The 230,686-nt window shown below is 42.9% G+C and carries 197 protein-coding genes and 5 pseudogenes (2 of these 202 only partly in view); 129 read left to right on the top strand and 73 right to left on the bottom strand.

The window, feature by feature from the left end:
- The 5 genes from creD to INE92_RS09110 form a co-directional block, all read right to left on the bottom strand.
- On the bottom strand, positions 1 to 386 hold the beginning of the coding sequence (gene creD / locus INE92_RS09130) for a cell envelope integrity protein CreD (RefSeq protein WP_195436624.1). The gene continues 967 nt to the left of window position 1, outside the view; only the first 386 of its 1,353 coding nucleotides appear in the window; it begins with the start codon at positions 384 to 386; the stop codon falls past the left edge of the window.
- Between the two features lie 26 nt (positions 387 to 412).
- Positions 413 to 709 (bottom strand): winged helix-turn-helix domain-containing protein, encoded by a 297-nt coding sequence (locus INE92_RS09125; RefSeq protein ID WP_004313179.1) that lies wholly within the window; start codon positions 707 to 709, stop codon positions 413 to 415.
- Positions 710 to 1,309 (bottom strand): hypothetical protein, encoded by a 600-nt coding sequence (locus tag INE92_RS09120; protein WP_004313178.1) that lies wholly within the window; start codon positions 1,307 to 1,309, stop codon positions 710 to 712. It abuts the gene before it with no gap.
- Positions 1,310 to 1,540: 231 nt separating this feature from the next.
- Entirely contained in the window at positions 1,541 to 3,031 is a 1,491-nt protein-coding gene (locus INE92_RS09115; protein ID WP_004303833.1) for a UxaA family hydrolase, read from the bottom strand.
- A gap of 30 nt (positions 3,032 to 3,061) precedes the next feature.
- Entirely contained in the window at positions 3,062 to 4,126 is a 1,065-nt protein-coding gene (locus INE92_RS09110) for a LacI family DNA-binding transcriptional regulator (protein ID WP_004303832.1), read from the bottom strand.
- Positions 4,127 to 4,379: 253 nt separating this feature from the next.
- Here INE92_RS09110 and INE92_RS09105 point away from each other — a divergent pair, with 253 nt between their 5' ends.
- The 12 genes from INE92_RS09105 to INE92_RS09050 all read left to right on the top strand — a co-directional run bounded on the left by INE92_RS09105 (position 4,380) and on the right by INE92_RS09050 (position 18,778).
- Positions 4,380 to 5,405, top strand: coding sequence for a sugar kinase (locus INE92_RS09105; RefSeq protein WP_015530936.1), 1,026 nt, complete (start codon positions 4,380 to 4,382; stop codon positions 5,403 to 5,405).
- Positions 5,406 to 5,475: 70 nt separating this feature from the next.
- Positions 5,476 to 6,144, top strand: a complete 669-nt coding sequence (locus tag INE92_RS09100) for a bifunctional 4-hydroxy-2-oxoglutarate aldolase/2-dehydro-3-deoxy-phosphogluconate aldolase (protein WP_004300153.1) — start codon at positions 5,476 to 5,478, stop codon at positions 6,142 to 6,144.
- Between the two features lie 276 nt (positions 6,145 to 6,420).
- Positions 6,421 to 7,320: a cation diffusion facilitator family transporter gene (locus tag INE92_RS09095; RefSeq protein WP_015530937.1), complete on the top strand. Its 900-nt coding sequence runs from the start codon at positions 6,421 to 6,423 to the stop codon at positions 7,318 to 7,320.
- Positions 7,321 to 7,368: 48 nt separating this feature from the next.
- Positions 7,369 to 8,967 (top strand): aspartate:alanine exchanger family transporter, encoded by a 1,599-nt coding sequence (locus INE92_RS09090; RefSeq protein WP_009040471.1) that lies wholly within the window; start codon positions 7,369 to 7,371, stop codon positions 8,965 to 8,967.
- Positions 8,968 to 9,038: 71 nt separating this feature from the next.
- The gene (locus INE92_RS09085) at positions 9,039 to 9,395 is read left to right on the top strand and encodes a hypothetical protein (protein ID WP_032851504.1); all 357 of its coding nucleotides are present in this window, start codon (positions 9,039 to 9,041) and stop codon (positions 9,393 to 9,395) included.
- Positions 9,396 to 9,480: 85 nt separating this feature from the next.
- Positions 9,481 to 11,808: a TonB-dependent receptor gene (locus tag INE92_RS09080; RefSeq protein ID WP_015530938.1), complete on the top strand. Its 2,328-nt coding sequence runs from the start codon at positions 9,481 to 9,483 to the stop codon at positions 11,806 to 11,808.
- A 125-nt stretch (positions 11,809 to 11,933) separates the two neighbouring features.
- Entirely contained in the window at positions 11,934 to 12,275 is a 342-nt protein-coding gene (locus INE92_RS09075) for a hypothetical protein (RefSeq protein ID WP_008770610.1), read from the top strand.
- A 109-nt stretch (positions 12,276 to 12,384) separates the two neighbouring features.
- The gene (locus INE92_RS09070) at positions 12,385 to 14,724 is read left to right on the top strand and encodes a TonB-dependent receptor (RefSeq protein WP_008022917.1); all 2,340 of its coding nucleotides are present in this window, start codon (positions 12,385 to 12,387) and stop codon (positions 14,722 to 14,724) included.
- A gap of 104 nt (positions 14,725 to 14,828) precedes the next feature.
- A complete protein-coding gene (locus tag INE92_RS09065; protein ID WP_015530940.1) occupies positions 14,829 to 16,022 on the top strand; it encodes an AraC family transcriptional regulator in 1,194 nt (397 codons plus the stop codon).
- Between the two features lie 218 nt (positions 16,023 to 16,240).
- On the top strand, positions 16,241 to 17,437 hold the full coding sequence (locus tag INE92_RS09060) for an Ig-like domain-containing protein (RefSeq protein WP_128859457.1): 1,197 nt from the start codon (positions 16,241 to 16,243) through the stop codon (positions 17,435 to 17,437).
- A 60-nt stretch (positions 17,438 to 17,497) separates the two neighbouring features.
- Positions 17,498 to 18,313 carry a DNA-binding domain-containing protein gene (locus INE92_RS09055; protein ID WP_004312541.1) on the top strand — a complete coding sequence of 272 codons (816 nt, stop codon included), beginning with the start codon at positions 17,498 to 17,500 and terminating at the stop codon, positions 18,311 to 18,313.
- Between the two features lie 120 nt (positions 18,314 to 18,433).
- Complete coding sequence (locus INE92_RS09050) at positions 18,434 to 18,778, top strand: hypothetical protein (protein WP_004312540.1); 345 nt, start codon at positions 18,434 to 18,436, stop codon at positions 18,776 to 18,778.
- A gap of 280 nt (positions 18,779 to 19,058) precedes the next feature.
- Here the strand turns inward: INE92_RS09050 and INE92_RS09045 are convergent, their stop codons facing one another.
- Together INE92_RS09045 and INE92_RS09040 are read right to left on the bottom strand one after the other, a co-directional pair.
- Complete coding sequence (locus INE92_RS09045; RefSeq protein ID WP_008640655.1) at positions 19,059 to 20,624, bottom strand: ATP-binding protein; 1,566 nt, start codon at positions 20,622 to 20,624, stop codon at positions 19,059 to 19,061.
- Positions 20,625 to 20,713: 89 nt separating this feature from the next.
- Positions 20,714 to 21,628 carry a cation diffusion facilitator family transporter gene (locus INE92_RS09040; protein ID WP_008022898.1) on the bottom strand — a complete coding sequence of 305 codons (915 nt, stop codon included), beginning with the start codon at positions 21,626 to 21,628 and terminating at the stop codon, positions 20,714 to 20,716.
- Positions 21,629 to 21,816: 188 nt separating this feature from the next.
- Here INE92_RS09040 and INE92_RS09035 point away from each other — a divergent pair, with 188 nt between their 5' ends.
- A complete protein-coding gene (locus tag INE92_RS09035) occupies positions 21,817 to 24,138 on the top strand; it encodes a family 20 glycosylhydrolase (RefSeq protein WP_087323350.1) in 2,322 nt (773 codons plus the stop codon).
- A gap of 171 nt (positions 24,139 to 24,309) precedes the next feature.
- Here the strand turns inward: INE92_RS09035 and INE92_RS09030 are convergent, their stop codons facing one another.
- The 10 genes from INE92_RS09030 to INE92_RS08985 all read right to left on the bottom strand — a co-directional run bounded on the left by INE92_RS09030 (position 24,310) and on the right by INE92_RS08985 (position 36,249).
- Positions 24,310 to 26,409 carry a cytochrome c biogenesis protein CcsA gene (locus tag INE92_RS09030; protein WP_008640653.1) on the bottom strand — a complete coding sequence of 700 codons (2,100 nt, stop codon included), beginning with the start codon at positions 26,407 to 26,409 and terminating at the stop codon, positions 24,310 to 24,312.
- 19 nt (positions 26,410 to 26,428) lie between these two features.
- A complete protein-coding gene (locus INE92_RS09025; protein ID WP_008640652.1) occupies positions 26,429 to 27,583 on the bottom strand; it encodes a Rid family hydrolase in 1,155 nt (384 codons plus the stop codon).
- 20 nt (positions 27,584 to 27,603) lie between these two features.
- A complete protein-coding gene (locus INE92_RS09020) occupies positions 27,604 to 28,317 on the bottom strand; it encodes a c-type cytochrome (RefSeq protein ID WP_008640651.1) in 714 nt (237 codons plus the stop codon).
- Positions 28,318 to 28,340: 23 nt separating this feature from the next.
- Entirely contained in the window at positions 28,341 to 29,555 is a 1,215-nt protein-coding gene (locus INE92_RS09015) for a porin (RefSeq protein WP_015530945.1), read from the bottom strand.
- A 27-nt stretch (positions 29,556 to 29,582) separates the two neighbouring features.
- Entirely contained in the window at positions 29,583 to 31,013 is a 1,431-nt protein-coding gene (locus INE92_RS09010) for a di-heme oxidoredictase family protein (RefSeq protein ID WP_008640649.1), read from the bottom strand.
- 110 nt (positions 31,014 to 31,123) lie between these two features.
- A complete protein-coding gene (locus INE92_RS09005) occupies positions 31,124 to 32,278 on the bottom strand; it encodes an imelysin family protein (RefSeq protein ID WP_008640647.1) in 1,155 nt (384 codons plus the stop codon).
- Positions 32,279 to 32,304: 26 nt separating this feature from the next.
- Positions 32,305 to 33,645 (bottom strand): hypothetical protein, encoded by a 1,341-nt coding sequence (locus INE92_RS09000; RefSeq protein WP_015530947.1) that lies wholly within the window; start codon positions 33,643 to 33,645, stop codon positions 32,305 to 32,307.
- Positions 33,646 to 34,036: 391 nt separating this feature from the next.
- Positions 34,037 to 34,399, bottom strand: a complete 363-nt coding sequence (locus INE92_RS08995; protein WP_008640645.1) for a DUF2023 family protein — start codon at positions 34,397 to 34,399, stop codon at positions 34,037 to 34,039.
- Positions 34,400 to 34,432: 33 nt separating this feature from the next.
- A complete protein-coding gene (gene fldA / locus INE92_RS08990) occupies positions 34,433 to 34,939 on the bottom strand; it encodes a flavodoxin FldA (RefSeq protein WP_008640644.1) in 507 nt (168 codons plus the stop codon).
- Positions 34,940 to 35,073: 134 nt separating this feature from the next.
- Complete coding sequence (locus INE92_RS08985) at positions 35,074 to 36,249, bottom strand: phosphoribosylaminoimidazolecarboxamide formyltransferase (protein WP_008640643.1); 1,176 nt, start codon at positions 36,247 to 36,249, stop codon at positions 35,074 to 35,076.
- A 210-nt stretch (positions 36,250 to 36,459) separates the two neighbouring features.
- Between INE92_RS08985 and INE92_RS08980 the strand changes: the two genes are divergently transcribed.
- The 4 genes from INE92_RS08980 to INE92_RS08965 all read left to right on the top strand — a co-directional run bounded on the left by INE92_RS08980 (position 36,460) and on the right by INE92_RS08965 (position 39,564).
- A complete protein-coding gene (locus INE92_RS08980; RefSeq protein WP_032841758.1) occupies positions 36,460 to 37,164 on the top strand; it encodes a hemerythrin domain-containing protein in 705 nt (234 codons plus the stop codon).
- Positions 37,154 to 37,765: a helix-turn-helix transcriptional regulator gene (locus INE92_RS08975; protein WP_008640641.1), complete on the top strand. Its 612-nt coding sequence runs from the start codon at positions 37,154 to 37,156 to the stop codon at positions 37,763 to 37,765. Before INE92_RS08980 ends, INE92_RS08975 begins: the two co-directional genes overlap by 11 nt.
- Before the next feature lie 451 nt (positions 37,766 to 38,216).
- Complete coding sequence (locus tag INE92_RS08970) at positions 38,217 to 38,588, top strand: ISAon1 family transposase N-terminal region protein (RefSeq protein WP_008640050.1); 372 nt, start codon at positions 38,217 to 38,219, stop codon at positions 38,586 to 38,588.
- Positions 38,589 to 38,628: 40 nt separating this feature from the next.
- Positions 38,629 to 39,564 (top strand): ISAon1 family transposase, encoded by a 936-nt coding sequence (locus INE92_RS08965; RefSeq protein WP_007483769.1) that lies wholly within the window; start codon positions 38,629 to 38,631, stop codon positions 39,562 to 39,564.
- A 272-nt stretch (positions 39,565 to 39,836) separates the two neighbouring features.
- On the opposite strand, the gene INE92_RS08960 is transcribed toward INE92_RS08965, so the two are convergent.
- From INE92_RS08960 to trpB, 15 genes and pseudogenes are all read right to left on the bottom strand, one after another.
- Positions 39,837 to 40,484: an acyltransferase gene (locus INE92_RS08960; RefSeq protein WP_008640640.1), complete on the bottom strand. Its 648-nt coding sequence runs from the start codon at positions 40,482 to 40,484 to the stop codon at positions 39,837 to 39,839.
- The gene (locus INE92_RS08955) at positions 40,436 to 41,383 is read right to left on the bottom strand and encodes a glycosyltransferase family 2 protein (RefSeq protein ID WP_004316626.1); all 948 of its coding nucleotides are present in this window, start codon (positions 41,381 to 41,383) and stop codon (positions 40,436 to 40,438) included. Before INE92_RS08955 ends, INE92_RS08960 begins: the two co-directional genes overlap by 49 nt.
- A gap of 11 nt (positions 41,384 to 41,394) precedes the next feature.
- Positions 41,395 to 42,552: a sugar transferase gene (locus INE92_RS08950; protein WP_008022882.1), complete on the bottom strand. Its 1,158-nt coding sequence runs from the start codon at positions 42,550 to 42,552 to the stop codon at positions 41,395 to 41,397.
- Positions 42,553 to 42,569: 17 nt separating this feature from the next.
- The gene (locus INE92_RS08945) at positions 42,570 to 42,935 is read right to left on the bottom strand and encodes a response regulator (protein ID WP_004300114.1); all 366 of its coding nucleotides are present in this window, start codon (positions 42,933 to 42,935) and stop codon (positions 42,570 to 42,572) included.
- A gap of 234 nt (positions 42,936 to 43,169) precedes the next feature.
- A pseudogene (locus tag INE92_RS08940) lies at positions 43,170 to 44,957 on the bottom strand (LruC domain-containing protein); the annotation flags it as partial.
- A 9-nt stretch (positions 44,958 to 44,966) separates the two neighbouring features.
- Positions 44,967 to 46,274 carry an IS5 family transposase gene (locus tag INE92_RS08935; RefSeq protein WP_008771523.1) on the bottom strand — a complete coding sequence of 436 codons (1,308 nt, stop codon included), beginning with the start codon at positions 46,272 to 46,274 and terminating at the stop codon, positions 44,967 to 44,969.
- Positions 46,275 to 46,388: 114 nt separating this feature from the next.
- Positions 46,389 to 46,988 (bottom strand): annotated as a pseudogene (locus INE92_RS08930) (LruC domain-containing protein); the annotation flags it as partial.
- Between the two features lie 241 nt (positions 46,989 to 47,229).
- Complete coding sequence (locus INE92_RS08925; RefSeq protein WP_015530948.1) at positions 47,230 to 48,270, bottom strand: asparaginase; 1,041 nt, start codon at positions 48,268 to 48,270, stop codon at positions 47,230 to 47,232.
- Between the two features lie 221 nt (positions 48,271 to 48,491).
- Positions 48,492 to 49,262, bottom strand: coding sequence for a tryptophan synthase subunit alpha (trpA, locus tag INE92_RS08920; protein WP_004316614.1), 771 nt, complete (start codon positions 49,260 to 49,262; stop codon positions 48,492 to 48,494).
- A gap of 12 nt (positions 49,263 to 49,274) precedes the next feature.
- On the bottom strand, positions 49,275 to 49,904 hold the full coding sequence (locus tag INE92_RS08915) for a phosphoribosylanthranilate isomerase (protein WP_008022879.1): 630 nt from the start codon (positions 49,902 to 49,904) through the stop codon (positions 49,275 to 49,277).
- 26 nt (positions 49,905 to 49,930) lie between these two features.
- A complete protein-coding gene (gene trpC / locus INE92_RS08910; RefSeq protein ID WP_004316611.1) occupies positions 49,931 to 50,713 on the bottom strand; it encodes an indole-3-glycerol phosphate synthase TrpC in 783 nt (260 codons plus the stop codon).
- Positions 50,714 to 50,764: 51 nt separating this feature from the next.
- Positions 50,765 to 51,760: an anthranilate phosphoribosyltransferase gene (trpD, locus tag INE92_RS08905; protein ID WP_004316609.1), complete on the bottom strand. Its 996-nt coding sequence runs from the start codon at positions 51,758 to 51,760 to the stop codon at positions 50,765 to 50,767.
- Between the two features lie 4 nt (positions 51,761 to 51,764).
- Positions 51,765 to 52,331: an anthranilate synthase component II gene (locus INE92_RS08900; protein ID WP_085929820.1), complete on the bottom strand. Its 567-nt coding sequence runs from the start codon at positions 52,329 to 52,331 to the stop codon at positions 51,765 to 51,767.
- Positions 52,332 to 52,464: 133 nt separating this feature from the next.
- Positions 52,465 to 53,871 (bottom strand): anthranilate synthase component I family protein, encoded by a 1,407-nt coding sequence (locus INE92_RS08895; RefSeq protein ID WP_015530950.1) that lies wholly within the window; start codon positions 53,869 to 53,871, stop codon positions 52,465 to 52,467.
- Between the two features lie 48 nt (positions 53,872 to 53,919).
- Positions 53,920 to 55,107: a tryptophan synthase subunit beta gene (trpB, locus tag INE92_RS08890; RefSeq protein WP_195436778.1), complete on the bottom strand. Its 1,188-nt coding sequence runs from the start codon at positions 55,105 to 55,107 to the stop codon at positions 53,920 to 53,922.
- 359 nt (positions 55,108 to 55,466) lie between these two features.
- Between trpB and INE92_RS08885 the strand changes: the two genes are divergently transcribed.
- Both INE92_RS08885 and INE92_RS08880 read left to right on the top strand, forming a co-directional pair.
- A complete protein-coding gene (locus tag INE92_RS08885) occupies positions 55,467 to 55,607 on the top strand; it encodes a hypothetical protein (protein WP_004300101.1) in 141 nt (46 codons plus the stop codon).
- Between the two features lie 79 nt (positions 55,608 to 55,686).
- Positions 55,687 to 56,832: an iron-containing alcohol dehydrogenase gene (locus INE92_RS08880; RefSeq protein ID WP_008022874.1), complete on the top strand. Its 1,146-nt coding sequence runs from the start codon at positions 55,687 to 55,689 to the stop codon at positions 56,830 to 56,832.
- Positions 56,833 to 57,063: 231 nt separating this feature from the next.
- Here the strand turns inward: INE92_RS08880 and INE92_RS08875 are convergent, their stop codons facing one another.
- Positions 57,064 to 58,689 (bottom strand): PAS domain-containing sensor histidine kinase, encoded by a 1,626-nt coding sequence (locus INE92_RS08875; RefSeq protein WP_212702016.1) that lies wholly within the window; start codon positions 58,687 to 58,689, stop codon positions 57,064 to 57,066.
- A gap of 338 nt (positions 58,690 to 59,027) precedes the next feature.
- On the opposite strand from INE92_RS08875, the gene INE92_RS08870 reads away from it, so the two are divergent.
- On the top strand, positions 59,028 to 60,887 hold the full coding sequence (locus INE92_RS08870; RefSeq protein WP_049702569.1) for an SLC13 family permease: 1,860 nt from the start codon (positions 59,028 to 59,030) through the stop codon (positions 60,885 to 60,887).
- A 347-nt stretch (positions 60,888 to 61,234) separates the two neighbouring features.
- Complete coding sequence (locus tag INE92_RS08865; RefSeq protein ID WP_195436670.1) at positions 61,235 to 63,577, top strand: LruC domain-containing protein; 2,343 nt, start codon at positions 61,235 to 61,237, stop codon at positions 63,575 to 63,577.
- Between the two features lie 784 nt (positions 63,578 to 64,361).
- Here the strand turns inward: INE92_RS08865 and INE92_RS08860 are convergent.
- Complete coding sequence (locus INE92_RS08860) at positions 64,362 to 65,009, bottom strand: GNAT family N-acetyltransferase (RefSeq protein ID WP_195436669.1); 648 nt, start codon at positions 65,007 to 65,009, stop codon at positions 64,362 to 64,364.
- 169 nt (positions 65,010 to 65,178) lie between these two features.
- A pseudogene (locus INE92_RS08855) lies at positions 65,179 to 65,401 on the bottom strand (Ppx/GppA family phosphatase); the annotation flags it as partial.
- A gap of 194 nt (positions 65,402 to 65,595) precedes the next feature.
- On the opposite strand from INE92_RS08855, the gene INE92_RS08850 reads away from it, so the two are divergent.
- Positions 65,596 to 66,174 (top strand): HdeD family acid-resistance protein, encoded by a 579-nt coding sequence (locus INE92_RS08850; RefSeq protein ID WP_004315724.1) that lies wholly within the window; start codon positions 65,596 to 65,598, stop codon positions 66,172 to 66,174.
- Positions 66,175 to 66,328: 154 nt separating this feature from the next.
- Here INE92_RS08850 and INE92_RS08845 read toward each other — a convergent pair whose 3' ends face one another.
- From INE92_RS08845 to dapF, 6 genes are all read right to left on the bottom strand, one after another.
- Positions 66,329 to 68,518, bottom strand: a complete 2,190-nt coding sequence (locus tag INE92_RS08845; protein ID WP_009040499.1) for a glutamine synthetase III family protein — start codon at positions 68,516 to 68,518, stop codon at positions 66,329 to 66,331.
- A 176-nt stretch (positions 68,519 to 68,694) separates the two neighbouring features.
- On the bottom strand, positions 68,695 to 70,134 hold the full coding sequence (locus tag INE92_RS08840) for an ammonium transporter (protein WP_007752233.1): 1,440 nt from the start codon (positions 70,132 to 70,134) through the stop codon (positions 68,695 to 68,697).
- A 16-nt stretch (positions 70,135 to 70,150) separates the two neighbouring features.
- Positions 70,151 to 70,507, bottom strand: a complete 357-nt coding sequence (locus INE92_RS08835; protein WP_004303701.1) for a P-II family nitrogen regulator — start codon at positions 70,505 to 70,507, stop codon at positions 70,151 to 70,153.
- Positions 70,508 to 70,655: 148 nt separating this feature from the next.
- Positions 70,656 to 71,417: a hypothetical protein gene (locus tag INE92_RS08830; RefSeq protein ID WP_134993535.1), complete on the bottom strand. Its 762-nt coding sequence runs from the start codon at positions 71,415 to 71,417 to the stop codon at positions 70,656 to 70,658.
- A gap of 186 nt (positions 71,418 to 71,603) precedes the next feature.
- On the bottom strand, positions 71,604 to 72,836 hold the full coding sequence (locus INE92_RS08825; protein WP_015530956.1) for an LL-diaminopimelate aminotransferase: 1,233 nt from the start codon (positions 72,834 to 72,836) through the stop codon (positions 71,604 to 71,606).
- 50 nt (positions 72,837 to 72,886) lie between these two features.
- Positions 72,887 to 73,702 (bottom strand): diaminopimelate epimerase, encoded by an 816-nt coding sequence (gene dapF, locus INE92_RS08820; RefSeq protein WP_195436668.1) that lies wholly within the window; start codon positions 73,700 to 73,702, stop codon positions 72,887 to 72,889.
- 414 nt (positions 73,703 to 74,116) lie between these two features.
- Here dapF and INE92_RS08815 point away from each other — a divergent pair, with 414 nt between their 5' ends.
- Positions 74,117 to 74,413: a thioredoxin family protein gene (locus INE92_RS08815; RefSeq protein WP_015530958.1), complete on the top strand. Its 297-nt coding sequence runs from the start codon at positions 74,117 to 74,119 to the stop codon at positions 74,411 to 74,413.
- 245 nt (positions 74,414 to 74,658) lie between these two features.
- Here INE92_RS08815 and INE92_RS08810 read toward each other — a convergent pair whose 3' ends face one another.
- The 4 genes from INE92_RS08810 to gltB form a co-directional block, all read right to left on the bottom strand.
- Positions 74,659 to 75,426 carry a glycerophosphodiester phosphodiesterase family protein gene (locus INE92_RS08810; protein WP_195436667.1) on the bottom strand — a complete coding sequence of 256 codons (768 nt, stop codon included), beginning with the start codon at positions 75,424 to 75,426 and terminating at the stop codon, positions 74,659 to 74,661.
- 224 nt (positions 75,427 to 75,650) lie between these two features.
- A complete protein-coding gene (gene asnB / locus INE92_RS08805) occupies positions 75,651 to 77,318 on the bottom strand; it encodes an asparagine synthase B (protein WP_195436666.1) in 1,668 nt (555 codons plus the stop codon).
- A gap of 214 nt (positions 77,319 to 77,532) precedes the next feature.
- Positions 77,533 to 78,873: a glutamate synthase subunit beta gene (locus INE92_RS08800; RefSeq protein WP_074705240.1), complete on the bottom strand. Its 1,341-nt coding sequence runs from the start codon at positions 78,871 to 78,873 to the stop codon at positions 77,533 to 77,535.
- 121 nt (positions 78,874 to 78,994) lie between these two features.
- Positions 78,995 to 83,590 (bottom strand): glutamate synthase large subunit, encoded by a 4,596-nt coding sequence (gltB, locus tag INE92_RS08795; protein ID WP_195436665.1) that lies wholly within the window; start codon positions 83,588 to 83,590, stop codon positions 78,995 to 78,997.
- Between the two features lie 362 nt (positions 83,591 to 83,952).
- Between gltB and glmS the strand changes: the two genes are divergently transcribed.
- The 5 genes from glmS (at position 83,953) to INE92_RS08770 (ending at position 93,487) form a co-directional block, all read left to right on the top strand.
- The gene (gene glmS / locus INE92_RS08790) at positions 83,953 to 85,797 is read left to right on the top strand and encodes a glutamine--fructose-6-phosphate transaminase (isomerizing) (protein WP_004315736.1); all 1,845 of its coding nucleotides are present in this window, start codon (positions 83,953 to 83,955) and stop codon (positions 85,795 to 85,797) included.
- A 103-nt stretch (positions 85,798 to 85,900) separates the two neighbouring features.
- Entirely contained in the window at positions 85,901 to 87,784 is a 1,884-nt protein-coding gene (locus INE92_RS08785) for an amidophosphoribosyltransferase (RefSeq protein WP_008022839.1), read from the top strand.
- Between the two features lie 27 nt (positions 87,785 to 87,811).
- The gene (gene carA / locus INE92_RS08780) at positions 87,812 to 88,945 is read left to right on the top strand and encodes a glutamine-hydrolyzing carbamoyl-phosphate synthase small subunit (protein WP_212702015.1); all 1,134 of its coding nucleotides are present in this window, start codon (positions 87,812 to 87,814) and stop codon (positions 88,943 to 88,945) included.
- A gap of 63 nt (positions 88,946 to 89,008) precedes the next feature.
- Complete coding sequence (gene carB / locus INE92_RS08775) at positions 89,009 to 92,236, top strand: carbamoyl-phosphate synthase (glutamine-hydrolyzing) large subunit (RefSeq protein ID WP_212702014.1); 3,228 nt, start codon at positions 89,009 to 89,011, stop codon at positions 92,234 to 92,236.
- 204 nt (positions 92,237 to 92,440) lie between these two features.
- Positions 92,441 to 93,487, top strand: a complete 1,047-nt coding sequence (locus INE92_RS08770) for a mannose-1-phosphate guanylyltransferase (protein ID WP_008770623.1) — start codon at positions 92,441 to 92,443, stop codon at positions 93,485 to 93,487.
- 3 nt (positions 93,488 to 93,490) lie between these two features.
- On the opposite strand, the gene INE92_RS08765 is transcribed toward INE92_RS08770, so the two are convergent.
- Complete coding sequence (locus INE92_RS08765; protein ID WP_212702013.1) at positions 93,491 to 94,387, bottom strand: helix-turn-helix domain-containing protein; 897 nt, start codon at positions 94,385 to 94,387, stop codon at positions 93,491 to 93,493.
- Positions 94,388 to 94,548: 161 nt separating this feature from the next.
- On the opposite strand from INE92_RS08765, the gene INE92_RS08760 reads away from it, so the two are divergent.
- The 5 genes from INE92_RS08760 (at position 94,549) to INE92_RS08740 (ending at position 100,533) form a co-directional block, all read left to right on the top strand.
- Positions 94,549 to 95,808, top strand: a complete 1,260-nt coding sequence (locus INE92_RS08760) for a TolC family protein (RefSeq protein ID WP_212702011.1) — start codon at positions 94,549 to 94,551, stop codon at positions 95,806 to 95,808.
- Between the two features lie 16 nt (positions 95,809 to 95,824).
- Positions 95,825 to 96,736: an HlyD family secretion protein gene (locus INE92_RS08755; RefSeq protein WP_134993453.1), complete on the top strand. Its 912-nt coding sequence runs from the start codon at positions 95,825 to 95,827 to the stop codon at positions 96,734 to 96,736.
- A 17-nt stretch (positions 96,737 to 96,753) separates the two neighbouring features.
- A complete protein-coding gene (locus INE92_RS08750; RefSeq protein ID WP_074705231.1) occupies positions 96,754 to 98,223 on the top strand; it encodes an ATP-binding cassette domain-containing protein in 1,470 nt (489 codons plus the stop codon).
- Between the two features lie 2 nt (positions 98,224 to 98,225).
- The gene (locus INE92_RS08745; protein ID WP_004312690.1) at positions 98,226 to 99,329 is read left to right on the top strand and encodes an ABC transporter permease; all 1,104 of its coding nucleotides are present in this window, start codon (positions 98,226 to 98,228) and stop codon (positions 99,327 to 99,329) included.
- Between the two features lie 88 nt (positions 99,330 to 99,417).
- The gene (locus INE92_RS08740; protein WP_008022821.1) at positions 99,418 to 100,533 is read left to right on the top strand and encodes an ABC transporter permease; all 1,116 of its coding nucleotides are present in this window, start codon (positions 99,418 to 99,420) and stop codon (positions 100,531 to 100,533) included.
- Between the two features lie 162 nt (positions 100,534 to 100,695).
- Here INE92_RS08740 and INE92_RS08735 read toward each other — a convergent pair whose 3' ends face one another.
- The 3 genes from INE92_RS08735 to INE92_RS08725 form a co-directional block, all read right to left on the bottom strand.
- Positions 100,696 to 101,124 carry an Hsp20/alpha crystallin family protein gene (locus INE92_RS08735; protein WP_004300008.1) on the bottom strand — a complete coding sequence of 143 codons (429 nt, stop codon included), beginning with the start codon at positions 101,122 to 101,124 and terminating at the stop codon, positions 100,696 to 100,698.
- Between the two features lie 271 nt (positions 101,125 to 101,395).
- Complete coding sequence (locus tag INE92_RS08730; RefSeq protein ID WP_008640605.1) at positions 101,396 to 101,872, bottom strand: alanyl-tRNA editing protein; 477 nt, start codon at positions 101,870 to 101,872, stop codon at positions 101,396 to 101,398.
- 3 nt (positions 101,873 to 101,875) lie between these two features.
- Positions 101,876 to 102,682 carry a KilA-N domain-containing protein gene (locus INE92_RS08725; protein WP_008022818.1) on the bottom strand — a complete coding sequence of 269 codons (807 nt, stop codon included), beginning with the start codon at positions 102,680 to 102,682 and terminating at the stop codon, positions 101,876 to 101,878.
- 345 nt (positions 102,683 to 103,027) lie between these two features.
- Between INE92_RS08725 and INE92_RS08720 the strand changes: the two genes are divergently transcribed.
- Positions 103,028 to 103,729, top strand: a complete 702-nt coding sequence (locus tag INE92_RS08720) for an SGNH/GDSL hydrolase family protein (protein ID WP_195436663.1) — start codon at positions 103,028 to 103,030, stop codon at positions 103,727 to 103,729.
- Positions 103,730 to 103,977: 248 nt separating this feature from the next.
- The gene (locus INE92_RS08715) at positions 103,978 to 105,336 is read left to right on the top strand and encodes a transposase (protein WP_172725346.1); all 1,359 of its coding nucleotides are present in this window, start codon (positions 103,978 to 103,980) and stop codon (positions 105,334 to 105,336) included.
- Between the two features lie 455 nt (positions 105,337 to 105,791).
- Here the strand turns inward: INE92_RS08715 and uvrB are convergent, their stop codons facing one another.
- On the bottom strand, positions 105,792 to 107,822 hold the full coding sequence (uvrB, locus tag INE92_RS08710; protein ID WP_008643821.1) for an excinuclease ABC subunit UvrB: 2,031 nt from the start codon (positions 107,820 to 107,822) through the stop codon (positions 105,792 to 105,794).
- Between the two features lie 135 nt (positions 107,823 to 107,957).
- Here uvrB and INE92_RS08705 point away from each other — a divergent pair, with 135 nt between their 5' ends.
- From INE92_RS08705 to INE92_RS08680, 6 genes are all read left to right on the top strand, one after another.
- Positions 107,958 to 109,256: a phenylacetate--CoA ligase family protein gene (locus INE92_RS08705; protein WP_004312705.1), complete on the top strand. Its 1,299-nt coding sequence runs from the start codon at positions 107,958 to 107,960 to the stop codon at positions 109,254 to 109,256.
- A gap of 123 nt (positions 109,257 to 109,379) precedes the next feature.
- A complete protein-coding gene (locus INE92_RS08700) occupies positions 109,380 to 109,805 on the top strand; it encodes an amino acid-binding protein (protein WP_008022809.1) in 426 nt (141 codons plus the stop codon).
- Positions 109,806 to 110,226: 421 nt separating this feature from the next.
- Positions 110,227 to 111,030 carry an outer membrane protein assembly factor BamD gene (locus INE92_RS08695; RefSeq protein ID WP_004312707.1) on the top strand — a complete coding sequence of 268 codons (804 nt, stop codon included), beginning with the start codon at positions 110,227 to 110,229 and terminating at the stop codon, positions 111,028 to 111,030.
- Between the two features lie 14 nt (positions 111,031 to 111,044).
- Entirely contained in the window at positions 111,045 to 111,380 is a 336-nt protein-coding gene (locus tag INE92_RS08690; protein ID WP_004299989.1) for a DNA-directed RNA polymerase subunit omega, read from the top strand.
- 108 nt (positions 111,381 to 111,488) lie between these two features.
- Positions 111,489 to 111,932, top strand: a complete 444-nt coding sequence (locus INE92_RS08685) for a DUF4293 domain-containing protein (RefSeq protein ID WP_004312708.1) — start codon at positions 111,489 to 111,491, stop codon at positions 111,930 to 111,932.
- 303 nt (positions 111,933 to 112,235) lie between these two features.
- Positions 112,236 to 113,543, top strand: coding sequence for an IS5 family transposase (locus INE92_RS08680; protein WP_008771523.1), 1,308 nt, complete (start codon positions 112,236 to 112,238; stop codon positions 113,541 to 113,543).
- Positions 113,544 to 113,632: 89 nt separating this feature from the next.
- Here the strand turns inward: INE92_RS08680 and INE92_RS08675 are convergent, their stop codons facing one another.
- A complete protein-coding gene (locus tag INE92_RS08675; protein WP_004312709.1) occupies positions 113,633 to 114,367 on the bottom strand; it encodes a porin family protein in 735 nt (244 codons plus the stop codon).
- A 7-nt stretch (positions 114,368 to 114,374) separates the two neighbouring features.
- Positions 114,375 to 116,141 (bottom strand): PBP1 and LysM peptidoglycan-binding domain-containing protein, encoded by a 1,767-nt coding sequence (locus INE92_RS08670; RefSeq protein ID WP_009040512.1) that lies wholly within the window; start codon positions 116,139 to 116,141, stop codon positions 114,375 to 114,377.
- Between the two features lie 158 nt (positions 116,142 to 116,299).
- Between INE92_RS08670 and uvrA the strand changes: the two genes are divergently transcribed.
- The 3 genes from uvrA to INE92_RS08655 all read left to right on the top strand — a co-directional run bounded on the left by uvrA (position 116,300) and on the right by INE92_RS08655 (position 121,451).
- Positions 116,300 to 119,125, top strand: coding sequence for an excinuclease ABC subunit UvrA (gene uvrA / locus INE92_RS08665; RefSeq protein ID WP_195436485.1), 2,826 nt, complete (start codon positions 116,300 to 116,302; stop codon positions 119,123 to 119,125).
- A 189-nt stretch (positions 119,126 to 119,314) separates the two neighbouring features.
- A complete protein-coding gene (ybaK, locus tag INE92_RS08660; RefSeq protein WP_008643813.1) occupies positions 119,315 to 119,794 on the top strand; it encodes a Cys-tRNA(Pro) deacylase in 480 nt (159 codons plus the stop codon).
- Between the two features lie 97 nt (positions 119,795 to 119,891).
- A complete protein-coding gene (locus INE92_RS08655; protein ID WP_008022801.1) occupies positions 119,892 to 121,451 on the top strand; it encodes a peptide MFS transporter in 1,560 nt (519 codons plus the stop codon).
- Positions 121,452 to 121,524: 73 nt separating this feature from the next.
- Here INE92_RS08655 and INE92_RS08650 read toward each other — a convergent pair whose 3' ends face one another.
- Positions 121,525 to 122,022 (bottom strand): GNAT family N-acetyltransferase, encoded by a 498-nt coding sequence (locus tag INE92_RS08650; protein ID WP_008776613.1) that lies wholly within the window; start codon positions 122,020 to 122,022, stop codon positions 121,525 to 121,527.
- A gap of 165 nt (positions 122,023 to 122,187) precedes the next feature.
- On the opposite strand from INE92_RS08650, the gene INE92_RS08645 reads away from it, so the two are divergent.
- From INE92_RS08645 to INE92_RS08630, 4 genes are all read left to right on the top strand, one after another.
- Positions 122,188 to 122,514 carry a PadR family transcriptional regulator gene (locus tag INE92_RS08645; RefSeq protein WP_004312715.1) on the top strand — a complete coding sequence of 109 codons (327 nt, stop codon included), beginning with the start codon at positions 122,188 to 122,190 and terminating at the stop codon, positions 122,512 to 122,514.
- A 21-nt stretch (positions 122,515 to 122,535) separates the two neighbouring features.
- Complete coding sequence (locus tag INE92_RS08640) at positions 122,536 to 123,633, top strand: PspC domain-containing protein (RefSeq protein ID WP_008022796.1); 1,098 nt, start codon at positions 122,536 to 122,538, stop codon at positions 123,631 to 123,633.
- A gap of 153 nt (positions 123,634 to 123,786) precedes the next feature.
- Positions 123,787 to 124,785 (top strand): MBL fold metallo-hydrolase, encoded by a 999-nt coding sequence (locus tag INE92_RS08635; RefSeq protein WP_195436483.1) that lies wholly within the window; start codon positions 123,787 to 123,789, stop codon positions 124,783 to 124,785.
- An 18-nt stretch (positions 124,786 to 124,803) separates the two neighbouring features.
- Positions 124,804 to 125,310: a flavin reductase family protein gene (locus tag INE92_RS08630; RefSeq protein WP_195436482.1), complete on the top strand. Its 507-nt coding sequence runs from the start codon at positions 124,804 to 124,806 to the stop codon at positions 125,308 to 125,310.
- A gap of 175 nt (positions 125,311 to 125,485) precedes the next feature.
- Here the strand turns inward: INE92_RS08630 and INE92_RS08625 are convergent, their stop codons facing one another.
- From INE92_RS08625 to INE92_RS08610, 4 genes are all read right to left on the bottom strand, one after another.
- Positions 125,486 to 127,588, bottom strand: a complete 2,103-nt coding sequence (locus INE92_RS08625; RefSeq protein WP_195436481.1) for a S9 family peptidase — start codon at positions 127,586 to 127,588, stop codon at positions 125,486 to 125,488.
- 48 nt (positions 127,589 to 127,636) lie between these two features.
- Positions 127,637 to 128,968 (bottom strand): multidrug efflux MATE transporter BexA, encoded by a 1,332-nt coding sequence (gene bexA, locus INE92_RS08620; RefSeq protein ID WP_004312720.1) that lies wholly within the window; start codon positions 128,966 to 128,968, stop codon positions 127,637 to 127,639.
- Between the two features lie 84 nt (positions 128,969 to 129,052).
- Positions 129,053 to 130,906, bottom strand: coding sequence for a membrane protein insertase YidC (yidC, locus tag INE92_RS08615; RefSeq protein ID WP_008643796.1), 1,854 nt, complete (start codon positions 130,904 to 130,906; stop codon positions 129,053 to 129,055).
- A 60-nt stretch (positions 130,907 to 130,966) separates the two neighbouring features.
- The gene (locus INE92_RS08610; RefSeq protein ID WP_004299973.1) at positions 130,967 to 132,592 is read right to left on the bottom strand and encodes a CTP synthase; all 1,626 of its coding nucleotides are present in this window, start codon (positions 132,590 to 132,592) and stop codon (positions 130,967 to 130,969) included.
- Positions 132,593 to 132,781: 189 nt separating this feature from the next.
- Between INE92_RS08610 and INE92_RS08605 the strand changes: the two genes are divergently transcribed.
- The 27 genes from INE92_RS08605 (at position 132,782) to INE92_RS08480 (ending at position 162,321) form a co-directional block, all read left to right on the top strand.
- Positions 132,782 to 134,290, top strand: coding sequence for a DUF3078 domain-containing protein (locus tag INE92_RS08605; RefSeq protein ID WP_212702010.1), 1,509 nt, complete (start codon positions 132,782 to 132,784; stop codon positions 134,288 to 134,290).
- 259 nt (positions 134,291 to 134,549) lie between these two features.
- Positions 134,550 to 135,140, top strand: a complete 591-nt coding sequence (locus tag INE92_RS08600; RefSeq protein ID WP_004299971.1) for a UpxY family transcription antiterminator — start codon at positions 134,550 to 134,552, stop codon at positions 135,138 to 135,140.
- A 326-nt stretch (positions 135,141 to 135,466) separates the two neighbouring features.
- Positions 135,467 to 137,395 (top strand): polysaccharide biosynthesis protein, encoded by a 1,929-nt coding sequence (locus INE92_RS08595; RefSeq protein ID WP_151923173.1) that lies wholly within the window; start codon positions 135,467 to 135,469, stop codon positions 137,393 to 137,395.
- 47 nt (positions 137,396 to 137,442) lie between these two features.
- The gene (locus tag INE92_RS08590) at positions 137,443 to 138,276 is read left to right on the top strand and encodes a polysaccharide biosynthesis/export family protein (protein WP_151923172.1); all 834 of its coding nucleotides are present in this window, start codon (positions 137,443 to 137,445) and stop codon (positions 138,274 to 138,276) included.
- A 10-nt stretch (positions 138,277 to 138,286) separates the two neighbouring features.
- Positions 138,287 to 140,713, top strand: coding sequence for a GumC family protein (locus INE92_RS08585; protein ID WP_151923171.1), 2,427 nt, complete (start codon positions 138,287 to 138,289; stop codon positions 140,711 to 140,713).
- Between the two features lie 32 nt (positions 140,714 to 140,745).
- Positions 140,746 to 142,065, top strand: a complete 1,320-nt coding sequence (locus INE92_RS08580) for a UDP binding domain-containing protein (RefSeq protein WP_195436479.1) — start codon at positions 140,746 to 140,748, stop codon at positions 142,063 to 142,065.
- Between the two features lie 2 nt (positions 142,066 to 142,067).
- Entirely contained in the window at positions 142,068 to 143,132 is a 1,065-nt protein-coding gene (locus INE92_RS08575) for an NAD-dependent epimerase/dehydratase family protein (RefSeq protein WP_275952352.1), read from the top strand.
- A gap of 20 nt (positions 143,133 to 143,152) precedes the next feature.
- On the top strand, positions 143,153 to 144,202 hold the full coding sequence (locus INE92_RS08570; protein ID WP_007761186.1) for a polysaccharide biosynthesis protein: 1,050 nt from the start codon (positions 143,153 to 143,155) through the stop codon (positions 144,200 to 144,202).
- A gap of 7 nt (positions 144,203 to 144,209) precedes the next feature.
- Positions 144,210 to 145,415 carry a capsular polysaccharide biosynthesis protein CapF gene (locus INE92_RS08565; RefSeq protein ID WP_128131252.1) on the top strand — a complete coding sequence of 402 codons (1,206 nt, stop codon included), beginning with the start codon at positions 144,210 to 144,212 and terminating at the stop codon, positions 145,413 to 145,415.
- A 1-nt stretch (position 145,416) separates the two neighbouring features.
- Positions 145,417 to 146,607 (top strand): non-hydrolyzing UDP-N-acetylglucosamine 2-epimerase, encoded by a 1,191-nt coding sequence (gene wecB, locus INE92_RS08560; RefSeq protein WP_128131253.1) that lies wholly within the window; start codon positions 145,417 to 145,419, stop codon positions 146,605 to 146,607.
- 148 nt (positions 146,608 to 146,755) lie between these two features.
- The gene (locus INE92_RS27085) at positions 146,756 to 146,884 is read left to right on the top strand and encodes a hypothetical protein (RefSeq protein WP_255421034.1); all 129 of its coding nucleotides are present in this window, start codon (positions 146,756 to 146,758) and stop codon (positions 146,882 to 146,884) included.
- Positions 146,885 to 147,450: 566 nt separating this feature from the next.
- Complete coding sequence (locus tag INE92_RS08555) at positions 147,451 to 148,752, top strand: lipopolysaccharide biosynthesis protein (RefSeq protein WP_128131254.1); 1,302 nt, start codon at positions 147,451 to 147,453, stop codon at positions 148,750 to 148,752.
- Positions 148,740 to 149,918 carry a hypothetical protein gene (locus tag INE92_RS08550; protein ID WP_212702009.1) on the top strand — a complete coding sequence of 393 codons (1,179 nt, stop codon included), beginning with the start codon at positions 148,740 to 148,742 and terminating at the stop codon, positions 149,916 to 149,918. The genes INE92_RS08555 and INE92_RS08550 overlap by 13 nt, the downstream gene beginning before the upstream one ends.
- 19 nt (positions 149,919 to 149,937) lie before the next feature.
- Positions 149,938 to 150,846 carry an IS1595-like element ISBbi1 family transposase gene (locus INE92_RS08545; protein ID WP_005807145.1) on the top strand — a complete coding sequence of 303 codons (909 nt, stop codon included), beginning with the start codon at positions 149,938 to 149,940 and terminating at the stop codon, positions 150,844 to 150,846.
- A gap of 70 nt (positions 150,847 to 150,916) precedes the next feature.
- On the top strand, positions 150,917 to 152,098 hold the full coding sequence (locus tag INE92_RS08540; RefSeq protein WP_158567729.1) for a glycosyltransferase family 4 protein: 1,182 nt from the start codon (positions 150,917 to 150,919) through the stop codon (positions 152,096 to 152,098).
- 233 nt (positions 152,099 to 152,331) lie between these two features.
- Positions 152,332 to 152,733 carry an LbetaH domain-containing protein gene (locus INE92_RS08535; RefSeq protein ID WP_128131257.1) on the top strand — a complete coding sequence of 134 codons (402 nt, stop codon included), beginning with the start codon at positions 152,332 to 152,334 and terminating at the stop codon, positions 152,731 to 152,733.
- Position 152,734: 1 nt separating this feature from the next.
- Positions 152,735 to 153,850: a glycosyltransferase family 4 protein gene (locus INE92_RS08530; protein WP_128131258.1), complete on the top strand. Its 1,116-nt coding sequence runs from the start codon at positions 152,735 to 152,737 to the stop codon at positions 153,848 to 153,850.
- Position 153,851: 1 nt separating this feature from the next.
- Positions 153,852 to 154,976, top strand: coding sequence for a CapA family protein (locus tag INE92_RS08525; protein ID WP_128131259.1), 1,125 nt, complete (start codon positions 153,852 to 153,854; stop codon positions 154,974 to 154,976).
- A gap of 23 nt (positions 154,977 to 154,999) precedes the next feature.
- A complete protein-coding gene (locus INE92_RS08520; RefSeq protein WP_128131260.1) occupies positions 155,000 to 155,935 on the top strand; it encodes an ATP-grasp fold amidoligase family protein in 936 nt (311 codons plus the stop codon).
- A 100-nt stretch (positions 155,936 to 156,035) separates the two neighbouring features.
- Positions 156,036 to 156,494 carry an acyltransferase gene (locus tag INE92_RS27135; protein WP_004325744.1) on the top strand — a complete coding sequence of 153 codons (459 nt, stop codon included), beginning with the start codon at positions 156,036 to 156,038 and terminating at the stop codon, positions 156,492 to 156,494.
- The gene (locus tag INE92_RS08510) at positions 156,491 to 157,543 is read left to right on the top strand and encodes a glycosyltransferase (protein WP_128131261.1); all 1,053 of its coding nucleotides are present in this window, start codon (positions 156,491 to 156,493) and stop codon (positions 157,541 to 157,543) included. The genes INE92_RS27135 and INE92_RS08510 overlap by 4 nt, the downstream gene beginning before the upstream one ends.
- The gene (locus INE92_RS08505) at positions 157,540 to 158,649 is read left to right on the top strand and encodes a glycosyltransferase family 4 protein (protein ID WP_074909247.1); all 1,110 of its coding nucleotides are present in this window, start codon (positions 157,540 to 157,542) and stop codon (positions 158,647 to 158,649) included. The genes INE92_RS08510 and INE92_RS08505 overlap by 4 nt, the downstream gene beginning before the upstream one ends.
- Positions 158,650 to 158,721: 72 nt before the next feature.
- On the top strand, positions 158,722 to 159,318 hold the full coding sequence (locus INE92_RS08500) for an acyltransferase (RefSeq protein ID WP_004325747.1): 597 nt from the start codon (positions 158,722 to 158,724) through the stop codon (positions 159,316 to 159,318).
- Positions 159,319 to 159,363: 45 nt separating this feature from the next.
- A complete protein-coding gene (locus tag INE92_RS08495; protein WP_004325748.1) occupies positions 159,364 to 160,239 on the top strand; it encodes an NAD-dependent epimerase/dehydratase family protein in 876 nt (291 codons plus the stop codon).
- A 117-nt stretch (positions 160,240 to 160,356) separates the two neighbouring features.
- Entirely contained in the window at positions 160,357 to 161,019 is a 663-nt protein-coding gene (locus tag INE92_RS08490) for a sugar transferase (protein WP_128131262.1), read from the top strand.
- A gap of 86 nt (positions 161,020 to 161,105) precedes the next feature.
- Positions 161,106 to 161,783, top strand: a complete 678-nt coding sequence (locus tag INE92_RS08485) for a PIG-L deacetylase family protein (RefSeq protein ID WP_118023961.1) — start codon at positions 161,106 to 161,108, stop codon at positions 161,781 to 161,783.
- A 100-nt stretch (positions 161,784 to 161,883) separates the two neighbouring features.
- On the top strand, positions 161,884 to 162,321 hold the full coding sequence (locus tag INE92_RS08480; RefSeq protein ID WP_118023980.1) for a WbuC family cupin fold metalloprotein: 438 nt from the start codon (positions 161,884 to 161,886) through the stop codon (positions 162,319 to 162,321).
- A gap of 284 nt (positions 162,322 to 162,605) precedes the next feature.
- Here the strand turns inward: INE92_RS08480 and INE92_RS08475 are convergent, their stop codons facing one another.
- The 3 genes from INE92_RS08475 to INE92_RS08465 form a co-directional block, all read right to left on the bottom strand.
- A complete protein-coding gene (locus INE92_RS08475; RefSeq protein ID WP_117809193.1) occupies positions 162,606 to 163,034 on the bottom strand; it encodes an N-acetylmuramoyl-L-alanine amidase in 429 nt (142 codons plus the stop codon).
- 4 nt (positions 163,035 to 163,038) lie between these two features.
- The gene (locus INE92_RS08470) at positions 163,039 to 163,146 is read right to left on the bottom strand and encodes a smalltalk protein (protein WP_004295566.1); all 108 of its coding nucleotides are present in this window, start codon (positions 163,144 to 163,146) and stop codon (positions 163,039 to 163,041) included.
- A gap of 176 nt (positions 163,147 to 163,322) precedes the next feature.
- On the bottom strand, positions 163,323 to 163,811 hold the full coding sequence (locus INE92_RS08465) for an HU family DNA-binding protein (protein WP_049703343.1): 489 nt from the start codon (positions 163,809 to 163,811) through the stop codon (positions 163,323 to 163,325).
- 220 nt (positions 163,812 to 164,031) lie between these two features.
- Between INE92_RS08465 and INE92_RS08460 the strand changes: the two genes are divergently transcribed.
- Positions 164,032 to 164,250 carry a DUF4248 domain-containing protein gene (locus tag INE92_RS08460; protein WP_004295574.1) on the top strand — a complete coding sequence of 73 codons (219 nt, stop codon included), beginning with the start codon at positions 164,032 to 164,034 and terminating at the stop codon, positions 164,248 to 164,250.
- A 181-nt stretch (positions 164,251 to 164,431) separates the two neighbouring features.
- On the opposite strand, the gene INE92_RS08455 is transcribed toward INE92_RS08460, so the two are convergent.
- Positions 164,432 to 166,273 (bottom strand): DUF3987 domain-containing protein, encoded by a 1,842-nt coding sequence (locus INE92_RS08455; protein ID WP_195436476.1) that lies wholly within the window; start codon positions 166,271 to 166,273, stop codon positions 164,432 to 164,434.
- 38 nt (positions 166,274 to 166,311) lie between these two features.
- On the bottom strand, positions 166,312 to 166,935 hold the full coding sequence (locus INE92_RS08450) for a BT4734/BF3469 family protein (RefSeq protein ID WP_008643736.1): 624 nt from the start codon (positions 166,933 to 166,935) through the stop codon (positions 166,312 to 166,314).
- A 166-nt stretch (positions 166,936 to 167,101) separates the two neighbouring features.
- Here INE92_RS08450 and INE92_RS08445 point away from each other — a divergent pair, with 166 nt between their 5' ends.
- From INE92_RS08445 to galE, 12 genes and pseudogenes are all read left to right on the top strand, one after another.
- The gene (locus tag INE92_RS08445) at positions 167,102 to 167,254 is read left to right on the top strand and encodes a hypothetical protein (RefSeq protein WP_008022717.1); all 153 of its coding nucleotides are present in this window, start codon (positions 167,102 to 167,104) and stop codon (positions 167,252 to 167,254) included.
- Positions 167,251 to 167,388 (top strand): hypothetical protein, encoded by a 138-nt coding sequence (locus INE92_RS08440; protein ID WP_153882629.1) that lies wholly within the window; start codon positions 167,251 to 167,253, stop codon positions 167,386 to 167,388. The genes INE92_RS08445 and INE92_RS08440 overlap by 4 nt, the downstream gene beginning before the upstream one ends.
- 97 nt (positions 167,389 to 167,485) lie before the next feature.
- Positions 167,486 to 169,060 (top strand): ATP-binding protein, encoded by a 1,575-nt coding sequence (locus INE92_RS08435; RefSeq protein ID WP_008776641.1) that lies wholly within the window; start codon positions 167,486 to 167,488, stop codon positions 169,058 to 169,060.
- 32 nt (positions 169,061 to 169,092) lie between these two features.
- A pseudogene (locus INE92_RS08430) lies at positions 169,093 to 170,256 on the top strand (ATP-binding protein); the annotation flags it as partial.
- A 287-nt stretch (positions 170,257 to 170,543) separates the two neighbouring features.
- Complete coding sequence (locus INE92_RS08425; protein WP_004317952.1) at positions 170,544 to 170,969, top strand: SoxR reducing system RseC family protein; 426 nt, start codon at positions 170,544 to 170,546, stop codon at positions 170,967 to 170,969.
- A 7-nt stretch (positions 170,970 to 170,976) separates the two neighbouring features.
- Positions 170,977 to 171,930, top strand: a complete 954-nt coding sequence (locus tag INE92_RS08420; protein WP_004295582.1) for a Fe-S cluster domain-containing protein — start codon at positions 170,977 to 170,979, stop codon at positions 171,928 to 171,930.
- Positions 171,931 to 171,954: 24 nt separating this feature from the next.
- Positions 171,955 to 173,292, top strand: coding sequence for an electron transport complex subunit RsxC (gene rsxC / locus INE92_RS08415; protein WP_004295583.1), 1,338 nt, complete (start codon positions 171,955 to 171,957; stop codon positions 173,290 to 173,292).
- A gap of 5 nt (positions 173,293 to 173,297) precedes the next feature.
- The gene (locus INE92_RS08410; RefSeq protein WP_004303572.1) at positions 173,298 to 174,290 is read left to right on the top strand and encodes an RnfABCDGE type electron transport complex subunit D; all 993 of its coding nucleotides are present in this window, start codon (positions 173,298 to 173,300) and stop codon (positions 174,288 to 174,290) included.
- Complete coding sequence (locus tag INE92_RS08405; protein ID WP_004309218.1) at positions 174,287 to 175,033, top strand: RnfABCDGE type electron transport complex subunit G; 747 nt, start codon at positions 174,287 to 174,289, stop codon at positions 175,031 to 175,033. The genes INE92_RS08410 and INE92_RS08405 overlap by 4 nt, the downstream gene beginning before the upstream one ends.
- A 14-nt stretch (positions 175,034 to 175,047) precedes the next feature.
- Positions 175,048 to 175,632, top strand: a complete 585-nt coding sequence (rsxE, locus tag INE92_RS08400; RefSeq protein WP_004295586.1) for an electron transport complex subunit RsxE — start codon at positions 175,048 to 175,050, stop codon at positions 175,630 to 175,632.
- 22 nt (positions 175,633 to 175,654) lie between these two features.
- Positions 175,655 to 176,227 (top strand): electron transport complex subunit RsxA, encoded by a 573-nt coding sequence (gene rsxA, locus INE92_RS08395; RefSeq protein WP_004303570.1) that lies wholly within the window; start codon positions 175,655 to 175,657, stop codon positions 176,225 to 176,227.
- A gap of 222 nt (positions 176,228 to 176,449) precedes the next feature.
- Positions 176,450 to 177,484, top strand: a complete 1,035-nt coding sequence (gene galE / locus INE92_RS08390; protein ID WP_004312756.1) for a UDP-glucose 4-epimerase GalE — start codon at positions 176,450 to 176,452, stop codon at positions 177,482 to 177,484.
- A gap of 256 nt (positions 177,485 to 177,740) precedes the next feature.
- Here the strand turns inward: galE and ispE are convergent, their stop codons facing one another.
- The gene (ispE, locus tag INE92_RS08385; RefSeq protein WP_015531000.1) at positions 177,741 to 178,565 is read right to left on the bottom strand and encodes a 4-(cytidine 5'-diphospho)-2-C-methyl-D-erythritol kinase; all 825 of its coding nucleotides are present in this window, start codon (positions 178,563 to 178,565) and stop codon (positions 177,741 to 177,743) included.
- A gap of 234 nt (positions 178,566 to 178,799) precedes the next feature.
- On the opposite strand from ispE, the gene dnaB reads away from it, so the two are divergent.
- From dnaB to INE92_RS08355, 6 genes are all read left to right on the top strand, one after another.
- Positions 178,800 to 180,362, top strand: coding sequence for a replicative DNA helicase (gene dnaB, locus INE92_RS08380; RefSeq protein ID WP_004312759.1), 1,563 nt, complete (start codon positions 178,800 to 178,802; stop codon positions 180,360 to 180,362).
- 112 nt (positions 180,363 to 180,474) lie between these two features.
- Positions 180,475 to 182,937, top strand: coding sequence for a phenylalanine--tRNA ligase subunit beta (pheT, locus tag INE92_RS08375; protein WP_004312761.1), 2,463 nt, complete (start codon positions 180,475 to 180,477; stop codon positions 182,935 to 182,937).
- Positions 182,938 to 182,970: 33 nt separating this feature from the next.
- The gene (locus INE92_RS08370) at positions 182,971 to 183,708 is read left to right on the top strand and encodes a YebC/PmpR family DNA-binding transcriptional regulator (RefSeq protein WP_008643715.1); all 738 of its coding nucleotides are present in this window, start codon (positions 182,971 to 182,973) and stop codon (positions 183,706 to 183,708) included.
- A gap of 9 nt (positions 183,709 to 183,717) precedes the next feature.
- A complete protein-coding gene (locus INE92_RS08365) occupies positions 183,718 to 183,963 on the top strand; it encodes a TIGR03905 family TSCPD domain-containing protein (RefSeq protein WP_032843626.1) in 246 nt (81 codons plus the stop codon).
- A 258-nt stretch (positions 183,964 to 184,221) separates the two neighbouring features.
- Positions 184,222 to 185,475, top strand: coding sequence for an Nramp family divalent metal transporter (locus INE92_RS08360; protein WP_008022695.1), 1,254 nt, complete (start codon positions 184,222 to 184,224; stop codon positions 185,473 to 185,475).
- A gap of 29 nt (positions 185,476 to 185,504) precedes the next feature.
- A complete protein-coding gene (locus tag INE92_RS08355; protein WP_008016274.1) occupies positions 185,505 to 186,266 on the top strand; it encodes an exodeoxyribonuclease III in 762 nt (253 codons plus the stop codon).
- On the opposite strand, the gene INE92_RS08350 is transcribed toward INE92_RS08355, so the two are convergent.
- Together INE92_RS08350 and INE92_RS08345 are read right to left on the bottom strand one after the other, a co-directional pair.
- Complete coding sequence (locus INE92_RS08350) at positions 186,261 to 186,668, bottom strand: secondary thiamine-phosphate synthase enzyme YjbQ (protein ID WP_008022692.1); 408 nt, start codon at positions 186,666 to 186,668, stop codon at positions 186,261 to 186,263. The two genes, INE92_RS08355 and INE92_RS08350, sit on opposite strands and share 6 nt — an antisense overlap.
- Positions 186,669 to 186,683: 15 nt before the next feature.
- Positions 186,684 to 186,950, bottom strand: a complete 267-nt coding sequence (locus tag INE92_RS08345) for a hypothetical protein (RefSeq protein ID WP_008643710.1) — start codon at positions 186,948 to 186,950, stop codon at positions 186,684 to 186,686.
- Between the two features lie 92 nt (positions 186,951 to 187,042).
- Here INE92_RS08345 and INE92_RS08340 point away from each other — a divergent pair, with 92 nt between their 5' ends.
- The 5 genes from INE92_RS08340 to nhaA all read left to right on the top strand — a co-directional run bounded on the left by INE92_RS08340 (position 187,043) and on the right by nhaA (position 192,434).
- A complete protein-coding gene (locus INE92_RS08340) occupies positions 187,043 to 187,501 on the top strand; it encodes a C-GCAxxG-C-C family protein (RefSeq protein WP_004312774.1) in 459 nt (152 codons plus the stop codon).
- 155 nt (positions 187,502 to 187,656) lie between these two features.
- Positions 187,657 to 187,857 (top strand): winged helix-turn-helix domain-containing protein, encoded by a 201-nt coding sequence (locus tag INE92_RS08335; RefSeq protein WP_004295603.1) that lies wholly within the window; start codon positions 187,657 to 187,659, stop codon positions 187,855 to 187,857.
- Between the two features lie 128 nt (positions 187,858 to 187,985).
- Positions 187,986 to 189,767 (top strand): translation elongation factor 4, encoded by a 1,782-nt coding sequence (gene lepA, locus INE92_RS08330; protein ID WP_004312779.1) that lies wholly within the window; start codon positions 187,986 to 187,988, stop codon positions 189,765 to 189,767.
- A 141-nt stretch (positions 189,768 to 189,908) separates the two neighbouring features.
- Entirely contained in the window at positions 189,909 to 191,087 is a 1,179-nt protein-coding gene (locus tag INE92_RS08325; RefSeq protein ID WP_008643708.1) for a hypothetical protein, read from the top strand.
- Between the two features lie 45 nt (positions 191,088 to 191,132).
- Complete coding sequence (nhaA, locus tag INE92_RS08320) at positions 191,133 to 192,434, top strand: Na+/H+ antiporter NhaA (RefSeq protein WP_004312783.1); 1,302 nt, start codon at positions 191,133 to 191,135, stop codon at positions 192,432 to 192,434.
- Here nhaA and INE92_RS08315 read toward each other — a convergent pair.
- The 4 genes from INE92_RS08315 to INE92_RS08300 form a co-directional block, all read right to left on the bottom strand.
- A complete protein-coding gene (locus INE92_RS08315) occupies positions 192,431 to 193,666 on the bottom strand; it encodes a DNA recombination protein RmuC (protein WP_195436474.1) in 1,236 nt (411 codons plus the stop codon). The genes nhaA and INE92_RS08315 overlap by 4 nt on opposite strands.
- The gene (gene map, locus INE92_RS08310; protein WP_004312787.1) at positions 193,666 to 194,520 is read right to left on the bottom strand and encodes a type I methionyl aminopeptidase; all 855 of its coding nucleotides are present in this window, start codon (positions 194,518 to 194,520) and stop codon (positions 193,666 to 193,668) included. Before map ends, INE92_RS08315 begins: the two co-directional genes overlap by 1 nt.
- Before the next feature lie 100 nt (positions 194,521 to 194,620).
- Complete coding sequence (locus INE92_RS08305; protein ID WP_004312789.1) at positions 194,621 to 195,244, bottom strand: DUF4858 domain-containing protein; 624 nt, start codon at positions 195,242 to 195,244, stop codon at positions 194,621 to 194,623.
- Positions 195,245 to 195,355: 111 nt separating this feature from the next.
- On the bottom strand, positions 195,356 to 196,996 hold the full coding sequence (locus INE92_RS08300; protein ID WP_004312791.1) for a B12-binding domain-containing radical SAM protein: 1,641 nt from the start codon (positions 196,994 to 196,996) through the stop codon (positions 195,356 to 195,358).
- Between the two features lie 111 nt (positions 196,997 to 197,107).
- Between INE92_RS08300 and INE92_RS08295 the strand changes: the two genes are divergently transcribed.
- Entirely contained in the window at positions 197,108 to 197,521 is a 414-nt protein-coding gene (locus tag INE92_RS08295) for a hypothetical protein (protein WP_008643698.1), read from the top strand.
- Between the two features lie 71 nt (positions 197,522 to 197,592).
- Here INE92_RS08295 and INE92_RS08290 read toward each other — a convergent pair whose 3' ends face one another.
- Entirely contained in the window at positions 197,593 to 198,513 is a 921-nt protein-coding gene (locus tag INE92_RS08290) for an RluA family pseudouridine synthase (RefSeq protein ID WP_004312314.1), read from the bottom strand.
- Between the two features lie 112 nt (positions 198,514 to 198,625).
- Entirely contained in the window at positions 198,626 to 199,996 is a 1,371-nt protein-coding gene (rlmD, locus tag INE92_RS08285; RefSeq protein WP_229037639.1) for a 23S rRNA (uracil(1939)-C(5))-methyltransferase RlmD, read from the bottom strand.
- Positions 199,997 to 200,243: 247 nt separating this feature from the next.
- Between rlmD and ppdK the strand changes: the two genes are divergently transcribed.
- Together ppdK and INE92_RS08275 are read left to right on the top strand one after the other, a co-directional pair.
- Positions 200,244 to 202,964: a pyruvate, phosphate dikinase gene (gene ppdK, locus INE92_RS08280; RefSeq protein WP_203462555.1), complete on the top strand. Its 2,721-nt coding sequence runs from the start codon at positions 200,244 to 200,246 to the stop codon at positions 202,962 to 202,964.
- 195 nt (positions 202,965 to 203,159) lie between these two features.
- Positions 203,160 to 204,653, top strand: coding sequence for a tyrosine-type recombinase/integrase (locus tag INE92_RS08275; RefSeq protein WP_211454322.1), 1,494 nt, complete (start codon positions 203,160 to 203,162; stop codon positions 204,651 to 204,653).
- A 93-nt stretch (positions 204,654 to 204,746) separates the two neighbouring features.
- Here the strand turns inward: INE92_RS08275 and INE92_RS08270 are convergent, their stop codons facing one another.
- Complete coding sequence (locus INE92_RS08270) at positions 204,747 to 204,971, bottom strand: hypothetical protein (RefSeq protein WP_211454324.1); 225 nt, start codon at positions 204,969 to 204,971, stop codon at positions 204,747 to 204,749.
- Between the two features lie 900 nt (positions 204,972 to 205,871).
- Here INE92_RS08270 and INE92_RS08265 point away from each other — a divergent pair.
- The 20 genes from INE92_RS08265 (at position 205,872) to INE92_RS08170 (ending at position 223,985) form a co-directional block, all read left to right on the top strand.
- Complete coding sequence (locus tag INE92_RS08265; RefSeq protein ID WP_211454326.1) at positions 205,872 to 206,252, top strand: plasmid mobilization protein; 381 nt, start codon at positions 205,872 to 205,874, stop codon at positions 206,250 to 206,252.
- A gap of 102 nt (positions 206,253 to 206,354) precedes the next feature.
- On the top strand, positions 206,355 to 207,905 hold the full coding sequence (locus INE92_RS08260; RefSeq protein ID WP_211454328.1) for a relaxase/mobilization nuclease domain-containing protein: 1,551 nt from the start codon (positions 206,355 to 206,357) through the stop codon (positions 207,903 to 207,905).
- Between the two features lie 171 nt (positions 207,906 to 208,076).
- Entirely contained in the window at positions 208,077 to 208,871 is a 795-nt protein-coding gene (locus tag INE92_RS08255; protein WP_211454331.1) for a ParA family protein, read from the top strand.
- A gap of 18 nt (positions 208,872 to 208,889) precedes the next feature.
- Complete coding sequence (locus INE92_RS08250) at positions 208,890 to 209,306, top strand: hypothetical protein (RefSeq protein WP_211454333.1); 417 nt, start codon at positions 208,890 to 208,892, stop codon at positions 209,304 to 209,306.
- Positions 209,303 to 209,869: a MarR family transcriptional regulator gene (locus INE92_RS08245; RefSeq protein WP_211454341.1), complete on the top strand. Its 567-nt coding sequence runs from the start codon at positions 209,303 to 209,305 to the stop codon at positions 209,867 to 209,869. Before INE92_RS08250 ends, INE92_RS08245 begins: the two co-directional genes overlap by 4 nt.
- 33 nt (positions 209,870 to 209,902) lie before the next feature.
- The gene (locus INE92_RS08240) at positions 209,903 to 210,328 is read left to right on the top strand and encodes a hypothetical protein (protein WP_057249806.1); all 426 of its coding nucleotides are present in this window, start codon (positions 209,903 to 209,905) and stop codon (positions 210,326 to 210,328) included.
- Positions 210,329 to 210,438: 110 nt separating this feature from the next.
- Entirely contained in the window at positions 210,439 to 210,792 is a 354-nt protein-coding gene (locus INE92_RS08235) for a DUF4134 domain-containing protein (RefSeq protein WP_211454344.1), read from the top strand.
- Positions 210,793 to 210,810: 18 nt separating this feature from the next.
- Entirely contained in the window at positions 210,811 to 211,101 is a 291-nt protein-coding gene (locus tag INE92_RS08230) for a hypothetical protein (protein ID WP_057249808.1), read from the top strand.
- Between the two features lie 2 nt (positions 211,102 to 211,103).
- Entirely contained in the window at positions 211,104 to 213,941 is a 2,838-nt protein-coding gene (locus INE92_RS08225) for a TraG family conjugative transposon ATPase (RefSeq protein ID WP_211454347.1), read from the top strand.
- Positions 213,935 to 214,675, top strand: a complete 741-nt coding sequence (locus tag INE92_RS08220; RefSeq protein ID WP_211454349.1) for a hypothetical protein — start codon at positions 213,935 to 213,937, stop codon at positions 214,673 to 214,675. The genes INE92_RS08225 and INE92_RS08220 overlap by 7 nt, the downstream gene beginning before the upstream one ends.
- A 17-nt stretch (positions 214,676 to 214,692) precedes the next feature.
- A complete protein-coding gene (locus INE92_RS08215) occupies positions 214,693 to 215,379 on the top strand; it encodes a hypothetical protein (protein WP_211454351.1) in 687 nt (228 codons plus the stop codon).
- Entirely contained in the window at positions 215,369 to 216,055 is a 687-nt protein-coding gene (locus INE92_RS08210; RefSeq protein ID WP_211454353.1) for a DUF5045 domain-containing protein, read from the top strand. The genes INE92_RS08215 and INE92_RS08210 overlap by 11 nt, the downstream gene beginning before the upstream one ends.
- Before the next feature lie 61 nt (positions 216,056 to 216,116).
- The gene (locus INE92_RS08205) at positions 216,117 to 217,238 is read left to right on the top strand and encodes a hypothetical protein (RefSeq protein ID WP_211454355.1); all 1,122 of its coding nucleotides are present in this window, start codon (positions 216,117 to 216,119) and stop codon (positions 217,236 to 217,238) included.
- A 23-nt stretch (positions 217,239 to 217,261) separates the two neighbouring features.
- The gene (gene traK / locus INE92_RS08200; RefSeq protein WP_211454357.1) at positions 217,262 to 217,858 is read left to right on the top strand and encodes a conjugative transposon protein TraK; all 597 of its coding nucleotides are present in this window, start codon (positions 217,262 to 217,264) and stop codon (positions 217,856 to 217,858) included.
- An 11-nt stretch (positions 217,859 to 217,869) separates the two neighbouring features.
- Positions 217,870 to 218,370: a hypothetical protein gene (locus INE92_RS08195; protein ID WP_211454359.1), complete on the top strand. Its 501-nt coding sequence runs from the start codon at positions 217,870 to 217,872 to the stop codon at positions 218,368 to 218,370.
- Positions 218,367 to 219,551 (top strand): conjugative transposon protein TraM, encoded by a 1,185-nt coding sequence (locus tag INE92_RS08190; RefSeq protein WP_211454361.1) that lies wholly within the window; start codon positions 218,367 to 218,369, stop codon positions 219,549 to 219,551. The genes INE92_RS08195 and INE92_RS08190 overlap by 4 nt, the downstream gene beginning before the upstream one ends.
- Before the next feature lie 53 nt (positions 219,552 to 219,604).
- Entirely contained in the window at positions 219,605 to 220,492 is an 888-nt protein-coding gene (gene traN / locus INE92_RS08185) for a conjugative transposon protein TraN (RefSeq protein WP_211454364.1), read from the top strand.
- A complete protein-coding gene (locus tag INE92_RS08180; RefSeq protein ID WP_057249815.1) occupies positions 220,489 to 220,953 on the top strand; it encodes a hypothetical protein in 465 nt (154 codons plus the stop codon). The genes traN and INE92_RS08180 overlap by 4 nt, the downstream gene beginning before the upstream one ends.
- A 21-nt stretch (positions 220,954 to 220,974) precedes the next feature.
- Positions 220,975 to 223,284 carry a type IV secretory system conjugative DNA transfer family protein gene (locus INE92_RS08175; protein WP_211454367.1) on the top strand — a complete coding sequence of 770 codons (2,310 nt, stop codon included), beginning with the start codon at positions 220,975 to 220,977 and terminating at the stop codon, positions 223,282 to 223,284.
- A gap of 2 nt (positions 223,285 to 223,286) precedes the next feature.
- Positions 223,287 to 223,985, top strand: a complete 699-nt coding sequence (locus tag INE92_RS08170) for a TraX family protein (RefSeq protein WP_022401458.1) — start codon at positions 223,287 to 223,289, stop codon at positions 223,983 to 223,985.
- Here the strand turns inward: INE92_RS08170 and INE92_RS08165 are convergent.
- Positions 223,963 to 224,583, bottom strand: a complete 621-nt coding sequence (locus tag INE92_RS08165) for a glucosaminidase domain-containing protein (protein ID WP_022401457.1) — start codon at positions 224,581 to 224,583, stop codon at positions 223,963 to 223,965. The genes INE92_RS08170 and INE92_RS08165 overlap by 23 nt on opposite strands.
- Positions 224,584 to 224,667: 84 nt before the next feature.
- On the opposite strand from INE92_RS08165, the gene INE92_RS08160 reads away from it, so the two are divergent.
- The 7 genes and pseudogenes from INE92_RS08160 to INE92_RS08130 all read left to right on the top strand — a co-directional run.
- Positions 224,668 to 225,453, top strand: a complete 786-nt coding sequence (locus tag INE92_RS08160) for a DUF4099 domain-containing protein (RefSeq protein ID WP_057249820.1) — start codon at positions 224,668 to 224,670, stop codon at positions 225,451 to 225,453.
- 5 nt (positions 225,454 to 225,458) lie between these two features.
- Positions 225,459 to 226,727: a MutS N-terminal domain-containing protein gene (locus tag INE92_RS08155; protein WP_211454369.1), complete on the top strand. Its 1,269-nt coding sequence runs from the start codon at positions 225,459 to 225,461 to the stop codon at positions 226,725 to 226,727.
- A gap of 40 nt (positions 226,728 to 226,767) precedes the next feature.
- Entirely contained in the window at positions 226,768 to 226,998 is a 231-nt protein-coding gene (locus INE92_RS08150) for a hypothetical protein (RefSeq protein ID WP_022401454.1), read from the top strand.
- Positions 226,982 to 228,318: pseudogene (locus INE92_RS08145) on the top strand (ArdC family protein). The gene INE92_RS08150 and the pseudogene INE92_RS08145 overlap by 17 nt, the downstream one beginning before the upstream one ends.
- 29 nt (positions 228,319 to 228,347) lie before the next feature.
- Positions 228,348 to 229,532 carry a DUF3991 domain-containing protein gene (locus tag INE92_RS08140; RefSeq protein ID WP_211454372.1) on the top strand — a complete coding sequence of 395 codons (1,185 nt, stop codon included), beginning with the start codon at positions 228,348 to 228,350 and terminating at the stop codon, positions 229,530 to 229,532.
- Between the two features lie 5 nt (positions 229,533 to 229,537).
- Positions 229,538 to 230,281 (top strand): hypothetical protein, encoded by a 744-nt coding sequence (locus INE92_RS08135; RefSeq protein WP_211454375.1) that lies wholly within the window; start codon positions 229,538 to 229,540, stop codon positions 230,279 to 230,281.
- 60 nt (positions 230,282 to 230,341) lie between these two features.
- Positions 230,342 to 230,686: the 5' portion of a type IA DNA topoisomerase gene (locus INE92_RS08130; protein ID WP_211454377.1), read on the top strand. 204 nt of this gene lie beyond the right edge of the window; the window shows 345 of its 549 coding nt (coding positions 1-345); its start codon is at positions 230,342 to 230,344; its stop codon lies off the right edge, out of view.

Here is a 230,686-nt window from a genome sequence, read left to right as displayed (position 1 = left end):
TGATATACATTGACCTCATAGATACTTCTTTTCAGGATTTCGGTCTTCAGTTGTCCGTTGACCATAAGCTCGTCAGGAAAAAGTATCAGGTCTTTGATGGAAACCTTCTTCTCACCGTTGTTTTCAGTGACAACCGGATACTGGAGATTCAGATAAGGGCCAGTGATGGTCTGTGCAAGACTCCATTTTTCGCTTACCTCGTCGATAGCTTCTTCTTGGGTTCGTCCCCGTTCGGAAATAAGATTCTCAATCATAAACATGGGTATCATCAGGAGAAGGATTAATAATCCGATGATGACAACCTTGATTGTTTTGGAGAAACGGTGGAGGCATCCCATAGGTTGCTGCGCCTGTTGCTCATTTAAATTTTCATTGAAAGCGTCCATAAGCCAGTAGTGTTTTGATGAATTATTTATTTTGATTTTAGAAATTTCTCTAAGGCTTCAATATGCGATTTGAAAGCTTCTCTGCCTTGCGGGGTTGCCTGAAAAACAGTCCGTGGTTTTCGTCCGACAAAACTTTTGTTGCATACGATATATCCCAGTTCTTCCAGGGCACGGGTATGGCTGGCAAGATTGCCGTCGGTCAGAGAGAGCTGCTCTTTCAGAAAATTGAAATCAGCTTCCTCATTTACCATCAGAATAGCCATGATGCCCAGTCGGACCTTGCTTTCGAATGCTTTATTAATATATTGGAATGCTTCTATCATTTATGATCTCTTTCTTTCGTAGTGTAAATAGAACAATATACCATAGAGGATATGGAAACCGCCGAAACCGATGGTCCAAAACAATAATGAATGACCTTCCCAAAAACAGTCTACGACGCCCAAACAGATGAAAGCATAACCTAACCATATGATGCTGGAATAAGTAAACTTGGAAACGTTGACCAGTGCCAGCCCATAAAATAGAAGCATGACCGAAGCCAGGATGTCATAATACTCGTGCATAAGGATGGAAATACATAAAACACCTCCGGTCAGCATCGGAAGAGAGAAATTCCACAATGCCCGGTAAGTGAGGCGGCTGAAAAATTTTTGCCCTGTCTTCTTGGATTTGTAATAGGACAGGATGCAAGCAGTGACCGCAGCAGCTACCAATACGAGCGAGGCTATTATAGCCATCAATTCAAGGGCAACAATTAAATGAGTGCCCGGTGTAATAACTTGTGTGGCGATATATGCGCCAACTAATGCGTAAATGCCCGCCATGATTGCAGCGAGACCACTTAGAGAGATAAACTTTGAGGACTTTTCCATCAACTCTTTTATCTCATTTACCGATTCTAATGCTTTATCTTTATTCATATAAAAAGTACTTTGTGCTGCAAAGTAAAATAAAAGATTTCAGATGAACAAACTTTTTGCTTGAATATTTTGATAATAAAGAGTTCAATGGTATGATGAGGCTTTGATATGGTATTATACAAAAAAGAATTGCTGTCCCGTTCAACTTCTTGTTGAGTAGGGGATAGCAATTCTATGGTGTTAACGATATGTCTTTTAACTTCGTATAAGTTACTGTATCAAAAAAATAATTTACAAGGTTACGCCTGTTTTAAAGATAGCAATTTCGCGATAGCCTTTCTTTTCGTTGTTTACGAATTCACCGCTTGCTACTTTGATAATATAATCAATGAAACGTTCGCAAGTCTTTTCCATCGGTTCGTTTTCTACAATCACACCAGCGTTGAAGTCAATCCATCCCGGTTTGTTTTTAGCCAGCGTCGAGTTGGTGGAAATCTTCATGGTTGGAACAAAAGTACCGAAAGGAGTACCACGTCCGGTGGTGAAAAGTACCATGTGACATCCGCTTGCAGCAAGGGTGGTGGCTGCAACCAGATCATTGCCCGGAGCAGAAAGCAGATTAAGACCTTTTTTCTGTAAACGTTCGCCGTAAGGCATCACGCCGGATACATAGCTCTTTCCGCACTTCTGGGTACATCCCAGTGCTTTTTCTTCCAGGGTGGAGATACCGCCGGCTTTGTTTCCCGGAGAAGGATTTTCACCGACAGGCTCTCCGTGTGACAGGAAGTATTCTTTGAAGTCATTAATCAGATGGACGGTCTGTTCAAACAGTTCCTCGTTTTTGCAACGGTTCATTAGGATGGTTTCTGCACCGAACATTTCCGGTACTTCGGTCAATACGCTTGTACCTCCCTGTGCAATCAGGAAATCGGAGAACATACCCAATAGCGGGTTTGCTGTAATGCCGGAGAAACCATCGGAACCACCGCATTTCAATCCCACACGCAGTTCGGACAAAGGAACATCGGTGCGTTCGTCTTTAGAAGCCTTTGCATATAAATCACGCAGGATTTCCATTCCTTCTTCATACTCGTCACCTACCTTTTGAGTAACCATGAACTTCACGCGGTCTTCATCAAACTCGCCCAGAAACTCACGGAACACGTCCGGCTGGTTATTTTCGCATCCCAAGCCTACTACCAATACAGCGCCTGCATTGGGGTGAAGCACCATGTCACGAAGAATCTTTTTCGTATTTTCGTGGTCGTCACCAAGTTGTGAGCAACCGTAGTTGTGTGGGAAAGCGACAATGGCATCCACTCCCTTACCTTCGGTTTCGCGACGCAGTCCTTCAGCCAGTTGACCGATGATACCGTTTACGCAACCTACTGTCGGGATAATCCATATTTCGTTTCTTACCCCTACATCACCGTTTTTGCGACGATAACCTTTGAATGTAAGATCTTTATGAGGAATATCCAAAGAAACCTGAATCGGGTTGTAAGTGTAATCCAACAATCCGGCGAGGTTGGTTTTGATGTTCGTTTCGTTCATCCAGTCACCCTGTTTCTTTGCCATTCGTGCATGTCCGATAGGATAACCGTACTTGATTACATTTTCGCCTTCAGCAAAATTCTTCAATGCGAATTTATGTCCGGCAGGAATGTCTTCGTTCAATGTAATTTCAATGCCATCTACAGAAAGATGCTCTCCTGCCGGGAGGTTAACAATGGCAACGGCAACGTTGTCGGCAGGATTAATTCTTAAATACTTTGTTTCCATGTAATGTACTTGTAAAGTTGTACTTTGTTGTTATTTGCTATGGTAATAGTCTATTGTTTCTACCGTTAACAAGTCGATGGGCATATAGTTGATGCAGGTCACTTCTTTCTTGAAAATAAGGTGATCGCAAAGAGCTTTGATGCCATTGGCGCCTTGCAGTTCCGGTTGCTGGGCAATGAGGAAAGAGATGCTTCCTTCTTTCAGGCAGGTGACATTCCGTTCCAGAAGGTCATAACCTATCAGATTGAAATCTTTCTTTCCGCGACTTTGCAGGTATTCGCCGACGATATAGGCTTTAGAGTTGAATGTGATTCCGTTCTTCACTGTCGGGTAGGTACGGAAGAATTCATCCAGCATCTCATTGTCTTCGTCGTTGCGTTCGGCATGCAAGTCGAGCTCCAGTATAGTACAAGACGGATGATGTTCTTTCATGTACTGCCTGAAACCGATTTCTCTGTTCTCTTGCTGGTTAGAACCCACAATTCCTTCATGTATTTTGCGGAAAATAACGATTTCCTTTTCATCCCGTGCCAGTAACATCATCATTCTGGCAGCAAAATATCCGCTTTGGCGTGAGTTCTGACCGAAGAAGGCAAGAGGAGGAACGTCTTTGATATTGGAGTCTATATATATATAAGGTATATCCAATGCCTGCAACTGATCGGTGAAACCTTTCGTATATTGCGGAGCGGTAGGAGCTACCATCACTCCGTCCGGCTGTAAAGCCAGAATGGCTTCGCTGGCATTCTCGAATGAATGGTAGTCGTACGGATCGTAATAGTTGATTTTCACCGAAGTATTGAAATCCGAATAAGTGGCAATGGCTTCGTGGATACCGGTTTCTACCGCTGTCCAGTATTCGCCTTCCAGATGCTCCGGCAGCAGACAGATAAACGTATACTTCTTATTAGAAGCCAAAGCGCTGGCGTACATGTTGGGCTGGTAGTCAAGCTGCTTCAGAATTTCTTCTACGCGTTTCTTGCTGGCTTCCGACACTCCGCTACGTCCATGAATAACGCGGTCTACTGTTCCCACTGATACATCTGCCAGACGGGCGATGTCTTTGATTCTGATCCTTTCGGGCAATTTATTCATACGATAACCTTTATTTATATAGGTTTTTGTGCTCGCACACAATAATAATCTTAATATTTTCGATACAAATATATAACAATTTTTGTAATTACGAAAATTGTTGTATCTTTGTGCCCGCACACGAAAGGTATGTGGTGTTAGTCTTTTTATAGATTAATAGTCATGTTATCAGTGTATTAACCCCTAAAATAGGGCTGGAATGATAAATTGAAAGTTCATAATATTAATAACTTAGAATTTAAAACATAAGATTATGGGAAAGAAAGTCGTTACATTAGGCGAAATCATGCTTAGATTATCAACTCCGGGTAATACTCGTTTTGTTCAATCTGACTCTTTTGATGTAGTATATGGTGGTGGAGAAGCTAACGTTGCAGTGAGCTGTGCCAACTACGGACATGACGCCTATTTCGTAACTAAATTACCGAAACACGAAATTGGACAGTCTGCTGTTAACGCATTGCGTAAATATGGCGTAAAGACAGACTTTATTGCCCGTGGTGGCGACCGTGTAGGTATCTACTACTTGGAAACAGGTGCTTCTATGCGTCCTAGCAAAGTTATTTATGACCGTGCTCATTCTGCAATTGCTGAAGCTGACGCTACTGATTTCGACTTTGATGCTATCATGGAAGGTGCTGACTGGTTCCACTGGTCTGGTATCACTCCGGCTATTTCTGACAAGGCTGCCGAGTTGACTCGTCTGGCTTGTGAAGCTGCAAAACGTCACGGCGTAACTGTTTCTGTTGACTTGAACTTCCGTAAGAAACTGTGGACGAAAGAAAAAGCACAGTCTATCATGAAACCGTTGATGCAGTTTGTAGACGTATGTATCGGTAACGAAGAAGATGCAGAACTTTGCTTGGGCTTCAAACCGGATGCTGACGTTGAGGCTGGCCACACAGATGCTGAAGGCTATAAGGGTATCTTCCAGCAAATGATGAAAGAATTCGGATTCAAATATGTAGTTTCTACTTTGCGTGAATCTTTCTCTGCTACTCACAACGGTTGGAAAGCTATGATCTACAACGGAGAAGAATTCTATACTTCAAAACGTTATGATATCGATCCGATTATCGACCGTGTAGGTGGTGGTGACTCTTTCTCTGGCGGTATCATCCATGGTTTGATGACTAAACCTAATCAGGGTGCTGCTCTTGAATTCGCTGTTGCTGCATCTGCATTGAAACATACTATCAATGGTGACTTCAACCTTGTTTCTATAGAAGAAGTAGAAGCATTGGCTGGTGGTGACGCAAGCGGTCGCGTACAGAGGTAAATAAGTTGAGAGTTGAGAATGGAGAGTTGAGAGTTTGAAAAAAACAATTCATTTAAAATAAGAAATTAAGATGGCAAAATTCGATAAAATAGCCGTATTGAATAAGATCGGCTCTACAGGAATGGTTCCTGTATTCTATCACAAAGATGCAGAAGTTGCAAAGAAAGTAGTAAAGGCTTGTTATGACGGTGGTGTTCGTGCTTTTGAATTCACAAACCGTGGTGACTTCGCACAGGAAGTATTTGCTGAAATCGTTAAGTTCGCAGCAAAAGAATGTCCTGAAATGGCAATCGGTATCGGTTCTATCGTTGATCCGGCTACTGCTGCTATGTACTTGCAGCTGGGTGCTAACTTCGTAGTAGGTCCGTTGTTTAATCCTGAAATTGCTAAGGTATGTAACCGTCGTTCGGTAGCTTATACTCCGGGATGCGGTTCTGTATCAGAAGTAGGTTTTGCGCAGGAAGTAGGTTGCGATCTTTGCAAAGTATTCCCGGGTGATGTTTACGGAACTAACTTCGTGAAAGGCTTGATGGCTCCGATGCCATGGTCTAAGCTGATGGTGACAGGTGGGGTAGAACCTACTAAAGAAAACCTGACTGCATGGATCAAAGCTGGTGTATTCTGCGTAGGTATGGGCTCTAAATTGTTCCCGAAAGATAAAGTGGCAGCAGAAGACTGGGCTTATGTAACTGCAAAATGTGAAGAAGCTCTCGGTTATATTGCCGAAGCTCGTAAATAAGATTAGAGAGCGAAAGCTGTCTATAATAAAAAGAGGTTGATGCGACAGCCTCTTTAAAATATGCCTCGAGGGTTAGTTAGTTTAGTTAGTATATGAGGCATATTTTCATTTTGTTTAAAGGTGTTTAAAGGGGATAAGCCATCGGGATGATTCATTCATTTCGGTGGCTTGTTTTTTCTGGAGGGGAGCCGTTACTATTGCCGAAAGTGGAATGGGGATGAACCAATCTCCCAATAAGATGTTTTTTAGGTAGTAGATGTAATAACAATATATAATATGGAATCTCATCATCACGAACATAATCATCAGTTGACATCGCTCAATAAGGCTTTTATTATAGGCATCACTCTGAATATTGCTTTTGTTATCGTAGAATTCGGAGTAGGGTTTTATTATAATTCTCTGGGATTGCTTTCTGATGCCGGGCATAACTTGGGTGATGTAGCCAGTCTGGTGCTTGCTATGTTGGCTTTCCGGTTGCAGAAAGTTCATCCCAATAGCCGTTACACGTATGGATATAAGAAGAGTACGATTCTTGTCTCTTTATTAAATGCAGTTATATTATTGGTTGCCGTGGGCATTATTATTGCCGAGAGTGTAGATAAATTCTTCCACCCGGTTTCCGTAGATGGTTCTGCCATCGCATGGACAGCCGGGGTGGGAGTGGTCATCAACGCACTGACTGCCTGGCTCTTTATGAAAGATAAAGATAAGGATCTGAATGTGAAAGGAGCTTATCTGCACATGGCAGCAGATGCATTGGTGTCTGTCGGTGTAGTTGTTTCCGGCATTATTATCACCTATACAGGATGGAGTATTATTGACCCGATTATCGGACTTGGCATTGCTGTTATCATTATTGTCTCTACTTGGGGATTGCTTCACGATAGCCTTCGGTTGTCGTTGGATGGAGTACCGGTGGAGATAGACGCTCAAAAGATACAGCAACTTATCATGGAACAACCCGGCGTGGAGAATTGCCATCACCTGCATATCTGGGCGTTAAGCACAACGGAAACCGCTTTGACTGCCCATATTGTTATTGACAATATCACACAGTTGGAAGAAGTGAAACAGCATATAAAGGAAGCACTTGAAGAGGCAGGTATTCATCATGCCACTTTGGAGTTTGAAGACGAAAGGACTACTTGCTGCAAGGAATGTTGTGAGGATTAAATAAAATCCGTACCTTCGCGCCCTTAAACTAACTAACCTTTATTTTTTATGTTTACTGACTTATTGCATTCCTCTTATTTTTCCCTTTTCCTGATTGTCGCATTGGGATTTATGCTGGGAAGAATTAAAATTAAGGGGTTATCTCTCGATGTGTCGGCAGTTATTTTCATTGCCCTTCTTTTCGGGCATTTTGGTGTTATCATTCCTAAAGAATTAGGAAATTTCGGCTTGGTGCTCTTCATTTTTACCATCGGTATTCAGGCAGGGCCCGGATTCTTCGATTCTTTCCGTAGCAAAGGAAAGACGCTTATTCTCATCACTATGCTTATTATTTGTTCCGCCTGTCTTACTGCAGTCGGACTGAAATATGCATTTGATATCGATACACCGAGTGTTGTCGGTCTGATTGCCGGAGCGCTGACTAGTACGCCGGGTTTGGCTGTTGCCATCGACAGTACCAATTCTCCTCTGGCATCCATTGCTTACGGTATCGCATATCCGTTTGGAGTGATCGGCGTGATTCTGTTTGTCAAGCTGTTGCCTAAAATCATGCGGGTGGATTTAGATAAAGAAGCCCGTCGCCTGGAGATAGAACGTCGCGGACAATTCCCGGAATTGACTACTTGTATTTATCGCGTCACTAATGCGAATGTGTTCGATCGCAGCTTGGTGCAAATTAATGCGCGTGGTATGACAGGTGCTGTCATTTCACGTCTGAAACACAATGATGAAATATCCATTCCTACCGCCCATACGGTGTTGCATGAAGGAGACTACATACAAGCCGTAGGCAGCGAAGAGTCACTGGATCAACTGGCTGTGTTGGTAGGCAATAGAGAAGAAGGTGAACTGCCTTTGGATAAAACACAGGAAATAGAGTCTTTGTTGTTGACTAAAAAAGACATGATAAACAAACAACTGGGTGATTTGAACTTACAGAAAAACTTTGGTTGTACAGTGACTCGTGTTCGTCGAAGCGGTATTGATTTATCTCCGTCTCCCGATCTAGCCTTGAAGTTTGGTGATAAACTGATGGTAGTCGGTGAGAAAGAGGGACTTAAAGGAGTAGCCCGCCTGTTGGGAAATAATGCGAAGAAACTATCTGATACGGACTTTTTCCCCATTGCAATGGGTATTGTATTGGGCGTGTTATTCGGCAAAATAAATATCTCTTTCTCTGATAGCCTGTCATTCTCACCGGGACTGACCGGGGGAGTTTTGATGGTAGCTCTTGTGTTGAGTGCGATAGGTAAGACAGGACCCATTATCTGGTCTATGTCCGGACCTGCCAATCAGTTGTTGCGCCAGTTAGGTCTGCTTCTTTTCCTTGCCGAAGTGGGAACTTCTGCCGGTAAGAATCTGGTAGCTACCTTCCAGGAAAGCGGATTATTGATGTTCGGAGTAGGAGCCGCCATCACATTGGTGCCAATGCTTGTTGCAGCCATTGTCGGACATTTCGTATTTAAAATCAGTCTGCTCGATTTGCTGGGAACTATTACAGGAGGGATGACAAGTACTCCGGGACTCGCTGCTGCCGACTCGATGGTGGATAGCAATATTCCGAGCGTAGCTTACGCAACTGTTTATCCGATTGCCATGGTATTCTTAATTCTGTTTATTCAAGTAATAGCCTCGGCTGTATATTAACAGAATTTCATATAATAATTGATTGTTAAATAAATAGTTCGTATCTTTGCCGCCTCAAAGAAAAAAATGAGGTGAAACGATTGTTATTGAATATTACACGCTACTTCTTGCCGATACTGTTTGTATCGTATCTGGTAAGCTTTACATTCTTTGCCCACGTGCATGTGGTCAATGGCGTGACAATCGTCCATTCACACCCGTTTAAGAAAGGGGCGGCACATGAACATTCTACAGTCGAACTACAGCTGATTCATTGTCTGTCTCACTTAACGGCAGACGGTGCGGCTGTTGTTTTTGCTCTTTCCCTTTTTATTCCTTTCTTATTATGCTTGTTGCCCGGACGTTCGCAACACACTCACTATCACTGTCCGTATCATGGGGTAGTGGGACTTAGGGCACCCCCGGTTATTCGTTTCTCTATTCTTTAAATGATGATACCGTACCTTGCATGAGGTACGGGCATTATCTGTCTATCCATGTAAATACTTATCGAAAACGAATAACAAACGAAAAATGAAGAATTACATCTTTTCGCTTGTCTGCTTGTGCTGCACATTGTTGCCTGCCCTCGAAGGACAAGCTCATGAATATCCTAATCATCCCGAATTACGTAAGTCAGATGCCAATATCGTTGGCCATATTCTTGATAAAAATACAAAAGAGCATTTACCCTATATTACAGTCGCCTTGAAAGGTACGACCATCGGAACTGTGACCGATGCTACCGGGCATTATTTTTTGAAGAATCTTCCCGAAGGTAATTTTGTGCTGGAGGTCAGTTCGGTGGGATATAAAACCGTCAGACGGAATGTGACGCTGAAGAAAGGGCGTACATTGGAAGAAGATTTCGAGATAGAAGAAGATGCGGTTGCTTTGGATGGCGTAGTCGTATCTGCCAATCGTAATGAAACCACCCGCCGTCTGGCTCCGACACTGGTGAATGTAGTAGATTTGAAAATCTTTGAGAATACCAATTCTACGACTTTGGCGCAAGGCTTGAGCTTTCAGCCGGGTGTTCGTGTAGAGTCCAATTGTCAGAATTGCGGTTTCCAGCAAGTGCGTATCAATGGACTGGATGGCCCTTATACGCAAATCCTGCTCGATTCCCGTCCCATTTTTAGTGCGCTTTCCGGTGTGTATGGTATCGAACAGATTCCTGCCAGCATGATAGAACATGTGGAAGTGATGCGTGGAGGCGGCTCGGCACTGTTCGGCTCATCTGCCATTGCCGGTACAATCAATATCATCACCAAAGAACCGATGCGCAACTCTGGTATGTTATCTCATACGATTACGGGAATTGGCGATGGCGACGTTTTCGACAACAGTACGGCATTGAATGCGTCTCTCGTGACGGACGACCAGCGTGCAGGTCTGTATATCTTCGGTCAGAACCGCCACCGTTCTGCGTATGACCATGACGGCGACGGATATTCCGAAATACCCAAATTGCACGGTCAGACAATTGGTTTCCGTTCGTTCCTGAAAACAACGACTTATTCGAAACTTACTTTTGAATATCACCACATGGAAGAATTCCGCAGGGGAGGAGACTTATTGAACCGCCCGCCTCATGAAGCGAATGTGGCGGAGCAGACCGAACACTCAATCAATGGCGGAGGACTGAAGTTCGATTATTTCTCCCCTAACGAGAACCATCGTTTCAATGTGTTTGCATCTGCACAGCATATCAATCGCGACAGCTATTATGGTCCAGGTGACAGAGACCCTTTGGATGCTTACGGAAACACCACTGACTTGAACTGGATGGCAGGCTCACAGTATGTCTACAGCTTCGGCAAATGCATCTTCATGCCTTCCGACCTGACTGCCGGAATAGAGTTCAATCAGGACAAACTGGAAGATAACATGTGGGGATACAACCGCACGGTAGACCAGAAAGTGAATATCGGTAGTGCTTTCCTTCAGAACGAATGGAAAAATGATCATTGGGGATTCCTGATTGGCGGCCGTTTGGATAAGCATAATCTGATTGACCATGTGATATTCAGTCCGCGTGCCAACTTGCGTTATAATCCGACAGAAAACATCAATCTTCGTTTTAGTTACTCATCCGGCTTCCGTGCTCCGCAGGCTTTCGACGAAGATTTGCATGTGGAAAATGTAGGCGGTAATGTAGCGATGGTTGAACTGGCGGATAATCTGAAAGAAGAAAGATCACAGAGCTTGAGTGCTTCGGCAGATATTTATCATCGCTTTGGTGCGTTTCAGGTTAACTTCCTGGTAGAAGGATTCTATACAAAGTTGTCGGATGTTTTTGCCCTTACCGACGGAGAGGTAGTGGATGGAATTCTGACACGTACCCGTCACAATGCATCAGGAGCGCAAGTTCTGGGATTGACACTGGAAGGAAAGATGGCTTACCTGAATAAAATCCAAGTTCAGGCGGGAGTCACTCTGCAACAGAGCCATTACAGCAAACCGCACATCTGGAACAAAGAAGCTCCGGCGGTGAAGAAAATGATGCGTACGCCAAATACTTACGGCTATTTTACAGCAACCTACACCCCGATAAAACCGTTATCTATCGCTCTTTCCGGTACCTATACCGGTTCGATGCTGGTTCCCCACGAGCCGGTTCCGGGATTCCTTGAAAATCCGATAACGGTGAATACCAAAGACTTTTTCGATATCGGTTTGAAAGCTGCTTATGACTTCAAACTTTACAAGTCGATGAACCTCCAGTTGAATGCCGGCATACAGAATATTTTCAATGCCTATCAGGACGACTTCGATAAAGGAGCTGACCGTGACTCCGGCTATATCTATGGTCCGTCACTTCCGAGAAGCTTCTTTGCCGGGGTGAAGATCAGTTATTAAGATTCGGTTAAGATTTAAAATCGTTATAAATAGGGATTGTTTTGCATGGAGACAATCCTTATCTTTGCAAAAAAACAAACTAAACCCTGACTTTACTGCACAGAATAGATGTGCAAGATTACCGGATGAAACAATTGTACCTACATATAATGAAGTGGTTTTTGCCTGTACTGTTTATCTCGTACATGGCAGGAATCACTTTATTTACTCACTCCCATGTAGTAAACGGGGTAACGATTGTCCATTCGCATCCATTTAAAAAAGGCAGTGAACATAGCCATACGACGGTTGAATTCCAACTCATTCACCTGTTGAATCATGTATTGGTGACAGACAGCGGATTAATACCTACATTCGCGGTCGCTGCTTTATCTCTATTATGTATCCTGTTTATCCGCCCGCAAGTTGAGCCATATCACCGTTCTTGTCCGGGCGTCATATCTCTTAGAGCACCTCCTGTCGCTTAGTCTATCTTTTCGGGAACAGTATTCATCAGTTAGGAACAACGATTAATGATCGCTGCTTCCCTTTCCCTTATTATTATTTTTGATTTTAAACATTAAAAGACTAACGACAATGAAGAAATATCTTTTAGTCCTGGCCGGCCTGTATTGTGTCCTGTCATACGCATTGGCTGAACATCCGGACTACCCTGAACTGAAAAAATCCGATGCGAACATCATAGGCCATGTACTGGATAAGAAAACGAAAGAGCACCTTCCTTACATCACCATTGCACTGAAAGGAACAACGATAGGAACCGTGACCGACGCTACCGGACATTATTTTTTGAAGAATTTGCCGGAAGGTAACTTTATACTGGAGGTTAGCTCGGTCGGCTACAAGACCGTGACCCGCAACGTGACTCTGAAAAAAGGAAAGACACTGGAAGAGGATTTTGAAATAGAAGAGGACGCGATTGCTTTGGATGGGGTAGTGGTTTCCGCCAACCGCAGTGAAACGACGCGCCGTTTGGCTCCTACTTTGGTAAATGTCGTCGATCTGAAGCTATTTGAAACGACTAACTCTTCCACTTTATCGCAAGGGCTGAACTTTCAGCCCGGTGTACGTGTAGAGACAAACTGCCAGAATTGTGGTTTCCAGCAAGTCCGCATCAATGGACTGGACGGACCGTATACGCAGATTTTGATAGATTCCCGTCCCGTATTCAGTGCCCTTTCCGGAGTGTATGGCCTGGAACAGATTCCCGCCAGCATGATTGAACGCGTAGAAGTGATGCGTGGGGGAGGTTCCGCCTTGTTCGGCTCTTCGGCCATTGCAGGAACCATCAATATAATCACCAAAGAGCCTTTGCGCAATTCCGGCCAGCTGTCGCACACCCTTACTGCTTTAGGGGGCGGCTCCTCATTCGATAACAATACCTCCCTGAATGCTTCATTAGTGACGGACGATCATCGTGCCGGACTGTATATCTTTGGTCAGAACCGTCACCGGTCCGGATATGATTATGACGGAGACGGATTCACCGAACTACCTAAATTGAAGAATCAGACAGTGGGCTTCCGCTCTTATCTGAAAACAAGCACTTACTCCAAACTAACCTTCGAATATCACCACATGCAGGAATTCCGTCGGGGAGGGGATATGTTGGACCGTCCTCCTCACGAAGCCCATATTGCAGAGCAGTTGCAACATTCGATTGATGGTGGAAGTTTGAAGTTCGATTATTTCTCGCCAGATGAAAAGAACCGTCTAAGTATCTTTGCGTCAGCCGCCAATACAGATCGGGACAGTTATTACGGACCGGGTAACGATCCTCTGAAAGCCTATGGAAAAACAACGGATTTAACCGCTATGGGCGGCGCGCAGTATGTACATACGTTTGATAAGTGTTTTTTTATGCCTTCTGACCTCACGGCAGGACTTGAATATAACCGTGATCGTCTGAAAGATAATATGTGGGGATATGACCGCCACACGGATCAGACGGTAAATATTTACAGTGCTTTTCTGCAGAACGAGTGGAAGAACGACCGTTGGGGCATTCTGATCGGTGGTCGTCTGGATAAGCATAACATGGTAGATAATGTCATCTTTAGCCCCCGTGCCAACTTGCGTTTCAACCCGACACAGAATATAAACCTGCGTTTGAGCTATTCATCCGGATTCCGTGCTCCGCAGGCTTTTGATGAAGATATGCATATTGAAAATGTGGGCGGAACAGTGGCAATGATTGAGCGTGCGAAGAACTTGAAAGAAGAGAAATCCCAAAGTTTCAGTGCGTCCGCAGATATGTATCACCGTTTCGGAGTATTCCAGACGAATTTCTTGATCGAGGGCTTTTATACAAGACTGACAGATGTCTTCGTGTTGGGCGAACCTTATGACCGTGGCGATGGGATATTGGTAAAACCACGCAGTAACGGTCCCGGCGCGAAAGTGATGGGGCTAACGCTGGAGGGCAAAGTGGCTTATCTTTCCATCCTGCAAATACAAGCGGGACTCACTTTGCAACGCAGCCGATACGATGAACCTCATAAATGGCATGACGACGCACCGGCAGAAAAGAAAATTTTCCGTACTCCCGATACATATGGTTACTTCACAGCTACTTATACTCCCATCAAACCTTTATCCATTGCCCTGTCAGGAACTTATACCGGGAGAATGTTAGTGCAACGCATGGATATCACCGCCGAGAACGCCGAACTGGGCGCAATGCCCGAACGAAAGGCGGAAGCCATCCGTACACCCCGTTTCTTCGATTTGGGAGTGAAACTGGCTTATGACTTCAAGCTATACAAAACAGTCGATTTGCAACTAAACGGCGGAGTTCAGAACCTCTTTGAGTCTTATCAGAAGGACTTTGATAGAGGAGCTAATCGGGATTCCGGCTATATTTACGGGCCTTCTCTGCCGAGAAGTTTCTTTGCCGGAGTGAAGATTAGCTATTAGGTTGTTTCTATACGATTTTGCAGACTTGTCGAGTTTTACAGGGTGTAACTAGTCGGTTTCTCGTCAAGATTCATTAACTTTGTCGGGAAAATAAATGCTAAGCAATGGATATACCGGCTTTACACACACTAACAAACGGCATTATTATCGGAATATGTCTGTCTATATCTTTCGGTCTTGTCTGCTTCAAGCAGATGGCGCACGCCATTAATCCCAAATACAGGCGTGCATGCCATTTCTTCATCGCTGCTTCTCTCATTATCGCTGCCGGTCATTTGGCGGAGTTGCTGGTTGACGGGTTCGGCGTATACCGGTCGTTGGACTTATTCTCAATATTGGTGTTGGTGCTTGCTTCTTCGCAGGCGTTGATGTTCACGTTTATGTTGATATTGCTGTTCGACAGCAGATACGTCACTTTTGCCAATGTGATGAAGCATGCGGCGCCTTCGCTCGTTTTCATTCTGCTGTATGTGGTGAGTTGCTGCATTGAAGCGGACGTCTGTGTATATTCTTTAGCAGAATGGCGTGCGTGTGTCGTTCACAATCTCCCGTTGGCAGTGCGGACCTTGTTCGGTGTCACCTATACCGTACAACTGTTCGTTTACGTCCGCCTCTTTTTCCGTAAAAAACACCGCTACATCACGCATTTAAAAGAATTGACCGGAGAGTGTATCTCAAAACTGGAACTCCGGTGGACGATGCGCGCTTTCCTTTATGCGTTGAGTATCGGCATTGGCGCATGGGTTTTACTTGTCTGTCCGGGACCGATACCCGAGTTTAGTTTCAGTTTCCTTATCGTGGTTTTCTATCCTGCTTTTGCATGGCTGTACACTAACTATCATTACACTTACGAGATGCTACGCCGTTTTATCGTCGAACAGGATGGAAAACTGTCCCAACCACCGCTCGAAGCCGATATGGGCGACCTCATCTGTTACCTGCAATCCGGCGATAGCAACCACTTGTTTGAAGAGCTCGAAGCCTATCTGCAGAAAGAACAACCGTACCTCGACTACAACTTCAAGCGTGACGACCTGATTAAAGCTCTTGGCACAAACGAGCGTAATCTCTCCGCCGCTGTGGGGCGTGCCACAGGACTGACCTTGCAAAATTATCTTCTCCGCCTGCGCATCCGTCATGCCATGGACTTGCTCCTGCTTCCGGACTACGCGAACCACACAATTGAAGACATTGCCGGAGCGTCGGGCTTCAAGGCAATGCGCACCTTCAACCGCAATTTCCGCGAATTGGTAAAAATGACTCCTACCGAGTTCCGCCGACAAAAGTCTGTACCTTAAAGGAGAAGGCGATACTCTTTTATCATCAAATGCTGTTGTTTCCATCAATGCATAGGTAGAAGTTTCTCCGAACAATGGAATTTCCGGCAATCCTGCAAGATTTGCAGGATTTTGGCTATACAATGCAGGATTTTGGCTATACCTTTTCGTTGTTGCATATTACTTTTGTCCGAAAAGAGAACACGATTTATTCACCCTTTTAGAAAGACAAAAGAAGTATGAAACAACTAAGAATCTTTTTCCTCTGCCTTATGGCAGCAACGTTGGCAACCGCCTGTGGCGACGACAACAATGACGACAACTCTGTGCCCGTAGAGAGCATCACCCTCAATCATGAGACTCTGACCCTGAAATCGGGAGCGACCGAAACGCTGGTTCCCACCATTGTCCCCGACCGGGTGACTGCCGAATCCGTAGTATGGAGCAGTGACAAAACTTCCGTAGCCACCGTAAGTAAAGACGGACTGGTGACCGCCGTAGCTGAAGGAACAGCTACCATCACCGCCACCGCACGCGAAAAGTCCGCCACCTGCCTTGTGACGGTCAGCAACAAGACGCTTGTCACTACCGCAGCCGAACTGAAAACCGCTATTGAAACGGCAGACGGCACTGCGGATGCACCAACACAAATCATCCTCGGTAAAGGCTTTGAGGTTGCTGCGGATGCAGAGCATTTTGCCTTTTCAATAGACGGCAAACACATTGCTATCGACGGCGGAAATAATCCTATCAGCGGCGATAATTATAATATTTCCCGTACCGCTAGCGACAAAAGCCTTTTTGAGCTTACAAACGGCGCGTCATTGAAGCTGACCAACCTCAACATTTATGGAAATGCTGCTGCCCATTCAGCTGATGTCGCCTGCATATTTGTTAGGGCGTCTTGCAAACTAACGCTGGGTAACGGCTTCGAACTATATTCCGGCGATGGGTTTGTTGATGACCAGCTAATTGGTATCTCTGTCGGTGATAATGCCACGCTCATTATGGAAGGCGATGCTGAAATCTCCAAAAGCATAAAGGGGCAGGAAGTGCTTGTTGCCCCTACAGGAATACTGCAACTGAAAGGCGGAAAAATAAAAGCAAGGGAGGAGGGAACGTATGAGAGTGAACGGAGCCTCTGTCTGCAAGCTGCGATTAATGGCAATCAAGTGACCATCCCCACCGTTACGGTTGAAAACGAACTTCCGGCGGATTCTGATTTTAAATTAGATCTATATGATTACGTGTTGAGTAGTTCCACTGTCCGGCCAGGAGCCGAAACCGTTGTTAAGGGAACCGACAGCTACACCTTGACTGACAGTGATCTTATGAAGTTCCATCTGATGACTAATACTACTGGGGGCATGACATATTATGACAGTTATTTCGAACTTTATCTGGACGGTAATGCTATCAAGATACGTGCGAAATGACAAGCAGCACAGAACGTAACTAATAAATAGATATTCACTTTCCTTAAAACAATCATTATCATGGCAACAAACGAAAAAATCACGCTCAATGTTGACCTTTACGACAACATCATGACCGAACAAAAAGGCGACTACACCGGACGCGCACGCATCACAGGCAGTCTGCACAACAAAGAAATCGCAGCACGCATCATCAAGGAGCGTACCGAGTACCGGCAGGAAACCATCGAGAACATCCTCGACCTTGCCGACCAGAAGAAGGTGGAAGCCATCGCCGAAGGGAAGAGCGTGGTAGACGGTGTGGGACAGTACATTGTCACCGTACGCGGTTCGTTCCTCGGGGAGAACGCCCAGTTTGACGCCACGAAGCACTCGCTCGGTGTGTCCTACACACCGGGACAACTGCTGCGCGACCAGCTCAAAGCCGTAAAAGTAATCTGCAACGGGCTGGCACAGACGGGGCCGGTCATCAACTCCATCACCGACTCCGTGACGAAGAGTATCAGCCAGGTCATCACTTCCGGCGGTCCTGCCGTTATCAGCGGAAGCAACATTAAAATCCTCGGTGACGACCCTTCGGTCGGCATCTATCTCACCAAAGACGAAGAGGGAGCCGTCCCGTTGAAAGTGTCCGTCATCGTTCACAACGCACCGTCACAACTCACCATCATGCTACCTGCCATAGAAGCCGGAAAGCTCTATGCGCTAAGCATCACGACACAATATAGCGGAAGCAACAAGGCATTGAAAACGCCACGCTCTTACCGTTTCCCGATTCTGCTGGGTGACGAAAACGCGGGTGGCGGCGGTGGCGGCGGCGAAGCGCCCGACCCTGAAATCCCCGGAGGAGGTGAAGCCCCCGACCCGGCTGCATAAAGAAGCAGGTCACGAATGAGGACGGACAGTCCGGCTGCAGACAGCGCATCCGCCCTCATGGCAAACAAAAAAGGCGGCAGCCTTTCATAATTTACCCTTTTAAAGAAAACAGAAAGACGCATGAAACAACTAAGAATCTTTTTCCTCTGCCTTGTGGCAGCAACGTTGGTAACCGCCTGCGGCGGCGACGACAAAGACAACTCTACACCGGTAGAGAAAATCACCCTTGACAAGGACAAACTGACGTTTGTGGCTCAATGGAAGATGCGGCCATCCCATTTTCCCGAAGGTGGATTCACGGTGGTGAAAGGAGACGGATACACCTTAACCCAACTCGATCTTGAGAAAATCACCTCATTGGAAATGGACGTCACCGGTAGTTCTGTAACCTCTGAAAACTGCGAACTGGTACTGGATACAGCCGAAAATGCCATCAAGCTGCGTATCAAAGCAACAGCCTATTGAATACGTAAAACCGGAACGGCGGAAAGGGATGTGTGCCGCAGTAGGCTGGGGAGACGTGCCGCAGCAGGCTAGGGAAGCATGCCACAGCAGGCAAGGGGAGCATGCCACAACAAGTTAGGGAAACGCACCACAGCAAGCTGTGGCAATACACCCTAATTTCCCGGCTACGACAGCACAGAACACGCAAAAAGGCAGCAGTTACTCACAGACGAGAGCAACTGCTGCCTTTTTCATGTGTCACATCATATCCTTGTCTACTTCAAGCAAGTGGCGTACGCTGTTAATCCGTTTCGATTTTCCAGTCTCCAATCGTTCTCGTGGTACTGTCGAAGTTGATGCCGACCTTCACCACTTTCCGGTGGTCTGCCTCATAAGGAATCGCATACCCTTTGCTGTTAATCTGCGCTAAAGCCTCTTCTGCGGTGCCGTTCATTTTAAATTCAAGTATATAAATAGCATCCTGCATTTTGATAACCACGTCCGCCCGTCCGACAGCGCTTTTGACTTCGGTATCCACATATTGTCCCATCAAGCGGAACAGAAGATAGAATATAGTTTGATAATGTTTTTCCTCTTTGTTGTTTAGGTCGTTCGGAATAGAGGCGAAGAAAGACCGGGTGCGTTCAAGGCAAGATTCAAGGTTTCCTTTCATTAAATCACGCACAAAGGACACTACATAAAAGTTGCTTTCGCGCGTAGGTTGGTAAAGATAAGAAGGGATGAGCGACTCGATAAAGCCGATTCTTACTTCCTCGTTCGGGTAGCCTAATGTATAGGTACGAAAGAAAGCATCGTACGACTTGATTGTGAGATAACCGCTTTGGTAGAGCACCGGAATTGGGTCGGTGAGACAATCCGTAGCCTTGTCGAAGTCTTCCGGCTTGGCGTCCATACGGTCGAGCAGACGGATATCAAAGTTCATTTGTTGCAGGAGTTCTATCAGAAAGGTAGGGGTACCGGTAGAAAACCAGTAGTTCTCATAACTCTTTTGGGCAAAAGCATTAATCAGGCTGAAAGGATTGTACACATCCACACAGGATTTACTGAAATGATATCCGTCATATTGCTTCTTCAAGTGGGCACACGCCTCTTCATACGTTTCATCGTTGGCTTGTGCCATCTGTTCGACATCAATTTTCATCTGTGTCAGCAGTTCCTGTTCGGTGATACCGCAGATAGTGCTGTAATTATCGCTCATGCTGACGTTCTGAAGATTGTTAAGTTCGCTGAATATGCTCATCTGGCTGAATTTGCTGATGCCCGTCAGGAAGAGGAAGCGAAGATATTTACCTGACTTTTTTAAGGGGCTGAAGAAGTCGCGCATGATACCACGAATCTCATGCTGCAACTCATGGTTATTGTTACTGTCCAGCATCGGGGCGTCATATTCGTCCACTAATACGACAACCTGCTGCCCGGTTTGCTCATAAGCGCGGCGGATGATACCTTCCAGACGTAAACTAAATGTGTCTTCGCCTTCCTGACGTCCGTAGACGTTTTCCCAAAGTAACAGCTGAACATTGATAGATGCGCGAAGTGACTCTGCTTCCATATATTTACTGCCGCTAAAGTCGATATGTAGCACCGGATACACTGTCCAGTCTTTCTCTAACTGCTCCATGTCCAGTCCGTTGAAAAGTTCTTTCTTTCCCAGAAAATAGGCTTCGAGCGTAGAGACAAGCAGACTTTTCCCGAAACGACGGGGACGACTCAGGAAATAAATCTTATTTGTATTGACGAGTTGATAAATCAGTGCAGTCTTATCAACATATATGTAATCATTATTGCGCAAATCTTCAAAATCCTGTATCCCGATAGGATAGCGCCTGAATGTTCCTTCTTCCATATCAAATTTTTATTAAAATGTGAACGATGAATGCAAAGTTAAGAAAAAGAAGCGGAATAGCTTTCTTTGTTGCCGAAGATTTTCACGTGTCACACCATATCCTTGTCTACCCCGAATTTCTCATCCGTCTGACACTCCCCGGCAGGTTCCACATGCACCAGAATATCATAGACATTATCTATCGAGCTTTCAATACTTTTCTCCACCGCCCCGGCAATCTCATGCGCTTGTGTAATCGTTATCTGCGGATTCACCTCTATATCGAGCGTAATTATATACCGGTTTCCTATCATTCTCGACCTGACCCGGTGCGGATTACTTGCTCCCGGCACTTTCTCGACAGCTTCGAATATCTTATTATACACATTGACATCCTTCACGCCATCCATAAGCTCCACATTCGAGTCGAGAAAAATACCAATGGACGACTTGATGATAAAGAGGCTGATTATCAATCCCGTTATCGAATCGAGTATCGGCAATTTGAATATAAAAGTAAAAATCAACCCTAATAAAACTCCGGCCGAGATGACAACATCATTACGCATATTTATCGCATTCGCCGTCAGCATGGAACTGTCTATTTTCTTTCCCTGTTTGTACTGGTACGAAGCCAGCATCAGTTTGCCGACAATAGAGAATATAGTCACATAGATAGCGATAGCCGATGGTATCTCTTTCACTTCATCTGAAAAGATGCTTTGAATGGAAGATATCAGCATTTGCATACCGGCATAAAATATCACCAGTGACAGAATCTTTGTCGCGATGCCTTCCGCTTTCTCATAACCAAATACATATTTCTTTGAAGGAGGACGGTTGATGAGGCGTGCCGTAAAAATCATAACGATAGAGATAACGACGTCGGTTGCCGAGTCGATACCGTCGCCCACTACCGCCAAACTACCGGCCCATAAACCGATGATGATTTTTGATGCGGACAGGATTGCATTGCCAATGGTGCTAATCCATGAGGTTTTGATTAAGATGTTCTCTCTTGACATTGAAGTGACTCTTTATAATTAATTGTTTGATTGCGATTGGCTAGCAAAGATAAACATTTATAGGAGTCTGTGACGTCAAGTCGCAAAAAAACTTTTTCCGGGTTTTTAGTAGTTTCTATGTTTTAGTTGTATTATATATAGATGGTCAATTAAAGACAGGACAAATCATTTATTAAATAGTTAACCGCATGTTCAAAAAACTAAGTAGTTCTTTACTCATTGTATCAGCTTGTGTTTTTTCTTCTTGTACGCCCACCGTCAAGCAAGAGATTGCAATCCTACCTACCCCCGTTAGTCTGACCGAGCAGTCGGGCTCGTTTGTTTTAAAAGACGGAATGAAGATTGGAGTTTCCGATCAGTCGTTGTTTCCGGCAGTCGGGTATTTGCAGGAGATTCTCCGCAATGTCATATCGTCTTCTGTGGAGGTTACTACAGATAAGAATCAGGTAGATATGTATTTTCAGTTGAAAGATACCGGTGGCAAGCCCGGTTCTTATAAACTTCAGTCTACGCCGGAATATATCCGGGTAGAGGCTAATGACTATTCGGGTATCATTTCTGCGATTACTACTATTCGCCAGCTGCTTCCTGCAGCGATAGAAGTGCAGGGAGAGAAACAAACTTATTCAATCCCTGTCGTGCAAATAGAAGACGCACCTCGTTTTGAATGGCGTGGATTTATGCTGGATGCTTCCCGTCATTTCTGGAATAAAGATGAGGTAAAGCATGTATTGGATCTGATGTCTTTGTATAAACTCAATAAATTCCACTGGCATTTGTCTGACGATCAGGGCTGGCGTATAGAGATTGAGAAATACCCGCTGCTTACCGAAAAAGGAGCTTGGCGTAAGTTTAATAAGCACGACCGTACCTGCATGGCACGTGCGAAAGAGGAAGATAATACCGATTTCCTGATTCCGGAAGATAAGATACGCATTGTGGAAGGAGATACGCTGTATGGAGGTTATTACACTCATGATGATATCAAAGAAATAGTAGCCTATGCTACGCAAAGAGGAATTGATGTCATTCCCGAGATTGATATGCCGGGACATTTCCTCGCGGCTATCAGTCAATATCCGGAGTTGGCATGCGACGGACTAATCGGATGGGGAGAAATCTTCTCTTCTCCTATCTGTCCGGGTAAAGACGCGACGCTGGAATTCTGTCGGAATGTGTTCAAAGAAGTTTTCGAGCTTTTCCCTTATGAATATGTGCACATGGGTGGTGATGAAGTGGAAAAAGCCAACTGGAAGAAATGCCCTCTCTGTCAGAAACGTATCCGTACGGAGAAGCTGGGTTCGGTAGAAGAACTTCAGGCATGGTTTGTACGTGACATGGAGAAATTCTTCCTCGCCAACGGAAAGAGACTCATCGGCTGGGATGAAGTGGTAGCCGACGGATTATCTTCCGATGCTGCTATTACATGGTGGAGAAGTTGGGCGAAAGACGCGTTGCCTACGGCGACCGCGCAAAAGCAGAAAGTGATTGCTTGTCCGAATGAATATTTCTATTTCGATTATGCGCAGGATCAGAATTCAGTGAAGAAAATACTGGCATACGATCCGTGTTCGGATGATAGATTATCACCCGAACAGAAGAAATATATTTGGGGTGTACAGGCTAATCTCTGGTCTGAATGGATTCCGACAATGAAGCGCATTGAATACCTGATCGTTCCCCGCATGATTGCATTGAGCGAAATAGCCTGGGTAGAACCGGCTGTTAAACCAAGCCTCGAAGAGTTTTATCGTCAGCTTGTTCCGCAGTTTAAACGGATGGATGTGATGAGGGTAAATTATCGTGTGCCTGATTTACAGGGATTCTATAAAGTGAATGCATTTATTGATGAAACAACGATTGACTTGACTTGCCCGTTGCCCGGTACTGAAATACGCTATACGACAGACGGCAGTATGCCTACCAAAGAGTCTACTCTTTATAATGGTGCTCTGGACGTGACGGAGACTACCGATTTCGCTTTCCGCACGTTCCGTCCGGACGGTTCTCCTTCGGATGTGGCACATACTAAATATGTAAAGGCTCCTTATGCGGAGGCGGTGACTGCTCCGGCTGCCTTGCAGCCCGGCTTGAAAGCTGTATGGCATGACTTCCGCGGTAATCTTTGTGCAGATATTGACGCGGCTCCGGTAAAAGGGGAATATGTGGTAGAATCGGTATCTATCCCCGAAGAGGTGAAAGGAAATATCGGCTTGGTGATGACCGGTTATCTGGAAGTTCCCGCTGATGGTATTTACACCTTTGCCCTTCTATCGGATGACGGTAGTACATTGACGCTTGACGGTGAATTGCTGGGAGATAATGACGGTGCACACTCATCGGTAGAGATTATTGTGCAGAAGGCCTTGAAAGCCGGATTGCATCCGATAGAGGTTCGTTACTTCGATTGTAACGGAGGTGTATTGCAGATGGAACTGGTGAATGAAAAAGGTGAAAAAGAAATGCTGCCGGGTGCGTGGTTGAAACATGAGGTGCACGCACGTGTGTGAAACTGGATGGGTAAAAGAGGGTATCCTTTTGTGAAGTGCACCCTCTTTACCTCTTTTAGAATACATCATCTATTCATATTCCAAAATGAATACATTAATGTTTTTTCAACTTAACAACCAAATAAAAGAAATGCGGGTGAATCACTTCGGCCGATTCTTATGTATGGTGGTTCAGGAGTTTGCATAACTATGCATCCCGCCAAGAACATAATTCACTCCGAAATAAGTCATTAAGACTGTAAGGAAAGCAAGAATCATATAAATATGGAAAAATAAAGGCTTGCGGAAAATGCGCAGGCTTTGTGAATGGAAGGCTGCTCCATATACAAGGAAGGTAATCAGCGCCCATACTTCTTTCGGGTCCCACGCCCAGTATCTTCCCCAGGAAACGTTTGCCCAGACTGCTCCCAAAAAGATGCCTGCCCCTAAAAAGAACGTCGCAGGATAGAGTAGCAAACGGCTGACTAGCGTCAACTGTTCTATCCGGTTATCTTGTCTGTCGTCATTTTCAGAGACATTGTTTTCCGGCTCTTTTTTTCGGAGACATAATGCCAGTATTCCGTTTAGCATGATAAATGCCAATAGGGCATAAGACATCATAATCAATGAAACATGAATGCTTAACCACGGAGAGACGAGCACCGGCATTAATGGCGTTATCTGCGGATTCATTTGTCCCAGATAAGAGACTAACAACGCAAAGCCGGAGAGCAAGAATCCGAATGGAAGTACGAATGAGAATCTTCGATGGAGCAGGCAGGCTACCAAGAGGATGCAGAGTGCCATAAACTGCATGGTTTCGTAACCGTTGCTAAGTGGAATGCGTCCGCCAATATACCAACGTAGGCAATATCCTGCTAAATGGAATATGAAAGCAAGATAGAGCGCAACAGAAAAGAACGCTCCTGCTGTGCGGGTAATCGCTTTGGCTTTCGGTGAGAGTACCCTTCTTCGCAGGCTGTACTGAAGCAGAAGCAGGAAAGACAATACTCCCAATGATAGATTAATCATAAAAAGAATCTTGCTGAACGGAATCCGGTTGTAGAGTAGTTCGGCTTTTATTTCCAGTTCGGAGAGTGGTTGCACGCTGCCATCAGTGGGTAATGGCTGAATGAATGTTCCTTTTTCCAGCATCAGGATCAATCCCACTTTTTCGTCCGTTTCTTGGATGGCTTTGGCGAGTTTGCTACCTTTTCCCTGTTCTTGTTGCCAGGTTTTCTGAAGACGGTAGACCGGACCGTCAAATAAATCGGTTAATCGGGCGTAAGGTGTCTGTAAGTTTAGCAAATGCTGCAACTCTGTATTTTTGATGTATATCAATGGTTCATTTCTCCATACTTCCGGATAGAGTAGCCAGCCACCAATTACCTGTTCAGGCGTCAAACCTTTATATGAAGCTTTGCCTGTCAATTTCTGAATGAAATCGCGCGCCAATGTATTGAATGGTACTACTCGGTCGTGATAAATGACCTGTTCTTGTGCCAAACTGTCTGCTTGTACCCGTTTCAGTGCCGGGAGAAGTTTTTTTTGTGCTTGCATACTACCTGCAAGACAGAAGAGGAACAATAGAAATACACCTCCTTTTTTCAGTAGCGGGTGACTTAGCAGGCGTCGGAAATCGCCATAGCGGGAAAATAATAACCAGATCATGGAGATACCGAGCAGAACATATCCTGCATACGTAACTCCCGTACCCCACGGGTCATAATTGACAGTCAGCCAACTCCCTTTTCCATCATCATCGAAAGATGACTGATAGAAACGGAAACCTTGTAATGTAAATATACGGTTCATTGAAATCTGTTCGTGTGACAGAACATCTTTTTGTCCGGGAAGAGAGTAGGTGATATAACTGATGTAGTCTGCCGGAGCTTCAGTTCCGGGATAGTATGCTATACGAAAACTATCCAGCTGTATTGTGAATGGCAGGTCTGCTTCTCTTCCGCTTTCCGACTCCTGAAAACTACCTGCCGTCACTCCCGGCAGTAAATGTACGTATCCTTTTTTACTGCCGGTAAACGTAATCATGGCCCCCACCAGGATAACGAGGAGGGAGCCATGAAACAACAATATGGGGAACCGTCGCCATAAAGCACGTCGGATGAGAGCAACAAGTGCAATTGCGGCAATAACTCCCCACAAACAACAAAACCAGCATGTATGATATATATTTCTCTCTACAAAATCTGTCCCATACGCTTGCTCTACAAAAGTAGCTGCAGCGAGTAGTCCCACCAGACAGATATATAAGATAATAAGTAACCTTTTCAACGGTATAATCTTTTATGATTTAAAATGGAGCGTACCCCTTGTTCTTACATTCTTTCACTCCCATACATTCCATCTCAATCAACCATCCGGGGCGACATACCGGAGCATGAACAAATACTTTGGGAGTGTGCGGGAAACGTTGGTCATACATTGCTTTAACGACTGCATAGTCGGCTATATCACGCAAATATACAATCATTTGTCCCAAATTTTCAAAAGTGCATTCTGCTTCTTTTAGCAGGGTTTCCACATTTTCCCACATCCGTTCTGTCTGTTTGCGAATGTTGCCGGGATATACCACTTCGCCTTTGTTGTTGATGCTTGCCGTACCCGAAATAAATATCTGGCGGCGGTCGCCATAATCTACATACGTGCCACGTTCAAAACTTACTCCATATTCATAAGTCGGATTCAGGTGGGTAGGTGCATAGAGAAAATGAATCTGTTCCGGTTGTAATCCTGCTACGGCATAAGTATCCATTTGTACCAGTACTTTCGGATCGGCATGGCGACCGCCGATACCGGTGCTGGAAATGTAATGTGTTTTTTCTGTCAGGTTTTGGGTAACGAAAACTTCATTACGCGCTTTCACTACTCCGGCATAATTCACGTCTACATTTTGTACAAAGAACCATGTGCGGATACAATTGTCCGCCAGTCTGCAACCTTGCTCCATGAGTTGCATCACATAGTCGTTCAATAACAGGCGGGTCTGGTATTCCGAATTGGCGGCACGATTGAATGCGCTACCACCCCAAAAGTGGCGGTAGGCACTGTGCTTCACCTCGAAAAGCCCGTTATGCAGGACTTGCGTCTGTACGTCAGTCAACAGATAGACCCATAAGGCAATCTTGGTTCCGTCCAGCGGGGGCTGTTCCACAATGGAAAGTGTGCAGCCCGAACCTTCAGTTGTCAATGCCAATAGTGTATCTGCCTGATTGGCGGCGTCACTTAAGAAATAGCGTTTGAGGATGGCGACTGCTCCTTTCAGTTCTTGGGTAAGTAAATAGTCGTAAGTGTTTAATACTGCATTCAGTTGTTCTTCGTATGTATCTTCCGGTTTAGTAGAATGAATGATGATGTGATACTCTGAAGCTTCTCCTCCTGCATTGTATTTAAAAATCTCTGTTAGTGTCTTTTCAGACTGAATATTCTGTTGTTTTTTGTTGTTCATATCAATTGTATAATAACTATTTATTCTTGTGCGCCGTTATTGATCCAATCGTCAATAAGGGTCAAAATAGGGGATGACAGTATTTCTTTAGAGTGATCGTATCCCCAAGTTGAACTAATAGTGGTATTCAATAATGTATGCAATACACTTTCTTGTGCACTGCCTGGCTTGACAAGTAACATACCGTCTACTTTCTTTGACGGATGGTTGACGAGTGCCTCATAGCTTTTGCCCTCTGTCAGATACAGGTTGCCTGCTGCCGAACTACCTCCACCATGACAGTGGGCACATGTAGTATTAAATACTTTTTCCTGAATGCCATGATACATACCTGCATCCACAGTTCCCACATCCATAAGAATAGTGTCGTCAACTGCCGTAAGATCGTCCATTGACCGAAAGCTGATTACTCGTTTTCTTAATCTATTAATAACGCATAACTCAATAGTGGTTACTTTGTCACTGACTCCTGTCATGGTTACCTGAATCTCATCATTTTCGACCGCCGGAATTGTTTTTGTGACAACGGCATACTCGCTCTCATCACTGAAGCCTGCCACTACAACACTATAACCATCGGGCCATTTATTGATACCACTGATTCTTCCGCTCATTCTCAATGTGCGTCCTTCTTCTGACAGGGTCTCTGTTTTTTCATAAATACGTCCGTCATCACATGACGTGATATATGCCAATAACAGTAGACAGCCACCGAAAAGAATGTATTTTTTCATAAACAAATCCTTTCTTGTGCTATTTAGAATGTATATTGAAGTAGAATACTGGCCGAATGTACTGCCAAACCTAAATCATCGTTATCCCGATCGAGTTGGGTGTCATGACCTTTGCGGGCAATATACTGGTACATAGCTTGTAACTTCAAGTTGCAGTTTTTGAAGAAATAGTTCATGCCTACGGCTGGCATATTCAGGAAACCATTGGTGTCCATTCCGTTACGATTGAAGAAATCATAACGTGCGGCTGCCTGCAGGCGGGGAGCTATAAAATAACCACCTTGTACATAACCGCCCAGGTAATTATATGACTCGGAAATCTTTTGTCTTTTTGTAAAACCTACATTCATATAATAAACTTCAGCACCCAGATAAAGTTTGTTTTTTAGCATTGCAAACTCTAATCCCGCACGATAATCATTGGTACTTTCATTTTCACTTTCTACATTAATAGAAGTAGAAATACCAAACATAATTTTGTCTTCATTCAGCCTGTTCGGATTTCCCTGTGTGGCAGGCATCACTCCCTTCGGCATATAAGTGAAACGTCCGGCATACAGTAAAGACGGAATGTGCCAGTCATCGCTGAATGTCTTTGTCGCGGTGTTGACAGAAGCGCCCGTACCATTGAATAGACCGATTTCATACCCGAATTTGTCAGCCACTAAACCGTGAATCTCTACCCCTAAATCGAATCCGGTGCCAATGTTAGGTGTTACCGCATTCAAGGAGTAGGGGAGGATAACGGGAGCAGTGAGTGATACTGGTAAATTGGGTAACAATGTTTCTCCCAGTGTTGTCAGATAGGCATGTGAGAACGGAGTCTTGAATTTACCGACCCGGATGGCAAATTGCTTTTTCAGCTGAACATCAAACCATGCCTGTTGAAGTAATGCGCCTCCGCTGGCTGCCGCATTGATGGAAAGGTTGAAAGATATTTTATCGAAAGCCTTTCCGGTGAACCCGAGTACAGCGTAAGGAACGGAAAAACCGGAGTTGGCTATGTTATCCTGATTATATGCCTTATCTAGTCCTTCATCGTCGTACCAATTGAAGTTTGCACTGGTTTGTACGAGCAGATAGGGTTTGAATACGAAATCTCCCTTCTTGGTTTCGATCGTGAATCCTTCTCTTCCAGCCAATGATACTACACCATTTTCTGTATCTTCTTCATGTTGCGCCATTGCAGCCAAAGGCATGATGGCAGTCAGCATGGCAATGATTATAAATTTCTTCATAATTGCTTTGTATATACTACTTTTAGTTTAAAGTGAATTTAAAAATGCGATCAGCGCATCGCGGTCTTCTTTACTCATGTTTTTAAATAAGTTCTTCGATGCTTCTCCTTCTCCGCCATGCCACATGATAGCTTCTGTCAGATTGCGGGCACGGCCGTCATGTAGGAAATAAGTATGCCCGTTGACCTTTTCTTGCAGGCCAATTCCCCAAAGAGGGGTAGTGCGCCATTCGTTTCCACGTGCCAGGCCGCTTACGTAGTTGTCATTCAGGCCGACTCCCATAATTTCCGAACCCATGTCGTGTAACAGATAATCGGAATAAGGGTGAATGGTCTGACCGCCCAGCCACGGGAGTTGGGTATTGTTTAATAACACAGTACCGCGTGGTTTGGTATGCAGGGTCGTCACATGACAAAGATGACATTTGGCTTTATAAAAGTTTTGTTCCCCTTTGATTACTTGCGGATCGTTTATATTACGCCGGGCGGGTACGCCGAGACTCTGCATATAGAGATCTACATTTTCCATCTCTTCTGTGCTGACATCCAACTGGTCATAAGAAAGTCCCATCATGCTGCCTTGGTTGACTTGCGTTTGTCCTTCGCAGATTTCTTCCGGATAGCGGCTGTTGGTAACACCCATATCACTGGAGAATCCTAACTCTACCGTTAAATCGGCATGTTGGGCTTTGTTGCCGGACAATCCCAGACATCTTACTCCCCGTTCGGTGATGTAATTACATCGTCCGCTGATTCCATATTCGGGATAATTGCTTTTTGCTGCGAGTGCTTCAATTTCAATGGGATCTAATGCCATCATCTGTCCCATACCTACGTGACGTAATGGAATACGTACGGTGCAAAACAAATCTTCCGGTTTGATCTCTTCGGCATACCATTCGGATATGCTATACTGCGGTTTGCAAAGCGTGTAGGCTTCTCCATCAGGGAAAGAAAATGTTTCGTAAGTGTATTCTACGGATAGTTTGCCTTCCGGTTGTACTCCGTAGATTGCCTGGTCATGAAGCACACGGCCATAATCCTGAAAGAAAGCTCCGTTCTTACGGGATATGTAAACCAGCATGGAGGAGAAACCATAGCTGCCCGATCCGCCCTCTGTCCATAAAGAGGGTTTAGTGCGCCCTGCATTCCGGTGGCAGCTGCCGCACGAGTAACCGGCATAAACAGGTCCGAGACCGCCACCATGCCCGTTGTTGCTTGTACGTACATCGTCATATAGCCTGTCGCCTCGGGTGAAGCGTACGTCATATGCTCCTGTTATCCAATCTGCAGGCGTATCATAAGCAACGGATGAACTCAAGAAAATGGTTGATGTCCCGGCTGACAGGGCATAGCCTTCCGGGATTTCGATATCCAATACGCCAATTCCGTCGTCATCACAGGCTGAGCATGCCAACAGGCAAAAAATAGAGAATGAATATTTTAGAAAGTGATTCATTGTTTATTGACTTTATTTCAATAATATGTTTTAAACATACCAAAGAAGTAAAGGTGGATGATTGACTTCCAACCTTTACTTCTCAATAATATCTTAGCTAAGATAAGTCTTTATTGTACTTTACGTGGTTCACCGTTTTTGTAGAGAAGGAATTCTAATGTGTGGAAACCGCGTACATTCTGTGCCGACTCAACAGCGGCTTCATCATCATTTTCATTCCATTCAAGATCACTCCAGCTTTGAGAATTCAGAATTTGCACGATGGCATTCTGGTCTAAAGGCCAGCTGTCCATGTTAGGATCAAGTCCCATCTCGTCTACCGGACCGAACAAGAAGGCTTCGCTCTTTTCCCATGGCTCACGTGCGGTGATCCAAGCTTCACAGGCTTTATCGAAAGCGCTATTTGACGGGTTGTCTGCAAGAGCTATTACTGCATTGTAGAGAGCATCGTTCTTTTCTTTCAAGCTTTTATAGGTAGGTACTACTACTGCATCTACATATTGCATTACCACAGGATTCAGTACGGCGTCGGTATTGATGTTGTTGGCATTATTGGCAATATAAGATTTTAAGTCATTCTTCAATATACTTTCCAGTTCGGCACAAGCATCCATTGCTGCTACTGTTTCATTACTGGGTATATGATTACGGAAAGGTTGCGGAATATCCTGAATGGCTTTTGCCGCTTTTTGAATGGCATTCTTTACATTAGTATCTAAGGATGGATTAACACCGGCGACTACAGTTGATAAAGAGTTAGCATTTATACTGCCGTCTAAAGAACCGTAATACGCATTCCGGATGGAGTAAATGTTGTTTGTATAATCATCACGTGAATGCCAGCTGTACCAGGATTCCACAGCGTACAATGCTTCTTCTGTATTTCCCGCTTTGTATAAGTTGTACGGATCACCAATCTTGGCGGTACCGACTTCGTTGGCAATTTCCGCGCATTTATCTACGATTTCTTCTACACAGCTCAATGCACTTGCATAAGGAGAACCGTTATGAGCCTTAAAGAGAGAAGCATAACTGTCGCCTCCTTTATAACTTGAGTTCCATGCGTTATAAAGATTGGTTGCATCTGTTTTTAAAAGTGCTGCTACATTTCTCATGTAGTTATGCCAGCTTGATGCGTTTTCAGAAGTGTAATCGATGTTAGCAGGATCTACTGTCGGGTTGTCATCGTCACTGCTACAAGAAGTAGTTGTAAATGCTAATCCCCATATGAGGGCTGCAACATAAAAGAATTTTGTTTTCATCATATAAAAATTAAATAATTGATTATTTGTTATTTCTTGATAAACCATCCTATATAGGCTATTCCAATGGAAAATTCGTTTTCACTGTTATATGCTTTTGAAACGCCAAAAACTTTGTTGGTACCAATCTGACGGGTGGCATAGTCAGCTTTTATCACTAAGTTTGGCAACGCATACCAATTTAATCCCGCTGTCCACATACTTACTTGGCAGCGTTTTTCCATCGTTTGCCCTTTTTCTCCTTTTTCTTGTGGATTGTAGTATTCATAGCGGGCAAATGGATAGATAACCGGAATCTTTTTATTGCCTCCGAAGACTGAGCGGATATTGATACCGGCTTCTGCTGCATAGCTTACAGCATTCTTAGCTACCGGTGCCAGACGACTGTACGGTGATTTATTGGATAACTTGACATTTGCTTGGCTCACTCCCAAAGAGTTTCCTAAATTTCCATATAAAATATTACCACGTGCCGTTACATATTTATTGCGATATTGTGCATCTGCGGTGAAGATTCTTACCGGAATTTTTCCATAGCTTGAATAAGTCTGTTCCTTGTCGGAATTGGCTCCTGCATCTGCGCAATAATAGAATGAGGCACCTACACGTAAGCCGGGAACTCCTTTATAGTCCAAGCGGAATACATATGCGGGAGAAGTGAAATTATCTTCTTCAAAAATTCCCTGTTTACCACTGCCTACCCATGTATTGCGATCGAATCCGTTAGGGTTCAGACCTGCTACAACCATAGCTTGGTAGTCAAAACTGGCATAACCTTTTCCAAAGGAACCAAAGATTTCCAAACCATTTTCATGCCAGGTAGAGGGCAGAAGGGTGGTTTCACCCTCCGGACGTGAAGTTCCGAAGAAATTGATCGGTTCATGGTGTGCGTTGGTCAGTCCTACCGGAACAATAATATGTCCGGCACGCACGTTGAGGGAGCGATGAATCAAACGTGTGATGTGAAATTGCTCAATAGCCACTTCTCCTCCTTTTTCAACTTCGGTTTCGTATTCACCGTTTTCGGTGTTTTCTAATTCGAAAGCTGTACCTGTTCCACCGGATTCAAACTCAATCTCTGCACCGAGTATCCATTTGGAATTAAACTTATAATCAAAAGCTAAAACGAAACGGGGGATTGAAATGGTATTCCTGTTTTTCTTTGGATTACCATCGTTTCCTCCATAGAAACGGTTGATGCCATAATCTTTAAAATTAGCGACCATTTCACCATATCCACCAAAACGGAATTTAGTATAATCTTCTGTAGAAGAAGAATTACTATTTTTGGAAATTTCTTTTGTCTCCTGTGCTGAATTTGAAAGAGAAGGCAGGAGACATAGAATAACGATTGCGGTTATTTTTCTCATCTTTTTAATAATTTTATCGGTTGCAAAGTTAGATGAGGTTAAAAAATGTGGCAATACCTAATACTAGGCATAGTTATTTCTTAAATTCAGTATATGTAGGTAATTTGAGACTAAAGAGTAAAAGAAAGATAAGTATTGAGAGAATAAAAAAGACAAAGGTATATATTAGTGTGGTAATTTTTACTGATATATACCTTTGCCTGTTGTTAATGTGTAGAGTTGTCCTTCTTGTTTATTTCATCATCGCTTTTGTTTGTATTTGAGTGAATCGTTTCCTTCACAACCAGTCTTTTTGGATATATCTACCATCAGGAAATTGCTCTTTTCAGAAACGATCCGACTCAAGACAAACTACATACAAACAAAGCTAAACTTATGCTAAGGTTATTGCTTAAACTGCCATCTTTATACCTTCTTTTTTGCTGCAATACCGTTTGCACTGCTGGCAGAGGTCATATCCCAGCATGGCCCCCAAAATAAAGTCTTCTTCGGCTGTCAGTTGATTTAAGGGGCGAATGATGATATGCCGCATGGCTTCCATACATTCAGGCTTTCCAAAGAACAGGTTGATTTTATTGGTGCCTACTTCCTGTATCATATAACTGATCTTTTGATTTTTCAATCGGCGGATGGCAAATTCTTCGTGCTCTTTACTCATTGTATAAAGTACCATGTTGCGTACGCCTTTCTTAAACTCATAAATGTGATTAAGAAAAATCCGGATTTCGCCGGGGATGATTCTTTCAGTTGCCATGATGCAAAGTATTCTTTTTATGTTAAGGTAAAATTAGCTGATTTCTTGTTTCACTTGTTCAACCCATGCGCTGATACGTTCGTCTGTCTTATTGTCTTCATTGACTTCGTCAAGCGGAAGCCCTACAAACTTGCCGTCTACAACAGCGATAGAAGAGTCGAATGTGTAGCCTGCAGTGTCTGTTGCTCCACAGAATTTACAATGGGTATCTTTCAAGTCTTCATAAAGAATACCTATTGCGTCACAGAAAGTGTCGCTATACGAGTCAGAGTCGCCGCAACCGAACAGGGCTACAGACTTATGAGATAAATCGCATTTTTTTAAAACTTTTACTCCATCATACCAGTCGTCCTGAAGTTCGCCTGCTCCCCAGGTAGAAGAGCCGAGCACCAATACGTCATATTCATTGACTAATGCCTCTGTTAGTTTGGAAACATCAAATACATGTGCCGAGGGTACATCTAATTTTTCTGCAATTCGGTGGGCAAGGTCTTCTGTTGTTCCGGTTGTGGAACCATAAAATACACCAATTTTATTCATCTTTGATTCGTTTTTAATGTAACGCTGCAAAGATAGAGGGTCTTGAAGAAATAGGAAATCCCCATTTATAATGGAAGATTTGTTTCCTTCTCATTATAAATGGGGATGTATGGAATAAAAAAAGTCGATATTTTTTAATGGTGGAACAAGCGGATGCCTGTAAATGCCATTGCCATATTGTATTTGTCGCAAGTTTCAATCACATGGTCATCACGTACGGAGCCACCCGGTTGTGCAATGTAGCTGACGCCACTCTTATGTGCGCGTTCTATATTATCTCCGAATGGGAAGAATGCGTCTGATCCTAAAGCTACGCCTGTCATTGTATCCAGCCATGCCCGTTTTTCTTCACGTGTCAGCACTTCCGGCTTTTCTGTGAAGAACTGTTGCCAAACACCGTCTGCCAATACATCGTCATAATCCTCCGAGATGTAAACGTCAATTGTGTTGTCACGATCTGCACGACGGATTTTCTCAATCCATGGCAAGTTCATCACTTTCGGATGTTGGCGTAAATACCAGATATCCGCTTTGTTTCCTGCCAGACGCGTGCAGTGGATACGTGACTGTTGACCTGCACCAATACCGATCGCCTGTCCGTCTTTGGCATAACATACCGAATTGGATTGCGTATATTTTAAAGTGATTAAGGCAATGATTAAGTCACGTTTTGCATCAGCAGGGATTTCTTTGTTTTGCGTAGGCATCTCTTTCAAAAGACTCTCATCAATTTTTAATTCATTTCTTCCTTGTTCGAAAGTTACTCCGAATACATCTTTGTGTTCGATAGGGGCCGGACGGTATGCGGGATCTATCTTTATTACATTGTAAGTCCCTTTTCTTTTATTCTTCAGAATTTCCAGCGCTTCGGTTGTGTAGTCGGGGGCAATTACGCCGTCGGACACTTCACGGTTGATAATACGTGCTGTTTCTTCGTCGCAAGTGTCGGACAATGCGATGAAATCTCCGTAAGATGACATACGGTCTGCGCCACGTGCACGTGCGTATGCTGTGGCCAATGGGGACAGCTTCATGTCATCTACGAAATAAATCTTTTTCAGCGTGTCGCTCATTTCTACCGCAACGGCAGCACCCGCAGGGCTGACATGTTTAAAAGACGCGGCAGCCGGCAGTCCGGTAGCTTCTTTTAGTTCTTTCACTAATTGCCAACTGTTGAACGCATCCAGCAGATTGATATAACCGGGACGTCCATTCAATACTTCGATGGGGAGTTCTCCTTCTTTCATGAAGATACGGGCAGGCTTTTGATTAGGGTTGCAGCCGTATTTCAGTTCGAGTTCGTTTGCCATTTTATTAAATATAAAATTACGAGTTACTAATTACAAATAGATAGCGACAAAATTACTAAAAAAAGACTAGCTTGCCTAAAGTTGTGCCACAAAATAGTAGCATATAATTAGTATTTGCTAACGAATGAGGGCATAAAATACCTATAAATGATGATTGTATTTCAGCAAAATATTCCGTTTCTTTGCAATCTCTAATATATAATAGGTATGATGGATAATTTACAGAAATACAAGCCAACTGATAAGATGATCGATCTCATCAGCGATAATTATTCTTTGTTGCAAGTGATGAGTCGTTTTGGACTTTCGTTGGGATTTGGTGACAAAACAGTCAAAGAAGTTTGTGAACTAAATGGAGTGGACTGTCGGACCTTTCTGATTGTTGTCAACTTTATGGCCGAAGGCTTTTCCCGGCTTGATGGGGATAAAGATGATATTTCCATACCTGCATTGATTGATTATCTGCGGCAGGCGCATATTTATTTTCTTGATTTTTCTCTTCCGGCTATTCGTCGTAAACTGATCGAGGCAATCGACTGTTCGCAGGACGATGTCGCTTTTCTTATTCTCAAGTTTTTTGATGAATATACGCGGGAAGTGCGTAAGCACATGGATTATGAAGAGAAAACCGTCTTTAAGTATGTCGATTCATTGATTAAGGGAAATGCTCCCAAAAACTACCAGATCAGTACCTTTTCCAAGCATCACGATCAGGTAGGGGAGAAGTTGACAGAACTAAAAAATATCATTATAAAATATTGTCCTGCCAAGGCAAATGAGAATCTTCTGAATGCGGCTCTTTTTGATATATATGCTTGCGAAGCCGGACTGGAATCTCATTGCAAGGTGGAGGATTATATTTTTGTTCCTGCTATTCTGAACTTGGAAAGGAGGATGAGGGAAAATGAAAAATAACGAAGTCGTTCGAATTGCTATTGCAGAAACTTCTGTGATTATTCGTGGTGGATTGACTGCTGCATTGAAGCGTCTTTCCAACGTAAAAGTGCAACCGATAGAATTGCTGTCTGTTGAAGCTTTACACGATTGTGTCCGGACGCAATGTCCTGAGATGTTGATTGTCAATCCTGCTTTTGGTGATTATTTTGATGTCGCTAAATTCCGGGAGGAAATATCCGGTAAAAGGATACGTTTAATAGCCCTGGTTACTTCTTTTGTAGATGCTTCATTGTTGGGTAAGTATGATGAGTCTATTTCAATATTCGATGATTTGGAAACTCTTTCCAAGAAAATAGCCGGTTTATTGAATGTTGTTTCTGAAGAAGAAGAGATGGATAATCAGGATACACTCAGTCAGCGGGAAAAAGAAATTGTCATCTGTGTGGTGAAGGGGATGACGAATAAGGAAATAGCGGAAAAGCTGTTCTTGTCGATTCATACCGTTATCACGCACCGGAGGAATATTAGCAAAAAATTGCAAATACATAGTGCTGCCGGTTTGACTATTTATGCTATTGTAAATAAGCTGGTTACGTTGAATGATGTGAAAGATTTATAGCCTGCGAAAGTGTTATAAAATACAAAACCGTTTGCGCACACGAAAAATGTTCGTACCTTTGCAAAGCAGTTGAGAAATTGCTGTTAGTTTATAAAGGTAAAAGAAAATATTAAAAAGGTATTAGATTAGACATTTTAAGGTATTAAAAGTTTTTTAGTTTATTCAATAGGATAAGTTTTTAATAGAAGGTAAAAGGATAACAATAGGTAAGAGGTTTTTAGGTAAAAAGAAGATTAGTTTTCAGGAAATTTGAGGTACTATGGAAAAGCCTTTTGGCTTTTCTGATGTAGTGGCGAGTGATTCTATAAAAAGAATTAGCTCGTTTTTTTTATGTATACAGCTTTAAGTATGTTGCAACATAGTGGGTTGAATGGAAAGTATTATTTAGCTATATAATAAGGGCTCAGTCTGAAACCTTGGGGGATTGCGTTAAAATTCTTATTTTTGCATCATGAAAACATCCTCTTCCCAAACGATTGATCCTGTTGCTTCTTTAAGCTTGTTCTTGCCTTCAGGAATCCTTGATTACTTTACCCTAGTCAATCATGTTTCTCAGGATACTTGCTTTATTCTTTATTTAGAGGAGAAAGCCACTATTCCTGCTGAGTACTCTGATCTCCATCTTCACTCAAAAGGTTTCCTCCCTGAGATTGAAGTTCAGGACTTCCCTATCCGTGGTAAAGCCGTTTATTTACGTATCAAGCGTCGTCGCTGGGAAGATCCATCCACTGGGCAGACATATAGTCGTGACTGGAGTTTGGTAGCCACCGGTACTCGCATAACCGCTGAGTTCGGTGCTTTTTTAAAAGAATTACTTAGATAATCACGCCGTTAGCTGCCAAAGTGTAGCAGAGCATTACTGTATGGATGGCAAACAGCTTCAAAGCCAATATAAAGATCACCTGAGTGACTTCCAGAATTGGGATCAGAGAGCACATGCCCAAGAGTATATCCTTTATCCAAAGAATATGGGTTATCGCCTATGTATTGACGAAACGGCTTTGAGCAAGGGAGATCTTTATACCATCTTAATAAATAGAGATAAGCGAGGTAGGAAAGGTTCTATTATAGCTGTAATTCAGGGCACTAAAGCCGATGATATCATTGCGGTACTTACAAAGATGCCACAGGAGCTGCGTAATCAAGTCAAAGAAATTACACTGGATATGGCAGGGAGCATGCAAAAGATTGCGAAAACGTGCTTTCCACGTGCCATGCAGGTGATTGATAGGTTTCATGTACAAAAACTTGTATACGAAGCTGTACAAGAATTGCGTATTACATATAGATGGCAAGTGATAAAAGAGGAGAATAAAGCCATGAAAGCGGCAAAAGAGAAGGGGGAAGTACATAAAGCAGAAGAACTCGAAAACGGAGATACACTCAGGCAATTATTAGCCAGAAGCAGATATTTATTATTTAAATCACCTGATAAATGGACCAAGAGCCAGAAAATCAGGGCAGAATTACTTTTCAAGCAGTTTGAAGATATTAAGCATGTATATTACTACTCATTGGAGTTGGGAAAGATCTTTTCCACAAACTATGACAAGGATGTAGCAAGAGCAAAGCTGGCACTATGGTATAATAAGATTGAAGAATATGGATACGATACATTCACAACAGTAGCAAACTCTATTGAGAACCATTATGAAAGGATTTTGAACTTCTTTGTGAACAGGAGTACAAATGCAGCAGCGGAAGCATTTAATGCTAAAATCAAAGCATTTAGGGCATCATTTAGAGGAGTAGTGGATATGAGCTTCTTCCTTTTTAGGCTAGCAAAGGTATATGCATGAAGGGAATTGACTAAACTTAATCCCCCAAGAATTACAACTGAGCCATAATAAGGGCTATCGACGAATATTTTCATTGGGTCTTGTAGTTAGGGGGGAGAATAAAAACAAAATCCCGACGAAATCGCTTCGGCAGGATTCTATTTCATTTTTTACTTAAATGTGGCTACGTAATAAAATTATGACTAATTAATTCAATTCTGATACTGCAAAGATAGTGCGTTTCAGTATGTGTCACAATCACCTTTATGAGGTATATTATGTAGTGGTTCTCACTATTTATAGTTAGTAGCAGGTGTTTTCTCTACTTTTTTCCATTCTTTAGTCTCGAAATCATATGCTTTTATGATTCTTGCAGGGCATCCGGCGCATATAGAATAAGGTGGAACAGAATGACTGACTACGCTCCCGGCAGCGACTACGCAATGTTTCCCTAAGGTTACTCCTGGTAGAATGACTGAGTTGGCGCCTACCCATACATCATCTTCAATGATAACAGGCAGTGTGCTGACTCCTTGTTCATCAATCATCTTTTCCGCATCCTGATAATTGTGGTTGAGTCCTGTGACTGTTACATTCTGTGCCAGATTGACGTGGTTGCCGATATGAACCGGACCTATGATTGTATTTCTTAATCCGATGCGTGTATAATCTCCGATTGTTAAGTCGCCAACTGCATTGTTCAGACAGGAGAAATCTTCGACAACAGAATATTTTCCCAAGAAGAACCGGTTGAAAGGAGGGAGGTCTTTGCGGACACTCCGGTAGATGACAGAACCCTTTCCACGTTTCAGGTATATGAAATCGAAGAGCCGTATCCACCAGTTGGGGCGAGTTTTAACGGGATGCATGATGAAACGATGCACAGCCTGTTTCAAGCCGGGGTTTTCTTTAATTCGTTGTTTAAGTGTTTTTTTCTCCATATTGAATGTTTTTTCTTCTTTTTGTCTTCTACCAGATAATCAGGGATTGCCAGGCTGTAAGTGATTAATAGACCGAAGAGTGCGATCCACCATCCGAATGATAAGGTCCAATTGTATACGGTTATCAACGAAGCCCAAACGCTTACGAAGATACATAATTTAAGTGGAGAAGGTGTCAATTGTTGTACGATCCGGTTGCAGAAACTCCAGTTTCCCTCAAATATGGAAGAGAGTAAGTAAGAAGTCGTTTTCCGGATACGTTTCCGATAAGGGCAGACCGGAGCGGATTGGCAGTAAACAATTACGTCCGGTAGGTAGTCAATGTATATATTCTGTCGGAATAACTTTCGCTCAATATTGGTTTTGGAACTTTTCATGTTCTTTTGCAGCCATTTCAGATCGATTACCATGTTGGTTCCAAGCAAATAGGATGATAGTCCGAATTGTGTATTACCGGCTCTGCAAAGGCTGTTTTTTATTTCTTCACGTATGGCACAGAAGTGATTACGGAAACCTTTGTGGTTTTCTATCACCGTATGTAGCTGGACGGCTTGTATACCAGCATCGTATGCATTGTATATTTTGTCCAGAAATTGCGGAGATAAAGCAGATGCTGTATGGGATAGAAAGAGAACCAGATCGTAGTGCTCTGGGTCTAAACTGTGGATTGTCTGATGCAGATCGCTGTATGTGATAAACTCATATGATTCTTCTTTATATATATATGGAAGAAGGCTTCCTTCTGGAACGAGAATGGCGCAACGATATGCTTTTTGAGCTTTAGGGTAAGTGATATGTTTGCAATGTGAAGCTACGGCCATCACAAAGAGGTATAGCAGCAAAAGCCCTGTACAGAAGAATATCAGGTCATCTATTATGTAGATATAAGAGTCTATCATCTGGAAGGAGATTATACGTTCTCTTTTTGAATGAATGCAGTAACTGTTTTCAGAATAATCTTTATATCCAACCAGAAAGAGAATGTCTTTGCATAGGTAATATCCAACTGCTTACGTTCTTCGGCAGAAAGTTTACCGGCTTCACCTCTTTTCTCTACCTGCCATAAACCGGTCAATCCGGCCGGACCCATGAAACGGTCGATGTGCTCATCGCTTGTCAGCAATTCGGCTTCATAGAGTGGGAGAGGACGGTTGCCTACTATTGACATATCCCCCTTTAAAATATTAATAAGCTGAGGTAATTCGTCAATACTATATTTACGGATAATGCGTCCTATCTTTGTTATTCGCGGGTCATTTTCCAACTTAACGAAAGCATTGCTTTTTTCTTTGGACTTCTTGTTGATGTAGTCTTCTTCGGAGATTACGAAATCGTCCGATATCAGGAGGATTTCTTCTTCGTCGGCTTCTTCATTAATATCCGGTTCCAGTTCTTCCCCCCAGATATCCTCATCTTCCTGTTGATACTGGTTAAGAGCATTGAAATCCTTTAAATGCTTGTCGGCATCAGTGTACATCGAACGGAATTTAAGGAAGTCGAATATCTGATAGTTACTTCCTACTCGCTTGGATTTGTAGATAATGGGGCCCTTGCTTTCTAACCGGATAGCTAATGCAGTAAATATTAGGAGAGGAGAAAGGCATAATATCGCCATTCCCGAAAAGAATATATCAAAAGTTCGTTTCCATAAAGGCAACCGGAAAGCATTAATATTTTGTGTTTTAAGCTGAAGTGCCTTTATTTTCTGATCTTTTCTTCGTTTAAGGAAAGTCGATAAGTCCTTTAAAGCCTCTTGGCTCGTTTCATATTTGATTGTATTGTTAATGCCGGCTTTAAGATATTCGGATGCTTCTTCCTTAGACAAGGAATCGATGACGAGTATCATATAAAGTCCCGGATATTTTTTGCGCATGTATTGGATATCTGCAATATCTTGGGATAAGTTCACCTGTTCGAAAAATAGGGCTGCGTCATATTTTTCGCGTATTTTCTCCAATACTTTGACAGCTTTGCTACAATTGGACGCAGCATAGAATACCCCAATACTTAGTCGGGAGAGTAGTTCTATTGTTTTGCTATCTCTGCCTATATAAACAAAATATTGCATGTGTAGAAGACCCGGTATTAGTCAATAATCTTTTTGATTCGGATTTTGAGTTCCAATGGGTTGAATGGTTTCAGGATATAGTCTTCTGCTCCCTCTTCCAGTAGTCTGATTCTTTCCGTTGTACTTTCTTCGCTGGATAACATAACGATAGGAATTGATTTGAATAATTCATTGTTCTTCATGTATCTTAAAAATTCATCACCCATCATAAGAGGCATACGAATGTCTGAAATAATGAGGTCAGGTACATTGCCTTCATTAAGCCATTCTATTGCTTTGATGGGATCTTCCAAATAGGTAAAATCATACTCTTTTCCTAGATACACACCGGCCACTTTTCCGATTGTCGATTTATCGTCGACTAGTAATATTTTTTTCTTCATACGAATAGACCTTTCTATCGCTTGCTTTGTTATTTGATTTATTGATTGAGATTGTTGTCACATTATATTTGTGATACACTGCAAATATAGATATTATTTTAGAATAATCTCCATTCTGGAGAGTAAAATTCGTGATATATGTTTTTTTTCTATTAATTGCGACTAACAGTATCTTGATGAAAAAACACGGATTTCAACTTTCATGAAATCCGTGTTGATGATTGACTGTTTGGCTTATTTATAGACTCTTGATGAATCAAAAGTTTTCCACCATTCTTCATTCTTAGTACCGCCACTTGTTACCCAACTTTCGAACAGCGAGTAAGCAGATTTGATATTCACATATTCCAAAGGCCATTTGAAGTCTGTCGGAACCATGATTCCCCATGCCAGGTTGTCTTTACTGATGTAATATCTTTTGCGGGAAGTAGAGCTATCGTCGTTGTTGCCTCCGAACAAGTCGGTATTTGCTAACTTAGTGGGTTGGTAACCGACGATATGGATCTCTTTACGTTGGTTTCTGTTTCCTTCTACGAAGATGAACACATTCAGTTTGTTGATATTAAGCTCATCCACAGAAATAGGGTTGCTGAACTTGATTGTGAAACTGATATTTTTAGGATTCGTATTGGCAGAATGATCTTTAATGGTATTAATCTGTTCGTAACGGTCTCTTCCCAATGCGTTGTGAGCATCGTCAAATAATGGGATAACAGCATAGTCCTGGCCGTTCTCAATCTTATTACTATTCACATTAAAGTTTTTAGCAAGAGAGTTATCACTGAACACCACCGGTTGTGTGATAGCACTGGCAGGAACACCGTCCAGCATGATAGCAGCTCCGATGCTCTTCGTAGCTCCGGCAGCCGATAAATCAAGACTTAGCGTGAACTCTTCTGCCTTATTATCCTTGTTGATGGAAATCTTTCTTTCTTTGATAATCAAAACAAGGTCGTTCATATCGTAATCTCCATATAAAGGCCACTGGTCTTCAAATAGATAAGCGTAATTACGAGTATCATCCATGATGATCGGGAATTTAGGATCTTCTGGTTCTTCTCCTTCATTTCCATTATTCTTAGTACCCGTGCAGACATCTATCACGACTTTGGATTCTCCCATTTTAGTGAAGTATGCGCCATTTTGTACATGGAAGTTGTTCCAATGTGGGCTTTTTTCAACATGATTATCACATTCAATAACTAAATTTCCGTCATACGTAAAACCTTGTCCGGTTATAACCGGAGATTTTATCATAGAAGTATTTTCGCCTTTTCCGTAAAATTTAGCATGAGCCGTATTCATGTAAATACTTGTAGTTGCATCCAGCATAGAACCATTGCTCAAGTTGACTGTCCCATTAACAAACTCCATCGTAGGAGCTTTTAAATATCCTTGGGTAAAGTTGAATGTTGCTCCGTTTGCATAGAAAGAAGTTGTGGCTTCCAGGCTGCAAGCATTGTTGAATGTTGTATTGATGAGGCTGATGGTTGTAAATCTCATGATGTTGTTATTGGTAGCAACAGCATTAGAATTTGCAATTAATTTCTCTCCATAAATCTCTCCGTTATTTTCCAATGAGAAATTAGCTGGCAGATTTAATTCATCTTCCAGCTCGATCTTATTGTCATTCACAATTTTTGTGTTAGAGTTGATCGAGATATTTTTGCTTGATATGGTTCCTTTGTTGTAGAGCGTTGCACCGGAATGTAGAGTCATGGTGTTTGTCACAGCCAGTGTCCCCCAGTTTCTTAATGCAGCAGGCGCTCCATTGGTGAATGATACATCGTCTGCGTTTACTTCTCCTTTTTCCATGATAGTCAGCATGGAGTTTCTGATGAACGTCATGGTTCCTGATGCATTAATTTTTGCATTGTTCATCACAATGATTTCAATTCCGTTCTGGAATTGGAAAGTTGCAGGAATAGTCCATTGGGCATCTACATAAACTCTGGTTGCAATATCACCGTCATATCCGTCAAATTTGAATATACCATTATAGTCAGAGGTGATTTTGTAATTAGTCGTCCCTTAAAAAGTACTCATCTGCGGGATATTGCAAGAAAACAGTGTCCCGCAGATTTTTTCAACAAGTAGCCAAAGAACCCTCATGGCTCTTTTGAAGTTGTACGCTGCTGCGGCTAAGAGCAGATTGACAACATCCCCGAACACACCTTTATAAAAGTTGCGTCCTAAACGAAAGTCTGATTTCAAATGCCCGATAGTCGGCTCTATTCCTGCACGCTTGCAGAATAGCTTATGTTTCTTCTTGCGTGTGTAATAACTGTCTTTCCTGTTTGGAACATCGGGTATCAGTATCCCGGTGCCGCCCACCTCTTTCTTTCCTCTGTACCCCCTGTCCCCGGCCAACTTCCTGATCTTCTTTCCGGTAATGCGTTCCACCTGCCTGAGGGATTCTTCAATGGTATGCCCGTCATATTCATTCCGGAAAGACTTGGCACCCAGTATGACACCGGTAATTGAGCGGACGATTGAAACCTTGTTGCCGAACTCGTATTTCTTATGTTCTTTCCCCTTGCTGATACACTGCACCTCCGGTTCATGCAGGGAATAGATTTTCCCGGGAGAATTGCGCTTCTGTGAAAGCACCCGCTCAAAGAGGTCGAGCAGGGAGTCGTAGCCGTGGTTTTCTTTCAGGTTGCGCCTCAGTTCCCTGACAAGCCTTCCCGCAATGGTGCGCAGCCGCTTGTCCGCTTTCAGGGCCTTGCCACGGTTCTTGGGGTGGTTACGGAAACGCTGGTCACGGTAGATCTTCTTGAGGACAAAGGTATAGCTCTGGCGCAAAGGAAGCCCTAAGGATTTTACGACAGACAACACTTTGCGGACTATCTTTTTATGCAACTTCGCATCCGTGGGATAAGTCACGTTCTTTTCCTGTACCGTGGAATCGATGAAGGCCGTGCAGTGATGGTCCGGGCCGTCGTCCTCCTGATTGACGCGGATACTTTCTGACAGAATCAGTTCCATGCCATTTTCTCCGACACGCTTACGGAAGTGTACCAGTTCGCTTGCATTGCAGGGATAGGAAGGCGTGAATTCCAACATACCGCAAAAGTACTGGTAATAAGCATTCTCGCTCCATTGTTCAACAACCGATTCATCGGACAGGTTACGCACGTGCTTAAGAATCAGAAGTCCGCACATCAGGCGGATGGGTTTGGCCGGACGACCGTTGACGGCACAGTATAGCGGGGAGAAAGCTTCTTCAAAACGGCGCCAGTCTATCTTATTGGCAAGCAGGTATAAGGGATGCCTGGGATTCAGCTGGTCTGTCAAAGAGCTGAACAAGGAGGGCTGAGGGGTGGTCTTGTTTATCATAATAATCTGCAAGTTTTCAACCATAAAGATACAAAAACTTGCAGATATATCAAAGCAATTTATATATTAATATGTTGATTATTAGGCGTAAAAGCACATTCTAAGGGGCGACTAATTAGCATTACGCAGTAAAGTCGTTCCTGTCATTTCTGTAACTTCTTTAGCGTCAGATGGTATGGAAGAATAATCCGGCTTTTCAAATGCGAGACTTCTTGTAGCGACACCACGACTCATTAATGCTCTATTCTGTGCTGCAGATTCTGCATAATAGAGCTTACAGGTAATATTATCGCTGTTTTCCGGCACATCGAACTGATATACCTGTTCACGTCCTCTTGGGTCGGTTTGTTTCACGTAAATACCCTTTTGAGTGGGGAGCAGGCTGACAGCAGCTGTAAATTTAAAGTTGTTTTCTTTGTTAGCTGTCCTTGTAGCGAGTACGGAAGCATTTTCGTTAGTCAAAGGATCTTCTGCATATATTTCAATTAAATAAGCAAATTGCCCTCCTTCTTCATCTTTCACTTCGACTGAAACATTTTTTGTGGTTATCATGTTCCAATCGATATCATCGGGAGCAGCAAAGCCGTCTCCCATCGGGTTAGGTGTTTCATAAGACGGATCATAGAGATCCTTTCCGGAGTCCACACAACTAAACATAGTACCTGCTATTGCTATTGCAATAATGGGCACAAATTGAACTGTTTTCTTCATCATAATGTATTATTGCTTGATTGTTTGTAACCAAATCCATCACAAAAATAACTGCATATCTTTTATTGGAAATGTTTTTTCTGTTATTTTATAGGGTGAAAACAACTATACTTCCGTTTTGGTTCTTCTTTGGCTCGTTTAGGTTTGATGAAGTCTCGGTGATGATGAAGAGAAATCCCTTGATTTTCACTTTTATAAGACTGCTTAAAATGAAAATCAAAGGATTATATTAAGTGTATTTAATTTAAGACTTAGTAATTTCTCCTATTAAGCAGGAGTTCATTTTATATCGGATATCCTTGTTGGGTAATCCATGTCCCAATAAAAACATGAGCTTTGTTATGGCACATTCGGGAGTGCTGTCATATCCGCTGATTACACCTGCTTCCAAAAGGTGCATTCCTGTTTCATAACGTCCCATCTCTACTGCTCCGGAGGCACACTGTGTGATGTTGACAATGATAATTCCGCGATCGGTAGCTTCCTTTAGTTGGCGGATGAACCATTTCTTTTGCGGGGCATTTCCTGAACCGAAGGTTTTCATGACAACTGCCTTCAATCCGGGAACATGAAGCAGAGAAGTTACGATACTCTCTTGGATACCAGGGAAGAGGGTCAAAATAACTACATTAGTGTCAAATAGATAATGCGGCTTTAATGGTTTTGTCGGGTCCGGTTTCCGGATGAGATTAGGTTCATATTTGATGTGGATGCCTACCCGTGCCAAGGGTGGATAATTGAAAGAGCGAAAAGCGTTAAAATTCTCCGCATTAATTTTGGTAGTACGGTTGCCACGCATCAAATGATTTTCAAAGAAAATACAAACTTCAGGAACAATGGCCGTACCATCCGGGTTTTTGGCTGCTGCGATTTCAATGGCTGTGATGAGATTTTCTTTTCCGTCTGTGCGCAAAGTTCCGATTGGTAACTGGGAACCGGTGAGAATGACGGGCTTGCTTAAGTTTTCGAGCATAAAGCTTAATGCAGAGGCTGTGTAAGCCATCGTATCTGTTCCGTGAAGGATGACAAAACCATCAAAATAATCATAATTGTAATTGATAATCTTTACTAGCTTTGCCCAGTAAGCAGGTTCCATATCCGAAGAGTCGAGAGGGGGATCAAATTGGTAGGAAGAGATGCGGTAGTTGAATCTTTTTAGTTCGGGTACATGCTTAAGCAAATGATCGAAGTTGAAGTTTTCTAAAGCACCTGTTTCCGGATTCTCTATCATTCCGATAGTTCCACCCGTGTAAATTAACAAAACGGAAGGGGTTTCTGCTCTCATAATTGTTGAATTACTGTTAAAACGCTGGCAAAGATAGGAAAAAATAGTGATTTATGATTTATGAATTATGATTTATGAGTTTTCGAATGATTTTGTAGATTTATCATTCATGTGAACCTCCCTCACATCCCTCACACTTGATTAATTTATTAGAATTACCAATGCCCTGGATTCAACTGCTGATTCGCATAAATCATAATTCATAAATTATAAATCATAAATCATTTCACCGCTTCTTTTAATTTAAGGATGGCTTTTTCCGGGTCTTTTTCTTCTTCGAGCAGAGTAACGAACTTACTGCCGATGATAGCTCCGGAAGCGTGTTCGCAAGCTGCCTGGAACGTCGCTTTATTGGAGATGCCAAATCCTATCATCAACGGATTGTTCAGATGCATATCTTTTATTTTCTTGAAGTATGCCTGTTTTTGTTCGTTGAAATTCTGTTGTGCTCCGGTAGTTGCTGCTGATGAAACCATGTAAATGAATCCGTCGGTATGTGTATCTATTTCGCGTACCCGTTCTTCGCTGGTCTCCGGTGTGATGAGCATAATCACTTTGATGTTGTAGCGCTCGGCAATGATACGATAATGTTCTTGATAATCACGGAAAGGGAGATCGGGGATGATAACACCATCAATACCACATTCTACGCATTTACGGCAGAAGTTTTCAAATCCGAATTGCATGATTGGATTTAAGTACCCCATGAATACAAGTGGTATTTTTACGTCCTTGCGAATATCCCGCAATTGTTCAAAAAGAAGTTTTAAAGACATGCCGTTGCGCAATGCTTGGGTAGCGGCATTCTGGATAACAATGCCGTCTGCCATCGGATCACTGAAAGGAATACCGATTTCAATCATGCTTACTCCATGTTTTTCGAGTGTGCGGATTACATTGGCAGTACCATCTAAAGTGGGGGTGCCGGCACAAAAATAAATAGAAAGTATGTCTTTCTTGTTGCTATTGAAAAGTTGATTAATTCTATTCATGACGTTGGAATTTTAAAGTGATGATTTTAATTCGTTTAAAAATGTCCGGATACGCTCCGGATCTTTTTCTCCCGGTTTGGTTTCGAAACGGCTGTTGAGATCATATCCGGCAAGCCGGGGATGCTTGAATTCTTTCAGGGCATTGGCACTGTATGAGTTGATACCTCCGCTCAAAAGGAAAGGTACATCTCCGTTATATGTGTGTAATATGCTCCAATCAAATTGATTTCCCGAACCACCATATTGCTCGCATTTGGTATCGAACAGAAAAAGATCACAGACTTTTTCGTAGTCATACACCTTTTTCAAGTCTTTGGGGCGGTCTACAGAAAAGGCCTTGATGATTTTCAATCCGGTAGAATGTAAAGACCGGCAGTATTCCGGTGATTCATTTCCGTGGAGTTGCACATCATTCAGTCCGAAACGATCTGCATACATGCTGACCACTTGCTTGTCTTCATTGACGAAGACGCCGACACGCCGGGCATGAGTGGGCAGGTAAGCCGGAAGCTCGTAGACACATCGGGGAGATTTAGGATAAAAGATGAATCCCAGCATATCTATGCCTTCGATAGACTCTACGTCCTGTATGTTTTCAGCTTTTCGCATACCGCATACTTTGATAATTTTTCCGTTAATCATAGGGCTGTCCGTTTTGAATAATTAGTTTATTGAATGGCTTGTAGGAAATTCTGTAAAGTTTCTCCCGGTCGCTGTGTTTTCATAAATGTTTCGCCGATCAGGAATCCCCGGAATCCGGCTGCCCGGAGGCGTTTAACTATTTCCGGATCGGAGATGCCGCTTTCAGATACCAGTACCGAATCTTGAGGAAGTTGTCCGGCCAGGCGGAAAGAGTTTTCTACATCGGTGAAGAAAGTACCCAGATTACGGTTGTTGATACCTACCATATCTATTCCTTTGTTGATGTACGCCAGTTCTTCGGAACTATGAATCTCTAGTAGGACCTCCATACCTAATTCATGAGCTTTCTCTGCCAGTTCATTGCACTTTTCCGGTTCCAGTGCGGCTGCGATAAGAAGTACGGCATCTGCACCAACAATTTTAGCTTGGTAAAGCTGGTATTCGTCAATGATGAAGTCCTTTCTAAGAATGGGAATTTCCACCAAAGGGCGTGCGGCGCGGATATCTTTCAGGCTTCCTCCGAAAAACTTCTCATCAGTAAGGATGGAAAGGGCGGAGGCACCTGCCGCTGCATAGGAGGGAACGATCTCTTCCGGACGCGCTTCTTCTTGTATCCATCCTTTGGAAGGAGAGCGCCGCTTGAACTCGGCGATAATACCTGATGCGGAAGAGGCTAATGCCTGCTTCATAGAGCGGGGAGTCGGAGATTCGCTGATACCTTCCTGTAATTGTTCGATAGAAATAGCCTGCTTTTGCAGGTCAACTTCAAATCGTTTGTTTGCTATAATCTCGGATAATATATCTTTCATCAGTTCGTTTGTTTTTATATTTATAATCAGACTTGCTAATCGTAAATCAAATTAACTATTCAATTCGATGAATTTTTTTAGTGTTGCTAATGCACGTCCGCTTTCCAATGATTCTTTGGCAAGAGCAATACATTCTTCAATTGTCTTTTCCGGACGAATCACATGGATAGCGAAAGCGGAGTTGACTATCACTACATTTTTTTGAGCTTCCGTAGCTGTATTATTCATGATATGATCGAAAATCTTAGCTGCATCTTCCGGTGTTTGTCCGCCATCCAGATCAATATCCTTATAACGGGAGAAGCCGAGGCTTTCGGGAGTGTAAATCTTTTCATGATCGCTGGTTGCCACTTTAAACTCATTGGTCAGAGAAATCTCATCATATCCGTCAAGGCTATGAACAACGGCAAATTTCGTCTTGCTTTCCTGATAAGTATAGGTGTAAAGGCGAAGTAACGGTAGATTGTAAACTCCTAACAATTGGTAAGCAGGTAATACCGGATTTACCAATGGACCTAGCATATTGAAGAAAGTGCGCACTGCCAATCCTTTACGAACCGGAGCTACTGCTTTTAATGCCGGATTGAATAAAGGGGCATGTAGATAAGCAAGATTGCATTTTTCCATGCTGCGACGCAGTTGGTCTACATCACTGGTGAATTTTACACCGTGTTGCTCCATTACATTACTGGCACCACTGACCGACGTTGCTCCATAGTTACCATGTTTCACAACCGGGAAGCCGGCTCCGGCAACTGTAAAGCAGGAAGCTGTAGAAATATTGAATGTGTTTTTTCCGTCACCTCCGGTTCCTACGATATCAATCGGAGCGAAATCACTCAAATCGACCGGAATACGCATTTCCAACAGTGCGTCACGGAAACCGCATAATTCCTCTACGGAAATATTACGCATCAGAAAGACGGTGATGAGTGAGGCCACTTGCACATCGTTATATTTCCCTTGCGCGATGTTCTGTAGAATGGTGCGCGCTTCATCGCGTCCCAAATATTGATGTTCGAAAAGTTTGTATAGAATCTGTTTCATAAGTTTAATCGTTTAAGAAGTTTTTGATAATTTCTTTTCCTTGCGGAGTTAATACTGATTCGGGATGGAACTGAATACCATGTACATTATATGTTTTATGGCGGATTGCCATGATTTGTCCCTCCTGGCTTTCTGCTGTTATTTCCAGACAGTCCGGAAAACCTTCCCGGCTGACTACCCAGGAATGATATCTTCCGACAGGGATTTCTTTTCCTAATCCTTCAAAAAGCAGGTCCTGACGAATGATACTTACCGGAGTTTGTACGCCATGATATACTTCTTTGAGGTTTTCCAGACGTGCTCCGAAGGCTTCGCCGATAGCCTGATGACCCAGGCAGACCCCCAGAATGCTTTTGGTCGGAGCATATCTCTTAATAATAGGTAGTAACAAGCCGGCTTCTTCGGGTATGCCCGGTCCGGGAGACAGGATGATTTTATCAAAACGATCTACTTCATCAAGCTCTATCTGGTCGTTGCGGACTACTTCTACATCTGTAGCCCCTAATTCTTTCACTACATGCAGCAGGTTATAAGTGAAAGAGTCGTAGTTATCTAAAAGTAATATTTTCATTTTTATTGTCATTGTAAAATGGTTGTTCAAATACTATTTCTGCTTTTCTGCCTAAAGAAATAGAAGCGTTTAGGCAACGGGAATCTTTTTTCAGGGAACAGCAATTATTTTTTAGGCTGACTATTTGGGACGGTTAATTTTTTAATTTGACAGCTAAATCAATTGCTTTTTTCAGTGCTCCCAGTTTATTGTTCACCTCTTGCAGTTCGTATTCATCTTGGCTGCGTGCTACGATACCTCCTCCGGCCTGGAACCAGAGTTCGTTGTTGCGGCTTACAAAAGTACGGATGGTGATTGCTTGGTTTAATTCGCCATTCAATCCGATAAAACCGATACAACCACCGTAGGCTCCACGATTATGTGGCTCGATTTCACTGATTAACTGCATAGCGCGTACTTTGGGGGCACCGCTTAACGTACCGGCCGGGAATGTGTCAATAAACGTTTTTATTTTGTTGGCGCCTTCATTCAGCATACCGCTGACACGGCTTACCAAATGAATAACATGACTATAATATTGCGGTTCCTTATAGAATACCACACGTACGTCATGGCAATTACGTGAAAGATCGTTTCTTGCAAGATCAACCAGCATGACATGCTCTGCATTTTCTTTAGGGTCGGCCAGTAAAGCCTCTGTCAATTCGCGGTCTTTTACTGTGTCTCCCGTGCGACGGGTGGTTCCGGCAATCGGATCAATGTAGGCACGGCCGTTTTCGATTTTGCAATGTGTTTCCGGCGAAGAACCAAAGATACGATATCCTCCGAAGTCGAAGTAGAAAAGATAAGGAGAAGGATTGATGCTGCGGAGTGCGCGATAAACTTTGAAATCATCTCCGGCGTATGGTTGGATAAATCTTCTGGAAAGCACGATTTGGAAAACATCTCCGCGCATACAGTGTGCGATTCCTTTGCGCACATTTGCTTTGTGCTCTTCGTCGGTGATGGGGCTGGTTACGGGGCCTGTTACAGAGAAATTGTAGGAAGCATAATTCCGGTTTTCGATGGCTGCTTCCAGTTCCGGCAAACCGCTTTCTTCTCCTTCGGACAACATTTCAACTAATGTCAGTTCATTTTTGAAATGATTGAAAACAATGACATACTTATATAATATGTATAGTAAATCCGGAGCATCGTTTTGCTCATCATGACTTTCTTTCACCGGGATATGCTCGAAGTACTTCACGGCATTAAACGTCGTATATCCGTAAAGTCCGCATACATTCTTATTATCTCCGGTCACCTGGAACTGATTGATAAACCGGTTCATGGCCTTTTCTACATTGAATGTTTTTGTCAGCGGTTCTTCCGTACGGCTATTATCGGGATAATTGGCAGTGGCAATGCCACCGTTTACACCGATGCTTGCCAAGGGACAAAGGGCTATAAATGACAGGGAATTTTCTCCGGCATGATAATCGGAACTTTCCATTAATGCGGATTGAGGATACATGTCGCGCACTTTCAGATAAATGCTGACGGGAGTATGCATATCTCCGAGCACTTGTTTGCTATGGGTAGTATAATTAAATGTTTTCATTTCTATAATTGCTTGATTATTGATTGCGAATGATGGTTGACTAATTATTTATAGCTGTTCGTTAAACGACAAATAGGTTTCAATATCTTTGTCTCCTCGTCCCGAAACAGTCAATACAACGATATCTTCCGGCTTGAACTTCAATTTTTTCAAAGCTCCTAATGCATGGGCGGATTCCAATGCAGGGATAATACCTTCGAGTTTGGTTAGTTCGTAGGCAGCTTCTATCGCTTCGTCGTCGTTGATTGCCAATACGTTGGCACGGCTTTGGGCGGCAAGGTTAGCGTGTATCGGACCAATGCCCGGATAATCCAGTCCGGCGGAAATGGAGTATGGTTCCTCTATCTGTCCGTCCTCGTTTTGGATGACATAGGTACGTGCTCCGTGGATAATTCCCATTTTGCCGAGTTGGATGGTAGCGGCGGTCATTCCGGTTTCTATTCCTTTACCTCCCGCTTCCGCCAGGATAATGCCTACCCGTTCGTCGTTGATATAATAATAAATCGTTCCGGCAGCATTACTTCCTCCTCCCACGCAGGCTATCAGATAATCCGGATAATCGCGTCCTTCTTTTTCTTGCAGTTGCTTTTTGATTTCTTCGCTGATAACAGATTGCAGACGTGCTACCATGTCAGGGTAGGGATGAGGACCTACGGTAGATCCGATGATATAATAAGTGTCGGCAGGATGACAGCACCAGTCGCGGATCGCTTCGTTGGTTGCATCTTTCAGAGTCATGTTGCCGGAAGTAACGGGGATAACGGTGGCTCCCAACATTTTCATTTTCTCTACATTGATGTGCTGGCGTTCTACGTCCGTCTTTCCCATATAAACGATACATTCCATATCCATCAATGCACAGACGGTAGCTGTTGCTACTCCATGTTGTCCGGCTCCGGTTTCGGCGATGATACGCTTCTTTCCCATGCGGCGTGCCAGTAAGATTTGTCCGATGGTGTTGTTGATTTTGTGAGCACCTGTATGATTCAGGTCTTCCCGCTTTAGATACAACTTGCAACCGTACTTTTCAGAAAGGCGTTTGGCCAGATAGAGTGGGGAGGGACGTCCTACGTAGTCACGTAGCAACTGGTCGAACTCCTTTTTAAAATCTTCGCTTTCAATCACTTCGAGGTACTTATTCGTTAGTTCCTCAACACATTTGTGGAGGATTTCCGGTACGTAAGCACCGCCGAATTCTCCGTAATAGCCATCCTGGTCAACTAAAAAACTTTTCATAATCCTATCTGTATTTTTATGTTATTATTGAATCTGTTTTGAAACGGGTAAATAAAAAGAGCCCTGTCGCAGGTTGCGACAGGGCTCTTTCAAATTTGTTATATCTTTAATGAGGTATATACATACGAGCACTGCTCCCTTACGACTGTCGGAGTTGTAACGGGCGCCACCACCAATATGTATTTACTAACATTGTTCTCATTGTCTTTTGTAATTTTATGGGGGCAAATATAGACACTTTGTTTGAAACAGCAAACAAAATATGACTTTTTTTCTCTTTTGCCTTCATTTTTCTGATATAGAACAATTTTCAACCTGAACTGTTCTTATAAATATTGAATATTTAAACAAAAACAATTATGAAACAGAGAAAAGTTTTAGTAGGTATCGCTATTGCCATTTTCATTATATTATTATTGTATTGGTTATTGGTAGCAGAGGATATGAAACCCTGGTTGTCGGCTATGGTTCCTTCCGTGGCACAACAATTCTTTGCTTGATTCTGACAGGCTTCGGATAAATCATGTATCTTTGCAAGGATAGTGACTAATAACCAAAATAATAACAATAGACTAAGATATGGAAAATTTTATTTTTCAAAATCCTGTGAAACTAATCATGGGAAAAGGGATGATTGCCCGGCTGGCTAAAGAAATACCGTCCGACAAACGTATTATGATTACTTTTGGCGGCGGAAGCGTGAAGAAAAACGGAGTGTACGATCAGGTAAAGGAAGCATTGAAGGACCATTTTACGGTAGAATTTTGGGGAATCGAACCCAATCCTGCCATCGAAACTCTCCGTAAAGCGATTGCTTTGGGAAAAGAAGAGAAAGTGGATTATTTGCTGGCTGTTGGCGGCGGTTCTGTTATTGACGGTACGAAATTGATTTCCGCAGGAATCCTGTATGATGGTGATGCCTGGGATTTAGTACTTGCCGGACGCCCGGTAACTCATACTGTACCTCTTTCCACTGTATTGACTTTGCCTGCTACCGGTTCGGAAATGAATAACGGAGCAGTTATTTCCCGTCGCGAAACGAAAGAGAAATATCCTTTTTATGCCAACTATCCAATCTTCTCTATTCTTGATCCGGAAGTAACTTTTACCTTGCCACCTCATCAGGTAGCTTGTGGATTGGCTGATACCTATGTTCATGTGATGGAGCAATATATGACTACTTCCGGACAGAGTCGCGTTATGGACCGTTGGGCAGAAGGTATTCTACAAACTTTGGTGGAGATTGCTCCGAAAATTCGTGAAAACCAGCATGATTATCAACTGATGGCTGATTTTATGCTTTCGGCTACAATGGCATTGAATGGATTTATTGCTATGGGAGTGTCTCAAGACTGGGCTACTCACATGATCGGGCATGAAATTACTGCTTTGCACGGATTGACACATGGCCATACGTTAGCCATTGTTCTTCCTGCCACGTTGCAAGTGCTTCATGAAGAAAAAGGGGATAAGCTTTTGCAGTATGGTGAAAGAGTTTGGGGAATTACTTCCGGTACAAGAGAAGAGCGGATTGATGAAGCAATTTGCCGTACCGAAGAATTTTTCCGTTCACTGGGACTGACTACACGTTTGCATGAAGAGAACATCGGACAGGAAACTATTCTGGAAATCGAACGCCGCTTCAATGAACGTGGTGCTAAATATGGTGAGAATGGAAATGTAACAGGTGCTGTTGCTCGTAGAATATTAGAGACTGCACTTTAGGCACACTCTTACATGAAGTTTATAGAATAAGAAGGTTTCCGAAAAATCCTTCTTGCTAAATAAAATGTGTACCCTAAAAGTTGGATATAAAACTTTTGGGGTACATTTCATTAGTAGTGGTAATAATGTAAAGTAGCGGGGCAGTATTATCATCTTACAGGGTATACTTCATAATCAGTAGCAGTAGAAAGAATGATTTTATAAATCCAAGGCTTTTCGGTATTCTGCTTACTATTTCTCAATTTTCTCTGTTCTTGGAATTTTGAACCAGAAACAAGAACCTTCTCCTTCTTTAGATTCCGCTCCGATAACTCCTCCCAGCCGCTCTACTATGACACGACAGATGGCTAGTCCGAGACCTGTTCCTTTAATAAACGAATTCAGTTTGACGAAACGTTCGAACACCTTGTCTATTTTGTCAGCAGGAATTCCGATACCTGTATCTTTTACATAAAAGTATATTTCATCACTTGCTTCTTCAATCCGGTATCCCATTTCGATAGAACCTTTGGAAGTGAACTTTAAGGCATTGTTTGTAAAGTTGATGATAACCTGTGATAAGCGTATGCGGTCTGTATTAATAATACATTGATTTGCTCTCTCTGTGAATACGATTTGTACGTCCGGTGAAGAGTTTTTTTCTTGCATTTGTCTGCAAATACCTTCCATCAGTTCATTAATGTCAGTTTGCGCAAATGTGAATTCCATAGTACCGGCTTCGATTTTGGAAAGATCCAGAATATCGTCTATCAGTTGCAATAATAAGATGTTGTTGCTGGAGATTATTTTCACGAACTCCTGTTTCTCTTCTTCCTCTTCTGTCTGGCAAACCATTTCGGAAAATCCTACAATTGCGTTTAGTGGGGTTCGTATTTCATGGCTCATATTAGCTAGAAAGGCAGATTTCAGTCGATTGGATTCTTCGGCTTTTTCCTTTGCCTCTTGCAACATTCTGTTCATTTTTAGTTTTTCTGTGATGTTTTCAAAACGAAGTAATCCGCCAATAATTTCAGTTTCTTTTTCGTCGCCAAAAACGGGAGTTGCGGTCACTTCAAAATCTACATTGTCTACTCTGATTGTATGTCGGATTATTTTGCCTTGTTCGATTGCTTTCTTGAAAGCACATTGTCCACATGGTTCATTACGAAGTGCACTGGTCTGATAGCAAATTTTTCCCGGTATGTATCGTCTTCCTTTTACCAGGCTGGCGATTTGTCTTGTTTCTTCCCATTGCACCCGGTAATTTTTATCAATATAGATAAGCCCGAAGTCAATACTTTTTAGAGCTAGTTTCTGCTTCTTCAATGCTTTTTCCAGTTCTTCTTTGGCTGCAACCAATTCTCTTTCATAATTCTTGAGTTGAGTGATCTCCCATCGGGTTGCCAGTAGCCATCTTTTTTCCCCTTCCCATGAAATAATTGATTTTACAGCAATCGTATCATGGGTGATTCCATCGGGAGTGATATATTTTTCTTCTTTGCGGTATACTTTGCCTTCTTGTACGAGTTCTTTGTCGATATTCCGGTATTTTTCTCCTCTTTCTTCTCCGTATATTTCGTAGTCAGTATGTCCGATGGCTTCTTCACTACTGATACCGGATTGAACGGCTGATTCTTTATTCCAGTAATAGTATCGGAAATCATTTGCAATGTCTTTTACGAAGATCGGAAAAGGAAGGTTGTCGAGAATATCAAAAGAAAAACGATAGGAATGATTGGTCTTTTTAATCGTTTTTTGTAATTTACGGATTCTATATAATAAGATGCTGATGATAAGGAGTAAAATAATTACCAGTAAATAATTATAACTCCAATATGCTTCACTAATCCAAGAAATTAACAAAATATTGTTTGCCATAAAATGTTTGATATAAATAAGGTTGTAAAGATATGAATTGTTCTCTGAATTATCAAAAGATAATACATAAATATATTGATTTTCAACCTTATATTGTGACAGTGTAATAAAATGTGATGGATAAATGGGGACGTATGGTGTCTTTTATTTCCTGTATGGTATGATATTTTGCTTAATTTTGATTCTTTTTTTAGAGGTAAAATGTATTAAAATATTAAATGATGTCTCATGAACTAAAATCATTTCTAATTTGTTTTAATAACGCTGGAGTATTTTCTATTTTTGTTCACCTAAATTAGTTTTGATAGAGTCAAAATAAAACAATCATTTAATTACGTATGCTGATAACCATTATTATTCTCGTTCTTTCGGCTGTCTTTTTCGTGAACGGCAAGGTTCGTTCGGATATTGTGGCGCTATGTGCGCTGATAGCCTTACTTGTTTTTCAGATATTAACTCCTGACGAGGCACTCTCCGGTTTTTCCAATTCGGTAGTCATTATGATGATCGGATTGTTTGTTGTAGGAGGGGCTATTTTCCAGACGGGACTGGCAAAAATGATTAGTTCCCGAATTCTTAAACTTGCGGGAACCAGTGAGATCCGGTTGTTTCTATTGGTGATGTTGGTGACTTCTGTCATTGGCGCGTTTGTCAGTAACACAGGTACGGTGGCATTGATGCTTCCTATTGTTGTTAGTCTGGCGATGAGTGCCGGCATGAATCCCAGCAGGCTGTTGATGCCGTTGGCTTTTGCAAGTAGTATGGGAGGTATGATGACTCTGATTGGTACTCCGCCGAACCTTGTGATACAGAATACGTTGACTTCCGCCGGACTTGAGCCGCTTTCTTTCTTCTCTTTCCTGCCTGTCGGCATTGTCTGTGTAATTGTCGGTACACTGGTTCTGATGCCGCTTAGTAAATGGTTTCTTTCTAAAAAAGGCCAGAAAGATGATAATAAACGTTCGGGCAAGTCATTGAAACAGTTGGTTAATGAATATGGACTTTCCAGTAATTTGTTTCGTTTACAGGTGATAAAAGATTCAAGGCTTTTGGGGAAGACAATTATTGATCTGGATATTCGCCGTAAATATGGTTTGAATATTATGGAAGTTCGTCGTGGTGATGCATCGCAACATCGTTTTCTAAAAACGATTACTCAAAAGTTTGCTGCACCGGACACGATGTTAGAAGTAGAGGATATTTTGTATGTGACTGGAGACTTTGATAAGGTGCAACTCTTTGCGGAAGATTACCTGTTGGAGATCTTGGGCGACCATGCAACGGAAGAAACAAAAAGTACGACTAATTCGCTTGATTTTTATGATATCGGTATTGCTGAAATAGTATTGATGCCATCTTCTAATTTGATAAACCAGACAATTAAAGCAGCTGGTTTCCGTGATAAGTTTAATGTGAACGTATTGGGGGTTCGTCGTAAAAAGGAATATTTATTGCAAGATTTGGGGAATGAGCGTATTCATAGTGGTGACGTGCTTTTGGTGCAAGGAACATGGAATAATATAGCCCGTCTTAGCAAGGAAGATGCTGATTGGGTTGTTTTGGGACAACCTTTGGCGGAAGCGGCTAAAGTTACGTTAGATTATAAAGCTCCGGTAGCAGCTGCTATTATGGTGTTAATGGTGGCAATGATGGTTTTTGATTTCATTCCGGTAGCTCCGGTTACAGCCGTTATGATAGCGGGTATATTGATGGTGCTTACGGGATGTTTCCGCAATGTGGAAGCGGCTTATAAAACGATCAACTGGGAAAGTATTGTATTGATTGCTGCCATGCTCCCTATGTCTCTGGCATTGGAGAAAACGGGAGCTTCGGAATATATTTCCAATACATTGGTGAACGGTTTGGGATCATATGGACCGATTGCATTGATGGCAGGTATTTATTTTACGACTTCGTTGATGACGATGTTTATTAGTAATACGGCTACCGCTGTTTTGCTTGCTCCGATTGCTTTGCAAAGTGCCATACAGATTGGAGTCAGTCCGGTTCCTTTCCTGTTTGCCGTGACGGTAGGTGCAAGTATGTGTTTTGCTTCTCCGTTCTCTACGCCGCCTAATGCCTTGGTGATGCCTGCCGGACAATATACCTTTATGGATTATGTAAAAGTAGGATTGCCATTGCAGATTATTATGGGAATCGTGATGATTTTTGTATTGCCATTGATTTTCCCCTTTTAGTCTTTGATTTTTATCTTGTCAGTGGGGGAGATGAAAGAAATAGAGATTTGTAGCGCTGAATCTTTGTCTTTTTATGAAGAGTTGCATATTTCCATGCAACTCTTTTTTTGCTGTATACTATTGAATAAATAGTATTAAAATTTTAATATTCAACGATATAACTAACTGTCTTCTAATATAAATAATTAGAGTGAGGCGCTTTAAAAGATGTTAACTGCAAATCGGAAAATGCAATGTAATCTGTATAATGTTTATAAATACAATTATCTTTGTGCGTCATTGCTGGTTATTGATTAGTAGTGATTTATGTTTTTCGCAAATAAAACAAACTAAAGCATTAAAAGATTATGAAACAGAACATTGCAAAAGTATTCACTTTCTCGTTGTTGGCGTCTTCCATCAGTTTTATCAGTTGTGTTGATAATGAGAAAAACCTGTTTGATGCAGATCAACTGAAGCAAATTTACGAAGAAACTTTTCCTGTAAAAAACATCGATCTTGATGGTGATTGGACAGTGTCACGAAGTGTGATAGCGTGTGTGTCAGTTAATGGAGATCAGGGAGTAGATTATAAGATACAAATATTTGATGCCGATCCATTAAGTCCGGGAAGTACAGCAAAACTCTTAGCGGAAGGAACTGTCAATCAAAGTACGACTTTGAATGTGGTGATGGATTGTGCAACAGCGCTTGATAAGGTGTTTGTTGCACGCATAGATGAGCACAAACGCTATCTGGTTCAACCGGCAGCGATTGAAAACGGCACAGTGACAGCGCATTTTGGAGACAAAGGTACACCAACACGTTCTATGTCACGAGCTGTGGCGACTAGTATACCTGTTATGGAGGCTCCTTATACTGCTGATTTTATTAGTGCTAAAAAGGTAACTGCTACTGTCGTTCAGGCTGGCTGGGATTTAGGGGCAAGTTCCGGATGGGCCGGTAATTATAAAGAATATCCTGTTTTTACAGAAAGTGAACGTTGGTTTAAGATTCCGGATGGTACTTTTAATGGTGGATTTACCACCTCTGGTGTCAGTGGCGGAGCCCAAGCTGTGAAAGTAATTGTTCCTCAAGGAAGCACATGGGTTATAGAAAATAGTAATCAATTTTCTAATATCACAGAAATTATAGTTGAGAATGGTGGAAAGATAGAGGTCGCTAAAAATGGGAGCCTGGTATTAACTCAAGCTTCTTATATAACTGTGATGCAGGGAGGAAGTATTGTAGGCGACAGAGGTATTCAGATAACAAATAGTTCGGCCGGGCGTACGAACTATAATGCCGGTACGATTGATTGTGACTTTTTGAAAATTGATGGAGGGGGAAGTGGAGTTGATTTTGTGAATTATGGAACACTTAAACTGAATTCTTATAATGCTTCTACCAATGGTACCACATTGATAAATCATGGAACGATTGAAGTTGAAAATATAGATGGTAACAACAATACTAATATTAAAAACGGTTGTTATCTGAAGGCAGGAAAATTACAGTTTGGTACACTTGTTATGGGAAATACTTCCGAAGCTATTTGCAAAGAATTGACGGGTAATGGAAACAATAATAATATCGTGATGGAAGCGCAATCCATGTTGACTTGTACGGGCAAAGCTAATTTATTCAGAACAGTTACCGGTCCGACACAAGGAACTGCCTTATTAAGAATTCACACAATAGACAATACTGCCGGTTTGGCTCAATCTACTTCTAAAGTAACTAATAATATCATTTGTGAGATAACAGATCAAACATATAAAGGCGAAGCACATTATGACTGGTCTCCTTTTGCATGGTTAGTAAATAAAGGATTGCAGCAAGGTGCTACCTATTGTAACCCGGGCAAAGCAGAATTTATACTTCCTGCTGACGGTGACTGTATTAAAGAAGGATATAACTCTGATGAAGAACCGGATGATGTAGAGATCCGATATGAGATTTATTCTTATGCTTTCGAAGATAACTATCCGAAAGCAGGCGATTACGATTTCAATGATATTGTGTTGAATGTAACTTTGCCTGCAGCCGGTAATGACGTGAAAGAACTGAAATATAAAATCGACCTTCGGGCGGTTGGTGCCGTGAAACAATTAGGTGCTGGTTTGAGAATACGAGGAATAGACAAAAATAATGTAGAAGAGGTAAATTTTGGTGCAGGTGCCGCTCAACGTACTGGCTCATTAAATTCCGGGATATTTGAAAATGCATCTTATGAAACGAATGGTAATGAACTTGTGATTCCTTTATTTGGAGACGCACATTATATATATGGATATACAGGAACACAACGTCCCATGTTGAATACAGGGAATGCTAGTACCCCTCTGACCGATATATACACTCTTGAAGTGAACGTCAAACTTAAGAATGTAATATCTGTCCCTAGTGTGACAGATGGTTTAGACTTCTTCATTGCTTATCAGGGGATAGGTCAAAAGAGAACGGAAGTCCATTTGACTCATTTTAATTCGGCTACGGCGAATGGGCAATTGGCAGATAATGAAGTGCTCGAAGTAATCAAGGCAGTTAATAATACTTGGGCTCTTTGTGTTCCTGATAAATTTGCTTATCCAACAGAAACAACAGTGATAACGAATGCATATTCTAAATTTGCAGATTGGGCACACGATCAGAGCTCAACCACAGATTGGTATAAGACTGTTAGTAGTGACAAGGTGATTCAGTACTAAACTTTTCGTCATCTCTACACTTTTTACATAAAGTTTTAGAATCCCTGATTATACTGACGATTGTTTGTGTAATCAGGGATTTTGCTATCTCACATGTTTTGTTATTTCTCTCTGTTAGCAAGCAAAAACCTTTAAAATGCTGAAAATTTTGCTTGTTTTGTACAAAAGCACCGTGTTTCTCATTGAAAAGCATCGTTATATTTGTGAAAAACATAAGGATAAAGTAAGCAAAAGATGCGGATAATGTCACCAAAAGCTATGGATAGAGTAAGCAAACCATTGGGATAGTGTCGCTATGTCGTAAATATTGTTAGTATTTTCTACTTTCCTTCCATTGGCTTTTCTATTTCGGTCTTTGATAATGATAAATAGAAAAGAATAAAAGGGAACTTTATTGGTATAGATAATATCTCTTTGGTGGTAAAAAACTTGATGACGTATCAAAAAGTGTATATATCGTGCCTGATTATAGAATAACGATTTAAGCAAATTCCTCTACAGTGGCAGAAACTCTTTATTCCAATAAAAGGGAGGAAAGAAACGATTCCTGGTAGATTAAGAATTACAAAGTGTCAATGGTGACTTTTTGTAAACTATAGTTTCTATAAGATAGGTTTCATCAATTGTTAAGGCATTTTTTCTCTCTGTCCCAATTATATATTTTAATGCTTTGTAACTATGAAGAGACAAAGAATAGTAGCTATGTTAAATAATAGTTGCTTGATGGCATAGCACGATAGAACTTCCGTAATGTATAAATCAAGCGATTTAAGGTTGAATAAACTTAAATCGCTTTTCTCCGCATCACTACTATCTGATCGAACCGCTTTTGTGACGGAGTGCCAACTATAATTTCCTTTGGAGGGAATCGCTTATCGAACTCATTAGCAGCTGATTTATCGACCTGATATATTTCATCTTCTATGTAACGTCCTTTAGCGTTGGCTAAAGCATTATCATATAATTCATAAACATGAAGAGCTGTGGCATACATATTATCTTCGGTGCGAATCCCTAATGTTTCAGCAGGAATGAATCCTTGCCGGAGGTAATAATCCGGGTCACCGCAAAGTAAAATGGCACGAAATCCCATATCGAAAGCTCGTTCTTTGGTCAGCGCAATCATTTTTCCTCCAATACCTTTCTGTTGATATTCGGGAAGAACAGAAATGGGCCCCAGACTCAATACTTCATATTGGTTACCGTTATCCGCCATGATAAATGATTTAAGGCAGACCACATTGCCGACAATCTTGCCATTAAGTTCTGCAACAATATCGAGTTCCGGTACAAACTTTGGATGGTTACGCATGATATGAAGGAGATAATGTTCGTCACATCCCGGAGAAAAATGATTCCAAAAGGCTTCCCGTGTGACATTTTCGGTTTCATTATAATCCGAAGGTTGTTCAATTCTAAGTTTTATATCCATCTTATCAAATATATAGTTACACAAATATAGAGAACAAAATTTGAATATTTACCTCTTTAAGGACGAATCTGTACATTATAGCAAGATGAGACAAAAACTCCCGATACAAAGTTTGAATATACACTAGTATCAGGAGCTTTGTGTATTGATACATCAAGATTGTAGAGAATTAAACTTTGTTCATATTTTGCGTGTACAGACTATTGATGATACCGTCGAACAGTCCGATGGTAGGTACAATAATTCCGGTGGCTTTTATATGAGTAGCTATCTCGAGAAATATTTCAGCAGCAGGTACAATAACATCGGCCCGGTCCGGTTTCAACTTATATTGCTTGATACACTATTCGGTAGAGAGCTTTCAATGTTTCATATATATCTTGCAGTGATTTTTTTTATTTCACTTTGTTTCATACTGAAAGGGAACTGTCTAAATTTTCTGCAAAAATATCAATGCGAGATGTAATCGTCATAACGATATTATTACGAACTTATTACAATGTTTATTTGTTATTTTTATATATCAGTAGAAACACTTATATTCGCAAAAGTATTGGAACAGACTCGGTTAAAAAATATAGAATTTATGAAAACAATGAATTATTCCCTTATTCGTATTCTCTTTGCACTTGTGATAGGATTGGTGCTCGTTATTTGGCCAAATGCGGCTGCCAGCTATATTGTCATTACAGTTGGTGTTGCCTTTTTAATTCCCGGTGTTATCAGCCTTTTTGGTTATTTCGGCCGGAAAAGACAGGAAGGTGAAGCGGCTCCCCGTTTCCCGATAGAAGGAATCGGCAGTTTATTATTTGGACTTTGGCTGATTGTGATGCCTGAATTCTTTGCAGATGTTCTGATGTTTCTATTGGGATTTATCCTGATAATGGGAGGAGTGCAACAGATTGCTTCTTTATCGATGGCACGTCGGTGGATGCCTGTTCCGGGAGCGTTTTACCTGGTTCCTTCATTGATTCTTATTGCAGGTATCATCGCTTTGTTTAATCCGACGGGAGCACGTAATACTGCATTTATAATTATTGGTGTGAGTAGTTTGGTTTATTCGCTTACCGAATTAATCAACTGGTTCAAGTTTACCCGTCGTCGTCCGAAGACTCCGGTGGTACATGACGATGATGATATTGAGGATGCAAAGATAATCGAATAAAAAAGAAGAGGACTGCTTCACAGCACCCCTCCCCGCAAACTTAAAACAACCAACAAAAGAAATAGATAATTTCATAACGATGAACTGTGAGTGTAAATGCGTTGCAATACAACTTGTTCGCCGTTCACCGTTTATCGTTCACCGTTCTTTTTTTCTATCTCACAAATAACAGTTCCCTGTATTTCGGAAGCGTCCACATCTGGTTGTCAACAATGAGTTCCAACTTATCGATGTGGTAGCGGATTTCTTCCAGTGCCGGAACGATCGTGTCGTGGTAGGCAATGGCTTTTTCCCGTTCGCTTTCTATCTTGTTCGCAACCTTACGAGCTTCAATCATTGCATCTACATGTTCCTTGATGAAGGCTGTGCGGTCGGCAATCTCTTCAATAAGTTCCAGGTTTTTAGCAGACAATTTCGCTGCCTTTTCTGCCGGGAAAAGAGATTGCATCTTATAGACATTATTAATTAAATCCGTTTGATATTGAGTGGCCACCGGAATGATATGGTTCATAGCCAAATCACCCAATACACGCGCCTCGATCTGAATCTTCTTCGTATACGTTTCCCATTTCACTTCGTTGCGGGCTTCCAGTTCTTTCTTTGTCATTACGCCGGTAGCTTCGAACATGGCAATGGTTTCCGGTTTCAGGTAGTTATCGAAGATAACAGGAACACTGGTTTCGCAATCCAGTCCACGGCGGGCTGCTTCTTTCTTCCATTCGTCGCTGTAACCATTGCCGTCAAAATGAATCGCTTTACATTCCTTGATATATCCACGGATAATTTCAAGAATGGCGGACACTTTAGGTTCTCCTTTTTCAATCAAAGCATCCACATCTTTTTTAAACTTCACCAATTGGTCTGCTACGGCAGAGTTCAATGCAATCATGGCAGACGCACAGTTTGCTTCGGAACCTACGGCACGGAACTCAAAACGGTTTCCGGTGAAAGCAAAAGGAGAGGTACGGTTACGGTCAGTATTATCAATCAGCAATTCGGGAATCTGCGGAATATCCAACTTCATTCCCTGTTTGCCGCTAAGACTAATCAAATCATCTTTCGTACTGTTTTCAATGTGATCCAATACCTGCGACAATTGCTTCCCGAGGAAAGAGGAGATGATGGCAGGAGGTGCTTCATTAGCTCCCAGACGGTGGGCGTTGGTAGCGCTGGAGATAGAAGCTTTCAACAATCCGTTATGATGATAAACTGCCATCAATGTGTTTACGACGAAGGTAACAAAACGCAGGTTATCTTCCGGAGTCTTACCCGGTCCCATTAATAAAATGCCCGTGTCAGTTCCCAAAGACCAGTTGTTGTGTTTACCCGATCCGTTGACGCCCTTAAAAGGTTTTTCATGAAGCAGTACGCGGAAACCATGACGGCGACTTACCTTACGCATCAATGACATAATCAGTAAGTTATGGTCATTAGCAAGGTTACACTCTTCAAAGATAGGGGCTAACTCGAACTGGTTCGGGGCAACCTCGTTGTGACGGGTCTTAACAGGAATACCCAGCTTTAACGCTTCAATTTCGAGGTCCTTCATGAAAGCGGCTACGCGGGTGGGGATAGCACCGAAGTAGTGGTCCTCCAACTGTTGGTTTTTGGCACTGTCATGTCCCATCAAAGTACGACCGGTCATTAGCAAGTCTGGGCGTGCGGCATACAATCCTTCGTCTACGAGGAAGTATTCCTGTTCCCAGCCCAAGTAAGCAACTACTTTTTTCACTTCCGGGTTGAAGTAACGGCATACGTCTACAGCAGCTTTATCTACAGCCCGCAATGCTTTCAGCAAGGGAGCTTTATAGTCGAGAGCTTCGCCGGTATATGCGATAAACACAGTTGGGATGCAAAGCGTATCATCTACAATGAAAGCAGGTGATGAGGGGTCCCATGCGCTGTAACCACGGGCTTCGAATGTATTACGGATACCGCCATTCGGAAAAGAAGAAGCATCCGGTTCCTGCTGTACAAGCAGTTTACCAGTAAATTCTTCCATCATACCGCCTTTGCCATCATGTTCAACGAAAGCATCATGCTTTTCAGCTGTACCCTCGGTCAGCGGTGCGAACCAGTGCGTATAATGAGTAACACCCATTTCGATGGCCCATTTCTTCATGCCGGCAGCTACTTCGTCGGCAATACTGCGATCTAGCGGAGCACCGTTGTCAATGGCGTCAATCAGTGCATTGTATACCTTGCTGGGAAGGTATTTGAACATCTTCTCCTTGTTGAATACATACTTGGCGAAATACTCCGAAGGACGTTCGGCAGGTGTTGCTACCTCAACAGCTTTCTTTTTGAAAGCTGTCTCTACTACTCTGAATCTAAGTTTTGACATAATACCTGATTTGATTTGTTGTTAAATATGTTAGAGTAAATAATTACTTTGTTATGTGGTTCCCGGAAAGGCGATCAAACCTGTCCGGAAGTTTTTTCTGTGATTAGCGGGGTAGTGATTAGTAGTAAGTTGTGCGTAGCTGTCTTTCACTAATCACTCAACCGTTCATCACTAAATTAGTTGTAAGCAGATTCTCCGTGTTCGTAAATATCAAGACCTTCTTCTTCGATACGTGCCGGAACGCGAAGTCCGTGAATCTTATCAAGCGTTTTGAAAATGATGAATCCCATGCCTGCTGCCCATGCACCTACTACCAATGCTCCGAATATTTGTGCACCGAGGAATCCGAAACCGTAGCCATAGAATAAACCTTCACTGGTGGAGAACAAACCTGTAAGAATAGTTCCTAAAAAGCCACAAACACCATGTACAGAAGATGCACCTACCGGATCGTCTATCTTTAACACTTTGTCAATGAAGTCAACGGAGAATATCATTACGACACCACATATTGCACCTATTAAGGCTGCTCCTGCGGGAGATACTGCGTCACATCCTGCTGTGATGCCTACCAGCCCTGCCAAGATACCATTCAGCGTCAATGACAGGGAAGGTTTTCCATATTTCATCCAGCTCACCAACAGAGCGAAGAAACCACCGGCACAAGCAGCCAGATTCGTTGTCAGGAATACGTGGGAGATGGCGATAGCATCGGCTTCGGTTGCTGCTGCCAATTGAGAACCGGGGTTGAATCCGAACCATCCGAACCAAAGAATGAATACGCCTAGTGCGGCAATAGTCAGGCTATGGCCTGGGATAGCTTTTGATTTGCCGTCTTTACCATATTTACCGATACGGGGACCAAGAATGGCAGCACCTACCAAAGCAATCCATCCACCTACAGAGTGAACGACCGTAGAACCGGCAAAGTCATGGAAGGTGGTTCCGAAGAGACTCATCATGAAAGAACCTTCTTCACCGTTCATCAACCAGCCCCCGCCCCATGTCCAATGACCGGATATCGGATAAATCAGTACACTGATAAAGATGGTGTAGACGATATACATGGAGAATTTTGTACGTTCTGCCATGGCTCCTGATACAATTGTAGCTGCTGTCGCACAAAATACGGTTTGGAATATGAGGAATCCTTCGGTTGGCAGGCCATTATCAATGAAAGAAAGGTCGAAGAAGTGGGGCATTCCGATGAATCCGCCTGCACCGAACATCAATCCGAAACCGATAAACCAGTATAGTAAAGAGCCGAACATGAAGTCTACAAAGTTCTTCATCAGAATGTTGGCAGTATTTTTCACTCTGGTAAAACCTGCTTCTACTAATGCAAATCCCGGCTGCATGAAGAATACGAGCATTGCTGCAAGCAACATCCATACAGTATTCAATCCAAGAGCTAATTCACCAAGCGTATCGGGAGCTGCTGATGCTTCTTCGGCAGGAGCGGTAACGACTTCGGTAATTGTTTCTGTAACTGCTGCAACTGTATCGGCAGCGGCCGTGTTTTGTGCCGACATATCAGTAGTAAAACAGCACAAAATGAATATAGTAGTGGCTATCCACAGCTTTACGAAGCTATGGCTTTTATATTTTGTATCCATAATAGTATAATCTTATTTAACGTTCTTGTTCTGCATTGTAGAGGGCTATGTCACCACGTTCGGCAGTGCGTATGCGGATAGCGTCTTCGATAGGAATGACGAAAATACGTCCGTCACCGATTTCTCCGGTCTGTGCAGCTTTGATGATAGCCTGCACTGTTTTCTCGGTATTCTTGTCGCGCACGACAATAGAGATCAAAATTCGTTCAATGGTGCTGGTGTCATAAACTACGCCACGGTAGATACGTCCTTGCCGTGCTTTTCCAATGCCTCTTACATCGTAATAAGAGAACCATTCGATGTCCGCTTCGAGTAGGGCGTCTTTTACGTCCTCGAATTTGGTCTTACGGATGATAGCTTCAATCTTTTTCATATACCTTAAATATTAGTGTGTCCTGTAAAAGAAAGAGGTATAGGGCAGCGGCAGCCATAGCAGGTTACCATACAACAAACCGATAAAATCTAAACTCTAACTACCTTTTCTAATCCCTATACGCTCTTTGTATTGTAAATTCTCTCTCTTAAAAACTTAGTCCGAAAGCAAAGTAGGCTCCTTCAGTGCGTGGGTTCACTGTTACTTTGGCAAATGTCGGTACAGAGAAGGAATCTGTGATTTTAATCTCCTTGGATGCTTCGAGACTGATGTCTGTTACGCAGAATCCACTGGTATAGCCATTATAAAAAGTCGTTTCCCAGGGAACCATACCTAAATCTACTGTCCAGTCGAGACCTCCCAATTTGAAAGGTGCGCTAAGTGCGAGGTAAGAAGAATAAGCTCTTTTGCCGTTTTCTTTCACACCGTCGGCACCTGCAAAGTTTGTGTACCAGTTGACGGCTAGCGGACCGAAATCATATCCCACTTGTGCTTCAAATACATGTGCTGTAGAATAGGCTCCATATTGGAAATACTTATTGGTTGTATAAATCTCCTTTCCGTATTCATCTACATCCCCTGTATGTGTTTTATCAAACCAATAATCCGTTATTGAAACACTAAATCCACCAATTGAATAACCGAGAGTTAAGTCAAACTCTTTTGCATCTTTGGATTCAATTCCTACTGATCCCCATGCTCCGAGTGATAAACCTTTGTAAGAGATTCCTAGTGAAGGCTGGACGCTAACTCCGCCTAAATTCTGACCGCGCCAGATGTAACCACTTACCAAATCTGCCCCAACGGAAGCTTCTACCTTATCTTGTGCCATCATTGTAGACGGGACAAGTCCTGACAGTAATAATGCTACTGTTATTACCCCCAATTTGTTGTTAATCGTCGTTTTCATCGTCTTTTTACCTTTAAAAGTTAGAAAAATGTGGATGTACGGTCCATTTGTTATATAGTAGCGCGCAAAATACTATCGTTTTTTATAGATAACTGATTATGGATAACTGATCCTGCAGGAATGATGATGTCCGTTTAATGGGGGCATGTTGAACTTTCTATTTCCCGCTATCCATTATTCATTCAATCAGAGCCAGTTCTTTATTCTTCTCATCGCTTCGATACAGTCGTTGCGTTCGCCGAATGCAGTTAAACGGATATACCCTTCACCGCTTGGCCCGAAACCTACACCGGGAGTACCGACCACATTGGCTTCATACAACATCTGTTCGAAGAATCGCCATGAAGAAAGTCCGTTCGGAGTTTTCACCCACAAGTAGGGAGCGTTGATGCCGCCGTATACTTTCAGTCCCGTGGCTTCCAGTCCTTCCTTCATGATTTTTGCGTTGGTCATATAATAGTCGATTGTTTTCTTAATCTGTGCCTTGCCTTCTGCACTGTAAACGGCTTCTGCTGCCCGTTGGGTAATATAAGAAGTGCCGTTAAACTTAGTACACTGGCGACGGTTCCACAATCTGTTGAGTGGTATGCGATCACCTTCCAGGGTGGCGGCAGTGAGCTCTTTTGGTACTACGGTATATCCGCAGCGTACTCCTGTAAATCCTGCCGTTTTTGAAAAACTACGGAATTCAATCGCGCACTTTTTAGCTCCCTTAATCTCATAGATAGAGTGGGGGACATTCTCGTCTTGGATATATGCCTCGTAAGCGGCATCGAACAGAATCAGTGTATCGTTTGCCAAGGCATAATCCACCCACTTTTTCAGTTCCGGTTTGGTTAAGGTGGTTCCTGTCGGGTTGTTCGGATAACAGAGATAAACGATGTCTATCCGTTTGTCCGGAATTTCCGGGATAAAGTTGTTCTCACTTGTGCAAGGCATATAAGTAACGTTGCTCCATTTACCCGTTTCTTCTTCCAATATTCCGGCGCGTCCGCACATAACGTTACTGTCTATGTAAACCGGATAAATGGGATCTGTAACACCTACGCTATTGTCGTGGCGAAGAATATCACCTATATTTCCGGTATCGCTTTTAGCACCGTCACTGACAAAAATCTCGGATGCCGAGAAATGAATCCCGCGTGGAGCGAAATCGTTCTTTATGATTGCTTCAATCAGAAAATCATATCCCTGTTCAGGACCATATCCGCGGAATGTATCTTTGCCGGCCAGTTCTTCTACCGCTTTATGCATTGCTTCTATACAGGCTGGAGGAAGTGGCTGCGTAACGTCGCCGATACCTAGCCGGATGATGTCCTGTTTGGGATGCGTTATCCTGAAAGTATTTACCTTTTTCGCTATATCCGAGAATAAATAACTTCCCGGTAATTTTAAAAAATGCTCGTTTACTAATGCCATCTTGTTATTGTTTTAAGTTTCTATTACTATTCATTCTCAACTCTCCATTCTCAACTCTCAACTTCTTCAACAATTTCCCCATCGAAAACCTTGGTTGCCGGTCCGGTCATTAATATATGTCCGGAGGTTTCATCCCATTCGATGGTAACTGTCCCTCCATCCATTATCACATCGCTTTTTCTTCCTGCAAGTCCGTTGATGAAGGCGGCTACTGCTGTGGCGCAGGCACCTGTTCCGCAAGCTTGAGTAATTCCCGATCCTCTTTCCCACACTCTCATCCGTATGGTGTCTTTACCGACGATCTGTGCAAACTCTACATTCGTTCTGTCGGGAAAGAGAGGATGATTCTCCAGTTCAGGACCGATTTCCGGCAGATTAATTCGGGTAATGTCATCAATAAATGTGACAAGATGAGGATTGCCCATTGATACTTTAGTAGATTGGAAAGGATATTTCTTTCCCCAATCAATCTCTCCTGTTTCTTGCGGACTGCCCATATCTACGGTGACTGTACTGACTGTTTTTCCTTCTACCTGCAATTTCAAAATTTTAATTCCCGATAGTGTATCCAAAGTTATTTCTGTTTTATCAGTCAATCCGTATTCATATACATATTTGCCTACGCAGCGGCTACCATTGCCACACATCATTGCTTCCGAACCGTCGGCATTGAAAATACGCATACTGAAATCCGCTTTATCAGAGACACCAATCAATATTAGTCCATCGCTTCCGATTCCTGTATGAAACTTGCTCCATTCGATCGCTTTCTTTTCAGGGTCTGCTATTGGATATCTGGTCGTGTCTACATATATGTAGTCATTTCCTGTTCCATGCATTTTAGTGAACTTAATTCTTGTTGTCATTTTGATTGGTATTTATTGGTTGTTGTATCCTTTTGTTTTATTACAGTGCAAAGGTATGACTTTTTGCTTTATATTTTATTAAAAAGCATGTCTAATATCTATTTATTTTCTTAGAACTTATAATCGCCTTTGATATGACTATGTTTAGTTATAATTTGAAATTATATATATCTATATATTAATAAACTGTTATTTGAGCGAATTGTTTTGCATATCCTTCCATTATATATGAAGAATATTTAGCCCTGATAATCCATTAAATTAGTTATAAAAACAAGAAATATATCTTTTTTCTTTTGACGATATGAAAGTGAAAATCCTTATTTCTCTATCATATTGTTCGCGGAGTGTTTTGAAGAACCTTTTTCTGTATTCATTGTTTTAGCACTATCATTAATATAAAAACGTAGCGATATGAATATAGAGAAACAATTAGAAACAGCAGTTAAAACCAACCATCTGGTGTTGGTGGTATTCTATGCCGATTGGTCTCCTCATTATGAGTGGATAGGGCCTGTGCTTCGAACTTACGAAAAGAGAACTGTGGAATTGATTAGAGTGAATGCAGAAGAGAATAGAGCAATTGCTGATGCTCATAATGTAGAAACAGTACCGGCTTTCCTTCTATTGCATAAGAGTCATGAACTTTGGAGGCAGGTAGGAGAGCTTACGGTAGAAGAATTAAAAGAGGTATTGGATGATTTTCAATGAATTGTCTGTAATCTTTTATTGGTATTCATAAAAAGGACTCTTTTCTTTTTTCGTTAAAAGATTGATATTTCTAAAGTGTTGGTATTAAGAGTATTATAGAAGAGCATTTTTTCATTTAAAGAAACGGGTGTTTCCTTTTAAAGGAAACACCCGTTTGACACCGAGAAACAATCTGTTTCTTTTAAAGGAAGATTCCGTTTCCTTAAAGCCAGATATTAAATTCTTTAATATGTGAATATTTTTTCTTATTGAGGCTTTTTAAGTTCTTCTTGTAAGATGACCGGTTCGTTAGTGGTGATGAAATCTACCTTTTGTTCGATCAGCCATTTCATATCTTCTACTTCGTCTACTGTCCATACGTTGACTTTCAAGCCGAGGTCGTGAGCTTCTTTGATCCATTCGGGGTGTTTCTTGATCACTCCCATGTGATAGTCCAGACCGGCAGCACCAAGTTCTTTCAGCTCTTTGGGAGACAATTCTCCGTTAAGGTAATATACCGGAGTACCGACAGGAGCCAGACGGATAAACTCTTTCATGGCATGTAGAGAGAACGTGATATATTCCATACGGTTTTCCAGTCCCATTTTCTTCACCATGGCAATGATTCCTTGCACCGCTTTAGTCTCACGTTTCTTGTTGCTATGTGCTTTCAGTTCGAGAATCAATTGGGTTTTACAGTTTTTTCCGGTTTCCAGATACTGTTCCAGGCTGGGTAAGTTTTCTCCGTTGGATAATTTAAGTCCGGTCAGCGCATCACCTTTGGAATATTCCATCGGCCTCATCTTATATACAGGATCATGGTTAACCACCAGCTTGTTATCCTTCGCGATCCATACGTCAAATTCTGAACCGTAACAACCGATGGAGTCTGCTTTTAGAAGTGATGAAATACTGTTCTGCGATGATCCCGGAGTTTTCCAGAAACCGCGGTGAGCTATCACTTTTGTCTGTGCCTGCATGCAGCAAGCAGCCATTAGAAAGGCAGAAGCCATCATCATTTTTTTTAAATTCATTTGTTTGATCTTTTAAAAGTTTGATAGATTTAATTGGGTTTGGCCTCAAAATTATAAAAAAGATAACGCAAATCAGCCGATAATATGCTAATCTGCGTTAATCCTTGGGATTTTAGAATAGAAATGCTACAAAAGAGTGTCAAAAATAAGACTGTCTGTCATAAAAACATTCTCCGGACACGTCTGATAGTTTGCACAAAAGGAGTTTGTCACTCTTTTATTAATCAGGTATAGGCCTCTTCATGTATTCCTTTCACTGCACGTCCACTAGGTTCATTCAGATTCCTGAAAGCAATATCCCAGGCTAGTGCTTCTGCTGTGGAGCAGGCTACACTTGGAACACTGGGGACGGTGCGTGCTGCACTTTCACTGGGGAAATGCTCTTCGAAAATGCTACGATAGTAGTACTCTTCTTTGTTTTGTGGCGTATTGATCGGGAAACGTTCGGCAGCATGTTCCATTTGCTCATCGCTCACGGCAGCTGCTGTGATCTCTCTCAATGTGTCAATCCATGAATATCCTACACCGTCACTGAACTGCTCTTTCTGTCTCCAAGCCACACTTTCCGGTAACATATCGGCAAAGGCTTCGCGAACAATTCGTTTCTCGATGTTTTTTCCGGGGCACATTTTAGCTTTCGGGTTCAGGTTCATTGCCACGTCGAGAAATTCTTTATCAAGGAAAGGGACGCGTCCTTCTACTCCCCATGCTGACAAACTTTTATTGGCACGGAGGCAATCGTACATGTGCAACTTTGAAAGTTTACGTACTGTTTCTTCGTGAAATGCCTGTGGAGTAGGGGCCTTGTGGAAATACAGATACCCCCCGAAAACTTCATCAGCACCTTCACCGCTCAACACCATTTTGATCCCCATTGATTTAATGACACGCGCCAATAAATACATGGGAGTGGAAGCGCGTACGGTAGTTACATCATACGTCTCGATGAAATAAATTACGTCGCGAACAGCATCCAGACCTTCCTGAACGGTGTAGTTGATCTCATGATGGACGGTACCGATATATTCGGCTACCTCACGCGCTTTAATCAAATCGGGCGCGCCCTTTAGACCGATGGCGAAAGAGTGGAGTTGAGGCCACCATGCATCGCTTGCACCATCTGTTTCTATACGTTTTGCCGCATATTTTTTGGCAATGGCAGAGATAACGGAACTATCCAACCCGCCCGAAAGCAACACTCCATACGGTACGTCACTCATTAACTGGCGGTGCACAGCCTCTTCCAATGCCACTTTCACATCCTCGGTTTGTGCATCATTCTCTTTGACGGTTTCATATTCTGTCCAGTCGCGCGAATACCAACGTTTCATTTTTCTCTCTTTACTATAGAAATAATGTCCGGGAAGGAATACTTCATATTCGTCACAAAATCCTTCGAGAGCTTTCAACTCGCTGGCGAAGTAGATTTTTCCCTCTTTATCTTTTCCTATATATAAAGGAATAACCCCTATCGGATCGCGGGCAATCAGAAATTCATCCTTTTCCTCATCATAAAGCACGAAAGCGAAGATACCGCTGATATCTTCCAAAAAATGGATGCCTTTATCTTTGTAAAGGGCAAGAATTACCTCACAGTCACTTCCGGTTTGAAAGTTATATTTTCCCGCATATTTAGCGCGAATATCACGGTGATTGTAAATCTCACCGTTGACGGCGAGCACCTGTTTACGATCGGGAGAGTATAACGGTTGTCCGCCACTCTGCGGGTCGACAATAGAAAGGCGTTCGTGTGCCAGGATGGCACTTCCGCCTACATAGATTCCGCTCCAGTCCGGTCCGCGATGACGGATCTTCTGGGCCATTTTCAGTGCTTTATCTCTTAGTTCTTTCGTTTGAACTTTGATGTTGAGTATACCTGCTATTCCACACATAACTTTAATTTTTAGAGGGGGTAATGTAATCTGTTGATTGTTTATTCGCTATTTCTAAGAAGCTGATTAGCTATTCTTAATTCGTTCCATAATTGTTATCGTTTAGTTCCACAACTGTTTCCCTTTAGTTCCATATCTGTTATCCTTTAGTTCCACAGATATGGAACGAACCGATAATAGCAATCGAGCTTCTTGTTGTACACTGTTGCAAAACTTATTGTATTAGATAAGCATCTATTTCCGCAGCAGCCTTTCGTCCTCCCGCCATGGCGCGTACCACCAGGCTGGCACCAGTCTCGGCATCACCGGCTAGGAATACATTCTTTGCAAATTTCGGTTGCTCCGGTTTCAGGAATCCCATTGCCAATAATACCATATCAGCTTCGATGACTTCCTTCTTCCCTGTTGGTTTCATCGTGGGACGTCCGCCATCTGCTGCCGGAATCCATTCCACTTCTTCCACTTCTACACCTGTCACTTTTCCATTCTTTCCGAGGAACTGATTGGAAGCCAGGCACCAGCGGCGTGTACAACCTTCTTCATGGCTGGAAGTCGTTTTGAAGACTGCCGGCCATTGCGGCCAAGGAGTAGCCGGATTGTAGCCGACAGGAGGTTTCGGCATGATTTCGATTTGAGTGACACTGACAGCTCCCTGTCTCACACTGGTTCCGATGCAGTCGGAACCGGTATCTCCGCCACCTATCACAAGTACTTTTTTGCCTTTGGCATTCACCAATTTATCTTTCGGGAAAGTCTGTCCTGCCAGAATCCTGTTCTGCTGTGCCAGCATTTCAAGTGCGAAATGGATGCCTTTCAGTTCACGTCCCGGAATACTCAAATCACGTGCAGTCGGTGTTCCGGTACAGATGCAGTAAGCGTCGAATCCTTCCGGCAAATGATTGACGTCTATTTCTACTCCCATTTCAAACAGTATTCCTTCTGCAGCCAATATCTTCATCCGTCGGTCAATTACATTCTTATCCAGTTTGAAATTAGGAATACCGAACCGTAATAACCCTCCGGGCGCTTCATCCTTATCGAATAAAGTAACGCTATATCCTTTTAAATTCAGCTGATTAGCCACTACCAATCCGGCAGGACCCGCACCAATCACCGCCACTTTCTTTCCGTTTCTTCTCGGCGTCTTTACCTGTATATATCCTTCACGAAAAGCCGCTTCCACGATAGCTGCTTCATTCTCGCGAATAGTCACCGGCTGATCGCAGGAAAGTTTCAACACACACGATTTCTCGCAAAGGGCAGGACAAATACGTCCCGTAAATTCCGGAAAATCGCAAGTAGACGACAATACTTCGTATGCCTCCTTCCATTTTCCCCTGTATAATGCGTCCTGCCATTCCGGTTGTTTATTTCCTATCGGGCATGCCCAATGACAGAAAGGTACACCGCAATCCATGCAGCGTGACGCCTGCAATTTACGGCTGTTTGTATTCAAAGTCTGTTCTACCTGACTATAGTCAGCGATTCGCTCGTTTACAGGGCGGTATCCCGCCTCTTGTCGAGGTATATTTAGAAATGCTTTAGGATCTCCCATCTTGTTATTTACTATTTGACGATTTACTATTTACTATTTTTAGACTATCTTGTCATTTGCTATTTGACTATTTACAGACTATACATTCAAATAGTAAATTGTAAATAGTCAATTTGTAAATCTAATAGTCTCTTTGCATGTCTGCAATTTTTTGTTGTAATTTTCTCATCTGTTCCTCCTGCAATACTTTTTTGTATTCGATGGGTACTACTTGGATGAACTGTTCTGCATAATGATTCCAGTTGTCAAGCATGGTACGGGCTAGTTTTGAGCCTGTGTACAGATAATGTTGGCGGATTAGTTCGTGTAGCTCCTTCCGGTAGCTGGCTTCTTCGATGAGTGACAGTTCCACCATTTCCATGTTGCAGAAATAATCGAAGTTGCCATCCTTGTTCCATACGTAAGCCACACCGCCGCTCATACCGGCTGCAAAGTTACGTCCGGTTTGTCCGAGGACTACCACACGACCTCCCGTCATGTATTCGCAACAATGGTCGCCCACACCTTCCACTACTGCAACTGCACCGGAGTTACGAACTGCGAAACGTTCTCCTACACGACCGTTGATATATACTTCACCGCTTGTTGCTCCATAAAGCAAGGTATTACCGGCAATTGTATTCTTTTCGGCTTCGAAGTTGCTGCGTATAGGAGGCAATACGGAGATGCGTCCGCCGCTCAATCCTTTACCTAGATAATCGTTTGCTTCACCTTCCAGTTTAAAGTTAACTCCCGGTACAAGGAAAGCCCCGAAAGACTGACCTGCCGAGCCTTTGAACTTCACATTCAGCGTGTGTTCCGGCAATCCTTTGCCACCGTATTTCTTGGCAATCACTCCGGAGAGCATCGCACCTATTGCACGGTCTGTATTGGCAATCGTATATTCTAAAGAAATCTCTTTCTCATGTTCAATAGCTTCCTGTGCCGCATCAATGAGGGTTACATCCTTTACAGTAGAAACACCGTGATCCTGATCGATGACATGGCGGATAGCCGCGTTGTTATCAATGCGTGCCAGCAATTTGGTGAAGTCGATTAACGCATGTTTCGGATTCGGGTCGTTGACAACGGATTTGCGTTCGATCAAGTCTGTGCGCCCGATAATATCATCCATTCTGGTGAATCCCATTTCGGCCAAATGCTCGCGGACCTCCTGTGCCAGGAATGTGAAGAAATTTACCAAATATTCACTACGCCCATGAAAGCGTTTACGTAATTCCTCATTCTGTGTGGCAACTCCCACCGGACAAGTATTCTGATGGCATTTGCGCATCATTACACACCCTAATACAATCAATGCCGAGGTGGCGAAGCCATATTCTTCGGCACCCATTAGTGCCATTAAGATGATGTCACGTCCGGTTTTCAGTTGTCCGTCGGCTTGCAGAACTACTTGCCCACGAAGTCCGTTCAAAACCAATGTTTGTTGTGTCTCGCTCAATCCCAATTCCGGTGAGATGCCCGCATAACGGATAGAAGAAGCCGGAGAAGCACCTGTTCCCCCTTCAGCACCGGAGATGACAATCAGGTCCGCCTTTGCTTTTGCCACCCCGGCGGCAATTGTACCGACGCCGCTTTCTGCTACCAGTTTCACACTGATTTTGGCCTGTGGATTTACATTTTTCAGATCGAAGATTAATTGTGCCAAATCCTCAATTGAATAAATATCATGATGAGGTGGGGGAGAAATCAGTGAAATTCCCGGAATGGAATGTCGTGTTTTTGCAATCACATCATTCACTTTAAATCCCGGAAGTTGTCCGCCTTCACCCGGCTTTGCCCCCTGTGCTATCTTAATCTGAATTTCGTCCGCATTAACCAGATATTCTGCTGTTACACCGAAACGTCCGGAAGCTACCTGCTTGATTGCACTTCGTAAGGAACTGCCATCGGGCAGCGGTTGGAAACGGGCAGCGTCCTCGCCACCTTCACCGGTATTACTGCGTCCGTGAATTTTATTCATGGCAATAGCCATTGCCTCATGAGCCTCTTTGCTGATAGAACCAAAAGACATGGCCCCCGTGACGAAACGATGCAGAATGTTTTCCACCGGTTCTACCTGATCGATCGAAATCGGGTTACGGCGGAATCCCAGAAAGTCACGAAGGAAAATAGGCTTCTCTTTTTCGTCTACCAGATGAGTATATTCTTTAAACTTCTTATAACTCCCCATCCGTGTAGCCAATTGCAGCGTACTGATTGTTTCCGGATTCCATGCGTGCTTTTCTCCGTCTTTGCGGAAGGCATACAAACCGTTGTTTTTTAATAATGGAAAGTTGAAAGTAGAAGATTGGGAATTACTTTGTGTTCCTTCATTTCTATTTTTGATTTCTGAAAATCCTTCCTCATGGAAAGCAATGGCATCTCTGGCTATTTCTTCCAAGCGAATACCTCCGATGGGCGAACCGAGTCCACCGAAATAGGCCTTACTCAATTCTTCGCTCAAACCGACAGCTTCGAAGATTTTTGCGCCACGATAAGAGCGGATGGTAGAGATCCCCATTTTACTCATGATTTTAAACAAGCCTTTGCAGATGGATTTGATATAATTTTTTTCAGCAGTGGCATAATCCAACTGAATATCCCTGTCTTTAACCAAGCGGTCGAGAACGGCGAATGCCATGTAAGGATTCAGGGCACTTGCTCCGAAACCCAGTAATAACGCAGCGTGCATCACCTCACGTATTTCACCGCTTTCTACAATCAATGCTGTTTGTACACGTTTGCCGACTGAAATCAGGTGGTGATGAACGGCGCTTACCGCCAGCAATGAAGGAATAGCGGCATGGGTAATATCCACGTCACGGTCGGTCAGGACAATGTAGTTTACGCCTTCCGTCACAGATTCTTCCGCCATTTTACAGAGGCTGTTCAGTGCCTCCTGCAATCCGGCTTTCCCTTTCGCTGCTTCAAATAACATGGGCAGTTTGACCGTTTTGAAGCCTTTATAGCGGATATTACAGAGAATATCCAGTTGTGTGTTGCTCAAAATCGGATGATTCAGGCGGACCATTTTGCAATGACTCTCGCTGGGTGTCAGGATATTCATGCCGACTGCCCCGATGTATTCTGTCAATGACATTACCAGTTCTTCGCGGAGCGGGTCGATGGGAGGATTGGTCACTTGTGCAAATTGCTGCCGGAAATAGTTGTAAAGCAATTGCGGCTTATCCGAAAGTACAGCTAACGGAGTATCATTACCCATTGAATGGATCGGTTCTGCTCCGCTGCTTGCCATTGGCATAATCAGTTTTTCGATATCCTCTTTGGAGTAGCCGAAAGTGCGAAGCATACAGTCGTAGTTTTCGACATGATGAGGTACTTTGCGTCCGCTCTTCAGTTCATCCAGTTCGATTCGGTTCGTAGACAACCAGGTGCGGTAAGGTTTGGCTTCAGCCAACTGTTTTTTCAGTTCGCCATCATAATAAATTTCACCTTTTTCTGTATCTACCAGCAAAATCTTACCGGGCTGTAAGCGGCCTTTTTCTTTGATGTCTCCCGGTTCGAAATCCATCACACCGACTTCCGAAGCCACTACCATCATATCGTTTTTAGTAATCAGATAACGGGCAGGGCGCAGACCGTTGCGGTCGAGCATACCTCCGGCAAATCGTCCGTCACTGAAGAGAAGTGCAGCCGGTCCGTCCCACGGTTCCATCAGGATAGAATGGTATTCGTAGAATGATTTCAGATCCTCGCTGATGGGATTCTTTTCGTTGAAAGATTCCGGCACGAGCATAGCCATAGCGTGTGGCAGGCTCAACCCCGACATCACCAGGAACTCCAGTACATTGTCCAGGGAAGCACTGTCGCTCATGCCCGGTTGTATAATCGGGCGAAGTTCTTTTATGTCACCCAAGGTAGGAGTGGAGAGTACGCTTTCGCGGGCTTCCATCCATCCGCGGTTACCACGGATCGTGTTGATTTCACCGTTGTGTGCCAGAAGGCGGAATGGTTGTGCCAATCCCCATGTAGGGAATGTATTGGTACTGAAACGAGAGTGCACCAATGCCAGTCCGCTGGTAAAATAGCTATTCGTCAGGTCCGGATAGTAGTTGCGCAGTTGCAACGACGAAAGCATACCTTTATATATAATGTTTTTTGTAGAAAGCGAAACAACATAAAAATCGTCCTTTGTCGGAATGGATGACAGTCTGACCTTATTCTCGATTCTTTTCCGGATCAGATATAACTTCCGGTCGGCCGTTTCCGTTTCTGTAAATCCGGTGATAAACACCTGCTTGATGTCAGGTTCGTTTGCCAAAGCAGATTCTCCTAGAATTTCAGGGCAGGTGGGTACATTGCGCAGATGCATCAATGTGAGTCCTTCTTTTTCAATTTCTTCAATAATGATACTTAAAATGGCTGCCTGGTCTTTCTCATTTTTCGGCAAAAATAGCAATCCTGTGCCGTACCGTCCTTTTTCGGGTACAGGAATACCTTGCAATAAAATAAATTCATGCGGAATTTGCAGCATGATACCTGCACCGTCGCCGGTTTTGTTATCCGCACCTTCGGCGCCGCGGTGGCGCATGTTCTCTAATACCTTTAAAGCCGACTCAACAATGTCGTGTGACTTTTCTCCATGAATGTTTACCAGCATACCAACACCGCAGGCATCGTGTTCGTATGCCGCATTGTACAAGCCCATCTGTTTGGGCTGTCGTTGGTAAGGGGATCCTTCTGTTACGTTGTTAAAAAGTTCTTGTTTCTTCATTCTTACTAGCTTTATTGTATGATAATACCTAATTGAAGTGTCAATTTGTTCGGCAAAGTTAGTGGTTTAATTTCAAAATGACAGTAAAATACAAGTTTTCTGTAACGCGAAATTAAAAGAAGAGCCTGTCTTCTTCTAATTTGTAATTAAAAGAAGGATATTTACTTTTAATTTGTTAGCTCTTTTGGGTGAATGGTGAGTTAATTGTAATTTGTTTCTTTTTGAGCTAAAAATAATATATTATTTAACTTTTTGATGTGTTTGCAACTTTTTTATGCATTTCTGTCAAATAAATATGCTTTTTGTTGTCTTTATGTTATTTGTAATGTGTATATTTGCAGTCGAAATAAAAATATCATAATATGTGTGGAATAGTAGGCTATATTGGTAAACGAAAAGCCTACCCTATCCTTATAAAAGGGCTGAAGCGACTGGAGTATCGTGGATATGATAGCGCGGGGGTAGCAATCATCAGTGATGACCGACAGTTAAATGTGTATAAGACGAAAGGAAAAGTCTCCGATCTTGAAAATTTCGTCACACAAAAAGATATTTCCGGTACAATCGGAATTGCCCATACTCGTTGGGCTACTCACGGGGAACCTTGTTCCGCTAACGCCCACCCTCATTACTCTTCTTCCGAAAAGCTCGCTCTCATTCATAACGGTATTATTGAAAACTACGCCGTTCTCAAAGAAAAACTTCAAGCCAAAGGCTATATTTTTAAAAGTAGTACAGATACCGAAGTCCTTGTTCAATTAATAGAATACATGAAAGTCACTAATCAAGTCAGTTTGCTGACAGCCGTTCAATTGGCGTTGGGAGAAGTGATTGGTGCCTATGCGATTGCGATTCTTGATAAAGAGCATCCCGATGAGATTATTGCTGCCCGTAAGAGCAGCCCGCTGGTAGTGGGGATTGGAGCGGACGAGTTCTTCCTTGCTTCGGATGCCACTCCGATTGTAGAATATACAGATAAGGTGGTTTATCTGGAAGACGGAGAAATTGCTGTTCTCCATCTGGGAAAAGAATTGAAGGTGGTCAACTTGAGTAATGTTGAAATGACACCTGAAATTAAAAAAGTGGAGCTTAATCTCGGCCAGCTGGAAAAAGGGGGATATCCGCATTTTATGTTGAAAGAGATTTTCGAACAGCCCGATTGTATTCATGATTGTATGCGCGGACGTATCAATGTGGAAGCAGACAATGTGGTACTTTCCGCTGTGATCGATCATCGGGAAAAGCTACTGAATGCCAAACGGTTTATTATCGTTGCCTGCGGAACTTCCTGGCATGCCGGACTGATTGGTAAGCATCTGATTGAAAGTTTCTGTCGTATACCGGTGGAAGTGGAGTATGCTTCCGAATTCCGTTACCGTGATCCGGTGATTGACGGACAGGATGTAGTGATAGCAATCTCCCAAAGCGGTGAGACTGCGGATACATTGGCTGCTGTAGAATTGGCAAAAAGCCGCGGAGCATTTATATATGGTATTTGCAATGCTATCGGGTCTTCTATTCCCCGTGCCACTCACACCGGTTCGTATATCCATGTAGGTCCGGAAATCGGAGTCGCTTCCACCAAAGCGTTTACCGGACAGGTCACTGTGTTGGCAATGCTGGCATTGACGCTTGCCAAAGCGAAAGGAACAATTGACGAACGGCATTATCTTTCAATAGTACAGGAATTAAATCATATTCCAGAGAAGATGAAAGAAGTGCTGAAACTGAATGATACCCTGGCGGAGTTATCGAAAACTTTCACGTATGCGCATAACTTTATTTACCTGGGACGCGGATATAGTTATCCTGTTGCATTGGAAGGTGCATTGAAATTGAAAGAAATATCGTATATTCACGCCGAAGGTTATCCGGCTGCCGAGATGAAGCACGGACCGATTGCCTTGATTGACGCGGAAATGCCGGTAGTGGTGATTGCTACGCAGAATGGACTGTACGAAAAAGTGCTAAGTAATATTCAGGAGATCAAGGCGAGGAAGGGAAAAGTGATTGCGTTCGTTACGAAGGGAGATACGGTTATCAGCAAGATTGCCGATTGTAGTATCGAACTTCCTGAAACAATAGAGTGTCTCGATCCGTTAATTACTACGGTACCTCTCCAACTTCTTGCTTATCACATTGCGGTATGTAAGGGGATGGATGTAGACCAGCCGAGAAATCTGGCGAAGTCGGTAACGGTGGAGTAATGTGATTTACAATTAGACAATTTACTATTTACGATTGAAGAATCAATGATAGATAGTAAGTTGTTTGATTGGCAGGTGGTAATTTAAATCGTAAATAGTATAGATGGAACAATTGAAACATGAATGTGGCGTTGCCATGATACGCTTGCTTAAACCGTTGGAGTATTACGAGAAAAAGTACGGAACATGGATGTACGGTCTTAATAAGCTCTACCTGTTGATGGAGAAACAACATAACCGTGGACAGGAAGGTGCGGGACTGGCATGTGTGAAACTGGAAGCAAATCCGGGTGAAGAATATATGTTTCGTGAACGTGCTTTAGGCTCCGGAGCTATTACGGAGATTTTTGAAAATGTTCAAAACAATTTTAAGGAGCTCACTCCCGAACAGTTGCATGATGCTGCGTATGCCAAACGAGTCCTGCCTTTTGCCGGGGAAGTATATATGGGGCATCTTCGTTATTCCACTACGGGAAAATCCGGAATCTCATACGTGCATCCATTTTTAAGAAGAAATAACTGGCGTGCCAAGAATCTCGCTCTTTGCGGAAACTTCAATATGACGAATGTGGACGAAATATTTGCCCGTATCACTGCCATTGGTCAGCATCCGCGTAAATATGCCGATACATATATCATGTTGGAACAGGTGGGACACCGTCTTGACCGTGAAGTGGAGCGTGTATTCAATCTTGCCGAAGCCGAAGGGCTTACGGGCATGGGCATCACGCATTATATAGAAGAACATATTGATTTGGCAAACGTACTGCGTACTTCCAGTCGCGAATGGGATGGGGGGTATGTTATTTGCGGATTGACCGGAAGCGGTGAATCTTTCGCTATCCGTGACCCGTGGGGCATCCGGCCTGCATTTTGGTATCAGGATGACGAGATAGCTGTTCTTGCTTCCGAACGTCCGGTTATCCAGACAGCTTTGAATGTTCCGTTTGAGGAAATCAAGGAACTGCAACCGGGGCAGGCATTGCTGATTAGCAAAGAGGGAAAGATACGTACTTCGCAAATCAATAAGCCGCGCGAAAATCAGGCTTGTTCCTTCGAACGTATCTATTTCTCCCGTGGCAGTGACGTCGATATTTATAAAGAAAGGAAACGGCTGGGCGAAAAGTTGGTTCCGAAAATACTGAAAGCAATCAATAATGACATCGATCATACGGTCTTCTCTTTTATTCCAAACACTGCGGAGGTTGCTTTCTACGGAATGTTGCAGGGACTGGATGATTACTTGAATGAGGAGAAAGTGCAGCAGATCGCTGCATTGGGGCATAACCCGAATATGGAGGAGTTGGAAGTTATTCTTTCCCGTCGTATTCGTAGCGAAAAGGTGGCAATCAAGGATATTAAGCTCCGTACGTTCATCGCCGAAGGAAACAGTCGTAATGATTTGGCTGCCCATGTGTATGATATTACATACGGAAGTCTTGTACCCGGTGTTGATAATCTGGTGATTATCGATGACAGCATTGTGCGTGGCACTACGCTGAAACAAAGTATTATCGGTATTCTCGACCGTCTCGGTCCGAAGAAGATTGTCATCGTATCTTCTTCTCCGCAGGTGCGTTATCCTGACTATTACGGTATTGATATGGCAAAGATGAGCGAGTTTATCGCCTTCAGGGCTGCTGTCGAACTTTTAAAGGAACGGGATATGAAAGATGTGATTGCGGCCGCCTACCGTAAATCGAAAGAGCAGGTAGGACTGCCGAAAGAGCAGATGGTAAACTATGTGAAAGACATTTATGCTCCGTTCACTGATGAGGAAATCTCTGCCAAAATGGTAGAACTGCTGACACCCAAGGGAACCAAGGCGAAAGTGGAAATCGTCTATCAACCGTTGGAGGGATTGCACGAGGCTTGTCCGCATCATAAAGGCGACTGGTATTTTAGCGGTAACTACCCTACACCGGGTGGTGTGAAAATGGTGAACCGGGCGTTCATTGACTATATAGAACAAATGTATCAATTCTAACAACCATACAACGATTCAATAATAAGAATGAGAAATGTGACATTAATCCTTGACGACGGGAGCCGGTTTTCCGGTAAGTCGTTTGGCTACGAGAAGCCGGTGGCGGGCGAAGTAGTGTTTAATACTGCCATGACCGGATACCCGGAGAGCCTCACTGACCCTTCATACGCCGGACAGTTGATGACGCTTACCTATCCTTTGGTAGGTAACTACGGTGTTCCTCCTTTTACTATCGAGCCGAATGGACTTGCCACTTTCATGGAAAGTGAAAAGATCCACGCGGAAGCGATTATCGTAAGTGACTATTCTTATGAATACAGCCATTGGAACGCTGTGGAGAGCCTCGGTGACTGGTTGAAACGCGAAAAGGTTCCTGGTATTACAGGCATTGACACACGCGAGTTGACGAAAGTTCTTCGTGAACATGGAGTAATGATGGGGAAAATAGTATTTGAAAATGAAGAATTAAGAATGAAGAATGAAGAATTTCCGTCTTATAGCGATATAAACTATGTAGACCAGGTTTCCTGTAAAGAAATTATTCATTATTTCCCTAGTGGAACAAGCAGCCACAGCGCAGCTAATTCTTCATTCTTCATTCCTCATTCTTCATTAAAAAAAGTTGTCCTGGTGGATTGCGGTGTGAAGACTAATATCATTCGTTGTCTGCTGAAACGTAATGTTGAGGTGATTCGTGTTCCTTGGGATTATGATTATAACGGACTCAAATTTGACGGACTGTTTATTTCTAACGGACCGGGGGATCCGGATACCTGTGATGCTGCGGTGCAGAATATCCGCAAGGCAATGTCAAACGAGAAACTACCTATTTTCGGAATCTGCATGGGTAATCAACTGCTTTCGAAAGCGGGAGGAGCCAAGATTTATAAATTGAAATACGGTCACCGTAGCCACAACCAACCGGTGCGTATGGTAGGCACTGAACGTTGCTTCATCACCTCGCAAAATCACGGTTATGCCGTAGACAATAATACGTTGAGTGCAGATTGGGAACCGTTATTTATTAATATGAATGATGGCTCTAACGAAGGAATCAAGCATAAAAGAAACCCTTGGTTTTCTGCACAATTCCATCCGGAAGCAGCGAGTGGACCTACGGATACGGAATTCCTGTTCGACGAATTTGTAAAACTATTATAACCCATATTCATCACGGATTATAAAAAATCTGTGTAATCTGTGGTGAACTAGAAAGTAGAATCAATGAAAGAAAATATAAAGAAAGTATTGTTGTTGGGTTCCGGTGCCCTGAAGATCGGTGAGGCCGGTGAGTTTGACTATTCCGGTTCGCAGGCACTCAAAGCCTTGAAAGAAGAAGGCATTGAAACGATTCTTATCAATCCTAATATTGCTACGGTACAGACGTCCGAAGGAGTGGCGGATCAAATCTACTTCCTTCCGGTGACTCCGTATTTCGTAGAGAAAGTGATTCAGAAAGAAAAACCGGAAGGTATTATGCTGGCGTTCGGTGGTCAGACAGCCTTGAACTGTGGAGTGGCATTGTACAAAGAAGGTATTCTTGAAAAATATAATGTAAAAGTACTCGGTACTCCGGTACAAGCCATTATGGATACCGAGGATCGTGAACTTTTCGTTCAGAAATTGAATGAAATCAATGTAAAGACCATTAAGAGTGAAGCCGTAGAAAATGTGGAAGATGCTCGTCGCGCAGCAAAAGAACTGGGGTATCCCGTAATTGTTCGTGCTGCGTATGCATTGGGTGGCTTGGGCTCCGGTTTCTGTGATAACGAAGAGCAACTGGATATTCTTGTAGAAAAAGCGTTCTCTTTCTCTCCGCAGGTATTAGTGGAAAAATCACTTCGTGGTTGGAAAGAAGTGGAATATGAAGTGGTACGTGACCGTTTCGACAACTGTATCACTGTTTGTAATATGGAAAACTTCGACCCGCTGGGTATTCATACCGGTGAATCTATCGTTATTGCTCCGTCACAAACGCTTACGAACAAAGAATATCATAAACTCCGGGAACTGGCAATACGTATCATCCGCCACATCGGTATTGTGGGCGAATGTAATGTGCAATATGCTTTCGACCCCGAATCCGAAGATTATCGGGTGATTGAAGTAAATGCCCGTCTTTCCCGTTCATCGGCTTTGGCATCTAAGGCAACGGGTTATCCGCTGGCTTTCGTTGCGGCCAAATTGGGACTGGGTTACGGACTCTTCGACCTGAAGAACTCTGTAACAAAGACTACTTCTGCTTTTTTCGAACCGGCACTGGACTATGTTGTATGTAAGATTCCACGTTGGGATTTGGGTAAGTTCCACGGTGTAGATAAAGAATTGGGATCTTCTATGAAATCTGTCGGTGAGGTGATGGCTATCGGTCGTACTTTTGAAGAAGCTATCCAGAAAGGGCTCCGCATGATCGGGCAGGGAATGCACGGATTTGTAGAAAATAAGGAGCTAGTTATTTCCGACATCGACAAGGCTTTGCGCGAACCGACTGATAAACGTATTTTTGTTATCTCGAAGGCTTTTCGTGCCGGCTACACCATCGATCAGGTACACGAACTGACTAAGATTGATAAATGGTTCCTTCAGAGATTGATGAATATCATGCAGACTTCCGAAGAACTGCATAGCTGGGGAAATAATCACAAACAGATTGCCGATCTGCCAAACGAACTGCTTCGTAAAGCCAAGGTTCAAGGTTTCTCTGATTTCCAGGTTGCACGTGCCATCGGCTACGAAGGTGATATGGAGGATGGTATTCTTTATGTCCGCAAACATCGTAAAGAGGCGGGTATTCTTCCGGTAGTGAAGCAGATCGATACTTTGGCAGCCGAATATCCGGCACAAACCAATTATCTGTATCTTACTTATAGCGGTGTGGCAAATGATGTTCATTACTTGGGCGACCATAAATCCATTGTCGTATTAGGGTCTGGTGCTTATCGTATCGGTTCTTCCGTAGAATTTGACTGGTGCGGTGTGCAGGCTTTAAATACTATTCGTAAAGAAGGATGGCGCAGCGTGATGATTAACTATAATCCTGAAACTGTATCTACGGACTACGATATGTGCGATCGCTTGTACTTTGACGAATTGACTTTTGAACGTGTGATGGATATTCTGGAACTGGAGAATCCGCATGGGGTAATTGTATCTACCGGTGGTCAGATTCCGAATAACTTGGCTTTGCGTTTGGATGCACAGCATATCAATATCCTTGGCACAAGTGCCAAGAGCATTGACAACGCTGAAGACCGTGAGAAATTCTCTGCTATGCTCGACCGTATCGGTGTGGATCAGCCCCGTTGGCGTGAATTAACATCTATGGATGACATTCAGGAGTTTGTTGAAGAAGTAGGTTTTCCTGTACTTGTCCGTCCGTCATACGTGCTTTCGGGAGCTGCAATGAATGTTTGTTCCAATCAGGAAGAACTGGAACGTTTCCTGAAACTGGCAGCCAATGTCTCGAAAAAACATCCGGTAGTAGTAAGTCAGTTTATTGAACATGCCAAGGAAGTAGAAATGGATGCCGTGGCGCAGAATGGCGAAATTGTGGCATACGCTATTAGTGAGCATATCGAATTTGCGGGAGTACACTCCGGTGACGCGACTATTCAGTTCCCGCCACAGAAGCTATATGTAGAAACTGTTCGTCGTATTAAGCGTATCAGCCGTGAGATTGCCAAGGCTTTGAATATCTCCGGTCCGTTTAATATTCAGTATTTGGCAAAAGACAATGATATCAAGGTGATTGAATGTAACTTGCGTGCCAGTCGTTCTTTCCCATTTGTCAGCAAGGTACTGAAGATTAACTTTATTGAACTGGCAACCAAAGTTATGCTTGGCTTGCCTGTCGAAAAACCGGAAAAGAATCTTTTCGAACTGGACTATGTGGGAATCAAGGCTTCCCAATTCTCCTTCAACCGTTTGCAGAAAGCCGATCCGGTGTTGGGAGTAGATATGGCTTCCACCGGTGAAGTAGGTTGTATTGGTATGGATACTTCTTGTGCCGTATTGAAAGCAATGCTTTCTGTAGGTTATCGTATTCCGAAGAAGAATATCTTGCTTTCTACGGGTACGATGAAGCAAAAAGCGGATATGATGGATGCAGCCCGTATGTTGGTGAATAAGGGATATAAACTCTTTGCGACGGGCGGTACACATAAAGCGCTTGCCGAGAGCGGTATTGAGAGTACTCATGTTTATTGGCCGAGTGAAGAGGGACATCCGCAGGCGTTGGAGATGCTTCATAGTAAGGAAATAGATATGGTAGTCAATATACCAAAGAACTTGACTGCCGGAGAATTAAGTAATGGGTATAAAATCCGTCGTGCCGCCATCGATTTAAATATTCCGTTGATTACGAACGCTCGTCTGGCTAGTGCGTTTATCAATGCCTTCTGTACGATGAGTGTGGATGATATAGCTATCAAGAGCTGGGCAGAATATAAATAAGATGATTATATTCTATTGAAATGAAAAGACAAAGGTCGTTCTTATTATTCGAGAGCGGCCTTTGTCTATTATTGTAGAAATACAATTATTCGATTATTCAGTTGGAAAATTAAATACTCTTGGTCTTTATTTGCTGTTTTGGACATTTTAATGTAACTTGCGCGCTTATTTAAATAATATTTTTTTTACAGGAGGATGATAGGTATGGATAATCATGTTGTAATAATGGCTGGTGGCATAGGGAGCCGTTTCTGGCCGATGAGCACTCCGGAATGTCCTAAACAATTTATTGATGTAATGGGATGTGGCCGGTCACTGATTCAATTGACGGCAGACCGTTTTGATGGTGTTTGCCCCAGGGAAAATATGTGGGTGGTAACTTCTGAAAAATACATTGATATTGTTCGGGAGCAGTTGCCGGAAATTCCGGAAAGTAATATTTTAGCGGAACCCTGTGCACGAAATACTGCGCCTTGTATCGCGTTTGCTTGCTGGAAAATCAAAAAGAAGCATCCCCGTGCTAACATTGTAGTAACTCCTTCGGATGCATTAGTCATCAATACGGGCGAGTTCCGTAGAGTGATGGAGAAAGCACTTCGTTTTACGGATGATAGCAGTGCTATTGTCACAATAGGTATTCGACCGACTCGTCCGGAGACAGGCTACGGATATATTGCTGCTGCCAACCAGCTTCAAACAGATAAAGAAATTTATACAGTAGACGCATTCAAGGAAAAACCCGATAAAGAGACAGCTGAAAAGTATTTGGCGGAAGGTAATTTCTTCTGGAATGCGGGAATCTTTGTGTGGAACGTGCGTACTATCACTTCCGTGATGCGTGTATATGCTCCGGGTATCGCACAGATTTTTGACCGTATTTTCCCGGATTTCTATACGGAAAAAGAAAATGAAACAATCAAAAAGTTGTTCCCGACTTGCGAAAGTATTTCTATCGACTATGCGGTGATGGAAAAAGCGGAGGCAATTTACGTGTTACCGGCTTCTTTCGGCTGGTCGGACTTAGGTACATGGGGAGCACTTCGCGGTCTTTTACCACAGGATAAATCGGGAAATGCTACGGTAGGAACCGATATACGTTTGTATGACAGTAAGAACTGTATTGTGCATGCCAGCGAAGAAAAACGAGTTGTTGTTCAAGGACTGGATGGATATATCATCGCAGAGAAAGATAATACATTACTGATTTGTAAACTGGAAGAGGAACAACGGATTAAAGAGTTCTCGAAATAAAGATTATTTCGTTTGTTGATATTCGTGTGGTGTCATTCCTGTCATTCGTTTAAAGAACTTCGAGAAAAAAGAAGGATTAGGGAAATTTAATTCATCAGAAACTTGATAAACGAGCAGATTGCTATGTTTTAGCAATACTTTTGCTTCTAGTATAATGGACTGGTTTATCCAGTCCATTACTGTTTGTTGACTGGCCTGCCGGATAACTGTATTCAGATAACGCGGAGTGAGACATAGCTTATCCGCATAGAAGTTCACGTTACGCTCTTTCTTGCTGTGTGTGTTGACAAGAGAGATGAAGCGTTGGAAAATCTCTTCCTGTCTTGTCAACTGGGCAGAATTCAGTTCAATACTGTTTTGAGCGATATATTCTAAATAATAGAGGAGGCTGGCCAAAAGATGTTGTATAGCTTCTTTGCGGAATGGCAGTTCCTGCAATACTCCCCATATCAAGGTGAAATAATGTTCCACTTGTTGCTGTTCTTGTGGAGATAGTAACAATATGATGTTTTTCTGATGATGGAGAAGGTAAGAGAAAAAATCGTCTTTTCCGGATATAGGAAGGAAATTGTGGTCGGCTGCTATTATTTGCATATCAAAATCAGGAGACACTTCTGTGATTTGAATAATGGAGTTAGGAGCGATCACTGCGATGTATCCCGGTTGGATGGTATATTCGATCAGATTAATGAGAACTCGGGCAGAACCTTGTTTGACGAATGCAATACGCCCTTCTTTAATACGATACGGTTGACCGAGTGAGAAAAGAGTCGTTTCCATCTTTACAAAGCTATTGACGAATCCGAAATCAGAAGATATATAACGATGCTCGTTATGCCGGACAATTTTGAGATTGTCTAATAATTTAAGTGCTAACTCTATCGGTCCTTTTTGTTCCATATCTTTCTCTCTTTTCCGGCAAAGGTAATAAAATGCGGCATATTTATTTTCTTTTTTCTGTTTTATCGAACTAATGGGACATATTTGCCAACTCTTGGAAATGACCAGTGTCTTTGAAATCCCTATCTTTGTCTTTCGAAGAAACCAAAGAAATAATGGATATGAAAAGAATGATTTTCAGTTTCTCCTTTTTACTGTATGTAGCAGGAGCGTATGCGCAGATTACATTGGAAGAATGTCAGCGGAAGACGCAGGACAATTATCCGCTGGTACATCAGTATGGTTTAGTGGAGAAGACAAAGGAATATAATCTGGAAAATGCAGCCAAGGGATATTTACCTCAATTTGCTCTTTTGGCTAAGGCCTCTTATCAAAGTGATGTCACAGAAATTCCGGTAAAACTTCCCGGAGTAGATTTAAAAGGATTGCCCAAAGACCAATATCAGGTCATGTTGGAGTTGCAACAGAAGATATGGGACGGGGGAGGAATCCGTATGCAGAAGAAGCAGACGATTGCAGAGGCTGAAGTGGAGAAAGAAAAACTGAATGTAGATATGTATGCGCTGAATGACCGCGTGAATGATCTTTATTTTGGAATTCTCCTGCTGGACGAGCAAATCAAACAGAATACATTGTTACAAGATGAGCTAGAGAGAAATTATCGTCAGATTACTGCTTATGTGGAAAATGGAATAGCCAATCAAGCTGATTTGGATGCAGTGAAAGTGGAGCAGTTGAATACCAAACAGAAAAGAGTGGATTTAGTATCATCACGTGCAGCTTATTTGAAAATGCTTTCACTGTTGATAGGAGAAGCGCTGTCTCCGGAGACGGTGCTGGAGAAACCTGTACCTCAAAGTATGGTTTCGGCTGTCAGTGAGATTCGTCGCCCGGAGTTGGCTTTGTTTGATGCACAGGGAGCCGGACTGCAAGTGCAGGAGAAGGCTTTGAGTGTGCGTCATCTTCCACAGTTCGGACTGTTTGTGCAGGGGGCATACGGAAATCCCGGATTGGATATGCTGAAGAATGAATTTTCTCCTTATTATATGGCAGGTGTCCGGCTTTCATGGAATTTCGGTAGTCTGTATACTTTGAAAAATGACCGTCGGGTGATCGAGAAGAAAAGACAGCAACTGGATAATAACCGGGATGTATTCCTTTTCAATACAAGACTGGAAATGACGCAGCAGGATCAGGCTATCCATTCTTTGGAGAAGCAAATGCGGGATGATGATGAAATAATCCGGTTGCGTACAAATATCCGTAAAGCTGCTGAAGCAAAGGTGGCAAATGGAACATTGACCGTGACTGAAATGTTACGTGAACTGACTAATGAGAGCTTGGCGCGTCAGTCGAAAGCCATGCATGAGATTCAACGGTTAATGGGAATTTATCAATTGAAATATACAACGAATGATTAATATAACTTCTCCGGATATGAAAAGAATAACAAAAATAGGAATGTGGGGGATAACGCTGATGATGTTATCTGCCTGCGGAAATGGAACACCTGATTATGACGCAACCGGTACATTTGAAGCTACGGAAGTAATAGTGTCCGCCGAGGCTGCCGGAAAATTGCTACGACTGGAAGTAGAAGAGGGAACAAAGCTGGAAGCGGGTGAGGAGATCGGGTTGGTAGATACGGTACAATTGTATTTAAAGAAACTGCAATTGGAAGCCAGTATGAAATCGGTAGAAAACCAGCGTCCTGATCTTGCCAAACAGATTGCCGCTACCAAGCAGCAAATTGTCACGGCAGAGCGTGAGAGGAAACGGGTGGAAAACTTGCTTGCTGCAGGTGCGGCCAATCAAAAACAACTGGATGATTGGGACGCGCAAGTCAAATTACTCGAACGACAGCTCGTTGCACAGGAATCATCGTTGCGTAATAGTACGAATAGCCTTACAGAACAAGGCAATTCGGTTGCTATACAGGTAGCGCAAGTGGAGGATCAGTTAGCTAAATGTCATGTTCAGTCACCTATCGCAGGTACAGTATTGGCTAAATATGCGGAAACCGGTGAATTGGCGGCGATAGGCAAGCCTTTATTTAAGGTGGGCGAAGTGGATCGTATGTATTTGAGGGCTTACATAACTTCCGAACAGTTGTCGCAAGTGAAACTGGGAGATCAAGTGACTGTGTATGCTGACTATGGCAACTCGGAGCAGAAAGCTTATCCGGGGGAAGTGACCTGGATTTCCGATCGTTCGGAATTCACTCCAAAAACAATTTTGACGAAGAATGAACGTGCTAATCTGGTATATGCAGTGAAGATTGCGGTGAAGAATGACGGAGCGTTGAAGATTGGTATGTATGGCGGAGTAAAATTAAAGAATGAAGATTAAAAATTAAAGTCAGGGAGATGGAGAAGGATGTACCCATAGTGGTTGTGAAAGAAGTCGGCAAGAGCTATGGAACGGTGGAAGCGCTGAAAGAGGTTTCTTTTGTGGTAGAACGGGGAGAGATCTTTGGGCTGATAGGTCCTGACGGTGCCGGTAAGAGTACCTTATTCCGTATTCTGACTACTTTGCTGCTGGCAGATAAGGGAACGGCCACGATCGGCGGACTGGATGTGGCAACAGAATATAAACAGATTCGTACAAAGGTGGGATATATGCCCGGCCGTTTTTCACTTTACCAGGATCTTTCAGTAGAGGAGAATCTGGAGTTTTTCGCTACCGTATTCCATACGACTGTTCAGGAGAACTATGATTTAATTAAAGATATCTATCAGCAGATAGAACCGTTCAGGAAAAGAAGGGCAGGAGCTTTGTCGGGTGGAATGAAGCAGAAACTGGCATTGAGTTGCGCTTTGATCCATAAGCCTGATATTTTATTTCTGGATGAACCCACTACCGGAGTGGATCCTGTGTCGCGCAAGGAATTTTGGCAAATGCTTCGTAACTTGCGGGAACAGGGTATTACCATTGTTGTTTCTACTCCCATCATGGATGAAGCTCGGCAATGTGACCGGATTGCTTTTATCAATCATGGAAAGATTCATGGCATTGATACCCCCGGGCGTATTCTTCAGCAATTTGCATCCATCCTTTGTCCTCCTTCTTTGGAACGGGAGGAGGTGAGGCATGAAACCGCTCCGGTCATTGAAGTGGAGCAGTTGACAAAGTGTTTTGGTAATTTTACAGCGGTAGATCATATCTCCTTTCAGGTGAACCGGGGAGAGATATTTGGCTTCCTGGGTGCTAACGGTGCCGGAAAAACTACAGCCATGCGCATGCTTTGTGGATTGAGCAAACCGACATCAGGCATAGGAAAGGTGGCAGGATATGATATTTTCCGGGAAGCTGAACAAGTAAAGAAGCATATCGGCTATATGAGCCAAAAGTTTTCGTTATATGAAGACCTGAAAGTGTGGGAGAATATTCGTCTGTTTGCCGGGATTTATGGGATGAAAGAGCAAGAAATAGAGCGGAAGACAGAAGAATTGTTGGATCGCCTGGGGCTTGCTGACGAGCGGGATACTCTGGTGAAGAGCCTTCCGGTGGGGTGGAAGCAGAAATTAGCTTTTTCAGTTTCAATCTTCCACGAGCCGAGAATTGTTTTTCTGGATGAGCCGACGGGTGGAGTAGATCCCGCTACGAGAAGGCAGTTCTGGGAATTGATTTATCAGGCAGCCGACCAGGGAATCACCATATTTGTCACTACCCATTATATGGATGAAGCGGAATATTGTAACCGGATATCTATCATGGTGGACGGTCAGATTAAAGCTCTTGATACACCTGCCCGTCTGAAGCAACAATTCGGTGCAGAAACGATGGATGATGTTTTTCAGCAATTAGCCCGCGGTGCGGTGCGCAAAGCAGATTGATTATGAGACAGTTTATAGCTTTTGTAAAGAAGGAATTTTATCATATTTTCCGTGACCGGCGAACCATGCTGATTTTGTTGGGGATGCCGGTTGTACAAATTATACTATTCGGTTTTGCCATCAGTACAGAGGTGAAAAATGTCCGGTTGGCGGTACTCGATCCTTCTAATGATGTGGTGACACGAAAAATAATTGATCGTTTGGACGCCAGTGAATATTTCACTGTTACCGCGCGTTTTCATTCGCCCCAGGAAATGGAAGCTGCTTTTCTGAAGAATAAGGTTGATATGGCGATTGTTTTTAGCGAACGTTTTGTTGATGATCTCTATACGGGTGATGCTCATGTGCAGCTGGTAGTAGATGCAACAGATCCGAATATGTCGACTTCGCAGGTTAATTATGCGACGGGAATTGTTTCTATGGTAGGTCAGGAAATGATGCCGCCCAATATGTCGGCTGCCCGTTTAACGTCGGATATAAAACTGTTGTATAACCCGCAAATGAAGAGTGCTTATAACTTTGTTCCGGGGGTAATGGGGTTGATCCTGATGCTGATTTGCGCTATGATGACCTCGATTTCCATTGTTCGTGAAAAAGAGACGGGGACCATGGAGGTATTACTGGTTTCGCCTGTGAAGCCACTATTTATTATTTTGGCAAAGGCTGTGCCTTATTTTGTGTTGTCGTTTGTCAATCTGATAACAATTCTTTTACTTTCGGTCTTTGTGCTGGATGTTCCGGTAGTAGGAAGTTTGTTCTGGTTGATAACCGTCTCTTTGTTGTTTATCTTCGTATCCTTGGCGTTGGGCTTATTGATTTCATCAGTCACGCGTACACAGGTTGCAGCCATGCTGGTTTCCGGTTTGATGTTGATGATGCCCACGATGCTTTTATCGGGGATGATTTTCCCTATTGAGAGTATGCCGTTGATACTTCAGTGGATTTCGGATATACTTCCGGCACGTTGGTATATTCAGGCTGTGCGAAAGTTGATGATTGAAGGAGTACCTGTTGTATTGGTATATAAGGAGATTGGTATCTTATTATTAATGGCGACGGTACTTATTACGATCAGTATCAAGAAATTCAAGTATAGATTGGAGTAGATAAGAATAATATGTTAATGTGCCAATTGGCTGTGTTATACTACATGGCATTGACATATAAACATATCAGCAAATTGAAGAATTATTTATGATAAAGTTCCTGATAGAAAAAGAGTTTAAACAATTGCTTCGCAATTCGTTTCTTCCAAAATTGATTCTTGTATTTCCATGCATGATTATGCTATTGATGCCTTGGGCGGTAAATCTGGAAATCAAGAATATACAGCTGAATATTGTGGATAATGACCATTCGGCTATTTCACAACGTTTAGTGAATAAGATTGCTGCCTCCACTTACTTTCGCTTGGTAGAAGTACCGGCCTCGTATGAAGAAGGTCTTCGAAACATTGAAATTGGAACGGCTGATATTGTGATGGAAATTCCAAGGCATTTGGAACGGGATTGGATGAATGGAGAGGATGCTCATGTATTGATAGCAGCCAATGCCGTGAATGGAACGAAAGGCGGTCTGGGTAGTTCTTATTTGTCTTCTATCATTAATGATTATGCAGCCGAACTACGTTCGGAACATCCCGAAGCAGCTACCGTTTCCGGCACTTTCCCTTCCATACAGGTTGATACGCAGGGATTGTTTAATCCGAATCTGAACTATAAGCTCTATATGATTCCGGCATTGATGGTCATGTTGTTGACTTTGATTTGTGGTTTCTTGCCTGCGTTGAATGTGGTTAGCGAGAAGGAAGTGGGGACAATAGAACAAATCAATGTGACTCCGGTTCCGAAGTTTGTTTTTATTTTGGCAAAGCTCCTGCCTTATTGGCTGATTGGTTTTCTGGTGCTGACGGTGTGTTTCATATTAGCCTGGTTAATTTATGGCATAGTACCTGTCGGGCATTTTCTGTTGATTTACTTTTTCGCGGTTCTTTTTGTTCTGGTGATGTCCGGCTTCGGACTAGTCATTTCCAACTATTCAGCAACGATGCAGCAATCAATGTTTGTTATGTGGTTCTGTTTGTTGGTGGTGATTTTGATGAGCGGTTTGTTTACCCCCATTAGCAGCATGCCGGAATGGGCACAAATAATAACGATATTCAATCCTTTGAAGTATTTTATGGAGGTGATGCGAATGATATATCTGAAGGGGAGTGGTTTCTTTGATTTGCTGCCGCAGTTCGGAATATTGTTGCTTTTTGCAGTCGTGTTTAATAGTTGGGCGGTAATTAGCTATCGGAAGAACAACTGAAGATAATAAGGGGGCAGTCCGAAAACCCTGTGGGTATGTTATGTTAATAAGGCGGCATTGCCTGCAAAGACAATAAAAAAACAGCTCGTTTCCCTTTAAGGGAGAGAGCTGTTTTTGATCCTTTTCATCACCGTCTCCGGTGAATAGTAAGTGGTTACTGTATTACTTTATTTCGATTTGTCTATTTGGCTTCTTTACTTCTTCTTCAGAGAGTTTCGGAAGTTCGATATTTAGAACGCCATGTTCTACAGATGCAGCAATTTTTTCTTTGTCTACATTATCCGGTAGAATCATTGTTTGCTGGAACTTAGAGTATGAGAATTCGCGACGCAGATAGCGACCGTCTTTCTTTTCCTCCTTGTTTTCTGTCTTCTTCTCCATACTGATAACGAGGTTATTATCTTCATCAATGCGAACATTGAAATCATCCTTCGTCATACCCGGAGCAGCCAATTCCACTTTGTATTCTTTTTCTGTTTCCAAAACATTAATTGCAGGTGCAGTAGCATTTGCTTTTACCATCCAATCGTTATCAAAGAAATCATTAAAGATACTTGGTAACCAACTTTGAGTTCTTCTAACAGGCATCATAATTTTAGTCTCCTATCTTTAAGTTAAACATTCAGTTAATTATTCTTGAACTTCGGTTTTTTCACTTCTGATGATACCGATTGTCCCGGTTTCCATCGTCTGCTCTCGAACCGTTGTTCGCTTCCATAAGTGCAAACCTTATGCCAAGTGATTTTTGAGACTAAAATTGTCTATTTGTCATTATAATAATGCCAATTTTGCAATAATGATGACAAAATGTATTTTGTTTTTATTTATTTTATATAAGATAGATATTAATTTGATAATATGTCTATTTCTTCTCGATTAGTTTGAATCTCATTCTTAATGTTTGCCTTTCTTCGTCATAGTCATAGCTAATGATTTTGAAAGTTCCCATTTCAGAAGTATTTGATACATGCAATCCGATACAGGCACAGGCGTCATAATCTCCAATGCGGACAATGCGAAGGGTAGGACTTGCGTCAGCAGGTAGCTTGCTTAAATCTACGATGTCTTTGGCCTGTTCATGTGTCATATACTCAACAGTCACAGGTAGGTTTTGACTGATTGCTTCATTTACTGTCTCTTCAATGGACTGGATTTGTTCCGCTGTCGGACATGAAGAAAGTATATAGTCGCATTTGCTCTTTTTTCTTTCGATGTGGGCATTGCGAGAACGCGGGCAGCCAAAGGTTTTTACCATGGTTGCATTGAGTAAATGCTCTGCTGTATGCATAGGAGGATACTCCTGCTTGTTGTGGTCGTTGAGTTGAATTTGTTGTTCCATAAATTATTTCAATAACTTTTTATTTTTGATATCTTCTAGTATGCTCATTTGTTGAATTGCTATTTGATTTAATTTGATAAGTCTGTCTTTGGGTGTCAAACCTTCATTTATGAAAACGGCATTTAAATTTTCCATGTTTGATAAGCAGATAAGTTCATTGATTGAGGCATAATCACGAATATTACCTTTTAAATTAGGGTGTGTATCACGCCATTCTAAGGCTGTCATTCCAAACATGGCTACATTAAGGATATCAGCTTCGCTGGCATAAATCATGGATGCTTGCTGTGGGGTGATTTCTTGAGGGATAAGATGCTGCTTGATTGCATCAGTATGAATATGATAATTAATTTTAGATAGTTCTCGCTTTGCTGACCAACCAATTTGAGCTTGCTCTTGCTCTTTGAGACGTTGGAATTCTTTTACTATATATAACTCAAATTCAACAGAAATCCAACTTGCAAATTTGAATGCAATATCTTTGTGGGCAAAAGTGCCGCCATATCTTCCGGATTTGGATATGAGTCCAATAGCACAGGTCGTTTCTATCCATTTTTGAGGAGAAAGAGTGAATGCATTTAAACCTGCTTCTTTTCTAAACCCCTCGAATTCGAGGGGTTTAAAATGGGGGTTATATAATATTTCCCATAGTCCTAGATATTCAATAGTCATTCTATTACGTAGCCAGTTGGCAATAACAGTATTAGCATCTGTTGTCTTGTATTTAGCTATGTCGGTTAAAGAAATATAATCTGTATCGTTGATCTTTAAGATAGTAACGTCTGTGGTCTGAACTGTAATCTTTGCCATATTCTGATTTTTCAGTAAAGGTAAAGTTATATTTGGGAATAAAGAAACGTATATCACTTTTTATTCAAGGTATGTTAAACTCACTTCTAATATATAGGCATAAAAAAAGGAGCAACGCCTTGCTCCAACCTTTGTTAACCTTAAATCTAATACTATGAAAAACACATTGCAAAGATACGGACTATTGGGAAATTAGCAAATAATCCAAGAAAAATGGCATGTTATATAACATAGATTAAGAAAAACTTCTTTCGTCTTAACGGTTATTCGATATTTTGGGCGTCTATGTATGGAGTTTTTTTTATCTTTGTGCAAAATATCATATTACTAATACTTAATATAAACATGGATAAAAGAAGATTAAGCCAATGGATGTTATTGGCTGTTGTTTGCTTGAGTTTCTCAATAGGAGAAAGCTATGCACAGAAAAATGATTTTAGAAATTTAGCTCGTTATTCAAAACAAAATGCTGCACTTCCAAAGGCGACGAAGAAAGACAAACGAGTTATTTTTATGGGAAATTCCATTACGGAGGGCTGGGTACGTACTCATCCGGACTTTTTCAAATCAAACGGTTATATCGGCCGTGGAATCAGTGGGCAGACTTCCTATCAATTCTTGTTGCGTTTTCGGGAAGATGTGATTAATCTTTCTCCTGCTTTAGTGGTGATTAATGCCGGAACAAATGATGTCGCCGAAAATACACAAACTTATAATGAAGATTATACATTCGGAAACATTGTTTCTATGACAGAATTGGCAAAAGCAAATAAGATAAAAGTGATTCTGACTTCCGTATTGCCTGCCGCTGCATTTAAATGGAGAATGGAAATAAAAGATGTTCCACAGAAAATTAAATCTTTAAATGATCGGATAGAGGCTTATGCAAAAGCTAATAAAATTCCGTTTGTTAATTATTATAAGGCAATGGTGGATGAAAATCAGGCCTTGAATCCCCAATATACTAAAGATGGAGTGCATCCGACAGGCGAGGGGTATGATATTATGGAGCCGTTGATTAAGAGTGCGATAGAGAAAGCACTCTAAGGTTTATTGATGTAAATTTTGAAATATAAATGCTGTCTGATAATCAAGTTGGGCAGCATTTATTGTGAATGTGCACTTCTATGGATATAGTTGTTGAAAAGGTTTTAGATGACGTAGGGATATTCCTAAAATAATAAAATTTAAGGCAACTAATTCATTGCGAGTTAGTTGCCTTTTTTGTATCTTTAAGCATTCCCCCCAAAAAACGGTTTGACGGCCAAAACGGGGGTAATTAAAAATAAAAACACATGGTAAAGATACAAAAAATCTCAGAAATCGAACCTTGTTTAGGTTTTACCGAGTTCGATATGCTTAAAAAATATCGTCAAAGTTTTGCAACGAGTGAATTAGGTCGCCTCCATTCTCTGTTCCCTTTCTCGGAACTGGCCCGACAAATGCATTTGAAGTCCTCTCCTTTTGGGCGTAAAAGTTATTTTTCTCCCGAAGGTAAAATAGCCTTGATGGTCTTGAAGTCCTATACCAACTTTTCCGATGCACAACTGATTGAGCATTTAAACGGTAATATTCATTACCAGTTATTTTGTGGTGTTCAGATTGATCCGCTTCATCCACTAACCAATCCTAAAATCGTTAGTGCAATTCGTCAGGAACTAGCGGATCGCCTTGACGTTGAGTCCCTCCAGCTCATTCTTGCCGAGCATTGGACACCTTATCTTGAGAACCTTCATGTCTGTATGACCGATGCCACCTGTTATGAAAGTCATCTGCGTTTCCCTACTGATACCAAACTCTTATGGGAAGGTATTGTATGGCTTCATCGTCATCTGTGCAAACATTGCCAGACCTTGCACATACAACGTCCCCGTAACAAGTATCTTGATGTACGCCGTGCCTATCTTGCTTATAGCAAACTGCGTAAACGCAGGAAATCACAGACTCGTATGCTTACACGAAGGTTACTTCAGTTATTGGAAAAGTTACTTGACCAGCTGGAGCTGCTTCATTCATCCTACAGGAACAGGCTTACACTATCCTCTGATTACCAAAGACGTTTCTCGGTCATACAGACAGTCCTTGAGCAAGGGAAGAATTTATTTGCAGGCAAAAAAGTGTCCAACCGTATCGTGAGTATCGACCGGCATTACCTTCGCCCCATTATCAGAGGCAAGGAAACCAAATCCGTTGAATTCGGAGCCAAAGTCAACAATATACAGATAGACGGAATCTCCTTTATAGAACATATCTCCTTTAAGGCTTTTAACGAAGGAGTACGTTTGAAAGACTGTATTCATCTGCAACAACAACTGACCGGGGTTAGGGTTAAGGCGCTTGCGGCGGATTCAATCTATGCCAATAATGCCAACCGGAAATTTTGTACAAAATATCATATAAGTACTTCCTTTAAGCGTAAGGGCAGAGCTGCCAAAGATGAGCCGCTTCGGAAAATCTTACGGTCGGAACTCAGCCGTGAAAGAGCTACCCGCCTGGAAGGAAGTTTTGGAACGCAGAAACAACATTACTCACTGGCCAGGATAAAAGCTAGAAACAGGAAAACGGAAGTACTTTGGATTTTCTTTGGGATACATACAGCCAATGCGGTATGTATGATAGAAAAGGTCGAAAAGAAAAAAAGAAAGGCAGCATAATCTAACTAAAATAACAGGAAAAACAGGAGAGGTTTTAACTTCCCCTAAAAAAGACATGTACATAATGCATGGGTGGGAAGGAAAAAATAAGAATATGTAAACAATATTCTACAAAAAAGATAGAAGACTGGGAGAGTTGAACGAAAAAATCAAGAGAAAAGCTCACGTAAAGCAAAGCTTTTCTCTTGATTTTTTAGAAAGAGGAACATTTACTGAATATCCCGACGTATAGACATAAAAAAAGGAGCAACGCCTTGCTCCAACCTTTGTTAACCTTAAATCTAATACTATGAAAAACACAGTGCAAAGATACGGAGTTTTGGCAACTTTGCAAATTATAAGCTGCTAATTGGTGTTTTTATAACACTAATTAATAGATTAAATCCTGTGTTACAGGTTTGTTAAGAGTTTTCTCCCTTGGCAATTCTCATGTAATATATGAAGAGGGGGAGTTTTTACCCCCATTTCTCTTTCATCAAATCTTCCAGTTTCAACAACTCGTCACGGTATTGTGCAGCTTCAATAAATTCGAGTTTCTTGGCTGCTTCCTGCATCAGTTTGCGAGTACGTTCGATACTCTTTTCCATTTGCGCTTTACTCATATACTGCACTACCGGGTCTGCTGCAATGTTCGGAGTAGAAGGTTCTACATAAGCATGTCTTTCTTTTAGCAGTTCATCCGCCTCTTTGGCATTACCGAATACCGACAAGTTTCTGGCCTTTTTAATCTGCTGCGGAGTAATTCCGTTTGCTTCATTGTATGCCAACTGTTTTTCCCGGCGGCGATTGGTTTCGTCAATCGTCAGTTTCATGCTATCCGTCATTCTGTCCGCATACATGATTACCTTGCCGTTTACATTACGGGCAGCACGTCCTGCGGTTTGCGTCAGTGAACGGTGGGAGCGGAGGAATCCTTCTTTGTCAGCATCAAGAATAGCAACGAGCGACACTTCCGGAAGATCGAGTCCTTCACGGAGCAGGTTGACTCCGATAAGCACATCATAGATTCCTTGCCGGAGATCATCCATAATCTTCACACGTTCCAATGTATCTACATCACTATGGATATAGTTACATCTTACATTATTATTAAGAAGATACTCTGCCAGTTCTTCTGCCATTCGTTTGGTTAGTGTGGTGACGAGTACGCGTTCTTCCTTTTCAATGCGGAGCTGGATTTCTTCCATTAAGTCGTCAATCTGATTAAGGCTCGGGCGCACTTCGATGACAGGATCAAGCAGTCCTGTAGGACGAATCACCTGCTCTACGACGATACCTTCAGACTGAATCAATTCATAATCTGCCGGTGTGGCACTGACATAAATTACCTGTTTCGCCATTTCCTGAAACTCTTCGAATTTCAACGGACGGTTGTCCATAGCCGCAGGTAATCGGAAACCATATTCCACCAGATTGATTTTACGTGCACGGTCTCCTCCGTACATCGCACGGATTTGGGGTACACTTACGTGGCTTTCGTCAATGACAATCAGAAAATCATCCGGGAAGAAATCGAGCAGACAATAAGGACGGGTACCGGCAGCACGACCGTCGAAATAACGGGAATAATTCTCAATTCCGGAGCAATGCCCTAACTCCCGTATCATTTCCATATCGTAAGTCACCCGTTCATATAGTCGTTTGGCTTCATATTCTTTACCGATAGACTCGAAGAATGCCACTTGTTTGGTCAGATCATCTTCTATTTCGTGGATAGCACGGAGAGTTGCCTCTTTGGTCGTCATAAACAAATTGGCCGGATAAATCTTATAGGCGTCAAATGGTGCGATAGTGACTCCTGTGATAGGATCTACTTCTTCTATACCATCAATCTCATCCCCCCAAAAGGTGACACGGAGCAGATTGTCGGTATAAGCCAGATAGATATCCACAGTATCACCTTTAACGCGGAAATTTCCACGGTTCAAGTCAATATCATTGCGGACATACAAGCTGTCTACCAGACGACGTAAAAAGACATTGCGGTCCATCATCCGTCCCCGTTCTATTTCAATGACATTTTTGTAGAAGTCCGAAGGATTTCCCATACCGTAGATACAAGATACGGAAGAAACCACTACCACGTCTTTTCGTCCGGAGAGTAGGGCAGAAGTGGCCGCGAGTCGAAGCTTGTCGATTTCGTCATTGATGGCAAGATCTTTCTCTATATAAGTATCACTGCTCGGGAGATAGGCCTCCGGCTGATAATAGTCATAGTAAGAAACGTAATATTCTACCGCATTATTGGGGAAGAAACCTTTAAACTCACTATAGAGCTGGGCAGCCAATGTCTTGTTATGGCTCAAAATCAACGTAGGTTTGTTGATATTGGCGATCACATTGGCAATGGTAAATGTTTTTCCCGATCCGGTCACTCCCAGTAAAGTCTGTGCGGGAACTCCCTGAAGTACCCCTTCAGTCAGTTGTGCTATCGCTTCCGGCTGATCCCCGGTAGGTTTGTAAGCTGATGTTAGTTCATAATTCATAGTTAAATCCTAAAAAGTGGAGCAATATTCGGTAAAATAATCGAGATAACAAATCATTTTTCCAAATAAATCCTTTACTTTGCAACATATTAATATCAAAAAACAGATTCATACAACTAGTAATACCAGAAACACATGATTTGGAATGAGAGCATTGAGTGTATGGACCGCGAAAGTCTTCGCAAGATTCAAAGCATACGACTCAAGAAAATTGTAGATTACGTCTATCACAACACTCCTTTCTATCGAAAGAAGATGCAGGAAATGGGAATAACCCCCGATGATATCAATAGTATCGATGATATTGTAAAACTGCCGTTTACCACGAAACATGATTTAAGAGATAATTATCCGTTCGGACTTTGTGCCGTGCCGATGAGCCAGATTGTACGTATTCATGCCTCTTCCGGAACGACCGGAAAGCCGACGGTTGTCGGATATACCCGTAAGGACTTGGCCTCTTGGGCGGAATGTATATCACGTGCTTTTACCGCTTACGGAGCGGGCCGTTCTGATATTTTTCAGGTATCATACGGATACGGACTGTTTACGGGCGGACTGGGAGCACATGCCGGAGCCGAGAATATCGGTGCTTCTGTTATTCCGATGTCCAGTGGCAACACTGAAAAACAGATTACCTTGATGCATGATTTCGGATCGACAGTGCTTTGTTGCACCCCTTCTTATGCGCTCTACCTGGCAGATGCAATCAAAGATTCCGGTTTGCCACGTGAAGAATTTCAACTGAAAGTCGGTGCGTTCGGTGCGGAACCCTGGACGGAAAATATGCGTCATGAAATTGAAGAGAAACTGGGAATCAAAGCATACGATATTTATGGGTTGAGTGAAATTGCCGGACCGGGTGTCGGTTACGAGTGCGAATGTCAGAACGGCACTCACTTGAATGAAGACCATTATTTCCCAGAAATTATCGATCCGAATACTTTGCAACCGGTTGAACCGGGACAAACGGGCGAACTGGTGTTTACCCACCTCACCAAAGAGGGTATGCCATTGCTCCGTTACCGTACGCGTGATTTGACTGCCTTGCATCATGATAAATGTTCTTGCGGTCGTACATTAGTACGTATGGATCGTATTTTGGGACGCAGTGATGATATGTTGATTATCCGTGGTGTAAACGTATTCCCGACACAGATTGAATCCGTTATCCTTGAAATGGCAGAATTTGAACCGCATTATTTGTTGATAGTGGGTCGTGAAAATAATACCGATACGATGGAGCTCCAGGTTGAAGTACGTCCGGAATTCTATTCTGATGAGATCAACAAAATGCTGGCTTTGAAGAAAAAGCTGGGAGGACGTTTGCAAAGCGTACTTGGATTGGGAGTCAACGTGAAATTGGTAGAGCCTCGCAGCATTGAGCGTAGCGTAGGTAAAGCAAAACGTGTGATTGATAATAGAAAAATATAAATAAGTATTAGGTATTAAGTATTAAGTATTAACCATGCGGGTGATCTTGGAACTACGGTAATACTTGTTGCCTAATACCTAATGCTTGTTACTTAATACTTATTACTTAATACTTTAATAAATATGGTAGCAAAACAACTTTCTATCTTTTTGGAAAATAAGTCAGGCCGTTTGACGGAAGTGACTGAAGTGCTGGCGAAAGAAAATATCAATCTTTCTGCCTTGTGCATTGCCGAAAATGCTGATTTTGGTATTTTGCGTGGAATAGTATCTGATCCGGATAAAGCATACAAAGCTTTAAAAGATAATCATTTTGCAGTGAATGTGACTGATGTAGTAGGTATAAGCTGTCCCAATATACCGGGTGCTTTGGCTAAAGTGCTGGGATATTTATCAGACGAGGGTGTATTTATTGAATATATGTATTCGTTTGCCAATAACAATATTGCAAATGTGGTAATTCGCCCCAGCAATCTGGATAAATGTATCGAGGTATTGAAAGAAAAGAAAGTCGATCTGCTGGCTGCAAGTGATTTGTATAAGCTGTAGATATAGCAGTAAACGATAAACAGGGAACGGTAAATAGCTGCGTTGTCTTTGAATGGGATAACACATTTGTTTGCCGTTTTTTGCTATAAAAAATAGTGACGCTATCCGATGTGGATAGTGACGGTATACTTCACCGATACCGTCACTATCCCGGGCATATACCGTCACTATTTTTTTTCTGCCTTATAACAAGTTTTTTTCTGTCTTATAACAAGGAATCTGACGTTTGTTCGTCAGGTTTATGTCAATCATGATTTCTGTGTGATTCGTTTATTACCTGCCGTTTACAGTTTGGCGTTTGCAATTCGACGTCATTTTCTCTCCTTTTGTCGATGTTTAACGCCTTTTATGTATTAAAAAACACAGATTAATTGCTAAATTCCCAGCGAATAAGTAACTTTGCGCATTATTTTTAAATAGGATGAAGAAAAATATCATTATAACTTTGCTTGCGGCGGCTACTCTGACATCATGTGGAGAGTACAATAAATTGCTGAAAAGCACCGATTACGAATACAAGTACGAAGCCGCCAAAAACTATTTTGCGAAGGGACAGTATAATCGTTCAGCTACGTTGCTGAATGAGTTGATAACCATTCTGAAAGGAACCGATAAAGCGGAAGAGTCTTTGTATATGTTGGGAATGAGTTATTATAATCAGAAAGATTATCAGACAGCTGCCCAGACATTTATCACCTATTTCAATACGTATCCCCGTGGCACTTTTACCGAACTGGCACGTTTTCATGCAGGTAAAGCTTTATTCCTGGATACCCCGGAACCACGTTTGGATCAATCAAGCACTTATCAGGCTATCCAGCAGTTGCAGATGTTCATGGAATATTTCCCGAACAGCACAAAGAAGCAGGAAGCACAGGATATGATTTTTGCTTTGCAGGATAAGCTGGTTTTGAAAGAACTTTATTCTGCAAGATTATATTATAATCTGGGTAATTATTTAGGCAATAACTATGAGTCTTGTGTAATCACAGCTCAAAATGCACTGAAAGATTATCCTTATACTGACTATCGTGAAGAACTTTCTATCTTGATTCTGCGTGCAAGACACGAAATGGCTATCTATAGTGTAGAAGACAAGAAGATGGATCGTTACCGCGAAACAGTGGACGAATATTATGCTTTCAAGAATGAATTTCCTGAAAGTAAATATTTGAAAGAAGCCGAGAAAATATTCAATGAATCACAGAAAGTAATTAAAGACTAAATTTAAATAGATTTATGGACTACAAAAAAACGAATGCTCCTGCTACAACAGTAACCCGTGACATGATGGAACTCTGTGCTGATACAGGTAATGTTTACGAAACTGTTGCCATTATTGGCAAGCGTGCTAATCAGATCAGTGTAGAAATCAAAAACGATCTTTCAAAGAAATTGGCAGAGTTTGCCTCTTACAATGACAACTTGGAAGAAGTGTTTGAAAATAGAGAGCAAATCGAAATTTCTCGTTATTATGAGAAATTGCCGAAACCGGACTTGATTGCTACGCAAGAATACATCGAAGGGAAAATATATTATAGAAATCCGGCTAAGGAGAAAGAAAAACTTCAGTAATTTATTTTCTGACGAAGAATTTGATAGTCAAGTAGTAAGTGGGATGATTATCCCTACTCCTTATTGCTTGGCTATTATTGTTTAACTCAACTACTATTTAGAATACTTATGATTCAACGAATTCAAACTGTTTATTTATTGATTGTTGCAGGATTACTGATTACAGCTATGTGTATGCCGATAGGTTACTTCATTGATACAATGGGCGAACATCCTTTTAAGGCATTAGGATTGGAAATAAACGACGCTTTTCAGTCTACATGGGGGTTATTCGGGATTCTGATGCTTAGTACTATCGTTGCCGTGGCTACCATTTTTTTATATAAGAACCGTATGTTGCAGATTCGCATGACGATTTTCAATAGCTTGTTGTTGGTCGGTTATTACATTGCTGCCCTTGCTTTTTATTTTGCGTTGAAGAATGATGCAAATATGTTCCGGGTAGGCTGGGCATTGTGTTTACCACTTATTTCCATCATTCTGAATATATTGGCTGTTCGTGCTATTGGACGCGATGAGGTGATGGTAAAGGCTGCGGATAGATTGAGATAAGACTTTTCCCTATATCTGGGTAATTCGTTAATATGATTAATGAAAAGCATCGCTTTATAAGAGTTAAAGCGGTGCTTTTTGCTCTCTAAAGCTATGCTTTAGCATCCCTAAAACGGTGCATTTACTGAATATCTCTGTTTTAAAGATACAAATAAGGCAACTAATTCATTGCGAGTTAGTTGCCTTATTTAGTCGCCCCTTAGAATGTGCTTTTACGCCTAATAATCAACATATTAATATATAAATTGCTTTGATATATCTGCAAGTTTTTGTATCTTTATGGTTGAAAACTTGCAGATTATTATGATAAACAAGACCACCCCTCAGCCCTCCTTGTTCAGCTCTTTGACAGACCAGCTGAATCCCAGGCATCCCTTATACCTGCTTGCCAATAAGATAGACTGGCGCCGTTTTGAAGAAGCTTTCTCCCCGCTATACTGTGCCGTCAACGGTCGTCCGGCCAAACCCATCCGCCTGATGTGCGGACTTCTGATTCTTAAGCACGTGCGTAACCTGTCCGATGAATCGGTTGTTGAACAATGGAGCGAGAATGCTTATTACCAGTACTTTTGCGGTATGTTGGAATTCACGCCTTCCTATCCCTGCAATGCAAGCGAACTGGTACACTTCCGTAAGCGTGTCGGAGAAAATGGCATGGAACTGATTCTGTCAGAAAGTATCCGCGTCAATCAGGAGGACGACGGCCCGGACCATCACTGCACGGCCTTCATCGATTCCACGGTACAGGAAAAGAACGTGACTTATCCCACGGATGCGAAGTTGCATAAAAAGATAGTCCGCAAAGTGTTGTCTGTCGTAAAATCCTTAGGGCTTCCTTTGCGCCAGAGCTATACCTTTGTCCTCAAGAAGATCTACCGTGACCAGCGTTTCCGTAACCACCCCAAGAACCGTGGCAAGGCCCTGAAAGCGGACAAGCGGCTGCGCACCATTGCGGGAAGGCTTGTCAGGGAACTGAGGCGCAACCTGAAAGAAAACCACGGCTACGACTCCCTGCTCGACCTCTTTGAGCGGGTGCTTTCACAGAAGCGCAATTCTCCCGGGAAAATCTATTCCCTGCATGAACCGGAGGTGCAGTGTATCAGCAAGGGGAAAGAACATAAGAAATACGAGTTCGGCAACAAGGTTTCAATCGTCCGCTCAATTACCGGTGTCATACTGGGTGCCAAGTCTTTCCGGAATGAATATGACGGGCATACCATTGAAGAATCCCTCAGGCAGGTGGAACGCATTACCGGAAAGAAGATCAGGAAGTTGGCCGGGGACAGGGGGTACAGAGGAAAGAAAGAGGTGGGCGGCACCGGGATACTGATACCCGATGTTCCAAACAGGAAAGACAGTTATTACACACGCAAGAAGAAACATAAGCTATTCTGCAAGCGTGCAGGAATAGAGCCGACTATCGGGCATTTGAAATCAGACTTTCGTTTAGGACGCAACTTTTATAAAGGTGTGTTCGGGGATGTTGTCAATCTGCTCTTAGCCGCAGCAGCGTACAACTTCAAAAGAGCCATGAGGGTTCTTTGGCTACTTGTTGAAAAAATCTGCGGGACACTGTTTTCTTGCAATATCCCGCAGATGAGTACTTTTTAAGGGACGACTATTTATTTAAAGAGTATCCCTAAAGCGATGCTTTGTAGATATTCAAGCTCCTTCTCTCGAAAGGGAGGAGGGAGAGGATTTTATTTCTTCAAGTCAAATAGGTACGTGAGCTTTATGGTAATTGTTCCATGCGCTGCACGGGCGAAATAGTCTTTCTTTGTGGTGCTGTAAAAGTCGGACAGCGCAAAGTAGTAACGGCCTTCAACGATGAAGCTACCGGCTTTCTTTGTTCGGAGTTCTACACCGCCGCCACCGGCAATACCGTAGTCGAATTTATTCTGAATCTTAACTCCATACACCGCTTTCTGTGTATTGGATAAGGTGTTCATATCAATACCTTTTATTGTTTCCGATTCGCTTATCAGAAAGCTGATTTGAGGACCTGCATGAACAAAGAATTGTAATCCTCTGTCTCGTCCGAAAGCAAGATGGGCTAGAAAAGGAATATCAATATAGGTCATTTTGCGGGTATAAGTTTTGCTCGGATCCTTCGAGGTGACTTCATATCCGTTATCGTCCAATGATACCGTTTCAAACAATTGGTCCCAACCCCTTTGTGATACATTCAATTCGACTTGTGCACCGCAAATCATGGCGAAATACTTCTCGGATATATAACGTGCCGTCAAGCCTCCGGTAATTCCCATCAAGCTATTTTGCTTGATGCTGGGAGTGAAAGAAACACTGTTTAAGTTGACACCTCCATTAACACCTACTGATAAATTGCTGCGTGCTTCTCCAATTTGGGCAGTGGCAGGAAGAGCAAATCCCGTAAGTAGGAGTGTTGCAATCAAAAATGGTTTTATCTTTATCATTTTCGTATTATTCGAAGTCAAGTTTTACTAATTCAAAATTCTTAGTGAAACGTATGAAGAACACTTTTTTATTAATAAATCCTCCCCAGTTGTTCACGCGCTGGAATTTGAATCCTGTCTGGATTGGCGTCAGGTTCATCTTAGGCAGATTGTTTTCCAATTCCGAGCTATAGAGCGATAATCCCTTCAAGAAGAAGAAACCGGTGTCGAAGCCAAGCATTGCGTAATTGGGGTATTTGCTTGCCAAATCTTTACTATACCATTTATGATAAGCGTTGGTGAATTGCACGGCTGCCGGGAACAATGTATTCGTATAGAATGAAGAGTAGAAATATACATCCAACTCAAAGAAATTTTCCAGATGATCTCTAGTGTAAGTCTGCCATTCCGGGTAGCCGAACAGGTGAATTTTTTCTGCAGGATTCTCTCTGACTAACAACGTCAGTTGAGGGAGTACCTTAATCAGTAAAACATTACTGCCCGATGTCGGGATAAAAATGTTTTCTTTATCACTGCGAAGTGTTGCTTTCAATGTTTCTTTAGTTGCGCTTTCGCTGACGGTTCTCATAGGAATTCCTTTGCTCTTCAACTCTTGTTTCAAGCCGCTGATAAATTCCGCTTTCTCCTTGTCAGCACTCGACGGTTCGATGAAAATAACGTTCGCATTAGGGAATTGGCGGGTGAAATGCTCATAAACCTCTGAATATAAATAAGATTGAGGCGTATTAATCTGATAAATAGCAGGATTTTTGAATACCTCTTCTCCTTTTTGAGAGAAAGGGATCACCAGGCGTATATCGTTCTTCTCCGCGAAGTCTGACAATGGTTTTATTTGATTCTGATGCATCGGACCGATGATGATATTCATACTCTTCATCTCGTTTTTGGCAAGAATCGTATTTAATGTAGAAATGTCTTTTCCACTGTCATATACATATAAATCAAGAGAAACGCCCGTACGTTTCAGACTGTCTACTGCCATCAGGAAACCTTCGTAATATTCCACCATGCGTTTGTCCTCCTGGAAAGGTAACAACAAGGCAGCCTTAATAGTAGACAGCTTTTGGGGAGTCTCCTTATTTTTGCGGAAAAGCTCGCTATTGCTGGGAGGAACAGCGTATGGATCTTCCTTCTGTGTAGGTTGTACGGTGGTTGCTGCCGGGTAGGGGATGCAAAGAAATTGTCCCTTTTTCATGCCCTTTTTCAGTTCCGGGTTAGCGTCAATCAACTCCTGCTCGCTGATTCCGTATTCACGGCTCACGCTGAATATAGTCTCTTTGCGCTTTACCTTATGCATATCTTTGCATCTCGGAACAACAGGGCCTTGAATAGTCGATTGTTCAGTAGGCGTTTGAACTACGGCGTCAGTTTGTTCTTCTTTTTTCTGCGGAATCAGAATAACTTGTCCGATACGGAAATTCTCGGCACTCAAACCTGGGTTTGCTTCACAAATATCTTTGGCGGACACATTATACATCGTTGTCAGTTTGTACAATGTTTCTCCGGCTTGGATCGTATGGAATGTTTCTCCTTTCTGACTCTCTTTTCCGGTAGGGATTTTGATGGTCTGTCCGGCATAGATTTTTTCGTCACAACCAGGATTCAGACGTATGATGTCTGACGTAGTGACATTATACATCTTGGAAATGGAGTATAAACTTTGTCCTTTTTCGATGGTATGCAAGAAATAAGATTGGTTTTCCTGTGCATAACTGATAGCGTATGAAACGCTTATAAAAAGCAGAAATAAGAATATTCGGTTTATCGGTTTCATCAAATTATAACTATTGGTTCTTGAAATCAAGGAACAAAGGTACAAATAATGCCCTATATCTTCATAAGATTTGAGTTAAGAAAATAATATTGTGCTTTTTTAGGAGCATATTTCGGGCGGAAACATTAATTTTGCAACATTTATGGAAGGATATGAATATGCAGGAAACAGAATATATTAATGTGTACGGTGCGCGCGTGCACAATTTGAAGGACATTGATGCCGAGATTCCCCGTAACAGCTTGACCGTTATCACCGGATTGAGCGGTAGTGGAAAATCTTCTTTAGCCTTCGATACGATTTTTGCCGAAGGACAGCGCCGCTATATCGAAACTTTTTCAGCCTATGCCCGCAATTTCCTGGGCAATCTGGAACGTCCGGATGTCGATAAAATAACAGGCTTGAGCCCGGTTATCTCCATTGAACAGAAAACAACGAATAAAAATCCCCGTTCTACCGTAGGAACAACTACCGAGATCTACGATTATCTCCGTTTGTTGTATGCCCGTGCGGGAATCGCCTATTCGTATCTGTCGGGGGAAGAAATGGTGAAATACACCGAAGAGCAGATTCTGGATTTGATTCTGAAAGATTATAAAGGAAAGAAAATATATCTGCTGGCGCCATTGGTACGTTCACGTAAAGGACATTATAGAGAACTTTTTGAACAGATACGTAAAAAAGGATATTTATATGTACGAGTAGACGGAGAAGTGCGTGAAATCACGCATGGTATGAAGCTCGACCGTTATAAGAACCATGATGTAGAAGTGGTTATCGATAAATTAGTGGTTGCAGAGAAAGACGACCGGCGTCTGAAACAGAGTGTGGCAACTGCCATGCGTCAGGGAGACGGGCTGATGATGATTTTGGATGCCCAGTCCGAAAGTATCCGGCATTATAGTAAGCGACTCATGTGTCCTGTCACCGGGTTGTCTTATCGTGAACCTGCTCCGCATAACTTCTCATTCAATTCACCGCAAGGAGCGTGTCCGAAGTGTAAAGGGTTGGGAGTAGTCAATCAGATTGACGTGGACAAAGTGATTCCCGATCGTGAACTTTCCATTTACGAAGGTGCGATAGCTCCTTTGGGAAAATATAAGAATGCGATGATTTTCTGGCAAATCGGTGCTTTGCTTGAGAAGTACGATGTAACGTTGAAAACACCGGTTAAGGAGTTGCCGGACGATGCGATTGATGAAGTGTTGTATGGCTCTGACGAACGGATTAAAATCAAGAGTTCGCTGATCGGCACTTCATCCGATTACTTTGTTACCTATGAAGGAGTGGTGAAGTATATTCAGATGTTGCAGGAGAAAGATGCTTCTGCGACAGCGCAGAAATGGGCGGAACAATTTGCCAAAACAACGGTTTGTCCTGAATGTAAAGGGGATCGCCTGAATAAGGAAGCTCTGCATTTCCGCATCCACGATAAGAATATTAATGAATTGGCAAACATGGACATCAACGAGCTGTATGACTGGTTGATGAAGGTAGATGAGTTCCTTTCCGATAAGCAGAAGAAAATATCAGTAGAGATTCTGAAAGAGATTCGTACACGTTTGAAGTTCCTGCTGGATGTTGGTTTGGATTATCTGGCGTTGAACCGTAGTTCTGTCAGCCTTTCCGGTGGTGAGAGCCAGCGTATTCGTTTGGCTACACAAATTGGTTCTCAATTGGTGAATGTGCTTTATATTCTCGACGAGCCGAGTATCGGTCTGCATCAGCGTGATAATTTACGTCTTATCAACTCCTTGAAAGAACTCCGTGACATGGGAAACTCCGTGATTGTGGTGGAACATGATAAGGATATGATGTTGGCTGCCGACTATGTTATCGATATGGGACCAAAAGCCGGACGTCTCGGTGGAGAGGTTGTTTTTGCAGGAACTCCCCAGGAGATGCTGAAGACCGATACGATGACTTCGCAATACCTGAATGGAAAGATGAAGATAGAAATCCCCGCCAAGCGTAGAAAAGGAAACGGGAAATCTATCTGGCTGAAAGGAGCGAAAGGGAATAACCTGAAGAATGTCGATGTAGAGTTTCCGTTAGGAAAACTAATTTGCGTGACAGGTGTATCGGGAAGCGGGAAATCTACTTTGATTAATGAAACTCTGCAGCCGATTCTATCGCAGAAGTTCTACCGTTCTTTGCAGGATCCTTTGGAATACGATTCGATTGAAGGATTGGAAAATATCGATAAGGTAGTGAATGTCGATCAATCACCTTTGGGACGTACGCCACGTTCCAATCCAGCTACCTATACCGGTGTGTTTTCTGATATTCGTAATCTGTTTGTAGGTCTTCCGGAAGCTAAGATTCGCGGTTACAAGCCGGGACGTTTTTCCTTTAATGTTTCAGGCGGACGTTGTGAAGCCTGTACGGGAAATGGTTATAAAACAATTGAAATGAATTTCCTTCCTGACGTATATGTGCCTTGTGAAGTATGTCACGGCAAACGTTATAACCGGGAAACACTGGAAGTACGTTTCAAGGGAAAATCGATTGCCGATGTATTGGACATGACAATCAACCGTGCCGTAGAATTCTTTGAAAACGTTCCGCAAATCTTGAGTAAGATAAAAGTATTGCAGGATGTCGGACTCGGATATATAAAGTTGGGACAATCTTCTACCACTCTTTCCGGTGGAGAAAGCCAGCGTGTGAAACTGGCAACGGAACTGTCGAAAAGGGATACAGGCAAGACCCTTTACATCCTTGATGAACCGACTACCGGACTTCATTTTGAAGATATCCGTGTACTGATGGGAGTACTGAATAAGCTTGTAGATAAAGGGAATACGGTTATTGTCATCGAACACAATCTGGATGTGATTAAAATGGCGGATTATATTATCGATATGGGCCCTGAAGGGGGTAAGGGCGGGGGAGAACTCCTTAGTTACGGAACACCGGAAGAGGTTGCGAAGAGCCCTAAGGGATATACACCTAAGTTTCTTCGCGAAGAGCTGGGGCTCTAATTTGAAGCATAGAGTGAGGGCGTTCCCCCAATAAAGTCAACTATCTCTAATCATATTAATTAAGGCGCGGATTACATGGTTTTTATTTAATTAGAGCCGTGTAATCCGTGTCTTAATAAAAGTCATGGAGGACTTTGTCTCCCGCTAATTCTTTATTTATCAGATATAGAAAGTATAAATACAACGAAAATGAAAATCAATAAAACAAATGCCGCACGGCTGTTAGATAAGGCTAAGATAGCCTATGAACTGATTCCCTACGAAGTGGATGAAAACGACTTAAGTGCTGTTCATGTAGCAGCAGATTTAGGAGAAAACATTGAGCAAGTGTTTAAGACTCTTGTCCTGCATGGCGATAAAAGCGGATATTTTGTCTGTGTCATTCCGGGAGAACATGAAGTTGACTTGAAACTGGCAGCTAAAGCATCGGGTAATAAGAAGTGTGATTTGATTCCCGTAAAAGAACTTCTGCCACTTACCGGATATATCCGGGGAGGTTGTTCGCCTATCGGCATGAAGAAACATTTTCCTACTTATATCCATGAAACCAGCCGGGAATTTCCGTATATTTATGTAAGTGCCGGGGTACGGGGACTTCAGATAAAAATAGCTCCGGAAGATTTGATTCGTGAATCCAGAGCAGAAATTTGTCGTTTATTTGAGGAGTAGTTTAACAAATCATTGTGCAAAAACTCAAGAAAAAGTATATATTTGCAAGAAATATTTATTTAAATCAATCATTTATTAATTCTAAAAACTTATATCTATGTTCAGTAAACACCCTAAAGGTCTGATTGCTGCAGCTTTAGCTAATATGGGAGAGCGTTTTGGCTTCTATATTATGATGGCGATTTTGACATTGTTTATTTCAGCGAAATTTGGATTGTCCGAGACAACTACCGGATACATTTATTCCGCGTTCTATGCTTCCATTTATATTTTAGCTTTGGCGGGAGGTGTTATTGCTGATAAGACGAAAAATTTTAAAGGCACTATTTTAGTAGGGCTGATATTAATGGCTATCGGTTATTTGATTATTGCCATTCCTACTCCGACCCCTGTTCCTAGTATGGCTCTTTACTTGGGATTAACCTGTTTCGGACTTTTGGTGATTGCTTTTGGTAATGGTTTATTTAAAGGAAATCTGCAGGCTTTGGTAGGCCAGATGTACGATGACCCTAAATATTCAAACCTACGTGATGCCGGTTTCCAGATATTTTATATGTTTATCAATATTGGGGCTGTTTTTGCACCGTTTATTGCTATTGGTGTGCGCAACTGGTGGCTGAAGGTGAACAATTTTGATTATGATGCCACTTTACCTGAATTGTGCCATCAATATTTAGAAAAAGGAAATGATATGGCTCCACAAGCAATGGAGAATCTGACAACTTTGGCTAAGAGTGTTGTTCTTGACGGGACTCCTGTAACAGATATGGGTATGTTTGTTAATAACTACCTTGATGTATTTAACCGTGGTTTTCAGTATGCTTTTATGGCTGCTATTGGTGCTATGCTTGTTTCGCTGATTATTTATATGGCAAATAAGAAACGCTTCCCGGATCCTGCGACTAAATTGGAAACCAGTAAAGGTACTGCGACTGTGAATAAGGAAGAAATCCAAATGAGCGCTACTGAAATCAAACAACGTATCTATGCTTTGTTTGCAGTATTCGGTGTTGTTATTTTCTTCTGGTTATCTTTCCACCAGAATGGTTATTCTTTGACTTATTTTGCCCGTGACTATGTGGATTTGAGTGTTATTAATATCGACTTAGGTTTTACGCAGATCAAGGGAGCTGAAATATTCCAGAGCGTTAATCCGTTCTTCGTTGTATTCCTGACTCCATTTATCATGTGGATGTTCGGCTCAATGAAAAAGAATGGTAAAGAACCTTCTACCCCGATGAAGATTGCCATCGGTATGGGTATTGCCGCATTAGCGTATGTATTCTTGATGGTATTCTCCTTTACATTGCCTTCGAAAGAGGTGTTGGGGACTATGAGTGCTGCTGAAATAAATGCTATTCGTGTGACTCCGTGGATTATGATCGGTCTGTATTTCATCCTTACAGTTGCCGAATTGTTCATTTCTCCTCTGGGATTATCGTTTGTATCTAAGGTTGCTCCTCCTCATTTGCAGGGATTAATGCAAGGTTGCTGGTTAGCTGCAACAGCTGTGGGTAATTCACTGCTGTTTATCGGTGGTATTCTTTATACAACTGTTCCTATCTGGGCTTGCTGGTTAGTATTTGTAGGCGCAACAGGTGCTTCTATGATTGTAATGCTTTCAATGGTAAAATGGCTGGAACGCGTAGCGAAATAGAATCCGGTCATTGACTAAATAACAAAATGCCCCGGAACATTCACGATACTTTGTTCCGGGGCATTTTTGTTTATTAAATATCCAATCCCATAATATAATCATTCATATAATACCCATTGCCAATCGGGAAATCACCTTCCCGTAACTTTCTCATTCCCATGTATTCGTAAAACTGCAAGGCTTTATTGTTACGATTCACGTTGAGTTCCATCAGACAAGGTTCCGGATGCATCTCTTTGATACATTTGATTGCTTCCTTAAATAAGAAACTGCCGCAATGCGTACCCTGAAAGCGGGGGAGAACATAGATTTTCTGAAGATGGAATACATCTTTTTCCTGTTGCTGCACAGAGACGTATCCGCATGGCTCATTCTCTTTATAGGCGATGGAATACACATGCCCTTCTTCCTCCATTTGCTTGCGCACATTGGAAGGAGCATACATCCAGTCCATCATATAATCCAGTTGTTCAGGAGATAAAATATCCTTGTAGGTGGCGGGGAATACCTCCTTTGCCATCATATGAATAAGCTCGCAATCGGCTACCGTTGCTTTTCGAATTGTAAACATACGTACTTTCTATTTTATGGTTTAACGGGCACAAATATAGCCATTATTTCTTTTTATAATAAGGTAAGCACTCTCTAATGTTTTAATTATTATTAATTTATAGTACTTTGTAATGCAAGGTACTTAAGTAATGCATATATTTGTGCCATCTAAAAGAAGTGAATAATGAAAGTAGACAATGTAAAATCACAGATGAGGAAAGGCATGCTTGAATATTGCATCATGCTTTTGCTGCACAAAGAGCCTGCCTATGCTTCTGATATTATTCAGAAATTGAAAGAAGCCCAGCTGATTGTAGTGGAAGGCACCTTGTATCCGTTGCTGACCCGTCTGAAAAATGACGACCTGTTAAGTTATGAGTGGGTGGAATCTACCCAGGGACCTCCCCGCAAGTACTATAAACTCACTGAACAAGGAGAAACCTTTTTGGGAGAACTGGAAATTTCCTGGAAAGAACTTAACGACACAGTGAATCATATAGCCAATAGATAATCCGAAAAAGAAGAAATAAAAATGAAAAAGACATTGACCATAAATTTAGGAGGAATAGTTTATCATATAGATGACGATGCCTACCGACTGTTAGACAATTATCTGTCTAATTTGAAACATTACTTTCGTAAACAGGAGGGTGCGGAAGAGATCGTAGACGATATTGAGATGCGTATTGCCGAACTGTTTGCCGAGAAAGTAACTGAAGGAAAACAGGTCATCACAGTTTCGGATGTAGAAGAAATTATCGCCCGCGTAGGCAAACCGGAAGATTTTGGCATTGCTGACGAGGATACAGATTCACAGAAAAGAACGGAACAAGCATCGTCCGCTAATCAAAGTAATACGCAAACCTCTGCCCAACGTCGCTGGTTCCGTGATCCGGATAATAAATTGTTGGGTGGTGTGGCAGCAGGACTGGCAGCTTACTTCGGTTGGGACATCACATTGGTGCGTATCCTGATGATTATTCTGGTGTTTGTGCCTTATTGTCCGATGATTATCCTTTATGTTATCGGATGGCTCGTTATTCCGGAAGCCCGTACCGCCGCAGAAAAGTTAAGTATGCGTGGAGAAGCGGTAACCATTGAGAATATTGGCAAAACAGTGACAGACGGCTTCGAACGGGTAGCAGATGGGGTTAATAATTATGTGAACTCCGGTAAACCTCGTACCTTTCTTCAAAAGATAGGCGATGTATTTGTTTCCATTGCTGCCGTTCTCTTTAAGATATTTCTGGTAGCTCTTGTCATTCTTTGTTGCCCTGTCTTGTTCGTATTGGCTGTCGTATTGGTAGCGTTGGTATTTGCGGCAATTGCTGTGGCAGTCAGTGGAGGAGCTTTACTTTATGAGTTGTTGCCTGCCATCGACTGGATGCCGGTTGCTTCCGTCTCTCCTATGATGACATTATTGGGTACGATTGCCGGAGTTGCCCTCATCGGTATTCCATTAGGAGCTTTTTTGTATACCATCTTGCGCCAGCTATTCCATTGGTCACCAATGGGAACAGGTTTGAAATGGTCGCTATTGATTTTATGGATATTGGGTGCGGTCATTATGGTTATCAATCTTTCTGCTCTTGGCTGGCAACTGCCTCTGTATGGGCTGCACTGCTGTTAACTAAGCCTCATTCTATTAAAAAAGGATAATATTTATTCTTTTATAAGTAAATGTACCCCGATAGTGTGTCCGGGGTACATTTTTTGTTTTCCCTTATTCATCGTAAATCGAGAATTTTTTAGTAAGTTTGTAAATACGTATTCAGGAAATAAAATGGGTGAACATATATGTTTTAGGAGAAACGAACGTTTAGCGACAGTCAATCCTTATTGGAGAGGAAATCCGATGGTGCGCGGACGTTTTTTTAACAGGCAGCATCGCTTCCGTCCGGGGATGGGCAGCGTGTTGAAATGGCGTCTTTCGCCCAATCCCCAACGCAAAGAGAAGAAGACGGTGAAATGGGACCCGAAAGTTTGTTATCTTCGCTCATTGGATGCGGTGGTAGGAGATTCCCTGATATGGCTCGGACATAATTCTTTCTTTCTTCAATTAGCAGGTAAGCGAATCATGTTCGATCCGGTGTTCGGCAGTATTCCTTTTGTGAAAAGACAGAGCGAATTTCCTGCTAATCCTGATATATTTACGGAGATTGATTATCTACTTGTCAGTCATGATCATTTTGATCATTTGGATAAACAGAGTATAGCACGCTTACTGAAGAACAACCCGCAAATGAAACTTTTCTGCGGCTTGGGAACCGGTGAACTGATTCAGGGATGGTTCCCTGAAATGAAAGTGATTGAAGCCGGATGGTATCAACAAATGGAAGATGAAGGATTAAAGATCACGTTTCTGCCGGCACAACACTGGAGCAAACGTTCCGTACGCGATGGCGGTCAGCGACTGTGGGGAGCTTTTATGCTGCAAGGAGATGGAATCTCCCTTTATTATAGTGGTGATACGGGCTATTCCAGTCACTTTCGTGAGATTCCCGACATGTTCGGAGCACCGGATTATGCTTTGTTGGGCATCGGAGCATACAAACCCCGCTGGTTTATGCGTCCCAATCATATATCGCCTTACGAATCATTGACTGCCGCCGAAGAAATGAATGCAGGTCTTACCATTCCCATGCATTATGGCACATTCGACTTGTCTGACGAGCCTTTGCACGATCCTCCAAAGGTTTTTGCAGCAGAGGCAAAGAAACGGAAGATTCCTGTGGAGATTCCCTATTTGGGAGAGATTGTAAAATTGAAAAAACAGAAATAATTAAAAACGAATAAAGAGATGAAGAAATTAGAAGTAAAAGATTTGAAAGAAAACTTTTTCGAAGCGATTGGAAAAGAGTGGATGCTGGTTACGGCCGGAACAAAAGAAAAGTTTAACACGATGACAGCAAGTTGGGGTGGCATCGGCTGGTTGTGGAATAAACCGGTTGCTTTCGTTTTTATCCGTCCCGAACGGTATACGTATGAATTTGTAGAGAAGAACGATTACCTGACACTTTCTTTCTTAGGGGAAGAAAATAAGAAGATTCACGCTATTTGTGGTTCTAAGTCGGGACGTAATATAGATAAAGTAAAAGAGACCGGATTGAAACCAGTGTTTACAGAAAATGGCAATGTGTTGTTTGAGCAGGCACGATTGAGCCTAGAGTGTAAGAAGCTTTATGCTGACGGTATCAAACCGGAATGTTTTCTGGATAAGGAATCATTGGAAAAGTGGTACGGTGGTGCTCATGGCGGTTTCCACAGGATGTATATTGTAGAAATTGAAAATATTTATTCGGAGTAAGATTTAGCCGATTTATGATGGATGCAATGGAGAAGGCTCTGAACTCAAGTAGATTGAGAACAGAGCCTTCTTTTATTTTACTTTATTGGAAAGTCGTTAAGCACAGATTATATGAAATATGCAGTTTTAGTGAATCAAATGACTGTGAGATTCGTATAATCCGTGCTTTAAAATTTTACTTAGATGGAGCTTTCTTCACCCATTTGTCCAGCCATTCGAAGAATGTGCGTTGCCATAGAACCCCATTCTGCGGTTTCAATACCCAGTGGTTTTCATCCGGATAAATCAGCAACTCTGCAGGAACACCACGCATCACGGCAGCATCGAAAGCAGCCATTGCCTGATTAGCCAGAATACGGTAGTCTTTTTCTCCATGAATACAGAGGATAGGCGTATCCCATTTCTCCACGAATAGGTGAGGAGAGTTGGCAAACGTACGTTGTGCCACCGGGTTTTGTTTTTCCCAGTATGCGCCTCCCATATCCCAGTTGGCAAACCATTTCTCTTCAGTTTCCAGATATTGCATTTCCATATTGAAGATACCATCGTGGGCAATGAATGCTTTGAATCGTTTGTCATGATGTCCTGCCAACCAGTATACGGAGAATCCTCCGAAGCTGGCACCTACACATCCCAAGCGATCCTTGTCTACATACGGCTCTTTTGCCATTTCATCGATAGCAGTGAAATAATCTTTCATACACTGGCCACCGTAGTCACCACTGATCTGTTCGTTCCATTCCACGCCAAATCCCGGCAAGCCGCGACGATTCGGAGCAACAATGATATAATCATTGGCTGCCATAATCTGGAAATTCCAGCGATAAGACCAGAACTGGCTTACCGGACTTTGCGGACCTCCTTCACAGAACAGCAAAGTCGGATATTTCTTGTTCGGATCAAACTGCGGGGGATAGATTACCCATGTCAACATCTGTTTGCCATCTGTTGTTTTCATCCAGCGACCTTCCACTTTACCCATTTCCAACTGGTCGTAGATCTGCTTGTTTTCCTGCGTCAGTTGAGTAGTAGAGCCATCCAGTGCCACTGTATAAATCTCATCACCCATGCTCATAGAATGACGTTTGGCGATCAGTTTATCCCCGAAAAGAGATACACTTTCATAATCGTACATTCCTGAAGTGATTGCCTTTACCGAATCATTGGCCAAATCCAGCGCATAAATCTGCGATTCTCCGTGCCATACACCGGTGAAATAAATCATCTTTGCATCTGCTCCCCAGACAAAAGCGTCTACATTCGATTCGAATGCTTTGCTCACAAAACGTTTCTCTCCGGTTTCCAGGTTCATGATGAACAGACGGTTTAAGTCGGCTTCGTAACCGTCACGTTCCATACTCTGCCAGGCGATATACTTGCCGTCCGGAGAGTATTGCGGATTGGTATCATATCCTTTGTTCTCTTCAGTAATATTTTCCGTTTTTTGGGTGTTCAGGTCATAAACGTAAATATCGGAGTTGGTGGAAATCGCATATTCCAATCCTGTCTTTTTACGGCAAGTGTAAGCCACTTTGTCCGAAGTTGTATTCCAGGCAAGTTGCTCAATGCCACCCCAGGGTTTCATCGGACTTTCATACGGTTCTCCGTTCAGGATATCCACGATATTGGAAATACCGTTACCGTCGAAGTCGGCAACAAAAGGATGTGGAGCTGTCGTCACCCATTCATCCCAATGTTTGTACATCAGGTCGGTCACGATGATACCTGTGGCTTTCGGCAGGTCCGGATATTTATCAGCAGTGCTTTCTTTCGTCTTTACTTGTGAAATAAACAGCAGCTTTTTACCATCCGGCGAAATGGAATAACCTTCGATGTCTCCGTCGTAGTTGGTCAATTGCTTGCGTCCGCTACCGTCCGGGTTCATTTCATAGAGCTGGCTGCTTCCGTTGTCATTACTTAAGAATGCAAGTTTGGTGCCTCCTTTAATCCATGTCACTTCATTTTCCTGATACGGGGTATGAGTGATTTGCTGGTTTTCGCTTCCGTCTGCGTTCATCACGAAAACTTCGCGGTTACTCTTGTTTTCCGGTACACTGTAATACGCTACCGTATACGCAATTTTCTTTCCGTCGGGCGATACGGCGAATTCGCCGATACGTCCCATAGCCCAAAGTGCTTCGGGAGTCATGCGCTTCCCTTCGATCTTAATATCCGATTTCTCGATAAGCACCTGATCTGTTTTGCCTGCGTCTTTCGTTCCTCCGCAGGCAGCTAACAACATTGCTGCCGACATCATAAATAAATTAGCTTGTCTCATATATTTTATAAAATGTTTATTTTCTTGCGAAGATAGTGAAAAAAGGATTTAAATCTTCTTTTTCTGCCAGTTTCCTTTCTTCATATACCAGTAGCAGAACAACAGTATAAAAGTACCGTACACACATTCTGTCGTCCAGGCAAATGCGACATCCATTCGCAGATACATGATGAAATATGCAGAGTATGTGACATAGATAGCCAGTACACAAAGTTCCATAGCCAATGCAGTCCGCGTATTTCCTGTTCCTGATACCGATTGGAAATACACATTGGCAGGCACCAGTACCAGATAGGCAGAGCATAGTACCCACAGTGAAGGTACAGATGCCGCTCTTAAATCCGGGATGTCTGTATAAATGCGCAGAATCAAATCCGGGAATAAACAGAAGAATACCAGGATCGGCAATACAAAGATATATCCGATACGGATATGCTGTTTGATAGTTCCCCGTACACAATCCTGTTCGCCTGCACCGATCAGGTTACTTACCAACGAACCGCAGGTGGAAGCAAATGCCATTGCAATCATAAACGGTATCCCCGACACGTTGCGGATGATGTTGGCAATCGCCAATGACCGCTCTCCCAAATGTTCCACAAACAAGAAGAACATGAACCAGGTAGACAAAGAAACGAAATTCTGAATCATTGTCCACACAGAAACGTTCAGTATGCGTTTCAGTGTTTTTCCATGGAATTTGGGCAATATGTTCAACGCATATTTCTTGCAGTCAATTCGTTTCCAGGTGTAGATGATAAAGAAAATTACCGATACCATTTCGGCCAGTGACGAACCGATGGCAGCACCGGCAATTCCCAGTTGCGGGAAACCGAATTTACCGAAGATCAGGATATAGTTGAATACCACATTCGAAAGCACCATTACGATAGAGTTCAGCGTCAGTGTTTTGGTTTGTGTCGTACCTACAAAGAAGGCGCGGAACATGACCATGACAAAAGAGAAGAAGAACCCATACACACGCCAATGAATATAACTTTCGGCTGCATCGTAAATGTGAGGAGACGAAATGATATTCTTTAAGATATATGGTGAAAATACGATGGAGAATGTGAATAAAATCACTGCCATGGCAAGCAGGAAATAAATGCCCTGATAGAAAATCGGTCCGATTTCCTTGTAGTTTCCTTCTCCGTTGCGGCGGGCGATTAAGATCTGTGCGCCGATGCTGAAACCGAATGCCATCATAAAGATGGCGAGATAATATACCCCTGCGATAGCAGAAGCACCCAGCTCGATTTCTCCTACACGTCCCAGAAAGGCCGTGTCCGTCATACCAATCATCTGTTCCATAATCAGACTGATTAGGATAGGGTAGGAGATTGTCCAGATTTGTTTATAAGAATATTTAGTTTTCATCTTATTTTATTTTTTAGAGAAAGAAAGCCGGGCAACCAAAATAGGATGTCCGGCTTTCTTAGAATATGATTCAGGAATTACTCCTTATTTTTTATTCTGTCTTTGCTGCTGCAATTGCTCTTGTTGCTTTTGCATCGCCTCCAGGCGAGCAGCAAATCCGGTCTTTTTCATTTGTTTCGGGTCTTTCTTTTTCGCTTCAAGAATAGCCAACAATTTAGTTTCGTCAGTCGTTCTACGAAGCAGAATCATAGTACCCACACTAATCAGCGTTGACACGAAGTAGTAATAGTTCAAACCTGACGGATAATCGTTCAAGACGAACAAGAACATAATCGGCATCAGATACATCATCCATTTCATAGCCGCCATTTGTGGCTGCGCTCCGGTATCCTGCATAGACATTGTGTACTTTGTGTTCAAGATGTTTGTCAACGTCATCAGCAAGCAGAACAAGCTAAGGTGATTGCCAAGGAACGGGATATGGAACGGGAATGTGATGATAGCGTCATAAGTAGAAAGGTCGTCCGCCCACAAGAAACTCTGTTGACGCAGTTCGATAGCACTCGGCACGAACATAAACAAAGCCATCAGGATAGGGAACTGCAATAACATCGGCAGACAGCCACCCATCGGGCTTACCCCGTATTGGCTGTAAAGGCTCATCACCTCCTGCTGTTTCTTCATTGCATCTTCCTGCTTGGGATATTTCTTGTTGATTTCATCAATTTTCGGTTTCAATACACGCATCTTGGCAGAAGACATGTACGTTTTCCAGGTAGCCGGATAAACCAGCACTTTCACCATAATAGTCAGAATCAACAGAACGATACCCATGCTCAATCCCCAGCCGGACAACCAGTCGAATACGTTGATCGTGATAAACTGGTTAATCCAGCGAATCAGCGGCCAACCCAGGTAAACCAGTCGGTGAAGCTCCCATTTCTCGTCACGTCCTTTATCCAGCGCTTTCAGCGTCTTGAAGTGGTTCGGACCGAAGTAGAAGTACATCTCTGTCGGTTCTTTGCCTGACGGATCAAAGAAAGTATTCATTTCAGCAGAATAATCTTTGATATATCCGCTTCCCTGTTGTTCCATTTTTGACTTAACGGAAACCTTGTCGAAATCCTGTTCAGCGATAAATACAGACGAGAAGAACTGATTCTTGAAAGCTACCCAATCAATGCGTCCCGGCAAATCCTGACTGTCATCTTTGGCAGCAGACAAGTTGTCTACATTGTCACCTGTTACTTTATAAGTCAGTTCCGACAGACGATTCTCATAAGTGAATCCTTTTTCCAGTTGGCGGGCACGTTGTGACCAGTCGATGTCCACATACTTAGTACTAGCCAACTTGTCTTCCATGCCTGTCGCTTTGATTTCAAAGTTCATCAGGTAGCTATCCGGTTTCAGCGTATAGATGAAATCGATATAGCTTGCGCTATCCGCAGCCAGACGCATTGTAACACTACTGTCCGTCTTGTTCACAGCTTCAAAGAAATAATCTTTGGTCTGGATGGCTCCTGCCTTGTTGTAAAAGTTGAAGTTCATCGAAGCATCGTCACCGTCGAACAGCATGACCGGCGTCTTTTTGTCTTGTGCCATATAATCTTTCAGCATGGCTGAATAGACACGTCCGCCTTTGGTTGTGAAAGTGATTTCCGCTACATTATTCTGGATGCTGATTTTAGAGTCGGTTCCATGCAAGGCATTGAAAAACAAAGCAGAAGAATCGGCAGCCGATGCCACCTCTTTTTGACTGTTAGCCAGTGCAGCTTCCGTTTTAGCCTTCAACGCTTCCTCCTGCTGCTGTACCACGGCAATAGAATCGTAGTATTTTTTTTGCGCAGCTATCTGTTCCTCGCTTGGACGGCTCAAAAAACTGAATCCTACCAATAATATACCTATCAGAACGAGACCTGTGATGGTGTTTTTATCCATTCTTATTTTAATTACAAATTATATAAATTACAAACTACCGGTTGTTTACCACGTATCGCGTTAGCCGTTCACCGTTGCTTTTTCGTTTTCGATGGCAGCTTTCACAAATGCAACAAACAACGGATGAGGGTTCAGTACCGTACTACCATATTCCGGATGGAACTGTGTACCGACAAACCATTTCAAAGTCGGGATTTCAACGATTTCTACCAGATCCGATTCCGGGTTGATACCTACACATTTCATGCCGGCAGCTTCATATCGGTCTTTATAATCATTGTTGAACTCATAGCGATGGCGGTGACGTTCCTGAATATGTTCCTGTCCGTAAGCCTGATATGCTTTCGAACCTTTCTGCAATACACATTCGTAAGCACCCAGACGCATCGTACCACCCATATTGGTGATTGCTTTCTGCTCTTCCATGATATCAATCACGTTGTGCGGAGTCTTTTCATCCATTTCACGTGAGTTGGCATCTGCGTATCCTAGTACGTTGCGTGCAAACTCAATAGCAATACATTGCATACCCAGACAAATACCGAAAGTCGGAATGTCATGTGTACGTGTATATTTGATAGCGACAAACTTGCCGTCGATACCCCGTTGACCGAATCCCGGACCAATCATTACGCCCGCCATACCTTTCAAAGCTTCAGCTACATTCTCATCTGTCAGTTTCTCGCTGTTTACGAAATGAACTTCCACTTTGCGGTCATTGTAAGTACCCGCTTGCGATAAAGCTTCACGGATAGATTTGTAAGCATCCTGCAAATCGTATTTTCCAACCAGTGCAATATTGATCGGTTCTTTAGTCTCTGCAGCGTGACGACGTTCCAGGAATTTACGCCATGGGCCGAGTCCCGGAGTTTCGCCTACCGGCAGTCCCATCTTTTCGAGGATAGTGCTGTCCAGCCCTTGCGCTTGCATCAGGATAGGTACTTCGTAGATTGTTTCCGCGTCGATAGACTGCACGACGGCTTTATCGTCTACATTACAGAATTGTGCCACTTTCTTACGCAGTCCGTCACTTAGCGGATGCTCGGCACGCAGTACCAGTACATCCGGCTGAATACCCACACTTTGGAGTTCCTTTACAGAATGTTGCGTCGGTTTTGTTTTCAATTCTCCGGCAGCAGCAAGATAAGGAACATAGGTCAAGTGTACGCAAAGAGCGTTCTTACCGAGTTCCCATTTCAACTGACGGATACTTTCGAGGTAGGGGAGTGATTCGATGTCACCTACCGTACCACCGATTTCAGTAATCACAAAATCAAACTTGTATTTATTACCAAGCAGTTTTACATTCCGTTTGATCTCGTCTGTGATGTGAGGAATCACCTGGATCGTTTTACCCAGATAATCTCCACGACGTTCCTTGTCAATGACGCTCTTGTAGATACGTCCCGTAGTAATGTTGTTCGCCTTTGTCGTTTGTATACCCAGGAATCGCTCATAGTGTCCCAAGTCGAGGTCGGCTTCGTGTCCGTCTACGGTTACATAGCACTCTCCGTGCTCATAAGGATTCAATGTTCCCGGGTCGATGTTGATATACGGGTCAAACTTCTGGATGGTTACATTATAACCTCTTGCTTGCAGCAACTTACCGATGGATGATGAGATGATCCCTTTTCCTAAAGAAGAGGCAACACCACCGGTGACGAAAATATACTTTGTTTCTCCCACAGCTATAACTGTTTTAATAATTGTTTACTTAGTAGTATTCTTACGAACTTAAAAACCGCAAAATTATAAAAAAAAGAGGAAGATTACAGTCTTTCGTCTCCACAATTTTATTAAAAAATGCAATTTTAAAAGAATCCTATGATTTCTGAACAAAATAATGTAGCTTTGCACCCTAAACCATAGACAAATATGATGAGAATTACTACTTTATGTTCAGCGTTTATTCTGTCAATCTTATCGTTATCGCTTTTTGCACAGGAATCTGTCGATCCCTCTCCACTTCCGACTGACTCTCTGCAGCCTGCTCCTGAAGCGATTAAACCTGCCAAAACGGTTAAATCTTCAACAGTTGTGGCAAAAGCCAGAGTCGTGAAAACAGATACGCTTTCGGCGGAGCTTCAGAAATATTTGATGCTCAAACTGAATATGTCGGGGCCGACTCCGAAACTGGATACCGTTTCTTATTTATATAATAAGTATGTCGCGCAATTAGATTATTTGAACGATCTGGCTGTGCCGCCACGTTATATTCCGTCTGATCCCGATTATTTTCGTCTGTTCACACCATTGGCATATTATTATGCTCCGATGGCACAATATTCGAAATTGGAATGGAAGCCTATGCAATGGGACACCACTCCTCAACTGACAGCGGAACTTCTGCCTTATGATACCCTGGCATTTACTAAGACCCAGCGTGTCGAAAAAATAGTGAATAGTGCATTGATGGATCTTTATTTGGAACATCCGAACTTAGTTGTCACTACAGAAGACCGTATTATGAGTCGTGATGTATTCCGTCATGATGTGAAGCCAAAGATATCTCCGAAAGCAACAGTTATCCATCTGTTCCAACCGGAAAATATGGATGATAATGTAGGAAAAGCCAATATGAAGATTAGTCGGCCGAACTGGTGGGTGACCGGAGGTAACGGATCGTTGCAGATTAGCCAGAACCACCTTTCGGATAACTGGTATAAGGGAGGTGAAAGTAACTTCTCCGGATTAGCCACTTTTCAGATTTTTGCCAACTATAATGACAATGAAAAGGTGCTGTTTGAGAACCAGCTGGAAGCTAAAGTAGGTATGACTTCCACTCCGTCAGATGAATACCATAAATATCTGTTCAATACAGACCAATTTCGTTTGTATAATAAATTAGGTTTGAGAGCTTTCAAGAATTGGTATTATACCATTTCGTCCGAGTTTAAGACACAGTTTTTCAATGGATATAAAGCTAACAGCGAAGAATTGGTTTCATCTTTCATGTCTCCGGCAGATTTGGCGGTCAGTGTCGGTATGGATTATAAATTGAGTAAGAAGAAATTTAATCTTTCTGTGTTTATGGCGCCGTTGACTTATAACTTGCGTTATATCGGTAATTCTGAAGTAGACGAAACAAAGTTTGGCTTAGACAAAGGAAAATGCTCTAAAAACGACTTTGGTTCCCAGTTGCAATCCACATTGAACTGGACCATCATCTCTGCAGTAACTTTAGAGTCTCGTCTCAATTATCTGACCAACTATCATTGGGCACGTGTAGAATGGGAAAATACATTCAACTTCGTTTTGAACCGTTATCTTTCTACCAAGCTCTATATACATACCCGTTTTGACGATAGCTCGAAACCGACTGAAGGAGACAGCTTCTTCCAGTTGAAAGAATTGCTTAGCTTCGGTATCAATTATAAGTGGTAAGTAAATCGAAAGAATAGAAATCAGGCGCGGAAATTCCGCGCCTGATTTGTTTAGGGATGTTGTATAAAATATGGGTGGTAGAATAGAACCAATGTGATAGCGGATTTTTCACGTCCAAGATAGTCTTAACTGTATATTTCTATTTGTATGTAAAAAAAGAATGCGTTTTTTCTTGTTTACTATTTATAATTTTATCTATCTTTGTCACCGAATTCAATCCATTGCCTAAGGGGTATGGAAAAATGAGGGGTAAAAATACATGATCATTAAGAAAAATGACGATCGAAATCTTCTGCCAACAGATGTGATTGGCAGCAGCGTAGCGCGCTCAAAACGTTGGTTGGTGGCAATCGTACGTATTTGTCACGAGAAAAAAACGGGTGAGCGGCTTACGAAAATGGGGATCGAAAATTTCCTTCCAATTCAACAAGAAGTTCATCAATGGAGCGACCGCCGTAAAATTGTCGACCGGGTACTGCTTCCGATGATGATTTTCGTTCACGTTGATCTGCAAGAACAAAAAGAAGTCCTGACTTTATCTTCTATCAGCCGTTACATGGTATTACGTGGGGAGAGTACTCCGGCTGTTATTCCTGATCAACAAATGTTGCGATTTAAGTTTATGCTCGATTACTCGGATGAGACGATTAGCATGAGTACATCGCCATTGGCTCCGGGAGAGAAAATACGGGTAATCAAGGGACCATTGGCAGGATTGGAAGGGGAATTAGTACATGTGAATGGGAAATCGAAAGTTGCTGTTCGATTGACAATGTTAGGGTGTGCATGTGTAGATATACCGGCTGGGTGTGTAGAGCCGGTATCTGAAAATGGGGATTTACGTGATTGAGTAATCAATCTATTTTATAGGGGTATGGGGATTTTACTGCAAAAATGTAATGAAAGTCTGTAAAATAGCAGGCAGTCTATCTGACATCGGTAACCAAACAGTGGATATATTTATCGATGACCTCTCTTAAAAATAAAAATCCATAAAGTATTATGAATTATATCTTTACAAAAGATATAGTGTAGAAATGTATGTACGTATCGAAAGATGAAGGGATTCTTTGTTGGGCTACACCAACATGGAAATCGTAGTCATAGTCCTTGTACTGATCATAATCAATCAGATAAATCAAATTTCGAAATATTATTTTATTCATTTATACTATAATGGAAAAAACATTGAAGGACATAGTGCAATATGTCCGCAAAAATTATTTCAGTTATTGGGTTATTTTAGGTATTGACACGGCAATTTCTGTATTATGTTCGTTGGTCGCCTATGTGGTAATTCATTATATGGCGCGTGTTCCACTGACCGACTGGATGCTCTGTAAATTTGCTTGCGTTTCTTTGGTGGCAAGTGTTGCGGGCTCTTTATTATTCCATACTTATCGTAATACAATTCGTTTCTCACAGGCACGTGAACTTTGGCGTATCATGTGTGCCGTTTTATTTAAAATAGCCTGTTTGGTCATTATTTCTTTTGGAGTTATATATGAGACCCAATTGCCATATAATTATAAAATATCCTATCTTCTATTTGATGGTTTATTGACTTTAGTGATCTTGACGACCTTTCGTGTATCATTGATAATCGTCTATGATTTTTTATTGGATTGGGTGAATAAAAAGAACACACGTATTCTTATTTATGGTACTAATGAAGAGAGTGTAGCCTTGAAGTTACGTCTTAGGGATAGTGCACATTATAAAGTAGCCGGTTTTTATGTATATGGTAAAAATAACAGCCGACGCCGATTGGCAGATCTTCCCGTTTATTACTTTGAAAATGAATCGGATGTTGATTATATCATGCGGAAGCGCGGAATTAAGGGGATTCTGTTTGCCCGTTATGAAGATACCCGTCTGGAAGAAAAACGCCTTCTGGAATATTGTAAAAACAATGAACTTAAAACATTGATAGCTCCTACTATCAGTGAAGCGGATTCTGATGGAAACTTTCATCAGTGGGTACGTCCTATTAAGATTGAGGATTTGTTGGGTCGTGCCGAAATTAATATCAACCTTCGTCAGGTTGCAGAAGAATTCAGGGGAAAAGTGGTGTTGGTGACTGGTGCGGCAGGCAGTATTGGTAGTGAACTTTGCCGTCAATTAGTGCAGATGGGAATTCAGAAACTTATCATGTTCGACTCTGCAGAAACACCTTTGCATAATGTCCGTCTTGAGTTTGAGAAAAAATATCCAAATATAGATTTTGTTCCGGTGATTGGTGATGTGCGTGTGAAGGAACGCGTTCGTATGGTATTCGAATTGTATCATCCTCAAATCGTCTTTCATGCCGCCGCTTATAAACATGTACCATTGATGGAAGAAAATCCTTGTGAGGCTGTACTTGTCAATGTGACCGGTTCCCGTCAGGTGGCTGATATGGCTGTGGAATATGGTGCTGAAAAGATGATTATGGTGTCTACGGATAAAGCTGTAAATCCTACTAATGTAATGGGCTGTTCCAAGCGTTTAGCTGAAATCTATGTTCAAAGTCTGGGATGTGCTATCCGTGAAGGAAAAGTGAAAGGTAATACCAAATTTATCACCACCCGCTTTGGTAATGTATTGGGTAGTAACGGTTCTGTCATTCCTCGTTTTAAAGAACAGATAGAGAATGGTGGGCCGGTGACTGTTACTCACCCCGATATTATTCGTTTCTTCATGACCATTCCCGAAGCTTGCCGTTTGGTAATGGAGGCCGCCACAATGGGTGAGGGCAATGAGATCTTTGTTTTTGAGATGGGAAAAGCAGTCAAGATCGTTGATCTAGCGACTCGTATGATCGAATTGGCTGGCTATCGTCCGGGTGAAGACATCAAAATAGAATTCACGGGATTACGTCCGGGTGAGAAGCTTTATGAAGAGGTCTTGAGCGATAAAGAAAATACGATCCCAACAGAGAATAAGAAAATCATGATCGCCAAAGTTCGTCGGTATGAATATACTGATATTCTTGATACTTATGCAGAGTTTGAAAGGTTGTCGCGTGCGGTAAAGATCATGGATACCGTGCGGTTGATGAAGAAAATAGTTCCGGAGTTCAAATCAAAAAATTCTCCGCGATTTGAAGTACTGGATAAAGAATAAATAGGAAATAATCAACAAAAGATTCTATAAATAAATTATCATTTAATATGAATAAATCATTGCGCACGCATTTGAATGTACGAAGCTTGTATGAAAGTCTGTTTTCTTGCCTGATAGCGGCATTTCTGCTTGCTTCCTGTCAGTCTTATAAGAAAGTACCTTATTTGCAGGATGCGGGAGTTGTAAAGGACACCAATCAACAGGAAAATTTATATGATGCCAAGATAATGCCTAAAGATTTACTTACTATCATAGTGTCATGTACTAGTCCGGAACTTGCAGTTCCGTTTAACTTGACGGTGGCAACTCCTGCCAATGTGGCTACTGCCAGCACCCAATTGACTACCCAGCCTGTTTTACAACCTTATCTGGTAGATAATGAAGGCAAGATCAATTTTCCTGTTCTGGGTGAATTAAAAATAGGTGGACTGACGAAAAGAGAAGCTGAACAACTGATAATAGACAAACTGAAACCTTACATAAAGGAGACTCCGATAGTTACTGTCCGTATGGTAAACTATAAAATTTCTGTATTAGGTGAGGTTGCCCGTCCAGGTACATTTACTATCAACAATGAGAAAGTCAACTTGTTGGAAGCTCTTGCCATGGCCGGTGACATGACGGTCTGGGGAGTTCGTGACAATGTAAAACTGATTCGTGAAGGTGCTGATGGCAAACAGGAAATTGTGACATTGGATTTAAACAAGGCGGAGACAATTCTTTCTCCTTATTATTGGTTACAGCAGAATGATATAGTCTATGTGACTCCTAATAAAGCAAAAGCTCGTAACTCCGATATAGGTAACAGTACCAGCTTGTGGTTCTCCGCTACTTCTATTCTGGTATCATTGGCAAGTTTATTAGTAACAATTTTCAAATAGTAATATAGATATGATTGGGGAAAAAAGAGAGAACCGGGGTGAGCAACCGGAAGAGCAGGTGGATATTCAGGAAATCCTTTTCCGTTACCTGATCCATTGGCCTTGGTTTGTGGTTTCTGTAATAATCTGTATCGCCTGCGCATGGGGCTACCTGCGTTTGGCCACTCCTGTCTATGATATAACTGCCACAGTCTTAATCAAGGATGATAAGAAGGGCGGTGGTGCGAGCATGTCCTCCGAACTGGAAAAGATGGGACTGGACGGCTTCGTTTCCTCGTCGAACAATGTAGACAATGAAATCGAGGTGCTGAAATCAAAGTCTCTTGCCCGTGAAGTGGTCAATAATCTGGGACTGTTTGTGACTTATAAGGATGAAGATGAGTTTCCTAATAGGGAACTTTACCGTACCTCGCCCGTAGTGGTGAGCTTGACTCCACAGGAGGCGGAAAAACTGTCTGCACCAATGGAAGTGGAGATGACTTTATTTCCTAATGGTGGGATGGATGCGTTGATAACAGTGAAAGACAAAGAGTACCGGAAACAATTCGATAAATTACCTGCTGTTTTTCCGACCGATGAGGGGACGATCGCCTTTTTTGAAAGCAAGGATACATTGACGACCAATCAGGCTAAGGAGGAAAGTAAAGAGCGTCATATAAAAGCTTTTATAAACCGGCCGATGTCTGTGGCCAAAGGATATATCAAATCTTTGTCGATAGCCCCTACATCAAAAACTACTTCTGTAGCTGTTCTTTCGTTAAAGAACTCAAATACCCGGCGTGGCAAGGACTTCATCAACAAACTCCTTGAGATGTACAATATCAATGCCAATAATGACAAGAATGAGGTAGCCCAAAAAACCGCAGAATTCATCGACGAACGTATCGGCATTATTTCCAAGGAACTTGGAAGTACAGAACAAGACTTGGAGAACTTCAAGCGTAGCGCCGGAATTACAGATTTGAGCAGTGAGGCGCAAATAGCCTTAACCGGTAATGCTGAATATGAAAAGAAACGTGTGGAAAACCAGACTCAAATCAATTTGGTGATGGATTTGCAACGCTATATGCAAGGTAATGAATATGAGGTCTTGCCAAGTAATATTGGATTACAGGATGCAGCATCAGCTGGTGCAATAGACAGATATAATGAAATGTTGGTTGAAAGAAAGCGCTTGCTCCGTACATCAACCGAGAATAATCCGACGATCATAAATTTGGATACTAGTATCCGTGCGATGCGGAGCAATGTACAGGCTACGCTGGATGCTACATTGAAAGGATTGCAGATAACCAAAGAAGACCTTGCCCGTGAGGCGAACCGCTATTCTCGTCGTATTAATGACGCTCCGACCCAGGAACGCCAGTTCGTAAGTATCGCCCGGCAGCAGGAAATTAAGGCCGGTCTTTATTTGATGTTACTTCAAAAACGTGAAGAGAATGCCATCACTTTGGCAGCTACAGCAAATAATGCCAAGATTATTGATGAAGCGTTAGCGGACGACAATCCGGTTTCTCCTAAGAGGATGATGGTCTATCTTGCCGCCTTGGTATTAGGAGTAGGATTTCCGGTAGGTATTATTTATCTGATTGGCTTGACCAAATTCAAGATTGAGGGCCGTGCTGATGTTGAAAAACTAACTTCTCTTCCTGTTATTGGCGATATCCCGTTGGCGGATGAAAAGTCCGGTTCTATAGCTGTATTTGAGAATCATAATAATTTGATGAGCGAGACATTCCGTAATGTACGTACCAATCTTCAGTTTATGCTTGAAAATGGCAAGAATGTGATTCTGGTGACTTCTACCATCAGTGGTGAAGGTAAGTCTTTTGTATCATCTAATTTGGCTATTAGTCTTTCTTTGTTAGGGAAAAAGGTTGTGATAGTAGGTCTTGACATTCGTAAACCGGGATTGAATAAGGTTTTTAATATTTCCCAAAAGGAACATGGTATTACCCAGTTTCTGACCAATCCGACAAAGAATCTGATGGATTTAGTACAGCCTTCCGATATAAACAAGAATCTGTTTATTCTTCCGGGCGGATCAGTTCCTCCCAATCCAACGGAATTATTGGCTCGTGACGGCTTGGAAAAAGCCATCGAAACGTTGAAGGCTAATTTTGACTATGTGATTCTGGATACGGCCCCCGTGGGTATGGTAACTGATACCTTGCTGATAGGTCGCACAGCTGATTTGTCGGTATACGTATGCCGTGCTGATTATACCCGTAAGGCAGAGTTTACTTTGATCAATGAGCTTATGGAAAACAACAAACTGCCTAACCTCTGTATCGCCATTAACGGCTTGGATCTTCAGAAAAAGAAGTACGGCTATTATTATGGTTATGGTAAATACGGCAAGTATTATGGCTATGGCAAGCGTTATGGTTATGGCTATGGTTATGGAGAGAAGCATACAAGTCGGGAGGGTAAATAAACTGCTATTGATAAAACCAAATCAAACATAATATGCGTGATTTCAAAGAGATTCGGGTCGCAGTAGCCGGAACTGGCTATGTGGGACTGAGCATAGCGACACTGCTATCACAACATCATCATGTAACTGCCGTGGATGTAATCCCGGAAAAGGTGGAGAAACTGAACAACAAGGTTTCCCCTATCCAGGATGATTATATCGAGAAGTATCTGGCTGAAAAGCCGCTTGATCTTGTTGCCACTTTGGACGGGAGGTTAGCCTATGCTGACGCCGACTTTGTGGTAATAGCCGCTCCTACAAACTACGACCCTGTGAAGAATTACTTCGATACGAGTCGTGTGGAGGAAGTTATCGATCTTGTGCTTGAAGTGAATCCCGATGCCGTAATGGTCATCAAATCGACAATTCCGGTGGGCTATACCCGTAACCTTTATGTAAAATATGCCCAGAAGGGAGTAAAGAAGTTCAACCTGCTGTTCTCACCGGAGTTCCTTCGTGAAAGCAAGGCCCTTTATGACAATCTCTATCCGAGCCGTATCATCGTAGGTTATCCGAAGATCATCGACCGTCCGGAGTTTGCGGAAGAAAATGAGGCGATCCGTTCCGTCACGGATGTCACTATGTTACAGGAAGCAGCTAGGACATTTGCTGCCCTTTTGCAGGAAGGGGCTGTCAAAGAAAACATCGACACGCTCTTTATGGGCATAAAAGAGGCGGAAGCAGTCAAGCTTTTCGCCAACACCTATCTGGCTCTCCGTGTCAGCTACTTTAACGAACTTGACACATACGCTGAAATAAAGGGATTGGACAGCAAAGCGATCATTGAGGGCGTAGGCCTTGACCCCCGTATTGGGACACATTATAATAATCCTTCATTCGGTTATGGCGGTTACTGCCTGCCGAAAGATACAAAACAACTCCTTGCCAACTATCAGGATGTTCCTCAGAACATGATGTCCGCAATCGTGGAATCAAACAAAACCCGTAAGGATTATATAGCTGATGCAGTGCTCCGCAAGGCAGGTTATTATACGGGAAATGGACAATGGGACGCATCCAAGGAACATACTTGCGTCATCGGTGTATACCGCCTGACCATGAAATCGAACTCTGACAATTTCCGCCAGTCCGCCATTCAAGGTATAATGAAACGTATCAAGGCGAAGGGTGCGGAAGTGATCATCTATGAACCCACGCTTGAGGACGGGACTACATTTTTCGGCAGCAGGGTTGTTAACGATCTTGCTGGATTCAAGGTGCAGAGCAAGGCTATCATAGCCAACCGTTTTGACAACAGTCTGGAAGATGTGGAAGCTAAGGTTTATACACGTGACATTTTTAGAAGGGACTGACCATGTTGTCATATAATGTAGAGCTGGACGGAAAGACTGTGCTTGTAACGGGTGCTGCCGGTTTTATTGGTAGCAACCTTGTCATGCGCCTTTTCCATGATTTCCGAAATATCAGGGTAATCGGTGTTGATTCCATCACCGATTATTACGATGTCAATATCAAGTATGAGCGTCTCAAGGAAATAGAGTTGTTAAACCGTGACTGGACTTTTGTCCATGCCTCGATTGCCGATAAGGATGCGGTAGAAAGAATTTTCTCTGAAGACAGAATTTCCGTTGTCGTAAATCTTGCGGCCCAGGCGGGCGTCCGTTACAGTATCACCAATCCTGATGCCTATGTCCAAAGTAATCTTATCGGTTTCTATAATATCCTTGAAGCCTGCCGTCATTATGAGGTGGAGCACTTGGTTTATGCTTCTTCATCATCCGTATACGGCAGTAACAAGACAGTTCCGTATTCAACTGATGACAAGGTTGACAACCCGGTCAGCCTTTATGCAGCAACAAAAAAGAGTAACGAGTTGATGGCTCACGCATACTCAAAACTCTATAATATTCCATCAACAGGCTTACGTTTCTTTACGGTTTATGGTCCTGCAGGTCGTCCGGATATGGCGTATTTTGGGTTTACCGACAAGCTTGTAAAAGGCGAAACTATCAAGATTTTCAATTATGGTAATTGTAAGCGTGATTTTACCTATGTGGATGATATTGTGGAGGGAGTAGTACGTGTTATGCAACACGCTCCAGAAAAAGAGAATGGGGAAGACGGACTTCCGATTCCACCATACAAAGTATATAATATCGGTAACAGTCATCCAGAGAACCTGCTTGAATTTGTAACTATTCTTCAGGAAGAATTAGTCCGTGCCGGTGTGCTTCCGAAAGACTATGATTTTGAGTCCCATAAAGAACTTGTGCCTATGCAACCGGGTGATGTGCCTGTAACTTATGCTGATACTACTTCATTGGAACAGGATTTTGCTTTTAAACCGGGTACAAGTTTGAGAGATGGGCTAAGAAACTTTGCAGAGTGGTATGTAAAGTTTTATAATACGGAGAAATAAAACAATAAAACAATAAAACTATGAGCATTTTTGCGGGTAAAACCCTAATGATTACCGGTGGAACAGGTTCTTTCGGTAATGCAGTCTTGAATCGTTTCCTTCGTACCGATATCGGTGAAATTCGTATATTTTCACGTGACGAGAAGAAGCAGGACGATATGCGCCACGAATATCAGGCTAAGTATCCTGATGTGGCAAACAAAATAAAATTCTTTATCGGTGATGTACGCAACCTCCAGTCTTGTAGGAACGCCATGCCGGGAGTAGACTATATCTTCCATGCTGCTGCCTTGAAGCAGGTTCCGAGTTGCGAATTTTTCCCAATGGAAGCTGTAAAGACAAATGTAATTGGTACTGACAATGTATTGACGGCTGCAATTGAAGCGGGTGTTGGTGCCGTAATCTGCCTTTCCACGGATAAGGCTGCCTATCCAATCAATGCTATGGGTATCACCAAAGCTGTTGAGGAAAAGATAGCAGTGGCAAAGAGCCGTTACTCCGGTAAGACCAAAATTTGCTGTACGCGTTATGGGAATGTAATGTGTTCTCGCGGTTCTGTAATCCCTCTGTGGATAGAGCAGATCCGCAATGGTAATCCTGTTACTCTGACTGAGCCTAAAATGACACGTTTTATAATGTCTCTTGAAGAAGCTGTTGACCTCGTACTCTTCGCTTTTGAGCATGGTCAGAATGGTGACATCCTCGTTCAAAAAGCTCCGGCTTGCACCATCCAGACTCAGGCAGAGGCTGTTTGTGAACTCTTTGGTGGCAAGAAAGAAGACATTAAAGTTATCGGTATTCGTCATGGTGAGAAGATGTATGAGACATTGCTTACCAATGAAGAATGTGCCAAGGCAGAGGATATGGGCAATTTCTATCGTGTACCGGCAGATAACCGTGGATTGAATTACGACAAATATTTCAAAGAGGGTGAGACAGAGCGTAACACGCTTACAGAGTTCAATTCAAACAATACACGAATCCTTAACGTGGAAGAAACCAAAGCCAAGATTGCAGCTTTGGACTATATAAAGAAGGAGTTGAGTGGTGAGGGCAACTTCGTACAGTAATAAAATTATGAAGATATTAGTAACCGGTGCCAAAGGTTTTGTAGGGAAGAATCTTTGTGCCCAACTTAATAACATCAAGGACGGTAAGGCTCGTTGTTATGGTGAACTGAAGATTAGTGACGTATTCGAGTACGATCTTGACTCTACTTCGGAACAACTGGATAATTGGTGCAAAGAGGCCGATTTCGTATTCAATCTTGCCGGGGTGAACCGCCCTAAAGACAATGATGAATTCATGAAAGGTAACTTCGGTTTTGCAAATACATTGCTTGACACCTTGAAGAAATATCATAACACTTGTCCCGTCATGCTTTCCTCTAGTGCGCAAGCCTCATTGACCGGTCGCTTTGGTGACAGTGAATATGGTCGTAGCAAAAAGGCGGGTGAAGATCTTTTTCTACAATACGGCAAAGAGACAGGAGCCAAGGTTTTGGTCTATCGCTTTCCGAACCTTTACGGTAAGTGGTGTCGTCCAAACTATAACAGTGCCGTAGCCACTTTCTGCAATAATATTGCCAATGACTTGCCTATACAGGTCAACGATCCGAGTGTAGAACTTGAGCTACTTTACATTGATGACCTTGTGGACGAAATGATTCATGCCTTGAAAGGGGAGGAATATCATTGCGAATTCGAAGGGCTTGACGTACAACCGAAGGCTGACGGCAGATATTGCTATTGCCCTGTCACCCATAAGGTAACGCTTGGTGAAATCGTTGACTTATTACATCAATTCGCGGAAATGCCTAAGACACTGATGATTCCGGAAATCCCGACTGATTCATTTGCCAAACGTCTGTACAGTACCTTTTTGAGCTACTTACCAAAAGAAAAAGCGATCTTCGACTTGAAAATGAATGTAGATCAACGTGGCAGTTTCACAGAACTTGTACATACCTTGAATTGTGGCCAGGTAAGCATTAATATCTCCAAACCAGGTGTAACCAAGGGTGAACACTGGCACAATACCAAATGGGAACAGTTTATTGTAGTCAGTGGGCATGGGCTTATTCAGCTTCGTAAGGAAGGAACAGACGAAGTGCTTAACTATGAGGTGAGCGGAGAGAAAATACAATCTGTCATCATGCTTCCCGGTTATACTCATAACATCATCAATCTTTCTGATACGGAAGATCTGGTGACAGTGATGTACTGCAATGAGATATTCAACTCGGATAAACCGGATACATACTTTGATAAAGTAGAAAAATAATATGGAAAAACAACCTAAATTCGATTATTCAGATATAAAATTCAAGGATAATGGTAAATTGAAGCTGATAATCGTTGTCGGCACTCGTCCCGAGATTATCCGTTTGGCGGCTGTCATCACCAAATGTCGTCAGTATTTCGATGTGATTCTTGCTCATACCGGTCAGAATTATGATTACAACCTCAACGGCATATTCTTTAAAGATTTGAAGTTGGCAGAGCCGGAAGTATATATGGATGCCGTAGGTGATGATTTGGGAGCTACTTGTGGTAATATCATCAATTGTTCATATAAACTCTTTGCTCAGACAAAGCCGGACGGAGTTCTTGTACTTGGTGATACCAACTCATGTTTGAGTGTAATTGGTGCGAAGCGGCTGCATATTCCAATTTTCCATATGGAAGCAGGTAACCGTTGCAAAGACGAGTGTCTTCCGGAAGAGACCAACCGTCGTATTGTTGATATCATCAGTGATGTGAATATGGCATACTCGGAACATGCGCGAAGATATCTTGCCGATTGTGGTCTACCTAAGGAACGTACCTATGTCACGGGATCACCTATGGCGGAAGTGCTCCATAACAATTTTGCAGAAATAGAAGCTAGCGATGTACATCGGCGTCTGGGCCTGGAGAAAGGAAAATATATTTTGCTCTCTGCTCATCGTGAGGAAAATATCGATACCGAGAAAAACTTCCTTTCGCTTTTTACGGCTATCAATAAGATGGCTGAAAAGTACAATATGCCGATTCTCTATAGTTGTCATCCTCGTAGTCGTAACCGTCTTGCAGAGAGTAGTTTCAAACTTGATGAACGGGTTATCCAACATGAGCCTCTTGGTTTCCATGATTACAATTGCCTTCAGATGAATGCTTTTGCTGTTGTTAGTGATAGTGGTACATTACCTGAAGAATCAAGTTTTTTCACCAGTGTGGGACATCCCTTTCCAGCTATTTGCATTCGAACCTCTACTGAGCGTCCAGAGGCTATTGACAAGGGCGACTTTATCATTGCCGGTATTGACGAGAAATCATTACTTCAAGCCGTAGACACAGCCGTTGAACTTTGCCGTGATGGTCAGCATGGTATTCCTGTGCCCGACTATGTAGACGAGAATGTCTCAACCAAAGTTGTGAAGATTGTGCAGAGCTATGTCGGTATCGTCAATAAAATGGTGTGGAAAAAGTTCTGAAAAATATCAATCATCTGAACTGAAATAGGCTGAATGGATGTTCCAAATAGATTACAGTTTATTCTAAGTATGTCAAATGAACTTTATTACGATGAATATTAATCTATCCAACTCCTAATGCAGCAACTCTATAAAACAAGAGATCCCTATGAATAGAATAGCAGTAATCTATGGTCATCATGGCAATGGGAAGACACGTATTCTCAATTTCGTGTGTGAGTTGATTCGTGAGAACGAGGGCGAAAGCCTGTCATATTTCGCACGCTTTAATGAATGATAAATTAGAAAAATGCTGCAAAATACGTATCGCAAGCAAGTGATAAACTTTATGACGCTTATGAAGTAGCAAGATGGAATAAAATTGAAAATCAGTATCAGATTATAGAGGGTCATCTTGTAGGAGTGGAATCAAGAACTATGACAAGGCTTTGGATAGTATTCCAACCGACAAGTCCAGTCTGGGTGTTGGCACTGTAGGGTTAAAAATCTCAATTTCAGTATGTACTGAATTAAATCCTGATTCCTATATAGGAACCATGAAGAAAATAATTTTAGCAAATGCAATGACAAGCTATTATGGTTCAATTTATGTTATCAATCATGCCAAAGGATACTATTCAGCAAGGTTTATTCTGAAAGCTTATCTTCGAACCCCTTTATGCGTATATGGGTGTGAGGGGGGGATAAAGTAAGGATATAAACTCATTTTCCGACAAGTTTTTAATGTGTTTGTACATTTCAGTTGCATGTGTCTATTATCTATTCAATAGAAAATAATAAATGTTTAGTATAAAGACTCAAATAAGGAAAAAGTTCATAGGAACTGATAGTCGCAGTAAAAAAATGTATAAAAATACTGTGGCAATGATCGGTATTAGGGGAGTTTCAATGATTCTTACCCTGATATCAGCTCCTATTATGCTTCATCATGTAGATAGGGCAGATTATGGAGTATTACTAACCCTCACCTCAATTGTAGGTTGGGTTGGGTATATGGATGTTGGTTTAGGAAATGGACTCAGAAATAAATTACCAGAATTTTTGGCAAAGGGAGACTTTCATTCTGCTAAGAAGATTGTAAGCAGCTGTTATGTAACTCTTGCTATATATGTAGCATTAATTATAGTAATCTTTTTGATGGTTAGTCCTTTTGTTGATTGGTTAGGAGTTCTGAATTCCCCCACAAGTGATGCTGGTGAAATTCGAGGACTTACAAATGTAGTGTTTATAGCTTTCTGTATTCAGTTCTTGTTTGGATTAATAAATTCAATTCTATTTGCTTATCAAATGCCTGCGTTCCAATCATTGTTTACTTTCGTGGGACAATTTATTGCTCTCATTGCGTTGGTAATACAGGTATATGTGTTTGATGTTACTTCCGTCTTACAGATAGGTGCTGTCAACAGTATGATTCCTCCTTTAGTTCTGTTCCTGGGGTCTATCGGACTTTTTAGAACGAAACTGAAAGAAATTGCACCATCCTTCAAATTATTTGAATTCAAATCAGTTGGTAGTATCTTAAGCCTTGGATTGAAGTTTTTTGTCCTCCAAATGATTACAATTGTACTTTTTCAGGCCAATAGCATTATCATAGCAAGAGTCGTAAGTCCAGAAGCAGTGGTAGAGTATAATTTAGCATTTAAATATGTCAGTCTTTTGACTATGATTTTCACTATTGTCATCACTCCTGTGTGGTCTGCAACAACGGATGCTTATGTTCGTAAAGACTTTGCATGGATAAACAAGACAATCTCTTTATCACGAAAAGTCTGTATTGCGTCTATTTTTATTGGTGTATTGATGGTATTGGCTTCTAAGTTTGTATATGGCATATGGCTGGGCAAGGGCACAATAGACATAAATTATTCAACCACTAGTCTTATATTATTGTATATTTCATTTGAAATGTTGTACAAAGTCTATGGAACTATCATTAATGGAACAGGAAAAGTATTTGCGCAGATAATACTGACAGGAGTAATTGCAATCATTTATATACCGCTTGCAATACTTTTGGGCAAATTATTTGGCTTGTCTGGAGTGTTAATAGCAAATGCTATTGTATTTGCGCTGAATTACTTATGGTCTAAAGTGCAATGCAATAAACTCATCAGCCAAACTGCAACAGGGATATGGAACAAATAACCATATATAACGACAAGACAAACAAGACAAAGTGGTATGAGTATGCCATTCTTCTGTTCATAATTCTATGGTCGGGAGGAGGTTTCACCTATGGGCTTTTCCTTGAATGGATGTTGTATATGATGCCAGTCGTTGGATTCATTTTTTTTCATCGAGGTTATAAACTTTCAAATTCGACAATTCTGCTAATTGGTGTTGTTTTATCTGTTCATTTCTTACAAATGGTGAATTTTGGTGGAGCCATTGTCAATCTCATTAAGCCAACATGCTTACTCTTAGTTTGTGCTATGTTTGCTAAGATAATTTCCTGTAAGTTTGTAAAAGTATATTTAGATTTAGTTTATTTCATTTCACAGGTTTGCTTGGTATTGTGGGTAATTTGCCTGTTTCCATTGGGACTATCCTTTCTTCGGTCAATTGCATCACAATTTCCTCTTTTAGGTTGGGATAATATTGAGAGCAATACAAATATTGTAGATACATTATACATATTTAGTATCCCTCAAGATTTTAAAGGTCTTATGCGAAATTCAGGTCCCTTTTGGGAGCCAGGCCGTTTCACTATATATATAACACTAGCATTGGCTATTAATCTTTTCTATTTCAAAGAAAAGATTACATCGAAGAATAGTCTTGTATTGCTACTTACAAATCTAACAACATTTTCTACGACTGGATATGTAGCTACAGCTACATTGTATGTGGGATATATATTCTTTTCAAACATCAAGAGAAGTAATAAAATCATCTTTTCTATAATACTGTTTGCTGTTGTATATTATGTGGGGCAATTGGATTTTATGACCGAAAAAATTGCTGAGCAATCAGCTGATGATTCCACTTGGTCAAGATTTGGCGCCATTGCATACCATTGGAATCAGATAACGCAATCTCCGTTTATTGGCTTTGGTCCATTTCTTTCAAATATTTTTGGAGATGAACTTTTAAGTAGTCCAAATGGATTGACTGATTTGATGAGGTATTATGGTATTCCATTATCCATAGTGTTTTACTACTTGTTATATAGAGGAACAAAAGTATATGTAGGTAATAGTCACAAGGGAGCGAATGTGTGCGTTTTTGTATCATTGTTGCTTTTATGTTTCTCACAAACAATTACATATTCTGATTCTCCGCAAACACACCTAATATTTTTAGTATATTAGCGCTCAAAAAGCAGGGATTATGAACATATTCAGTTTTACGGCTCATTTCGGTTCGGAGGAAGATTGTCGTTTGCATTTCAAGGAGCAGCGTGATAAGGAAGGGGTTGTCTGCAAGCGATGCGGGGGCACTTCCCATTATTGGTTACAGGGTAAATGGAGTTATGAATGCAAAGGTTGCCGTTTCCGCACCTCGTTGCGCAGCGGTACGATCATGGAGAGCTCCAAGCTGCCGTTTCTGGTGTGGTACAAAACGATGTTCCTGATGAGTTGCACAAAAAAGGGATTCTCCACCAACGAACTCCAGAAGCAATTAGGATTGAAGCGTTACGAACCGGTATGGGCGATGGTACACAAACTCCGCAGGGCGATGGGCAACCGGGATGCAAGGTATACACTGGAAGGGATGATAGAACTGGATGAGGGTTACTTTTCGGTGGCCAGTAAGGAAATCGAGCGAGGCAAGGGTACACGTGGCCGGGGAGCCGAGGGAAAGCAGAACGTTGCGGTGATGGCCGAAAGCACCCCGTTGGAAGATATCGAAACGGGCAAAAAGGAGAAGCATGTGCGTTATTTCAAGGCCAGGGTACTGGATAGCCATCAAAGTGAAGGAATCAACGGCGTGGTCAGGGACTGCATGGAGGATGATGCCATCGTATTTTCGGACAAAAGCACTTCTTACGTTGACATCTCCGATCTGGTGGAATTGCACGTCACCGAGAAATCAGACGCCAAAACCACCAAGGAAACACTCAAATGGGTGCATATCGCAATCAGTAATGCAAAACGGACATTGCTGGGCAACTACCATAAAATCAAAAGGAAATACTTACAGTTGTATCTCAACGAGTTTATTTACAAATTAAACAGACGGTATTTTGGAGACAAACTCTTTGACAGACTAGTAATTGCGAATATAACAGGTGCATAAACGGATAATCAGATTACATATTCACCTTTCTTTATGGTTCTATATTTTTTTGCATTTAATACATGCACGTATGATAAATAAAATCGGAATTCTTTGCACATATTCATTCCCCGAAGGGATGGCTCCTACCATAAGAATACTATCCTATGGACAGGGGTTAGTGGATAATGGATGTAAGGTTGAAGTTGTGGTATTTCAGCCAAAGGTCGGCGATAATGCATATTCTCTTTCAGGTTATGTTGGAGGTGTTAAGTACGCCTATGCCCATAAGAGGGACACGAATAAGTCCAAGTTATATAAACTTTTTGTTGATAGGCCCAAGTCTCTCTTAAATGCCATAAAGAAAATAAGGAATTCCCATAAAGAGGAAAAGTTTGATTGTATACTCTTAAGCTTTGACCATCCTACATATCTCCTCTTTTTTGTTCCAGTGTTGCGAATCATGGGAATCAAGATTGGATTTATTGGTGATGAGTTTCCTGAGCCTATTAGGAGGCTGAAATCAACGATTCCTTTTTCCTATAAGCTTGCATACAAATTTGTTTATCAGTTCATTTCGTTTAGAGTTCTCATGACAGAGGCTCTTCAAAAGTTCTATGATGAGCTAGTGTGTGAGAAGCCTACGTATATTCTATGCTCAATTTTAAATACGGCTCGTTTTGATGGTATAGTAAAGCAAAAAGTTTCCCGTAAGTATATGTGCTATATGGGAAATATGATGTTGGCAAAAGATAATGTTGATAACATCATCAGAGCTTTTAAGAGAGTATGCGATGATTTTTCTGATGTTGACTTATATCTTTATGGTACACCTAATGACAAAGATAAAAGTGTTGTCGAAGGAGTAATAGCAGAACTTGGATTAGGAAATAGAGTTTTTATTAAAGGAAGAATAGATTATAACTTAGTTCCACAGACTCTTGCAAATGCAGAGATTCTTGTGACGTCTCAACCTGTTACAAAGAGAGCTGCAGGTGGTTTCCCAACGAAATTGGCAGAATACATGATGAGTCATACACCGGCAATAGTGACGAATGTAGGAGAGATTCATTGCTATGTGCAAGATAACAATACTGTTTACTTGGTAGATCCTTGCGATGATGTCGCATACGCAGAAAAGATGAGATATATCCTATCACATCCTCAAGAGGCAAAAGAAGTGGCAGGAAGAGCGTATGACTATGCTATAGCCAACTTCGGTTCAAAAGAAGTGACTAAAAAACTTATTGATTTTCTTAACAATACATTATAGATAAATATGAGCACTATCACATCTCGCAACCACCTCCACTTCTATCTTTATGCAGACATGATGATGAATAGAGGGTACTTCAAAGAACCTCTCAAGAAGAAGTTGTTGCATTTGGTGGCTCCAAATTACATCATGGAGTTCCTTAAGGCAATGAGAAAGGTGCAGTATTACTCTCTCAGTGTAAACGCGGGGGTAAACTGTTGTTTATAGTCAATAAACTGCGTTTCTTTAGATTGTCTCGTAAGCTTGGGTTCAGTATCGGATATGATGCCTGTGATTATGGTCTTGTTATCCCTCACTATGGAACTATAGTAGTGGGAAATACCAACAGGATAGGGCCATACGCAGTATTGCATGCATCTACTTGCATCACAGATACAGGCAGGAAGATAGGCAAGGCTCTGAGCCTTTCAACAGGAGCAAAGATTACAGGTGGTGAGATGTTGGGCGATCACATAGTCGTGGCGGCCAATTCCGTTGTCACCAAATCCTTTCCTGAAGGCAATGTTTTGTTAATGGGGATGCCTGCAGTAAAGAAGGCCGAATTGTCTGATTGGTATTCATCGTTGAAAGGAGAGATAAAAAGAAGAGTAGATGAAGTCGAAAAATTGAGAACAAAATTGCAATTTGAATAATATGAGTACTACTTACATTGTTTTTAACTCGTATCACCCAAATACTGCTCCAACAAACAGATTGCTTAGTTTTCTCAGAGGTTTCTCTGAACTTGGAACTGAAGTAGAAGTAGTTTTTTTGGAACCTGATTCCAAATATAGTAAGGTCACGGAACAATTGTCTCATGTTCATTTTCGCTATATGTGGGATGGTATGAGGCTAAAAGGTCGAGTATTTGCAAAACTTGCCAGTTTCTACAATGGATGGAAGTTTTCCAGAGGCCTTAAGGCTGGAGATAAGGTTATTCTACTGACGATTGGAAGAGTGTTTTTCAATTTGATAAATCGGAAAGATATCAAATTGTATCATGAGCGAACTGAACATCCTGACATCTATAAAATTAAGGGATTTGATGTTGAGAAGTATAAGAAGCATATCAAGGACTTGGAAGGCATGTTTGTTATTTCAACGGCTCTCAAGGATTATTTCGCCTCTCTGGGGTTATTGAAAGAGAAAATTAAAATTGTGAACATGACTGTGGATAACAATCGTTTTATCGGACTTAAGAAGCAAACATCAAAGAAGTACATCGCATATTGCGGAACCGCTTCTAATAATAAGGATGGAGTTGATGAGCTGATTAAGTCTTTCGCTATTGTGCATAAGTCATATCCAGATGTAAAACTTTACATTATCGGTAAGACTCCAGATAAGGATGATGTGTCTGGCAATTTGGAGCTGATAGAAAATCTTGGTGTGAAGAACTCTGTTATTTTTACGGGCATTGTTTCAGCTGCCGAAATCCCCCAGATATTGAAGAATGCCACTGTTTTGGCTCTTGATCGTCCAGACTCGTTACAGGCGCAATGCGGATTCCCAACTAAACTTGGAGAGTATCTCCTAACAGAGAATCCTGTTGTAGTGACTAAGGTGGGTGACATTCCTCTTTTCTTGAAGGATGGCGAGACTGCACTTCTTGCAGAAGAACGTAACCCGCATGAATTCTCTTCTAAACTGTTATGGGCATTGGAGCATCCTGCGGAGGCAATTGAAATAGGAAAGGCTGGTGCGCAGGTTGCAATGCGAGAATTTAATTATTTGAACGAAACAAAAAAGATTATTAAAGCTATACAATAACATGAAGGTACTAGTTGCAGGAGATTTCTGCCAAAGGTTTCGAGTGAATGAGAAGATAGAACAGAAGGAGTTCGGTAGCATGTTTGATACTATAAAACCTATCATTAGCGCATGTGATATTAAGGTGGTTAATTTTGAGTTTCCCATTGTAACAGAGACGGGAAAAACCATCAAGAAGATTGGCCCTACACTTAAAGGATCTGAGTTTGCGGTAGAGGCAGTAAAGTATGCTGGATTTAATGTTTGTACCCTTGCCAACAATCATATTTTGGATCAGGGCGAAGCATGTTGTCTTGAAACCAAGGATTTGCTTGAAAAAGGTGGTATATTCACTGTTGGTGTAGGAATAGATCTTAATGATGCGGCCCGAATTCTTTATATCGAATCTAAAGGAAGAAAGTTGGCAATCATCAACTGCTGCGAGAATGAGTTTAGTGTGGCTACAGAATCCACTGCTGGCGGCAATCCTCTGCTGCCAATTCAGCAATTCTATAAAATTCAAGAAGCAAAAGAGAATGCTGACTATGTATTGGTTATAGTTCATGGAGGTATAGAACATTATCAGTTACCTACATCAAGAATGATAGAGACCTACCGTTTCTTTATTGATGCAGGAGCAGATGCGGTAGTCAATCATCATCAGCATTGCTATAGTGGTTATGAGAGATACAAAAGTAAGCCCATCATATATGGTCTTGGAAATCTGCTCTTTGATAACCCTAACTGCAGAAATGACATTTGGAACGATGGCTATATGGTGGAACTTAATTTCGAGGCAGAAGAAATAGAGTTCAAGCTGCACCCTTATACACAATGTAATGAGGAACCTACAATACGCCTCATGACAGAGAACCAAAAGAATCAGTTTGAGAGAAGTATTGAAGAACTAAACCGCACTATAGCATCACCGGTAGAAATCAATAAGGCCTTGGATGCATATTCTAAGAGAATGAGAAAGTTTGTACTCTCATCATTCACTCCTTGGACTAACCGTTTGCTTTTGGCTGCATTCGTTAGAGGTCTTCTGCCATCTTTTCTTTCAGCAAAGCGTATACTCAATATCAAAAACCGTATTTCATGTGAGTCACACTATGATTTGACAATACGGGAGCTTAAACGCAAGTAATTATTTCATAATCGTCAAGATAAATGAGTAAACGTAACAGATTGATAAAAGCGATCAAGCACCCAGAATGGTTGCTTGCTGTGGTCTTCCGTAGATTATCTCCTTTTATAAAGAATGATAAATTCTATTTGCGAATTTTGTATTTCTTGGAAATGAAAGGAAAAATACTTCATTTGGAGAATCCGAGGACATTTACAGAGAAACTGCAATGGCTGAAAATCTACGATTATAAGCCAGAATACACTCAATTGGTGGACAAATTGGCAGTCAAGGATTATGTGGCTTCGCGTATAGGTAAAGAGTATGTCATTCCTACGTTAGCTGTTTGGAACAGTGTGGAGGAGATTGACTGGGATTCTCTACCTAGCCAGTTCGTTCTGAAGACTACTCATGGTGGAGGAGGGTGCGGTGTTGTGGTTTGTACTGACAAGTCAAAATTGGATAAAGAAACAGCGATAAAGAAATTAAGAGTGTCTATGCATACAAATGCTGGGCAGATTTATCGGGAGAAACCTTATTTGAATGTTCCACGAAAAATCATTGCAGAGAAGTTTATTGCAGAGCGAAAAACACATTACGAGAATTCATTCGAGGAACTGAAGGACTACAAGTTTTTTTGCTTTGGGGGCAAGGTGAAGTGTTTCAAGATAGACTTTGGTCGTTTCGTAGAGCATCATGCAAACTACTATTCTCCTGACGGTGAGTTTCTACCATTTGGGGAGAAGGCTTATGAACCCGATTCGAATCATGTGGAGAACATGCCCGACAATCTTTCAGAAATGATAGATGTTGCTGAAAAACTGTCAAGTGGTTTCAAGTTCTTGCGAGTGGATTTATATAATGTAAAAGGTAAAATATATTTTGGTGAACAGACCTTCTATCCTGCTGCAGGTATGGGCGCATTTATGCCTGAAGAATGGGATGAGAAGATAGGTGAATGGTTGAAGGTGTCAAAATAATAATTAACGTCCACACAGGTAAAGTTTATGATTTTTTCAGTGTCTATCGAAGTATATGACGCTATATCAACGGGCGGAACGATAACAAATAAAAATGAATATGACATTAAAACATTTTTTCGAAGTATATCCTCCCAAGCGTATGTGGAGGAAGATGTGGATAGGTCTTGCTGACCTACCAATGATGCCTCAACATAGAGCTAAGTGCTTGAAAATGGCGGGAGTAAATATTAAAGGTCGTGCTATGATTTATGGTGGAGTAGGTGTTGATACGGTCTATCCTGACAGTATCTATATCGGAAAAGGTGTGCGTATCACCGCTGGCACAAAGATTCTGACTCATTATCTTGATCCATCCCAACCTGGTGTTCATTTTCGCAGAGGTGAGGTGCATATCGAAGATGATGTTTTTATAGGACTGAATGTGTGTATCTGTAGTTCGGTTACTATTGGCAAGGGAGCCATTATAGGAGCAGGAAGTGTGGTTACTAAAGACATTCCACCCTACCAGGTTTGGGCTGGAAATCCTGCCCGTTATATTAAAGACAGAGCAAAATGAAAATAGCAATTCTGATACCTACTATCAAACCAGGAGGTGCAGAGAAACAGGCTGCATTACTGGCAGCAACACTCAGTGAGGAGAATGAGGTACACTTTGTTTCATTATGGGGGAAGAAGAACCTCTCGGTGATAGTGCAAAAGTTTCTGGAGGATGCACATGTACAAATTCATTATCTTTCTGGAAAGAACTTCGGCAAGTGGAAGGAGTATTATCAACTGTTGAAGCAACAAAAGATAGAAATTGCATTCAACTATCTGACAACATGTGATGTGACAGGTGCAATGGTGGAGAAACTTGCAGGCGTGAAGACTGTATTCAATGGCATTCGAAACTCGCGACTGGCTCCGGCGAAGACCGTATTGGAATGGTTTGCACACAACTTCTTTGCAGATTATACTATATATAATTGTCAGTCGGGAGCAAAACACTTTGAGAATCTGGGTTTCTGTAAGAAGAAGACCATTGTGATTCCCAACTGCTTCCCTAATATCAGCAAGCCGATAGAGCGTACTGACAAGGATATAAAGACTATTATTACGGTTGGTCGTTTTGAGCCACAGAAGGACTATCTGACAGCCATCAAAACCATAGCTGATTTGAGGAAGACAAGACAGGACTTTGTGTTCACCATTATTGGACATGGTCATATAGAGACTCAAGTCAGAGATTGGGTAGAGGAATATGGTTTGACGAATTACACTCAGATTCTTATAGCCCCAGACAATGTACAAGAAATTCTTAAATCGGCTGATATTTATCTCTCGACGAGTCTTTTTGAGGGAACGAGTAATAGTATCATGGAAGCAATGAATTGGAGTATTCCTGTAGTGGCAACAAATGTAGGAGATAATAATCAATTGATAAAAGATTCTTGGAATGGTTATCTGATTTCAATAGGAGACTATAAAAGATTGTCAGAACATCTTCTAAAACTGTTACATGACGATAAGCTTCGCATTGAAATGGGTATACGGGGAAATGAACGTCTGCATAATTATTCTGTAGAACGTTTTGTAGAAAACTATTCAAAAGTTTTAGAAAAATGAAAATAGCATTTATAGGAGGACGTACTTTTTACCATCCAGATGGTATCGCAACATATATGTATAATCTTGCTACAGAATTAGTTAAGATGGGGCACGAACCTATCGTATATCAAGAGAGTGATCATAATGGAGAAGAATGGGTGAATGGTTTTAAGGTAGTTCATCAAAAGTCATTTAGGAATGCAGCTCTTACAAAAATATTATTGGGATTCAAATCTACAATAATGGGACTTTTCAAAGAGAAAGATATACAGGTATTCCATTATAATTGCGGTGCTCCAGCACTGATTAGTTCTATATGGCCAAGATTGCTTGGTAGGGTTTCTCTTATGCAGAATCACGGATTGGAGTTTAATAGGACAAAATATTCATTGCGTAAACGTAATATTTTGAGAAAAAAATTCTATTTTGATTGTAAAATCAATAAGTATTTAACAGCGGTTTCGCAAGAACAAACAGATTTTATACGCGAACATTTTCATAAAGATTGCCGTACTATTTCATGTGCTGTAAATATTCCACAGGAAACGTCTAAAAGCGATGTGTTGGAACGTTTTGGCATTATTCCTAATAATTATATTGTTTTTATGGGACGACTTGTTCAAGATAAGAATCCTGATTATTTGATAAAAGGTTTTATGAATAGTCAACATGGTGATAAACAGTTGGTTATTTGTGGATGTGCTGCCCCTAGATCATCATATGGCGATTATTTACATATGTTGGCAAAGGACGATCCAAATATTATTTTTACAGGAGCGATATTTGGTGCAGACAAAGATACGATACTCCGTAACGCATGGGTATTTTGTTTACCTTCTTCAATGGAAGGTCTACCAATTTCTTTATTAGAAGGAATGAGTTATGGTAAAGTTTGTATAGCTTCAGATATTACTGCTAACAAAGAAGCTTTAGGTGATTCTGGGATTTGGGTGAAAAAAGAAAATGCAGAAGATATAACTTATGCCCTAGACCGTTTATATACTAATTTTGAAAATTACGAATGGCAAAAAAAAGTTAATCGTGAACGATGCGAAAGGTTGTTTTCTTGGCCCAAAATAGCAAAGGACTATATTGACTTTTTGAGTGAATTGATAAAAAAGTAAATGTTATAATTATGCTGGATTTTTAAGTGAAGAAAGTTGGCAAGATAGAAGTATTATGAAATCTAATCATATATGAAAACAACTTTGACATATAAAATTCTTTGTCTATTGGGCTTTAAATATCCAATAGAGGATTATGGAGATGTAAGTCTATGGAAGGTATTAAAACAGTTTTTTATAAATTGGTATCATCGTCTAATAATTAATGCAATGAATTGGGCAATTTTAGAACCATTTAATCCTAGAAAACTTAGACCTGCGATTCTTCGTAAACTGGGAGCAAAGGTGGGAAAAGATGTGTTCATTGGTGACTATGTTCGTGTAGACTTGAACCATTCTGATTTGATTGAGATAGAGGATGGTGTGCACATTGCAGGTGATTGTCGTTTACTTTGTCATAAGAAGGAACTTGCAGAATATAAACAGGGAATGACTTATGGCATGATGCCTTATAAATATGGCAAAATTCATTTGTGCAAGAATTGCGCTATAGGGACTGGTTGTATTGTGATGCCAGGTGTGACTGTAGGTGAAGGTGCTGTTGTTGGTGCCGGTGCTATGGTGACTAAGGACATTCCAGCTTGGACATTAGCGTTGGGATGTCCTGCTAAAGTGGTAAAAGAATTTCCTAAGGATGATCCTAAGTATGTTTCAAAAAAATCTCAATAAGTTTCAGCAGATTTAGGTATTCTGCAAAAAACAGCTACATAAAAAATGAAAAGGGTATTGATTACAGGTGCCAACAGTTTTGTTGGTGTGAATGTGGAGAAATGGCTATTGCAGACTCCGGATGAGTTTATTGTAGAGACTGTGGATACCATGAATGAGGCTTGGAAGAAGGCTGACTTTGCGAAATATGATGTAGTGTTCCATGTAGCCGGTATTGCACATGTGGATCCTAAGCCTAAAATGGCTCCGTTGTACTATAAGGTAAATCGGGATTTGACTATAGAGATTGCGAAGTGGGCAAAGAAACATGGGGTGAAGCAGTTCATCTTTATGAGTTCAAAGATTGTATATCATGCGAGCAAGAGCCTGAAGGGGGATGTGATAACAGAAAACACAAAACCACATCCTAATGATTTCTATGGAGATAGTAAACTTCAAGCAGAGAATGGTTTGAGGAAACTTGAGTCATCCAGTTTTAAGGTAGCATTACTTCGTCCTTGTATGATCTATGGCTTAGGTAATAAGGGCAACTTACCTCGGTTGGCCTGGTTGGCAACAAAGACTCCAATTTTCCCTGCTTGGCATAATAAGCGAAGTATGATTCATGTATACAATTTGGCAGAGTTAGTTCGTCAGGTAATTCTTCGTGAATTGAGTGGTATATTCCATCCTCAGAACAAGGAATATGCAGATACCGTAGAGATAGTTCGTTATTTTGCTAAAAAATATAACAAGAAAGTATGGATTACAGTGGGAATCAATCCATTAGTTTGGTTGGGAAGTTTCTTTCTCAAATCTATTTGTAAGATGTTTGCAGACTCGTGCTATGATCAGAAAATTAGTACCTATGATTTTGAGTATCAAGTAGTAAAATTTGAGGAGAGCTTAAAAGACGTAGAGGCAAGGAAAAACATGAAGTAATGGCAAAAGAAAATAAGTATTTTTTATACGACAAAGGAAAACGATAATTATAATTTGGTTGCACATATAGCTGGTACTTTAACTTATTGAATATAACAAAGATATATAAATGGTATAATGTTTTACAAAGTAATCAAGCGGATATTTGATTTTATCTGTGCCTTGATAGGCATCATTGGTACATCACCTTTATGGATAGTCGGCATTATCGGAATCTTGATTTCCGACTGGGGACCAGTATTCTATACAGCTCGTCGTATAGGTAAGAATAACAAACCATTCAAAATGTATAAATTTCGTTCTATGCGAGTGGCAAAAGCTGCTACAGAGGCTTCTTTAAGACCCGACGAGGATCGTATATTTCCGTTCGGTCATTTTATTCGCAAAGTGAAGGTTGACGAATTACCGCAGTTGTTGAATATTTTAAATGGCACTATGTCAATAATTGGGCCACGTCCGGTAGCACAAGACCAATTTGGTATGTTTCGTTATGGAAAATGGAATGAGGCGGCAAAAGTGCCGGTAGGATTGAGCGGACCGGCAGCACTTTATGACTTTATCTATGGTGATCAGATCACAGATGAGAAAGAGTATATGGAAAAGGTATATCCTACACGTCGTGAATTAGAATATACGTATGTCCAAAAGGCTGGCATATTCTACGATTTAAAGATGATAGTATATACTGTCGTTTGCATACTCTATGCAGTGTGTGGTAAAGAATGCACTTGGATGTTGAATGAGTTTGTTGAGGATGCAAAGATGACAATGGATAAATGAACGAATACAGTACCGATCAGATGAATGATGATCAATGGTGTTAGAGTTTAGTGTAAGCAGAAGAAAATAAAATAAAAACAAATGCAATGAAATATTTATTAGTAGTAGCACATCCCGATGACGAAGTCCTGGGGGCAGGTGCATCTATGTGGAAATGGTCACATGGAGGTGATGAAGTCAATGTGGCAATAATGTGTACAGAGGCAAAGGCTCGTGCGTTCCGTCCTTCTGATGCTGAATTGGAAGACGATACGGATGCAGCTACAAACTTTATCGGTGTAAGTAAAAAGTATGAAGCAACGTTCCCGAATATTGAGATGAACACAGTGCCTCATTTGAAGTTGGTACAGTTCATTGAGAGTGCTATTCGTGAAAGTGAACCAGATATTATTATTACTCATCATCCAGCTGATACCAACAATGATCATTTGCAGACTTCAATGGCTTGCCAGGAAGCTATCCGTTTGTTCCAACGTCAGCCAAGTGTGAAGCCAGTGAAAGAATTTTGGTATATGGAAGTGCCTTCATGTAGTGAATGGGCTATTAATGATGCCATGAACTTGTTTCGTCCTAACTGTTATGTTGAGGTGGGTATGGAAGGTGTGGAAGCCAAGTGCAAGGCATTGGCAATGTACCGTGGTGTTATGCGGCCTTACCCTCATCCTCGTAGCAATGAATATATTGAGGGATTAGCGGCAATGCGAGGCAGTCAGTGGGGATGTAAGTATGCTGAAGCATTTCAAGTTGTACTGAGAAGATATTAATGTGTGGTTTATGGAGTTTATGAGAGGTCTATGGGCGTTTTGTTCTTACCTCTTTGTTCCTGGAAGGGTAAAGAAGATGCTCAATAATTGAATGTATAGTATGGAAATAAATAAACAATTACTTGAAGCTCTCTTTGCAGAAGCTAAAGAGAATCCACGTTTACGTCAGAACTTCGACCTACGCACTTCATCTGCCGATACCAGTCAACGTATGCTAAACGCATTGTTGCCAGAAACTAAGGTGCCTATCCATCGACATGAAGATACTACCGAAACAGTAATCTGCCTGTGTGGTAAGTTGGACGAAGTAATTTATGAGGAAGTAGTTTCGTATGAGAAGGATACGGATGATTTTCAGAAGGGGGTAAATGTACAAGATGTAGCTCGTAAGGTTGAGTATCGAGAAGTACAGCGTATCCATCTCAATCCTACAGAAACCAAGTATGGTTGTCAGATACCTAAGGGTGCATGGCATACTGTGGAAGTGATTGAACCATCTGTCATCTTTGAGGCTAAAGATGGAGCTTATGCTCGTTAAACGATGAAAAACAGATGGAATGAATAGGAAGTACTGAAAGTGCTTTTTAATACGTTATGTTATAATTGAATATTTACAATGAGATGGAAAAATGTAGGTCCCTAGATTCATGTGACAAACATGAATCCCTACATTTAGTAGATTAGGAGCAATATAGTGGTATTGTCCTAATCTCGCTCTTCATATTAGTGTTAACACTAATATGATTTCCAAAAATACCAACTGTCTGTGAAGATCGTTGATATTTTTTTATACAATAAGCTGTGGTGGAAATCTAAAAGGAGCTATTTTTGATAAGAAATTATTTGGGAATACTCTTTCACCGCATCAAAACACGGACATCCTTTCATTGGATTCAAGTCCCGGTGTCCCACGACCAGTGCTTTCGGAAACTGTCTTTTCAACTCCCTCAACAAAGCAAGCAAAGCTCCTTTTTGCTCCAATGTACGTGTATCTTTCGGTTTCCCGTTCGCATCCAGTCCTCCCTCATAACAAACACCTATCGAATGGGCATTATGATTACGACAGTGTGCTCCAATCTTTTCTAAAGCACGTCCCCGGTGAATCTCCCCATCACGAGTAATGTAAAAATGATAGCCAATATCACGGAAACCACGGTGCAAGATATGATCCTGTCGGCAAGCCTCCGCCGAAAGGGATTTTCCTTCCGGTGTGGCACTGCAATGAATGATAATTAATGTAATAGTCCGCATGGGGTTACATGCAACTTTGTATTCCGAACACACCTCCGATGGCGGTGGCTACAGTGATAACGATTTTGAGGACTAAGCTCCATACAGAGCGGGAAGATGATGATTTACTCATACAATAACAGGTTTTAAATAAATTAATAATAGTTTTCTTTTACCACAGATTTACTGTAGGTTTGCCATAGGTTTACCACAGATCTACACAGACTCACACAGATAAATAATCGACTACTTTAGCAACTACCAATTCAATATAATCTGTGAAAATCTGTGTAGTCTGTGGTGAATCTTTTAGGCAGCCGGGTCAGGCGCCTCGCCACCTCCATCCGGTTTCGGATCAGGGTTGTCACCCGAGTCAGAACCTCCTCCGGCAGTTGTCGGTTTCTGATACTCCGCCTGCTGCTTCAACTGGCTGTCGAGCTTCAGGTTCGTGGTAGACAGATTACCGGTGGCACGAGCTTTCAGACGCATGCCGCTAATATTCTTCTCCAACGAGAATTCTTCCAGCGTATCGGCTGCCTTACTGCGAATACCCACACCAAAAATGGCAAGATCATCGATTTTCACACATTTGCCATCCAGCAACAATTCCTTGATGCAATCTACCATATCCGAAAGCACACCTTTGATGACACCACCGGAATACGGTGAATTGTGCTTTGACATGTGTTCGGCAAGCTTTGCCAAATCAAACGTTTCGTCGCTTACTGCACGGGCGAACCACTTACCCGCATTCAAGCCTTTCTTCTGCTGGTTCTGATAAATTTTGTAACGAATCATAAAACAATAAATTAAAGGGTTAAACATATTGTCCGGGGGATTCTTCTCCCTTTCGACGATACAAAAATACTACTCCGGATCTCCCGGAAATCAGCTGTGCACGGTTGTGTATGGTAGTGGTCGGTTATTTGTCATTATAGTCGGTTATTCAATGGAAAAACGTTGGTTATATAGTCGTTTTTTCGTATTTTTGTAACAGAAAATCGGAAACATAACCATCATGAGCGAATTTAAAATACGTGCTTACGGGCGCATGGAACTGGCGCAACTTTATTCTCCGCAACTAACTGACATTGCTGCCTATCGAAAAATGAAGAAATGGATCTCTTTGTGTCCCGGACTTCTGCAACGCCTGTACGATTTAGGCTACGAATCAAAGCGACGTTCATTCACACCATTGGAGGTGAGAGTCATTGTGGATGCTTTAGGAGAGCCTTAAATAAAGCGTCGCTTTATGGTGTCTAAAGCACCGCTTTACGATGTCTAAAGCTTAGCTTTACACCTCCTAAAGCGATGCTTTATGCAGGACAAACGATTGTATCAGTCAAAACGGATGCGGTAATTGAAATGACTACCGTATCCGTAAGTAAAACGGGTACAGTAGGTACACTTTTTCCGGTTCACTCATACACACACGCACGCGCATACAACCCTTTACCGTCCATACTGATTAATTTTCCGTGTTTGGTGAGTCGTTTCAGCCAAGTGAGGGCTGTATTTTCCTTGATTCCCATGGCAACTGCTTCTTCCAGTAACTGGGTACGAGTAAATTCATCACCCAGTTTCTGGAAAAGATAATCACGATCGGCATTAGGACGATGGCTGACTTCTGTACTGGGGAGGAACGATAGAATATGTGTGGCATGGCAGTAGAGAGGTTCCGCAAGACTAAGCACAGCATGAAAGTCTTCCTGTGAAATGGATACATCCCAACGGGTAATGATGTCATCTTTGCGGTTGTCCGCAGGAATCTCCTTGTCCGGTGTGAAAGGAGAGGTGGGAGAGGTCTTGAAGTCGTAGGGTTGCGGGCTTTCGAGGGCACGCAATACGGCTACTTCCGACATGATTCTGCATAGATTGACAGCCAGACGTGCCACAAAACTATACATTTCCCTTCCATTAGCTACACTGGAGCGTTCAAACAAGTCGGAAAAGACGGTGTCGATTTCTTCTTTTTGTTCATCCGTGAGTTGCAGGGTATGAATGCCGTGCGATTTTATCACGCTCAACTTTTCTTTCCATTCCAGTCCCATAGCGGTGAATATCTCCTCCCAATCTATCTCGTTGTCCATAAATTGGCTGATCCATTTACTGATTCCGCACATGTAATAATATAATTGGCGGGAGTATGATCCGTCTTCTGCCGTCGGAATGAAAGTTTGCACCTGCGACGGCGTACCCGAAATCAGGACGGAAAGATAGCTTTTCTTCACTTCCCGGTATTCCTGGTCGGTGCGGCGGTTGTAGGACAAGCGGTCGTGGTCGAACGCTTTGCGCAGGGTATCGCTCCAATGACCGTGATCCGATCCGATGGCGGTGGAAAGGGTGTCCGCTTCCGCTTCGCAGATAAGTCCGGTTCCGTCGGAGTCCATGATGTTTTGTAGGATACCCGTACCGGTGTTGTTGCCCGAAATGAGGAACATCCTGTTAGGGGGCATTTGTGGAGCCTCCTTTTTGGTTCGTTCTTTTCCCATTGCATCGTACTCGGCTTTCTCTTTTTTGTATGCTTTCATCTGTATGGTCACTTCTTTGCGGATCTCGTCGTGGATAGGTTCCACGAGTAAGCGGATGTAGGAAAGGATACCTTTGCCGGAAGCCGAAGGAGCCACTACGAAACATTGGAGGCTGGGGTGATGGTATTTGCCGCCATATAGGCATCGCACGTGGCGCGACATACAAGCACCCAGGGCAGTGAGCGCTCCCAATAACATGATGTCGTGTTGTATTGGGCTGCTCCCGGCTTTTATGATACGTTGCAAGAATTCCGGCCAGTTGTTTTTCGGAAAAGTGGGCAATTGATGTTGCGGTTCACTGCCCGGCAATAGTTCTTCTTCCCCTTCTCTTTCTTCGGAGATATTGTCATTTCCCACCTTATTATACGCGCCCGTGTGTGGGGGAAATTTGCGTGCTGTACCTGCTGTACCTTTTGTACCTGTGGGATGTTTGGGCATTTCTTCTATGCAGATGCTTACTCCCGTCGCTTCGGCAAGGTGGAAAGCGGTGCCCAGGTGCACTTCTCCACGTTGGGTGTGGAGTGCGTTGGAGAATACCCGTTCGGCATGTTCGCGCTGATACTTGGGAGATACCCGGCACAGGCGGTGAAAAAACTCACGTCCTGCTTCACCGCAATCCGTTGCGATGGCGAATGACAATTGTACGTATTCAAGATAAGTGGGAGCAATGTCCGCTCCTGCCGCTTCGACTGCTTCGGTGAGACGGCATAAAGATTCAATATCGGTCATGTTTTGATTTTTATAAAATAATGTTTAATTATTCTCGTTTACTTGGTTCTGAACAATGCTTCCGGGTCGTAACTAAGGAAACAGGATCTCACGAGGTCTTTGCCGGAGAAATCTACTTTGGATTTCGTTTCGGAAGAAACCGCTGTTACCGTATTGTATGCCGTCTCTACGTACCGCATCGCCCAACTCATGTTTTCTGTGATATTTTTTGTATCATTTGTCGTGGAGGAATAATGGCAAGGAACAAATGCCTTTACACCCAGTCCGCTGGGGCTGATAAAGGTGAGTACAGGTTGTAGGAGAGGATCGTCATAGAGCATACGTCGCATTTCTACTGCTTCCTGATAAGAGTGGAGACCGTCCACATCTACTATCACCAGATGAGACGGGGAGACGAAATCCTTACAGCTACGGCGGGTGAATGTGCCGCAAGGGGTCACATACGGAAGCAATGATGCTTTGGCGGCTCGTATATCTGTGGCATTCCGTACTTGTGCGGTCAGGGTTTTGAGATTCTCATTGCAAGTAATCATTTGGAAAACTTGTTCGATGGAGACTTCGCAGAAGGGGATAAGCGTGGGAGGAGTCATCAGTCGGCCTTGTTTGTCTTTGATGGGAGCGATAGGTGGCATAAAATAGGACATTCTGTAGTTGTTTGGCATCATTTTCTTTTTGTTTCAAGTTAAAATATTTATTTTTGCAAAAAATATGAGTGTGTTTCAAAACACGGCGTAAAATTAGTAAATGCAAAATAGACATCGTCCCGACATGTTGGGATGAAAGTGAAAATAATTAACCGTTACGGTGTAATTTTAACAATAAAAAAGAATGGAAAATGAAAAAGGTTTTTATGTAGCTTTAGGAGTTTACATAGGAGAGTTGCAAAAGCGTGCGGATTTGAAAAATGACGAAATATGCAAGAGCGTACACATCGGCCACTCTACTTTTAATGATTTAAAAAAGGGGCAAAACGCCCATTGAGTGATTACGTAAAAGTGGTGGAGTGCTGTCTGGATGCCTTCAATGAAGAGGAAGCCGGGGTTATCTGGGATGAATGGAGGAGAATGTATTTTCGATACAGGAGAAGAAAAGAGGAGGAGAGAGGAGAACGGTGAAAAACAGATAAAGTAAAAGTGGCAGGCGGGAAAAAGTTTCCCGCCTGCAGTCTTTATGAATGGATTTTTTTGTAGCTTTGTGAAAAATAAGATTAATATGGAAGATTTGCAAAGATTATATCCTATCGGGATACAGACTTTCTTTAAGATACGTGAGGGGAATTTTCTCTATATTGACAAGACGGAATATGTGTACCGGATGACGCATTCGGCTTCCAGCTATCTGTTTCTAAGCCGTCCCCGACGTTTCGGGAAATCTTTGCTTACCAGTACCCTTCACTGCTATTTCGAGGGGCGGAAAGAGTTGTTTGAGGGACTGGCCATGGAGACATTGGAGAAGGAATGGATACAACATCCGGTGTTGCACTTCGACATGAGTACCGCTAAACATGTGGACAAGGAACAACTGAACGCGGAACTGGAATTGAAACTCATGGCTTATGAGGAGATTTATGGGCGTGTAGAAGAGGAACTGTATGTGAATCAGCGTCTGGAGGGACTTATAAAACGCGCTTATAAGCAGACAGGTAAAAAAGTGGTTGTCTTGATAGACGAATATGACGCTCCTCTGCTCGATGTGGTTCATGAAGAAAAGAATTTGCCACAGTTACGTAATGTGATGCGTAATTTTTACAGTCCGTTAAAGGCGTGTGATCCTTATCTGCGCTTTGTTTTTCTTACGGGTATAACCAAGTTTTCGCAACTTAGCGTGTTCAGTGAACTTAATAATATCACCAATGTGAGTATGCTGCCTGATTATGCTGCCATTTGCGGTATCACTGCTGAAGAACTCCGTACTCAAATGGCTCCCGATGTAAAGCATCTGGCTACCCGGTTGGGAATTACTGCAGAGGAGATGTTGGACAAACTGAAGGAAAATTATGACGGTTATCATTTTTCGTGGCCGTCGCCCGACGTTTTCAATCCTTTCAGTTTGCTGAAGGCGATGGCTTTGGGAGAGATCGGCTCTTATTGGTTTGAGAGTGGCACGCCCACTTATATCATAGAGATGCTGCGTAAATATGCTGTGTTGCCATCAGAAATTGGTGGCGAGGAAGCGTCTCCCAGTGATTTTAACGTGCCTTTGGAGTTGGCGACTAATTATATGCCGTTGCTTTATCAGGCCGGTTACCTTACGATAAAGGGTGCGGATTTGGAATTTGACGCATATATGCTTGATATTCCAAACAAAGAGGTGCGTGTCGGTCTGATGAAAAGCCTGATTCCCTCTTATGTGACGAGTGACAGTCATGAGGTGAACAGTGTGGTGCGTAATTTGGCGCGTAACATTGTGCGGGGAGATATGGACGAGGCTTTGAAGCTGCTTCAGGCTTTTCTTTCCACTGTGCCTTATTGCGACAACACGGATTATGAGGGACATTACCAGCAGATGCTATATGTGATATTCTCATTGCTGGGCATTTATACCGATGTGGAGGTGCACACGCTGAAAGGACGAGTGGATATGGTACTTCGCACCAAGACTACTCTTTATCTGGTAGAGCTGAAATTGAATCAAAATGCGAAGACTGCCATGAAGCAAATTGATTTGCAGCAATATGCAGATCGCTTTGCTCTTTGCGGGCTTCCGGTGGTAAAGGTCGCGATTAATTTTAGTGCGGAGACTCGGACAATTGCTGATTGGGTGATTTCAAGAGAGACGTACGCATAGTTGCATTGTAATTTAAATAATTTTAGAAGAGTATGAGTAGCAAGATATACCCCATTGGCATACAGAACTTTGAAAAAATCCGGACAGACGGTTATTTCTATATTGATAAGACTGCTTTGATTTATCAGATGGTGAAGACAGGCAGTTATTATTTCTTGAGCCGTCCCCGTCGTTTTGGAAAAAGTCTGTTGATATCTACGCTTGAAGCGTATTTCTTGGGCAAGAAAGAGCTTTTTGAGGGCTTGGCCATGGAAAAGCTGGAAAAGGATTGGATTACATATCCTATTTTTCATATGGACTTGAATACGGAGAAGTATGATACGCGGGAGAGCCTGGATAGTATATTGAATTTCACATTGGAGAAATGGGAACAGCAATATGGCACCGCTCCGTCAGAAACAACTTTTGCATTGCGTTTTCGCGGCCTTATTGAACGGGCTTACAAGCAAACCGGGCAACGGGTTGTCATTCTGATTGATGAATATGATAAGCCCATGTTACAAGCAATAGGTAATGAGGAGCTTCAGAAGGAATTCCGTAATACCATGAAAGCTTTTTATAGTGTGCTGAAGACCATGGATGGTTGTATTCAATTTGCATTTTTGACGGGAGTGACGAAATTCGGTAAGGTAAGCGTATTTAGCGATTTAAATAATCTCGATGACATCTCCATGCGGAATCAATACATAGATATTTGCGGAGTTTCTGAAAAAGAACTGCATGACGATCTGGAAATTGAACTGCACGAACTGGCAGATATAAAAGGGGTGAGTTATCATGAAATCTGCGACAAACTGCGGGAGTATTATGATGGTTACCACTTTACACACAATTCTATCGGAATATATAATCCGTTCAGTCTGCTGAATACTTTTAAATATAAAGAGTTTGGAAGTTATTGGTTCGAGACGGGGACTCCTACTTATTTGGTGGAATTGCTGAAAAAACATCATTATGATTTGAGACGTATGGCGCATGAGGAAACAAGTATCTCTGTACTGAATAGCATTGATTCTGCATCGGACAATCCTATCCCGGTGATTTATCAGAGCGGTTATCTCACTATCAAAGGGTATGACGAAGAATTTGGAATTTATAGTTTAGGCTTCCCTAATCGCGAAGTAGAGGAAGGATTTATTAAATTTTTGCTTCCCTTTTATGCGAACACCAATGCGGTAGAGTCGGAGTTTGAAATATAGAACTTTAACGCGAAAATGCGTAATATTGAGAAATGGATAGTGGAGTAATCTGTGAAATAATTGATGGAAAATCCCGGCTGAAGAAATAAAACGGCTGGGATTTTTTGTTTAGGATGTCTATTTGCCATTCTTGAAAAATATCAAATGGTAGCTATATCTTTTCCGTGTGCGATAACGAAAACGCAAAAAATAACAATTTATTATGTAGAAAAAGTTGGGGGAATGCTTCGTAGTTCACAAATAATGATTAAATTTGCCGCGATTTGTAATGCGGAGTTTGCAAAATGACGAATAATACTATAAAGCATCTAGGTATTGTGGAAAACATCCAAGGTTCTCATCTGTCGGTGAGGATTGTCCAGACATCGGCTTGCGCGGCTTGTAGCGCAAAGGGGCATTGTTCCTCGGCGGATAGTAAGGACAAAATCATAGATATTATAGATACCGCGGCTTCTTCCTATCAGGTGGGAGAGAAGGTGATGGTGGTCGGCGAAACGTCGATGGGCATGATGGCAGTGGTATTGGCTTTCGTACTTCCTTTCGTACTTCTTATATTTTCATTGTTTCTTTTGATGGCGTGGATAGAGAATGAGTTGTATGCAGCACTTCTTTCTCTGGCTGTCCTTATACCTTATTATTTCGTTTTGTGGCTCAATAAAACGCGACTCAAACAACAATTTTCATTTACTATAAAACCAATAAATAACTAAAAACATTATGAATTTGATTCTGATTGCAGTGATTTCATTGGGAGCTATAGCGCTCGTGCTGGCCGCTATTCTTTATGTGGCTTCCAAGAAATTTGCCGTGTATGAAGACCCGCGGATTGCCCAGGTGGGAGAAGTGCTTCCCCAGGCTAATTGTGGTGGATGTGGCTATCCCGGTTGTAGCGGCTTTGCCGACGCTTGCGTCAAAGCCGGTTCGCTGGATGGTAAATTCTGCCCCGTAGGCGGACAGCCTGTCATGGCACAAATTGCTGATATCCTAGGGCTTGCAGCCGGAGAAGCTGAACCGATGGTAGCAGTGGTAAGATGTAACGGAACGTGTATGAATCGTCCGCGTATTAATCAGTACGACGGTGCGAAGAGTTGCGCTATTGCCGCTTCGCTCTATGGTGGGGAAACGGGTTGTAGTTACGGATGTCTGGGGTGTGGTGACTGTGTGGCTGCCTGCCAGTTCGATGCCATCCACATGAATCCTGAAACAGGACTTCCGGAAGTGGATGAAGCGAAATGTACCGCTTGCGGTGCCTGTGTGAAGGCTTGTCCGAAGGCGATCATCGAAATCCGTCCGCAAGGAAAGAAATCACGCCGTGTGTATATCTCTTGTGTGAATAAAGACAAGGGAGCTGTGGCACGCAAGGCTTGTACGGTGAGTTGTATCGGCTGTGGCAAATGCGTGAAGACTTGTCCGTTCGAAGCTATCACGTTGGAGAACAACTTGGCTTACATCGATCCGCACAAGTGTAAATCTTGCCGGAAATGTGTGGAAGTCTGTCCGCAGAATACCATTATCGAATTGAATTTCCCGCCGAGGAAACCGAAAGAAGAAGCTCCGGCTGCTCCAAAACCGGCTGCTGTTTCTAAAGAAGCGGTGGAAACTCCTGCACCGGCGGCAAAAGTGGAAACTCCTGCTGAAAAGGCTACAGAAGCTCCGAAAGTAACAGAATAATAACAGAATAAAATACAGAACTGTATGTTAAAGACATTTTCAATTGGTGGAGTTCATCCACACGAAAATAAATTGTCGGCACATCAACCTATTATCACAGCGGAAGTTCCTGCAAAGGCTGTTATTTTGCTGGGGCAGCACATTGGTGCGCCTGCAAAACCGGTTGTAGCGAAAGGGGATGTGGTAAAGGTAGGCACTAAGATTGCTGAACCTGCCGGCTTTGTTTCGGCAGCAATTCACTCTTCGGTCAGTGGTAAAGTGGCGAAGATTGATACTATTGTCGATGCCAGCGGTTATGCGAAACCTGCTATCTTTATCGATGTGGAAGGCGACGAATGGGAAGAAACAATCGACCGTAGCGCCACACTGGTGAAGGAATGTGAACTTCCGGCAGAAGAGATCGTGAAGAAAATTGCCGATGCCGGAATCGTTGGTCTGGGTGGTGCTTGTTTCCCTACACAGGTGAAACTTTGTCCTCCTCCTTCTTTTAAAGCTGAATGTGTGATTATCAATGCCGTAGAATGTGAACCTTATTTGACTGCCGACCATCAGCTGATGCTGGAACACGCGGAAGAAATCATGGTAGGTGTTTCCATCCTGATGAAAGCGGTGAAAGTGAATAAGGCATTTATCGGAATCGAAAATAATAAGCCCGATGCTATCGAACTGATGACTAAAGTAGCTTCCAGCTATGCAGGCATCGAAGTCGTTCCCTTGAAGGTGAAATATCCGCAAGGAGGTGAAAAGCAGCTGATCGATGCGATCACCAAACGTCAGGTGGCGAGCGGTGCGTTGCCTATCTCTACGGGAGCAGTCGTGCAGAACGTGGGAACGGCGTTTGCCGTTTATGAAGCTGTGCAGAAGAATAAACCGTTGTTTGAACGGGTGATTACCGTGACGGGAAAGTCGGTTGCGAAGCCGTCTAATTTCCTGGCCCGTATCGGTACACCGATGAAACAGTTGATTGACGCTTGCGGTGGTCTGCCCGAAGATACGGGTAAGGTGATCGGTGGCGGTCCGATGATGGGTAAGGCGTTGGTAAATATCGAGGTTCCTACTGCGAAGGGCAGTTCCGGCATCCTGATTATGAACCGGAAGGAAGCCAAACGTGGTGAAGCTCAAACCTGCATCCGTTGCGCGAAGTGCGTGAGTGCCTGTCCGATGGGACTGGAACCGTACTTGCTCGGAGCCTTGTCTGAAAACGGAGATTTTGAAACAATGGAAAAAGAAAGAATCATGGATTGTATCGAGTGCGGCTCTTGCCAGTTCACTTGTCCTGCCAACCGTCCGCTGCTCGACTATTGTCGTCTGGGTAAAGGCAAAGTGGGAGCTATGATTCGTGCACGTCAAGCTAAAAAATAACGAATATGGAAAATAAATTAATCGTATCACTATCGCCCCACGTTCATGGCGGAGACAGCGTACAGAAAAATATGTATGGCGTGCTGATTGCACTGATTCCGGCTTTTCTGGTGTCTCTCTATTTCTTCGGACTGGGTGCCCTGATTGTCACGGCTACTTCCGTTGCGGCTTGTTTGTTCTTCGAATGGGCGATCGGAAAATATTTAATGAAGAAACCGACCACCACCATCTGCGACGGCTCTGCCATCATCACAGGTGTGTTGTTGGCATTTAATTTACCGTCTAACTTGCCTATCTGGATTATCATCCTCGGTGCACTGTTTGCTATCGGTGTAGGCAAAATGTCTTTCGGCGGATTAGGCTGCAATCCTTTCAACCCGGCATTGGCAGGCCGCGTATTCCTGCTGCTTTCTTTCCCGGTGCAGATGACCAGCTGGCCGGTAGTCGGACAGTTAACCGCTTATACGGATGCTACCACCGGTGCCACTCCGCTGGCCTTGATGAAGCAAGCCATTTACGGTGACACTGCCGCTTTAAGCCAGATTCCGGACGCATTGACCTTGCTGATCGGACAGAATGGCGGATGCTTGGGTGAAGTGAGTGCGCTGGCTCTGCTGATCGGACTCGTTTATATGCTCTGGAAGAAAATCATCACCTGGCATATTCCTGTGTCTATCCTGGCTACTGTGTTTGTCTTTGCAGGCATCATGCACCTGGCAGATCCGGAAAAATACGTTTCTCCGGTATTGCAGTTGCTTTCCGGTGGTCTGATGCTGGGTGCTGTCTTTATGGCAACCGACTATGTGACTTCTCCGATGAGTAAGAAAGGGATGCTGATCTATGGTGTATGTATCGGTCTGCTGACGGTAGTTATCCGTCTGTTCGGCGCCTATCCCGAAGGTATGTCGTTCGCCATCCTGATTATGAATGCGTTCACTCCGCTGATTAACACCTATTGTAAACCAAAACGCTTTGGGGAGGTAGCGAAGAAGAAATGAAAAAGTTAGAATCATCTTTAAAGAATATGTTGCTGGTACTTACGGGAGTGACTGCTATTTCCGTTGCGTTGCTGGCTTATGTAAATGAACTGACAAAAGGCCCCATTGCCGAAGCGAACGCGAAGACACTGAACGAGGCCTTGAAAAAGGTTCTTCCCGAATTTACCAATAATCCGGTAGCGGAAAGCGATACGATCTTCAGTGAGAAAGACGGAAAGAAGAATGTTGACTTTATCGTTTATCCGGCTAAGAACGGTGAAGAACTTGTAGGAACCGCTGTCGAAGCTAAATCAATGGGATTTGGCGGTGAACTGAAAGTGCTGGTAGGCTTTAATGCCGAAGGGAAAATCTATAACTACTCTCTGTTGGCTCACACGGAAACTCCGGGATTGGGCTCTAAAGCCGACAAATGGTTCGGAGCGTATGATCCTGCGAAAGGAGAAAAGGCAGTATCTCACGAAGAGAGTACGAAATCTATTTTGGGTATGAATCCGGGTGAAGCTCCGTTGACCGTCAGTAAAGATGGGGGAGCAGTGGATGCCATCACAGCTTCTACCATTACTTCACGCGCTTTCTTGAATGCCGTGAATGCTGCTTATCAAGCCTATAAGGCCGAAGGCGGGGAAGTGAACGGGGTAACCGGTGCTTCTCAAAAAGCGAAAGGCGCGGACGCAGATGCTGCTGACGCTGCTACGGGAGCTACGATTAAAGTTGAACTAACTGATTCAGTCAGTGCTAAATAAGAAAGGAGACAGATATGAATAACTTTAAAGTAATGATGAACGGGATTATTAAAGAGAATCCTACGTTTGTACTCCTGCTCGGTATGTGTCCTACATTGGGTACTACGTCGTCGGCTATCAATGGTATGGGTATGGGACTGGCTACCATGTTCGTATTGATCTGCTCGAATGTGGTGATTTCTTTAATAAAGAACCTGATTCCGGACATGGTGCGTATCCCATCGTTTATTGTGGTGATCGCATCCTTCGTGACCTTGCTTCAAATGGTGATGCAGGCTTACGTGCCGGGACTGTATGCTACACTCGGTCTTTTCATTCCGTTGATTGTAGTGAACTGTATTGTACTGGGACGTGCCGAAGCCTTCGCTGCCAAGAATAACGCAGTTGCTTCTATGTTCGACGGTATCGGTATGGGGCTTGGCTTTACCATCGCCCTAACCTTGCTGGGTGCTGTCCGCGAGTTTTTGGGAACCGGTAAAATCTTCGATTTGACCATCATGCCGGAAGAATATGGAATGTTGGTGTTTGTATTGGCTCCGGGCGCTTTCATCGCTTTGGGATACCTCATTGCGCTGATTAACAGTTTCAAGAAAGCCTAATTCAATTAAATAAGAAAAGAATATGGAATATATATTGATATTTATTTCGGCAATCTTTGTAAACAACATCGTGTTGTCGCAGTTCCTGGGTATCTGTCCGTTCCTGGGCGTATCTAAGAAAGTAGAAACTGCGATGGGTATGAGCGCTGCGGTTGCTTTCGTGTTGACCATCGCTACCATCGTTACCTTCCTGATTCAGAAATTTGTGTTGGATGTTTTCGGGCTGGGATATTTGCAGACGATTACGTTCATTCTGGTCATTGCCGGATTGGTGCAGATGGTGGAAATCATTCTGAAAAAAGTATCGCCTGCTCTGTATCAGGCGTTGGGTGTGTTCTTGCCGCTGATTACAACCAACTGTTGTATTCTTGGTGTGGCTATCCTGGTGATTCAGAAAGACTACGACCTGCTGACAGGTGTTGTGTACGCGTTTTCTACGGCCATCGGTTTCGGTCTGGCACTGGTGCTTTTTGCCGGATTGCGCGAACAGATGAGCCTCGTGAAAGTACCTAAAGGAATGCAAGGCACTCCGATTGCCTTGATTACCGCCGGTTTGCTTGCTATGGCATTCATGGGATTCTCCGGCGTGGTGTAAGGATTTACAGTTGATAATTAAATAGGGGATTGGAAGCTCTGCTGTATGGGTCATACAGCTTTGAGTTTCCAATTCTTTTTTATACCTGATTGCCACCCAATCGTACCTAAATTACTTTTCAGCAAATAAAATTGTGGCAAATTATTGCTATTCCATTTTATTTCCATACATTTGTAACTCAAACAATGATAAGCCGAGAAACTAACCATTTTTATAAAGTATATGAAAGAAAGAATTTTAGTAACAGGCGGGACAGGATACATAGGGTCTCATACTGTTGTAGAACTACAAAACAGTGGATATGAAGTAATCATCATCGATAATTTATCAAATTCAAGTGCTGATGTTGTTGACAATATAGAGAAAGTTTCCGGTATTCGCCCAGTTTTTGAAAAGCTGGATTGTCTGGACTTTGCTGGTCTTGATGCAGTATTTACAAAATATAAAGGAATTAAGGCGATCATTCACTTTGCAGCGAGCAAAGCAGTAGGAGAATCGGTACAGAAACCGTTGCTTTACTACCGTAATAACCTGGTTTCTTTGATTAACCTTCTCGAACTGATGCCAAAACATGGAGTAGAAGGTATTGTGTTCTCTTCTTCCTGTACAGTATACGGCCAGCCGGATGAACTACCGGTAACGGAAAAAGCTCCGATCAAGAAAGCGGAATCGCCATACGGAAATACGAAACAGATCAATGAAGAGATTATTCGTGATACGGTAGCTTCAGGTGCTCCGATCAATGCGATCATGTTGCGCTATTTCAACCCGATTGGCGCGCATCCTACTGCATTGCTGGGTGAACTGCCTAACGGGGTTCCTCAAAACCTGATTCCATATCTGACCCAGACAGCCATCGGTATCCGTGAGAAACTTAGCGTGTTTGGTGACGATTATGATACACCGGACGGTTCTTGTATCCGTGACTTTATCAATGTTGTTGACTTGGCTAAAGCCCACGTGATTGCTATTCGTCGTATCTTGGAAAAGACACAAAAAGAAAAAGTGGAAGTGTTCAATATCGGTACAGGACGTGGCGTTTCTGTATTGGAATTAATAAATGGCTTTGAAAAAGCCACCGGCGTAAAATTGAATTATCAGATTGTCGGACGTCGTGCAGGCGACATTGAAAAAGTTTGGGCGAATCCGGATTTTGCAAACCAGGAACTGGGTTGGAAGGCTGTAGAAACTTTGGAAGATACTTTACGTTCTGCATGGAACTGGCAGCTGAAACTCCGTGAAAGAGGGATTCAATAAAAGAGATTTGTTTTAAAATAAACATAAAAGATTAAACAAATCGTGCATGCGATTTGTTTATCTGATGCTAATCGACCTGAAGCTGTTTATGAGTATGCGAATATACGTAAATAGTACTTATGCCTCCCCGGCATAGACAGGAAAGATTGCATAGTAGTTTTGTCGTGTTTTATTTTGTGTTTGTGTTGTGACGGTACTACGACGTGAGTCGTGGTACCGTTTTTTGTTCGCCCAGTATGGGCGAACAAAACTATGTTTATAGCTTTCCTTTGAAACAGAAAACGTCGCTTTCTCCCATTGTTTCCGGTAAAGAAGTTCCGGGGGCGAACAGTCCGAACACTGAAGAGCCGGAGCCGCTCATGGATGCGTAGATTGCTCCTTGATGATAGAGCTCTTCTTTGATTTCTTCGATAACGGGATGTTGCGGGAATACACTTGCTTCAAAATCATTGATTAGGATATCCTTCCATTCTGCAACTGGACGCAGGATTGCCTCTTTGACCGGATATTCCGGACGGTGCGGGTGGATATTTGAAAAGGCTTCCCGGGTAGAAACGAAAACGTTCGGCTTGACGATCATGATTTGGTAACCGCTTAATGAAAGCTCGATTGGTGAGAACAGGTTTCCGATCCCTTCGGCATAGGTCGGCTTGTTTTTAATAAAGAAAGCACAGTCCGCTCCCAAAGTGGCGGCATATACCTCCAGCTGTTCTTCAGATAATTCCAGCTGAAAATGATCATTGAGCAACTTCAGCATAAAAGCGGCATCGGATGAACCGCCCCCCAGTCCGGCTCCCGAGGGAATATGCTTATATAAATGAATTTCGACAGGGGGAAGATGAAACTCCTTATCCAGCAATGAATAGGCCTTTGCCACCAGGTTGTCTTCCGGATTGCCGGCTATCTCCATGCCATACTGGTGGAGGATAATCTTCTTTTCTGTTTCAGAAGAAGTACGGATTTCGAGAGCGTCTTCGAGGGCTACCGGATAGAAAACGGTTTCCAGATTGTGATATCCGTCCGGGCGTTTTTCCGTGATGGAAAGTCCCAGGTTTATTTTGATATTAGGAAAAGCGAGCATAAGGTTATTTACTATTTTACAATTTACGATTTACTATTTGCAGTGCCGCACATGACAATTAATCATGTGTTGAATGTAATTCGGGAGCAAAGTTAGTAAAATCTTCATTTTTCCTTATCCATTCTTCATGATTATATTCTATCTTTGTCGTCCCGACTGGAAAAACTCTGTTATAAAGGAGTCTGTCTAGTCGTAAAATAGTAAATAGTAAATTGTAAAATAGTAAATACCTCGATGGCCGAACAGAAAAGAAATACCCGCAATACAAAGTCTACTAAGGTACAACCGGTAAATGATTATGGACGTATTCAGCCACAGGCACCTGAATTGGAAGAAGCAGTTCTGGGAGCTTTGATGATTGAAAAGGATGCTTACTCATTGGTGAGTGAGATTCTTCGTCCCGAATCTTTTTACGAACACCGGCATCAGTTGATTTATTCTGCTATCACCGATCTTGCGGTGAATCAGAAACCGGTGGATATTCTGACTGTAAAGGAACAACTTAGCAAACGCGGAGAATTGGAAGAGGTGGGAGGCCCGTTCTATATTACTCAATTGAGTAGTAAGGTGGCTTCATCAGCGCATATTGAGTATCACGCCCGTATTATTGCGCAAAAATCTTTGGCGCGTGAGTTGATTACGTTTACAAGCAATATCCAGAGTAAGGCGTTTGATGAAACGCTGGATGTGGACGACTTGATGCAGGAAGCGGAAGGTAAACTTTTTGAGATTTCGCAGCAGAACATGAAAAAGGATTATACGCAGATCAATCCGGTGATTGACGAAGCCTATAAGCTGATTCAGAAGGCTGCGGCGCGAACCGACGGTTTGAGTGGTCTTGAGAGTGGTTTTACAAAGCTCGACAAGATGACTTCCGGTTGGCAGAATTCCGACCTTATCATTATCGCTGCACGTCCTGCGATGGGTAAGACCGCCTTTGTCCTTTCTATGGCTAAGAATATTGCTGTCGATTATCGGAACCCGGTGGCGTTGTTCTCGCTTGAAATGAGTAACGTTCAGTTGGTGAACCGTTTGATTGCGAATGTCTGTGAGATTCCGAGTGAGAAGATCAAAAGTGGACAGTTGGCAAATTATGAATGGCAGCAATTGGACTATAAACTGAAGAATCTGATGGATGCACCGCTTTACGTGGATGATACTCCGTCTCTGTCTGTATTTGAACTTCGAACAAAAGCGCGTCGTCTGGTACGTGAACATGGGGTGAGAATCATTATTATTGACTACCTTCAGTTGATGAATGCGAGCGGTATGGCGTTTGGTAGCCGCCAGGAAGAGGTTAGTACCATTTCCCGTTCGTTGAAAGGACTGGCGAAAGAGTTGAATATTCCGATTATCGCACTGTCGCAGTTGAATCGTGGTGTGGAAAGTCGTGAAGGTATTGATGGTAAACGTCCGCAGTTGAGTGACCTTCGTGAATCGGGAGCCATCGAGCAGGATGCCGATATGGTGTGCTTTATCCACCGTCCGGAATACTATAAGATTTATCAGGATGATCGTGGTAATGACCTGCGTGGTATGGCGGAGATTGTCATCGCCAAGCATCGTAATGGTGCGGTAGGCGAGGTGCTGCTCCGGTTTAAGGGAGAATTTACCCGTTTCTCCAATCCGGAGGACGATATGGTTATCCCGATGCCGGGTGAGCCTGCCGGGGCTATGTTAGGATCGAAGATGAATACAGGTGATGCCGGCTCGATGCCTCCTCCTCCCGCGCCTGATTTTGCACCGCAGACAGCGAATCCGTTCGGAGCACCGGGGGATGGACCTTTGCCGTTCTAGTTGCGTCCTTTGTGGTGAAATAACGCGCAATTTTTTATCAAACCTTCTCGGTCAACCGAAAAATCTTATTAACTTTGCGAATCTTTTTGAGAAACAATAAAAAATTAAGTATATGAATATCTCTTATAACTGGCTGAAAGAGTATGTCAACTTCGACCTGACGCCCGATGAAACGGCTGCTGCGTTGACTTCTATCGGCTTGGAAACAGGTGGTGTAGAAGAAGTGCAAACCATTAAAGGTGGTTTGGAAGGACTTGTGATCGGTGAAGTGCTGACCTGCACGGAACATCCTAACTCTGACCATTTGCATATTACTACTGTTAATCTGGGAGACGGTGAACCGGTACAGATTGTTTGTGGTGCCCCGAATGTGGCTGCCGGACAGAAAGTGGTGGTAGCTACTTTAGGTACGAAACTTTATGACGGTGACGAATGTTTTACCATCAAGAAATCAAAAATCCGTGGGGTAGAATCTACAGGTATGATTTGTGCTGAAGACGAAATTGGGATCGGTACGGATCATGCAGGTATCATCGTATTGCCGGAAACTGCTGTTCCGGGTACGCTTGCCAAGGATTATTATAATATCAAGAGCGATTATGTACTGGAAGTGGATATCACGCCTAACCGTGCGGATGCCTGCTCTCACTATGGGGTAGCTCGTGACCTGTATGCTTATCTGATTCAGAACGGTCGTCAGGCAACTTTACAACGCCCGTCAGTGGATGGCTTTAAAGTGGAAAACCATGACTTGAATATCGAAGTGAAGGTTGAAAACAGCGAAGCTTGTCCGCATTATGCCGGTGTTACCGTGAAAGGTGTAACAGTGAAGGAGAGTCCGGAATGGCTGCAAAACAAATTGCGCCTGATCGGTGTGCGTCCTATTAATAATGTAGTGGATATTACGAACTATATCGTTCATGCTTTCGGTCAGCCGTTGCATTGCTTCGATGCCGGAAAGATTAAAGGCAACGAAGTGATTGTGAAAACAATGCCCGAAGGTACTCCGTTCGTTACGCTGGATGAAGTGGAACGTAAGTTGAACGAACGCGACCTGATGATTTGCAACAAGGAAGAGGCCATGTGTATTGCCGGCGTATTCGGTGGACTGGACTCCGGTTCTACGGAAGCTACGACAGACGTATTCATCGAAAGTGCTTATTTCCATCCTACATGGGTGCGTAAGACGGCTCGTCGTCATGGCTTGAATACGGATGCTTCTTTCCGTTTCGAACGTGGTATCGATCCGAACGGTGTGATTTATTGCTTGAAACTGGCTGCTTTGATGGTGAAAGAACTGGCTGGCGGTACGATTTCTTCTGAAATAAAAGATGTATTCACTACTCCTGCACAGGATTTTATCGTCGATCTTGCTTACGAAAAAGTACATTCTTTGGTAGGTAAAGTGATTCCGGTAGAGACAATCAAGAGCATTGTGACCAGCCTGGAAATGAAGATTACCAATGAAACGGCAGAAGGACTGACACTGGCTGTTCCTCCTTATCGTGTAGACGTGCAGCGTGATTGCGATGTGATTGAAGATATTCTTCGTATCTATGGATATAATAATGTGGAAATTCCGACTACGCTGAACTCCAGTCTGACTACAAAGGGTGAGCACGACAAGTCAAATAAATTACAGAATCTGATTGCAGAGCAATTGGTGGGTTGCGGATTCAATGAAATTCTGAACAACTCACTGACTCGTGCTGCTTATTATGATGGGTTGGAGGCTTATCCGTCCAATCACCTGGTGATGTTGCTCAATCCGTTGAGTGCTGATTTGAACGCTATGCGTCAGACTTTGCTGTTCGGCGGACTGGAAAGCATTGCTCATAACGCCAATCGTAAGAACGCTGATTTGAAATTCTTCGAATTCGGTAACTGTTATTATTTCAATGCTGACAAGAAGAACGAAGAGAAGGTACTGGCTCCTTATTCGGAAGATTATCACCTGGGCTTGTGGGTAACCGGTAAGAAGGTTTCCAATTCATGGGCGCATGCGGATGAAAATAGTTCGGTGTATGAATTGAAAGCGTACGTAGAAAATATATTAAAGCGTCTGGGACTGGATTTGCACAATCTGGTTGTAGGTAATCTGACAGACGATGTTTTTGCTGCCGCACTCTCTGTCAACACAAAGGGCGGAAAACGTCTTGCTTCTTTCGGTATTGTAACTAAGAAGCTGTTGAAAGCATTTGATATCGACAATGAAGTATATTACGCCGACTTGAACTGGAAGGAATTGATGAAAGCCATCCGTTCTGTGAAGATCAGCTACAAGGAAATATCCAAATTCCCTGCTGTGAAACGCGACTTGGCATTGTTGCTTGATAAGAATATACAATTTGCCGAAATCGAAAAGATTGCATACGAAACAGAGAAGAAGCTGTTGAAAGAAGTGGAACTCTTCGATGTATATGAAGGTAAGAACCTCGAAGCGGGTAAGAAGTCGTATGCGGTGAGCTTCCTGCTTCAGGATGAAAACCAGACTTTGAATGATAAGATGATTGATAAGATCATGTCGAAACTGGTGAAGAACCTGGAAGATAAACTGGGTGCCAAACTTAGATAAACTTAAAATTGTCATTATTAAAAATATAAACCAATGGGAAGAGCATTTGAATATAGAAAGGCCGCTAAACTGAAAAGATGGGGCCACATGGCTAAAACTTTTACAAGACTGGGTAAACAAATCGCTATCGCTGTAAAGGCAGGCGGTCCGGAACCAGAAAACAACCCGACGCTGCGTTCGGTGATCGCTACTTGTAAGCGTGAAAACATGCCGAAGGATAACATTGAACGTGCTATCAAAAACGCAATGGGTAAAGACCAGAGCGACTACAAGAGCATGACTTATGAAGGATACGGCCCTCACGGTATTGCTGTGTTTGTAGACACATTGACAGACAACACAACTCGTACGGTGGCTGATGTTCGTTCGGTATTCAATAAGTTCGGTGGCAATCTGGGTACAATGGGTTCTCTTGCGTTCCTTTTCGACCACAAATGTGTGTTCACTTTCAAGAAGAAAGACGGATTGGATATGGAAGAACTGATTCTCGATCTGATCGACTATGACGTGGAAGATGAATATGAAGAAGATGATGAAGAGGGAACAATTACTATCTATGGTAATCCTAAGAGCTACGCCGCTATTCAGAAGCATTTGGAAGAATGTGGGTTTGAAGATGTCGGTGGAGACTTCACTTATATCCCGAACGACTTGAAAGAGGTTACTCCGGAACAACGCGAAACATTGGATAAGATGATCGAACGTCTGGAAGAATTTGATGATGTGCAGACTGTCTATACCAACATGCAACCGGAAGAGGGTGAAGAGTAAAGTAAGGTTATGGAATATGTTTATAAGACCCAGGGAACTTGCAGCACGAATATCGAACTGAATGTGGAAGATGGAGTGGTGAAGGAAGTTGCTTTCTGGGGAGGATGTAATGGTAACCTTCAAGGTATTTCCCGCCTTGTGAGAGGAATGAAGGTGGAGGAGGTGATCGCAAAACTTGAAGGAGTGCGTTGTGGTGGCAGGCCGACATCTTGTCCCGATCAATTATGTCATGCATTGCATGAGATGGGATATTGATTGATCTTCATTTATGTAAATTATATATTGATTTGTGGCCTCTGGCAATTGGTTTGTCGGAGGTCATTTTTTTTGCAGAAAGTCCTTATTTCCTTTTCTCGAGTAGTCCTTACTCAACCCTTTTATAATAATGTTCTCATAATTAGTGTATCATCTGTGTCCATAGGTCATCTACTTATTGGTCGGTATTTTGAACTAAAATTGATTCTCACTCGTTATTTATAAGTATATTTGTACTGGATAAACTATTATGCAAAAATGAAGAATATTTTTCAAGACTTAAGACGCAAAGATCATAAACGCTATCTGGGTGGACTGGATGTTTTTAAATATATTGGTCCGGGGCTACTGGTTACTGTAGGATTTATTGATCCGGGAAACTGGGCTTCTAATTTCGCCGCCGGTTCCGAATTCGGCTATTCCTTGCTTTGGGTGGTTACCTTGTCTACTATCATGCTGATTGTCCTTCAGCACAACGTTGCTCACTTGGGAATCGTTACCGGACTTTGCCTTTCGGAGGCGGCCACTAAGTACACTCCTAAATGGGTGTCACGACCTATTCTTGGCACAGCAGTACTGGCGTCGATCTCTACTTCCCTGGCGGAAATTCTGGGAGGTGCCATCGCGTTGGAAATGTTATTGGATATTCCTATTATATGGGGAGCTGTATTGACTACGCTTTTTGTCTCCATCATGCTTTTCACTAATTCGTATAAAAAGATAGAACGTTCCATCATTGCGTTCGTTTCTGTTATCGGGCTTTCATTTATTTATGAGTTGTTTCTGGTGGAAATAGACTGGCCGGCTGCAACGGCGGGGTGGGTGACTCCTTCTTTCCCGAAAGGTAGTATGCTGATTATCATGAGTGTGTTGGGAGCGGTAGTGATGCCTCATAATCTGTTCCTTCATTCGGAGGTGATACAGAGTCACGAGTACAATAAGAAAGATGATGCTTCTATTAAGAAGGTATTGAAATATGAGTTGTTTGACACTCTTTTCTCAATGATTGTCGGTTGGGCGATTAACAGTGCCATGATTCTGCTGGCGGCCGCCACTTTCTTTAAAAGCGGTATTCAGGTAGAGGAACTGCAACAGGCTAAGTCTTTGCTCGAACCTTTATTGGGAAGTAATGCGGCAATTGTATTTGCATTGGCATTGCTGATGGCGGGCATTTCGTCAACTATTACGAGCGGAATGGCGGCAGGTTCTATTTTTGCAGGTATTTTCGGCGAGTCTTATCATATCAAGGACAGTCACTCGCAGGTGGGAGTTCTCTTGTCTTTGGGAATTGCCTTATTGCTGATTTTCTTTATTGGAGATCCTTTTAAAGGATTGATTATTTCGCAGATGGTACTTAGTATTCAATTGCCTTTCACCGTGTTCTTACAGGTGGGACTGACGTCTTCCCGAAAGGTGATGGGCGATTATGTCAATAGTCGTTGGAGTACGTTCGTGTTGTACTCGATTGCTATTATCGTTTCGGTACTGAACATTATGCTTTTGTTTTCATAAAATGAACATGAACTTATAAATATAGAATGATGAAAATTATTACTTATAATGTGAACGGACTACGTGCAGCCGTATCTAAAGGGTTACCGGAATGGCTGGCACAGGAGAATCCTGATATTCTTTGTCTGCAAGAGACGAAACTGCAACCGGACCAATATCCGGGAGAAGTGTTTGAAGCATTGGGCTACAAGTCTTATTTGTACTCGGCGCAGAAGAAGGGATACAGTGGAGTGGCCATACTTACCAAGCGGGAACCGGACCATGTGGAATATGGGATGGGAATGGAAGCATACGATAATGAAGGACGTTTCATCCGTGCGGACTTCGGAGACTTGTCGGTAGTCAGCGTTTACCATCCTTCGGGAACGAGCGGAGATGAACGCCAGGCCTTTAAAATGGTCTGGTTGGAAGATTTCCAGAAATATGTGATGGAGTTGCAGAAGTCTCGTCCCAACTTGATTCTTTGCGGCGATTATAATATCTGTCACGAGCCGATTGATATTCATGACCCTGTCCGGAACGCGACCAACAGCGGTTTTCTTCCTGAAGAACGGGAATGGATGACGCGTTTCCTGTCTGCGGGATATGTGGACTCTTTTCGTACGCTTTGTCCGGAGAAACAGGAATATACCTGGTGGAGCTATCGTTTTAATTCGCGTGCCAAGAATAAAGGCTGGAGAATTGATTATTGTATGGTCAGCGAACCGGTACGCCCGCTGTTGAAACGGGCGTATATTTTGAATGAGGCCGTACATTCCGACCATTGTCCGATGGCTCTGGAAATATTATAGAATGGTAATACTCAATTTACGGGTGTCTCCTCCGTCGCGAAACTCGCCGAGGTAGACGCCTTGCCATGTACCTAAGTTCAAACGGTGGTTTTTGATGGGGATGGTGACCGAGCTTCCTATCAGGGAGGCTTTTATATGGGCACTCATATCGTCAGGGCCTTCAAGGGTATGGATGAAGTAGGGAGCACCGTCGGGAACGAGTTTATTAAAAAACGTCTGAAAGTCATGCCGTACGTCCGGGTCTGCATTTTCGTTGATGGTCAGTCCGGCAGAAGTGTGTTTGATAAAGACTACCAGCAGGCCGCTTTCAGGAAGTGCGGGTAGCTGTGAGACAATATCGCGCGTGATTAGGTGAAATCCGCGCGAATAATGAGGTAGTTGGATGTCAAATGTTGTAGCCATATATATTTTAGCTTTTTAAAATTTGGATGGTGGATTCAGATCTACATACGGATCTTTGACGGCTGATTCCATCATCGCGTTGATTGTAATTCCTGTGTCTTCTTTATAATTCCTTCTTTTGTTCCATTCACGTATGTCCTTGAGAGTGACATCACGTTTCTTTCTGTTTTGAGGGAAATTACTTTTTCTTTTCCTATCGGCATATTCATCCTTTCTGGCTGCGCTCATCATAGCTTGGATGGCAATGGCTGTTGATTCTTTATATGAAATAGTTTTGTTCATATTTTCTTTTTTTTGATTTTAATCTTTACGCCCTATCCGGTACAAAGATACTTTTTTATACTTTTGCACAAAATAAAAATGCAAAATAGTTTATGGAAGATAGAATACAGAAAGCAGTGGAGCTTTTTAAGAGTGGATATAACTGCTCACAGTCGGTGGTAGCGGCTTTTGCGGACATGTATGGATTTACACAGGAACAGGCATTGCGTATGAGTGCTTCTTTTGGCGGGGGCATCGGACGGATGCGTGAAACGTGTGGAGCTGCCTGCGGCATGTTTCTGGTGGCAGGCTTGGAAACCGGTGCTACGGAAGCAACTGACCGGGAAGGAAAAGCTGCCAATTATGCGGTAGTGCAAGAACTGGCGGCTGAATTTAAGAAGCGTAACGGCTCGCTGATTTGTGGCGAATTGTTGGGATTAAAGAAAAAAGAGCCCGTCTCCACTATTCCGGAAGAGCGTACTGCTCAATATTATAGCAAGCGTCCCTGTGCAAAAATGGTTGAGGAAGCGGCAAGAATTTGGTCTGAATATCTCGAAAAGCATCCAAAATGAGCTCCTAAAATGCTTTTTTATTACAAAAACGGTAAAAAAGTGCTCAATAAAGTGTTATATAACATAAAAATAACTATCTTTGCCTCCGAAATAAAATCTGAAAGTCTTTATGGCTGGAAAGATTTTAAGCATGTCTAACTAAAATTGCAAAGCAAATGTTGAAAGAAAAAGCTGGTGTAATTGCAGGTACTATCTGGAATGCACTGAACGAAACAGAAGGAATGACTGCCAAGCAGCTTAAAAAAGCAACTAAATTGGTTGACAAAGATCTGTTTCTCGGCCTTGGCTGGTTATTGAGAGAAGACAAAGTCTCTGTGGAAGAAGTTGAAGGTGAACTCTTCATCAAATTGATCTAAGCGAGTAACTCACTTAAGCAATAAAAAAATGCGTTGGTACATAATCATAATGTTATCAACGCATTTTTTTTTATTCCGCCATTTACGTATCTTTGCACACCAAAAAGATAAAATAATAAGAATTCAGAATGAAGAATATACGCAACTTTTGCATTATTGCTCATATTGACCACGGTAAGTCGACTTTGGCTGACCGTTTGTTGGAGTTTACACATACCATTCAGGTTACTTCCGGGCAGATGCTTGATAATATGGATCTGGAGAAGGAAAGAGGGATCACTATCAAGAGCCATGCTATCCAGATGGAATATACTTATCAGGGTGAAAAGTATATCCTTAACTTGATTGACACCCCGGGACATGTGGACTTTTCGTATGAGGTATCGCGTTCTATTGCTGCGTGTGAAGGTGCGTTGCTGATTGTCGATGCTTCCCAGGGAGTGCAGGCGCAGACGATTTCAAATCTGTATATGGCTATTGAGCATGACCTTGAGATTATTCCGGTGATTAATAAATGTGACATGGCGAGCGCCAATCCCGAAGAAGTGGAAGATGAGATCGTTGAATTGTTGGGCTGCAAACGGGAGGAAGTAATCCGTGCGTCCGGCAAAACGGGGATGGGAGTGGAAGAGATACTGGCGGCTGTGATTGAGCGGATTCCTCATCCGGAAGGAGATGAAGAGGCTCCGTTGCAGGCTTTGATTTTCGACTCTGTATTTAATTCTTTCCGCGGAATTATAGCCTATTTCAAGATCGAAAACGGTATGATTCGCAAGGGAGACAAGGTGAAGTTCTTCAATACGGGAAAAGAGTATGACGCCGATGAAGTAGGGGTGTTGAAAATGGATATGGTGCCTCGTAACGAACTTCGTACGGGAGATGTAGGATATATTATTTCCGGTATCAAAACTTCCAAAGAGGTGAAAGTGGGAGATACCATTACGCATATTGCCCGTCCGTGTGAAAAGGCTATTGCCGGTTTTGAGGAAGTGAAGCCGATGGTGTTTGCCGGAGTTTATCCGATTGAAGCGGAGGATTTTGAAGATCTCCGTGCGTCTTTGGAGAAGTTGCAGTTGAATGACGCGTCTTTGACTTTCCAGCCGGAATCTTCGTTGGCTTTGGGTTTTGGCTTCCGTTGTGGTTTCCTCGGATTGCTCCACATGGAGATTGTGCAGGAGCGCTTGGACCGTGAGTTTGATATGAATGTGATTACTACGGTGCCGAACGTTTCTTACCATATATATGATAAACAAGGTAATATGAAGGAAGTGCATAACCCTGGTGGTATGCCCGACCCGACGATGATTGACCATATCGAAGAGCCGTATATCAAAGCATCTATTATTACTACTACCGATTATATCGGCCCTATCATGACGCTTTGTCTGGGTAAACGTGGTGAATTGATCAAACAGGAATATATCTCCGGTAACCGGGTGGAAATCTATTATAATATGCCTTTGGGAGAAATTGTGATTGACTTTTATGATAAGTTGAAGAGTATTTCTAAAGGGTATGCTTCGTTTGATTATCATCCGAATGGTTTCCGTACTTCCAAACTGGTGAAGTTGGATATCCTCTTGAACGGTGAGCCTGTGGATGCGCTTTCCACTTTGACGCATATTGACAATGCTTACGATATGGGACGCCGGATGTGTGAGAAGTTGAAGGAACTTATTCCGCGTCAACAGTTTGATATTGCCATTCAGGCAGCTATCGGAGCGAAGATTATTTCTCGTGAAACCATTAAGGCGGTTCGTAAGGATGTGACCGCGAAGTGTTATGGTGGCGACGTGAGCCGTAAACGTAAACTGCTTGAAAAACAGAAAAGAGGTAAAAAACGAATGAAACAAATCGGTAACGTGGAAGTGCCGCAGAAAGCCTTCCTCGCCGTACTGAAGCTGGATTAAAAAAACACTGCCGCAAGCAATTTTTCAGAGATATGTTCTGAACAAATTGACTTGCGGTTAGTTTTTAATACACCAGGTGATTGCCTTCTGTCTGCAGAGCTTTCCTTGGCAATCACTTTTTAGGAACAAACAACTATAAATATGAGAAAAGTTCTGTCTTTTTCGGGCTTCCTGATGTTGGGGCTCGTCGTTTCGCAATTCTTGCCGATGATGGCAGGGGATGGCTATGGAGCTGTTAAATACATATCGAATGTATTGCTCTATGTATGCCTTAGTTTTATAATGATTAATGTAGGCCGTGAATTCGTTCTTGATAAGACACGATGGAAAAGTTACGCCCAGGATTATTTTATTGCCATGGCTACGGCTGCTTTGCCGTGGTTTATGATTGCCATTTATTATGTGTTTGTATTGCTTCCACCCGATTTTTGGAATAGTTGGGAAGCCTGGAAGGAGAACTTACTATTGAGCCGTTTTGCCGCACCGACATCAGCCGGTATTTTGTTTACAATGTTGGCGGCTATCGGGTTAAAGTCCAGTTGGATTTATAAGAAGATACAGGTGTTGGCTATTTTTGACGATTTGGATACGATTCTTTTGATGATTCCTCTTCAGATTATGATGATCGGGCTACGCTGGCAGTTGATTATTGTGGTAGTGATTGTGTTCCTGTTATTATCGATCGGCTGGCAAAGGCTGAATAAGTACGATTGGCGTCAGGATTGGAAGGCTATCCTCTTTTATTCAATAATCATATTTTTGGCTACTCAAATTCTTTATCTCGGTAGTAAGGAATTGTATGGGGAGGAGGGAAGTATTCATATTGAAGTCCTGCTGCCTGCATTTGTGCTGGGTATGATTATGAAACATAAGGAACATGACACGCCCGTGGAACGAAAGGTGTCTACCGGAATCTCATTTTTCTTCATGTTCCTGGTGGGGATGAGTATGCCGCATTTTATTGGTGTGAACTTTGCGGAGACTCATGCAGGTGCTTATTCCGTCACCGGTTCGCAGGAGATGATGTCGTGGGGGATGATTATGTTTCATGTAGTGATTGTCTCTTTATTGTCGAATATAGGAAAGCTTTGCCCGATGTTCTTTTACCGTGACCGGAAATTAAGCGAGCGACTGGCTCTTTCTATCGGTATGTTTACCCGTGGTGAGGTAGGAGCCGGAATTATTTTCATAGCGTTAGGGTATAACTTGGGTGGGCCGGCATTGGTAATTTCTGTGCTTACCTTGGTACTGAATCTGATTTTGACAGGAATTTTTGTACTTTGGGTCAAAAATCTTGCTTTAAGGAGTTATACTAATTAGAAAATTCTGTATATTGCAAAACTAATATTATAAAAACATTTCGTTATGACTATTTTGCGGACTATGCGGAACTTCTCGTCTATGAATATCACGGCGAGTATTCTTTTATTCCTGGCTGCTATCTCGGCAGCCATTATTGCGAACTCTTCTGTGGCTCCGGTATATCAGGAATTTTTGTCGCATGAACTTCATTTACAGATAGGAAATTTTAATTTGCTTTCGCATGGTGGGGAAAATCTGCGAATGATTGAGTTTATCAATGATGGTTTGATGACGATTTTCTTTTTATTGGTTGGACTGGAAATCAAACGTGAGCTATTGGTAGGTGAGCTTTCCTCTTTCCGTAAGGCGGCGTTGCCTTTCATTGCCGCTTGTGGTGGGATGTTGTTGCCTGTGATGATCTATTCGCTTATTTGTGTTCCGGGTAGTGAAGGCGGACATGGACTCGCCATTCCTATGGCTACGGATATTGCTTTTTCATTGGGGGTGTTGAGCTTATTAGGCAGCCGTGTGCCGTTGAGTTTGAAGATTTTTTTGACTGCTTTTGCGGTAGTCGATGATATTGGGGGAATTTTGGTGATCGCTCTTTTTTATAGTTCACATGTTGCCTATGGCTATCTTTTGGTAGCTATACTCTTTTATATTTTACTTTATTTTATAGGAAAGTATGGAACGACAAATAAGGTATTCTTCTTGGTGATTGGGGTGATTATCTGGTATTTATTTTTGCAATCCGGTATTCATAGCACTATTTCGGGAGTTATTCTTGCTTTTGTTATTCCCGCTAAACCTCGTCTGAATGTAGGGAAGTACATCGAAAAAATTCGTCATACCATTGCCGATTTTCCGGCAATGCAATCTGAAAGCATTGTGCTGACTAATGAGCAAATAGCCAAGTTGAAAGAGGTCGAATCGGCTTCCGACCGTGTAATTAGTCCGTTGCAGTCATTAGAAGATAATTTGCATGGAACAGTCAATTATTTGATTCTTCCTCTTTTTGCATTTGTCAATGCCGGCGTTGTGTTTAGTGGGGGAGGCGAATTAGTGGGAGCTGTCAGTATTGCTGTTGCTGCCGGTCTGTTACTGGGAAAATTTATTGGAATATATTTCTTTACCTGGCTGGCTATAAAAATAAGATTGACTCCCATGCCTTTAGGGATGACCTGGAAGAATCTTTCCGGAGTTGCATTGTTGGGAGGTATTGGCTTTACTGTATCACTCTTTATCGCTAATCTTTCTTTTGGGGTAGACTATCCTGTATTATTGAATCAGGCCAAATTTGGTGTATTGACCGGAACCGTACTTTCCGGCTTACTGGGATATGTCGTACTTCGGATTTCGCTTTAATCTGTCGATTCATCGTCTCCATCATCTATCGGAAGAATTTTCATGCTTTCTTCATGTGGCAATTGTTCAACTTGGCGGAGTTTTCGTTCGATAGCGCGAGTCCGCTTACCCATTACTTCTTCTAGTTGGTCGCCGGCATTTTGAAGGTTTTTCTGTACTTTTTCGAGTAGTCCTCCGAATTTGCTGAATTCTGTTTTTACAGCTCCTAATACCGTCCAAACCTCTCCCGTTCGCTTTTGAATAGCTAACGTGCGGAATCCCATTTGCAGGCTATTTAGGATAGCCCCTAGTGTAGTAGGTCCTGTGACAACTATTTTGTAATCTTTTTGTAGAGTTTCTACCAGACTTGTTCTTCGGATTACTTCGGCATAAATGCTTTCAAAAGGCAGAAACATAATGGCGAAGTCTGTGGTAAAAGGAGGATCTACATATTTGTCGTGAATGTCTTTTGCCATTTTTTTGATGGTTGTTTCCAATTGCTTGCCGGACGATTCTATCAATGCAGTATCTCCTGCTTCAAAAGCATCATAATATTGTTCGTACACATCTTTGGGAAATTTAGCGTCGATAGGCAGATAGACGGTGCTGTTCGCATCATCCTTTCCCGGAAGTTTGATTGCAAACTCAACGAATTCGGTTCCGCTTTTCTTGGTTTTTACATTAGCGTCGTATTGTTCCGGACTCATCATCTGCTCTAATAATGCTCCTAACTGAACTTCGCCGAATGTGCCACGCATTTTTACATTGCTCAACACCTTCTTTAATCCGCCTACGTCTTGAGCCAGAGATTTCATTTCGCCTAGTCCTTTCTGCACATTCTCAAGTTGTGAGCGGACAATTTCAAATGATTGGCCAATGCGTTCGTTCAATGTCTTTTGCAATTTTTCTTCCACCATTGTCCTCATGTCATCCAACCTCTTTTCGGTCAATTTAATCAATGATTCCTGTTGACGGGCCATCATATCGAATTTCTGACGCTGCAGCTCTCCGTTAGTCAACATATTTTTGTGCAATACGTCTTGCAATTGCTGCATATTCTGATTCAGCGTTTGAGTCATCTCCAGGCGGAGTTCCCGGATGCTGCGATTCAGTTCTTCGCGATTCTCCTGCATTTGTTGGCGCAAAGCTGTTTGCAGTTGTTCCGCTTGCGTTTGATTATTACCTTTTGTAAGTGACAGTATTAGTAAGACTATCACTAATGCGGCAATAACGATAAGTAAAATTAATTCCATTAATAAGTAAGAATTTCGTTTCCGTTTTCAGTAATCAGAATCATGTTTTCCCATTGGGCGGAAGGTAGTCCGTCGTCGGTGCAGACAGTCCATCCGTCGGCATCATCTATAAAGACTTCGTAGGTTCCCATGTTAATCATGGGTTCGATGGTAAAGGTCATTCCCGGTACGATCATCATGCCCGTACCCCGTCGGCCGAAATGCTCTACGTCCGGTTCCTCATGGAATTGCATCCCTACGCCATGTCCGCAGAGATCACGAACCACGCTGAAACCGTTCTTTTCTGCATGTTCTTGGATGGCGGCGCCTACATCACCCAGTTGTTTCCAGGGTTGTGCGGCGGCAATACCTATTTCCATGCACTCTTTGGTGACTTGTACTAATCTTTGCATGTCAGGATTGACATCGCCAATCATAAACATACGGGATGCATCGGAGAAATATCCTTTGTAAATGGTAGAAACGTCCACATTGATAATGTCTCCGCTTTTCAGAATCTCATTTTTATTAGGTATTCCGTGGCACACAACTTCGTTGATACTTGTGCAGACGCTTTTGGGAAATCCTTCGTAGTTGAGTGGGGCAGGGATAGCGCCGTGGCTGGTGGTGAAATCATATACTAATACATCAATCTCTTCAGTAGACATTCCTTCGCGAATATTTTCTGAAATATAGTCCAACAGTGCAGTATTGATTTTGGCACTTTCCCGAATACCTTCTAGTTGTTCGGGAGTACGGAGTACTTTACGGGGAGGAAGTTTGTAACCTTGTTTCCTGTATTTCTGTATTTTTGCTTCTACTTCGGCCGGATAATTGGAGGGAGTAAACCGGAATCCCTTGATAAAGTTCTTCATTATGATAGCATATTTAATCGTATGACAAAGGTACGAGAATAAATGGAAAATATGCTTTCTTGTTTTCTAAAACTTTTCGATCCTCAATTATCAATAGGATTTACCATTCGTATGAAACACTAACTTGAGGTATCCATTCCCATCTTTTTCGTATAGCATTATATTGGTATTGCATCCCTGTTTTGATTTTCCAGTTTTTATTTATTTTGAAAACGACATTACTTCCCAATTTGGTTGGTTCCACTTCGGAGGGAAGCCCTCGGTATCTTCGGGTATCGAGGTTTTGTGAACCATATATGTCGAGAGACCATCTGGAGGATAATTTATATTCCATTTGGCTTTGGATATGGAAATGATTGGAATTTTCTGCAAAGTCGCTTTTACTATGCAGAATAAGATTCTTGTTTATTCTTAGCCAGGAATAAGTGGGTAAAAAGGTGGAACCTGGCTTTTGGAACATCTTGTATGTGTGAATAGAAGGTTTCGAAAAGATTGTGGAAGATTTTAAAGTGGGTAGTGTGGGATCAAAATCTACAAATGGTTTTCGAGAGTACATTTTTTGCTCTACTTTTTCGATCAGCTTTCTGTTTATCTTGATTTCCTGATCGGATTCCAACATTTGCTGAAGTCTCAATGAGTCCTGTTTGCTCCATTCTTGCCCTGCTGCGGATAAGGGGAACAATAATAAACAAAGAATATTCAATTGATATTTCCGAATGTCCATACACTGTGCTAGTAAAGTTTATTGTATGGACGGTGAAAAACAGGATATGCTGCTTTGAACGATTAGTGAATAGTAATTATTTCACATAATATGGGAATACTTTTCTTTTGTTTATGATAGTGTTCTAGCTTTGAAAACGGGTTGTATCTTCTGAATTTCCGATTCAAAGCCAAACCAGTAGCCATGTCCTTCTTCATCGACAGGGAGGAAACATAGTCGTAGATTTTCACGGTATGCACCGTATACTACTTCCCAACTTTCAGGAGGTAACTGTCTTTTGGTTCTTACTTTTTCTGCCGGAGCTTTTTTTAATGACATACCTGCTTCTATCCATGCAATACTGACTTGTGTCAGGTAGTCGGGATAATGATTCTTGCAGAAATCATAAAGGATTAATCCTCTTCTTTCCAGACTAAGAGGAGTGTCGATGACATCTGTCCGGACCAGATGGTCGAGTAGGTCATGTATAAAATGGGGGTTCTCCAAAATTAGTATACGGGTGATATTTCGCCAGGTAGGAGTGTTATAGAAACCGTCTAACAGGCGGGACATATAATGGGCTGTTTGTAATTCATCTACCGTGATTTCACGGGTTTGGAGTACTTCGTATGGAGGAAGTGGAGAGTACTGTATACCTAACTCGTCCGCTCTTCTTCGCATTTCGGTGCCCGGAAGTAATTTCAGGGATTCCAGTTGGATTTCTCCTGCGCCATACTCGGTTAAGGTACGGACGTCGTCGAAAATCTCTGATAGATGGTAGAGTGGGAGTCCGGCTATCAAGTCGGCATGAGTTTCCATGTTTTCAAGTGAACATAGATAATGGAGTCCGGCCAAAGCATTGGAGAGTTTTCCTATTCTTCGACTTTGTTCAAGCACGTTTTCCCGAAGGCTTTGGATACCGGCTTCCAGGTGCAGCAGACCTTTAGGCAGAGTGGCTAATTCCTGTTTGAGTTCATCGGAAAGTAGTGCCGGATGAATTTCCAGATGGAAACAGATGTCCGGGTATTCGCGGAATAAGTTTAATAGCTCTTTTGCCCGTTTATTATTGTAATTGAAAGTACGATCCAGTACTCGCACGTTTTTGATTCCGTGTTCGTGTATCACGTCGAGACGTTCTTTGATTGCTTCGAGAGATAAGGTACGAACTGGCTTTTCACCTCCACTGACACAAAAAGCACAGGTGTTAAAACATCCCCGGGTAGTTTCTAACTGCACAAATGGTTTGCTCCAATTGAAGAAACGGCTTTTTTCGGGAGGAACCAATTCAGAAAAGTTCATGACACGGGCAAGTCCGTTGTCCTGATATTCTCCTGATTCATTCAGGTAACAAAGTCCTGTGATTGATTTCCATTCCTTTCTTGGCTGATTCCACACTTTTAACCATAATGGAAATACTTCTTCGCCTTCTCCGCGAAACACTCCGCTTACAAATTTGTTCTTATATAAGAAAGCTTCATTATCTCCTAAAAACTCGGGACCTCCGAGTATAACACAGCAGTGAGGTAGTAATGCTTTTGCGCGTGAAACGATGTGCAGGAGTTGCTCATGATTGAATAGCCAATTGGTAGCTGCAATGATATCCGGTTGATGGCGGTAGATTTGATTGACGACACTGCCGGTGTTTTCATTGATCGTGGCGGAAACCGTACACCATTCAATGTCTGTATTATTTGCTATTTGGGCATGTAAGGCAGGTAATGCCAACGAAGAATGAGCGTACGAACTATTTAAATCAAGCCAAAGAAGTTTCATGTGGAAATTTTAATATTATCTTTGCAAAGGTACAAAAAACTTGTGGCTTGTAATGTATAGTAAATAAAAAACGCTAATTTTGTATTAATAAACGCAATAAACTAGAGAATTATGGAAATGATAAAGAAATATGCGGGTATCTTGATGATGCTGACTTTATTGGTTGGCTTTACTTCGTGTGAAAGTGAAGACGAGACAGAATTTAATCTGCCTGGTGAGTGGTATACGAATGAAGAGATTGATTTCGGGGCATATACCTGGGGAAGAGGTACGCTTATGACTTTTAACGCGAGAAATCAAGGAACAATTGGTTCTGCCGGTGATCCGAATTATTTGGTTTTTGAGTGGAGATGGATTGATGGAGGATATAATTCAATGGAATTATATTTTTATGGTGATGGCACTTATGCCTATATTTGGGGTGCGGAAGCTACCGATAGAACCTTTAGTGGAACATGGTATAATAATTGGCGGGATTTTAGGGATAGAATAGATGGACAGCCATTCTATATGCGTCGTCAATAAAACAGTGATAAAGATTAAAAATAAAGCCAGAGTCAATCATGATTCTGGCTTTGTTTTTTGAATATAGGAATTTATTTTTTCAAAAACAACTTCTTAAATTCCGCCGGATAAGGCGTCTCGAACTCCATTAAATCTCCCGTTACCGGATGATAGAAACAAAGTTTGAAGGCATGGAGTGCCAATCGTCCGATAGGGTTGGGAGAATCTTCTCTTCCATATCTTCCGTCGCCGATAATAGGATGGCCTAAATCCTGCATGTGTACACGAATCTGATTCTTTCGGCCAGTTTCCAAATCGAGTTCCAACAGAGAATATCCGTTAGCGCGTTTGATTGTCTTATAGTGGGTAATAGATTTTGATCCACCGTCATCATATTCACTGGAACTTACGTAAAGCGTTTTATCAGTCAGCCAGGAAACGACCGTATCATAGTCTTTTTCCATACTACCTTCCACTACGGCTACATATCGGCGGTCGGTCACTATCTCATGCCAGTTGTCGCGTAGTGTCCGCTGCGTTTTTTCATCTTTGGCAAACATCATCAGACCGGAAGTATCTCTATCTAAGCGGTGAACGATAAACACACGGAATTGACGTCCGGAGCGTTGCACATATTCATTCAGTATCGTGTAGGCAGTGCGCTCTTTCTGACGCTCCGTATTGACGGATAGAAGTCCCTGCATCTTTTCGACGACAATGATATAGGCGTCTTCATATACAATCTTCAGCAATCTGTTATTAAATTCTTTCTTTCCCTTTTGCTTGCTAATTTTCACTTTCATGCCTGCTTCAAGGGGAAAGTTGAATTGCGTGGTTATCACATTATCAACAAACACGACCCGCTTGCTTAACAACGATTTTAATTTCGTGCGACTTGCATCCGGCATCTTGGCAGCCAGGAACTCCATTAATTCCATGGGCTCTTTGACTGCATAATTGGTATATTGAGCACGTGCTTTTTCAGCAGGAGTTCTTCTAGGTCTTTTTTTCATTTCTTTTTTCTTTTGAGAATTTATTTTTCACCACAGATTACACAGATTAACACAGATTTTTATTACTGATTATTATAATCTGTGCTAATCTGTGTAATCTGTGGTGAACTCTTTATCGAAGTTTCAGCAACACCACATTTTCTACGTGATGAGTGTGAGGGAACATATCTACGGGCTGAACAGCCTTCACCTTATACTTTTCATTCAGTAATTGCAGATCCCGCGCTTGAGTAGCAGGATTACAACTAACATATACAATTCGTTTCGGTTCCGCAAACAAAATGACATCAATCACATCCTGGTGCATACCGGCACGGGGAGGGTCTGTGATGATTACGTCGGGGCGCCCATGCTGATTGATGAAATCCTGCGTCAGCATATCTTTCATATCACCGGCATAAAAAATTGCGTTCTTGATATCATTGATTTCTGCATTCACCTTTGCGTCTTCAATAGCTTCCGGCACGTATTCAATACCGATCACCTGGCGGGCTTGGCGTGAAACGAAATTGGCAATTGTTCCTGTTCCTGTATAAAGGTCATATACCAGTTCGTTTCCTGTTAATCCGGCAAAGTTACGGGCTATCTTATATAAATTATAAGCCTGTTCCGAGTTAGTCTGATAGAATGATTTCGGGCCGACCTTGAAACGCAAGCCTTCCATTTCTTCAAAGATGTGGTCTTTCCCTTTAAATACGTGAACGTCCAAATCGTTGATGGTATCGTTGCACTTATTATTAATAATGTATAGAAGCGAAGTGATTTCGGGGAAAGAGTCCGCTACGAATTGGAGTAATTGCTTGAACAGTTCCATTTCGTGATCTTCTGTAATCTTGCAAATGACGATTACCATCAGTTCCCCTGTGGAAGATGTGCGTATAATCATATTCCGCAGCATACCTTCCTGTGTGCGCAGATTGATGAAAGAATAATCGTGTTCGTAAGCGTAGTCACGTACTGCGTTCCGGATGCGGTTGGATATATCATCCTGCAACCAGCATTTCTCAATAGCCAGTACTTTGTCGAATGCTCCCGGAATGTGGAAACCTACCGCATTCATCTGATCGTATTTCACGTCCTGACGAACTTCCTCGTTTGTCAACCAGCGCTTATTTGAAAAGGTGAATTCCAGTTTGTTTCTGTAAAACTCCGTTTTGTCAGAACCGAGAATCGGAGAAATCTCGGGAAGTTCGATCTTTCCGATACGTCTCAAATTATCTTCCACTTGCTTTTGCTTATATCTGATCTGCTCTGAATAGGGGAGCACTTGCCACTTGCAGCCACCGCATACGCCATAATGTTGGCAGAAAGGAACAGCGCGATTGGGCGACAGCTCGTGAAACTTCACCGCTTCAGCTTCGGCATATTTATTCTTTTTACGCTTGATTTGCAGGTCTACAACATCACCCGGCACTACATAGGGAACAAAAATCACCAGGTCGTTTACTTTTGCGATGGCTTTTCCTTCGGCAGCCACATCCATGATTGTTACCTTCTCCAATAAGGGAAGCTCTTTTTTCTTTCTTGCCACTTTTACACCAGTCTAATAATTACTTTGCAAAAGTAGGTATTTTTTTTGGAAAAAATTCGGGTATACAGAAATATTCCGGATTGTAATGTCGAAATTGCATTTTGATAGAAAGTTTTTTCGCAAAAAGTTTTCAAGTTTGCGAAATATCCTTAGATTTGCGAACAGAAAAAAGTCATAATGTAACTTTAAACACAATATTATGGATAAAAAAAGAGTTTATACCTTTGGTAATGGTCAGGCAGAAGGAAAGGCTGACATGAAGAATTTGCTCGGTGGTAAGGGAGCCAACCTTGCTGAAATGAATTTAATCGGAATTCCTGTCCCTCCCGGATTCACAATAACTACAGATGTTTGTACGGAATACAATACGTTAGGACGTGATAAAGTGGTTGAGTTGCTGAAAGATGAAGTTGTAAAAGCGATCGCTCATGTGGAAGCGTTGATGAAATCTAAATTCGGTGATGTTGAAAATCCTTTGTTGGTATCTGTACGTTCCGGTGCACGCGCATCTATGCCGGGTATGATGGATACGATCCTGAACCTCGGATTGAATGATGAAGTGGTGGAAGGTATTATCCGTAAAACGGGTAATGCACGTTTTGCATGGGACTCTTACCGTCGTTTTGTACAGATGTACGGTGACGTTGTGTTGGGCATGAAGCCTACCAATAAAGATGATATTGACCCGTTCGAAGCTATCATCGAAGAGGTGAAGAAAGCGAAAGGGGTAGAACTGGATAACGAGTTGAAAGTGGAAGACTTGCAGGAACTCGTAAAGAAATTCAAGGCCGCTGTAAAAGAACAGACCGGAAAAGATTTCCCGACTTGTGCATACGAACAACTTTGGGGAGCTATCTGTGCTGTATTTGATTCATGGATGAATGAACGCGCTATTCTTTATCGTAAGATGGAAGGTATACCTGATGAATGGGGTACAGCTGTCAATGTACAGGCTATGGTGTTCGGTAATATGGGTGATACATCGGCTACAGGTGTTTGTTTCTCACGAGATGCCGGTACAGGCGAAGATCTTTTCAATGGTGAATACCTGATTAACGCACAAGGTGAAGATGTAGTGGCAGGTATCCGTACTCCACAGCAGATCACTAAGATTGGTTCTCAACGTTGGGCTGTATTGGCTGGCATTACCGAAGATGTTCGTGCTGCTAAATTCCCTTCAATGGAAGAAGCAATGCCGGAAATCTATAAAGAACTGGATGCTCTTCAGACTAAACTGGAAAATCATTATAAAGATATGCAGGACATGGAGTTCACCGTACAGGAAGGTAAACTCTGGTTCCTCCAGACACGTAACGGTAAGCGTACAGGTGCTGCCATGGTAAAGATTGCTATGGACTTGCTCCGTCAGGGTATGATTGACGAAAAGACTGCTTTGATGCGCGTGGAACCGAATAAACTTGATGAATTGCTCCACCCTGTATTCGATAAGGATGCTTTGAAAAAAGCCAAAGTGTTGACCCGTGGTCTTCCGGCTTCTCCGGGTGCTGCAACCGGTCAGATCGTATTCTTTGCTGATGACGCTGCCGAATGGCATGCTGCCGGTAAACGTGTGGTGATGGTGCGTATCGAAACTTCTCCAGAAGACTTGGCCGGTATGGCAGTGGCCGAAGGTATTCTTACGGCTCGTGGCGGTATGACTTCTCACGCGGCTGTTGTGGCTCGTGGTATGGGTAAATGCTGCGTATCGGGTGCAGGTGCATTGAATATTGATTATAAAAACCGTACGGTAGAGATTGATGGGGTATTGCTGAAAGAAGGTGACTATATCTCTTTGAACGGAAGTACAGGTGTAGTATATAATGGTAAGGTAGAAACGAAGGCTGCAGAGCTTTCCGGCGACTTTGCCGAATTGATGACACTGGCTGATAAATATACTCGTTTGCAGGTACGTACCAATGCGGATACTCCTCATGATGCGGAAGTTGCACGTAACTTCGGTGCAGTAGGTATCGGCCTTTGCCGTACAGAACACATGTTCTTCGAAGGCGAAAAGATCAAAGCAATGCGTGAAATGATCCTGGCGGAAAATGCAGAAGGACGTCGGAAAGCATTGGCTAAGATTCTTCCATATCAACAAGAAGACTTTAAAGGTATCTTTAAAGCAATGGCTGGTTGCCCGGTGACCGTTCGTTTGCTCGATCCTCCTTTGCATGAGTTCGTTCCTCACGATTTGAAGGGACAGCAGGAAATGGCGGATACGATGGGTGTAAGCCTGCAATATATCCAGCAACGTGTAGAATCACTGTGTGAACATAACCCGATGTTGGGTCACCGTGGTTGCCGTTTAGGTAATACTTATCCTGAAATTACTCAAATGCAGACACGTGCAATTTTGGGTGCTGCATTGGAACTGAAGAAAGAAGGAGTGGAAACTCATCCGGAAATCATGGTTCCGTTAACCGGTATCTTGTATGAATTCAAGGAGCAGGAAAATGTGATTCGCTCGGAAGCTAAGAAATTGTTTGAGGAAGTAGGAGATAGTATTGACTTCAAAGTAGGTACAATGATCGAGATCCCGCGTGCTGCTTTGACTGCCGACCGTATTGCTTCTTCTGCCGAGTTCTTCTCATTCGGTACAAATGACTTGACGCAGATGACCTTCGGTTATTCTCGTGATGATATAGCTTCTTTCCTTCCTGTTTATCTGGAAAAGAAGATTTTGAAAGTAGACCCGTTCCAGGTTCTCGACCAGAATGGTGTGGGACAGCTGGTACGTATGGCGACAGAAAAAGGCCGTGCTATCCGTCCGGATTTGAAATGTGGTATCTGTGGTGAACATGGTGGTGAGCCTTCTTCTGTGAAGTTCTGTCATCGGGTAGGTCTGAACTACGTTAGTTGTTCTCCATTTAGAGTGCCGATTGCCAGACTGGCGGCCGCTCAGGCTGCAATAGAGGAATAAGCACTATTCTGACTTAGTTATTGAATTAGGCTGTAATGCATTGTTAAACAGGCATTACAGCCTAAGTTGTTTTTAAGCGGTTCGTACACTTGGCAACAGAAATCGAGCCAAATAAACGGTATTCGCATACACCTGGGTATACACTTGTGAACATTGACGCATACACCAAAGCATACACCTAAAAAATAAAGATAAATGACTACATTTAAAGCAGTTGTAAGAAAGAAAAGAGCCGATGGCTTTTACCCGGTGTACATTCGCATCGTTCACCGTTCCAGAATGGGCTATATTAAGACTGACAAGCTCGTGTCGGATAAGCAAATCCAGAAGTCTGGAGAAATCAAAGATGCGGTAGTGAATGATTTTTGTTCCAGAGAAATCCTAAGATATACCGACATGGTGAATCGGAAGGATATTTCTGACTATTCTGTCTCTGAACTAATAGAATACCTTACTCGTGTCGAAGATAACGTGTGTTTCAGTGAATATGCCACTTTGCATATCAATCGTATGATTAAAGAAGGTCATGAACGAAATGCAAAGAACTATCGTTTGGCAGTAAATCATTTGGAGCGTTATTTGGGAACTACCAATGTAATGTTCAATCACCTCACATCTGCCGTCTTGAAAAGATGGATTGATAGTTTGGGACTGACAAATAGAGCGAAGGAAATGTATCCTACTTGTATTCGTCAAATATTCAAAAAAGCTATTCTCGAATATAACGATGAAGAAAGAGGTGTTGTACGCATCAAGTTTAATCCGTGGCTCAAAATCACAATTCCGAAATCAGATGGAACTGTTCAACGTGCCATCAGTGCCGAGGCGTGTCGTGAGTTCTTCAATCGTCCACTTCCTCAAAGCAAGATGATCTCTTCTTTGCCTGAACTTGGTAGAGACGTTGCACTCCTCTCCCTCTGTTTGGGTGGCATCAATACCGTTGACATCTATGAACTTAAAAAGGATGATTATAAGAATGGAATCATTGGCTACAAGAGAGCTAAAACGAAACATAGCCGTCGTGATGAAGCCTATATTGAAATGCGGGTTGAGCCATTCATCCAATCTACATTTGACAAGTACCTTTCAGATGGCAGGGATGAATACCTTTTCAATTTCCATCAGCGTTATAGCAACTCCGACAGCTTTAATGCTAATGTGAACATCGGCATCCGAAAGATTTGCATGGATATGGGAATGAAGAAAGAGGATTATTATTGTTACTACACTTTCCGGCATACTTGGGCTACCATTGCCCAAAACGATTGTGATGCTAATCTATATGAAGTTGCTTTCGGAATGAATCATACTCACGGAATGACTGTAACGCGAGGTTACGTCAAATTGGACTTCACTCCGGCTTGGAATCTGAATGCAAAAGTTATAGATTTCATATTCTTCAGCGATGAGAAGAGCAAGCAAGGCAAAGCTCGCAATTTAGAAGCTACGGCAGATAAACTATTCCGTATCACAAAAAAGATGATGATATATGGTCGTGCCTATTTCAAAGGCAAAGTTGTAGGCGAACTAACGGATATAGGTTTCAGTAATGTGGATGAAGTCATAGCTGAGCTTGTAAAGCAACTGCCAAAGGACATTCCCACTGGTTGTAATGTTCAGTTCCGTCTGGAAAATTGTGACAATAACAAGGAGGTTGTTTATGAAAGAAGCAAGGGAAAAGGTTTCTAGTTGATGTGTAGCAGAATCTAACCCTAACCAAAGGGAAATTTAGCTACTTCCCCCCATAGCCGTATCAGTCATTTTTTGATTGGTGCGGCTTTTTCAGTACCTACCCCTATCTGTTTGATTGCGGTTGGCTACAATGTTGCCAGCTATCAGTGCAGTAAACAAGACCAGTCCCTTCCACAAAAGGACAACCGTTTTCTTGATAATCCAGATAGCCGCTCTGAACACATTGACAATGATAAAACGCGCAAACCTAAGCAGTAGGATGAACAAGACCACTACCGGAAGCAAGTATATCAGGAATAGTAATTCAAACAACATAACTTTCAACTTTTAGGGTAAATAATACTGCCTATAAGAGGCTGTTTCTATATGTAAATATAGTGAAAATCAGTGACATAACAAAGGAATATCATTGCTTTTTATGGCGTTTCAAGATACTTTTTATCTTCGGTTTCAGACACTTAGACTATGTTATACTATGGATTTCCTATACTTTGATATTTATGATAAAGCACCTCTCCGTCCAAGGTATCAGTTACTCTGAATCCATAGGTAGGAATACTCTTTCTCCCTTTTGTCTTGGTAAGCGATGCTTTCTTACCACGTTATCCCTGAATGTTGAGCATTGGGTTAATCATATCAACTATCCACTGATATTTGGAAACAAGTGCATTGAGCATTACATCAACAGATGTCGTTATACACAGACCTCTTGGTTCAATAGTAATCCAACCTTTGGATTATGTTACTCGGTTATGCTGATTTCAAGTAACTGAGGTTACACGATACCATAGTTATAGATAACCTCCTATTCAATATTCCGAACTATCGGCATAGGTCATCCTTTGGGTTACAGTAACCACGGTATCTTGGGTACACCGCATCAAGGCATTTCGTACTACGGAAAACAATTTATCCTATATCCTTGGCTATCGGGTCAAAGTAACCTTGGTTAGAGAATACCACTTTCAAAAAATTCTGTTGCGCATTTCTTTCCGGACGGAGTTTCAGCGGTAATTTTGTCGTAAAAAAGAACCTTGGAGGACATCGAACTGCGTTGCAGGATTTGTCAAGCAAGTTGTACCTTTGTCATTACAAAACTCCGTTTCGTCCTGAAAAGGTGACTTGCCGACTGCTGCCGCATCGGAGCGATTTCTCGCTGTTTCGCCCTGCGAAAGAAGGTTCAGACAACTTCATATACCAAAGTATCATAGTAAGATGAAACGAAGAACCAAAGTTTATCAGTTACGACTGACACCGGAGGAACAGTCCACGCTTAAAGAGAAAGCAAAAGGAAAACCTGTCGCTGACTACATACGTGCAGCGTTGACAGAATTTTCAGACACCGATGCCAAACAACGGTTAGAACTAATCAATAACCTTGGTTCTTTTTACCGGAAGTTCCGGGATGAACTATCCTGGGCAGGCAGTAACCTGAACCAGTCGGTCAAGAGAGCCAATGAACTTGCGGTAGCCGGATTACTTCCACCCAGCTATATCCGAGAGGTCTTGATGCCGGTTATCCTTGAAACCCAGAAAACACTGAACGAGATAAAGAGAGACCTTGAAACCGTGACACGCAGGGCTGTCAAACTATAGTTTCCTTATACCTTATTATATAGTAATCCTGATAACAGAAACCGAATAACCAATATACCGAGTAACTACGGTTACATTATCCACAGATAAACATTCCCACGTATGATAGCCACCATATTACCCGGAAGCTCAAACTTCCATGCAGTCGGTTACAATGAACGTAAAGTTGCGAAAGGTGTAGCCCGTATGCTTGAAATGCAAAACTTCGGAACACTTGGCACATTCGGCAAGCCCACCCCGGATGAACTGGTCAAATATCTTCAGGAATACACCTCCCAAAACACCCGTATTGAGAAGGCACAGTTCCACGTTGCCTTTTCCTGTAAAGGGCATGAAATGTCAGAAGCGGAACTACTGGACTTCGCCCACCGCTATCTTACAGAAATGGGATATGGTGAGGAAGGACAACCCTTGCTGGTCTATTCCCACTATGATACTGACAATACCCATCTGCATATCGTCACTTCACGCATCGCCCCGGATGGTAGGAAGATACAGCATGACCATGAGCGCAGACGCTCACAAGAAGTGATAGACCGCATACTTGGGAATGACCGAAAGGAAAAAGTCAATAAAGATTTGGATGCAGCCAAACAATATACCTTCTCCTCTTTTGCCCAGTTCAAAGCCGTGATGACTTCTATGGGCTACGAAGTCTATCAGAAAGATGGAACAGTCTTCATCAAACATGGTGGCAAAGTTCAGGAGAAACTTTCTCTTACCGATATTGAGGCATTGTATAAGAAAGGCTACTACAACAAAGCACGTAACCGCCAGCTTCGGAGCATCCTCAAAAAGTATCGGGATATAAGTTCCAACAAGGAAGAACTCCAAAAGGAACTGAAAACCAAGTTCGGCATTGACATCGTATTTTTCGGTAAGAAGGATGCGGCATACGGCTACTTACTCGTTGACCACGCCAACAAGACCGTCATCCACGGGGCAAGAGTGTTGGCTGTTGGAGAACTGTTGGACTTCGCCACTCCCGAACAACGCTTTGACCGCATAGAGGATTTTATAGACCGGTTGCTTACCCTCAATCCCAAGATAACCCAAGGCGAGATATTCCAAAAGTTGAAGAAACATCATGCCTATATCAAGAAAGGTACCATCTACTTCAACGGAGAGTCCAGACCTTTGAAACCGTTTATGGCTGAAGCCATAGACCGTAACAACCGCATCGAGCTGGTGGAGAAGTTCCAATCCACCACAGAGGCAGAACGTGACTTGCTTTGTAAAATCTTTAAGGTGAACCGCCCCGACCTTGTTTCCCTTTCGTCAGAAAAACCACAAATTCATACAGACGCTATAAACCGCTTGAAAGAAATCTTCGCAGATGAAACCATTACATCTGTCAGAAGTTCCCTTCGTGAGGAAGGTTTCATCATCCGTCAAGAAGATGCCACATACGCCATCAACTTCAAGAACCATACCATCATCAACCTGTCAGAAGAAGGCTTCAATCTGGAGCGACTGAAAAGGAAACCGATTAAGCAGCAACAACAGCCGAAGCACTCTGCCAATAATCCACTCTCCCGTCATAACAAGATGCGTGACCACGGAGAAGGTAGCCACTATGAAAAACGTGAGTGGGAAGTCGGACAGAAAGTCAACTATGATGACATAGACGATGGACGTTCCCTGAAAAGATAAAAAAGGGACGTGCTGCCGTCCACTTTTCGGGCACATCACACCGTGATACCCAGATAACACGAACCCCTGCACCCCGGTTACTTTAACCGAGGGCATATAAGTGTTGCGCATTTCGTTTTCCGGGTTACATGTGCGATAATTTTGTCTAAAAATAATTCATCGCACGGAAAAATGATACAGACACCGGTCATAATCACATTCGCCAACCAAAAAGGAGGCGTGGGCAAAACCACCCTCTGCGTGACCTTCGCCAACTATCTGGTGACGAAGGGAGTGAATGTCGCCATAGTCGATTGCGACTTCCAGCACTCTATCATCAAGTGTCGCAAGGCTGACATCAAGAAATACGATGTGCAGTATGTGCCCTACGATGTACTTTCATACGAAGCCAACGACAAGAAAGCGATTATTGCACTTATAGAAAAGATGCACAACGATTCGAGCCTGGATGTCGTGCTGATGGATTCCCCCGGCAGCCTGCAGGCGGACGGACTGGTGCCGATGTTCGTGAACTCAGACATTATCGTTGTGCCATTCCATTACGACCTGATGACCGTTCCCTCTACCGCCAGCTTCCTGATGTTTATAGACCGCCTGCGCAAGGCTGTTGGCGGAAACATGAAGGCACAGCTTTTCATTGTCCCCAACCTTCATGACGGTAGAGTCGGAAAACGGTCTGAACTGGTCATTTGGGAGAACACCAGAGAGACCTTCTGCAACTACGGAATTGTAACGGGCAGGATTCCCAAACGTGCCGACATGGAGCGTTTCAGTACGATGGCGGCTCTGGATAAGCAAGTAGGCATCGTTACCCCTGTCTTTGAGCGTATCTATTCTTATATATTCGATACGACAGCCCCCATCCGTGAACCCAAATTGACGGGAATACAACTGACGGGGAATCTGGAGGCGGAATTAAAAGGCAAAGCGAAAGAGAATCAACCGGAAGAAAACGAGAATCAATAACCATCAACATATACAGTAATGACAAAAGACATCCCCGAAATAGATGACCTTCTCAAAGGCATCAATGACCCTGAAATGACATTGACGGATGGGCATACGGAAACGACTATCGAGAATCAATCGGCTGTTGCTCTATCCCAAGAGGAAAGTACAGAAGAATGTTTTACCCCGGTATCGGATAACTCCGACTATTGGCAGGATTTCCTGTCCTATCTTGAAAGCGATACCCAGGAAGATAAAGGAGAAAGAATGATCTGCAAGTTAGACCGTGACCTTGCCGACTCATTGGACGAGTGCAACATCCATAATCGTAGCCGTTCCGACATGGTGAACGCCATTGTCCGCACCTTCTTCAAGACCTACCTGCCACAGCTTGCACAGTACCGCCGTGACAACAAGTCGCTTTTCACCAACTATAAGGAGGCAAAAGCATGAGAACAATCCAATGGACTGACCGGATGACAACGCTCTTGATAGAACTCTACCCGGTGGAAACTACTTTCCATACCGCCATGGCATTGGGAATAAGCGAAACCCTTGTCAAGCAGAAAGCGCGTAAACTTGGGCTGGTAAAAGTCGCCAAGACGAAATGGATGGAGCGTGCCGACTATATCCGCAGGCATTTCCATTACAAGTCATTCACGCAAATGGCCCGCGATTTGGGGATAAGCCGGTCGAATGTATGTAACATCGCCGTCAAGCTGGGACTGAAACGTAGCCGGACGGAAACTTCCTGCATCATATCCCAAACCCGTATTGAACTGGTCAAACGGGAAAGGCGGCACGTGATATTCGGGCTTGAACCGCTGACGCAGCTCAAAGTGGTTTCCAACCGTGCAAGGGTAAGAATCCGCTCACGGCTCAAAAGCCTGGGGTATGTCGTATGCGACGAGCGTGTCCTGCTATATGCCACGGACAACTTCGAGCGCAAAACCAAATTGGAGAGCAAAGCCGTCAAGTTGGGACTGAGTTTCCTGCCAATCACAGGAAATAATTGACACGTAGTATTCACTTTATAACAACATAGCACCATGCAATACGGACAAATAGTATTCCTGCTCTTCATCGCCCTCCTGTTCTACTATGCCGCGTTGATAGTCCTTGACATCCTGAAAGCCAAGGCTGCACAGGCGGTAGAACTGGAATCGCAATCAGAAGAAGACATAGACATATCGGATGAAGCAAAGACCTTCAAGCCATTCAGAATCAGCCGGGATGAACCGAAGCAGAAAGAAAATGAACCAGAGGAACAGGAAAATTCTGACTCTGAGACAAAATCAGATCGGGAGCAACCTGAATCCAACTCCGAACAGCCATTCCACCGCCCCGGTTTCCGTGAAGCCATTATGACGGATGGCATCCTTGTGGAAGACCTCGTTGTGGAAGTCAACAAGATGGTGGAAAACGGCATTTGCGATTTAGGCTCACTTATAGCCGACTGTGAGAATGCCAAATAGCAAGGCAAACTTACCCGACAAACCATATATAGCTTCCCCAAAGAAGCCCCCCGTTCCTTTAGCGACCTCTGTTCCTTTGGTGATGAAATCAAATTAACAAGTTCAAAAAAATGCAATTCAAGAAAAGACTAAAACGTATGTACAACCGCTTCATGGGTTCTTCTTTCGCACAGAAAAGCGTGTTGGCGGTAGCCGCGCTTACCATCTCCGTGGGTGACATGATGGCAGCAAGCAAAGGAGCTGCCGGCTTCACAAAAGCCACTACGGAAATCAGTTCCTACCAGACCCCGGTTTCCAACCTGATGAAGGCAATCGCAGCCGTAATCGCCTTGGTGGGAGCTTTCAACGTGTATTTCAAGATGTCAAACGGCGACCAGGACGTGAAGAAGACCATCATGCTCACCATCGGCGGCTGTATCGCCTTCATCGCGCTTTCCGAGGCTCTTCCGTTGTTCTTCAAATAACAATGACGTAACAATAGAATGACGATGAATCAGGAGGGATTTCCCGTATTCAAGGGACTGCAAAAACCGCTGGAATTCATGGGCATCCGTGGACGCTTCCTCACGTTGGCAGCATTGGCCATCGGTGTGTCGTTTGTCGGATTCATACTGTTCTCCATTGTATTGGGAAAGCTCGCCGGATTCATCGCCATGCTTGTCATGGCAGTCATCGGGCTGGTGACCATCTTCATCAAACAGCGCGGAGGACTGCACAACAAGCGGAGAGACAAGGGCATTTATATTTATAACAAACTGAGAAAAAGCTCCTAATTATGGCACAAAACAAGAAAAAAGTCTTTGACGGCCTCTATACGGGGCTGGAGGAAACGGACGGCAATGTCGTCCTTTTTTCAGCCAAGGGCGAGCCGTCCGTCATCTTCGAGATGACCAACCCGGTGCAGCAGCTCTGCACCGATGCCGGACAGTACATACGCTTTCAGGATGTGCTATCCAATGTGGTGCAGACCCTCGGTGAGGGCTATGCCTTGCAAAAGCAGGACATCCTCTGCAAGCAAGCCTACCACCATGACGTGCCGGAAGATGCGGAGTTCCTAACCCGGAGCTATTTCAATTATTTCGAGGGAAGGGAGTTCACGGAGATATGCACGTACCTGATAGTAACACAGGAGGCGCAGCGCAGCCAGTTCGTGCAGTACGACCCGAAGATATGGCTGGACTTTCATACAAAAGTCTCTAAGGTGGATGACATCCTGACGGAACGGGGCATCCGGCACCGCAAGCTCTCCAAAGCCGAAACTGACGAGTATTGCCACCGTTTCATGGCATTCCGGTTCCGGCACGGGGCATTCTCCATGACCAACTTCAAGGCTTCGGACGAATACCTGAGAACAGGGGAACGCATTATCCGTTCCTACCCTTTGGTGGATATAGACGAGATAAACCTGCCGTCGATTATCAAACCATATACTGAGACCAACATCAACGGCTACAGCATTGCTACCGACCTGTTCTCGTTCCTGACCAACATACCTTTCTCGGATTGTGTGGTGTTTAACCAGGTAGTACAGATACCGAACCAACGCAAGTTACTCCGTAAGCTGCAAGGCAAAGCAAAGCGTCACGGCTCCATGCCTGACCCAAGCAACAAGATTGCCAAGGCTGACATCGAGGAAGTGTTGAACCGACTTGCCGTGGACAGTTCCATGTTGGTATATACGAACTTCAATATTCTGGTCAGTTGTCCCGTGGATAAAGTAACCCCGGTTACTTCGTATATAGAGACCAAGTTATATGAGTGCGGCATTATGCCGTCACGGACAGCCTATAACCAGTTGGAGCTATTCACAGACAGCTTTCCCGGAAACGCATACGCTTTTAATCCTGACTATGACCTCTTCCTTACACTCTCGGATGCAGCATTGTGCTTTTTCTTTAAAGAACACTTAAAGGAGTCTGAACAGACACCTTTGACCACCTACTATACAGACCGACAAGGACTGCCGGTCTGCATAGACTTCACGGGAAAGGAAGGCAAAGTCAAAATGACCGACAATGCCAATTTCTTCTGCATTGGTCCGAGCGGAAGCGGAAAATCTTTTCATACAAACTCGGTTGTCCGTCAGTTGTTGGAACAGAATACGGATGTGGTGATGGTAGATACGGGCGATTCATACGAAGGAATCTGCGGTTACTTCGGTGGCACGTATATCTCCTATACCAAGGAGAAGCCTATCTCCATGAATCCCTTTAAGGTGACTAAGGAAGAATACGAACTGAACTTTGGCGAGAAGAAAAACTTCCTGAAATCACTCATATTTCTGATATTCAAAGGGAACGAATTGCCCACGAAGATAGAGGATATGTTAGTAAACCAAACCATCGTGGAGTATTACGATGCCTATTTCCATCCCTTTGAGAAATTCACAGAGAAGGAACGTGAAGGCTTACGTCAGAAGTTGCTGGTGGACGCAAAGATGGAAGAAGACTATGATAATTATTCCACCAGAATGGAGGACATAGACGAACTGATAAATACGGAAGAGCCTCCTTCCAAGATTGAGGAGAACCGTATGTTGATGTTGCCTACCGAGGCTCACAGACAAAAGCTGATTCGTCAATACCGTTCCCTAAATGCGCTTGCCCATGACCAAGGGGCTACTCAGGCAGAAAGGGAGCGTGCCTTGTGCATTATGGAGAAATTCAAGAAGGAACTCTATGAAAACTCTTTCTTGATAAAGATTGAGAAACAGATTGATTACTTGGAAGTACAGAAACGCAGGCTCAGGGTAAAGGAACTGTCCTTCAACTCCTACTATGAGTTTGCCTTGGAGCGCATCCCGCAAATCACCTCGCAGGAGAAAATCAGTTTCGGCATCCGGGACTTCGCCGCCATCTTGAAGCAGTTCTACCGGGGTGGCGAGTTGGAAACCACGCTGAATTCCGATTTGAATGTAAACCTCTTTGATGAAAGGTTCATCGTCTTTGAAATTGATAAGATAAAGGATGATCCCGTGCTTTTCCCTATCGTGGTGCTAATAATCATGGACGTGTTCCTTCAGAAGATGCGTATCAAGAAGGGGCGCAAGGCATTGATAATCGAGGAAGCATGGAAGGCAATCGCTTCGCCTACGATGGCAGAATATATCAAGTACCTCTATAAAACGGTCAGGAAATTTCACGGCATAGCCGGAGTGGTCACTCAGGAGTTGAATGACGTGATAGATTCACCCATTGTAAAGGAAGCCATCATCAACAACTCAGATGTCAAGGTTTTATTAGACCAGACCAAGTTCAAGGACAGGTACGATGAGATAGCTGCCATATTGGGATTGACCCAAATCCAGCGGCAACAGATTTTTACCGTCAATTCCCTGAACAACCGTGAGGGCCGCAACTACTTCAAGGAGGTATGGATATGTAGAGGACAGAACTCGGATGTCTATGGTGTGGAGGAACCGCCCGAATGTTATTGGGCATACACCACCGAGCGGACTGAAAAAGAAGCCTTGAAAATTTACCTCTCCTACTATGGTAATATGCAGGAGGCAATCACGAGAATCGAGGCAGACAGGAAGCAAGCCGGGGATGACAAGTATTTGGTATTCGCAAGAAAAGTCAATCAACAACAAAAAGTGATGTCGTTATGGTAAGATTTAGAATGATGCTTGTGGCACTCATAATAATGGTGGCCACTCCAAATTTATTCGCCGCTTGGAAGGTCGTCATAGACAAGAACTGCATCAAGGTGGTATCAAGTAACCTTGCCTCTCAAAAGCTGATAGAAGGACAACACAACCAGCGTCTGGACTCCATTGCCGAGAAAAAGAAGAAGGTGGAACTCTATACCGTGAGCATGGCTACCATCAAGGAACTCTATAAGTTAACAATGCAGAATGTGTCAGGATTCGGCACGGAAAGCAAATATTACAAGGAGATTGGATTGTGCGCATACGACATCCTCAAAGATGTGCCGGAACTTATCCAGACGGTAAGCAAGGCTAAGTTCTCTAACAAGTTGCTTTGCCTGAATGAACTTGGCAACCTTGTCACGGAAACCCAACAGTTGGTGGGCAACTTTGTAAATATCGTGAACAATGCCACGATACAGAATCCCCTCAAAGGACAAGGCACGGCTGAAAAGAAAAGTGACGGCTACAATATGCTTGACCGCTATGAGCGATTATCGCTTGCCAATTCTATCTATTCCGGCCTCTTGGAAATCCGCTATAAGGTGGAGGGTATGATACTGATGGCTCAATATGCAACCGCCAACGACCTTTTCTTTGCCATTGACCCGGAGGGTTGGGCAAATGTGGTAACGATGAAGAATAATGTTGGTGGTCTTATCAATGACTGGAACAGACTGGTAGCTTCCAATTACTAACATCAATCTGAGCGAATATGAAACGATATTTTATCATAGGAATGATGCTTGTGATGCTCTATCCGGCAAAGTCTTTCGCCTTTGTCATCCCGAAAGACCTGCCGACCATTGAAGCCCTGATTGCCCTTCACAAAGCAGTGAAGAAGGATGAAGACCAGGCATTAAAACGGGTGGCTACCAGCTTCGGGGAACAGTCGCTTGTAGCCAAGGGAGCCATCAAGTTCAACGATGTGCGGACTACGCTCGATACCAAGTTGGGCAATGCCCATTCGTACCTTGTACTGGCAGGTGCCATATCAAGCACCGCCAACTCACTCTATCAGTTGGTCAAAGAGTATAAGGACTTTACCGGCAATACCTTCAAGCATGTATCGAAGAAACCATTTGTCGGTTGGTACTATGCGGATGCCAATGTCGCCATATCAAGGGAGATAAGCCATTGCTACAAACTCTATGCTTCCGTGGCAGCTTCGGGCATCAACCTGATGAAGGCGAGTATGGATGAGAAACTGAATCTGGTGATGACCCTCAAAACCTCCATCGACAGGGCACGGTACATCATAGACAATGCCAATCTGTACTGTTTCCTGATAACGGATTGCGGTTGGAAGCCGGATTATATCTGGGAAATCTTGAACTCCAATGTCAAGGACGAGATAGCGAATAAAGTAATCAATAAATGGAATCAAGGATATGCAGGTTAGAAATATAACAAGGGCATTGCTTTGTATGATGATGCTGACAATGCCATTCAGCTCTTCCGCCCAACGTCCTTCCCGTGACAAGGAGAAAGAGAAGCAATGGAAGTCAATGGAGAACGGGCCTTGGAACTTCGCCCCCGACTGGTACTATTACTTTTTGCACAACAAGTATTCCGGTGCGGAAATGTATTGGAAGTGGGCAGGATTCAATTCGGGCTTCCGTGTCCGATTCAAGGAAAAGGACTCCAATGTCAAGCGTATCATGCCTACCCGTGTGACGGCAGAAGAGACCCAACGGCAGAAAGTGAAGAAGGTGGAAACGGAACGCAAGTACATCGAGGAACTATACAAGGAAGAGCTGGTTCGCGAGGCTGACAGGTCGGTTGATTTGACATACGCCTCCTACAAGGACGAGTTTGACCGTATGCAAGACTGCATTACAGACGGGCTGCTCTACTGCATGAAGAAGAGTGACGGCAAGCTCAAATACCAGGTGGACGAGTTAAGCCGGCAGAACGAGATTCTTTGCTCCGGCATCGCCTACATCCATAAGACGGGTGTCGGTTACGGACTGGAGAATGCCAAACGGCAGCAAGCCTACGAGGAAGCCAAGACGAAAATGCAGGAACTGGTCAATCAGACCGCCCATCTGTGTGCGGTGGCTGCAACGCATTATTAAAGTTTTGGAATGTAGTTCTAATCAGAGATAATGAAATGATAACAATAAAAAATAATCAAGCATGAATGTATTATCAATTTTTCTGACCATCGGCTTGCCCGCCATTGACGAGAGTCTGGACAAGCTGTTGGTCGCTATGGAAACCTTCCCGAATGTGGCGGTATTGGGCGATGCGGTCGGGCTGGCACGTATCATCGGACTGTTGCTTGCCCTCTGTGTCGGCTCTTACGAATGTTGGATGATGATACTTGGACGGCGCGGCATGGATGTGATGAAACTGCTCCGTATCGTGGGCATTTCCATCTGTATATCCTCCTCGTCATGGATCTGCTCCGCATTGCAAGTACCGGGCAAGGGATTGGAGTCAGCTACCAAAGCGATGGCAAACTCCAAAAACAAGGAGGTGGCCGCTTTCGAGCTGAAGGTAGCACAAAAGCAGAGTGAATACTTGGACCGTCTGAGAGCCGTTCAGGATTCCATTGCGACCGCCAAACAGGTGGCTGCTATCGGTGAGGATGCCGCCTGGTGGGACAAACTCATTTATAATGTGGAGAATTTGGGCAGTACCATCAACAACTACGCCCAACGTGCGGCCGTGGCAGCCGAAACAAAAGTCAGCGAGTGGATCAACGATGTCATACGCTTTATCGGTGAACTGATATTCCAGATGTCCTACTATGGAATACTGGTAGCGCAACGGATATTCATCGCCATCATGATGATATTCTGCCCAATCATGTTCGCCCTGTCACTCGCCCCGCCTTGGAGTTCGGCATGGAGCCAGTGGATGTCAAAGTTCCTTTCCCTCTCGTTATGGGGCTTCGTCACCTATATGTGCCTTTACTACATTGACTTCATCCTGCTCTACAACCTTCAGCAGGACATGGTAGCCTACAACCACCTCCTGCATGGCTCTGTCAATTCGTGGGAACAGATTGGAGCATTGGGATTGCAAGGTATTGGCTCTAACTGTATGTATGCGATGGGTATGCTGGTGGGTGCCTACATTATTCGCTTCGTTCCCGAAGTGGCTTCTTGGCTGATACCGGGCGGTGTAAGCTCAGGTGCGGCTTCTGCGGCCGGTTCTACCGTGACAGGCATGGCAGCGACGGCAGGCTCCGTAGCCGGAGGTGCGGTCGGCGCAACGGCAGGTGCGGCAGGTTCCGTTTTCAAATCCAAGTGAGTATAATCTAAAAACGAATGAATATGCTTATAGAATCATTAGCACAGAAAACCAAATTAGCCATGATGACGGTACTCGCAACTATCGGAGGTTGCGCCGTCATCTGCGGCTTCACGGTCTGGTGCTGCATCTCTTTGGTTACCAAGGAGCGGCAGCAGATATATGTATTGGACGGTGATATTCCTTTCTTGGCGGAACGGACCAAGCTGGAAGCGAACTTCACCATGGAGGCGAAAGCCCACATCCAGCTCTTTCATCAATACTTCTTCAACCTGCCACCCGATAACGACTATATCAAGTGGACGGTAGGCAAGGCGATGTATATGGCGGACGGCACAGCCTTGAAGCAGAAACAGGCGATGGACGAGAACGGGTTTTATTCCGACATCATATCGTCATCGGCAGTCTGCACGATTATGTGCGACTCCATCCGGTTTGACGAGCATGAACGGAAGTTCACCTACTACGGCACACAGCTTATCAAGCGGCGCACCCGTGACTTGAAACGGACAATGGTAACGACCGGGTATGTGGAGAATGTACCGAGGACGAGGAACAATCCCCACGGGTTGATGATTACCAACTGGCGCACCATAGAGAACAAGGATTTGGATTATTAAAAACAGCAACAATGAAATCACTCAGAAAGATATTGCATGAAAGCCGCCTGAAAACCCACCAACAGGTTCGGTCATGGCTGCAACCCAAGATGGGGGCAATCGGTACGAAATATCGGTTGGAAGCAAGAATCCGTTTGGCTAACGCATGGGCGATAAAGCATCCCAAGAAAACTTTTGCCTATGTAGTCAGTTCTCTACTATTCTTGTTAGTGGATAATCTTTGGATAAGTGGAACAAAAACCGGCCCGTCAAATGGATTAAGCGAGTCCAATATCAGTATGGTTTCCAACATGGAACCGCTTTTCAGCGGCTTCCATACCATACAGGCAAACAAGGACATTCAGCGCAACACGCTGATGGATTTGGTAGCCCAAGGTCAGGAACTCCGTGAGGAATTGGATTCGATGATTGCCGTCCCCAATAAGTCAAGGATAGATTCCGCCCGTATCATCCAACGATACCGACAGCTTGAAAACATTGTCAAATCCCTTAACAATAATGAGAGCAAATGATTAAAATCAATTTCAAACAACCCAAGTATATCTTCCCATTGGTGGTGTTCGTGCCACTGTGCGCATTGATATACTTCGTGATGCAGACCTTCAAGGGTTCGGGCGATACCGGACAGTCGGTAGCCACCGACCGCATCAACATGGAGCTTCCCGAAGCCCAGGCAGAGGAAGCCGGAGACAAAATGTATGAGATGTCAAGACGCTTCGGTGACGAGGATGCCTTTACCGCTGTCGGTGCCATTGGCGAGGAGAAGAATGAGGCCGAGGAACTGGAACATGGTTACACTGAGGAAGAACTGAATATGCTCGATGCAGCCGAAGCAGAACGCATCCGTCAGCAGAAGGAACTGGAGGAGTTGGAGCGTTCCCTTGCGGAATCCCGAAAGCATATCAATGAATATGCCTATGGCGATAATCCGACCAATGGTTATACCTCAAAGGATGAATTTGCCCAAGATTTGGAGGAAATCCAACGCAGGAGCTATGAACGGCAGAAAGCCATTGAAAGCGGACTGGGTATAACCACCCCGGAGCAGGAAGAAGCCCTGCAAAGGCAACGTGCCGATTCCTTAGCCAAAGTACGACAGGAAGAGAAAGAACGCAACCGTCCCAAGCTGGTTATCAAATCCTCCGATACCAATGCAGACAAGTTCCACACGGTCTCTTCTTCGGACGATGCGGTGGATGCCAAACTGATTCGCGCCATGATAGACCAGACCACCAAGGCACGTGAAGGCACCCGTCTTCGCTTCAAGCTATTGGATGATGTGACGGTTGGCGGCATCAATTTGAAGAAAAGCACTTATCTCTATGGAACGGTGACAGGTTTCGGGCAGCAGCGTGTACGTGCGGCCATCACCAGCATCCTGATTGGGGATAAGTTCGTAAAGGTCAATCTGTCCGTCTTTGACAATGACGGCATGGAAGGCTTCTATGTTCCCGAATCCCAGTTCCGTGACTTTGTGAAAGATGCTGGCTCCAATGCGGTACAGCAGAATATCAATTTTGATTCGGGAAGCGGATATGAAGCCGGCATATCGGCTGAAGCCATTGCCCTGCAGACCTTGCAGAATATGTATAACTCGGCATCGTCGGCCATATCCTCCAATATCCGAAAGAACAAGGCGAAAATCAAATACAACACCATTGTCTATTTGATAAATTCGGATGAAGCAAGGTAGATTTTCTCAAACGTATTCAGATATTTTATAGTCAAACATCAATAATTTTCAGTATGAATTCCAAGATTGTTCTTTTTATTCTCAGTGTTCTATTTGTCGTAGGCAACGCATCTGCCAACGAAAAAATCTATGTCAATAGCGGAGTGACCACCCACATCGTTATGCCGGAGAACATCAAATTGGTGGATATATCCACTCCCAAGATTATCGGCAACCAATGTGCCGATAACATTGTTCGTATCAAGCCTTTTCAAGAGAGCGATTCCACTACGGTATGCAGTTATAAGGAAGATGAACTGTTGGGTACGCTTACCTTGATTGGAGAACGGCATATCGCCCAATATGACATTGTTTATACACAATCCCCCACATTGGCGGCATCCATCTTCCAAGTTCCATACAGCGATACGCAATCCTACATCAACCCGGAGGTGTCTATGCCCATGTCGGAAATGGCCCGCTATGCGTGGGCAGTTTATGGCAGTGACCGCAAGTTCAATCAGGTGGTGTCAAAGGCGCACGGCATGAAAGCGGTGGTCAATAATATCTATGCCATTGGGGATTACTTCTTCATTGACTACTCGCTGCAGAACAAGACGAAGATACCTTACGACATTGAGGAACTGCGTGTGAAGCTGACCGACAAGAAGCAGAGCAAGGCTACCAACTCACAGACTATCGAACTGACTCCGGTATTCTCACTCAACTATGCCAAGAAGTTCCAGAAGAATTACCGCAATGTGTTGGTGCTTCCCAAACTGACTTTCCCGGACGAGAAAGTGTTGAGACTGGAGATTTCAGAGAACCAAATCAGCGGACGTGTCATCGTGCTGACCATCGAATATGAGGACATCCTCAATGCCGACGGTTTTGACTCGGACATCTTGAAAAACAGCGATTATTATCCTTACTATTACATCAAATACTCTGTCGAACAATGAAAAAGCTATTATTCCTTTTTGTATGTGCGGTTATGACCATTGGTGCATCCGCGCAAGATGCCAAGCTATCAATAAATGCAGGCTTTCAGTTCCCCTCTACGTTGAACACTACGGTCGGCTATGAACATCCGCTATCCTACGGTAATGCCGTGGAGTTGTATGGCGAGGTGGGCAACCATTGGAGGAAGCATGACTTTTGGAAAGGTTACTTCTGGGATGGCGGCATTGTCTATAAGCAACGGCTGGCAAGATACAAGAACGGTATGCTTCGCTTCCGTTTCGGCCCTCAATTCGGTGCGGTGGAAAGAAAATTCTTTCTCGGATTGGAAGCGAGCTTTGAATACAGCTACGTTTTCAGAAACGGTTGTGAGTTTGTGATTACCCAAAAGAATAACGTGAATTTTGTTCATGGGGACACTTTTAGAAATGGATTGTTGCTTGGTATGAAGATACCTTTTTGAACCACTAACTGATTTTGAGCTATGGCATTTGAAGAAACAAGGGAACAGCAGCAGATGTATAACTACTTCCGTAGCTGCATCTACATCTTTCTCATCATTGAGATTATTATGAACCTGCCCATTACGGCAGACAACCGTGTTACGCAGTTCATTCTTGACCTGTTAGGCAGATTCCCCGTGTTCACGTCCGTTTCGGGTTGTAAGATGGTGGAACTGGTCTGCATCTGTGTGGTCTGCATCGGTACAAAGGCGAAGAAAGCATTGAAGTTCAATGTCAAGACAATGGTCATTTATCCTGTATTAGCCGGTCTGACCCTTGTCGGACTCTGCTTCCTCTTTCACAAGATGGACTTCGGAATGAGTTGGATGGGATTCCCTGCCAACCGTATTCTTTATGCCGTATGCTCAGTAGTTGGCACCATGTTGGTGCATCAAGGATTGGACGGCATTGCCAAGTATTACAACTATAAGGTTGGTGATGACCGTTTCAATTTCGAGAACGAGTCCTTCCAACAGTCTGAGGTACTTGCCAATAACGACTATTCGGTAAACATACCGATGATTTATTATTGGAAACGGAAGATGCACAAGGGATGGATCAATATCATCAACCCGTTCCGTGGCACGATTGTTCTCGGAACACCGGGTTCGGGTAAGTCCTTCGGTATCATTGACCCGTTCATACGGCAACATGCCGCCAAAGGTTTTGCCATGATGGTGTACGATTTCAAGTACCCCACATTGGCGAAAACGCTATTCTATCAGTTCTGTAAGAATCGGAAAGCCGGAAGGCTTCCTGCTAACTGTGGGTTCCGTACCATCAACTTCACGGATGTGGAATACTCTGACCGCATCAATCCGATACAACGGAAGTATATCCCTGACTTGGCGGCAGCTTCGGAAACGGCAGCTACCTTACTTGCTTCCTTAAACAAGGGAGGTGGAGAAAAGAAAGGCGGTTCGGAAGCGTTCTTCACCAATTCGGCAGAGAACTTCTTGGCGGCTATCATTTATTTCTTCGTAAACTTCCACCCTGTCGGGTTCAGAAATGGAAAGAAACTGAAACGCTATATTTTGCTGGAGGGAAAGAAATTGGAGATTGTCATTCGGAATTGGGATGACTTCAATGCCATAGACGAGAAGGGAAATGTGGTGCTGGACTTCGTGGATGAGAACGGCAATGATGTATCTACCGATGAAGATAGGATGTTTGTGGACTTGAACGGGTTTTCTTATAAAGACCGGACAAGAACACTTAGAAAAATAGACCGCTGTTGGTATGAGGATGAGCACGGAAACGAGGTTGAGCCGGACACCATCACAGGTGAGTTCTCAGATATGCCGCACGTACTATCATTCTTAGGCAGGTCATACGACCAAGTGTTCAACATCCTGATGCAGGATGATAAGATTGCATCCTTGATGGCTCCGTTCAAGAGTGCTTTCGAGAACAAGGCGAATGACCAGTTGGAAGGTATGGTGGGTACGCTTCGTGTCAATGCCGCAAGATTGGTATCTCCCGAAGCCTATTGGGTCTTTACAGGTGATGATTTTGACTTGAAGATTTCAGACAAGGAGCATCCGAGTTATTTGGTCATCGCAAATGACCCGGAAAAGGAACAGGTCATCGGTTCGCTGAACGCTTTGGTGCTGAACCGACTGATTACACGTGTAAACTCCAAGGGGAACATCCCGGTAAGCATCATCGTGGATGAGCTGCCCACTCTGTACTTCCATAAGATAGACCGTTTGATTGGTACGGCACGTTCCAATAAGGTTGCCGTGACCCTTGGCTTTCAGGAGTTGCCTCAGTTGGAAGCGGACTATGGCAAGGTTGGTATGCAGAAGATTATCACTACCTGCGGTAACATCTTTATGGGAGCGGCACGTAACAAGGAAACCTTGGAGTGGGCGCAGAATGATGTGTTCGGCAAGGCGAAGCAGACCTCACGCTCCATCTCCATCAATGACCAAAAGGTATCTACTACCATCTCCGAGAAGATGGACTACCTTGTTCCGGCAGCCAAGATAGCGGATATGGCTACGGGATGGCTGGCTGGTCAGGCGGCACGTGACTTTACCGCCACCAATGACAAGATGCTTGACAACTTCGACATAGAGCAGTCGGAGGAGTTCAAGACCACGAAGTATTTCTGCAAGACGCACTTTGATATGAAGAAGATTAAGGCGGAGGAAGACCACTATGTGGCTCTGCCCAAAATCTATGAGTTCAAGAATGACCGGGAGAAGGAGATTATGCTGAACCGCAACTTCAAGCGTGTCAATCAGGAGGTGGAGGATATGGTTAAGGAACTGCTTGGAATGAGTTGATTATGGAAGGACTTGCGAAGATACCCACCTTTAGCGGTAGCACGTTGAAGATTATCGCCATTATATCTATGGTGATAGACCATTGTGCCTATTTTCTGATGGAGAACGGCACACTACTTTACAATGCCATGCGCTGTGTAGGTCGAATCGCCTTTCCTGTGTTTGCTTTCTTGATTGTGGAAGGTTTCGGTTATACACATAACCGAAAGAGGTACTTTGCACAGCTATTGGTATTTGCCGTTATCAGTGAAGTTCCTTGGTATCTGCTGAATGGAGCGGACGGTACGCACAACGTAATGTTCACGTTGGCTTTAGGCGTGATAGCTTTGGCGGTATTGGAGAAATTGAAAGAGAATAGCATCCTTTGTGGGGTGGCTATTCTCTCTATTGCTTGCTTCGCCACTTGGTCTGGAACGGATTATGAGTGGCGAGGAATATTGATAATTGTCGTTTTCAATCTGTTACGGAATCAAAACAAGATTCTTCCTTTTCCCTATGGTCGGATAATGCAGATACTTTGCGCTTTCCCATTGATGATGCACTATGGTAGCATCGGTGCTTTGCTGGCTTGCATGGTCATCTTCTTATACGATGGCACAAGGGGATTTATCAAGGGCAATGCAGCCAAGTATGGATTTTATGCTTTCTATCCGATGCACTTGCTACTAATATGGTGCGCTATAACATTTTTAGCACACTGATAACTGCCGGAATATAATCAGGTGCTTCCGCATACCCAATCTTTTTTAACCAAAGCAGATAGTTCCCATCTTCTCGTTTGTACTTGTACTGCACCTTGGTATAGTAGGCGCGGACACTTTCCGACCAATGGGCAAACTCATAATACTTTCCGGTACGTGGATTGGTCAGCCCAAAGAGGTTGTGCCTATCCCTACACAGTGGTGAGGTAAACCATCCTGTTTCCAAAATGGCTTGTGCCAATACCACTTTCGGATATAGGATGCCGTTCTTCTTGATTTCCGTATAGAGGTTGGGAATCGTCAATTCAGGAAGATGCCCGTTTGATTTAACCCGTTTGAATTTTTGGGACGTCTTACCGTCCACTTTTTGGGTACATAGACGTTTGTTTGTTCTAATATACGATTGAACTTTCAATGTATCTTTCGGTTCATTATTTGAGCCTATTTGTGTTGTATCCTTCTTATTATCAATAGCCTTTTCTTTGTCGTTTGCCCGAATCGACTCAATTCTTGCCTCTTTCGTTATCGTATAGAACTGTGCCGATGCCATGCCCGGCATCAGCATCAAGAACATCGCTGTCAGAATAGTGTTGCGCATTTCTTTTCCGGAATTTGATGTGGGTAATTTTGTGACATCCAAGCGGTAACGACACCGCAAAATTAACAGTTCAACATCATTCAAATGGAATTACACAACAGAAATTTATCCGAAATGCTGCCCTACGAGAAGTTGGCGGTATTGGGCATCGACCGTAAGAAAGCGGATTTGTTGCCTCAGGAGGTAAAGGAAAAACTGGCTTCCGGCGAGGTCACTCCGCTGATGCAAGTCTCTATCAACGCCCGTAATGGCGACATCATCACCTTGCCGGTTAAGTTACAGCTTACTGCCGACAAAAACGGTAATCCTGCCCTTATCGCCTATCCGGTCAGAGCGGCGCTTGAAGTGGAGCGTAACAAGGTTCTACGCTTAACCGAGCAGGAAGCCATCCGGCTACGGAATGGCGAGGTGCTTCAAAAAGCCGTGGAGGTAAACGGCGAGAAGACAAAGCAGTACCTCCAATTAGACCCTGAAACCAAATCGGTCATCCATCGTAAAGTGACGGACATCCAACTGGAGCAGAAACTCAAAGACATGGAAAAAGTCAATGACATCGAGTTGGGCACCCTGCAGAAGCAACAGGTTCGTGAGGGCAAGCCCATCGAACTCAATGTAGGCGGTGAGAAGGTTTCCGTGGGTGTGGACTTGAAAGAACCGCAAGGCTTCAAGGTCATCCAAGGCGATATGAAAGAGTGGGAACGGCAGCAGAAGCTCCGTTATGACGAGCAGCATCCTGAATACTTGGGTCTGGTAATGACAGACAAGAACCGTTGGGAATACCAGAAGGTCGTGGATGCCCAATCCAAGGAACGTGCCATCCACCTTAAACCCTCCCGTGAGGAAAAAGCAAACAATATCCTTAAACGCTGACGGTCATGGCTAAGAAAACAGACAAAGAGCCGGATGCCGGACTCCTGAGACAATTTGACTCTCTGAAACAAAAGCATCCCGATGCGATGCTCCTTTTTCGGGAGGGCGATTTCTACCGGCTCTACAAGGAGGATGCTGTTAAAGCCGCCTTGATTCTCGGCATAGCCACGGCAGACAAGCTGACTTCGGGCATTGAGAAGAAGATAAAGACCGCTGAGTTCCCTACGGTTGCATTGGACACTTATTTGCCCAAACTCATCCGTGCCGGAGAACGGGTCGCCATCTGTGACAAGCTTGAAGTCGTAGAGAAAGTAAGGAAGAACGAAGAACCAACCCTATCAAACAATACCAATATGGCAAAGAAGAGTAAAGAGAAGAAAGAGAAGGCTGTGCAGGAAGAGCCTGCCAAGACTGTGAAGAACACAGCCGGGGAGAAACCTGCCAAGGAGAAAAAGGTGGAAGCGCAAGCGGAAGCCAAGAGTGAACAGAAAGCCGAGGCGAAGCAGGAGAAGAAACCACGCGAGCCTCAGATGGTAACTGCTGCCGGCGAGAAAGTGACCCACGGTCACGCTTACCAAAGCAAAGCCAACCCCGAAGAGTGGTATTTCACCGCCAAGATGGACGGTAAACAGTTGAAGCCACAACGGATGGACGCTACCGACTTAGCCGCCTACCAGAAGAAGGAAATGACGGTGCCCCAGTTGATGGAACGCTATTATCCGACCAAACTGATGCCAAAGGTGTCGGAGGAATCCTTCAAGATGCCCAAGTCCATTGCCGGACCGGAAGGCAATATCTCCGTGGAGAAGTTCAATGTCTATAAGGAGAAGGACGAGCAGCGTGCCGATTATGGCAAGTACAAGTTCTATGCGCAAATCGGTGACTCCAAGATGTCGGCTGTCGCTTCCCGTCAGGACTTGAACGCCTACTTCGATCGGGTGATGACTCCTACTCAACTTGTAGAAAAGAACTTCGGGGAACGCCTGCACTTGAAATCAGCCTACGAGAAGTACCAGCTTCCCGAAGGCATAGACCCGAAAGGTGTGCGTGTGGCGAAAGACCGTGGTGACAACAAGTGGAAGGTGTCCGTGGATATGGGCGACAAGGGGCGCACCACCAAGCATGAAATCTCCTTTGATGACGGCTATTCCCTTTTCAAGGCAAAGACCGCCACACGGGAACAGATTGCAGCGAAGTATCTCAATACGGAAATCAGCGGTATGCTTGCTGCAAAGAGTGTCAAGGTGGAGAAATCCGCATCCATGAAAAGGTAACTAATCAAACAACAGTTTAACGATAAAAGAAAAACTATATATGAACAAAAAGATGAAGCATGAGGAGTTGGTGGAACTCCTTCAGGAGGGCAAAATCGGTTATCTCCGTTTTGTCCTGGAGAGTGAGAACGAACAGGGTTATTTAGAGTGGTGCCGTACCCACGGTACAGACCCCTCGGACGAATCCGCAGAGTTTTATATCGAGCAGACGGACATCGAGCAGATGGACCGTCAGGTAATGGATGACGAGGACTATGGCATCTGGAACTAGTTACAATCCGTCAGCTTCGGGCAATGCCGGTCAGGTCGCTCTGGATAAGTTCGCGGCGATGATGATTGACCGCATGGAGCAGATGAAAGCCTCCGACTGGAAGAAAGGCTGGATTGGTGGTGCTTCGGGTTATGCCGGCTTGCCGCAGAACGTGGGCGGCAGGAACTATTCCGGTTCCAACTCGCTATTCTTGCAACTACATACGGCGGCGAATGGGTATGACCTACCTGTCTATCTGACTTTCAAGCAGGCGCATAACCTCAAAGCCCACGTCCTGAAAGGAGAAAAGGCGTTTCCCGTGGTCTATTGGGATATGCTGGTAAAGGACAAGAACGGGCAGAAAATCAGTTCGGATAATACCGTGCCATGAGTCGGGAGGAGCGGAAAGATTTGGAAGCGATTCCTTTTATCAAGGCTTTTCCGGTTTACAATGTCGCACAGACCAATCTGGCAGAGATACAGCCGGAGCGTATGCAAAAGCTGTTGGAGAAGTTCAAAGTGCCGGAGCTTAGAGACACTGAAGGTATGTATGCCCATGCCGCCCTTGACCGTATGGTGCAGACCCAGGGATGGCTCTGTCCGATACAGGCGGACAAACGAGTGGACGGTGCTTATTATTCTCCCTTGGCAGACAGGATTGTTGTTCCCATGAAGGAGCAGTTCAATATCGGCAAAACTCCGGAGGAAGTCTATCGTGGCGGTATGGAGTATTATTCGACCATGCTACACGAAATGACCCACTCGACCATGACGGCAGACCGACTCAATCGTGAGATAGGTGGCAAGTTTGGAGATCCGAAATATGCGAAGGAGGAACTGGTGGCGGAACTGACGGCTGCCATGATCAGCCACTCGATGGGATTCGATTCCAAGATAACGGACAACTCCGCCGCCTATTTGGACTCGTGGATTGGTGTCCTGAAGAAGGAACCTAAGTTCATTGTTTCCATTATGGCAGACGTAAACAAGGCATCCGACCTCATACTTGACCACGTGGACAAGCAACGGTTGGCATTGGGCGAACAACCTTACCTTGCCAAGAACGACCCGTTTACTCCAATGGATCCAAGTGAGGAAGTCCCTTTCAAGAATGCCGCCATTATCAAGACCCGTTCCGGCGATTATGCTATCCGTGTCTCATACGATGGTGTGGAGTTGGGATTGAAGAAAGTCACCAAAGACACGGCAAAGACCTTCTTCCAGCTTACTGACCAGAAAGATAAGACAGCGTTCCTGAATATGACGGCACGAAAGACTTACGAGCCGGAGTTGACTGTGATACGGAGAAATCAGAAAGTAAGCACGGGTATTTCTCTTTGATTGGGGGTTATCACTAATACAGACAGATGATGAGTGATTACAAAGTAAACTTCAAGGAGATGAAATCCCGTGTGGGTGTGGATGACATCGCCTATGCGTTGGGGTATCGTCTGGACCGGAAAGCGGGTGTGGGTCGGTACATTGAACTGGTGCTTGGTGAAGGCAATGACAGACGTGACACCATTATCGTCAGCCATCCGCATAACAAGGTGGCCCAGACTTTCTTCCGCAGGGATGGCTCCAAAGGCGATGTGGTCACTCTCATCCGTGAGAATCTGAATTCATTCCTGGTATCGGGTAAGGACGATTGGCAAAAGATTGCCAAGGTGATGGCACGCTTTGCCAATATGCCCGAACCCGAATATCGGGAAGATAGAGAATATATCAAGTCCATCAAGCATGATGCCGTATTCGATGAGTCGCGTTATGAGGTCAAGTCGATTGATACCAACAAGATTCCGAGATTATTTTCTCAAAGAGGCATATCCGATGATACAGTGAAAGAACTATCTTCTTTTATTTCTCTTGTCAGGGATAAGCAGAATGGAAAGTTTGAAGGTTACAATATCGGTTTCCCTTATACGAATGAGCATAGTGATGAAGCCAACGGCTACGAGATTCGTGGATATGGCGGTTACAAGTCCAAGGCGGCCGGTACGGATTCTTCCTCTTCGGCTTGGGTGGCAGATTTGACAGGTGGCAATCATGAGGCTGTCCGAAGCGTGTTCTTCTGTGAGTCGGCTCTTGATGCGATGGCTTTCTATCAGATGAACAAAGTTCAATTAGGTACGGATATGGCTTTGGTATCATTGGGTGGTACGTTCTCTGACAAGCAGATAACCGGAACGATGGCTCGTTTCCCAAATGCGAGGGCATTTGATTGTTTCGACAATGATTTAGCCGGACGTATCTACGGATTGCGTATGATGGCAATTTTAGAGGACATTCCGATGAAAATCACTCGCACAGACAATAAACTGCAAGTGGAAGCCAAAGGAAAATCCTTTGAATTGAACACGGAACGCTCTTTAACGGCACAGGTCAGTGAAAAGCTATCCATCCGTTACAAGATGGGGCAATGGCTACCGCCCAAGGCTTTCAAGGATTGGAACGATTGCTTGATGAACAAGCCAATGGCTCCGATACTCTCTCCGCATAAGGAGGAACGTGAACAAAACTTGACTGAACGCAGAAATACGGGCCTTAAAATGTGAAGTATATGCAAAGAATAAAATCAAAAGTAGCGGCATTGGCCATTCTATCAGCTTTCCTGATGAACGGTTTGCCTACATTCGCCCAACAGACGGATCCGGCTTTGACGAGTGCGGTGATTGCCCAGACGGTGGAGTTGAAGAATATCCACAAGCAACGTAAGAAAAGACAGGAACAGATTATCGCCGCTGAGACAGCCGTGACCCTGGCTCTCGACCGTGTTCACTCTGTAGAGAACAAGATGCTGGAATACCTATCCAATGCACAGGGTGCGATGCAGAACCTCTATCAGATTAAACGTGCAGGGGAATTGGTTACGGTTGAAATACCCAAAAACTGTAGCTTGTTGACGAAATCGGTGGGTCGTAATCTGAAAGGCACGGCTATTGCCGCCATCGTGTCGGATGAACTGACGGATGCGGCTACGCAGATGGCTGCACTCTATCCCTTTATGAAGCAGTTGGTGACTTCGGGTAGCTATAACGTGCCAGGTGGGGACGGGAAGAATGAGAAGCACAAGGTGAACTTGTTGAACTCTTCCGAGCGGTACTACATCGCCAACGAGGTGGTGACCCGTCTGGAAGCCATCAATACGGATTTGTTTATCCTGGCATGGCAGGTTCGTACCTTATCTTGGAATGACCTTTGGTTCTCTCTTGACCCGGAGGGTTGGGCAAGTGTGATGTCCGGCAAGAATATCATCAACGGCATCGTATCGGAATGGAATCAAGGGTATCTGCTTAAATGGTAATTAAAATGCAATTAGAATAATAATCGAACATCGTATGAATAACATTCAAATAGTATGACAATGGCAACAGAAAAGAAAATTATAGGTAGCTGCCCCCTCTGTGGCGGTAACGTGGTGAAGACCTGCAAGGGGTATCGCTGTGAGAATAATATGGGAGAGAATCCCTCGTGTGTGCTGAACATCAATGCCATTCTTGGCAACCGCAAGATGGCGGATAACGAGATAGCGGAGTTGTTGGAGAAGCGTAGTGTATTGTTGGACGGCTTCGCCACCAAGGAAGGTAAAATCTTTCCTACCGTGCTTGAACTGGCTGATGACGGGAACATCAATATGCGAGCGGTTATCGGCAAATGTCCTCATTGTGGCGGTGAAATCTGTGTGGGCAGCCGTGCCTTCAACTGCTCG

The organism is Bacteroides xylanisolvens (genome assembly GCF_018289135.1).
In the GTDB taxonomy this organism is placed as follows: domain Bacteria; phylum Bacteroidota; class Bacteroidia; order Bacteroidales; family Bacteroidaceae; genus Bacteroides; species Bacteroides xylanisolvens.
Note: the sequence above shows the minus strand (reverse complement) of the source record. Positions and strands in the feature narration are given on the sequence as shown.

What these genes read in the sequence shown, in the direction of transcription:
- INE92_RS09050 (WP_004312540.1), top strand. Translation starts at nt 18,434, where the DNA reads ATGAAACAACTAAGAATCTTTTTCCTCTGCCTTGTGGCAGCAACGTTG.
- INE92_RS08170 (WP_022401458.1), top strand. Translation starts at nt 223,287, where the DNA reads ATGGAAGGACTTGCGAAGATACCCACCTTTAGCGGTAGCACGTTGAAG.
- map (WP_004312787.1), bottom strand. Translation starts at nt 194,520, where the DNA reads ATGAAGAACTTTATCAAGGGATTCCGGTTTACTCCCTCCAATTATCCG.
- INE92_RS08800 (WP_074705240.1), bottom strand. Translation starts at nt 78,873, where the DNA reads ATGGGAGATCCTAAAGCATTTCTAAATATACCTCGACAAGAGGCGGGA.
- INE92_RS08205 (WP_211454355.1), top strand. Translation starts at nt 216,117, where the DNA reads ATGAATGTATTATCAATTTTTCTGACCATCGGCTTGCCCGCCATTGAC.
- INE92_RS09110 (WP_004303832.1), bottom strand. Translation starts at nt 4,126, where the DNA reads ATGAATAAATTGCCCGAAAGGATCAGAATCAAAGACATCGCCCGTCTG.
- INE92_RS08345 (WP_008643710.1), bottom strand. Translation starts at nt 186,950, where the DNA reads ATGAACAAAACTATTTCATATAAAGAATCAACAGCCATTGCCATCCAA.
- INE92_RS08605 (WP_212702010.1), top strand. Translation starts at nt 132,782, where the DNA reads ATGATGAGAATTACTACTTTATGTTCAGCGTTTATTCTGTCAATCTTA.
- INE92_RS08735 (WP_004300008.1), bottom strand. Translation starts at nt 101,124, where the DNA reads ATGATGCCTGTTAGAAGAACTCAAAGTTGGTTACCAAGTATCTTTAAT.
- INE92_RS09010 (WP_008640649.1), bottom strand. Translation starts at nt 31,013, where the DNA reads ATGAATCACTTTCTAAAATATTCATTCTCTATTTTTTGCCTGTTGGCA.
- INE92_RS08945 (WP_004300114.1), bottom strand. Translation starts at nt 42,935, where the DNA reads ATGAAGAAAAAAATATTACTAGTCGACGATAAATCGACAATCGGAAAA.
- ispE (WP_015531000.1), bottom strand. Translation starts at nt 178,565, where the DNA reads ATGCTCGCTTTTCCTAATATCAAAATAAACCTGGGACTTTCCATCACG.
- INE92_RS09075 (WP_008770610.1), top strand. Translation starts at nt 11,934, where the DNA reads ATGAAACAATTGTACCTACATATAATGAAGTGGTTTTTGCCTGTACTG.
- INE92_RS08215 (WP_211454351.1), top strand. Translation starts at nt 214,693, where the DNA reads ATGAAACGATATTTTATCATAGGAATGATGCTTGTGATGCTCTATCCG.
- INE92_RS08880 (WP_008022874.1), top strand. Translation starts at nt 55,687, where the DNA reads ATGGAAAATTTTATTTTTCAAAATCCTGTGAAACTAATCATGGGAAAA.
- INE92_RS08970 (WP_008640050.1), top strand. Translation starts at nt 38,217, where the DNA reads ATGAAAACATCCTCTTCCCAAACGATTGATCCTGTTGCTTCTTTAAGC.
- INE92_RS08630 (WP_195436482.1), top strand. Translation starts at nt 124,804, where the DNA reads ATGAAGAAATTAGAAGTAAAAGATTTGAAAGAAAACTTTTTCGAAGCG.
- INE92_RS08670 (WP_009040512.1), bottom strand. Translation starts at nt 116,141, where the DNA reads ATGAAACCGATAAACCGAATATTCTTATTTCTGCTTTTTATAAGCGTT.
- wecB (WP_128131253.1), top strand. Translation starts at nt 145,417, where the DNA reads ATGGAAAAACAACCTAAATTCGATTATTCAGATATAAAATTCAAGGAT.
- INE92_RS08510 (WP_128131261.1), top strand. Translation starts at nt 156,491, where the DNA reads ATGAAAATAGCAATTCTGATACCTACTATCAAACCAGGAGGTGCAGAG.
- INE92_RS09015 (WP_015530945.1), bottom strand. Translation starts at nt 29,555, where the DNA reads ATGAAGAAATTTATAATCATTGCCATGCTGACTGCCATCATGCCTTTG.
- INE92_RS08195 (WP_211454359.1), top strand. Translation starts at nt 217,870, where the DNA reads ATGAAATCACTCAGAAAGATATTGCATGAAAGCCGCCTGAAAACCCAC.
- INE92_RS09005 (WP_008640647.1), bottom strand. Translation starts at nt 32,278, where the DNA reads ATGATGAAAACAAAATTCTTTTATGTTGCAGCCCTCATATGGGGATTA.
- INE92_RS08340 (WP_004312774.1), top strand. Translation starts at nt 187,043, where the DNA reads ATGGAAGATAGAATACAGAAAGCAGTGGAGCTTTTTAAGAGTGGATAT.
- INE92_RS08555 (WP_128131254.1), top strand. Translation starts at nt 147,451, where the DNA reads ATGTATAAAAATACTGTGGCAATGATCGGTATTAGGGGAGTTTCAATG.
- INE92_RS09080 (WP_015530938.1), top strand. Translation starts at nt 9,481, where the DNA reads ATGAAGAATTACATCTTTTCGCTTGTCTGCTTGTGCTGCACATTGTTG.
- INE92_RS08640 (WP_008022796.1), top strand. Translation starts at nt 122,536, where the DNA reads ATGAAAAAGACATTGACCATAAATTTAGGAGGAATAGTTTATCATATA.
- INE92_RS08290 (WP_004312314.1), bottom strand. Translation starts at nt 198,513, where the DNA reads ATGAAAAAAAGACCTAGAAGAACTCCTGCTGAAAAAGCACGTGCTCAA.
- INE92_RS08160 (WP_057249820.1), top strand. Translation starts at nt 224,668, where the DNA reads ATGGAATTACACAACAGAAATTTATCCGAAATGCTGCCCTACGAGAAG.
- INE92_RS08335 (WP_004295603.1), top strand. Translation starts at nt 187,657, where the DNA reads ATGTTGAAAGAAAAAGCTGGTGTAATTGCAGGTACTATCTGGAATGCA.
- ybaK (WP_008643813.1), top strand. Translation starts at nt 119,315, where the DNA reads ATGAAAATCAATAAAACAAATGCCGCACGGCTGTTAGATAAGGCTAAG.
- INE92_RS09035 (WP_087323350.1), top strand. Translation starts at nt 21,817, where the DNA reads ATGTTCAAAAAACTAAGTAGTTCTTTACTCATTGTATCAGCTTGTGTT.
- INE92_RS09000 (WP_015530947.1), bottom strand. Translation starts at nt 33,645, where the DNA reads ATGAGAAAAATAACCGCAATCGTTATTCTATGTCTCCTGCCTTCTCTT.
- INE92_RS08165 (WP_022401457.1), bottom strand. Translation starts at nt 224,583, where the DNA reads ATGCGCAACACTATTCTGACAGCGATGTTCTTGATGCTGATGCCGGGC.
- trpB (WP_195436778.1), bottom strand. Translation starts at nt 55,107, where the DNA reads ATGAAAAGTTTTTTAGTTGACCAGGATGGCTATTACGGAGAATTCGGC.
- INE92_RS08770 (WP_008770623.1), top strand. Translation starts at nt 92,441, where the DNA reads ATGGATAATCATGTTGTAATAATGGCTGGTGGCATAGGGAGCCGTTTC.
- INE92_RS08865 (WP_195436670.1), top strand. Translation starts at nt 61,235, where the DNA reads ATGAAACAGAACATTGCAAAAGTATTCACTTTCTCGTTGTTGGCGTCT.
- INE92_RS27085 (WP_255421034.1), top strand. Translation starts at nt 146,756, where the DNA reads ATGAATAGAATAGCAGTAATCTATGGTCATCATGGCAATGGGAAGACA.
- INE92_RS08530 (WP_128131258.1), top strand. Translation starts at nt 152,735, where the DNA reads ATGAGTACTACTTACATTGTTTTTAACTCGTATCACCCAAATACTGCT.
- INE92_RS08850 (WP_004315724.1), top strand. Translation starts at nt 65,596, where the DNA reads ATGAAAACAATGAATTATTCCCTTATTCGTATTCTCTTTGCACTTGTG.
- INE92_RS08965 (WP_007483769.1), top strand. Translation starts at nt 38,629, where the DNA reads ATGGATGGCAAACAGCTTCAAAGCCAATATAAAGATCACCTGAGTGAC.
- uvrB (WP_008643821.1), bottom strand. Translation starts at nt 107,822, where the DNA reads ATGAATTATGAACTAACATCAGCTTACAAACCTACCGGGGATCAGCCG.
- asnB (WP_195436666.1), bottom strand. Translation starts at nt 77,318, where the DNA reads ATGTGTGGAATAGCAGGTATACTCAACATCAAAGTTCAAACGAAAGAA.
- INE92_RS08265 (WP_211454326.1), top strand. Translation starts at nt 205,872, where the DNA reads ATGAAACGAAGAACCAAAGTTTATCAGTTACGACTGACACCGGAGGAA.
- INE92_RS08230 (WP_057249808.1), top strand. Translation starts at nt 210,811, where the DNA reads ATGACGATGAATCAGGAGGGATTTCCCGTATTCAAGGGACTGCAAAAA.
- INE92_RS08705 (WP_004312705.1), top strand. Translation starts at nt 107,958, where the DNA reads ATGATTTGGAATGAGAGCATTGAGTGTATGGACCGCGAAAGTCTTCGC.
- INE92_RS08870 (WP_049702569.1), top strand. Translation starts at nt 59,028, where the DNA reads ATGCTGATAACCATTATTATTCTCGTTCTTTCGGCTGTCTTTTTCGTG.
- INE92_RS08545 (WP_005807145.1), top strand. Translation starts at nt 149,938, where the DNA reads ATGAACATATTCAGTTTTACGGCTCATTTCGGTTCGGAGGAAGATTGT.
- INE92_RS08525 (WP_128131259.1), top strand. Translation starts at nt 153,852, where the DNA reads ATGAAGGTACTAGTTGCAGGAGATTTCTGCCAAAGGTTTCGAGTGAAT.
- INE92_RS08220 (WP_211454349.1), top strand. Translation starts at nt 213,935, where the DNA reads ATGGTAAGATTTAGAATGATGCTTGTGGCACTCATAATAATGGTGGCC.
- INE92_RS08355 (WP_008016274.1), top strand. Translation starts at nt 185,505, where the DNA reads ATGAAAATTATTACTTATAATGTGAACGGACTACGTGCAGCCGTATCT.
- INE92_RS08140 (WP_211454372.1), top strand. Translation starts at nt 228,348, where the DNA reads ATGAGTGATTACAAAGTAAACTTCAAGGAGATGAAATCCCGTGTGGGT.
- rsxA (WP_004303570.1), top strand. Translation starts at nt 175,655, where the DNA reads ATGGAATATATATTGATATTTATTTCGGCAATCTTTGTAAACAACATC.
- INE92_RS08635 (WP_195436483.1), top strand. Translation starts at nt 123,787, where the DNA reads ATGGGTGAACATATATGTTTTAGGAGAAACGAACGTTTAGCGACAGTC.
- gltB (WP_195436665.1), bottom strand. Translation starts at nt 83,590, where the DNA reads ATGAAGAAACAAGAACTTTTTAACAACGTAACAGAAGGATCCCCTTAC.
- INE92_RS08175 (WP_211454367.1), top strand. Translation starts at nt 220,975, where the DNA reads ATGGCATTTGAAGAAACAAGGGAACAGCAGCAGATGTATAACTACTTC.
- ppdK (WP_203462555.1), top strand. Translation starts at nt 200,244, where the DNA reads ATGGATAAAAAAAGAGTTTATACCTTTGGTAATGGTCAGGCAGAAGGA.
- INE92_RS08900 (WP_085929820.1), bottom strand. Translation starts at nt 52,331, where the DNA reads ATGAAAATATTACTTTTAGATAACTACGACTCTTTCACTTATAACCTG.
- glmS (WP_004315736.1), top strand. Translation starts at nt 83,953, where the DNA reads ATGTGTGGAATAGTAGGCTATATTGGTAAACGAAAAGCCTACCCTATC.
- INE92_RS08245 (WP_211454341.1), top strand. Translation starts at nt 209,303, where the DNA reads ATGAGAACAATCCAATGGACTGACCGGATGACAACGCTCTTGATAGAA.
- INE92_RS08985 (WP_008640643.1), bottom strand. Translation starts at nt 36,249, where the DNA reads ATGGCAAACGAACTCGAACTGAAATACGGCTGCAACCCTAATCAAAAG.
- INE92_RS09090 (WP_009040471.1), top strand. Translation starts at nt 7,369, where the DNA reads ATGTTTACTGACTTATTGCATTCCTCTTATTTTTCCCTTTTCCTGATT.
- INE92_RS08645 (WP_004312715.1), top strand. Translation starts at nt 122,188, where the DNA reads ATGAAAGTAGACAATGTAAAATCACAGATGAGGAAAGGCATGCTTGAA.
- trpC (WP_004316611.1), bottom strand. Translation starts at nt 50,713, where the DNA reads ATGAAAGATATATTATCCGAGATTATAGCAAACAAACGATTTGAAGTT.
- INE92_RS09040 (WP_008022898.1), bottom strand. Translation starts at nt 21,628, where the DNA reads ATGTCAAGAGAGAACATCTTAATCAAAACCTCATGGATTAGCACCATT.
- INE92_RS09100 (WP_004300153.1), top strand. Translation starts at nt 5,476, where the DNA reads ATGGCAAAATTCGATAAAATAGCCGTATTGAATAAGATCGGCTCTACA.
- INE92_RS08485 (WP_118023961.1), top strand. Translation starts at nt 161,106, where the DNA reads ATGAAATATTTATTAGTAGTAGCACATCCCGATGACGAAGTCCTGGGG.
- INE92_RS08540 (WP_158567729.1), top strand. Translation starts at nt 150,917, where the DNA reads ATGATAAATAAAATCGGAATTCTTTGCACATATTCATTCCCCGAAGGG.
- INE92_RS08980 (WP_032841758.1), top strand. Translation starts at nt 36,460, where the DNA reads ATGGATAATTTACAGAAATACAAGCCAACTGATAAGATGATCGATCTC.
- INE92_RS08950 (WP_008022882.1), bottom strand. Translation starts at nt 42,552, where the DNA reads ATGCAATATTTTGTTTATATAGGCAGAGATAGCAAAACAATAGAACTA.
- INE92_RS08975 (WP_008640641.1), top strand. Translation starts at nt 37,154, where the DNA reads ATGAAAAATAACGAAGTCGTTCGAATTGCTATTGCAGAAACTTCTGTG.
- INE92_RS08365 (WP_032843626.1), top strand. Translation starts at nt 183,718, where the DNA reads ATGGAATATGTTTATAAGACCCAGGGAACTTGCAGCACGAATATCGAA.
- INE92_RS08755 (WP_134993453.1), top strand. Translation starts at nt 95,825, where the DNA reads ATGAAAAGAATAACAAAAATAGGAATGTGGGGGATAACGCTGATGATG.
- INE92_RS08350 (WP_008022692.1), bottom strand. Translation starts at nt 186,668, where the DNA reads ATGGCTACAACATTTGACATCCAACTACCTCATTATTCGCGCGGATTT.
- INE92_RS08500 (WP_004325747.1), top strand. Translation starts at nt 158,722, where the DNA reads ATGAAAACAACTTTGACATATAAAATTCTTTGTCTATTGGGCTTTAAA.
- INE92_RS08460 (WP_004295574.1), top strand. Translation starts at nt 164,032, where the DNA reads ATGAGCGAATTTAAAATACGTGCTTACGGGCGCATGGAACTGGCGCAA.
- INE92_RS08680 (WP_008771523.1), top strand. Translation starts at nt 112,236, where the DNA reads ATGATAAACAAGACCACCCCTCAGCCCTCCTTGTTCAGCTCTTTGACA.
- INE92_RS08490 (WP_128131262.1), top strand. Translation starts at nt 160,357, where the DNA reads ATGTTTTACAAAGTAATCAAGCGGATATTTGATTTTATCTGTGCCTTG.
- INE92_RS08840 (WP_007752233.1), bottom strand. Translation starts at nt 70,134, where the DNA reads ATGGATACAAAATATAAAAGCCATAGCTTCGTAAAGCTGTGGATAGCC.
- INE92_RS09060 (WP_128859457.1), top strand. Translation starts at nt 16,241, where the DNA reads ATGAAACAACTAAGAATCTTTTTCCTCTGCCTTATGGCAGCAACGTTG.
- INE92_RS08675 (WP_004312709.1), bottom strand. Translation starts at nt 114,367, where the DNA reads ATGATAAAGATAAAACCATTTTTGATTGCAACACTCCTACTTACGGGA.
- dapF (WP_195436668.1), bottom strand. Translation starts at nt 73,702, where the DNA reads ATGACAACAAGAATTAAGTTCACTAAAATGCATGGAACAGGAAATGAC.
- INE92_RS08505 (WP_074909247.1), top strand. Translation starts at nt 157,540, where the DNA reads ATGAAAATAGCATTTATAGGAGGACGTACTTTTTACCATCCAGATGGT.
- INE92_RS09115 (WP_004303833.1), bottom strand. Translation starts at nt 3,031, where the DNA reads ATGGAAACAAAGTATTTAAGAATTAATCCTGCCGACAACGTTGCCGTT.
- INE92_RS08240 (WP_057249806.1), top strand. Translation starts at nt 209,903, where the DNA reads ATGCAATACGGACAAATAGTATTCCTGCTCTTCATCGCCCTCCTGTTC.
- INE92_RS08585 (WP_151923171.1), top strand. Translation starts at nt 138,287, where the DNA reads ATGATTGGGGAAAAAAGAGAGAACCGGGGTGAGCAACCGGAAGAGCAG.
- INE92_RS09045 (WP_008640655.1), bottom strand. Translation starts at nt 20,624, where the DNA reads ATGGAAGAAGGAACATTCAGGCGCTATCCTATCGGGATACAGGATTTT.
- INE92_RS08300 (WP_004312791.1), bottom strand. Translation starts at nt 196,996, where the DNA reads ATGAAACTTCTTTGGCTTGATTTAAATAGTTCGTACGCTCATTCTTCG.
- trpD (WP_004316609.1), bottom strand. Translation starts at nt 51,760, where the DNA reads ATGAAACAGATTCTATACAAACTTTTCGAACATCAATATTTGGGACGC.
- INE92_RS08725 (WP_008022818.1), bottom strand. Translation starts at nt 102,682, where the DNA reads ATGGCAAAGATTACAGTTCAGACCACAGACGTTACTATCTTAAAGATC.
- INE92_RS08730 (WP_008640605.1), bottom strand. Translation starts at nt 101,872, where the DNA reads ATGGAACAACAAATTCAACTCAACGACCACAACAAGCAGGAGTATCCT.
- INE92_RS08410 (WP_004303572.1), top strand. Translation starts at nt 173,298, where the DNA reads ATGGAAAATAAATTAATCGTATCACTATCGCCCCACGTTCATGGCGGA.
- INE92_RS08495 (WP_004325748.1), top strand. Translation starts at nt 159,364, where the DNA reads ATGAAAAGGGTATTGATTACAGGTGCCAACAGTTTTGTTGGTGTGAAT.
- INE92_RS08700 (WP_008022809.1), top strand. Translation starts at nt 109,380, where the DNA reads ATGGTAGCAAAACAACTTTCTATCTTTTTGGAAAATAAGTCAGGCCGT.
- INE92_RS08765 (WP_212702013.1), bottom strand. Translation starts at nt 94,387, where the DNA reads ATGGAACAAAAAGGACCGATAGAGTTAGCACTTAAATTATTAGACAAT.
- INE92_RS08360 (WP_008022695.1), top strand. Translation starts at nt 184,222, where the DNA reads ATGAAGAATATTTTTCAAGACTTAAGACGCAAAGATCATAAACGCTAT.
- INE92_RS08595 (WP_151923173.1), top strand. Translation starts at nt 135,467, where the DNA reads ATGGAAAAAACATTGAAGGACATAGTGCAATATGTCCGCAAAAATTAT.
- INE92_RS08655 (WP_008022801.1), top strand. Translation starts at nt 119,892, where the DNA reads ATGTTCAGTAAACACCCTAAAGGTCTGATTGCTGCAGCTTTAGCTAAT.
- INE92_RS08235 (WP_211454344.1), top strand. Translation starts at nt 210,439, where the DNA reads ATGCAATTCAAGAAAAGACTAAAACGTATGTACAACCGCTTCATGGGT.
- INE92_RS08450 (WP_008643736.1), bottom strand. Translation starts at nt 166,935, where the DNA reads ATGCCAAACAACTACAGAATGTCCTATTTTATGCCACCTATCGCTCCC.
- uvrA (WP_195436485.1), top strand. Translation starts at nt 116,300, where the DNA reads ATGCAGGAAACAGAATATATTAATGTGTACGGTGCGCGCGTGCACAAT.
- INE92_RS08760 (WP_212702011.1), top strand. Translation starts at nt 94,549, where the DNA reads ATGAAAAGAATGATTTTCAGTTTCTCCTTTTTACTGTATGTAGCAGGA.
- INE92_RS08845 (WP_009040499.1), bottom strand. Translation starts at nt 68,518, where the DNA reads ATGTCAAAACTTAGATTCAGAGTAGTAGAGACAGCTTTCAAAAAGAAA.
- traK (WP_211454357.1), top strand. Translation starts at nt 217,262, where the DNA reads ATGCTTATAGAATCATTAGCACAGAAAACCAAATTAGCCATGATGACG.
- INE92_RS08580 (WP_195436479.1), top strand. Translation starts at nt 140,746, where the DNA reads ATGCGTGATTTCAAAGAGATTCGGGTCGCAGTAGCCGGAACTGGCTAT.
- INE92_RS09105 (WP_015530936.1), top strand. Translation starts at nt 4,380, where the DNA reads ATGGGAAAGAAAGTCGTTACATTAGGCGAAATCATGCTTAGATTATCA.
- INE92_RS08885 (WP_004300101.1), top strand. Translation starts at nt 55,467, where the DNA reads ATGAAACAGAGAAAAGTTTTAGTAGGTATCGCTATTGCCATTTTCATT.
- INE92_RS09070 (WP_008022917.1), top strand. Translation starts at nt 12,385, where the DNA reads ATGAAGAAATATCTTTTAGTCCTGGCCGGCCTGTATTGTGTCCTGTCA.
- INE92_RS09125 (WP_004313179.1), bottom strand. Translation starts at nt 709, where the DNA reads ATGATAGAAGCATTCCAATATATTAATAAAGCATTCGAAAGCAAGGTC.
- INE92_RS08150 (WP_022401454.1), top strand. Translation starts at nt 226,768, where the DNA reads ATGAACAAAAAGATGAAGCATGAGGAGTTGGTGGAACTCCTTCAGGAG.
- INE92_RS08420 (WP_004295582.1), top strand. Translation starts at nt 170,977, where the DNA reads ATGAATTTGATTCTGATTGCAGTGATTTCATTGGGAGCTATAGCGCTC.
- INE92_RS08225 (WP_211454347.1), top strand. Translation starts at nt 211,104, where the DNA reads ATGGCACAAAACAAGAAAAAAGTCTTTGACGGCCTCTATACGGGGCTG.
- carB (WP_212702014.1), top strand. Translation starts at nt 89,009, where the DNA reads ATGAAAGAAAATATAAAGAAAGTATTGTTGTTGGGTTCCGGTGCCCTG.
- INE92_RS08250 (WP_211454333.1), top strand. Translation starts at nt 208,890, where the DNA reads ATGACAAAAGACATCCCCGAAATAGATGACCTTCTCAAAGGCATCAAT.
- INE92_RS08550 (WP_212702009.1), top strand. Translation starts at nt 148,740, where the DNA reads ATGGAACAAATAACCATATATAACGACAAGACAAACAAGACAAAGTGG.
- nhaA (WP_004312783.1), top strand. Translation starts at nt 191,133, where the DNA reads ATGACTATTTTGCGGACTATGCGGAACTTCTCGTCTATGAATATCACG.
- INE92_RS08270 (WP_211454324.1), bottom strand. Translation starts at nt 204,971, where the DNA reads ATGTTGTTTGAATTACTATTCCTGATATACTTGCTTCCGGTAGTGGTC.
- INE92_RS08565 (WP_128131252.1), top strand. Translation starts at nt 144,210, where the DNA reads ATGAAGATATTAGTAACCGGTGCCAAAGGTTTTGTAGGGAAGAATCTT.
- INE92_RS08190 (WP_211454361.1), top strand. Translation starts at nt 218,367, where the DNA reads ATGATTAAAATCAATTTCAAACAACCCAAGTATATCTTCCCATTGGTG.
- rsxE (WP_004295586.1), top strand. Translation starts at nt 175,048, where the DNA reads ATGAATAACTTTAAAGTAATGATGAACGGGATTATTAAAGAGAATCCT.
- INE92_RS08925 (WP_015530948.1), bottom strand. Translation starts at nt 48,270, where the DNA reads ATGAGAGCAGAAACCCCTTCCGTTTTGTTAATTTACACGGGTGGAACT.
- INE92_RS08370 (WP_008643715.1), top strand. Translation starts at nt 182,971, where the DNA reads ATGGGAAGAGCATTTGAATATAGAAAGGCCGCTAAACTGAAAAGATGG.
- INE92_RS08210 (WP_211454353.1), top strand. Translation starts at nt 215,369, where the DNA reads ATGCAGGTTAGAAATATAACAAGGGCATTGCTTTGTATGATGATGCTG.
- yidC (WP_008643796.1), bottom strand. Translation starts at nt 130,906, where the DNA reads ATGGATAAAAACACCATCACAGGTCTCGTTCTGATAGGTATATTATTG.
- INE92_RS08720 (WP_195436663.1), top strand. Translation starts at nt 103,028, where the DNA reads ATGGATAAAAGAAGATTAAGCCAATGGATGTTATTGGCTGTTGTTTGC.
- INE92_RS08650 (WP_008776613.1), bottom strand. Translation starts at nt 122,022, where the DNA reads ATGTTTACAATTCGAAAAGCAACGGTAGCCGATTGCGAGCTTATTCAT.
- pheT (WP_004312761.1), top strand. Translation starts at nt 180,475, where the DNA reads ATGAATATCTCTTATAACTGGCTGAAAGAGTATGTCAACTTCGACCTG.
- INE92_RS08785 (WP_008022839.1), top strand. Translation starts at nt 85,901, where the DNA reads ATGGAACAATTGAAACATGAATGTGGCGTTGCCATGATACGCTTGCTT.
- INE92_RS08590 (WP_151923172.1), top strand. Translation starts at nt 137,443, where the DNA reads ATGAATAAATCATTGCGCACGCATTTGAATGTACGAAGCTTGTATGAA.
- INE92_RS08745 (WP_004312690.1), top strand. Translation starts at nt 98,226, where the DNA reads ATGAGACAGTTTATAGCTTTTGTAAAGAAGGAATTTTATCATATTTTC.
- INE92_RS08135 (WP_211454375.1), top strand. Translation starts at nt 229,538, where the DNA reads ATGCAAAGAATAAAATCAAAAGTAGCGGCATTGGCCATTCTATCAGCT.
- traN (WP_211454364.1), top strand. Translation starts at nt 219,605, where the DNA reads ATGAATTCCAAGATTGTTCTTTTTATTCTCAGTGTTCTATTTGTCGTA.
- INE92_RS08955 (WP_004316626.1), bottom strand. Translation starts at nt 41,383, where the DNA reads ATGATAGACTCTTATATCTACATAATAGATGACCTGATATTCTTCTGT.
- rsxC (WP_004295583.1), top strand. Translation starts at nt 171,955, where the DNA reads ATGTTAAAGACATTTTCAATTGGTGGAGTTCATCCACACGAAAATAAA.
- INE92_RS08860 (WP_195436669.1), bottom strand. Translation starts at nt 65,009, where the DNA reads ATGGATATAAAACTTAGAATTGAACAACCTTCGGATTATAATGAAACC.
- INE92_RS08295 (WP_008643698.1), top strand. Translation starts at nt 197,108, where the DNA reads ATGGAAATGATAAAGAAATATGCGGGTATCTTGATGATGCTGACTTTA.
- INE92_RS08935 (WP_008771523.1), bottom strand. Translation starts at nt 46,274, where the DNA reads ATGATAAACAAGACCACCCCTCAGCCCTCCTTGTTCAGCTCTTTGACA.
- INE92_RS08810 (WP_195436667.1), bottom strand. Translation starts at nt 75,426, where the DNA reads ATGAATTTAAAAAAAATGATGATGGCTTCTGCCTTTCTAATGGCTGCT.
- INE92_RS09095 (WP_015530937.1), top strand. Translation starts at nt 6,421, where the DNA reads ATGGAATCTCATCATCACGAACATAATCATCAGTTGACATCGCTCAAT.
- INE92_RS08895 (WP_015530950.1), bottom strand. Translation starts at nt 53,871, where the DNA reads ATGAAAACATTTAATTATACTACCCATAGCAAACAAGTGCTCGGAGAT.
- INE92_RS08915 (WP_008022879.1), bottom strand. Translation starts at nt 49,904, where the DNA reads ATGATTAACGGAAAAATTATCAAAGTATGCGGTATGCGAAAAGCTGAA.
- INE92_RS09065 (WP_015530940.1), top strand. Translation starts at nt 14,829, where the DNA reads ATGGATATACCGGCTTTACACACACTAACAAACGGCATTATTATCGGA.
- INE92_RS08155 (WP_211454369.1), top strand. Translation starts at nt 225,459, where the DNA reads ATGGCTAAGAAAACAGACAAAGAGCCGGATGCCGGACTCCTGAGACAA.
- fldA (WP_008640644.1), bottom strand. Translation starts at nt 34,939, where the DNA reads ATGAATAAAATTGGTGTATTTTATGGTTCCACAACCGGAACAACAGAA.
- INE92_RS08875 (WP_212702016.1), bottom strand. Translation starts at nt 58,689, where the DNA reads ATGGCAAACAATATTTTGTTAATTTCTTGGATTAGTGAAGCATATTGG.
- INE92_RS08575 (WP_275952352.1), top strand. Translation starts at nt 142,068, where the DNA reads ATGTTGTCATATAATGTAGAGCTGGACGGAAAGACTGTGCTTGTAACG.
- INE92_RS08180 (WP_057249815.1), top strand. Translation starts at nt 220,489, where the DNA reads ATGAAAAAGCTATTATTCCTTTTTGTATGTGCGGTTATGACCATTGGT.
- dnaB (WP_004312759.1), top strand. Translation starts at nt 178,800, where the DNA reads ATGGCCGAACAGAAAAGAAATACCCGCAATACAAAGTCTACTAAGGTA.
- galE (WP_004312756.1), top strand. Translation starts at nt 176,450, where the DNA reads ATGAAAGAAAGAATTTTAGTAACAGGCGGGACAGGATACATAGGGTCT.
- INE92_RS08570 (WP_007761186.1), top strand. Translation starts at nt 143,153, where the DNA reads ATGAGCATTTTTGCGGGTAAAACCCTAATGATTACCGGTGGAACAGGT.
- INE92_RS08690 (WP_004299989.1), top strand. Translation starts at nt 111,045, where the DNA reads ATGGACTACAAAAAAACGAATGCTCCTGCTACAACAGTAACCCGTGAC.
- INE92_RS08425 (WP_004317952.1), top strand. Translation starts at nt 170,544, where the DNA reads ATGACGAATAATACTATAAAGCATCTAGGTATTGTGGAAAACATCCAA.
- INE92_RS09020 (WP_008640651.1), bottom strand. Translation starts at nt 28,317, where the DNA reads ATGAAAAAATACATTCTTTTCGGTGGCTGTCTACTGTTATTGGCATAT.
- INE92_RS08815 (WP_015530958.1), top strand. Translation starts at nt 74,117, where the DNA reads ATGAATATAGAGAAACAATTAGAAACAGCAGTTAAAACCAACCATCTG.
- INE92_RS08625 (WP_195436481.1), bottom strand. Translation starts at nt 127,588, where the DNA reads ATGAGACAAGCTAATTTATTTATGATGTCGGCAGCAATGTTGTTAGCT.
- INE92_RS08960 (WP_008640640.1), bottom strand. Translation starts at nt 40,484, where the DNA reads ATGGAGAAAAAAACACTTAAACAACGAATTAAAGAAAACCCCGGCTTG.
- INE92_RS08475 (WP_117809193.1), bottom strand. Translation starts at nt 163,034, where the DNA reads ATGCGGACTATTACATTAATTATCATTCATTGCAGTGCCACACCGGAA.
- INE92_RS08750 (WP_074705231.1), top strand. Translation starts at nt 96,754, where the DNA reads ATGGAGAAGGATGTACCCATAGTGGTTGTGAAAGAAGTCGGCAAGAGC.
- INE92_RS08480 (WP_118023980.1), top strand. Translation starts at nt 161,884, where the DNA reads ATGGAAATAAATAAACAATTACTTGAAGCTCTCTTTGCAGAAGCTAAA.
- INE92_RS08405 (WP_004309218.1), top strand. Translation starts at nt 174,287, where the DNA reads ATGAAAAAGTTAGAATCATCTTTAAAGAATATGTTGCTGGTACTTACG.
- INE92_RS08995 (WP_008640645.1), bottom strand. Translation starts at nt 34,399, where the DNA reads ATGGCAACTGAAAGAATCATCCCCGGCGAAATCCGGATTTTTCTTAAT.
- INE92_RS08830 (WP_134993535.1), bottom strand. Translation starts at nt 71,417, where the DNA reads ATGAAAACGACGATTAACAACAAATTGGGGGTAATAACAGTAGCATTA.
- INE92_RS08465 (WP_049703343.1), bottom strand. Translation starts at nt 163,811, where the DNA reads ATGATTCGTTACAAAATTTATCAGAACCAGCAGAAGAAAGGCTTGAAT.
- carA (WP_212702015.1), top strand. Translation starts at nt 87,812, where the DNA reads ATGAGAAATGTGACATTAATCCTTGACGACGGGAGCCGGTTTTCCGGT.
- INE92_RS09120 (WP_004313178.1), bottom strand. Translation starts at nt 1,309, where the DNA reads ATGAATAAAGATAAAGCATTAGAATCGGTAAATGAGATAAAAGAGTTG.
- INE92_RS08255 (WP_211454331.1), top strand. Translation starts at nt 208,077, where the DNA reads ATGATACAGACACCGGTCATAATCACATTCGCCAACCAAAAAGGAGGC.
- INE92_RS08685 (WP_004312708.1), top strand. Translation starts at nt 111,489, where the DNA reads ATGATTCAACGAATTCAAACTGTTTATTTATTGATTGTTGCAGGATTA.
- rlmD (WP_229037639.1), bottom strand. Translation starts at nt 199,996, where the DNA reads ATGGATGTGGCTGCCGAAGGAAAAGCCATCGCAAAAGTAAACGACCTG.
- INE92_RS08695 (WP_004312707.1), top strand. Translation starts at nt 110,227, where the DNA reads ATGAAGAAAAATATCATTATAACTTTGCTTGCGGCGGCTACTCTGACA.
- INE92_RS08275 (WP_211454322.1), top strand. Translation starts at nt 203,160, where the DNA reads ATGACTACATTTAAAGCAGTTGTAAGAAAGAAAAGAGCCGATGGCTTT.
- INE92_RS08260 (WP_211454328.1), top strand. Translation starts at nt 206,355, where the DNA reads ATGATAGCCACCATATTACCCGGAAGCTCAAACTTCCATGCAGTCGGT.
- INE92_RS08435 (WP_008776641.1), top strand. Translation starts at nt 167,486, where the DNA reads ATGGAAGATTTGCAAAGATTATATCCTATCGGGATACAGACTTTCTTT.
- bexA (WP_004312720.1), bottom strand. Translation starts at nt 128,968, where the DNA reads ATGAAAACTAAATATTCTTATAAACAAATCTGGACAATCTCCTACCCT.
- INE92_RS08715 (WP_172725346.1), top strand. Translation starts at nt 103,978, where the DNA reads ATGGTAAAGATACAAAAAATCTCAGAAATCGAACCTTGTTTAGGTTTT.
- lepA (WP_004312779.1), top strand. Translation starts at nt 187,986, where the DNA reads ATGAAGAATATACGCAACTTTTGCATTATTGCTCATATTGACCACGGT.
- INE92_RS08305 (WP_004312789.1), bottom strand. Translation starts at nt 195,244, where the DNA reads ATGGACATTCGGAAATATCAATTGAATATTCTTTGTTTATTATTGTTC.
- INE92_RS08835 (WP_004303701.1), bottom strand. Translation starts at nt 70,507, where the DNA reads ATGAAAAAGATTGAAGCTATCATCCGTAAGACCAAATTCGAGGACGTA.
- INE92_RS09025 (WP_008640652.1), bottom strand. Translation starts at nt 27,583, where the DNA reads ATGAACAACAAAAAACAACAGAATATTCAGTCTGAAAAGACACTAACA.
- INE92_RS08740 (WP_008022821.1), top strand. Translation starts at nt 99,418, where the DNA reads ATGATAAAGTTCCTGATAGAAAAAGAGTTTAAACAATTGCTTCGCAAT.
- INE92_RS08445 (WP_008022717.1), top strand. Translation starts at nt 167,102, where the DNA reads ATGGAAAATGAAAAAGGTTTTTATGTAGCTTTAGGAGTTTACATAGGA.
- INE92_RS08325 (WP_008643708.1), top strand. Translation starts at nt 189,909, where the DNA reads ATGAGAAAAGTTCTGTCTTTTTCGGGCTTCCTGATGTTGGGGCTCGTC.
- INE92_RS09055 (WP_004312541.1), top strand. Translation starts at nt 17,498, where the DNA reads ATGGCAACAAACGAAAAAATCACGCTCAATGTTGACCTTTACGACAAC.
- INE92_RS08825 (WP_015530956.1), bottom strand. Translation starts at nt 72,836, where the DNA reads ATGGCATTAGTAAACGAGCATTTTTTAAAATTACCGGGAAGTTATTTA.
- INE92_RS08470 (WP_004295566.1), bottom strand. Translation starts at nt 163,146, where the DNA reads ATGAGTAAATCATCATCTTCCCGCTCTGTATGGAGCTTAGTCCTCAAA.
- INE92_RS08455 (WP_195436476.1), bottom strand. Translation starts at nt 166,273, where the DNA reads ATGACCGATATTGAATCTTTATGCCGTCTCACCGAAGCAGTCGAAGCG.
- INE92_RS08520 (WP_128131260.1), top strand. Translation starts at nt 155,000, where the DNA reads ATGAGTAAACGTAACAGATTGATAAAAGCGATCAAGCACCCAGAATGG.
- INE92_RS08600 (WP_004299971.1), top strand. Translation starts at nt 134,550, where the DNA reads ATGATCATTAAGAAAAATGACGATCGAAATCTTCTGCCAACAGATGTG.
- INE92_RS27135 (WP_004325744.1), top strand. Translation starts at nt 156,036, where the DNA reads ATGACATTAAAACATTTTTTCGAAGTATATCCTCCCAAGCGTATGTGG.
- trpA (WP_004316614.1), bottom strand. Translation starts at nt 49,262, where the DNA reads ATGAATAGAATTAATCAACTTTTCAATAGCAACAAGAAAGACATACTT.
- INE92_RS08315 (WP_195436474.1), bottom strand. Translation starts at nt 193,666, where the DNA reads ATGGAATTAATTTTACTTATCGTTATTGCCGCATTAGTGATAGTCTTA.